The sequence below is a fragment of the Pseudoxanthobacter sp. M-2 genome, assembly GCF_046156265.1.
GTDB lineage: Bacteria > Pseudomonadota > Alphaproteobacteria > Rhizobiales > Segnochrobactraceae > CAMDHY01.
In genome coordinates this window covers 1-222,179 of record NZ_JAWDIR010000047.1, presented here as the reverse complement: position 1 = coordinate 222,179, position 222,179 = coordinate 1, and the positions used below count along the sequence as shown (strand labels likewise).

The following is a 222,179-nucleotide window of genomic DNA, read 5'->3' as shown; positions in this document are numbered from 1 at the left end:
CGGGAGGCGGCGGGAAGAACTGCGACGGCGTCCACAAAGCACGGTGGCCGCGGAAAGAGTCATGCGCGGGCTGCCGCCCGCGGTCACCCCGCCCCGCCGCGCTGCGCGCGTCGACCCGCCCCCTCAAGGGGCGGGTGGTACGTGTGGGTCGGGTGGAGCATCGAGGTCGGTTCGCATCATCCTGGACCAGCGAGGCAGGCAAGCGCCGAACCGGGAAAGGGTAGAATCCTGTCCCCGTCGTCGCCCGGCTTGACCGGGCGATCCATCACACAACCGGCCCTAGCGGTTGGGATGGATGGCCCGGTCAAGCCGGGCCATGACGGCTGTGGCGGTACGCGGACACACTCCTCACGGTTCGCCGTCCGGTGGACGGTGCCGATGTACCCGATGACGTACCGCCTCCGTGGTCGGGCCTCTGTGAACCCGTATCCGGCTTCAGTTCTCACGCCACCCGGTTCGGCGGCTCCCGTCCCTCGAAGAAGGCGTCGAGGTTCTCCACGCACAGCATGCCCATGCCCGTGCGCGTCTCGAGCGTCGCGGTGCCGAGGTGGGGCAGCAGGGCGACGTTCGGCAGCGACCGGTAGCGCGGGTCGAGCGCCGGCTCGCCGCGGTAGACGTCGAGGCCCGCCGCCATCAAGCGGCCGCCCTTCAGCGCGGTGATGAGGGCGTCGTCGTCGACGAGGTCCCCGCGCGCCGTGTTGACGACGACGGCGCCGGGCGGGAGCTGCGCGAGCGTTTCGGCGTTGACGAGGTTGCGCGTCTCCGGGCCCGAGGGGGCGTGCAAAGAGAGGACGTCGGAGACGGCGAGCAGATCCTCCAGGCGGGCGTGGTAGGTCGCCTTCGGCAGGTCGGGGCCGGACTTCGGCCGGGGGCCGTGCCAGTGCACCTCCATGCCGAAGGCGAGCGCGCGGCGGGCCACCGCCTGGCCGATGCCGCCGAAGCCGACGAGGCCGAGGCGACGGCCCTGCAGGCCCATGCCGAGGAGTTGCGTCGGCCGCCAGCCGGGCCACGTGTCGGTGCGCACCATCGCCTCGCCCTCGGAGGCGCGGCGGGTGGCGGCGAGGATGAGCAGGAAGGCGATGTCGGCGGTCGCCTCGACGACGGCGCCCGGCGTGTTGGTGACGACGAGGCCGCGGCTCTTGGCGGCGGCGAGGTCGATGTGGTCGGTGCCGACCGAGCAGGTGGCGACCATGCGCACCGTCTTCGGCAGCCAGGCGATGACGTCGGCGGTGAGCTTTTCGAGCAGCGTCACCACGAGGGCGTCACACCCCTCGGCGCGGGCGAGGATTTCGGAAGCCGTGTAGAGCGTCTCGTCGTCGCCGAACGTCGTGCGGTAGCGCTCCGACAGCGCCGCCTCGACGGTGGCGGGCAGGCGCTTGTAGACGTGGATGGTCGGCTTCTCGGTCGGCTCTGCCGGCATCGGGCGCCGCTCCTCTCGCTCGGGTCTCGGGGGGCGCACCGTAAAGGCTGCCGGGGATGATCGACAACCTCCGACGGCGCGCTCCCGTTCCGGGCGGATGCGCGGTCGGCAGCGCTCGGCGGTTCGCTCAGCCTTGTGGCGCCGAGGTCATCCAGCCGAGCACGGCGCCGGTCGGGTCCTTGACGATGCCGATGCGGCCCACGGTCGGAACGTCGAAGGGCTGCTGCAGGATGGTCGCGCCGGCTTGGGCGGCGGCGGCGCAGCGGGCGTCGACGTCGTCGACCTCGACATAGGAGAACCAGTGGGAGGGGATGCCGTCGAACTGCGGGCCGTCCATGGTGAAGATGCCGGCGACGGGCTGCCCGCCGACCTTGGCGAGGCGATAGGTGATGTCGCCCATCGGCATCGCCTCGATCTCCCAGCCGAGCGTTTTCTCGTAGAAGGCCGCCGCCGCCTCCGGCTCGCGGGTGTTGAGTTCGGTCCAGACGATCGTTCCGTGCTCCGCCATGTCGCCCTCCCTTGAAGGCCGCGTCCTTCGCGCGGCGGGAGAAGGCTGCCCGCCCTTCGTGGCGGCCGTGCGACGGGCTGGCGCGGGGCCGGGGACGGACTGGCGCTCGCCGCAAGCGTTATGTAGTCTGACTGCATAACGCTTATTGGACTCCCGCCTTGGCGCTCACCACCACCCTCACCGTCCGCCGCGATCCCGCCGTCCGCCTGGGCGAGGACCGGGTGCGGCTGCTCGAGGCGATCCGCGACGAGGGCTCGATCGCCGCCGCCGCTCGCCGGGTCGGGCTCTCCTACAAGGGCGCCTGGGACGCGGTGAATGCGCTCAACAACCTGTTCGACCGCCCCCTCGTCGCCGCCCGGCCGGGCGGGCGCGCCGGCGGCGGCGCCGGACTGACGCCTGAGGGCGAGGACGCGCTGCGGGCGCTGACGATGATCGAGGCGGAGCTCTCCGCCGCCGTCGGCAGGCTGGAGCGTCACCTCGGCCGCGGCGCCGCCAGCCTTCCCTCCCTGCTCTGGAGCTTGTCGATGCGAACGAGTGCCCGCAATGCGCTGCGCGGTGTCGTGGAAAGCGTCACCGACGGCCCGGTGAACGCCTCGGTGGCGTTGAAGGTGTCGGACACGGTGACGATCACCGCGGTGATCACGCGCGAGAGCGTCGCCGACCTCGGGCTCGCGCCGGGCGTGGCGGCGGTGGCGCTGATCAAGTCGACCTTCGTCATCCTGGCGCCGGGGGCGAGCCCGCCGCGCACCTCGGCGCGCAACGCGCTTTCCGGCACCGTCGCCGCCGTCAGCGACGGGGCGGTGTCCTCCGAGGTGGCGCTCGACATCGGCGGCGGCAAGACGATCGTCGCCGTGATCACGCGGGAGAGCGCCGACGACTTCGCCTTCAAGGTCGGCGATCCGGCGACGGCGCTGGTGAAGGCCTCGCACGTCATCCTCGCCGTCGACTGAGCGCGGCCGCCTGAGTGCAGCCGGTTGATCCTCCTCCCCTCGACGCAGCCCGGAGACCCTGCCGATGCGATCCCTCCGCACCCTTCTCGCCGCCGGCGTGCTCGCCATCGCCGGCCTCGCCACCCCCCTCGCCGCTCGGCAGGCGCGGGCGGCGGACCCGATCGTCGTCTTCGCCGCGGCGAGCCTGAAGGGTGCGCTCGACGGGGCGGTGGCGCTCTACGAGGCCGAGGGCGGGGCGCCGGTCACCGTCTCCTATGCCGGCTCCTCGGCGCTCGCCCGGCAGATCGAGAGCGGTGCGCCGGCCGACGTGTTCATCTCCGCCGACCTCGACTGGATGAAGTACCTCGCCGGCAAGAGCCTCGTGCGGGCCGGGACGGAGCGGCGGCTGCTCGGCAACCGCCTCGTGCTGATCGCGCCGAAGGACGGCGCAAGGGCGGTTGAGATCGGGCCGGGCTTCGCGCTCGCCGCCGCCCTCGGCGACGGGCGGCTGGTGCTGTGCGACCTCGCGGTGCCGTGCGGCAAGTACGGCAAGGCGGCGCTGGAAGGCCTCGGCGTCTGGGGCTCGGTCGAGGGCCGCATCGCGTTTGCCGAGAACGTCCGGGCGGCGCTCGCCTTCGTGTCGCGCGGCGAGGCGCCCTACGGCATCGTCTACGCCACCGACGCCGCCGCCGATCCGGCGGTCGCGGTCGTCGGCACCTTCCCCGAGGACAGTCATCCGCCGATCGTCTATCCGGTCGCGGTGACGGCCGAGTCGCAGAACCCGGCGGCGGCGGCCTTCGTCGAGTTCCTCGCCACGCCGAAGGCCGGCGCGGTGTTCGAGAAGGCCGGCTTCACCGTGCTCGGCGAGCGGGCGGGCACGAACTGAGGCGAGAGGGGCGCGGCGTCGATGGCGAGGACGGCGGACGTCACTCTTTCCCCCATTGTGAGGTCATTCCCGAACTTGTGCCGGGAACCCATTCGTCCGCCGCTGTCGAGCGGCCGGCGGTGGAGCGCGTGGATGGCAATGGGTTCCCGGCACAAGGCCGGGAATGACTGCGGAGAGGGAAGTGCAAGCGGGGCCGGCCATGAGGGCTGGTGCTCCGGTCATTCAACCTGGTGCTCAAGACTGGACATGCGCCCACCCTCCCCTGGAGGGGGAGGGTCGACGCGCGCAGCGCGGCGGGGTGGGGTGACCCGCAGGCGGGAGCCCGCGCATGACTCACTTTTTTGCAGCCCTCGCAGCTTTTCCGCCGCCTCCCGGCGGCGCCACCCCACCCCGGCGACCTGCGGTCGCCGACCCTCCCCCTCAAGGGGAGGGTAAAGTGCCCGAACTCACCCCCGAGGAAACGACGGCGATCTGGCTGACGCTGCGGGTGGCGCTGGTGGCGGTGGCGGCGAGCCTGCCGGTGGCGATCCTGGTGGCGTGGATCCTGGCGCGGTGCCGGTTTCCCGGCATCATCCTGTTCGATGCGCTCGTCCATCTGCCGCTGACGCTGCCACCAGTGGTGACGGGCTTCCTGCTGCTGCTGGTCTTCGGCCGGCGGGCGCCGGTGGGCGCGTTCCTCGCCGAGCATTTCGGGCTCGTGTTCTCGTTCCGCTGGACGGGGGCGGCGCTCGCCGCCGCCGTGATGGGGTTCCCGCTGTTCGTGCGGGCGATCCGGCTGTCGATCGAGGCGGTCGACCGGCGGCTCGAGGATGCGGCCTCGACGCTCGGGGCGCCGCGGGTGCTGGTGGCGCTGACGGTGACGCTGCCGCTAATCCTGCCCGGCATCCTCGCCGGCGGCGTGCTGGCGTTTGCCCGCGCCATGGGCGAGTTCGGCGCGACCGTGACGTTCGTCTCGAACATTCCCGGCGAGACGCAGACGATCGCCTCGGCGATCTACACCTACACGCAGGTGCCCGGCGGCGACGGGCCGGCGCTGCGCCTGACGCTGATCTCGGTGGCGCTGTCGCTCGCCGCGCTCGTGCTGTCGGAGTTGCTGGCGCGCCGGACGCGGCGGGCGATCGGGCAGACGCGGCGGTGAGCGCACCCTCCGCAACCGAGCGCGGCAGCAGCGCTGCGCCCTCCGGCATCGGCACCGGCGCATGAGGCTCGAGGTCGACGTCCGCCATCTCCAGGGCGCCTTCCGGCTCGACGCGGCGTTCGCGAGCGACGCGGCCGTCACCGCGCTGTTCGGGCCTTCGGGATCGGGCAAGACGACGCTGGTCAACATCATCGCCGGGCTGATCCGGCCGTCGGAGGGCCGCGTGATGCTCGACGGCGAGGCGCTGTTCGATTCCGCCTGGCGCATCGACGTGCCCGTGCACAAGCGCGGCGTCGGCTACGTCTTCCAGGAGGCGCGGCTGTTCCCGCACCTCTCCGTCCGCTCGAACCTCGGCTACGGCCGACGCATGGCCTCGCTCGCCGGCCGGCGCGGGACGGCGGACGAGTTCGACCGGGTGGTGGCGCTGCTCGGCATCGTCCCCCTGCTCGACCGCAAGCCGGCCGGGCTGTCGGGTGGCGAGGCGCAGCGGGTGGCGATCGGGCGGGCGCTCTTGGCGCGGCCGCGGCTGCTTCTGATGGACGAGCCGCTGGCGGCCCTCGACGTCGCCCGCAAGGCGGAGATCCTGCCCTATCTCGAGAAGGTGGCGGCGGAGACGCGGGTGCCGATCGTCTATGTCAGCCACTCGGTGCCGGAGGTGGTGCGGCTCGCCGGAACCGTGGTGGCGATGGACCACGGGCGCGTCGTCGCCTGCGGGCCGGCCGACACGGTGATCGGCGGCCTCGACGCCACCGCCTCCGACGACGCCGGCGCGGTGCTCGATGCGGTGGTGGCGGGCGAGGAGCAGGACGGGCTGACGCGGCTCGACACCAACGCCGGGCCGCTGCTGGTGCCCGCCCTCGGCCGGCCGACCGGCGCGCGGCTCAGGCTGCTGGTGCGCGCCCGCGACGTGCTGCTGGCGAGCGAGCCCCCGCGCGGCCTCAGCGCGCTCAACGTGCTGCCGGCGACGGTGACGGTGATCGGCGCGCCGCATGGCGCATCCGTCGAAGTGACGCTTGCCACCGGCACGGCGACGCTGCACGCGCGGCTGACGCGGCGCGCCCTCACCGAGCTCGCGCTCGCCCCCGGGCGGCCGTGCTTCGCCATCATCAAGGCCTCGACGCTCGCCGGCGATGGCGGCGCGCCGGCTCCGCCGGGCCATCTCGCGGACGCCTGAACGGCCACGGCCCGCGACGCCCCACGTGACCATCCGCGGCTGCGCTTGGCGAACACGGCGGACGACATCAGCCGACTTGGCAAAAAACTGCAAACGATTGCAGGCCTTCGCCGCCACCCCTAGAGTGGCGCCACGACCGCCGTCCGGGCGGCATTGGCAAACAGGGACAAGGAGCGCTCCGCAATGGGCAAGACGGTGATCCGCAACGCCACGATCATCAGCATGGACATCGCCGTCGGCGACCTCGCCTGCGGCGACATCCTCGTCGATGGCGACGCCATCGCCGAGATCGCCCCCTCGATTGGGGCGGTCGAGGGGGCCGAGGAGATCGACGGCACCGGCACGATCGCCATTCCCGGCCTCGTCAACGCCCACATGCACACCTGGCAGACGGGGCTGAAGGGTGCGGGCTCCGACTGGACGATGGGCCAGTACATCCGGGCGATGCACGCGGGCCTAGCGACCCACTTCCGCCCCGACGATATCCGCATCGGCACGCTCGCCGGCGCGCTCAACCAGATCGCCGGCGGCGTCACCACGCTCGCCGACTGGTGCCACAACAACCCGACGCCGGATCACACCGAGGCCGGCCTCGACGGACTGGAAGCCTCCGGCATCCGCGCCGTCTTCCTGCACGGCTCGCCGAAGCCCGACCCGAAGCCCGGCCAGAAGCACTTCAGCGAGGTGCCGATGCCGCGCTCGGAGGTGGAACGCCTGCGCAAGGGGCGGCTCGCCAGCGACGACGCCCTCATAACCCTCGGCCTCGCCATCCTCGGCCCGTACTATTCGACCTACGAGGTCAGCGTCACCGACCTCGAGCTCGGCCGCGAGTTCGACCTCGTCACCAGCTGCCACGCCAGCGGCAAGGCGATGAACCCCGACGGCTTCGAGCGGCTGGTCGCCGCCGGCCTCGTCGACGGCCGCCTCAATGTCGTCCACGCCAACGACTTCCCCGACGACCGCATCAAGTGCCTGGTCGATGCCGGCGCGAACTTCACGGTGACGGCGGAAGTCGAGCTGCAGATGGGCTTCGGCGACGCCATCACCGGCCGGCTGACGGCGCTCGGCGCGCCCTGCTCGATCGGCGTCGACGTCGAATCGGCGGTGACCGGCTCGATGTTCGCCCACACGCGCTTCACCCTTCAGGCGCAGCGCAACGCCGACACGCTGACGACGCAGCGCACCGGCACGGCGCCGGGGCCCTTCCTCACCACCCGCGACGCGCTGCGCTGGGCGACGATGGACGGCGCGCGGATGCTGCGCCTCGACCACCGCATCGGCTCGCTCACGCCCGGCAAGCAGGCCGACATTGTGCTGGTGCGCCGCGACGCGCTGAACACCGCCTCGGTGATCGACCCGGTCAGCATCGTCGTCAACTATGCCGAGCCGGCGAACGTCGACACCGTGCTGATCGCCGGCGAGGTGAAGAAGCGGGCGGGCCGGCTCGTCGCCGGCGGGATCGACGGGATCATCGCCGACCTGCGCAGCTCCGGCCGGCGCATCCTAACCGACGCGGGGCTGCTGCAGTAATCGCGCTGCCGCAGCCGGCAGCCGAGACGCCTGCGGACAGGCGTCTCGGCGACTGCCGCCTCAGCCGATGACGTGGAAGCCGCGCGGAAAGCGCTGCAGCGGCTCGAAGCCGGTCTCGGTCACCAGCATGAGGTGGCCGGTCTGCACGCCGGCGCGGCGGTCGCGGGTGACGATGTTCGGCTGCACGACGAGCATCATGCCGGCCTCGAGCTTCATGTCCGGCACATTCGCCGAGGGACGGCTGGCGCAGCCGAGGATGGGCGGGAAGTAGCCGCCGCCATAGCCGTGCACGAGGTCGTCGATGATGGTGAAGCCGGCGTCCTCGATGCCGTGCGAGGCGGCGACGAGCTCGGCCGGCGTCGTGCCGGCGCGCACCTTCGCCGTCACCGCGTCGAAGACGGCATCCGCACAGGCGTGCAGCTCGCGGTAGAGGGCGTTCGGCTCGGTGCCGACGGCGAAGGTGCGCAGCACCTGGCCGGAATGATCCCAGAACTGCGCGCTGATCTCGCAGACGAGCGCATCGCCGACGGCGAGCCGGCGCGAGGACGGGAACTGCCGGGGCACGCCGACCGAGGGGTCGGCCATCGGCGTCGTGCCGATATAGTGGAGCGCGTTGGTGCCGCCGAGCCTGACGTACGGCGCCTCGACGAGGGCGCCGAGTTCCTTCTCGGTCATGCCGGGTTTCGCCCGCTCGGCGAGCGAGGCTGCGCCGAGGTCGCTCATCGCTGCGGCGAAGCGGAACCACGGCATCTCCTCGGCCGACTTGACGTAGCGCATCTTCGAATAGGCGGCGTTGAGGTCGACCACCGTGCCTGCGGCGGCGAGGCTCGCGTGCTGGGAGGCCGAGAGCGATCCGACGAGGCCGATGCGCTTCGCCCCCGGCTTGTCGGAGGCGAGCGCCGCAAGAGCGTGGCCGAGGCCGGACTTGCCGCCCCATTCGACCTCGCAGGTGTCGGCGAGCTTCGCCGCCAGCGGCTGGTGGTTCACGTGCTGCACCCAGAGCTTCATCGGCCGGCCGGGCACGAGCAGCGTCACCGCGTCGGCGGTGGTCGGCCAGCCGGTCAGCCAGAAGGTCGTCGTGCCGGCCTTTTGCGCATGGGCGACGATGATGGCGTCGAGGCCCTGAGCCTCGCAGAGATCGTCGAAGCGCTTCCGCCGCCGCGCCATCTCCTCGGCGCTGAAGCGGGGATATTCGGCGTCGATGAGGGCGGCGAACTCCGCCTCGACGGTGGCGGTCAGGCTGGCGAGGGTGGGCAGCATTGGTCCTCCCGGGGGGTTGTTCTGCGGTGCGGGGCCAGAGGCGGCATCCCGTCCGTCATTTCTTTGGTCGCTCGGAGAGAGGTTTAGCGCCCCGCGAGCGCTCTGCATACACCTTGCGGCATACGGTGCACACGCTCAGCGACGCGTGAACCTGCCTCGCCCGTTTCACGGGAAGCCTTCCCGTCAGGACCGGGGGCGGAGCGGGAAGATCGCCACCACCAGCGCCACGTCGATGACGGCGAGTGCCACCAGCACGCCGATCGTCGCGTCGGCGCCCGCGCGCTCGATCAGCACGGCGCCCACCGAGGGCGAGACCGCCATGGTGACGAGGATCGGCATCGCCATGCGGCCCATCAGCGGTGCGTAGCCGTCGGCGCCGAAGAGGGCGAGCGGCAGGGTGCCCCGCGCGATCGACTTGATGCCCATGCCGGCGCCGTAGAACACGAAGGCGGCGGCGAGCAGGGCCGGCATCCCCGTCCACAGCAAGGCGACGCCGGTGGCGACGCAGAGCGTCGAGGCGAGCATCGTCCACAGCGGGTGATAGCGCTTGCCGATGACGCTCTCGACGATGCGGGCGGCGACCTGCGACGGCCCGATGAGGGCGCCGAAGCCGACGGCGGCGGCGAGCGCGACGCCGCGCGCCTCCATCAGCGTGATCAGGTGGACGGAAACGATCGAAGCGATCACCGAGGAGAGCGTGAACGCCGCCGCCGTCAGCATGAACAGCGGGGAGAACACTTGTGATCGGGCGGGGGCGCGGGGCGCTGAATGCTGCTCCCCCTCCCCTGTCGCCGGCGCCTTTGCATGCACCACCTCCCGGCGTGCCTCGCGCGGGAAGGCGGCGAGGTAGAGGGGCACGGCGACGAGGATCAGCAGCGCCGCGAAGGCGAGGCAGGCGCCGCGCCAGCCCCATTCCGAGACGAACAGGGCGGCGAGCGGCCACGACACCGTGCTGGCGAAACCGGCCACGAGCGTCAGGTTGGTGATCTCGCGCCGCGCCGCGAGGCCGTGCAGGCGGCCGAGGGCGGCAAACGCCGCGTCGTAGAGCCCCGCCCCCATGCCGGCGCCGACGAGGCACCAGGCGGCGACATAGACGGGAAGGTTCGGCGAAAGCGCCATGACGACGAGGCCGAGCGCGATGGTCGCCGCCCCCGTCGCCAGCACCGGCCGGCCGCCGCGCGCCTCGATGACGTCGCCGACGCGCGGCGAGACGAGGCCCGAGACGAGGAGGGCGAGCGAGAAGGCGCCGACCACCCACGGCAGCGGCCAGCCGGTGTCGGCGACGGTGGGCTTGGCCAGCACCGCCGGCAGATAGAACGAGGAGCCCCAGGCGAGGATCTGCGCCACGCCGATCGCCGGCACGCGCAGATGGTCGGTGAGGCTGCGCCGGGGCGTCGCGGTCATGGCGGGCTCACGACGCGGACCGGCGGCCGCCGACCGGCCGCGGCCGGGCGTCGTCACTCAGGTGGCGGGATCGGGGAAAGACGACGGACATCGCGGATGCACTCGCCGCGGACGCTACACCGCTTCGTCGGCGCCGAAAATCCTCGGTGAAAATCGTCGCTTCCGCGCCGGGGAGACTGGCGGCGGCCGATTCGGCGGTCTATCCCGCGACAGGACCGGCGCAAGCCGGTCAGACTGCCCAAGGTGCGGCCGGCGCGAGCCGGTCGGACTGCCAGGACGTGACCGGCGCGAGCCGGTCGGACTGCCCGCGACCGGGCCGGCATCGCCGGCCCGTGTGCCGAGGCCGGCGCCGATCCCTCGGCGTGCGACCGCCCCGCCGAGGACGACCGATGCCCGACGCCGCGCCGCCCGTCCCGACCCGCCGCCCGGCGATCGGCGTTTCCGTCGCCTGCTGGCGGCAGGGTCGCGTGCTGGTGGTGCAGCGCGGGCGACCGCCGCTGAAGGGGATGTGGAGCCTGCCCGGCGGCCATGTCGAGTATGGCGAGGCGATCCGCGCCGCCGCGGCGCGAGAGCTCGCCGAGGAGACCGGCGTCACCGCCGACATCGTCGGCATCGTCGACGCGCTGGACGTCATGGTGGCGGCGCCGGCGGCCAGCGCGGATGACCCGCCGGCGCACCACTTCGTGCTCGCCGTCTACGCCGCCCGCTGGCGCGCCGGCGAGCCGGTGGCCGGCGACGACGCCGCGGTCGCCCTGTTCCTGGCCCCCGACGAGGCGCTGGCCCTCGACCTCACCCCCGGCGCCGCCGCCGTCATCACCGCCAGCCGGGTGCTGGTCGGCGACGCCGGCTGAGGGAGAGCGGCTGCCGGCCGGCACGCCGCCCTTCAGCGTCCACCCCTCCCCTCCATCGTCACCCCGGACAAGCGAGCCAAAGGCGAGCGCCGATCCGGGGCCCAGCGCAAGAATGGTCGCGCGGGACGCGCGACGCTTCAGCAGCGCCCGTGGTTAAGAGGGGCGCGCCTCTGGCGCGCTCAAAGCCGCGCCTGCGGCGCGGTGTCTCTCCTGGATCCCGGATCAGGCGCTCGGCTCACGCCTCGCTGGTCCGGGATGACGGCGGTGGGTGGGGCGGCGCTCGGCAGCCCGCCGCCTCCCCACCCCGCTCACGCGGCGAGGCGTGGCACCAGGTCGGCGAGGGCGACGTGGCCGCGGAAGCCGCCGGAGCCGGCCGGCGCCTCGCCCGCCTCGATCGCGCGGGCGAAGTCGACGCCCGGATCGGCCTCGAGGCGCGCGACGAAGGCCGCCAGCCGCGGATGGGCGGCGAGGTCGCCGGCGTCGTGATAGGCCGCCCAGCGGACGATGCCGGCGAAGTAGGCGTCGGCCACCGTGCGGCGGTCGCCGGCGAGCCAGTCGCGGCCCTCCAGCATCGCGTCGAGCTGGCCGTGCGCCTTCGCCACCTGTTCGCGCCCGAGCGTGCGCAGCATCGCCTGCACGGGCGGGTCTTCCGCCATCTCGTAGGCCGTCCACAGCGGCGAGAAGGCCGCGAAGTAGGTGGTCGTGAGGTAGGACATCGCCTGGTTCAGCCGGTCGAAGTCCGCCGTTCCCTGGGCGGCGCCGAGGCGGTGGCCGGGGTCGCGGGCGACGAGCGCCGCGAGGATCGCGGCGCTCTCGGTGACGACGCGGCCGTCGTCCAGCATCAGCGCCGGCGTCTCACGGACCGGGTTGATGCGCGCGAAGGCCGGCCCCTGCACCTCGGCGGGCATCTCGACCCGAGAGAGGCGGTAGGGCGCGCCGAGCCACTCCAGCGCGACGATCGATCCGAACGAGCAGCCCTGCGGCACGCCGTAGAAAAGCACGGGTTCCATGATCTTCTCCTGTTGCTTTGATGCTTGGCCAAGCAGGAGCGGATATGCGGCGGCGCGGAGATGTTGTAAAGAATGCAGGATTTTGTAACCTGGTTACAAATTTTATACTTCGCCGCGCGGGGAAATGAGGAGCGGAGCCGATGAAGGACACGGTGTCCGGGTGCTCGATCGAGGAGGCGATGCGGCTGATCGGCGGCCGCTGGCGGACGCTCCTCATCTACTACCTGTCGAGCGGGCCGAAGCGCTTCAGCGAGCTTCGCCGCGACAATCCGGCGATCTCGCACCGCATGCTGACGCTCGATCTGCGCGAGCTCGAGGCGGCCGGCGTCGTCTCGCGCACCGTCCATCCCGGCGTGCCGCTGATGGTCGAGTATGCGCTGACCGAGGACGGGCGGGCGCTGGTGCCGCTCGTCGACGCGCTGGGCGACTGGTGGGAGGCGCTGGCGCGGCGGCGCGCCGGGGATCAGAGCGGGGCGGAGGTATCCGCCGCCGCCGAATAGCCCGCGCTCAGGCGGCGAGGTCGATGACGCGGGCGCGGATGGCGGCGTCGGGGCGCACCGTCATGCGGCAGACCGGGTTCACCTTTTCCGGCGCCAGCGTCTCGAAGGCGAAGCGGCGGGTCAGCGAAGCAAGGATCAGCACGCCCTCGGTCTGGGCGAAGCCGCCGCCCGGGCAGACGCGCGGGCCGAGGCCGAACGGCAGGTAGGTGTCGGCCTTCAGCTTCTTCTCGTTCTCCGGCAGGAAGCGCTCCGGGCGGAACACCTCCGGGTCCTTCCAGAACTTGTCGTGGCGGTGGACGAGCCAGGGAGACACCACCACGAGGTCGCCGGGCTCGACCTTGTGGTCGCGCATCTCGTCGGACCTGGTTGCGATGCGGGTGATGAAGGAAACCGGCGGATAGAGCCGCATCGTCTCCTTGAAGACGGCGCGGGTGTAGACCATGCGGGCGATGTGGGCGTACTCGATCGGCCCGTCGCCGCAGATCTCCTTCACCTCGGCGCGGATCTCGGCGGCGATCTCCGGCGTCTGCGACAGGATGAAGAACGACCACGCGAGCACGGACGCCGACGTCTCGTGGCCGGCGAGGAAGAACACGGCGATCTGGTCGATCAGCTCGTCGCGATCGAAGCGGGTGCCGGTCTCGCGGTCGCGCGCCGCCATGACGGCGCCGGCGAGGTCGTCGCCGTCGCGCACCTTGCCCGCCGCCTCCTCGGCCAGCCGCCGGTCGATCAGGCGGCCGAGCACGCCGCGGATCTCGCGGCAGGCGTTCACCACCGCCGGCACGTCGTCGAAGCTGCCGTTGGCGGGCGAGGAGATGATCGTCTTCGGGTTCACCTGCGGCACCACGTCCTGGTAGCGCTGGAAGGCGTCGAAGACACCGCGCGCGTCCGACGAGGCGAGCGGCTCGGAGAAGATCGTCCGGTAGATGGCGTCGGCCGTCACCCGGCTCATCGCCGCGTCGAGCTCGACCGGGCCCTTCGCGGCCGCGAGCTCACTGATGAGCGTGTCGACGGCGCCGACCATCTGCGGATAGGCGGTGGTCAGCCGCATGTGGGCGAAGGACGGCTCGATCATCCGCCGCTGCCGCTTCCAGGTGTGGCCGTTGGAGATGAAGATGCCGTCGCCGACGAGCGGCTTCAGCGCCGCCACCATCAGGTCGCTCTTCGGATAGTCCTCGGCCTTCTCGACGAGGATGCGGCGGATGAGCTTCGGGTCGTTGACGATCCAGATGCGCCGCTTGCCGATCGGCACCTTGCCCATCTTCAGCCGGTAGGCCTCGGCGGGTAGCAGGTTGAGGAGGTCGCGCTGGCGCAGGAACACCGCGCGCGCCAGGATCGCCGCCTCCGAGCGCCGCGCCGGCGCCGGCGGACGGTAGTTCGACGAGGGCGGCGGTTCGACCGGCACGGTGAGGTTCATCGGCGGGCGGGGTCCTGTTGGGGCGGAGGGTCGGCAGTCGGCAGTCGGCAGTGGAATGGCGGCGGTCGGATGGCGGCGGGCAACGGCCGCCCGAGACGGCAGACGGTCCGCAGGCGGCACGGTGGTGGTGTGGCGGGGGCGCGGGAGGTCGCCGCCGCCACGGAACGCCCCGCATCTAGCACCGCCCCCGCCCGCCCGCCTAGCCCCGAGGCGTGGCGGCGGCGCCACGGTCGGGGAAGGTTGAGGCTGCAACCGACGCGTGCCACGGAAGCGACATGATGTGGACGGGGGATGGGGGTGTCTCTCGGAGCGTCCCCCATGCTGCACCGCCTTCGCGTCCTCGCCGTCACTGCCTGTCTTGTGCCGCTGCTGGCGCCGTCGGCGATGGCGGATTTTGCAATCCACTGCCCCACCACGACAGACGGACAGTCTCTCCGCATGGCACAACATATTGCGTGGGCGGCAGATAAAGGCGGCGTCGTCTCACCCACAAAGGGTTGCTTGTTTTCGGAGAAAATCCATTTTTCCGTGAAAGGCGACATCAAAGATGGGGAAACTATTTTAGTATAACACTACTCAGACACGGATGAGTGTCCGAATTCAAACGAAGAAGGCCCGCCGGCATTCGCTACTTACTACCGCGATGAACATGGCTCTTATGTTGTGCCGCTCTGCGCTTCGCCTCCCTCCCGCACCATTGTCGAAGCATACATGAGACAGAAGGCCGAGTTGGAGCGTCTCGCACGGCAAAGTCCAAGAGATCTTGCGAAACAGACCGCGCTTGCGCGTTTCTTCATAGGCTGGAACGACTTGTCCCGCGCCGGGCCGGCCGTGGCGAAAGTTGCCGAATTGGCGCCCAGGGGGGCGGACACTCAACTCCTGCAAGGAGAACTTCTGCTGCTGTCGCGGCCCAACTGGCTGAAAGCACGAGAGCGTGGCCTTGTGGAATTGGCGAAGATCGCGGACTCGAGTCCGGTCGCACGCCTCCTCTTGGAGCGAACTCGCTCCGAAATCGCCTACGAGTCGCAGAAGCGACCGGACGGTGCATTCTCGTTGGACGCGAAGATGCCGGAAATCCGGGTATCGGGGCTCGATCTCGCGGGCCGCGACCTGACCGGGATATGGCTACCCGACGGAACGCTGCCCGATCTGCACGCCCCACGCTCGGACTGGACCGCAGCCGGCATCGACGGGCTGGACCTGACCCGTGCGAACCTGCAGGAAGCGATCTTCACCGAGTCCAATCTGGAAGGGACCAAGCTCGTCGGCGCGGACCTCCAGCGCGCCCGCTTCGTCCGCGCGGTCATCACCGAGGCGGACTTCACCGGCGCACGGATGCAACTCGCCGTGATGCGCCAGGTGGGCGCGATCGAAGCGAGGTTCACCAACGCGGATCTGCGCGGCGCCGAGGTTGGCGGCAACTTCAGCGCCGCAGACTTCACGAACGCCGATCTGCGCGGCGCCGACCTGCGCGAGGCCTCAGCGATCGAAGTCGCCGTGCTCGCCGGCGCCCGCTACGACTGCCAGACGCGCCTCCCCCGCGGCTTCCGCCCCGAGAAGCACGGCATGGTGTTCGCCGACAAGAGCGTCTGCATCGGCGGCGCACAGGCGGGGAAGTAGGCGAGGCCGACCACCTCCCCGCACACCACCGTCCGCAGCGCTCCTTCGGACGCCATCACACCGGGAGCAGCGACTACTCCCGGTCGCGCAGCGCCAGGAAGTTCGTGATCGTCTTGTCATCCTTGTCGATCGCGGAAATTGTGAAGAGCTCGCCGTTCTTGAGCATCAATCCGGCAATGCCCCTGAACTTCAAGGTATCCTTGCCGCGCTTGAGCTTGAGGTCCGAGGTGATCTCGCAGTTGCTGTCGACGCTGAGGGTGCCGGAGAGTTCCCAGTCCAGCGTCGTGCTGGCGACGCACTCGGACTTCTTGCTGATGTCGCCGGAGCGTGAGACGCCGAGGGAGCAAGCGGCCTGCTTGCCCTCCAGGATCGTCATCATCTGCCAGTCTCCGGCCATGTCGGACTCCTTGCAGCCGTTGGCGGAGGCGGCGGTGGGCAGGGCCAGACAGGCGCAGGCGATGGCGGTGGAAATGATCGAAGCGTGCTTCATGTGGATCCCCATCCGACACCGGTAAGCGTGGACCAACAGTATGTAGGCGGTTGCGGCATCGAACCGGGACAATGCCTGAACGGGCTCGCACGCGCGACTGCCTCGGGTTGTGAGCGGCCGACGCGCCACCCCCGCCTGCAGGCCGCTTCCTCTCGGACACCCCTTGCCGGTGCCAGCCCGCCACGCATGGGCCGGGCTGTCTCGCGAGAAGCGGACGGGAGTTGCCTTTCAAGACAAGCCGTCTGCTGCACCTGACGAAAGAAGACACCGAACGTCGGTCGCGCCCGGCGCCGTCCGGATCAACTGGGACGGCTCAAGACGTGGATTCCTACCCCCGCGCCTCCACGAGCGCCTCGGCCAGCCGTCGCAAATCGTAGGGTTTGCGCAGCAGTACCGCCCGCCCAGACGGCAGCTCGGCAGCCTCCGGTGGCAGGGCGTCGCGGCCGGAGGCGAAAACGATGCCGAGGCCGGGGATGCGCCGGCTCGCCTCGACGGCGAGCGTGCCGCCGGAGGTTCCGGGGAGGCCGATGTCGGTGATCAGCACGTCGATCGGCTCGCGCTCGAGCACTGAAAGCGCCTCGCTCGCGTTGCCCGCCTCCAAAACGGTGTGGCCGAGGCCGGCGAGGAGGTCGACCGTCGACATGCGGATGATGATGTCGTCCTCGACGACGAGCACCCGCAGCGACGCGGCACCTTCGGCTCCGGGGGCCGCAGCGCCGTCGCCGCCGTGCGGGGCGGCTGCACCATCGGCGCCCCGCCACGCCGTGACGCCGTCGGCGTCCGTGGCGAAGGCGGAATCCTGCAGCTCGTGAGGGGAAGCGGCGCCATCGCCTCCGGCACCATCGCTTCGCCGGGCCGGTCCGGTCGAAGCCGCGGCGGCGCGCGGCGGGGAAGCAAACCGGCCAGCGACATCCGGTACGGCCGCCGGATCGGGCCGACCCGCCCGGCGCAGCGCGTCGCGCAGGCGGCGGGCCAGCGCCTCGCGGGTGTAGGGCTTGCTGAGCAGGTCGACGCCGTCATCGAGGCGGCCGCCGTGCACGATGGCGTTCTCGGTGTAGCCGGAGGTGAACATCACGGCGATGCCGGGCCGGCGCTCGCGGGCGATGCGGGCGAGCTCGGGGCTCCTGAGCGTGCCGGGCATGACGACGTCAGTGAAGAGGAGGTCGATCGGCATGCCGCTCGCCAGCACCGACAGCGCGCTCTCGGCGTCCTTCGCCTTCAGCACCCGGTAGCCGAGGTCGGCGAGCATCTCGACGACGGTCTCGCGCACCGTCTCGTCGTCCTCGACGACGAGGATCGTCTCGCTGCCGCCAGCGACCGGGCCGGCGTCGATGTCGGTGACGACGTCCTCCTCGCGCCGCGAGCGCGGCAGATAGAGGCGGATCGTCGTGCCGTGGCCGACCTCGCTGTAGATCTTCACGTGGCCGCCGGACTGCTTGACGAAGCCGTAGACCTGGCTGAGGCCGAGGCCGGTGCCCTGCCCTTCGGGCTTGGTCGAGAAGAACGGCTCGAAGGCCTGCTCGATCACCTCTGGCGGCATGCCACTGCCAGTGTCGGTGACGGCGAGCATGACGTACTGGCCGGTGGTGACGTCGTGGTTGGCGGCATAGGCGTCGTCGAGGAAGGCGTTGCCGGCCTCGAGCGTCAGCCGGCCCTGCCCCTCCATGGCGTCACGGGCGTTGATGGCGAGGTTGAGGAGCGCGTCCTCGACCTGGCCGGGGTCGACGAAGGTGTTCCACAGGCCGCCGGCGATCGCCGTCTCGATCTCGATGCCCTCGCCGAGCGCCCGGCGCAGCATCTCGTCGACGCTGCGGACGAGGCGGCCGAGATTGACGGTCTTCGGCGCGAGCGCCTGGCGGCGGCCATAGGCGAGGAGCTGCGAGGCGAGCTTGGAGCCGCGGGCGACGCCAGCGAGCGCATTGCGCAGGCGCTGCCCGGCGCGCGGGTCGCCTTCGAGCTCGCGGGCGAGGAGCTGCAGGTTGCCGCCGATCACCTGCAGGAGGTTGTTGAAGTCGTGGGCGACGCCGCCGGTGAGCCGGCCGATCGCCTCGAGCTTGACGACCTGACGCAGGCGCTCCTCGTTCTGGCGCAGCTGCTCGGTGCGCTCGGCCACCTGGCGCTCCAGCGTGGCGTTGAGTTCCTGGAGCGCCTGCTCGGCGCGGCGCATCTCGGTGACGTCGACATTGACGCCGATCATCCCCTGGAAGGCCCCGTCGGGGGCGAAGCGCGGGCGGGCGTCGGTGTGCAGGAGGCGCCAGTCGCCGTCGGCCCGACGGTAGCGGGCCTCGAGGCTGAACGGCCGCTGCTCGGCCATCGCCGCGGCGAGCGGACCGGCGACCTTCTCGCGATCGTCCGGGTGGATGGTGCCGCCCCAGTCGAAGCTCGCCACCGCGTCGGGGGCGACGCCCCAGAACCGGCGCTGCGCCATGTTGAGGTAGAGGCAGTGCCCATCGGCGGTGCTCATCCACAACATCACCGGCGCGCTCTCGGCGACGAGCCGGAAGCGCTGCTCGCTCTCCGAGAGCGCCTTCTCGGCGTGCTTCTGCTCGGTGATGTCGTGGCCCTGCACGAAGATGCCGGCGACGGAACCATCACGGTCGAAGATCGGCTGGTAGACAAAGTCGACGTAGCGCTCGTCGTCCGGCGCGTCCCGCCGCTCGAGAACCACGCGCATGCCGCGCCCGACATAGGGCTGGCCGCTGCGATAGACGCTGTCGAGGAGATCGACGAAGCCCTGGCCGCGAACTTCCGGCAACGCCTCGATGACCGGCTTGCCGAGCACGTCGGTGCGGGCGACCAGCGTCGTGTAGGCGGCGTTGGCGAGGGTGAAGACGTGGGTCGGGCCGCTCAGCACCGCCATGAAGCCCGGCGCCTGCTCGAACAGGCGGCGCAGATGGTCGCGCTCCTCGACCAGAGCCCGGCTGGTCTCCTCGACATCGAGCGCCCGGCGCAGCACGGCGCCCTCGATCTGCGACACATAGGTCGAGCGGTCGTCCTTGGCGCCGGCGGCGGAGCGCAGGCGCTGCAGTTCGGTGACGTCGACGGTGTGCTGGAGCACCACCACCACCTCGCCGGCGGCATCCAGCAGCGGCGTATGGGTGGCGGCCCAGAAACGCTCCTCGAACGTGCCGTCGGGACGGGGCAGGTCGTACCGGATGAGGGGGATGTGGTCGCGCTGCCGGGTGGCAAAGGCGCGCTCCAGCGAGGAGCGCAGCTGCCGATGCGGCAGAGAAGCCGGATCGCTCGGGAAGGCCTCGAACATGTTGCGGCCGAGGATCTCCTCGCGCGTCCGCCCCGTCGCCGCCAGATAGGCTCCGTTCATCCCGACGATGGTGAGGGATGGGTCCAGCAGGACATAGGGATTGGGCGACGCCTCGAAGATGGCATCGCGGTCAATACGGCTGAACACCGGCATGCGTGCGAAACTCGGGATCCGGAGTGACCAACGACGCCGACCGGCGCTGGCGACATCCTCCGTCTTCCCGATACAGGAAGCCCCAGAGAATCCCAAGCCATCCCCCCGCGGCGAGTGGAAACGCCCAAGACGGCGCGTGGTTCCACGGCAACGGTCGGCGGCGCGAGGATGTGGCGCGGTTTCAACGCGGGGCGAACGCCGGTAAGGTGGCCGCCACGTCCTCGGCCGGGTTCAAACGATGTTTCGCGTCCTTTCCGGCCGGATGGCCGGGCTCTCAGCCGGCGCACGCGCGGCCGTCACGGCGACCGCCGTGACGCTCGCCTTCGCCGCCGTGATCTCGGCGGCGCTGCCGCCGACGGCGGCCTTTGCGCGCATCGGCGCGGGCGAGGTCGACGAGGATGCGCCGAGCCCCTTCGCCACGCCGGACCCGGCGGGGCACGGCGGCGAGGACGAGCCGCTGCCCGAGGGCGCGCTGGAACCGCCGCCGCTGCCCGGCGAGACGCCCGATGGCGGCGCAGACCAGACTGGCGACGGGCAGTCGCCGTCGCAACAGCCGGCCGGCGGGCCTCCCGCAGGCGGTCCTGGCTCCGACAGCCCTCCCTCCGAGGCGTCGCCCGCCGACGCGCCGGCCGGGCCGGACGAGCGCGGACCCGCGGCGGGGCAGGACGAGGAGCCCCCGACACCCTTCGGCGTCGATCCCAATCGCGGCGTTGGCCCGCCGGTGGTCGACGTGGTGCCCGACACGAGCCCGCTGCCGGAGGTTCACTACGGCGAGGCGGGTCTTCCGGAGCCCGTGCGCAAGATGCGGGCGGCAATCCTGGAGGCGGCGCGCGGCGGCGACATCGAGGCGCTCCGGGCGGTGCTGGAGACGAGCGAGATGCCGCCGGTGCTTGCGCGCGGCGACGTCGGCGACCCGATCACCTTCCTGAAGGAATCCTCCGGCGATCAGGAGGGGCGCGAGATCCTCGCCATCCTCATCGACCTGCTCGAGGCCGGCTGGGTGCGGCTCAACCCCGGCCAGCCGGGCGAGATGTATGTCTGGCCCTATTTCGCGGCGATGCCGATCGACCGGCTGACCCCGCAGCAGATCGTCGAGCTCTACCGCATCCTCACCGCAGCCGACGTCGACGAGATGCGGGCCTACGACGAATGGCTGTTCTTCAAGATCGGCATCGGCGCCGACGGGTCCTGGCACTACTTCATGGTGGACGAGCCGTAGGACGGGTCGCCGCGGCCGAGGCCGCCGGCGGGCTCGCCTACAGGCGGCCGGCTAATCTCTCAGAGCCGGCCGGCGAGGCTCGCCGGCTCGGGGCCGCCGTAGGCCCAGTCGAGGAGCTCCACCGTGTGCGTGACGGGGCGGCCGGTTTCGCCGGGGCGATCGGCGAGCTGGACGATGCAGCCGATGTTGCCGGTGGCGACGATCGCGGCCTTCGTCTTCGCCAGGTTGTCACGCTTGCGCGTCCGCAGCTGGCCGGCGATCTCAGGCTGCAGGATGTTGTAGACGCCGGCCGAGCCGCAGCAGATGTGGCCCTCTGGCACGTCCTTGACGGCAAAGCCGGCGCGGGCGAGCAGCGCCTTCGGCTCGAGGCGGATCTTCTGGCCGTGCTGCATCGAGCAGGCCGAGTGGTAGGCAACTACCGTGGTTGAGCGGCGCTCCGGCTCGCCGAGGTCGAGGGGTGCGAGCACCTCGCTGACGTCCTTCGCCAGCGCCGAGATGCGCGCCGCCTTCGCCGCATAGGCGGCGTCGTCGGCGAGCAGGTGGCCATAGTCCTTGATGGTGGTGCCGCAGCCGGACGCCGTGATGACGACGGCGTCGAGGCCGCCGTTGTCGAGGACGGCCGTCCAGGCGTCGACGTTGATGCGCGCCGCCGCCTTGGCGGCCTCCTCCCTGCCCATGTGCAGCACCAGCGAGCCGCAGCACTGCTCCCCGGGAGCAGCCACGACCTCGTAGCCGGCACGCGCCAGCAATCGCGCGGCGGCCGCGTTGATCGACGGGGCGAGCACCGCCTGGGCGCAGCCGTTCAGGAGCGCGACGCGGCCGCGGCGGGGGCCGGTGGCGGCGGCGGAGGCCGGCGGGCGGGCGGCCGGCAGCTTGCCCGGGGCGAGCGCCAGCATCGCCGCCGCGCGTGCGCCGACCACCGGCAGCTTCGCGGCGAGGCCGGCGAACGGCCGCGCCAGCCGGGCACCGGTGAGCGCCAGCCGAAAGCGCGCGGGGCTCGGCACGGTGGCGGCGAGCACCGCCCGCATCAGCCGGTCGTGCCAGGGGCGGTCGTAGGTCTCGTTGATGTGGGCACGGGCGCGGTCGACGAGGTGCATGTAGTCGACGCCGGACGGGCACGTCGTCATGCAGGAGAGGCACGACAGGCAGCGGTCGACGTGGCGCGTCACCTCGGCATCGGCCGGGCGGTCGTTCTCCAGCATCTCCTTGATCATGTAGATGCGGCCGCGCGGGCTGTCGCGCTCGTCGCCGAGCAGCACGAAGGTCGGGCACGTCGAGGTGCAGAAGCCGCAGTGCACGCACTTGCGCAGGATCGCCTCGGCCTCGACGATCTTCGGGTCGGCGCGCTGCTCGTCGGTGAAGCTCGTCTGCATGGCGGGTCAGAACATCCAGGTGTTCGGGTCGGCGATCGGCTCGCGGCGCGAGGCGGCCTGCAGGCCCTTGATGCAGCGCACGACCACCCAGATGACGACCGCCAGCCAGACGAGGAAGCCGATGAAGACGAAGGCGAGGACGGCGCCGATCAGGCCGTAGAGCAGGCCGATCCAGAAGGTGCGGATCTGGTAGGTGTAGTGGCTGTCGAGCCACGGCTCGCCCTTGCCGCGGCTGATGTAGGCCATCACCACGGCGACGAGGCTGGTGATCGCGACGACGAAGCCGACGAGATAGAGGACGTAGATCACCTGCACGTTGCCGGGGCCGGGATCGAACAGGCCCGGCTCGGCACGCGGGGCGCCGTTCGGCGGCAGGTTCGGCGTGGCGTCGGTCATGGTGGGCTCCCTCCCATTGGGCCGTGAGGCGCGCTCCCGACGCGCCCGGCCTCAGACCCCGGCATACATGCGCCCCGGCTCGAGCACGCCGCGCGGATCGAAGACCTCCTTCAGGCGGCGCGTCACGCCGGCGAGTGCGGGTGGCTGCGGCTCGAAGGGATCGACCAGGGCGCGCACCGCGGCGGGCGCCTTGATGAGCGTCGCGTGGCCACCGCCGGCGGCGGCGACGGCGGCGCGGAGCGCCGGGGCCCCGGCATCGGACAGCGCATCGGGCAGCGACACCCAGACGAGGCCGCCGGCCCAGTCGAACATCCACGCACCGCCGAGGCGCTCGGCGGCCGCCGCGATGACGGGTCCGGCGGAAGGCGCCACCGAGACGCGCCAGACGATCGGGTCGCCGCGCTCCGCCAGCGGGACCACGTCGCGGATCGACCGCCACAGGTCGCGCGAGGCCTCCGCCTCGACCGGCGCCGCCAGCAGCGGCGCGAGCACGGCCGACAGCGCTGTGACGCGGGCCGCGACCGAGGGCGCGATGCCTTCCAGGCGCAGCAGCGTCACGGCGCCCGCGCCGAGGGACGCGCCGGGCAGCGCGGCGGCGATGGCAGACGGCAGGTGGGCGGCGGCGGAGACGTCTGCGGAGGAGCCCATCGCCGCCGTCATGGCAGCGACCGCAGCAGTGGCGTCGAGGCCGGCGAGCGCCAGCGTCGTCTCGGTCTCCGCCACCGGCAGCACCTTCAGCGTGATCTCGGTGAAGACGGCGAGCGTGCCCCAGGAGCCGGAGAGGCCGCGCGACAGGTCGTAGCCGGTGACGTTCTTGACGACGCGGCCGCCGGCCTTGAAGGCCTCGGCGCGGCCGGAGATGGCGTGAAGGCCAAGGGTGTGGTCGCGCGCCGCTCCCGCCTTGATGCGGCGCGGGCCGGCGAGGTTGGCGGCGAGGAGGCCGCCGAGTGTGCCGCGCCCCGCCGGCGCCCCGAACAGCGGGCCGTAGTCGATCGGCTCGAAGGCGAGCTCCTGTCCGTGGGTGGCGAGCAGCGCCCCGATCTCGGCGACCGACGTGCCGGCCTTGGCGGAGAGCACCAGTTCCTCGGGCTCGTAGAGGGTCACGCCGGTGAGCGCGGAGAGGTCGAGCGTCGCCGCCGCCTGCACGGGCCGGCCGATCAGGCGCTTGGAGCCGTGGCCGATCACCTCGATCGGCGCGCTGGCGGCGACGGCCGAGGCGACGATGTCGCGCACGTCATCGTCGTCGCGCGGCGTCAGGATGCCGGCGGGGGCGAGGGTTTCGGACGAACTCACGTGGTCTGCTCCGTCGAGCGGCTGGCTGCGAGGGTCGGGCCGACGACGAGCGCCCCACCCGCGGCGCCCCCCCTCCCTACCCTCCCCCGCGAGGGGGGAGGGTTTGCGCAGAGTTTGTCTCGAACTCTCGCCCACTTCGAAACGCGAACCCTCCCCCCTCGCGGGGGAGGTGGACGGCGAAGCCGGTCGGAGGGGGGGCGCCGCGAGTTCGGCGACGGAGAGAGGGCAGACAGCACCAACGGCCCCTGCCCTCAGAACCGCGGGATGTCGGGGAACGGGATGGCGCCGGCGTGGACGTGCATCCGGCCGAGCTCGGCGCAGCGGCGCAGCTGCGGGAAGACCTTGCCCGGATTGAGCAGCCCGTTCGCGTCGAAGGCGCACTTCACCCGCATCTGGTGGTCGAGATCGACCTCGTTGAACATCGTCGGCATCAGGTCGCGCTTCTCGACGCCGACGCCGTGCTCGCCGGTGAGAACGCCGCCAACCTCGACGCAGAGCCGCAGGATGTCGGAGCCGAAGTCCTCAGCGGCGGTGAGCTCACCCGGCTTGTTGGCGTCGTAGAGGATGAGGGGGTGGAGGTTGCCGTCGCCGGCGTGGAAGACGTTGGCGACGGCGAGGCCGTAGTGCTCCGAGAGCTCGCGCATGCGGGCGAGCACCAGCGGCAGCGCCTTGCGCGGGATCGTGCCGTCCATGCAGAGATAGTCCGGCGCCAGCCGACCGACAGCCGGGAAGGCCGCCTTGCGGCCGGCCCAGAAGTTCATGCGCTCGGCCTCCGACGTGGAGACCCGGCACTCGGTGGCGTGGTTCGCCCGCGCGATCGCCTCGACGCGGGACAGCAGCGCATCGACCTCGACCGGCGGACCGTCGAGCTCGACGATCAGAAGCGCCTCGACATCGAGCGGATAGCCGGCGTGGACGAAGGCTTCCGCGGCGGCGATCGCCGGCGCGTCCATCATCTCCATGCCGGCCGGGATGATGCCGGCGGCGATGATGGCGGCGACGCAGGCCCCGGCCGCCTCGCTGGTGGGAAAGCCGATGAGGGCCGCCCGCGCCGTCTCGGGGGCGCGCAGCAGCCGCACCGTCACCTCGGTGACGACCCCGAGCAGGCCCTCGGAGCCGACGATCAGCCCGAGCAGGTCGTAGCCCTCGCTGTCGAGGTGCTTGCCGCCGAGGCGGATCACCTCGCCAGTGATCAGCACCATCTCGACGCCGAGCACATTGTTGGTGGTGAGGCCGTACTTGAGGCTGTGGACGCCGCCGGAGTTCTCGGCGATGTTGCCGCCGATCGAGCAGGCGATCTGCGAGGACGGGTCGGGGGCGTAGTAGAAGCCCTCGTGCTCGACGGCACGGGTGACGCCGAGATTTGTGACACCGGGTTGCACGACGGCACAGCGGTTGTCGAAATCGACGTCGAGGACGCGGTTGAAGCGCATCATCGACATCAGCACGCCGTCGGCGAGCGGCAGCGCGCCGCCGGAGAGCGAGGTGCCGGCGCCGCGCGGCACCACCTTGATGCCGTTCTCGTGGCAATAGGAGAGCACGGCGCTCACCTCCGCCACGGTGTCCGGCAGCACCACCAGCATCGGCAGCTGCTTGTAGGCGGTGAGGCCGTCGGTCTCGTAGGGGGCGAGCGAGGTCGGCTCGACGATGACACGGTCGGGCGCGGTGCGCTCGGCGAGAGCGCGCGCGATCTCGCCACGGCGCGCCAGCACCGCTTCATCGAGGTCCGGCATCTTCAGGCTCGACATCGCGCCCGCTTCCTCCCCTGGTGCCCCGTCTGCGACGGGGCTCCGAACCGGCCGGCGGCATCGTTCGCCGCTCTTGTTTCGATCTGCTCTGGACTACGCCACTCGACGCATTAGTTCAAACGGGGTGTTTTGCAACAGGTGCGGAAGGAACGCATGAGCAGCCTGGTCGACCTCGAGATCTTCGCGCGCGTCGTGACCGCGGAGAGCATGTCGGCGGCCGGGCGCGAGATGGGCCTCTCCCCCGCCGTCGTCTCCAAGCGGATGCGGCGGCTCGAGGATCGCCTCGGCACGCGCCTCCTGCAGCGCACCACCCGCCAGATCGCCCTCACCGAGGCCGGCCAGGGCTTCTACGAGCGCGTCGTTGCCATCCTCGCCTCGATCGAGGAGGCGGAATCCTTCGTCACCCGCCGCTCGACGACGGCGCGCGGCACCCTGAAGGTGACGGCGCCGACCTCGTTCGGCCGCATGCACGTCGCCCCGCACCTCGGGCCCTTCCTCGCGGCCAATCCCGAACTGACGCTCAACCTGCAGCTCAATGACGAGTTCGTCGACATCGTCGGCGAGGGCTTCGACGTGGCGATCCGCATCGCCGAGCTGACCGCCTCGAGCCACGTCGCGCGACGGCTCGCGCCGGTTCACCGGGTGCTGTGCGCCTCGCCGGACTATCTCGCCCGCCACGGCCGCCCGGAGACGCTCGCCGACCTCGAGAAGCACGCCTGCCTGTCGCCGCAGCAGCAGGACGGCTGGCGCCTCGACGGGCCGGACGGGCCGGTGGTGATCCGCCCGTCGGCGCCGATCCGCACCAACTCGAGCGAAGTCGTGCGCGAGGCGGTGGTGGCCGGCTTCGGCATCGCGCTGCGCTCGACCTGGGACGTCGGGCCGGAGCTCTCCTCCGGCCGGCTCGAGGTGGTGCTGCCGGACTATCGCGGCGCGCGCGGGGTGGCGGTGCATGCCGTCTATCCGAGCCGCCGCTTCCTGCCCCTGAAGGTGCGCGTCTTCATCGACCATCTCGCCGGGCTCTACGGGTCGGCGCCCTACTGGGACGACGGGCTCGAGGCGGTGCTGTCGGGACAGAAGCGCCGCCGCCGGGCGGCGACGGCCGAGACGCTCGAGGAAGCGACCTGAGCGCGGCGCGGCTCGACCGGAGCGAGGCGCTTCGCTAGAACCGGAGCGCCCCGAACCGACAGCCGCGAGCGCGCCGTGACCGCATCCCCCCTCGCCTCCGCCGACGCCCCCGCCGCGCCGCTGGAACGCTTCGCCGCTGCGATCGGCCTGCGCAACATCCTGACCGCCGACGCCGACACCGCGCCCTATCTCGTCGAGTGGCGCGGCCTCTATCACGGCCGCACGCCGGCCGTGCTGCGCCCGGGCTCCACCGCCGAGGTCGCGGCGATCCTCGCCATCGCCAACGAGACGCTGACGCCGATCGTCGTGCAGGGCGGCAACACCGGCCTCGTCGGCGGCCAGGTGCCGGACGAAAGCGGCCGCGAGGTGGTGCTGTCACTCGCCCGCATGGACCGCGTGCGCGAGGTCGACGCCGCCGGCGGCACGATGACGGTGGAGGCCGGCTGCATCCTGGAGCGCATCCACGCGGAGGCCGACGCCGTCGACCGGCTGTTCCCGCTGACGCTCGGCGCGCAGGGCTCGTGCCGCATCGGTGGCAACCTGTCGACCAACGCCGGCGGCACGGCGGTGCTCGCCTACGGCAACACCCGCGACCTCGTGCTGGGGCTCGAAGTGGTGCTGCCGACCGGCGAGGTGTGGAACGGCCTGCGCAAGCTGCGCAAGGACAACACCGGCTACGACCTCAAGCACCTGTTCATCGGCGCGGAGGGCACGCTCGGGGTCATCACGGCCGCGGTGCTGAAGCTGCTGCCGAAGCCGGTGGCGCGCGAGGTCGCCTTCATCGGCGTCGAGAGCCCCGAGGCGGCGCTCGACCTGTTCAACCGCCTGCGCGGCGCCGCCGGATCATCGCTGACCGGCTTCGAACTGATCGCCCATACCGCATTCGATTTCGCGCTCCGCCACCTCGCCGGCGCGCGCAATCCGCTGTCGGCGCCGCAGCCCTGGTACGTGCTTGCCGAGGTCTCCTCGGGCAGCCGGGCGCTCGACGTGCGCGCGCTCTTCGAGGAGGTGCTCGCCGCCGCCTTCGAGGACGGCGTCGTCACCGACGCCGCGATCGCCGAGAGCCTCGCCCAGGGCGACGCCTTCTGGCATCTGCGGCACGGGCTGTCGGAGGTGCAGGCGCACGAGGGCGGCTCGATCAAGCACGACGTCTCGGTGCCGGTGGCCTCGGTGCCGGCCTTCCTCGCCCGCGCCACGGCCGCTGTCGAGGCGCTGGTGCCGGGATGCCGGCCGGCTGCCTTCGGCCACATGGGCGACGGCAACATCCACTTCAACGTCTCCCAGCCGGTCGGCGCCGACAAGGCCGCCTTCATTGCCGGCTGGGATGCGATGGGCACCGTCGTGCATGGCGTCGTCGCCGAGCTCGACGGTTCGATCTCCGCCGAGCACGGCATCGGGCGGCTCAAGCGGCACCTCCTGCCCGGGGTGAAGGCGCCGCTCGAGCTCGACCTGATGCGGCGCATCAAGCGCGCCTACGACCCGAACGGCATCCTCAATCCCAACCGCGTGCTCTGACGGCCGCGACACGCGGTGACCGGCTGATTGCCCGCGCACCGCGCGCGCGGCGCTGTACGCGCGCGCCGATCGCGAGCCCGGACGAAATGGTTCGCTCACTGGTTCGCGCTAGGGTCGCGCGCTTCGCCCCGCCCGGACCCTCCCATTCAACCCAGCGACGTAACCTCCTGGAAAGCAACGACATCGGACTTTCGTCAGGGCGTCACCAATCGCCTTGCACCTTCAACATTGCACGCGCCACTGTGGATTGCGCCGACCGCCGTCCGACTGGAAAAACAGAATGCTGTTGCGAGATCTGATAGCGACGGTGGCGAGGAGCTCTCTCTCCGAGCTGCTCGACTCCATCTGCGATCTCGCCGCCAACCGGCACGCCTTCCGGGGCGTCAGCATCGCGCTGAATTCCGGCGAAGGGCTCGTGCAGGGCCATAGCGCACACTTCCGCGCCTACTCGCCGACAGACTGGCACAGCCTCCACGAGCGCCTCGGACCGCACGTCGCGCTGGCGCCGGTCCACCGCGTCGACGACCAGATCGCCGTTCGCTTCGCAGCCGCCGAGGCGGCGATGACTTTGCACGCCGAACCGGATGCAACCGGGACCGGAGGGGCCGCCCTGATGGCCATCGGCCTCGCTCTGCCGGTCCAGGGCGCCCGCGACACCGTCGTTCAGACGCTGTCCGGGCTGTTGCGCGGCCTCAAGGGCCACGTCCAGGATCACTTCGCCTCGCAGGCCGCCCTCGCCCGTCTCCGCCACATGCTGACGACCGTCGAGACGCTGGCTCGGGTCGGCGTCTGGGAAGTCGATCCGACCAGCCACCGCCTGCACTGGTCGGACGAGATCTACCGGCTGCATGGGGTCGCCCCCGGACGGGAACCCGACGTCGAGACGGCTCTCGGCTTTTATCCCGAGCCCGCCCGCACCGCGCTGCGCGGGCACCTCGAGCGGCTGCTCGAGCACGGCGAGAGCTTCGACCTGACGGTTCCGATCGACCGTGCCGACGGGGAACGGCGCGTCGTGCGGGCGATCGGCGCCAGCGACCCGGCCGGGCGCAGGGCCCGGAGCGCCTTCGGCGTCTTCCAGGACGTCACCTCGCAGGCGCGCCGCGAGGAAGATCTCTGGCGGGCGGCCAACCACGACCCGCTGACGGGCCTGCCGAACCGCCGGGCCTTCGCCGACCGCCTCGCCGCCGCCTGCGTGCAGGCGCGGTCGAGCGGCACCTTCGGGGTGGCGATCATTGCCGACCTCGACAGTTTCAAGGTGATCAACGACGTCCACGGCCACGACATCGGCGACCGCGTGCTGGTGGCGATGGCGGAGCGCATCGGTGCCGCGGTGCCGCTCGCCGGACGGGTCGGCGGTGACGAGTTCGGACTGGTGGCGACGGGGTTCGCGACGCGCCGGGAAGCTCAGGAGGCGGCCCGCCGGCTGATCGGCGACCTCGCCTTCGACTTCTCCCACGACGCCCGACAGGTGCCGATCACCGCCACGGCCGGCGCCTGCGTGATGTGCGCCAACGCGTGCGATTCCGCCGAGGTGCTGCGCAGCGCCGACATCGCGCTGATGCACGCCAAGCGGCGGGGACGGCGCGAGGTGGCCTTCTACGAGGCCCGCTTCGGCGACGAGCTGATCCGCCGCGACCAGACCCTCACCCGCATGCGCGCGGCCCTCGCCCGCGGCGGCGTGGTGCCCTACTACCAGCCCCAGGTCGACGTTGCCTCGGGCGCGGTGATCGGCGTCGAGGTGCTGGCGCGTCAGGTGCTCGACGGCAAGGTGACGGCGGCGGCCGACTTCGAGGACGCCTTTGCCGACGGCGCGCTCGCCGTCTCGATCGGCCGCGTCGTTCTGGGGGCCGCCTGCCGCGACCTCGGTCAGCTGCGCCGCCAGGGCATCCTGCCGCCGCGGCTGTCGATCAACGTCGCGCCGATGGAGATCTGCTACCCGGACTATACCCGCAACCTTTTGGCGCAGCTCGAGGCGCACGGCATCCCGCCGAGCGACGTGCTCGTCGAGATCACCGAGGACGTGCTGCTCGGACGCGACCAGGAGGAGGTGCACGAGGCGCTGGACGAGCTCGCCCACGGCGGTCTCCGCGTTGCCTTCGACGACTTCGGAACCGGCTACGCCTCGCTCATCCACCTCGCCTCCTACCCCGTCCACCAGGTGAAGATCGACAAGCGCTTCATCGCCGAGATCGTCACCGATCCGGTCAGCCAGGCGGTGGTGCGCGGCGTCGTCGAGGTGAGCCGGGCGCGGGCGATCGAGGTGGCGGCCGAGGGCGTCGAGACGGCGCGCCAGCTCGCCATGCTGCGGGCGATCGGCTGCGACGTCGTTCAGGGCTACCACATCGCCCGGCCGATGCCCTTCGAGGCGCTCGCGGCCCTGCTCGCGAACGGCCCGATCCTCGGCGGCGGCCGGGGCTGAGGCGCGCCAGCGCCCTCAGCGGGCGAAGCGGCGGTCGTAGGCGAGCACGGCGTTGAGGAGCACCTGCGCACCGGCGGCGCACTCGTCGAAGGAGGTGTCCTCCGCCTCGTTATGGCTGATGCCGTCCTTGCAGGGCACGAAGATCATCGAGGTCGGGCAGACGCGGGCGATGTAGGCGGCGTCGTGGCCAGGGCCCGAGACAATCTCGCGCGCGGCCAAGCCGGCGGTGACGGCCCCTTCCGCGACGCTCGCGACGCAGTCGGCGTCGAAGACCACCGGCGGCGAATCCCAGATCCGCTTCCAGACGATCTCGAGCCCGGTCTCGGCGGCGACGGCGGTGACGGTACGGCCGAACTCGGCCTCCATCTCCTCCAGCACGGCGGCGTCGGGGTTGCGGAAATCGACGGTGAAGAAGACCTCGCCGGGGATGACGTTGCGAGAGTTCGGCTTCACCTCGACGAGCCCGACGGTGCCGACCGCCGGCAGCCGTGCCTTGGCGATGCGGTCGACCGCCTCGAAGAGCTTCGCCGCGCCGAGGAGCGCATTCCTGCGCAGCATCATCGGCGTCGAGCCGGTGTGGGCCTCCTTGCCGGTGACGGTGACGTCGTACCAGCGCATGCCCTGCACGCCCTTGACGATGCCGATGGTCTTGCCCTCGGCCTCGAGGATCGGGCCCTGCTCGATGTGGAGCTCGAACATCGCGCTCATCGACACGGCGCCGGCCTTCACCTCGCCGCGGTAGCCGATGGCGTCGAGCGCCGCGCCGAAGGTCTCGCCCTGCCGGTCCTCGCGGCTGTCCGCATAGGCGCGGTCGAAGACGCCGGCGAAGACGCCGGAGCCGAGCATCGCCGGGGCGAAGCGCGACCCCTCCTCGTTGGTCCAGTTGACCAGCATCACCGGGGCGTTCGTCTCGTAGCCGAGATCGACCAAGGTGCGCAGCGCCTCCAGCCCGCCGAGCACGCCGAGGATGCCGTCGAACTTGCCGCCGGTCGGCTGGGTGTCGAGATGGCTGCCCATGGCGATGGGCGCCAAGTCGTCACGCTTGCCCGGGCGGACGGCGAACATGTTGCCGACCTCGTCGACCGTGACGGTGCAGCCGAGGCCCTCGCAGGCGGCCTTGAACCAGTCGCGTACCTGGCGGTCGAGGTCGGTCAGCGTCAGCCGCCGCACGCCGCCCTTCTCGGTGCCGCCGATCTTCGCCGTCTCCATCAGCGTGTCCCACAGGCGCTGCGGGTCGATGGAGAGGTTGGTGGTGGTGGTGGTCATGGTAGGCCTCGTCGGTCGGACATTCCGATCGTCAGGCAGACTGGAATGCCTGACGGAGCAAGGGGTGAAGGATATCGGCAAAGGGGTTGGCGACCGTGAGCCCGGCCCATGAGAAGCCCTCCTGCATGTCCTCCGACAGTAGCAGGCGGCAGCCGGCCTCCACCGATACGGCGAGGATCAAGGCATCCCAGATCTGCAGGTCGTGGCGCTCGGTGAGATCAAGAGCCGCATCAAACGCTGCAGTTGACGTTCCGGCGACAAAGCACGTGTTACGCCATAACCGTACGCGCTCGCAGGATGCGGCTCGGGTCATCCGACCTCGCCGTCGCAGAATGCGTTGCAGTTCACCGAGAACCTGCGCCGGCAGGACGATCCGCGCGACTCCGAGCCTCTCGATCGTGAGGGTGGCGGTTTGCTGTCGGCCGCGATCGTCGACACCCTCGGCATAGGCGAGGACGTTCGTGTCGATCGCGACTTTCAAGCAGGATCATCCGTGTCGTCGTAGGCCTCGTCGCGGGTGACGCGGCCGAGATTGAGAGCCGGCTGGCTCTTCAGCCGCGCGATGAGTTCGCGAAAGGCCGCTTCGCGTTCCGCGGCATCGGCTTCCGGCTCGGGCGCGAGGCGCGCCACGGGGCGGCCACGCGACGTGACCTGCACCGTCTCGCCCCGCTCGACCTCGCCGAGGAGCTTCGAGAAGTGGCGATTGGCATCCGCCGCCGATACCGTCTTCACGCGCATGGTCCCAATGTAGTGAACTTCACTACTATAGCTGATCTCGGCGCTTGCCGCCAATCCCCTACGGCGTCACCTCCGCCCGCTCGACCGCCCGCGGCGCGGTTAGCGCCCGCCACTTGGCATTCGCCACGTGCACCGCCGGGAACGGGTCGCGGGCCACATAGGCGCCGTCGCCGCGCTCGGCGCGCAGCCGGCCGTCCTGCCAGGCGACCTTGCCGCGCGACATCACCACGGCCGGCAGGCCGACGCACTCGAAGCCCTCGAAGACGTTGTAGTCGATGCGGCTCACCTGGGTCTTCGGCGAGATCGTCTTCGTCGCCGACGGGTCCCAGACGATGATGTCGGCGTCCGATCCCACCGCGATGCGGCCCTTCCGCGGATAGACGTTGAGGATGCGGGCGATGTTGGCGGAGGTGGCGCCGACGAACTCCTCCTTGGTCAGCCGGCCGGTGCCGACACCGGCCGTCCACAGCACCGGCAGGCGATCCTCGAGGCCACCGGTGCCGTTCGGGATCTTGGTGAAGTCGCCGAGGCCGAGGCGCTTCTGCTCGCTGGTGAAGGCGCAGTGGTCGGTCGCCACCACCTGCAGCGAGCCCGACTGCAGCCCCGCCCACAGGCTCGCCTGGTGCTCCTTCGGGCGGAACGGCGGCGACATCACGCGGCGTGCCGCATAGGTCCAGTCGGCGTTGCGATACTCGTCCTCGTCGAGGACGAGGTGCTGGATCAGCGGCTCGCCATAGACGCGCTTGCCGCTCGCGCGCGCCCGCGCGATCGCCTCGTGGGCGGGCTTGCAGGAGGTGTGGACGACATAGAGCGGGCAGCCGGCCATGTCGGCGATCATGATCGCCCGGTTGGTCGCCTCGCCCTCGACCTCGGGGGGCCGCGAATAGGCGTGGCCTTCCGGTCCGGTGATGCCCTGCTCCATCAGCTGCTGCTGCAGGCGGAAGACGACGTCGCCGTTCTCGGCGTGGACGAGCGGCAGGGCGCCGAGGGCGGCGCAGCGACGGAACGAGTGGAAGAGCTCGTCGTCGTTCACCATCAAGGCGCCCTTGTAGGCCATGAAGTGCTTGAAGGTGTTGATGCCGTAGGTCTTCACGACGGTTTCCATCTCGTCGAAGACCGGCTCGTCCCACCAGGTCACCGCCATGTGGAAGCCGTAGTCGCAGGCGGCGGCTTCCGACTTGCGCCGCCAGTCCTGGTAGGCGGCGAGCATCGACTGGCCGGGGGCCGGGATGCAGAAGTCGACCACCATCGTGGTGCCGCCCGACAGCGCCGCCTTGGTGCCCCACTCGAAGTCGTCGGCCGACACGCTCCCCATGAACATGAACTCGAGGTGGGTGTGCGGGTCGATGCCGCCGGGCATGACGTAGGCCCCGCCGGCGTCGATGACGTTGGCACCGGCCGGCGCCTCGAGATCGCGCCCGACGGCGACGATCCTGCCGCCCTCGACGAGAACGTCCGCCTTCTGCGAGGCGTCATGGTTCACAACGGTGCCGCCGCGGATGAGAGTGGTCATGGGGGTCTCCGAGATCAGTTCAGTGAGAACGCGGACGTTGCGGTCTTGATTGACAGGCCCCCACCTGCCGGCTTCGCCGGCTGTCCTCCCCCCTGGCAGGGGGAGGACGGGGCAACGGACTTGTTGGGCCTCGGCATTTCAAGGTCCGCGACACGTCCCTCCCCTGCCAGGGGGAGGGACAGACCGCGCAGCGGTCAGGGTGGGGCCCGTCGCTCCGGGCTGCGACGACTGCTCGTGCGTCGGTGGATCAACTTCCGCCCCTCAACATCGATGCCGCCGAACACCGCCGCCCGGATCGTCTCCAGCACATCGTCGATCCGCAGGAACACGTCGGCGTTCTGGAACCTCAAAACGCGGTAACCCGCCCGCCCAAGCCATGCCGTCCGTCGGGCGTCATAGTCGGCATCCGCCTGCTCGGTATGCTGGCCGCCGTCGAGTTCGACGACGAGCCGCGCCGCGTGGCAGGCGAAGTCCGCAACGAACGCTCCGATCGGCACCTGCCGGCGGAAGTGAGAGCCGTCGAGCGGAAGGCGCCGGAGGGCATTCCACAGTGTGGTTTCCGCCTCCGTCGGCTGGCGACGGAGACGGCGGGCGGTGTCGCGACGGGTGCGTTCGACGACCATCGGACCAATTGCTCTTGATTGACGGGCCCCCACCTGCCGGCTTCGCCGGCTGTCCTCCCCCCTGGCAGGGGGAGGACGCGTCGCTTGCTTTGAGATGGCAGCGTCCGACAACCGCTGTCCGGTCCTCCCCCTGCCAGGGGGGAGGACCGCCGCGCCGCAGGCGCGGCAGGTGGGGGCCCGTCAATCCAATGACGACGCCCCCGCCCCCCTCACTTCATCGCGTCGTACACCGCCGTCGAGGTCGCCCCCTCCGGCTTCTTGGTGATCACCGGGTCGGAGCCGCCGGACATCAGGATCGCGACCGTGCGGTCGAAGTCGGCCGGGTCGAGCTTGCCGTTCGCTTCGGTGTCCAGAAGCTTGGCAATCTCGCCCATCATCCGCTTCTGGTGGGCCTCCGTCTGGGCGCCCGACGCGTCGTTCTCGAGCACGATCATCGCCGCCTCGTCGGGGTTCTGGCGCGCGTAGTCCCAGCCCTTCATCGACGCCTTCACGAACTTCGCCATCTTCTCCACGAAGGCCGGGTCCTTGAGGTTGTCCTCCATCACGTAGAGGCCGTCCTCCATCGTGCCCTCGCCCTGCTCGTCATACTTGAAGACGACGAGGTCCTCGGGCTTGAAGCCGGCGTCGATCACCTGCCAGTACTCGTTGTAGGTCATCGTCGAGACGCAGTCGGCCTGCTTCTGGATGAGCGGGTCGACGTTGAAGCCCTGCTTGATGACGGTGACGCCGTCCGGGCCGCCGTCGGTCTTGAGGCCGAGCTTCGACATCCACGACAGGAACGGATACTCGTTGCCGCCGAACCAGACGCCGAGCGTCTTGCCCTTGAAGTCGGCCGGCGAGGTGATGCCGGTGTCCTTGCGGCAGGTCAGCATCAGGCCGGACTTCTTGAACGGCTGCGAGATGTTGACGAGCGGCACGCCCTTCTCGCGCGAGGCGAGCGCGGACGGCATCCAGTCGATGACGACGTCGGCGCCACCGCCGGCGATCACCTGCGGCGGGGCGACGTCCGGGCCACCCGGGTTGATGGTGACGTCGAGGCCTTCCTCGTCATAGAAGCCCTTCTCCGCCGCCACGTAGTAGCCGGCGAACTGGGCCTGGGTGACCCACTTCAGCTGCAGCGTCACCGGGTCGGCCGCCTGCGCCGTGCCGATGCCGAGCGCGAGTGCGATGCCTGCTGCGATGGCCGTTCTCGTCGTCATGTCCACGTCCTCCACCAAGATGAGACGAAGTCCCCGGGCCGGCGCCCTCTATCGCCGGTACGAGGGGTGCCAGAAGGTCACGGAGCGCTCGAGGAGCGCGACCAGACCGTAGAAGGCGGTGCCGGCGACCGCGGCGACCGCGATCTCGGCCCACACCATGTCGAGCGCCATGCGGCCGGCCTCGATCGAGATGCGGAAGCCCATCCCGACCGTCGGCGTGCCGAAGAACTCCGCGACGATGGCGCCGATCAGCGCGAGCGTCGAGTTGATCTTCAGCGCATTGAAGATGAACGGCAACGCCGCCGGCAGCCGCAGCTTGACGAGCGTCGTCCACCAGGAGGCGGCGTAGGAGCGCATCAGGTCGCGCTCGAGCGTGCCGCTCGCCGACAGGCCGGCGACCGTGTTCACCAGCATCGGGAAGAAGGTCATCACCACGACGACGGCGGCCTTCGAGTGCCAGTCGAAGCCGAACCACATCACCATGATCGGCGCGATGCCGATGATCGGCAGGGCCGAGACGAAGTTGCCGAGCGGCAAGAGCCCCTTGCGCAGGAACGGCACGCGGTCGGCGAGGATGGCGACGAGGAATCCGGCGGCGCAGCCGATGACGTAGCCCGACAGCACACCGCGCACGAAGGTCTGGACGAAATCGTCGGCGAGGATCGGCAGCGACACGGCGATGCGGGCGCCGACCGCCGACGGCGGTGGCATCAGCACCGGCGAGACGCCGAAGCCGACGACCACCACCTCCCAGAGGAAGAGGAGGAAGGCGCCGAAGATCGCCGGTACGGCGATCGAAGCCGCCCGCTGCGCCGCCGGCGTGGCGAAGCGATGGGCGGCGAGCGCGTCGTTCGCCACCCAGGCGGCGAGCCACAGGCCGACGACACCGAGCCAGAAGTCGAGGTCGGCGCGGCCGGCGACCACGTCGAGGTGGACGGTGAAGAGCGCGGCAGCGCAGCCGGCGACGAGGAGCGCGAAGACGATCGCCAGCCGCGGCCCGTCGAGCCGCCGCGTCGCGCCGATGGCGCAGAGCAGCCCGCCGATGGCGAGCCGCAGCACCGCGAACATCAGCAAGGGCGTGCCGGCCACCTCGACGCCGGTCGGCAGGAAGGCCGAGAGCGCCAGCAGCGCGCCGGCGAGGATCCAGACGACGGAGCGGCCGCGCGTGACGGTCATCGCCGCGCCCCCATCGCCTTCAGCGTCACCCGCTCGGCGAGGCCGACGAGGGCGACGAGGCTCGCGGCGAGCGCCGCGGCGACGAACAGGGCCGCCCAGATCTGCACGGTCTGGCCGTAGTAGGAGCCCGACAGCAGCCGCGCGCCGATGCCGGCCTGGGCGCCGGTCGGCAGTTCCGCGACGATGGCGCCGACGATGGCGATGGCGATCGCGACCTTGAGGCTCGCGAACAGGAACGGCACCGAGGCCGGCAGGCGCAACTTCCAGAAGGTCTGCGCCTTCGACGCCGAATAGGTGCGCATCAGGTCGAGCGAGAGCACGTCGGGTGACGTCAGCCCCTTCACCATGCCGATGGTGACCGGGAAGAAGCAGAGATAGGTCGAGATGATCGCCTTCGGCACGAGGCCCCTGAGGCCGATCGAGCCGAGCACGACGATGACGATCGGCGCGATCGCCAGGATCGGGATCGTCTGGGACGAGATGATCCACGGCATCAGGCTCTTGTCGAGCGAGCGCATGTGGACGATCAGCACGGCGAGCACGATGCCGAGGATCGTCCCCATGACGAAGCCGAGCAGCGTCGAGGAGAGCGTCACCCAGCCGTGGTAGACGAGGCTGCGCTTCGACGTCGGGTCGACGTCGATGACCGTCTTCTTCAGCTCGACGAGGATCTGGTGCGGCGCCGGCAGCAAGGGTCGGTCGTGCGACAGCGTGGCGGCGACGAGGTCCTCCGTCGTGTAGGCGGTGCCGGCGCGCTCGAAGCCGTCGCGGACGATGCCCGCGTTGAGCGCCACGGCGGCGACGTACCAGAGCACGACGAGGATCGCGACGATGACGGCGACCGGCAGCACCGCGTCGAGCGGCCCGGAGCCGGAGCGCCGCGCCGGTGCGGCACGGGACGCGTGCGTCGCCGCCTCAGTCGCCATAGGCGTGCCCTGCCCGGAGGCCCGCGCGGACGCGGTGGGCCACCTCGAGGAATTCCGGCGTCTCGCGGATGTCGAGCGTGCGGTCGCGCGGGAAGTCGCAGGCGATGACGTCGATGATGCGCCCCGGCCGCGGCGACATCACCACGATCTTGGTCGACAGGAACACCGCCTCCTGGATCGAGTGGGTGACGAACAGCACCGTCTTGCCGGTCTTGTCCCAGAGGCGCAGCAGGCGCTCGTTCAGGTGGTCGCGGACGATCTCGTCCAGCGCCCCGAAGGGCTCGTCCATCAGCATCAGCGCCGGGTCGAAGGAGAGCGCGCGGGCGATCGAGGCGCGCTGCTGCATGCCACCGGAGAGCTGCCAGGGGAACTTGCGCTCGAAGCCGGCGAGATCGACGAGTTCGAGCTGCTTGCGCGCCCGCTCCGCCCGCTCGGCCGCCGGCAGGCCGATGATCTCGAGCGGCAGCATGACGTTCTTCTCGATCGTCCGCCACGGATAGAGGGCGGGCGCCTGGAAGACGTAGCCGTACTGGCGGGCGAGGCGCGCCGCCTCCGGCGTCAGGCCGTTGACCAGCACTGTGCCGGCGCTCGGCTGCTCGAGGTCGGCGACGACGCGCAGGAAGGTGGTCTTGCCGCAGCCGGACGGGCCGATGAAGGAGACGAACTCGCCGGCGTGCACGTCGAGATCGACGTCGGAGAGCGCGAACACCGGGCCGTCGGCGGTCTCGAAGGTGAGCGACAGCCCGCGCGCCTCGATCACCGGCCGCCCGGCCCCCGCCGCCGCTGCACCGCCCCCCGCGCTCGTCTCGGTCCGCATCGCTTCCTTCACAATCCGCCCGTCCCGCTGTCCCGGAGCCGCCACCCCCGCCGCCATCCGGTTCCGCAGGCGCCGGCCATCGGGCCGGAGGCGGATCGCAAGGCGTGTGCCATGCAGGCAAGATAGCGTGATCGGCCGTCGCTGCGCGAGCGATGCGCGCCGATCGGCCGGCGGCGATTTGACCGGCTGGGCAAATCTTGGGCACCATCGCGCCGGATGCGGGCACGGCGGGGCAAGAGGGCGGGATGGAGGGTCACGAAGTCAAGGGCGCGGGCGGTGCCGTCGAGGTGACTGAGGGCGAATCGCCCGCCGGTCCGCGCAAGACGCGCATCGGCGAGGCGAACGCCGTGCGCATCCTCGACGCGGCGCTGAATGTGTTCTCGACGTTCGGCTACCACGGTGCCCGCGTCGAGCAGATCGCGGCCGCCGCCGGCATGTCGAAGCCGAACCTGCTCTACTACTTCCGCTCCAAGGACGCGCTCTACACCGCCGTGCTGGAGCGCACCCTCGACATGTGGCTGGAGCCACTGCGCGGCCTCGACGCCTCCCGCGACCCCTTCGACGCGCTGCCCGAGTACATCGCCAACAAGCTCGAGGCCTCGCGGCGCGACCCGGCCGCCTCGCGGATGTTCGCGATGGAGATCATCCAGGGCGCGCCGCATCTCTCCCCCGTGCTGTCCGGCCGTCTCAAGTGCCTGGTCGACGCCAAGGCGGCGATCATCGAGCACTGGATCGCCGAGGGGCGGATGGCGCCGGTCGATCCGCGCCACCTCCTCTTCTCGATCTGGGCGACGACGCAGCACTATGCCGACTTCGCCGTGCAGGTGCGGGCGGTGGCGGGCTCCGACCTCTCCGACGACGACTTCCACCAGCGCACGCTCGCTTCGCTGTTGACGATCCTGCTGGGCGGGCTCAGGCCCTGACGCGTCCCTCCACGCTGGTGGTGGAGCGTCCCTCCCCTGCCAGGGGGAGGGACAGACCGCGCAGCGGTCAGGGTGGGGCCTGTCAATCCGGAGCACGACGGCCGAGGTAGTCATCCGGATTGACGGGCCCCCACCTGCCGGCTCCGCCGGCTGTCCTCCCCCCTGGCAGGGGGAGGACAAGAAAACTTCACTCAGCCGCCTCGCGGACCGCCGGGTTGTTGGGGTGCCTTGTCCAGTCGAGGTGGGAGCCGTCGACGAGACGGCCGGTGCGGCGGTCGACCTCGTTCATCAGCGGCACCATCTCGATGCAGTGCTCGATCGGGCAGACCGTGGCGCAGAGGTTGCAGCCGACGCACTCCTCGTCGATCACCTCGAAGTGGCGCACGCCGTCCTTTTGCGACGTGATCGCCTGGTGCGAGGTGTCCTCGCAGGCGATGTGGCAGCGACCGCACTTGATGCAGAGGTCCTGGTCGATCCGCGCCTTGACGGCGTAGTGCAGGTTGAGGTGCTGCCAGTCGGTGACGTTCGGCACGGCGCGGCCGCGGAAGTCCTCGATGGTGGCGTAGCCCTTCTCGTCCATGAAGGTCTCGAGGCCGGAGATCATCTCCTGGACGATCTTGAATCCGTAGACCATCGCCGCGGTGCAGACCTGCACGGTGCCGCAGCCGAGCGAGATGAACTCGGCTGCGTCGCGCCAGGTCTCGATGCCACCGATGCCGGAGATCGGGATGCCGGCGGTGCCGCGCGAGCGGGCGATGTCGGCGACCATGTGGAGCGCGATCGGCTTCACCGCCGGGCCGCACATGCCGCCGTGCGTCGCCTTGCCGTCGGTGTGCGGGTTCGGCGCCATCGCGTCGAGGTCGACGCCCATGATGGAATTGACGGTGTTGATGAGCGAGACGGCGTCGGCGCCGCCGCGCACCGCCGCCTGAGCGGGGTTGCGGACGTCGGTGACGTTCGGCGTCAGCTTGACGATGACCGGCAGCCGCGAGTGCAGCTTGCACCACTCCGTCACCATCTGCACGTACTCGGGCACCTGGCCGACGGCCGCGCCCATGCCGCGCTCGGACATGCCGTGCGGACAGCCGAAGTTGAGCTCGATGCCGTCGGCGCCGGTGTCCTCGACGCGCGGCAGGATGCGCTTCCACGCGACCTCCTCGCACGGCACCATCAGCGAGACGACCATCGCCCGGTCCGGCCAGCGCCGCTTCACGGCGGCGATCTCGGCGAGGTTCACCTCGAGCGGCCGGTCGGTGATGAGCTCGATGTTGTTGAAGCCGATGACGCGCCGGTCCGGCCCGTGGATGGCGCCGTAGCGCGGGCCGGAGACGTTGACGATCGGCGGCCCCTCCTCGCCGAGCGTCTTCCAGACGACGCCGCCCCAGCCCGCCTCGAAGGCGCGCTCGACGTTGTAGGCCTTGTCGGTCGGCGGCGCCGAGGCGAGCCAGAACGGGTTCGGCGAGCGGATGCCGGCGAAGGTGACGGACAGATCGGCCATTTTGGCGCTCTCCCTTATATCAGCCTGCAGAATGACACCAAGCCCGTCTTCTCAACTAAAACAGTGTATCTCGAAACTTCCGCTGACACACCGACAATATATCGACATCTTACTTGCCTTGATGCCTGAATATTACCTTCGACACCGCTATCTGCTATCACAACTTTTACGATAGAAACATCCTCATAGCCGGTAGACAAATCGCTATAGTGGCGCAGCACGAAATCAACAAACAGATCCCCCGCGCCCGCAGTCAGCTCAAACACCTCATGAATAGCGATAATCGCTGCGGAATCCCTATCTATACTATATTCATCATAAATCGATGACACCTTGCTAGTGATACTATCATAAATCGACTTCCATTCCGGCCAATTTTCTTTAATTGTCTTGGGAGCGGAAAAAATTGCAAGAGCCAACGCCGCAGCATTCGCGCAGCTGAACAAAATCGTCGGCAATGAGGCTCCAAGGCCAGCATCCACTAGCTGAACGTCAAAGGACGGCGGCGCTACACTCCCGGCCAAACTAAAGTCCGACGAAAGCAGATCGTCGTCCTCGGCCCACTTTCGATTGAGTGCCAGAACCTGCATTTAAGCAGCCACAATTTCCATGCCGCCGCGCAGCTGCCGGTCGATGGCGCGGGCCGCCTGCTTGCCGTCCTCGACCGCCACGACGGTGAGGTCGGAGCCGGCGGCGACGCAGTCCCCGCCGGCGAAGACGTCCGGCAGCGAGGTGCGGCGCTCGTCGTCGATGACGATGCGGCCGTGGGCGAGCTCGAGATCGTGGCCGAGCACCTCGGGCAGGAAGGTCTGGCCGATCGCCTTCAGCAGCATGTCGGCGGACAGCTCGAAGCGCTCGTTGGTGTCATAGACGTGGCCGCCGTCGACGCCGGTGACGGCGACGTGGACGGCGTGCAGCTGGCCGTCCCGGTCCTCGAGTTCGACGACGCGGGCGTAGTGGCGGATGGTGACGCCGTGGGTCAGCGCCAGTTCCTGCTCGAAGCGGCTCGCGCCCATCTCCGCCGGTCCACGGCGGTAGACGATCGTCACCTCTTCGGCGCCGAGCTTCTTCGCCTGCACGGCGGCGTCGATCGCCGTCATGCCGCCGCCGATGACGACGACGCGGCGGCCGACCGGCACCGTGTCGAGGCGGCCGTCCGCCTGCGCCTGGCGGAGGCGGGCGATGAAGTCGATCGCATCGACCACGCCGGAGATGCCGCCGTCGTGGAAGCCGAGGTGATTGACGCCCTGCAGGCCGAGCCCGAGGAAGACCGCGTCGTATTCGGCCCGCAGGCCCGCGAGCGTCACGTCGCGGCCGAGCGCCTTGCCGGTCTCGACCGTGATGCCGCCGACCGACAGGAGCCAGTCAACCTCGCGCTGGGCGATGTCGCCGGTCGCCTTGTAGGAGGCGATGCCATACTCGTTCAGGCCCCCGGCCTTCTCCCGCGCGTCGAAGATCGTCACCTCGTGGCCGGCGAGCGCCAGGCCATGGGCGCAGGCGAGGCCGGCCGGGCCGGCGCCGACGACGGCGATCTTGCGGCCGGTCGGCGCCGCGCGGCGGAAGATCGGCCGCATCTCGTCGATGACGAGGTCGGTGGCGTAGCGCTGCAGCCGGCCGATCTCCACCGGCTCGTCGGCGTCGGCATTGCGCACGCACGCCTCCTCGCAGAGCGTCTCGGTCGGGCAGACGCGGGCGCACATGGCACCCAGCGGATTGGCCGAGAGGATCGTCTTCGCCGAGCCGAGCCGGTTGCCGGTGGCGATCTGGCGGATGAACAGGGGAATGTCGATCGAGGTCGGGCACGCCGTCTGGCAGGGTGCGTCGTAGCAGAACAGGCACCGCTCGGCGGCGAGCCGCGCCTCGTGCGGCGTCTGTGCCGGATGCAGGTCGGCGAAATTGACCGCGTACTCGGCGGACGCCAGGCGTCCGCCCCGGATGTCCGGTGCTGCCGTCATGCCATCGTCTCCACCGCGTCCCGTCCGTTTTCGGATTCGGCGACGCCCTCTGGGTGTCTTCGGTGAGCCCCGCCCGCGGGCACTGCCCGTTGCGGCGTCAGGCTGAAATTTTGACCATCTGATCAAACCGTCTCGCCGCTGTCAACGGATGAGAGGCGTTCCAAAGTGGTTGCGACGTGGCGATGGCGGGACAATCGCGCCGGGCGCCCCTATAGAGGGGCGATGCGCCACGTGATCCCCGCCCTCCTGCTCGCCACAGCCCTCGTCGTTAGTCCGGCCAGGGCCGCCGACCCGCCGATCCCCATCAAGGTCGTGGTCGTCACCGCCTTCGAGATCGGCAAGGACAAGGGCGACATCCCCGGCGAACTGCAGCTCTGGACCGAGCGCCTGCCGCTCCCCGAGGTCCTGCCGTTCCCGCAGGGCAACCACCGCCTGCGCTACAATCCCGACCTCGGCGTGCTGGCGATCGTCACCGGCGAGGGCACGGCCCATGCGAGCGCCTCGATCACCGGTCTCGGCATGGACCCGCGCTTCGACCTCTCCCAGGCCTACTGGGTGGTGGCCGGCATCGCCGGCGGCAATCCGGAGCGGATGTCGGTCGGCTCGGCGGCGTGGGCGCGCTGGGTGGTCGACGCCGACCTCGCCTACGAGATCGACGCCCGCGAGATCCCGGCCGACTGGACGACCGGCTACGTGCCGCTCGGCCGGACCGAGCCCTACCAGGAGCCGCGGCCGCCGACCGGGGCGACCCGCTCGGTGTTCAAGCTGAAGGAGAGCCTCGTCGCCTGGGCCTTCCGCGAGACGCGCAACATCCGCCTTGCCGACGACCGTGCGCTCCGCCGGGCGCGGCGCGGCTACGAGGACTATCCGGCCTCCCAGACGCCACCGCGGGTGATGCGTGGCGACACGCTGTCCGGCTCGACCTTCTGGACCGGCAAGCGCCTCAACCGCTGGGCCGGGCGCTGGGTGCGCTACTGGACCGAGGGCCGCGGCGACTTCACCACCTCGGCGATGGAGGACACCGGCACGCTGACGGCCCTGACGCAGCTCGCCCGCGCCGGCAAGGTCGACCGCGACCGCGTGCTGGTGCTGCGCGCCGCCAGCAACCACACGCTTCCCCGTCGCGGCGAGACCGCCGCCGAGCACCTGGCACAGAACGCCGACGAGACCAGCTTCTCCGCCTACGACGCCGCCATCGAGGCCGCCTACCGGGTCGCGAGCCCGGTGGTGCGCGCGCTCGCCCGCGGCGAGGGCCCGGCCGACGCGCCACCCTGACGCGGCCGCGAGAGCCGGGGCCGCGGCGGCGGCTTTTTGCACCTGCCGCCCGCAGACCCCATACTAGCCTCCGCGCCACCACCAGGCCCCTCACACACCATGTTGTTCTTCGAGATCGCCGTCGTCTTCGCCCTCACGTTCGTCAACGGCGTGCTGGCGATGTCGGAGCTCGCCGTCGTCTCGGCCCGCAAGGCGCGGCTGGAGGGGATGGCCGCCGACGGCAGCCGCGGCGCCCGCGCCGCGCTCCGGCTGAAGGAGGACCCGAGCCGCTTCCTCTCGACGGTGCAGATCGGCATCACGCTGGTCGGCATCTTCGCCGGCGCCTTCTCCGGCGCCACCCTCGCCGACCGCCTCGGCCACGTGCTTTCCGACGTCCCGGCGATCGGCACCCGCGGGCCGGAGATCGCCTTCTTCGTCGTCGTGGTCTGCATTACCTATCTGTCGCTCGTCATCGGCGAGCTCGTGCCGAAGCGGCTGGCGCTCGCCAACCCGGAAGCGGTCGCCACCGTCGTGGCGGGGCCGATGACGCTGCTGTCGAAGGTGGCCGCACCGATCGTCTGGCTGCTGCGCACCTCGACGGAGGCGATCCTGCTCCTGTTCGGCCGCCGGTCGCAAGGCGACGAGACGGTGTCCGAGGAGGAGGTGCGAGCCCTCATCGCCGAGGGCGCCGAGACGGGCGTGTTCGCCGTCGAGGAAAGGGCGATGATCGAGGGCGTGCTCCGCCTTGCCGATCGCAACGTCCGCGCCCTGATGACGCCGCGCAACGAGATCGTCTGGCTCGACCGCAACGCCCCCCGCGAGGAGATCGCGCGGGTGCTGTGCGCCCACTCGCACTCCCGACTGCTCGTCTGCGATGGCACCGTCGACGAGGCGGTCGGCGTCGTCCACACCAAGGCGATGCTGGCCGCCGTCATGGAGGGCCGCCCGCTCGATCTCGGGGCCCTCATGCAGCCGCTCGTGGCCGTGCCGGAACAGACACCGGTGCTGAACCTGATCGACCAGTTCAAGGCGAGCGGCGCCCATATGATCGTCGTCGTCGACGAGTACGGCACCACCGAGGGCATCGTCACGCCCACCGACGTGCTGGAGACGATCGCCGGCGACCTGCCGGAGGCGCACGAGGCGGAGGACCCCGACATCGTCGAGCGCGCCGACGGCTCCTGGCTCGTCGACGGGCTGACGCCGGTCGACGAGTTCCGCGACCGGCTCGGCGTGCGCGGCATCGGCGGCGGCGACTATCACACCGTCGCCGGCCTGGCGCTCGAGAAGCTCGGCCGCATCCCGGCGGCCGGCGACTGGTTCGAGCACGCCGGCTACCGCTTCGAGATCGTCGACATGGATGGCCGGCGGATCGACAAGCTGCTGGTTCAGGTCGCGGCCGCGGAGGAGACGTGAGCGTGCCGAGTCTCGCCGCGCTGCAGCCGGTGCCCAGCCACTTCCGGCGCCTCTGGCGTGCCGAAAGCCCGCTGCGGCGCGTGCTTCTCGTCGACATGCTGGTCTGGGGGACGCTGCTCAACCTGTGCGCGGGCGGCATCGCGCTGACGCTGATCGCCCACGACGCCCCGGACTGGGCGGCACTCGCCGCCTTCCTGGTGCCGCTCCCCTACAACCTGTTCCTGTGCGCCGCGGTCTGGCGGGCCTCCGGCACGGGCCACGCGGTGCTGACGACGGGCGCGCGGGCGCTGGCGATCGTCTGGCTCGGCGGCGTGTTCATGTTCTGACGGTGGCGTGACTTGCCCGGCTGCGAGCGCCCGACTATGTTACATGTAACGCAGAGCGGAGCGGCGACATGACGGCGCCTTCGAGGCCAAGGGTGGAGGCGCACCGGCAGCGACGGCGTGCGCAGGGCCTGCGGCTGGTGCAGATCTGGCTGCCCGACACGCGCACCGACGCCTTTCGAGCGGAGGCAAGACGGCAGTCCGAAGCCGTCGCGAGGAGCCCGTCCGAGCGCGAGGACCAGGCGTTCATCGACGCGGTGTCGGATTTTTCCGGGACATGAGGCGAGGCGAAATCTGGACGGTCGCCGCGGCCGGCGACTACACCGGAAAGCCTCGCCCGGCCGTCGTCCTGCAGGACGACGCCTTCGCGGCGACGGCATCGGTCACGATCTGCGCATTCACGTCGGATCCGCTCGATGCGCCGTTCCTGCGGCTTCTCGTCGAGCCCGACGATCGGAACGGCCTGCGCCAGCCGAGCCGGCTGATGGTGGACAAGATCACGACCGTGCCACGCGCGCGCCTCGGTCAGAAGATCGGGCAGCTCGACGCAGACGACCTCTCCCGTCTGAGCCAGGCGGCAATCGTCTTCCTCGGCCTCGCTGGCACCGGCCCAACGAGCGCCGGCTGATCCTCAGTTCTGCCCGCGCCGCAGCAGACCGCGGTAGATCTCCTCGTCGCCGCAGAGACCGGCGAGGCGGCCGAGCTGGTCGACCAGCAGGATCGGGTGCGCCGTCTCCTGCTTCAGCACGATCGCCGACTTCAGCGACAGGTCGACCGGGGCGATCAACACCTCGGCGGCGCGAACGGCGTCGGTGACGTTTCCCTCGGGGTCGCAGTGCGCGATGGTGCCGACGCGGCCGTCGAGTGAAACCGAGATCGGCCGGTCCTCGGCGTCGACGGCGACGCGGATGCGGCCGCCGCGGTCGACCAGCACCGCGCCATCCTCGCGCACCAGCGAGGCCGCCGGGGTCATCACCGAGGTGCCGCGCAGCACGTTGAGCGGGTTCATGTGCTTGACGAACTCGGCGACGTAGTCGTTCGCCGGGCGCAGCAGGATGTCTTCGCCGGTACCGCACTGGACGATGCGGCCGCCCTCGAGAATGGCGATCTTGTTGCCGAGCTTCAGCGCCTCGTCGAGATCGTGGCTGACGAACAGGATGGTCTTGCGCAGCTTCGACTGCAGATCGAGGAGCTCGTCCTGCAGCTTGTCGCGGATGAGCGGGTCGAGCGCCGAGAACGGCTCGTCCATCAACAGGATCTCGGCGTCGGTGGCGAAGGCCCGGGCGAGTCCGACGCGCTGCTGCATACCGCCGGAAAGCTCGTGGGCGTGCTTGTCGGCCCAGTTCGACAGGCCGACGAGGGCGAGCTTCTCGTCGACGATGCGCTTGCGCTCGGCCGAGCCGACGCCGCGCAGCTCGAGTCCGAAGCCGACGTTCTCGCGCACCGTCCGCCACGGCAGCAGCGCGAACTGCTGGAACACCATCGAGACGGTGTGCATGCGCAGATCGCGCAGGGTGGCCTCGTCGCAGCTGACGACATCGACGGTCTTGCCGCCGTGTTCCACCAGCACGGCGCCGCGCGCGACCGTGTTCAGCCGGTTGACCGCCCGCATGATCGTCGACTTGCCGGAGCCGGAAAGCCCCATCAGAACGCAGATCTCGCCGCGCTCGACGCCGAGGCTGACGCCGGCAGCACCCAGCACGGCGCCGGTCTCGGCGAGGATCTGGTCGCGGGTCGCCCCCGCGTCGACCATCGACAGCGCCTTCGCCTGTTCCTTGCCGAAGATGATGTCGATGTTCTGGAACTCGACGGCCGGCATGGCTCAGCCTCCCTTCCGGCGCGTCTCGGGACGCTTGAAGACGCGGTCGAGGACGATCGCCAGAATGACGATGGCGATGCCCGCCTCGAAGCCCATGGCGACGTTGACGGTGTTGAGCGCCCTCAGCACCGGCACGCCGAGGCCGTCGGCGCCGACGAGGGAGGCGATCACCACCATCGACAGGCTGAGCATGATGCACTGGGTGACGCCGGCCATGATCATCGGCAGCGCGTAGGGCAGCTCGACCTTGTAGAGGAGCTGCCGGTTGGTGGCGCCGAAGGCCTTGCCGGCCTCGACGAGCTGCGTCGGCACCGACGAGACGCCGAGATGGGTGAGCCGGATCGGCGCCGGCACCGCAAACACCACCGTCGAGATCAGGCCGGGCACGACGCCGAGGCCGAACAGCACCAGCGTCGGGATCAGGTAGACGAAGGTCGGCAGCGTCTGCATCAGGTCGAGGACGGGCCGCATCGCCTGATAGAGCCAGGGCCGGTGCGCCGCCGCGATTCCGATCGGCACGCCGATGAGGACGCTCACCACCGTCGCCCAGATCACCAGCGACAAGGTCTCGAGCGTGCGCTCCCAGTAGCCGAGATTGGCGATGAACAGGAGCCCGAGGAAGATGAACACCGCGAGCCAGATCGAGCGGTGCAGCAAGTAGGCCGCGACCGTGATGATCGCCATCAGGATGATCGGCGGCACCCACAGGAGGCCGGCCGTCGTGCCGTTGATGAGGACACTCAGAACCAGCGAGATGGCGTCGAACAGCCACTCGAAATTGTCGGTGAGGAAGGTGATGAAGGCCGCGATCCACCGGCCGACGGGGATCTTGTGGTCCGTGATCCAGTCGTACATGGGCGCCCACCCCGAATGGCTCGCGACCGTCCTCCCCCTGCCAGGGGGGAGGACAGCCGACCGCAGGTCGGCAGGTGGGGGCCCGTCAACGGGGGTGGCACGTCAAAGACGGGCCCCACCCTGCCGGCTACGCCGGCTGTCCCTCCCCCTGGCAGGGGAGGGACGAAGGCACCCAATCCGCGAGGAACGCCTCAGAGGCCGAGGCTCGCCTTCACCGCCGGCAGGCCGGGCTGGCCGTCGAAGGTGGTGACGCCGGCGAGCCAGCCGTCGAGAGCGGCCGGGTTCGCCTTCAGCCAGTCCTTCGCGGCCTTGGCCGGATCCTCGCCGTCGTTGAGGATCTTGCCCATCACCTCGTTCTCCATGGGGAGCGAGAACTTGAGGTTCTTCACGAGCGCGCCGACGTTCGGGCACTCCTCGAGGTAGCCGGCGCGGACGTTGGTGTGGACGGTGGCGCCGCCGTAGTTCGGGCCGAAGACGTCGTCGCCGCCATCGAGGTACTTCATCTCGAAGTTGGCGTTCATCGGGTGCGGCTCCCAGCCGAGGAAGACGATGTCCTCCTTGCGGCGGGTGGCGCGGGCCACCTCGGCGAGCATCCCCTGCTCGCTCGATTCCACCACCTGGAAGCCGTCGAGGCCGAACTGGCCACCGCTGATCATCTCGAGGATCAGCCGGTTGCCGTCGTTGCCGGGCTCGATGCCGTAGATCTTTCCCCCGAGCTTGTCCTTGAACTTGGCGATGTCGGCGAACGACTTCAGGCCGGCGTCATAGGTGAAGGCCGGCACCGCCAGCGTGTACTTGGCGCCCTCGAGGTTGACGCCGACCGTCTCGACCGACTTGTCCTCGAGATAGGGCTTCAGGTCGGCTTCCATCGTCGGCATCCAGTTGCCGAGGAAGACGTCGATGTCCTTGTTCTTCAGCGAGGCGTAGGTGACCGGCACGGCGAGGATGGTGGTCTTCGGCTCGTAGCCGAGGCCCTCCAGCACCGTCGAGGCGAGCGCCGTGGTGGCGGTGATGTCGGTCCAGCCGACGTCGGCGAAGCGCACGACCTTGCACGCCTCGGGGTCGGCGGCGTCGGCCGGAGCGGCCGTCACGACGACGGCGAGCGACAGCGCCGCGGCGGCGAACGCCCGACGGGTCAGGATGCTGCTGCGGAACGAGAACGTGCTGCGGGAAGAGCTGATCGACATGCCTGCTGGTCTCCCTCTCCGCCGGCGGCGCTTCGCGCTCGTGCCGGCAAACCCCTCGAACCCGGCCCCGGCGACGCCTCCCGCGAGACCCTCCGCACGCACAGCGGCGAGGGCCGTCACGGTGACGGCATCGACGGACGCGGCCTCCACCAGCCGGGTCCATTGAACGGCTATTCAATGCCCTTCCCGCGCCGTTGTCACGCACTTTTTTCGACTTGTTCCAGCCCGAAAACGCTCATAATTTGGCCAGTCCGGCGATCGGCGCGGGGGCAACCCCGGCGCTGACGACCGGGCCATCATCGGCGGCATCCGTCTGCGCGGGGGCCGCCTGCTTGAACGACCAATCAAGGGATGCGAGGCGGGTCTTGTTGCGGATCGCCACCGAGGACGACCGGCGCCTCCAGCTGATCGAGGCGACCATCGAGACGCTGGCCGAGGTCGGTTTCGGGGCGACGACGCTCGCTCTCATCGGCCGGCGCGCCGGCGTCTCGCCCGGCCTCGTCTCGCATTATTTCGGCGACAAGGACTCGCTGCTGGAGGCGACGCTCAGGCACATGGCGAGCCGCGTCGGCCGCGCCGCCGGCCGCAGGCTCGCGAGCGCCCGCACGCCGCACGAGCGGGTGCGCGCCGTCATCGAGGCGAACCTCGCGCCGGAGGAGTTCGACCGCCGCACCGGCTCGGTCTGGCTCGCCTTCTGGGGCCAGGTCATCCACTCGCAGCGCCTGCGCCGCGTCCAGGTCGTCTACCAGAAGCGCATGCTGTCGAACCTGCGCCATGCGCTGCGGGCGCTGGTCTCGTCCGCCGACGCCAAGCGCATCGCGGTGGCCACCGCCGCCATGATCGACGGGCTTTGGCTGCGCGCCACCCTCTCCGACACCCACGAGACCGACAGCACCGCCGCGCGCGCCATCGCCGTCGCCTTCGTCGATTCCTCCGTTGAGGCCGCCCTGAAGGCCGGCTCCCTCCCCGCTCCGAGGCCGACCCGCATGTCCAGCATCATCCGCAACCACGTCGGCGGCCGGCCGATCGACGCTGCCGAACGCCAGACCTTCGAGACCATCAACCCCGCCACCGGCGAGGTGCTGGCCGAGGTCGAGATCGCCGGCGCCGCCGAGGTTGACGCCGCGGTCGCCGCCGCCCGCGCCGGCCAGAAGCTCTGGGCCCGCATGACCGGCACCGAACGCGGCCGCGTGCTGAAGCGCGTCGCCGACCTGCTGCGCGCCCGCAACGACGAGCTCGCGCGGCTGGAGACGCAGGACACCGGCAAGCCGATCCAGGAGACCTCGGTCGTCGACGTCATCTCCGGCGCCGACTGCATCGAATACTATGCCGGCCTCGCCGCCTCGCTCGCCGGCGAGCACATCGACCTCGGCCCGTCGGCCTTCGGCTACACCCGCCGGGAGCCGCTCGGCATCGTCGCCGGGATCGGTGCGTGGAACTATCCGCTGCAGATCGCCTGCTGGAAGTCGGCCCCCGCGCTCGCCTGCGGCAACGCGATGATCTTCAAGCCGGCCGAGCTCACCCCGCTCACCGCCGTCAAGCTCGCCGAGATCATGGCGGAGGCCGGCGTGCCGGACGGCGTCTTCAACGTCGTGCAGGGCTTCGCCGACACCGGCCGCCTACTGACGCGCCACCCCGCCATCGCCAAGGTGTCGCTGACGGGCGAGGTCGGCACCGGCATGAAGGTGATGGCCGACGCCGCCACGACGCTGAAGCAGGTGACGCTCGAGCTCGGCGGCAAGTCGCCGCTGATCGTCTTCGAGGACGCCGACCTCGACAATGCCGTCTCCGGCGCGCTGCTGGCGAACTTCTACTCCGCCGGCGAGGTCTGCTCGAACGGCACGCGCGTCTTCGTGCACCGCTCGGTGAAGGCGGCGTTCCTCGAGAAGCTCGTGGCGCGGGTGAAGAAGATGGTCGTCGGCGACCCGCTCGACCCGAGGACGCAGGTCGGCGCACTGATCTCGGCCGGCCACATGGAGAAGGTGCTCGGCTACATCGAGAAGGGCGTCGCCGAGGGGGCGCAGCTCGCCGTCGGCGGAAAGCGCGTCTCCGCAGGCGCCCTCGCCCGCGGCGCCTTCGTCGAGCCCACCGTCTTCGACGGCTGCGAGGACGGCATGGCGATCGTGCGCGAAGAAATCTTCGGACCCGTCATGACGGTGCTCGCCTTCGACAGTGAGGACGAGGTGATCGAGCGCGCCAACGCCACCGAGTTCGGCCTCGCCGCCGGCGTCTTCACCCGCGACCTCACCCGCGGCCACCGCGCGGTGGCGGCTCTGGAAGCGGGCACCTGCTGGATCAACCACTACAACATCACGCCGATCGAGCTCCCCTTCGGCGGCGTCAAGCGCTCCGGCCTCGGCCGCGAGAACGGCAAGGCTGCGATCGAGCACTACACGCAGCTGAAGAGCGTCTACGTGGCCCTCGCCCCCATCGACGCGCCGTACTGAGAAGTCCGATGCAGGCCGACACCTACGACTTCATCATCGTCGGATCCGGCTCGGCCGGGTCCGTGCTGGCGGCCCGGCTGACCGAGGATGCCGGTGTCAGCGTGCTGGTGCTGGAGGCCGGCGGCGGCGACGGCTCGGTGTTCATCCAGATGCCGAGCGCGCTGTCGATCCCGATGAACATGCCGAAGTACAACTGGTTCTACGAGAGCGAGCCGGAGCCCGGGCTCGGCGGCCGCCGCCTGCACACGCCGCGCGGCAAGGTGCTCGGCGGCTCGTCGTCGATCAACGGCCTCGTCTACATCCGCGGCAACCCGCTCGACTTCGACGGCTGGGAGGAGCAGGGCGCCAGCGGCTGGGGCTACCGCCACGTGCTGCCCTACTTCAAGCGCGCCGAAACGCGCGCGGAGGGCGGCGACGAGTATCGCGGCGCCGACGGCCCGCTGGGCACTCGCTACGGGCAGCTGAAGAACCCGCTCTACCGCGTCTTCGTCGAGGCGGCGCAACAGGCGGGTTATGCCGAGACGGAGGACGTCAACGGCTACCGCCAGGAAGGCTTCGGGCGGATGGACATGACGGTGAAGCACGGCGTCCGTTCCTCCGCGGCCAACGCCTACCTGAAGCCCGCGATGAAGCGCCCGGGCCTGCGCGTGCTCACCGGCGCGCTCGCCACCCGCGTGACGTTCGACGGCCGCCGCGCCACCGGCGTCCAATATCGCCGCGGCGGCGCCGAGCATCTCGCCACCGCCCGCCGTGGCGTCATCCTCGCCGGCGGGCCGATCAACTCGCCGCAGCTTCTGAAGCTCTCCGGCGTCGGCCCGGCGGCGGAGCTGCAGTCGCACGGCATCGGCGTCGTCCACGACTTGGCCGGTGTCGGCGAGAACCTGCAGGATCATCTGGAGTTCTACTTCCAGGTCGCCTGCACGCAGCCGATCACGCTCTACTCATCGATGAACCCGCTGGCGAAGGCGCTGATCGGCATGCGCTGGCTCGCCTTCAAGGACGGCCTCGGCGCCACCAACCACTTCGAGACCTGCGGCTTCATCCGCTCGCGCGCCGGCATCCGCTATCCCGACATCCAGTACCACTTCCTGCCGCTCGCCGTGACCTATGACGGCCAGGGACTCGCCTCGGAACACGGCTTCCAGGCCCATGTCGGCCCGATGCGCTCGAAGAGCCGCGGATGGGTCCGCCTGCGCTCGCCCGATCCGCTGGAGAAGCCGCGCGTCTTCTTCAACTATCTGAGCCACCCCGACGACATGGTGGAGATGCGCGCCTGCGTGCGCCTCACCCGCGAGATCTTCGCCCAGGCCGCCTTCGACCCCTATCGCGGCCGCGAGCTGCAGCCGGGCGCCGACATCGTCACCGACGAGGCGATCGACGCCTTCGTGCGGGCGAAGGTCGAGAGCGCCTACCATCCCTCGTGTTCCTGCAAGATGGGCAGCGCCAGCGATCCGATGGCCGTCGTCGACCCCGCCACGATGAAGGTGCACGGCCTCGAGGCCCTGCACGTGGTGGACTCCTCCATCATGCCGCAGGTCACCACCGGCAACCTCAACGCCCCCACCATCATGATCGGCGAAAAAGCTTCCGACATCCTCCGCGGCCGGCCGGCGCTGGCCCCCTCCAACGCCCCCTACTTCGTGGCGGAGGGGTGGGAGGAGCGGCAGCGGTAGCAACCCGCACCCCCCAATCCCGCCGATGTGCTATCGCCGTCGCATAGGGTGGAGCGCGGGGGCGCGGGATGGGTGACGACGCGGCGACGACGGGGACGACCGGTACGACGGCCTCCGAGGCGGCTGGGCTGCGCCGGTCCGTCGGGTTCGTCGGCATGCTCGGGCAGTCGGTGGCCGGATTGGCGCCCTCGACGACACCGACCATCAACATCGCCCTCGTCTTCGCCGCCGCAGGCTCCGCCTCCTGGCTCGCCTACCTGATCGGCACCGTGGCGGTGCTGCTCGTCGCCCTCACCCTCGTGCCGTTCGCGCGGCGCTTTGCCGGCGCAGGCTCCCTGTCGGAGTTCGTGGCGCACGGCCTCGGCCCCAACGCGCGGCTCGTCACCGCCTGGGCGCTGCTGCTCGCCTATCTCGCGGTGCCGGTCGCGACGCTCGCCGGCTGCGCCGCCTACCTCGAGGCGATCTTCAAGATGGCCGGGCTGTCCGTGCCGACGGTGGTGCTGGTCGCCGTCGCCGGCGTCGGCGCAGCGGCGCTGGCGCTGCGCGACGTGCGGGTGTCGACGGTCCTGATGCTGGCGCTCGAGGGCCTCTCGATGCTGCTCGTCACCCTGCTCGGCTTCGCTATCCTGTCGCGCCAGGGCATCGCGGTCGACCTCTCCCAGTTCAGCCTCGACGGCGTCTCGATGGCGGGTATGAACAGTGCTCTCCTGATCTGCGTCCTGAGCTTCGTCGGCTTCGAGGCGGCCGCCTCGCTCGGCGGCGAGGCACGGCGGCCGCTCGTCGACATCCCCCGCACGCTGCTGCTGGCACCGCTGATCACCGGCGTCTTCTTCGTGTTCTCCGCCTACGTCATCGTGCTTGGCTTCGACCGCTACGACATCGCGGTGGCGACCGAGAGCGCTCCCCTCGACCATCTCGCCCGCGCCCTCGACCTGCCGGGGCTCGGCCTGCTGGTCTCGGTCGGCGCGGCGATCAGCCTGTTCACCTGCGTGGTGGCGACGCTCGTCGCCTCCTCCCGCGTCGCCTATGCGCTGGCGAGCCGCGGGGCCCTGCCGGCCGTCCTCGGGCGGCTCGACCCGGTGCGCGGCGCGCCGTCGATCGCGGTCTGGGTGGCGGTGGTGATCGGTCTCGGCTTCAGCCTGACGCTCACGTCATTTGCCAGGCCGCTCGACGTCTACGACTGGTTCGGCACCTTCTCGACCTTCGGCTGCATCCTCGCCTATGGCCTCACCGCAATCGCCATGCCGATCTTCCTGCGGCGCGAGGGGCAGCTCAGGCCCCATCATGCGATCGTCGCCGCCCTCGCCCTCGCGGTGCTCGCCTACGTCCTCTACGGCTCGGTCTGGCCGGTGCCGCCGGCGCCGCTCGACGTGCTGCCGTGGATCTTCGTCGGCCTGATGGTGCTCGGCGTCGGCGGCTCCGTACTGCTCGGCCGCCGCGCCGGGCGCGGCTGAACGCCGCCGGAACCTCCCGGCACCCGTCGCGTTGGCACGGCGGGAGGGGCAACCGGAGTTTTCAGCCATGACCGACATCACGTCCGCCAAGATCCTCATTCTCGCCACCGACGGCTTCGAGCAGTCGGAGCTGATGGTGCCGCTCGAGAAGCTGCGCGAGGCCGGCGCCACCGTCGAGGTTGCCTCGCCCGACGGCCGGCCGATCCGCGGCTGGAACGACAAGGACTGGGGCGAGCGCGTCGATGCCGACCGCCGCATCGCCGACGTCGATCCCGCCGCCTATGACGCGCTGGTGCTGCCGGGCGGCCAGATCAATCCCGACGTGCTGCGCGTCGACGCCGATGCCATGCGCGTCGTCAAGGCGATGGTGGCGAGCGGCAAGACGGTGGCCGCGATCTGCCACGGCCCGTGGCTGCTGGTGGAGGCCGGCGCCGTGCGCGGCAAGCGCGTCACCTCCTACAAGTCGATCCGCACCGACATGGAGAACGCTGGCGGCCGCTGGGTCGATGAGGAAGTGGTCGTCGACGGCGGGCTGATCACCAGCCGCAAGCCGGACGACCTGCCGGCCTTCGTCGCGAAGATCATCGAGGAGGTCGAGGAAGGCCGCCACGAGCCGCGCAAGGTCGCCTGAGGGCGCACCTCTCCCCGCATTAGGCGCACCAGGACGCCCGCTTCGGCACTCCGCCGTGGCGGGCGTCGCCGTTTCAGGCGGCGCGGGCGACGTCCAGGCCGAGCCGCGCCCGGAGCGCCTTCGGCAACTGACGGGCGGACTTGACGCGTGGCTGGTCCATCTCCGCGATCGTCGCGGCTTCGTCGCCGTAGCGCACCGCGTAGTCCGCGAAGTTGTCGAAGCGGCGCCGCGTGACGTTGTCGACGAAGGTCTCCGCCGGCACGCCCTCGGCGAGGATCAGCGAATGGTCCTCGAGCTCGACGTGGAAGTAGGTGAAGCGCTCCGGCATAGCCGTCTCGCGGACGATCGTCGTGTCGTTGACCAGGGCGCCGGCCTGCACGAGGACGCCCTCGAGCAGGAGCGCGTGGTCCGGGGAGACGAGGAGGTCGTGCGTGGGGAGGCCCTCGCCGAGGGCGCCTGCGCTGATGCGGATCGGGAAGGTCCGCAGCGGGTCCGCGAAGGTGCTCGCCACCGTCTGCCGACCGACGAAGCGCACCGGGGCAACACGCCCGTCCGCCGTCAGCACGAGATCACCGATCTCCAGGCTCTCGATTGCGGCCGATCCGCCGGGAGTGGCGATCCGCGTGCCGGCGAGAAAGCAGACGACGAAGTCGGCCGTCGAGTACACGATCGGCGCCGACGGAACGGTGGCGTCGTTGGTGATGTAGCGGTAGGTCGAGCCGCCCAGCACGCCGATCCAGCCGCCGTCAAGATGGCCGAGATAGACGAAGTTGTAGGTGTTGGAATTCGACAGGTCCGTGACGACGATCGTGTCGCCAACCGAAAAATCTCCGCTCGACGACGTCTGGACGTCGAACCGGCCGTTCCAGGCCGTTACCGTCTGCGTGCCCTCGTTGAGGGTCACGTTCCAGAGATAAAGAGCCTCGTAAGTCGCCACCTGATCCCCCGATCCATCGTCAACCGAAAATCACACCCCACAGGGTGACTGACCCGCCCCGGGACATCGGCGTCGCGCCGGCGACAAGGCAAACGCGACGCGGCCGGTTGCGCGGCCGGCATCTCACGTTCAGCGCCGATTGCCTGCGGCTGGCGGCCATTGCGCCGGTCCCTCGCCGCCTGCGAGCCTCGCGCGACCCTCCGTCCGCTGGCTTGCGCGAAGCTTGCGGAGCCGGTCGAGGGCCGAAGGGCCCATCTGGGGGCCCGACGATCGGGCCGCCTCGGATCGAGGTTGGCAGCCCCACGGGTACGACGCGGCGGGACCGCCGCGCCTCGATTGTTCAGACGCCTCCGCGCAGCGCCGAAGCAGCATCCCCTACTCGATCGTCCCGCCGAGCATGCACTGCCCATTGCTGGGAGTGCCGGTCCCAACGACGTAGATGAACAAGACGGCGCCTGCGGGTACAGTGACGGGGTTCTTGTATTCCAGGACCGCTGTTTCGTCCCCGCCGTCGATCACGCTCGAGACTTTTGAGAAATAGCCCGCCTGGTTGCTGAAATCGTTGATGATCACTGCGCCGATGCGAACGACGCCGGCGGTCACGCTGACGCCGCAGTTGATCCACTCGATCGTGCGGGTCTTGTTACCCTTCTTGCCGAAGTTGAAGGTGCAGACGCTGCCGCCGCACTCGCTGCCGGCGCGCGCGCTGTAAGGCTTCGGATCGCCCGCTGCGGCAGGGCCGATGGTCTCGCTGCTCTTCACCTTGGTCTTGCCATCGAGGACGTTGGCAGCCGCCGGCCCTGCGGCCAGAACGAGACCAACGGCGATTGCTGCTGCGATTTTGCTGGTCATCATGACTGTTCTCCCTCTTCTGAGCGGCGGCACGCGGCTCGCCGTGAGAGGAAGATGATCACAGCCGTTCAATGATCGCCGTGATTACCGTCACGCAAAACACTTTGGGCCTGCTCAGTTTGTCTTCGGCGCTACGACGCCGATGCCACGAAGACGGCAAGGATCTCGCGGACGCCCTCGGCGGGATCGGGGTCGACGATGAGCCGCAGCGGCCCACGGACATCGCCATCCCGCGGCTCGTGTGAAGCTGACGGCACTCATGGGCCGGCGACAGCGCCACGCCCGGGCCGGTGATCATCATGGATATCGATACGCCACTCCGTGAGAAAACGCAGCGGGAACGCCGCCCCTTGGGGCGGCGCTTCCCGCGCGAAGTCTTGCTGCATTCTCAGACCGGCTGCTTGGTCCGTCTGGCAGCCTGGCACTACTGGATCGTGCCGCCGAGATTGCACTGGCCCCCATTCGCACTGCCGGACGTCAATACATAGACGAACAGCGTGTCGCCTGCGTCGACCGTCACGGGATTCTTGTACTCTAATATTGCGTACTCGGTTGCCCCCGCTAAAGCTCTCGAGATTGCAGCAAAATAGCCTTCTTGATTGTCAACGCTATTTATGATAACTGTACCTACAAGTGTAGTTCCATTATTTGTCGATATGCCACAGCTAAACCAGTCTATCGTGCGCGTTTTATTGGCTTTCTTGCCAAAATTGAAGATACAATTGCTCGCGTCGCATTCGGCCAGCACCTTGGCGCCATAGGGCTTGGGGTCCCCCGGCGCGGCGGGGCCGATCTTTTCGCTGCTCTTCGCCTTCGCCTTGCCGATGAGAACATCGGCCGTCGACGGGCTCGCGACCAGAGCGAGCCCTAAGGCGATTGCAGCGGTGATCCTGCTGGTGGCCATGACGGTTCTCCATCGTGTTGCCGGCCACCCCAGCCGTGAGAAGGAAGATGCCCGCAACAGCCGGACGGCCGCTGTGATCACCGTCACGCAAAACGCCTGCGACGGGTCACTTCGTGATCGGCGCCACGACGCCGATGCCGCGCAGGAAGGCGAGGATCTCGCGCGCCGCCTCGTCGGGTGACGGATCAACGATGAGCCGGCCGCCGCCGCCCGCCACCTCCGTTGCCGCCTTCAGCCGCTCGGCCGCCGAGCCGGCGGTCGAAGCGCCCGTGATCAGCCGCGGGCGGCGTCGCCACGGCCGCTCCTCGACGGCAAGCGGCGGCTCGCCCGCTGCGGCCGCGACCGTCAGCGGCACGAGGCGCCCTCGCCGCACAGAGGCAAACGCGAAGGGGCGCGGTGGCGGTGCCGCCGGGTGCACCGTGACGACGACCGGCAGCGTCACGCGCACCCGCCGGCGGGCTCCGCGCGGCAGCGCCTGCTCGACGACGAGCACGTCCGGCCGCCCCTGTTCGCGCGCGAGCGCCACCGCGTCGGGCACGATCGGCAGGCCGAGCGCCGCCGCCAGCCGGTAAGGCAGTAGCCCGCTGTCGTCGCCACCGACGCCACGGCGGCCCATGAGCACAAGATCGACCGGCGCGCCGGACAGCGCCGCCACCAGCGCCGGCAGCGGATTGGCGTCCGCCGACCCGGCGACGACGCCGACCGTGTCGAGGCCGTGGCCGAGATGGTCGGCCACCACCGCCCCGTCGCCCCCGGCGTGAAGGCCGCTGACGCGGGCGCCGATCGCGAGCGCCAGCGACGTCGCCTGCGCTTCAGCCCGCACCGGCGCCGGCCGGCCGGAGACCGGGTGGCGGCCGGCCGACAGCAGCACGCGGGCTCGCAACGGATCGGGCGCGGCCGCGGCCAGTGTCTCGCCACCGGCCCACCCCACCGTGCCGCCGTCACGCCTCCGGGCTCCGGAGCCCGCACGGCTCCCGGCTCCGTAACCCCCGGGTTCGACGACAGCTGGTACGGCCACCGGACCAGCGGCCGGGGACGGGCCGCGCTCCTCCGCCAGCAGCGCCGCCAGCGCCGGCATCACCGCTTGGGCGTCCGCGACCACCGCGAGCCCCGCCCGCTCGATCATCGCGGCGTGCAGGTCGGTGTTGACCGCCACCACGTGCTCGCATTTCGCCACGCCCTGCAGATGCTGCGGCGCGCCGGCGATACCGAGGGCGAAATAGCAGGTGGCGTCGAGCACCGTGCCGGAGGCGCCGACCTGCCGGTCGCGCGGCATCAGCCCGGCGTCGCAGACAACCCGGCTCGCCCCCGGCGTCGCCCCGAGCGCGGCGACGAGCGCCCGGAAGCCGTCGAAGTCGCTGACGCCGTTGCCCGCCGAGACGACGAAGCCGGCCTCGGCGAGCGGCAGCGAGGCCGGGTCGGCCGGGATCGTCTCGGCGGAGAGGATGCCGCGCGGCGGTTGCAGCGGGAGGTGGCTGGCCGTCGCCGCCTCGCCCCTCGCTTCCAGGCTCTCGGCCGCACTCTCTGCGCTGGGGCCGCGCTGCGCGGTGTCGCTCGCCTCGGCCGCGAGGTCCGCAAGCGTCACCGGCCGCGCCTCGTGCGGGACGCCGGCGTGGGCGGCGACGATGTCCGGCAGCAGCGAGAGGAGCCGCGGCGGCGCCGTGCGCTGCTCCACCCGCCCCGCCTTCGCCGGCCGCGTCACCGCCCGCACGGAGACGCTCTCCGCCCCGGCGAACAGCGGCTCGCCGAGCCCGGCCGCGACGCGCCGGGCGATGTCGCCGCCCGCCGCCGTCTCGGCGAAGACGACGTGCCTGGGCGACAGGGTGCGGATCGCGGCGACGAGGACGGCGGCGCGGGATTCGGGGTCGTAGGAGGCTGGGCCAGAGGCGTCGTCTGGTCCAGAAGCGTTCTGAACGCCGATATCATCGAGAACATCAGCGTCGGGCGCTCCTCCCCCCTCGCGGGGGAGAGCCTGCCCCGGACTTGATCCGGGGGTAGGGAGGGGGGGAGCGGCAAACGCGACGCCGAGATCGGGGCGCCCCCCCTCCCTGCCCTCCCCCTCGAGGGGGGAGGGTTGCGTCGCGATTCTGTTGACTGATTCACTTCCCTCGCCGGTGAGCGACAGCACCCGATCGGCCCCAGCTCCGCCCCACGCGCCGCCATCGGCCAGCACGACAACCGCCCCGCCACCGGTGTCGGCGAGAAGGCGGGCGGCGCCGAGGAGTTGGCGATCGTGGGCGCCGGTGCGCCCGCCGGGTGTGTCCGGCACCACGAGGACGAGGAATGCCGGCGTCGCAATGGTCCGGATGGCTGTAGACGCCGCGGCTGCGGCGGCGGTGGACGCGAGGCGGGCTGACGTCGCGGTCTGATTCGCCGCGGCGCCCGCCGCGAGACCACGCGCTCCGAGGCCCGCCACCGAAGCCGCACCCGCGGCGGCCGCTGCGACGCCGGCCGACAGCGACCGGTCGAGGCGCCGGCGCGGCGCGGGGACGACGAGGGCAGCGATCTCGGCGCGCGGGTCGCGGCGCGGGCGGCCACCCGGCCCGACGGGGACGCCCGCGACGGCTGCCGCCGGCAGAGCGGCCTCGATGGTCGAGCGCGGACGGTCGCCGCCGGGCACGGCGCGGCGGGCGGCCTCCGCCCGCGGGTCGCGGCGGGGCCGGGTCATGCCACCGGCTCCGGCCGGCGCACGCCGGCGCCGGACGCCGACGGCGCCCCGCCCGTCACCGCCGATGCCTTCGCCGCCTCCACCGCCTCCCACAAGAGTTCGGCGACGTCCTTCACCTCCGGGCGTGGCCCGGTGACGCCTTCCAGCATCGCCGTGCAGCCGGGGCACGCCACGGCGACCGTCGCCGCCCCCGTCTCGCCCACCTGCGCCATGCGAAGGTCGGCGATGCGGCGTTCGCCGGGAATATCGGTGACCGGCGCGCCACCGCCGCCGCCGCAGCACATCGCCTTCAGGCCCGAGCGCGCCATCTCGCGCCGCTCGAGACCGAGGGTGTCGAGAAGGGCGCGCGGCGCGGCGGTCTCGCCGTTGTAGCGGCCGAGATAGCAGGGGTCGTGATAGGTGATCGCAGGCCCCGACAGCGCCGCCGGCGTGAGCCGACCCTCGGCGACGAGGCCGGCCAGGAACGTCGTGTGGTGGACAACGTCGAAGCGGCCGCCGAGCGACGGATACTCGTTCTTCAGGACGTGGAAGGCGTGCGGGTCGGCGGTGAGGATGCGGGCGAAGCGGCGCGTGGACAGGGCGGCGATGTTGTCGCTCGCGAGCCGCTGGAAGGTCGCCTCGTCGCCGAGCCGGCGGGCCAGGTCCCCGCAGTCGCGCTCGTCCGCACCGAGCACCGCGAACTCGACGCCGGCCGCCTGCAGCAGCCGCACGAGAGCGCGCAGGGTGCGGCCATAGCGCAGATCGTAGGCGCCCTCCCCGAGCCACAAGAGCACGTCGGTCTTGCCGCCTTCCGGCAGCACCGGCAGCGTCAGACCGGCGGCGAAGTCGGTGCGGGCGGAAAGCGGCCGTCCGCCGGGGTCGTCGGCGAGGCGCAGTTCCGCCAGCACGTCGGCGCCCTTGCCGGGTACGGCGCCCTTCTCCAGCGTCTCGAAGCGGCGCAGGCCGACGATGGCGTCGACGTGCTCGATCATCATCGGGCACTCCTCGACGCAGGCCCGGCAGGTGGTGCACGACCAGATCGTCTCGGCCGGCACCATTGCGCCGACGAGCGGCAGATGCGGCCCGCCGTGGTGGGCACCGACCGCACGGCCCGGATAGGGGCTGCCGGCATAGGCCTCGTCGCTGCCGCCGGGGGCGATGGCGGCGGAGAGGTCCTGGATCAGCTTCTTCGGGTTGAGCGGCTGGCCGGCGGCGAACGCCGGGCACGCCGCCTCACAGCGCCCGCACTGGATGCAGGCGTCAAAGCCGGCGAGCCTGTTCCACGTGAAATCGGCCGGCACGGCGATGCCGAGACGGTCGGCGGAAAGTTCCAGCGGTGCGAGCGCGGTGTCGCGCCCGCCGGCGAAGCGGGCCGGACGCGGGTGGGCGATCAGATGGATGGCGCCGGCGACGATGTGGCGGAGCGGCCCGCTGTGGACCTGCAAGGCGAGGCCGAGCGCACCCGCGGCGGCGAGCGCCGCGCCGATCCAGCCGATCGCCGGCGGGCCGCCGAGGACCGTCGTCACCGCGACGATCAGCCCACCGACGCCGAAGGCCGCGAACAGCCACGGCAGCACGGTGAAGCGGCCGCCGGAGAGCCGCGCCGGCCGCACCGGCACACGCCGTCGCCGCACCATCGCGGCCCCGGCGAGCATCGTCGCAAAGGCGGCCGCCGGCAGCAGCCAGTAGAGGCGCGAGGCTCCCAGCGGCGGCACGATCGCGAGCGCCGTGAACAGCCCGCCGGCGAGGAAACCGCCCGCCACCAGCATGTGCATGCGCGCGGCGAACGGATCGCGCGCGACGACGTGGTGGACGTCGACGAGATAGCGCCGCGGCAGCGCGAGGAGGCCGGAGAGGGGGATGGGGGCCGGCTTGCCGACGCGCCAGAGCCGGATCCGACGGGCAGCCTCGAGGGCCGCCACGAGGGCGGCCGCGAGGGTGGCGAAAGCGAGGAAGGCGGCGGGCGTCATGGCGCGAGCACGCCGGAGGTCGCTGTCCCTCCCCTGCCAGGGGGAGGGACGGGCCGCCGGAGGCGGCCAGGGTGGGGCCCGTCGATCCAGCCCGCTACGTTTGACGTCGAACTCCGGATTGACGGGCCCCCACCTGCCGGCTGCGCCGGCTGTCCTCCCCCCTGGCAGGGGGAGGACGAACTCTGCACCGCCCTTCCAATGGCACAACGCAACCCCTCCCCCCTCGCGGGGGAGGTGGCCGGCGGAGCCGGTCGGAGGGGGGGACACACGCCGAAGCGGCCGATGTGAAACTCCCGTCGCGGCGGCTGCCTGCCAGCGGTCGGGGCGACGTCGAGCGCGGAGCCCGTGGCGCCCCCCCTCCCTGCCCTCCCCGGCGAGGGGGGAGGGTTCGCGCTGACTTCGAGGGGACGATCGCAGGGTGCTGCGTCGCGCCCCGCCGCAACGTCATCCGCCGTGGGGCAGGCGTTGGACCTCAGCTCTTGAGCTTCGGCACGATCGGGGGCTTGCCGTCGGACTTGAAGGCCGCCGACCAGTGCCCCTTGCTCATCGTCGCGGAGCAGGAAACGGTCGCCACCTTGCCGGAGTGGAGATTGTCGAAGCGGCAGGTGCCCTTGGCGGGGATCTCCTCGAAGGCGTCGCCGGTGCCCGCTGCGACCGCCGTCACGGTCATCCGCCCGCCGCCCTTCTGGTTCCAGTTCGCACCCTTGCCGATGAAGTAATAGCGGCTCCCCCCGCCGACCCACATGATCACCTGGTAGCCGTCCGACATCATGAACTGGAAGACGATCCCGCCACAGCTGCGGTACTGCGGGATCTTGCCGACGTGCAGGACCTCCGTGCACTCCCCTTCGACGCTGAGCAGCTGCTTGACCGTCGCTTCCTCCGCGACCGCCAGAGGCGACATCGCCGACATCAACGCCGCGCCACCGAGCGCCGCGCCCCACACCAACCCTGCACGCATGTCCCTGGCTCCAGTCAGACCCACGGGGACACATGCTACTTAAACGCGAAGTTTCGGCAACTCGAAGTGTCGCGTTTTCACGCGCCGATGTCGGCTCGCGGACGACTGTGGCAAATCGGCTGCTCGGGTCCGCGGTGCGAGGCCGGCGGCGCGCCGGAGCGCTCAGATGTCCTTGCATAGCCTGAGCGAGTCGTAGAGCGCCGCATGGATGTTGCGGCCGGCGACGCAGTCGCCGACGCGGTAGAGAGCGTAGCCGCCCGGGTGCGCCTCCGCCGTGGCCGCACCGTTCGCCGGCCCCCCCGCCCCGTTCGACGCCGCTCCACCCGCCGGCGCCGCGCCGGTCCACCCGGCCGCCGAGCCGTCCGCCCCGTTCCGCCCCACCTGCTCCGCCCACGGCTGCGGGCGGCCTTCGACGAGGGCGTGCTGGTCGGTGACGCCGTCGTTTACGGAGCCTCCGCGCAGCGCCCGGAACACCCCGTCGACCGGCAAGGTGCCGTACTCGACGACGACGCGGTCGACGAGGCGCTCCTCTTCGGCGAGCGTCATGGTGTTCCTGAGCACCGCGACGAGGCGGTTGCCCTCGGGATAGACCTCGGCGAGCTCCGTGTTCGGCGTCATCACCACGCCGAGCTTGTAGAGCTCGCGCAGGTGGACCGGCTGGTTGGTGGTGCCGATCTCCTCGCCGACCATGCGGTCCTGGGTGGCGATCTCGACGAGGCAGCCCTTCTTGGCGAGGAATTCCGCGGTGGAGGCACCGTGGTGCTGGCCGGTGGCGTCGTAGAGGAGCACCGAGCCGGCCGCCTCGACCTTGCCGGTCAGCACGTCCCAGGTCGGCACGACGTGGGCGGCGCCCGCGACCTCGTCGAGGTTCGGCCGGCCGCCGGTGGCGACGATGACGATGTCGGGCTTCTCCGCCGTCACCGCCGCGTCCGTCGCCTCGACGCCGAGCCGCACGTCGACGCCGAGCTTCCGGACCTGCGCCGACAGCCAGCGCGGGATGCCCGACAGCGCCTCGCGCCACGTCCCCTTCGACGCGATGTTGATCTGGCCGCCGAGCTCGCGCTCCTTCTCGAAGAGCACCACGGCATGGCCGCGCTCGGCCGAGACGCGCGCCGCCTCGAGGCCGGCCGGGCCGCCGCCGACGACCACCACCTTCAGCGACCGCGCGGCCTTCGGGATGACGTGCGGCATCGTCGCCTCGCGGCCGGTGGCGGCGTTCTGCAGGCAGAGCGCGTCGCCGCCGACATAGATGCGGTCGATGCAGTAGCCGGCGCCGACGCACTGGCGGATATCGTCGGCGCGGCCCTCGATCAGCTTCTTGACGACGTGCGGGTCGGCGATGTGGGCGCGAGTCATCGCCACCATGTCGAGGTGACCCTCGGCGACGGCACGGGCGCCAGTGGCGAGATCGGTGACGCGCTGGGCGTGGAACACCGGCACCTCGACCTCCCGCTTGATGGCGCTCGCGAGATAGAGGAAAGGCGCGACGGGGAAGCTCATGTTCGGCAGCGAGATCGCGTGGGCGATGTGATCGCGCGCCTGGCCGCCGACGATGTTGACGAAGTCGATGAGGCCGCGGCGGGCGTACTCCGCGGCGATCGTCACGCACTCTTCGTGGCTCAGCCCCTCGGCGAGGAGCTCATCGCCCGACATGCGGATGCCGATGACGTAGTCGTCGCCGGTGGCGGCGCGGATCGCCGACAGCACCTCGGCGCCGAAGCGCATGCGGTTTTCGAGCGAGCCGCCGTACTGGTCGGTGCGGTGATTGATCGACGGGCTGAAGAACTGATCGATCAGGTGGCCGTGCGCCGCCGAGACCTCGAGCCCGTCGAGCCCACCCTCGCGGCAGCGGCGGGCGGCCTCCGCGAAGTCGGCGACGACGCGGGCGATGTCGCCCTCGTCCATCTCGCGCGGCACGGCCCGGCTCGCCGGCTCGCGCCGCGGCGAGGACGATATCGTCGGGAACCAGTTGTCGGTGTCCCACTTGGTGCGCCGGCCCATGTGGGTGAGCTGGATCATCAGCTTGGCGCCGTGGCGGTGGATGCGCTCGGAGAAGCTCCGGAAGAACGGGATGACGCTGTCGTCGGCGGCCGAAATCTGCGCCCACGGCGTCGCCGGGCTGTCAATCGCCACCGACGACGAGCCGCCGAACATCGTCAGGCCGATGCCGCCCTTGGCCTTTTCCTCGTGGTAGAGCTGGTAGCGCTCCTGCGGCTTGCCGTCCTTGCCGTAGCCGGGGGCATGGCTCGTCGACATCACGCGATTGCGGATCGTCAGGCCCTTGATCGTCAGGGGCTTCAGCAGCGCGTCGGCGTTGGCGATCATGTCGAGGCGCGCTCCTCACGCGGCGAGCGGCCGAAGTGGCGGCGGTAGGCGGTGGAGAAGTGGGCGGCTGTCTGGAAGCCGCAGGCGAGGCCGACGTCGGTGACGCTCATCGGCGTCTGGCGCAGGAGCTCGCGGGCGTGCACCAGCCGTCGCCCAAGCGAGAACTCCGCCGGCGAGGTGCCGAGGTGGCGCCGGAACAGCCGCTCGAGTTGCCGTGGCGACATGCCGACGCCGGTTGCGACCTCCGCCACCGTCAGCGGCCGCTCGATCGCCGCGTCCATCATGCGGGCGGCGCGGGCGAGCGCCGGATGCAGGTGCTCGATGCGGGAGGGTAGCGGCAGCGGCTGGCGGTCGCCGCCGGCGCGGGGGCGCTCCACCATGAACTGGTCGGAGACCTTGGCGGCCACCGGCTTGCCGTGGCGCGCCTCGATCAGGGTCAGCATCAGCTCGAGCGGCGCGACGCCGCCGGTGCAGGTGAGCCGGTCGCGGTCGACGACGAAGAGCTCCTCGGTGAAGGCGACGCCGGCGAACTCCTCGCGGATCGCCGTGAGGTTCTCCCAGTGGATGGCGGCGCGGTAGCCGTCGAGGAGGCCGGCCTCGGCGAGCGCGAAGGTGCCGGTGCAGAGGCCGCCGAGGGCGACGCCGCGTCGAGCGAGCCGGCGCAGCGCGTCCGACAGCGGCCGCTCCACGGCATGGCGCACCGAGACGCCGCCGCAGACGAACAGGAGATCGAGCGGCCCGGCGTCGGCGAGCTTGACGGTCGGCGTCATCGACAGGCCGTTGCTCGCCTCTGCCGGCGCGCCGTCGAGCGTCACCACTGCCCAGTGATAGTCGTCGGCGAGCGAGACGTAGTTCGCCATCCGGCACGCCTCGAGGGCGTTCACCAGCGCGATCGCCGAGTAGTTCGGCAGCGTCAGGAAGCCGATGCGCGACAGCCGCGCCAGCGCCGGCGGCGCCGGCGCGGGTGGCGCGGCCGGTGCGCTCAACGCTCCACGACGAGATCGGTCAGCGGCTTCGAGCAACACAACAGCACCAGTCCCTGGTCGATCTCGCGCTGGCGGATGCCGCCGGCGTGCTTCATCTCCACCTGCCCCGAAACGAGCCTCGACTTGCAGGTGCCGCAGAGCCCCTTCGTGCACGAGGCCGGCAGCTTCATGCCGGCGGCGCGCGCCGCCTGCAGCACGAAGGTATCGTCGGGGCAGTCGATGGCGCGGCCGGATTTCGAGAACGTCACCCGGAAGCTGCCACGCGCCTCGCCCTCGACGAGCTTCTCCTCCGCCCTGGCCGCCGCCGCCTGGGTGATCGGCGCCAGTTCCTCGAAGTTGAAGCTCTCCTCATGATAGCGCCGCATGTCGGCGCCGCCATCGGAGAGCATCGCCCGCACCGCCTTCATGAACGGCGAGGGGCCGCAGGTGAACACCTCGCGCTCGTGGAGGTCCGGGGCGATGAGCGACAGCATCGGCCACGACAGCCGCCCGCGGAAGCCCGGCCAGCCCGGCTCGCCGGCGTCGCTTTCGACCACGTAGGCGACCTTGAAGCGGGCGTGGGCGCGGGCGATCGCGTCGAGCTCGGCGCGGAAGACGATGTCGGCCGGCGTGCGCGCCGCGTGCACGAAGACGACGTCGCGATCCTCGGCGAGATCGGTGATCGCCCGGCTCATCGACATCAAAGGCGTGATGCCGCTGCCGCCGGACACGAAGAGATACTTCTCCGCCGGATGCGTGGCGCAGGTGAACTCGCCCATCGGCCCGACGGCGCGCACCTCCATGCCGGGCACGAGGTTGTCGTGCAGCCAGTTTGACACCGGCCCGCCGGGCACGCGTTTCACCGTGATCGCGAAGGTATCGGGGCGGGAGGGCGCCGAGGCGATGGTGTAGCAGCGCTGCACCGGCTCGTCGCCGACCGGCCAGTCGAAGGTCATGAACTGGCCGGGATGGAAGCGGAACAGCCGCGGGTTGCGCGAGGCGAAGACGAAGGTCTTGACGTCGTGCGTCTCGGTGTGGACCTGCCGGCAGACGAGGAGATCATCGTCGTCGGCATTGAAGCGGGCCGGCACGTCGGCCAGCGCGGCGATCCGGCTGATCGGCGGAGCCGGCGCGGGCGTCTCGGCGAGGTCGAGCGAGGCGGCAGGCTCCGGTGCGGCAGCCCGTGCGGGCGAGGCGCTGACGGCCGCCGGCGTGTGGCGCACCCGCACCGTCTCGATGACGTCGCGCTCGTGCGGCAGCGTGAGACCGGGACCGACGAGGGCGAAATCGTCGATCGCGCCGACGATCAGGGCCGGGCCGACGAAGCGGCGCGCAAAGGCCCCTCCGGTCCCCGCGCCCTTGGCGTCGTCGAGGTTCGGCACCGCCATCCGCGTCGTCGAATTGGTCGGCAGCACGGTGATGCCGGCGCTGCCGACGTGGGCGTCGACGACGGTCCGCTTGCCCTTGCTCGTGGACCCCTGGGACTTGGACTTGCCTGCCATTGTACCCGTCGCCGTCGTCGCCCGTCCTCCCCCTGCCAGGGGGGAGGACAGCCGCGCGGAACGCGCGGCAGGAGGGGGCCTGTCAATCCAACCTCGAGCCCGTGTTTGACGGGCCCCACCCTGACCGCTTCGCGGTCTGTCCCTCCCCCTGGCAGGGGAGGGACAGGCTCCCGCGACCGCCGCCGTCTACCGCTCCAGGTGCTCGGCGATGCGGCCGAGGTACCAGTTGGTGAACTTGTCGACGAGGCCCTCGGTGTAGGGCGAGTAGGGCCCGGGCTCGTAAGCGGGGCTGCTGACGCCGGAGTGCTGGTAGCCGACGAGCTCGGAATCCTGGGCGTTGGTGGCGACCCACACCTCGGTCAGCTTCTGGATTTCGTAGTCGACGCCCTCGACCGCGTCCTTGTGGACGAGCCACTTGGTGCGCAAGAGCGAGTGCTCGGGGTCGAGCGGCAGCACCGAGAAGACGACGGCGTGGTCGCTCATGAAGTGGTGCCAGGAGTTCGGCTGCGTCCAGAAATGCAGGCCGCCCATCCGCCGATCCGTCAGGTTGCCGAGCAGCTTCCGGCAGGCGACCTCGGTCGACAGCGTGTGCGACTCGCCGGCACCATCGAGCGGCAGGCGCTGCGTGCGGTAGCCGGTGACGACGTCGTCGAGGTGCTCGATCGTCCGCGACGGGAAGCCCTTCGCCTCCCATTCGGCATGGTCGTCATTGAGCAGGCAGTCGTAGCGCTCGGCCTGCTTCCGGCCGGTCTCGTCGAGCTGCTCGGGCGCATAGCCGAAGCCGTAGGCGAACAGCGGGACCGTCAGTTCCGGATGGTTCACCGCGCAGTGATAGCACTCGCGGTTGTTCTCCATCGTGATCTTCCAGTTGCCCGGCTCGATGATGTCCATCTCGAAGGCGACCTTGGTGTCGCGGACGGAATGCGGGGCGATGTAGGGCCGCATCGCCTCGGCCATGGTGTCGAAGTCGGCCGGCGGGTCCTCGCTCAGGCAGACGAACAGGAGCCCCTCGAGCGACTTCAGGTGCACCGGCTTCAGGCCGAGGCAGCTCTTGTCGAAGCCGTCGCCCATGTGCTCGGCGTACTGCAGCGCCCCGTCGAGGCCGTAGGTCCACTGGTGGTAGCGGCAGACGAGATTGCCGACGCTCGCCTTGTAGTCGTGCACGAGGCGGGCGCCGCGATGGCGGCAGACGTTGTTGACGGCGCGGACGGTGCCGGCCTCGTCGCGCAGGATGAGGACGGTGGTGCGGCCGATGTCGACGACCATGGTGTCGCCCGGCTGCGGCACGTCCGCCTCGACGCCGACGAAGATCCAGTGGCGCCCGAAGATCACCTCCATGTCGAGGTCGAAGATCTCCTGCGACAGGAAGAACGGCTGCTCGAGGCCATAGCCCGGCCGGCGGCGCGCGACGAGGGCGCCGATGCTCGAATGGGGAACCTGCAACATGGGTCCGGGTCTCCGCCGCGGCGCCGCGCGCCGCACCGCCGGACGCGCGCCACGCGCGTCGTGCGGATTAGAAGTGTTCCGCAGTCCTCGTTCGGCTACTTTTCTCGGCACGACGCGTTTTTACTTTAGCACGACATACGCACGAGACGCCCACCGATCACTCGAACAGCCGTCCGCCCGCCAGCCTCGCCTGCGCCGTCGGATCGGCCGCCGGGCGGCGCCCGCCGCGCGAGCCCGTCGGCGTGAAGCCGTGCAGCGCCTTGAACTGGCGCGAGAAGTGGGCGCAGTCGGCGAAGCCGGATTCGAGCGCGATGTCGGTGATCGTGCGGTCGGTCGTCTCCAGGAGGAAGCGGGCGTAGCGCAGCCGGAGCTCGCGGTAGAAGGCGCCCGGACGCTCGCCCATCACCGCCTGGAACAGTCGCTCGAGCTGGCGGGTGGAGAGCCTCAGCTTCTCGGCGATGGTGGCGACCGGCAGGGGGTCGGCGAGGTTCTGCTCCATCAACAGCAGCGCCCGCCGCACGCGCTCGTCACGGACGCCGTCGGTGTCGGCGACGGGCGGGTGCGGCTGCGCCTCGCTGCCGGCGCGCGGCCGGTCGAGCAGCAGCACGTGGCGGGTCTTCTGGGCGACCGCGCGGCCGAGATGGCGCTCGACCAGCAGCGTCGCGAGATCGGAGACGCCGCCACCGCCCGAGCAGGTGATGCGATCGCCCTCGTCGACGAACAGCCGGTCGGCCACCGGCACGTGATGGGGGAAGGCGGCGAGGAAGTCCTGGCGGTGATACCAGGAGACGCAGCAGCGCCGCCCGGTCATCAGCCCGGCGCGGGCGAGCACGAACGAGCCGGTGCAGACGCCGACGAGCGTCACACCGGCGGCGGCCGCCTTTTCGAGATAGACGATGGTCGCGGCATCGACCTGCGCGCCGGCCGACAAGAGCCCGCCGACGACGACGATGTAGTCGAAGCCGCGCGGGTCGACGAACGGGCTGGTGCGCGCCACCGCGATGCCGCAGCTCGCCCGCACCGCCTCCTCGCGGCTGCCCATCACGACCCACCGGCACAGGATCTGCCTGGAGCGGTCGCCCTCGTCGGCGGCAAGCCGCAGGTGGTCGACGAACAGCGAGAACGCCGACAGCGTGAAGTCGTCGGCGAGAATGAAGCCGACGGAGAGGCGCGGGCGCCCGGCGCCCCCCTCCTCCCCCGATGTGCGCGACGTGCGGACGGCGTCCATTCCTGCCCTCGAGGCGGTGCAGGCTTCACATTACCAGACCGCCGGCGGACCGGGACCGGAATGCAACGCCCGCCCAAGCATTGCAGGCGACGCTGGCATGCCGATTGCGAGGTTCTGCGACGGTGCGATATCAATTCGGTGAACGCGACGACATCGGCGCAAAGCCGGGCATCGCGTTCCCGCAGAGGGCAAACCGCAATCATGGCGCTCACCGCGACATCAGGGATCGATTCGTCCGCCGCCTTTCCCCTCAATGCCGCCGCACGGCCCCGCCGATCGGCGCCACGACGGGTGCGCCCACCTGCCTTCGTGCTCCTGGCGGCGGCGCTGCTGCTGCCGTTCTGTGCCGCCAAGACCGCACGCGCCGACGAGGCGACGATCCCCTCGGCCACGGTCGGGCAGGAGCGCGACGTCACCATCGTGCTGCGCGCACCGATCCAGAGGATCGCGGGCGACCGGGTGACGCTGCAGTCGATGCTGCGCTTCTCCGGCCGGGCGTGGGAGGACGCGCGCATCGAGATCCTCGCGAACGGCGTCGTCGTCTCGCGGACGACCGCGCTGCGCGGCGGGCTCTGGTACGCACCCCGCACGCCGATCGCCGCCGGCGACTACGAGTTCACGGCGCGCGCGATCTCCGCTGACGGCACGCGGGAGATGTCGGACGTGCTGCGCATCACCGTGTCGCCGCCGATCCTGCTCGACCCGGAGAGCCTCGCCGGCAAGAGCGTCTTCTCGGTCGGCTAGCCCGGGCCCCGCCGTTCGGATGGTGGAAACGGTCGCCGACGAGGTCGGGGGCCGGCCCTGGTACGTCTGACCTCCAGGGAGGCTGCGATCGTCGCGAGAGCCGCGCACGAGACGGCAGGTTGCCGCACCTGATCCGCATCAAGGGCCTCGACCGTTTGCGGTTCTACAGTGGCGCTCACCGCCGGCCCGCGCGCGGCAGGCGGTCATCGAGGAGCACCACCGTGACCCGCCCTGCCGTTTCCGCCGCAGCCCCCATTCCCGCCGTCGAGCGCCGGCTCCACTGGCTGATCGCCATCGCGATCCTGGCGATGATCCCGCTCGGCATCGCGGCCGAGGAGATGGCGAAGGGGCCGGCGCGCGAGTTCGTCTTCAGCTGCCACAAGGCGCTCGGGCTGATGATCCTGATCCTGGCGACGTGGCGGCTCGGCGTGCGCCTCTCGGAAGGCTTCCCGCACCCGGTCGGCCGCTACTCGCTCATCGAGCGCATCCTCGCCCACGCCGTGCACGGCCTGCTGCTCGCGGTGACGGTGCTCGCGCCGCTGACCGGCATCGCCCGCATCATCGGCAAGGGCCAGGCGCTGGAAGTCTTCGGCCTGACGCTGCTGCCGGCCGGGGCAGGCAATGCCTTCGCCCTGTCGCTGGCGAGGAGCGTCCACTCCGGCCCGGTTCTGGTGCTCGGGCTCGGCGTGCTGATTGCCCTTCACGTCATCGGCGCCCTGAAGCACCACATCCTCGACCGCGACGCGACGCTGACGCGGATGCTGGGCCGCGCGACGGCGTGAGCGGGGCGCTCTTCAACACTCCGGCAGGTTGACCGCCAGGCCGCCGAGGGACGTTTCCTTGTATTTCGACGCCATGTCGCGGCCGGTTTCGCGCATCGTCACGATGACCTTGTCGAGCGAGACGACGTGGGTACCGTCGCCGTGGAGAGCGAGCGAGGCGGCGTTGACGGCTGAGATCGCGCCGAAGGCGTTGCGCTCGATGCAGGGCACCTGCACGAGGCCGGCGATCGGGTCGCAGGTCATGCCGAGATGGTGCTCCATGCCGATCTCGGCGGCGTTCTCGACCTGCTCGTTGGTGCCGCCGAGCGCGGCGCACAGGCCGGCGGCGGCCATCGAGCAGGCGACGCCGACCTCGCCCTGGCAGCCGACCTCAGCGCCGGAGATCGACGCGTTCATCTTGAACAGCCCGCCGATGGCTGTGGCCGTCAGCAGGAAGGTGCGAACGCCCTCGGGGCCGGCGCCGGAACAGTGGTCGAGATAGTAGCGCAGCGTCGCCGGCACGACGCCGGCGGCGCCGTTGGTCGGCGCGGTGACCACCCGGCCGCCGGCGGCGTTCTCCTCGTTGACCGCGATCGCATAGACGCTGACCCAGTCCATCACCTCGTGGGCGGCGCGGTCGTTGGCGTGGCTGCGCGCCAGAAGCCGGTCGCGGATCGATTTCGCCCGCCGCCTGACCTTGAGGCCGCCGGGAAGCTCGCCCGTGGTGGCGACGCCGCGGTCGATGCAGGCCATCATCACCTTGGCGATCGCCTCGAGGTGGGCGTCGATCTCGGCATCCGGGCGTAGCGCCTGCTCGTTCTCGAGCACGATCCCGGCGATCGACAGCCCGGTGGCAGAACCGATGTGCAGCAGGTCGCGGCCGCTGCGGTAGGGGTGCGGCACCGACACCGGGTTGTGGACGACGACGCCCACCTCCGCCTCCGGCACGACGAAGCCGCCGCCGACCGAGCACCAGCGCTCGTGGGCGACGACGGTACCGTCGGCGTCGAAGGCGGCGAGCGCCATGGTGTTCGGATGCTTCGGCGTCTCGGCGTGGCCGTCGAAGAGGATGTCGCGGCCGTAGTCGAAGGCGATGCGGCGGCGGCCGCCAAGATTGACGGAGCCGCCGGCGCCGGCGGCGGCGAAGGCCGCGTCGGCCTCGTCCGGATCGACGGTGGCGGGCTCCATGCCCGAAAGGCCGAGGATCGCCGCTCGGTCGGTACCGTGGCCCTTGCCGGTCCAGGCGAGCGAGCCGTAGAGCGCCACCTCGACGCGGTCGACGTCGTCGAGTCTCCCCGCCGCCGCGATGCCGTCGACGAAGGCGTGCGCCGCCCGCATCGGTCCCACCGTGTGGGACGACGACGGCCCGATGCCGATCTTGAAGAGCTCGAAGACGCTGATCATCGATGCCGGCCTCCCCGCCGGACGAACGATTGTCTCTCGAAGGGTGGAGGCGTCCTCCCCCTGACGGTGCGCTGACGCGTCCTCCCCCTGCCAGGGGGGAGGACAGCCGCGCTGAAGGCGCGGCAGGTGGGGGCCTGTCAATCCGGTGCGCGACGACCGCCGCATCACTTCGGATTGACGGGCCCCACCCTGACCGCCTTCGGCGGTCTGTCCCTCCCCCTGACAGGGGAGGGACGGGTCAGCCCACTGGCAATCCCCCCTACCCCGCCCGGAACTCCCGCCGCGTCTCGTCGAGATAATGCCAGACATAGGCGGAAAACGAGCGCCACACCTCGATGTGGAACACGTCCGGCCCCGTCCGCGCCAGCACGATCTCGGCCTTGGCCAGCACCGTCCGCGTCGCCGTGCCCACCGGGAAGGCCGCCTCAGACAGGTCGAGCGGGCAGCCGGCGGCGAGCACCGTCGCCGCCTGCGGTCCGGACACCTCGATGCAGAGCTGGCGATGCGAGACGTCCACCAGCGAATGCGGCACGCCTCCCGTCGCCGCCTCAATGGCGGCTGCTATCTCCTCCGGCGCCTCGCCGGGGGCGATCAGCAGCCACTCGTCGGGGCCGAGCCAGATCGCCCTGCGGTTGCGGACCTCGCCATAGGCGCCGCGGGCCCGCGGCAGGGCGACGCCGAACGCCTCGCCGGCCGGGCCGATCGCCGCCTCGCGGCCGCGGAAGACGTAGCGCGCACAGTCGTTGTCGAGCGTCCTGAGCTCCGCCGCGGCGAGCGGGGGCGTCGCAGCGGCGATCATCGCCAGCGCGTCGGCGCGCGGCAGCACGGGAGAGGCCTCAGTCATTGAGCCGCGCTCCTTCCGGGTCGACGAACACAGGGGCGGCCACCGTCACCGCGATGGCGCCGCCGGGCATCGGCACGTGCAGCGTCTCGCCCATCCGGCCGCGGCCGTCGCGCACCATCGCGAGCGCGATCGAGCGGCCGAGCACCGAGCTCCAGTAGGACGAGGTGACGTGGCCGAGCATCGTCATCGGCACGGGTTCGGCCGGGTCGGCGACGATCTGCGCTCCCTCCTCCAGCACCACGCTCGGGTCGACGGTGAGGAGCCCGACGAGCTGCTTGCGGCCGGCCCCGGTCATCTCGGGCCTGAGCACCGAGCGCTTGCCGACGAAGTCCTTCTTCGACTTGCCGACTGCCCAGCCGAGGTTGACGTCGTCCGGCGTCGCCGTGCCGTCGGTCTCCTGGCCGACGATGATGTAGCCCTTCTCGGCCCGCAGCACGTGCATCGTCTCGGTGCCGTAGGGGGTGATGCCGTGCGGCTCGCCGGCGGCGACGATTGCCTCCCAGACGTGGCGGCCATAGTCGGCCGGCACATTCACCTCGAAGCCGAGTTCGCCGGTGAAGGAGACGCGGAACAGCCGCGTCGGCACGCCGGCGATGCGGCCCTCGCGCACGCTCATGTGCGGCATCGCCCCCTTCGACAGGTCGATGCCCTCGACCAGCGGCGCGATGACGTCGCGCGCCCGCGGCCCCTGCACGGCGATCACCGCCCACTGCTCGGTGGTGGAGGTCAACCAGACGTCGAGGTCCGGCCACTCGGTCTGCAGGTAGTCCTCCATCAGATGGAGGACGCGCGGGGCGCCGCCGGTCGTCGTGGTGACGTGGAAGCGGTCCGGCGCCATGCGGCCGACGACGCCGTCGTCCATGACGAAGCCGTCCTCGCGCAGCATCACGCCGTAGCGCAGGCGCCCGGGCTCGAGCTTCGTCCAGGCGTTCGTGTACATGCGGTTCATGAACTCGGCCGCGTCCGGCCCCACCACCTCGATCTTGCCCAGCGTCGAGGCGTCGAAGATGCCGACGGCCTCGCGCACCGCCTTGCACTCGCGCGCCACGGCGGCGTGCAGGTCCTCGCCGGCTCTCGGGAAGTACCAGGCGCGCTTCCACAGCCCGACGTCCTCGAAGGCAGCGCCGTGCGCCTCTGCCCAAGCGTGGATCGGCGTGGTGCGGACGGGGTCGAACAGATCGCCGCGGGCGGCGCCGGCGAAGCTGCCGAAGGTGACGGGCGTATAGGGCGGGCGGAAGGTTGTCAGGCCGATCTGCGGGATGGGCTTGGCGATGGCGTCGGAGACGATGGCCAGCGCATTGAGGTTCGACGTCTTGCCCTGGTCGGTCGCCATGCCCGTCGTGGTGTAACGCTTGACGTGCTCGATCGAGACGAAGCCCTCGCGGGTGGCGAGCTTGACGTCCTTGGCCGTGACGTCGTTCTGGAAGTCGACGAAGGCCTTGGCGAACGCCGGATTGCGCCCGTGCGGGGCAGCGCCGGAGAAGCCGCCGGAGACGATGGGGGCTTCGGTGACCACCGGTCCTCCCCCTGCGCCGGCCTCCGTCCCTCCCCTGCCAGGGGGAGGGACAGGCGACCGCAGGTCGCCAGGGTTGGGCCCGTCAATCGAGGTCTCGGGGTGGATTGACTGGCCCCCACCTGCCGCGCCTTCGGCGCGGCTGTCCTCCCCCCTTGCAGGGGGAGGACGCGTCGCGAAAGCCGCCTTCGCCGCCTGCTCGCCCGCCGCGTAGCCCTCGGCCAGCACGTCCGCGAGCCCGAACGTGCCCCGGCACGCCCCGGCCGACCGCTCATGCGCAAATGACTGCCCCGGCAGGAACGTCTTCGTCGCCGCGTCGAAGGCGAGCTTGCCGCGCGATTGCGAGAACAGGTGCACCGACGGCGTGAAGCCGCCGGACATCAGCACCGCATCGCACGGCACGATCACCGGCCGGGCGACGCTGCCGTCGGCGGCGACGGTGGCAAGGTGCGCCTCGCGGACGCGTAGCCGCCCGCGCGTGCCGACGACGGTGGTCGACGTCTGCACCGGCAGGCCGGCGGCGCGCGCCTTCTCCGGCAGCTCACCGTCGGCGACGGGCCGGAGGTCGGCGATCGCGGCGACCTGGACGCCGGCGGCGTGGAGGTCGAGGGCCGCCTGGTAGGCGGCGTCGTGGGCGGTGAAGACGACGACGCGCCGGCCGACCACCGCGCCGTAGCGGTTGAGGAAGGTGCGGGCAGCGTCCGCCAGCATGACGCCCGGGCGGTCGTTCTCCGGGAACACCATCGGCCGCTCGATGGCGCCGGCTGCGATCACAACCTCCTTCGCCCGCACCTGCCACATCCGCTCGCGCGGCAGGTCGCGGTGCGGCGCGGCGAGGTGATCGGTGATCCGCTCGCTGAGGCCGATGAGGTTGTGCGGGTACCAGCCGAAGGCGGTGGTGCGGGAGAGCAGCGTGACGCGGTCGTTGCCCGCGAGTTCGGCGAGCACGTCGGCGACCCAGTCGGCCGTGGGCACGCCGTCGATCGTGGCCTGGGTCTCCGCCAGCAGCGAGCCGCCCATCTCGGCCTGCTCGTCGCAGAGGATGACGGTGGCGCCGCTCGCCGCTGCTGCCCGCGCCGCGGCGAGCCCCGCGGGGCCGGAGCCGACGACGAGGACGTCGCAGTGGGCGTAGCGCTGGGTATAGCGGTCGGCGTCCGGCGCCCGTGGCGCGCGGCCGAGGCCGGCGGCGGCGCGGATCACCGGCTCGTAGACCGACTTCCAGAACGCCTGCGGCCACATGAAGGTCTTGTAGTAGAAGCCCGCCGGCAGCAGCGGCGCGACGAGGTCGTTGACCGCGCCGACGTCGAACTTCAGCGACGGCGCGCGGTTCTGGCTGACGGCGACGAGGCCGTCCTTCAGCTCGACCTGGGTGGCGCGCAGGTTCGGCGTGTAGTGCGCCTCGTCCGCCCCGACGCCGACGAGGGCATTCGGCTCGTCCGAGCCGGCCGCCAGGATGCCGCGCGGCCGGTGGTACTTGAACGAGCGGCCGACCAGGTGGACACCGTTGGCGATCAGCGCCGAGGCGAGCGTGTCGCCCTTCAGCCCGCGATAGAGCGTGCCGTCGAAGGTGAAGCGCACCGTGCGGTCACGGTCGACGCGACCACCGGCAACGGCCCGGAACGGCTGCGAGGGAGGGAGAACAGTCACCGCGACGCCTCCGCGACCTTGTCCGCGAGCTCCGGCGACGAGAGGTCCGGCCTCCCCTCCCCCGCCGGGTAGGTCGTCACGAACTTGTCCGTCACCGTGTGGCGGACCGCGTTGAAGAAGCGGCCGCAGCCGTGGATGTGGCGCCAGCGTTCGAAGTGGAGGCCCTTCGGATTGCCGCGGGCATAGAGGAACCCGGTCCAGCCGTCGTCGTCGAGGCTGTCGGGGGTGCGCGCCAGGTGGGCCTCGCCGGCATAGCGGAACTCCGCCTCCGGCCGGCTCTCTCCACAATAGGGACAGGCGATCAACAGCATGGGACGCCCCTCAGTGCGCGACGGCGGCGGCGGCCGCCTCGTCGATCAGTCGGCCCGCCTTGAACCGGTCGAGGGCGAATGGCGCGGCGATCGGATGCGGCGTGCCGCGGGCGATGGTGTGGGCGAAGACGTGGCCGGAGCCCGGCGTCGCCTTGAAGCCGCCGGTGCCCCAGCCGCAGTTGACGAAGAGGCCCGGCACCGGCGTCAGCCCGATGATCGGCGAGCGGTCCGGCGTCACGTCGACGATGCCGCCCCAGTTCCGGAGCATCCGCATCCGCCGGACGGTCGGCACCAGCTCGCAGATGGCGTCGAGCGTGTGGGTGGTGATGTGCAGGCCGCCGGTCTGCGAATAGGAGGTGTAGGCGTCGGTGCCGGCGCCGATGACGAGCTCGCCCTTGTCGGACTGGCTGATGTAGGCGTGGATGGTGTTCGACATCACCACGCACGGGAACATCGGCTTGATCGGTTCCGACACCAGGGCCTGCAGCGGATAGCTCTCGAGCGGCATGCGCACGTCGGCCATGCCCATCACCACCGAGGTGTTGCCGGCTGCCACGACGCCGATCTTCTTGGCCTTGATGGTGCCGCGGCTCGTCTCCACCGCCTCGACCGCGCCGTCGGCGCCGCGGCGGATGGCGGTGACCTCGCAGTTCTGGATGATGTCGACGCCGAGCGCATCGGCGGCCCGCGCGTAGCCCCAGGCGACGGCATCGTGGCGGGCGGTGCCGCCGCGCCGCTGCAGGGCGCCGCCGAGGATCGGGTAGCGCACCTTGCCGAAGACGTTGAGCGCCGGCACGAAGGCCTGGATCTCCTCGGGCGTCAGCCACTCGTTGTCGACGCCGTTCAGGCGGTTGGCGTGCACGTGGCGCTTGAACGACTGGATGTCGTGAATGTTGTGGGCGAGCATCAGCACGCCGCGCGGCGAGTACATGACGTTGTAGTTGAGCGCCTGCGACAGGCCCTCCCACAGCTTCACGGCGTGGTCGTAGAGGGCGGCCGATTCGTCGAAGAGGTAGTTCGAGCGGATGATCGTGGTGTTGCGGCCGGTGTTGCCGCCACCGAGCCAGCCCTTCTCCAGTACGGCGATGTTGCGAATGCCGTGCTCGCTCGCGAGATAGAAGGCGGTTGCGAGCCCGTGGCCGCCGGCGCCGATGATGACGACGTCGTAGGCGGGCTTCGGCTCAGGCGAGCGCCACTGCGGCTGCCAGCCCTGATGGCCACCGAACGCCTTCGCCAAGAGCGAGAGGGCGGAGAACTTCTGCATCGGCGCGCTGACCCCATCCCGGACGACAAGCGATCATGCGGCCGCCCAGCCCGTCGCGCGAGCATTGTTTCGGCGACGGCCTTGAACGGATGCGACATGGGCGGTGGGCGCACGCCGTCCCTCCCCTCTCCCCCGTCTTTCTGTCCTCGCCCCCTTCCCGTCCGCCGCCCCGCCCCCTATATTCCCGTTGCCGGCTTCGGCCGGCTATGGCGATACAGCGGCGTCGTAATAAGCCTATCGGACCCGGGGGCGGTACCCGGCGCCTCCACCCAAGTCCATGATCTCGTGTGGATTTCGGTGGGGGCGAAATAGGATCGACGAGGGTGTAAAGGTCGTTCGTTCGCCCGGCATGGTACCGCCGTTATCGGACCTTTCTATAGTTGCCAATGACAACTATGCCGAGGCCCGTCTGGCCGCGTAATGCGGTCCGATAACCTCATCTAAGTCCTCCCGGGTCGCACCGGAAAGGCGGGGTCCGAGGGCACCTGGCAACAGAAGCCCTCACTTCTCCTTCTCCTGTTCCGTCTCCCCGCATGGCGGCGCACGTCGTCGCAGCCGCATTTTCGTGGCGCTCAGGCCGCCGGCGCGGTTCCTGTGTGCGGTGCCCTGTGGTATCGCGCGGGTGGGGGCGACAGGTTCGACAACCGGGCGAGACGCGATGGCCGAAGACATCATCCGCTACGACGTGCTGGTGCAGGAAGCGCTGCGCTCCGTCGTGCGCAAGGTGCTGGCGGAGGCGGCGCGCGCCGGCCTGCCGGGCGAACACCACTTCTACATCGCCTTCGACACCGCGGCGCCCGGCGTGCGGCTCTCCTCGCGCATCCGCCAGAAATACCCGGAGGAGATGACCGTCGTCCTGCAGCACCAGTTCTGGGACTTCGTCGTCACCGACACCCAGTTCGAAGTGACGCTGTCGTTCGGCGGCATCGCCGAGCGACTGGTCATCCCGTTCACCGCAGTGAAGGGCTTCTTCGACCCGTCGGTGCAGTTCGGCCTGCAGTTCGATCCGGCCCGCAACCCCGACGCCGCCGAGGGCGACGACACGGCGCCGGCCGAGAGCGGACCGAAGCCGGCGCTCGCCAGCAGCGAGGGGCGCACCGTCGCCCAGCCCGAGAAGCCGGCACAGCCCGCCAAGGCCCCCGCGCGCGCCTCCGTGCCGACCACGGCCGCGCCGAAGCCGGCGCCCGAGGCGGAACCCGCCGCCGCGGCGGAGGGGGAAGGCCCCGCCGATGCTCCCGTCGACACCCCGGCTCCCACCGCCGCCGTCGTCTCGCTCGACGCCTTCCGCAAGAAGACGTGAGCAGAAGCGCTTGACGCCTCCGCACGAGGGTCCAAACTCCGGCGTGTGGCGATGCGAGGTCACCCCATGGCGAACACGCGGGCTGTGCACTTGTCGCTCGATGCGGCGCTCGTTTCCCGGGCGGAGCGGTTGGGAGTCGACCTCGGAGCGGCGGCCGCCCGGGGCATCGCCGAACAGTTGAAGATCGCCGAGCAGGCCGCCTGGGCCGACCGCAACCGCGAGGCGATTTCGTCGTTCAACCGTCAGGTCGACGATCGTGGCACGATCGGTGACGACGAGCGCCGCTACGGCTGATGCAGTTCGACGTTCACCGGAACATCGGACGCGGCGCGGCGCAGGCTCCCTATCTCGTGGACATCCAGCATGATGCCGTGGCGCCGCTGCGTCTGCGGATCGTGGCGCCTCTGCTCAAGGCCAGCACGGTCGAACGTCTGGATATCCTGATGCCCGAGGTGACGGTGGCAGGCGGTGCCTACATCGTCTCAATGCCAGAGCTCTTCGCCATCGATCACCATCGCCTCGGCCGGGTCGAGACCAACCTCGCCCACCACCGCGACGCCATCGTGCGGGCGCTCGACCTGCTCTTCACCGGCTTCTGACCGCACCGGAGGGACCGCCCGTGGCCGAGATCGTCAACCTCCGCCTCGCCCGAAAGCGCAAGGCCCGTGACGCGGCCGCCGAGGCCGCGGCACAGGCGCGGGCGGCGCATGGGCTGAGCAAGGCGGAGAAGACCCTCGCCCGCGCCCGCGCCGAGAAGGCCGAGCGCGATGTCGAGGCTCACCGCCTGGACGGCCCGGCAATTGGTTCGTCCCCTGGACCGGCCTCCGGGCCGACCTTCGGCCCGTCATCCGAACCGTCAGTTGGCCCGTCGGTTGGGGTCGCCTCTGACCGAGCAACTGGTCCGTCATCCGTTCCACCCGCCCCGCAGCCGCGCGACAGCGGCGCCCCGAAACCCGACTAGCCGCTAGCGTCCGGACGCCGCCATGCCGCTCGAGAAGCGATCACTGACGCTGGAAGGCCACCGCACCAGTCTGGCGCTCGAGCCGGAGTTCTGGGACGGCCTTGCTGAACTGGCAGCAATACGTGGGATGAGCCTTCCCCGCCTCGTCGCCGAGATCGACAGAGGCCGCGGGGAACGTGGATTGGCGTCTGCCGTTCGCGTGGCTGTCCTGTCGGCAAGACCGCAGGGGGTGCCGGCCGGCTAAGCCCGGAGACCGTCGCCGGCCCAGGCTTGAGGGTGCGACAGCCCCCTCCCCACTACCCTCCGGACTCCAAGGCAACACTCATCGGAGCCTGTGCACAGCGCCATCGGCCAGTCACTTCAGGCTGACCGATCGCGATCTTCTTTTCTCAAACGACTTAGAAGTAAACTACTGGAGATGAGCGCGCATCTATTTCTCCTGACGCACGCCGAATACAACGATCGCACGCGGCGTCCGCTTTCTTGGATACACGTAGGATGTACTCACCATGAAATCTTCGACGCCGTCGTCATTGAAGTCACCGGCGGGGCTGAGCGTCGTCCCGGCCGCGTCGCCATTGGCGCCACTGAACATCCGTCCTTCGTCATCAAATGCGGGGGTGATCGGCCAGACGGGGAGCTTCATCTTCCGCTGACCGAACGCGAGTTGAACCACGCCCTCGCTTTCGAAATCACTGATGAGGACATCGTCTCGACCATCGGCATTGACGTCGCCCGCACTGTTCATTGCCATACGGGCATACCCCAGCAGATTTGCGTAAGCGAACCCATCTTTGTTCTTCAGTTCGTCGATTTTCATCGACCCTTTACGGAACGTCCTGCCGCCATATAAAATAAAGGCATTGGCGCAGGCTTGACCGCAAGCGGCCAGATCATCGACGCCGTCGCCATTGAAGTCGCCAGCCGCCAGACTGGCCCCCAAATTCGCGCGCGGATCCGGGTGACCGAAGCGACCGTCAATCGTCAGGGCGTCGATGGCGTCGGCGGGCCGGTCGACAGAACCGGACTTCAGCTTTCCGGTCGGGCCGCCGAAAACGACGAGGATCCGACCGGCCGCCTCATAGAGGTCACCACGGCCTTCACCGGTGAACCGATAGCCGGCAGCGACGTCGGAAAAGCCGTCGCCGTTAAAGTCTCCGGCTGCGAGCGTCGGCGAGACGTCAGCCGAGCCGAAAAACCCGGTCACGTCGAAGCCGTCCTCGGCCCGGAAGTGCGCGAGATCGAGAACAGGCGGAAACCCCGTGTCGCGGCCGAAGACGATGGTCACACCGTTGTGCGGACGAGCCGGCTTCTCGTTGGGGCGCGCGGTGACCACGGCGATGTCGCCGAGCCCATCCCCATTCACGTCCCCCGCGCCGATGACCGTTCCACCGAGGCGGCTCCCGGCCCAGGGCCCGGCGATCCTGAAGCCGTTCGCCCCATCGAGGGTCTCGAGGTGCAGCGTCCGCGGCAAGTTCCCGCCACCGAAGACGACGTAGGCCACGCCGGCGTCCTCGCGACCCAGGGGCGACCCTGTCGGCCAGCCGATCAGGAGATCGTCAAATCCGTCGCCGTTTACGTCGCCGGCTCCGGAAACACTCAAGCCCATGTTGAAGGGGCGCCCCGGCGTCAGCAGTTCGACTGCCTGGCCTTCCTTGAGCGTATCGACATCGACGGGCGACTTCGGGAGTTTGGACGAACCGAAGACAAGATGGGCCTTGGCCTTCCAGGAGCCCGACACCTGAAGGATGAATGCACTCTCTCCCATCACGACGTCAGAGCGGCCATCACCGTTCACGTCGCCAGCCGAGGCGATTGAAAGTTGTGCGCCCTTGGGGCTGCTGGAACTGAAGAACTGAACGCCGGTATTGCCACCGATTTCAGCCAATTGCGTTCGGGGGAGAGATGCTTCGACGAAAAGCGTGACCCCGACTGCGCGACTGCGGTTGCCAGCGGCATCGACAAGCACGGCGCTGAAGTCGTGCAGTCCGGACGCCAGATCGACTTCCTTCCCCCATGAGCCACAGTTGCTGTCGACCCGGCCGATGGTTCGGCGGCCCCGGGTGAGGATCACTTCACCACACTCCGATGCGACACCGTCGAGGGACAGCCGTCCGGAATCGGCGATGTAGACCTTCGACTTGCCGTCCGCGGAGGTGAACCCCCGCGGGTAAGAAGGATAGAAAGTCGGAGGCTTCGGCGGCTTCGTATCGACAAGGACTCGAACCGGCTTGCTGACAAGCTTACCCGAGAGCGCATAGAGCGTGTAGAACCGGTCCGCGAGAGGACCGATCTTGCACGTCCAGGCGCCGGACTTCGAGGCCTTTGTCCTGCACAGGACGTTCTTGCCGTTGACGACCTCGACCATTGCACCAGCAGGCGCCTTGCCCAGAACCGACGGCTTGTCGAGATTGGTCCAACCGCTCTTGGGGCGAAGACCCGTATTCGATTTCGGATCAAGTTCGATCGTCACCGTGCTGGACGCCGCTCGGGCGGTATCCGGGACGACGGACAGGGTCTGCACACAAAGGATAGCCAGCGCGACTAGAGTTGGCTTGCGCATGTTGCGTCCGCGATACCGTTTGATGAAGCGGTGGGTCTCGTTTCAACCCTTACGCGAAATTTCGAGGCCGCGGCAAGATGCCAGCGCCGCCAGCCGCGAGGAAAAGTGTGACCGAAGCGTCGCCGCTACTGCGCCGGAGGAACCAGTTGCATCGGTTCCGCGGGCGCTTCTCGCGGTGAGGTGCCGTCGAGTGGCGGCTGCCCATCCCCCGCCTCGCGCACGAGGCGTTCCAACTCGAGGCGGTCCTGCTCGGCCTGCCGGCGGGCAGCCTCTTGCGCCGCCACCCGCTCTGCCTCTTCCTCAGCGCGCAGGCGCGCTTCCTCCTCCGCCCGCAGCCGCTCCTCCTCGGCGCGGCGCGCCGCCTCCTCGGCTTCGCGCCGCCGGCGCTCAGCGTCCTCGCGCAGGCGGCGAAGGTCGCGGTCGTGGCGCTGCAGTTCCCGGACCTCCGCCTCCAGCGCCTCGACGCGACGGGCCTCACGCTCGGATTCGCGCAGCGTCAGGAAGGCGACGAGCGGCGTGACGTCGAGCGAGCGCACGGGCGCCGCGATCGGGCCGGAAAAGCGCAGCGAGGCGGCGGGGTAGACGCCCTTGAGGTCGCGCTCGCCGGCGGCGACCGACAGCGTCCAGTCGGCCGACAGGGTCTGCGCCGCGAGGTCGACCGAGGCGGTGCCCCGCACCTCGGCGTCCGGTCTCTCGACGACGAGGCTCGGCAGGCGCAGCACGCCCGCCGCCACGGTGACGGAGCCGGACAGGTCGCCGAACACCAGCCGGCCCGCGCCAAAGCTCTCCTCGAAAACACGCCGCACCGACGGCTCGTCGAGCTTCAGGCCGTCGTCGGCGGCGGCGAGCGTGGTGGCGAAGGCCGCCGGGTCGACGGCGGCGATCGTCCCGTTGCGGATCGAGAACGAGCCGTTGCCGGCGAGCGTCGCGACCGTCGCGGCCGCCGAGCGTCCCTGGCCTTCGAGCTCGAGGGCGGCGTCGAGGGTGCCGGTCGCGACCGGTGCACCGTCGCGCTGCCAGACGAGCGACGACAGGTCGGCGTTGGTGACGGCGATACGGCCGCCGACCGTCGCGGCACCCCCCGCCTGGCGGATGGTCAGCGCGCCGTCGAGGCGACCGCCGGCGAAGCCGCCCGAGAGCTCCGATATGCGCATCCCCTCGGCGTCGAGCCGCAAGCGGCCACGGGCACCGCTGACCGGGAAGGCTCCGATGGCGAGACGATCGATCGCCAGCGACAGGTTGGCGTCGAGGCCATCGGCGATGCCGGGCGAGAACGCCCGCTGCGACCACCCCGCCTCCCCGCCGACCGGCGTGAAGGCGTCAGCGCCGAGGCCGAACTCGGCGAGCGTGGCGAGGTCCGCCTCGGCGAGCGTCAGGTCGCCCGTCAGCCGCGGCCGGCGGCCGGAGAGGTCGAGGGCGCCGTTGCCCGACACCGCGACGCCGGAAATTGTGCCCGAGACGCCCTGCAGCGACAGCCCGGTGCCGAGTCCCTCGATGCGGCCGTAGAGCTCGACCGGCAGGCCGCCCTCGAACAGAGGCACGATGCGGCCGAGCGCCAGGGCGACGTCCGTGAGGTCGGGGCTCGACAGGGCCGTTTCTAGGCTCGCTTCCATCGGACCGGTCTCCGGCAGCCGCACCCGTCCCTCGACGTCGAGCCGCGACGGGCCGGCTTCGAGATCGAGCGCCACGGTGAGCCCGTCGGCCGGCCGGCCTGTCGCGGTGAGCGACAGCCGCCCGTCGCCGCCGGCTGCGATCGGCAGCACCGGCACGCCGAGCTGGCCGAGCAGCCGCACGCCATCGACACCCGACGCCGTGGCCGCGACCTCGTAGGAGCCGGCGCGCCAGGCCGCCACGTCGCCCTCGAAACTGCCGGTGACGCCGACCTGGGCGCCGCCGGCGGTGCCCTTCAGCGTAAGCGTGGCCGAGACGCCGGACCCGTCCGGAGCGGCGGCGATGTCGGCGGTGAGGTCGGCCGGCGACAGCGACGGCGCCGCCCGCGCGAACGCCTCGGCGAAGGCGGTGCCGGGCGCAAGCTCCGCGATGAGGGCGGCGACGCCGTCGAGGCGCTGCGCGCCGAGCCTGGCCGTGATCGCCCCGGACGGCGTCGCGGCGAGGTCGGCGATGCGGCCGGAGGCGTCGACAGCGGCGCCGGCGAGGTCGTCGAGCCGCAGCCGCTCGATGGTCAGCGCCCCGTCGGCATGGGCGGCGACGAGGTCGAGGCCGCGGCCTGTGAAGCCGCGCACGCCCACCTCGTCGGCGCGCAGGCGCAGCGACAGGTCGCCGTCCACCGTGGCGATGAGGCCGGCCGGCGAGGCGCCGGCGACGAGGGTCGTCAAGGTCGTCAGGGCGTCGACGTCGAGACGCTCGCCGGCGAGTTCGAGATCGACGCCGCCGCGACCGCCGTCGCTCGACGGTCGCCAGGCGAAGCCGCCGGAGAGCGCCCGCCCGTCGTTGGCGATGGTGAGGTCGGAGAGGTCGATGCCACCGGCGGAGGCGCGCACGTCGGCGGAGACGGTGAGCGCGCCGGGCGCCGCCGAGCGGGCGGAGGCGGCGCGCCACCAGCCGGCGAGCACGCCCGGCTGTTCGGAGGCGAGGCGAACGCGGCCGTCGAAGCTCGGCGATCCTCGGGTCGACAGATCGCCGGAGAGCGACAGGGCGGAACGGCCGGGCAGCACCGCGTCGAGTGCGTCGATCCGCCAGCCGTCCGGCCGCGTTTCCGCCGAGAGCCGGACGTCCTGGATGACGCCGCCGCCGGCCACCACCGCCGCCGTGTCGAGCGTCACCCGGCCGGGGATCGGCGGTGCCGGCGCACCGGCGAGCGTCCCAACGAGGCTCGCGAGCGCCTCGGACGGCGGCGGCGGTGCGTCGAGCGAGGCCCCGGCCATGCGGTCTAGCTCGATCTGGCGCGCCGACAGCGCCGCGACGAAGCCGGCGCCGGTGCCGAAGGGGATCTCGAGCAGGCCGGTGAGGCCGAGGGCCCGGTCGGGCGGACCGTAGGAAACCGCGAGTTCCTGCATGGAGAAGCCGCGGGCGTCGAGCCGGAAGCGGCCCTCGCCGCGCGCCGGCGCTTCGGTCGGCGGCGGCTCCCCCTCCATTTGCGGCGGCAGCACGCGCACGGCGGCGACCGTTCCCTCGTAGACGGGCACGCCGTCCGGCGTGGTGACGATGCCGTCCGCCGTCACCGACGCCGGCCACAGCGCCGGCCAGAGCTCGGTCTGCACCTTCAGCGCACCCGAGCCGTCGGCGGCGCCGGTGGCGATGCGGAAGCGCGACTGCAGCCCGGAGACGCTGGCCGAGCCGTCGGCCTTGAAGGGGCCGAGCAGGCTGCGCGCCTCGAGCGTCATGTCGATGTCGTCGACCGTCAGCGGCCCGCCGCTGCGGCCGTCGTCGAGCTCGATGGTGCCGTCGGTGATGGTCACCCGGTCGAGCTTGACGTCCGCCGGATCGAGCGCCGCCGGATCGGCCGACAGGCCGAGGTCGCCAACCCGGCCTTCGGCGTCGAGCGCGAGCCGCAGCACCGGCGAGCCGATCTCGAGCGCCGTCACCTCGACCTCGCCGCGCAGCAGCGGCGCGAGCTCGATCTCGGCATAGACGCGCGCGGCCGAGGCGACGGGGTCGCCCTCCGGGCCGAGGCGAACGTCGGCGAGCACGATCGTCGGCGTCGGCAGGAGCTTCAGGTCCGCATCGCCGAGCACCCGCACGCGGGCGCCGAGCAGCCGCGTCGCCTGCCCCTCGATCTCCGCCCGGTAGGCCGACCAGTCGACGAAGTAGGGGCCGATCAGCGCTGCCACCAGCGCCAGGATGGCCGCCACCGCGATCGACATCAGGAACGCGTTCAGCAGGTCTCTCCGTCGCTGACGGCAGGGGCGCGCGCCGTCACGACGGCGCCACCACCTTGCCCGGATTGAGGATGCCGTCGGGGTCGAGGGCGCGCTTGATCGACCGCATCACCTCGAGCCCGGCGCCGAGCTCGCGAGGCAAGTACTTCATCTTGCCCTGGCCGATGCCGTGCTCGCCGGTGCAGGTGCCGTCCATGTCGATCGCGCGGATCGCCAGCCGCTCGAGGAAGGTCTCGGTCGCGGCCATCTCCGACACGCTGTTGCGGTCGACCAGCACCAGCACATGGAAGTTGCCGTCACCGGCGTGGCCGACGATGGTCGTCACCAGTCCGAGCGACCTGATGTCGGCCTGCGTCTCCGCCACGCAGTCGGCGAGGCGGGAGATCGGCACGCAGACATCCGTCGACAACCCCTCCGCCCCTGGCCGCAGCCCCCGGCCCGCCCAGTAGGCGTCGTGTCGGGCCTGCCAGAGACGCGTGCGGTCCTCCGCCCGCGTCGCTGACGCGAACGGGCCGCCGCCGAACTCGGCGGCGATCTCGCCGAACAGCGCCACCTGCTCGGTGACGCCCGCCTCGGTGCCGTGGAACTCGACGAACAGCGTCGGTCGCTCCGGCAGGTCCATCTTGGAATAGAGGTTGGTGGCGCGGATGGCGTCCTCGTCGAGGAGCTCGATGCGCGCGACCGGGATGCCAGACTGGATGGTGGCGATGACGGTCTGGCAGGCCTCGTCGACCGAACCGAACGGGCAGACCCCGGCGGCGACCGCCGGCGGGATGCCCTGCAGCCGCAGCGTCAGCTCGGTGATGATGCCGAGGGTGCCCTCCGAACCGACCAGCAGCCGGGTCAGGTCGTAGCCAGCGGACGTCTTGCGGGCCCGCCGGGTGGTGCGCACGATCGTGCCGTCGGCCATCACCGCGGTGAGCGAGATGACGTTGTCGCGCATCGTGCCGTAGCGCACGGCGTTGGTGCCGGACGCCCGCGTCGCCGCCATGCCGCCGAGGCTCGCGTCGGCACCGGGGTCGATCGGAAAGAACAGGCCGCTGTCGCGCAGGTGCTCGTTCAGCCGCTTGCGCGTCACGCCCGCCTGTACCGTGCAGTCGAGGTCCTCCGGGTGGACGGCCAGCACGGCGTCCATGCGCGACAGGTCGATGCAGACGCCGCCATGGGGGGCGTTGACGTGGCCCTCGAGCGAGGTGCCGGTGCCGAACGGGATCACCGGCACGCGGTGCTCGGCGCAGATCCGGACGATCTCGGACACTTCCTCGGTCGAAAGCGCGAAGGCGACCGCGTCCGGCGGCTGGTTCGGCAGCCAGGTCAAAACGTTGGCGTGCTGCTCGCGGACGGTGGCATTGACCGTCAGCCGGTCTCCCAGCCGCTGGCCGATCGACGCGATCGCCCGGGCGACCGCCTCGTCACCGGTCTTGCTCCTCGCCTGCACCACCGCCGCGACCATTCCCGAGACCTCGTGCCCGTCGTTGACGGCACCCTAGCAAAATGCATCCCTGCGGCCAAAGCCGGGCCGCGCGCCCGCCCCGACGCCGCCCGCCGAAACGTCCGAGCCGAACCCGATGTCCGCAGCCGAATCCGCGAGCCCCTTCCGGCCGCCGCCGCAGACGGTGGAGGATCAGTGGCTGGACTTCAACGGCCACATGAACATGGCCTTCTACAACGTGGCGTTCGACCGCAACCTCGACGCCTTCTTCCGGCACCTCGGCATCGGCGAGCACTACGGCGAGGCGCGGCGGCTGTCCTTCTTCACCGCCGAGGTGCATGTCGTCTACAAGCGCGAGCTGCCGCCGCGGGCGCCGATCGAAAGCGCCATCCGCCTCGCCGGTCTCGATCCGAAGCGCATCGTCATGTTCGGCGAGCTCTATCACGGGACGGAGGGGTACCTGTCGGCGACGTCGGAGCAGTTGCTCCTGCACGTCCACCTCGACGAGCGGCGCGTCGTGCCGATCCCGGACGACGTCTTCGCGATCCTCAAGGCAGAATACGACCGCACCGCCGTGCTCGGGCGGCCGGATGCCCTCGGCCGCTCGGTCATGCGGCTCGACCCGGGCTAGACGGCGAGCGAGATTTCCGGCCGCCGCTCGACCCGCCCGGCCGTCCGCCGGCCGGCCGCCTCGGCCCGCAACGCTTCCCCCGCCTCGCTGTCCGCCATCGGCCCCTCGCGCAATTCGCACGCGAGGAAGAGGTGGAAGCCGTCGTGGCGGATCATCAGCCTGTCCTCGATGAGCCGCCCGATCACGTCCTCGAGCCCGTCCTCGTCGATCGCAAGGCCGGCCTCGCGCACGGATGCGAGGATCTGGTGGCTCTTCACCACCTGATCGCAGGCGAGGCAGACGGCGCGCTCGAGGTCGTCCAGGCGATGCAGCGGCCGCACGGCGGCGGCGCGGGTGTCGGCGACGAGGAGGCCGTCGCCGCAGTCGAGAAAGGCGAGGATCGGCTTCGACCTCTGCCCCGCCGTCATCCAGGCGAGCACCTGCCTGCGCAGCGGCTCGATGTAGGGGCTCTGGTCCTCGGGCGGGTCCCAGTCGAAGTTGTAGGCGAGTTGCTCGACGAGCTCCGGCGCGACGTTGTGGACGAGGGCGTAGACGGGACGGGGCCTGAGGTTCTTCACGCCGAAATGCTCGGCCTGGGTGAACAGCGGGCTGTAGCGCTGGATGCGGACGTCGATCAGCCCGCCCGGTGGCGAGAGATGGGTCAGGAGCGGCACCCATTCCGTCTGGCGGTGGTAGAAGGCCGCCTGATCGAAGGGGAAGCCGTAGAGGATCGACCACCGCGCGCGGATGTCGAGCTCGCACGCCCACTTCAGCATCTGGATATTGCGCAGGCCGGTGACGCCTTTGCGCATCAGCGTCAGCACTTCGTCGGCGAGGCTCTCGACGCCCGGCTGGATGGCGTTGACACCCGCCCGGGCGAGCGCGCCGAGCTGGTCCTTGCGGATGTTGGACTTCAGCGAAAAATACAGGTTCGGCCGCCGCGGCAGGGCCGCGAGCTTGTCGGTGATGGAGCCGATCACGCGCAGGTCGAGGATGTCGTCGGTCGCGAAGAACTGCATGCCGGGATGGCGCTCGTTGAGATGGACGATCTCCTCGTAGAGCCGCTCCGGGTTCTTCGCGCGATAGTGGATCGAGTGGTTGAGGGAGCAGAACACGCAGTGCTGCTTCTGGCCCCACCAGCAGCCGCGCGATCCCTCGAAGGGCAGCAGGGTCGGCCCCTCGCCGCCGTCCGGCCAGGCGGCGAAGAAATCGTCGTAGTGCGGGTACGGAAGGTCGTCCAACTTCGGCTCGGGAGCGACGCCGGGATCGGCCGGCGGAGCCGTGTCGGTCGCATCGCCGCGCCAGTAGACGCCGGGGATGCGGATGTCCCGCCGCCCTTCCCCGAGCTCCTGCAGGAGGCGCGGGAAGGCGATCTCGCCCGGGCCGACGACGACGGCGTCGAACTCGGGATAGGCGCGGAACATCGCCTCCCCCATCGGCGCGCTGCAGTTCGCGCCGCCGAGCACGAAGATGGCGTCCGGCAGGATCTCCCGCAGCCGCCGGGCCAGCGCGACCGACGACATCTGCTGCTGGAAAGTGCTGCTGAAGCCGACCACCCGCGGGGCGAGCCGGGCGATCCGCTGCGCCGCTTCCTCGACGAGGTCCGCCGCGATCGGCAACGCCTTCTCGACGATGCGGCGGAGTTCCTCCCGCTGGCGCGGTGCGATGCTCACGTCCGACAGCGCCAGGTAATCCTCGATCGTGCCGACCGGGTCGACGACCCGGGAGAACAGCCAGTCACCGAGCGACAGCTTGCCGAAGGCATAGACGATCAGGTCGTAGTCACGCTCGCCGACGCGGTTGAAGAACTCGAGGATCGGATACTCAACGCGGACCGTCGTGCCGCTCTGGCGCAGCACCTCCGCGAGCACCGAGAGCCCCAGCGACGGCATCTTGGCCGGGCCGAACGGCATCATCACGAGGACGACGTGAGGTTCTGTGCCGGTTCGGCGAACCGCGGCGGCAGTGCCTGCTACGAGTGCGTCCATCGTGGCTTGCTCATTGCGATGTGCCCCCGCGGAGGCAGTCTAATCGCTGCAGCCGCAGGATGAAACCGTCGACGAGGGACGTGCGGGGCGCGCAGTGGCTGTTCCAGGGGCGCGGGCCACCTCGCGCTTGCCAGGCTCAAGCGCCCGTGTGACACGAGGCGCGGGAAATGGCCCCGGCGAGGAGGGTCGCGGTGGGAATCGTCACGCAGCCGCAGGCGCTGAAGGAGGCGCCGCTCGGCCAGGGCGACCGCGCCCGCTTCTTCCGGGCGCCGCGCCAGCGTGACCTCGAGTGCCTGACGGCGCGCTTCCGCAGCCACGTCTACGCGCCGCACAGCCACGACACGTTCGTCGTCGGCATCATCGAGGCGGGCTGCGAGACCTACCGGCTGCGCGGCGAGCGCCACTATGCCGGCCCCGGCGATCTGTGCTTCGTCAATCCCGGCGACGTCCACGACGGCGAGCCGTTCGGCGACGCCTATGCCTACCGCATGACCTATCCGACGGTCAGTCTGCTGGAGGCGCTGGCCGAGGACGCCGGCGAGAAGCGATCGTCCGGCGCGCTGCACTTTCCGGTGGGACGGGTGCGCGACCCCGAGCTCGCCGCGGCCTTCGCGGCCGCCCATCGCAGCGCCGAGGGTCGCACCGACGCGCTCGAGAGCGACGAGCGGCTGCACCGCGTCTTCACGGCACTGATCCGCCGGCACGCCACTGGGGCTCCGACGCCGGCGACCATCGACGACGAGCCCGGCCCGATCCGCCGCGCCATCGCCTATCTCGACGCGCACTTCAGCGAGGACGTCGATCTCGAGACGCTCGCGGTCGCCGCCGGGGTGCCGCGCACCCGGCTGATCCGCGCCATGAAGCGGCAGACCGGCCTGACGCCGCACGCCTTCCTGACCGATCGGCGCGTGCGCGCCGCCCGCGCCCTGCTGGCCGGCGGGGAGACCCCCGCCGCCGTCGCCGCGGCCTGCGGCTTCTATGACCAGAGCCACCTCAACCGCGCCTTCAAGGCGCGCATCGGCGTCACCCCCGGCGCGTTCCGCCGGCCGTGAGGCGGCGGAACCCGGTGCCGGCTGCACTCAGCCGTTGGCGATGTACTGCGCGCCGTTCACCGTCATCACCGAGCCGGTGACGAAGGCCGCCTGCTCGGAGGCGAGATAGACGACCATCGAGGCGATTTCCTCGGCCTTGCCGAGACGGCCGACCGGGATCGTGGCGATGATCGATTCCAGCACCTTCGGCGGCACCGCCTGCACCATCTCGGTGTCGATGTAGCCGGGGCAGATGCAGTTCACCGTGATGCCCTTGCGCGCGTTCTCCTGCGCGAGCGCCTTGGTGAAGCCGATGATGCCGGCCTTCGCCGCCGAATAGTTGGTCTGGCCGGCCTGGCCCTTCTGGCCGTTGATCGACGAGATGTTGATGATGCGGCCGTAGTTGCGGTCGCGCATGCCCTCGATCAGCGGCCGCGTCATGCAGAACATCGAATCGAGGTTGGTGCGGATGACGGCCGACCACTGGTCGAAGGTCATCTTGTGCAGCGTGCCGTCGCGGGTGATGCCGGCGTTGTTGACGAGCACGTCGACCGGGCCGAGCTCGGCCTCAACGGCCTTCACGCCCGCCGCCGCCGCCTCCGGGTCGGACACGTCGAAGCGGAAGACGGAGATCCCCGTCTCCGCCTTGAAGGCCTCCGCCTTCTCGACGTTGCCGGCATAGTTCGCGGCGACCGTGAAGCCCGCCGCCTTGAGACCGGTGGAGATCGCCGCGCCGATGCCGCGCGTACCGCCGGTGACAAGTGCAACCCTCGCCATATCCTCTTCCCTCTCTGGCGGTTTTCCGCCTTTTGACGCGAGGCCGCGGTCCCCCCGCCGCCCCGCCCGAACGACTTCCTCCGGTCTGCACGCCCGCCTTTACGCGAAGCGCGCAGCGACGTCCTTGGGATGGATCAATCGGGCCGCGCGGCCGATGGCGGCGCGGCCCGGCGGAACGCTCAGTCCCGCGCCACGCACATCGCCACGCCCATGCCGCCGCCGATGCAGAGCGTGGCGAGGCCCTTCTTGGCGTCGCGGCGCTGCATCTCGTGCAGCAGCGTGATCAGGATGCGGGTGCCGGAGGCGCCGATCGGATGGCCGATGGCGATGGCGCCGCCGTTGACGTTGACGATGTCGGGGTTCCAGCCGAGGTCCTTGTTGACGGCGCAGGCCTGCGCCGCGAAGGCCTCATTCGCCTCGACGAGATCGAGGTCGCCGATCGACCAGCCGGCCTTCTCGAGCGCGCGGCGCGAGGCCGGGATCGGGCCGGTGCCCATCAGCGACGGCTCGACGCCGGCGGTCGCCCACGAGACGATGCGGGCGAGCGGCTGCACGCCGCGCTTCGCGGCCTCGCTCTCGCGCATCACCACAACCGCCGCGGCGCCGTCGTTGATGCCCGAGGCGTTGCCGGCGGTCACGGTGCCTTCCTTGTCGAAGGCCGGGCGCAGCTTGGCGACGGCATCCATGGTGGTACCGTGGCGGATGTACTCGTCGGCGTCGACGACCTTGTCGCCCTTGCGGTCCTTGATGGTGACCGGGACGATCTCGTCCTTGAAGCGCCCGTCCTTGTGCGCCGCCTCGGCCTTGTTCTGCGAGGCGACGGCGAACTGGTCCTGGTGCTCGCGGGTGATCTGGAAGTGCTTGGCGACGTTCTCCGCCGTCGTGCCCATGTGGTAGCCGTGGAAGGCGTCCCACAGGCCGTCCTTGATCATCGTGTCGATGAAGGAGACGTCACCCATCTTGTGGCCGGCACGCAGGTACTGGGCGTGCGGCGACAGCGTCATGTTCTCCTGGCCGCCGGCGACGACGATCTTGGCGTCGCCGGTCGCGATCTGCTGCATCGCAACAGCGACGGTGCGCAGGCCCGAGCCGCACACCTGGTTGAGCAGCCAGGCGGTGGTGCCGACCGGCAGGCCGGCGCCCATCGACGCCTGGCGGGCGGGGTTCTGGCCTTGAGCGGCGGTCAGCACCTGGCCGAGGATCACCTCGTCGACCTCCTCGGGCGCCACTTTCGCCCGCGCCACCGCCTCCTTGATGGCGGCGGCGCCGAGGACGTGCGCCGGCACCGTCGAAAAGGATCCGTTGAACGCGCCGACGGCGGTCCGCGCCGCAGCGGCGATCACGATTGCGTCCTGAGCCATGGTCTTGCGCTCTCCCGTCCGTTCGGCCTCCAGGAGGCCGGCGCATTGCAGTGTGGGCCATGTCGGCGGCCCTCGCTTTGCGGCCGATCAAGACGGAGCCTCCCGACGCTGTCAACCGCAGCGCGGCAGCTTGTGTGCACTGCCGAGAAAGCGGTAGCCACCCGCCGCCGGAGACCCTATCGTGCCGAAAAAAGCAGGAGAGAAACCGTTACTTGGAGTGTGATCAGTGGCACGTCCCGTCACCAAGTCCGATCAGCCGACGATCATCAAGAAGTACGCCAACCGTCGGCTCTACAACACCGGCACGAGCACGTATGTCACCCTCGAAGACCTCGCCTCCATGGTGAAGAGCGAGGAGGACTTCATCGTCTATGACGCCAAGTCCGGCGAAGACATAACCCGGCCGGTGCTGACGCAGATCATCTTCGAGCAGGAAGGCAAGGGACACAACCTGCTGCCGACCACCTTCCTGAGGCAACTGATCCGGTTCTATGGCGACTCGCTGCAGAACATGGTGCCGAGTTACCTCGAATACATGATGTCGTCCCTCACTCGCGACCAGGACCAGTACCGCTCGCAGATCGCCAAGGCCTTCGGCACCAACCCGTTCGGCACCTCCGCCTTCGGAATGATGGAGGATCAGGTGCGCCGCAACACCGAGATCTTCGATCGCGCCATGCGGATGTTCCTGCCGTTCGGCGCAACCGGCGGGGCCGGGGGCGAGGCCGAGCGCGGCGGTGGAGGCGGCGAGGCGCGCCCGGCGCCCGGCGCCACCGACCTCGACGACCTGAAGCGCCAGCTCAGCGACATGCAACGCCGGCTCGACACCATCGCCGGCGACAAGAAGTGAGAGCCTGCCGATGCTGACCCTCTCCGTCGCCCGCACCATCATCGACGCCGCCTTCGACCGCGCCGCCGAGCTCGGACTGAAGCCGCTCGCCGTTGCCTGCCTCGACGGCGGCGGCCACCTCGTCGCCTGCCTGCGCCAGGACACCTACGCGATCCTGCGCTCGGAGATCGCGATCGGGAAAGCCTACGGCGCGCTCGCCGTCGGCCAGGGCTCGCGCTGGCTCGCCGCCGCCGCGATGGAGCGCCCGCATTTCGTCGGTGCCCTGAGCGACCTGTCGGGTGGGAAGATCGTTCCGGTGCCCGGCGGCGTGCTGGTGAAGACGGCGGACGGGATCGTGCTCGGCGCTGTCGGCATCTCCGGCGACACCTCCGACAACGACGAGATCTGCGCTGTCGCCGGCATCACCGCCGCGGGTCTGGTCGCCGATACTGGCGCCTGACGGGCGAGGCCGGCGCTCGCGCCGCGGCGCGCCTTAGGCAAACCGCTGCCACACCAGCCGCACCAGCCTCACCGCGAGCCCGAGGGCGATGGCAACGACGAGATCGTCGCCCATCACGCCCCATCCACCCGGAAGGGCCTCCGTTTCCGAGAACGGCCACGGCTTCAGCCGGTCGAGCGCCAGGAAGGCGATGCTGAACACGGCAAGCGGAACGAGTGCCATCCGCCCGGCGATCGCTGCGCCCGCGAGCACCCCCACCAACTCGTCGACGACGATGCGCCGGTCGTCGCTCGAGCCGGTGGCCGCCGACCACGCCTCCGCCGCCCACCATCCCGCCGCTGCGAGGACGACAAGGGCGACCCCGGTCGCCGGTCGCTCCCCCATCCGGTTGAAGACGACGATGAGCGGAAAGGCGATCGTCAGCGCGAGTCCCGCCCGCAGCGGCTCGACGAGGCCGGCTCCGAGGACCGTCGCAACGAGAAGGGTCGCCGCTCCGACGTCCGGGACCGGGGTGACCGACAGCATGTCCATCGCGGCAGGAAGACCTCGGTTTCATCCACCGGCGCAGCACCGGCGAGGCGCCATGTGGGCACCGGTGGCGAACTGCGCAGCCGCCCGCGGCAAGATGCGCCGCCGCGGCGATCGACGGGCGATGACCGTCACGGGTCGGGTCGGGCGCTAGTTCGCCGGTGACGACGTGTCGGCGGCGCCGTCCGGCGCCGGCCCGTCTCCCGCCGCTCCGTCAGTGTCCCCCTGGGACCCGTCGCGGCCGTCGCGCGGCCCGCGGCCGCCGCGGTCCTTGCGCCGGTCCTCGCCCTTGCGGCCGCGCTCGATCTCCGCCCGCTCGCCGGCGGGGGCTGCGGCGATCACCCGCTCGAGAACCGCGTGGCCCCCCTCCTGCAGCCGCGTCACCGCCGCCCGCTCGGCAGCCAGAGCCGTCGCCAGCCGCGTCGCGTCGAACGGATCGGCGCGCATGGCATCGAAGCTCTCGCGGCGCGCGCGCCGCAGCTCGCGCAGGCGGTCGCGGAAGTCGGCCCGATCGGCCTGCATCTCCGCCTTCAGCGCGCTGCGGATCGGGGGAGGATAACCGTGGCCGCCGAGCAGGATGCCGCGGTCGAGCGCCGGCACCGGGCCGTCGCGCGACGCTTTCGCCATCATGTAGCCGCCGAGGAAGACGTTCGCCGCGAGCGACAGCCCGAGGGCGGCGACGACGACCGCGGCGGTGGTTCCGCGGATGATCACAGCATCTCCCCGATCAGTGTCTCGCCGTCGTCGGCACCGCCCAGCACGAACACGGCGATGTCGGTGCCGTCCTCGACCGGCAGCACCGGCGCCACGAGGCCGACGGCGACGCCGGCGACGAGGCAGAGGGTCAGCGCCGTCGCGGACGCGAAGGCAAGCCGGCGGGTGAAGCGGAAGGCGGTCTCACGCACGCCGACCTCGCCGTCGATACGGCCGATGACGCGGCCGACGAAGGCCGCGTCGAGCGGCGGCGCGGCGGTGGCGGCGACGACCAGTCGCTCGAGCCGCTGCGTCTCCTCGAAGAGGCGGACCGCAGCGGGATCGCTGGCGAGCAGCGCTTCGGCCGCCGCGCGCACGTCGGCGGGCCAGCGGCCCTTCGCGGCGCCGTAGCGGTCGAGCAGGTCGCGGAAGGCCGCGAGGCTGAGGCTCATGCCGGTCATCGCCCACTGTCCCCTGTTGTTCTTGCGTGGCTGTTCTCGCGCACCGAAAGCCGCTCGCGCAACGTGCGGCGGGCGCGCACCAGCAGTTGCTCGGCCGCCCCCAGCGAGACGCCGAGCGCGTCGGCGATCTCGGCGTTCGACTTCTCGCCGTCGGAGGCGAGCAGGATCGCCGCCCGCTGACGCGCCGGCAGCGTCCGGATGTCGTCGAGCACCGCCGAGAGCGTGCGCCGGCCCTCGAGATCACGCTCCGCCCCGACCGCCGTCTCGCGGACCTCGGCGGCATCCTCCAGGCCCACCAGTCGGCGCAACTTGCGCCGCCGCTCCAGGTCGATGCAGCGGTTGATGGCGATGCGGGTGATCCAGCTCGACACCTTGACGCCGCGCGCCTCGAAGCGGCCGGCGGTGCGCCAGACCGTAAAGAACGTCTCCTGCACCACGTCGTCGGTATCGGCCGCCGCCGCCGAGTAGCCGCTCGCGAGCGCGCGCAGCCGCGGCCCGTGGCGACGGACCAGCTGCGCCAGCGCGCGCTGGTCACCACCGGCGACGGCGGCGATCAGCGGCAGGTCGGGATCGTCTGGCTCGACGGCTGACAGCTCGGCCCCCCGGCCGGCCACCGGGCCGGACCCTCGAAACGTCGCGGTGGCACTCGCCCTAACCGACGGCGTGCCGACGAACAAGCCGTGAGCGGCGACATCCAGGCTCGCGGCTGCGGTCGCAACGGTGCGGAGCATGCGAAGTTCCATTTCCTCACCGGCCGGCGCGCCCGGGAGAGCGCGCCGGTGGCGGTCCGTCAGCCGTCGGTGCCGTCGTCGGCGTCGAGGGTGGTGTCGAGATCGGCGTCGTCCGCATCATCGGCCGCCGGTGCGGCGCCCGCGGTGGCGGCGGCGCCGGTCGCGGCGGTGCCCGTCGCGGCGGCACCCGTCGTCGTGGTGCCAGCCGCGGCGGCGGCCTGCTGCTTCTGTTCCTGCTTCGCCGCCCGCTTGGCGCGGCGCTCCGCCTGCTTGTCGCTGTAGGCCTTGACCTCGGTGACAGTGATCTTGCCGTCACTGTCGGCGTCGATGCGCGTGAACACCGACTTCTGCTCCAGGAATTCCTCGCGCGTCACGCCCTGCGGCGTCGTCACGCCCATGTGGGCGATCCACTTCGCCTTCTTCTCGTCCGACCAGCCGGCCCGCTTCGCCCGCTTGTCGGCCAGCACCTCGATCTCCTCGACGGTGATGCGGCCGTCCTTGTCCTTGTCGATGCGCTCGAAGATCTTCACCCGCGGCGCGTCGAACTCGACCTTCTCGATCACCCCGTCGTTGTTGGTGTCGAGCTTCTTGAACATCACCTCGGTGCGGTCCTTCTTCGGCGCGTCGTCGGCGAAGGTGGCCGGGACGGCGAAGGCGGTCGCAGCGGCGGCCAGGACCAGCGTGGAAAGGCGGATCATTTCATTGAGCTCCCATCGCGACACCGGCGCGCTCTCAGCGGCCGGTCGATGCGCGATTAACGCGGTCGTGACGGCCACCCTACGCCCTGTCCTCATACGGATCATGGGTTGCCAGCCGGCGCCGGAGCCGGTTTGCTGCCCGCGGCCGCCGATCGGCTCCCCCGCCGCCCCGCAAACGACGAGAGAGCGATGACCGCCGATTCTCCCACAGTCCCCGACCTTCCGCTCGCCATCGAGGACTACGCCCTCGTCGGCGACTGCGTCTCAGGCGCCCTCGTCGGCCGCAACGGCTCGATCGACTGGCTGTGCTGGCCGCGCTTCGACAGCGACGCCTGCTTCGCCGCCCTGCTCGGCACCTCCGAGCACGGCCGCTGGAAGATCGCCCCGGCCGGCGCCGTCACCACGGTGAAGCGCCGCTACCGTGGCGAGACGCTGGTGCTCGAGACACTCTTCGAGACCGAGACCGGCAGCGCCGCGCTGATCGACTTCATGCCGATCGGCGCCGAGCGCAACGGTTCCTCGCTCGTGCGCGTCGTCGAGGGCCGCAGCGGCAGTGTCGACATGACGATGCACCTGACGCTGCGCTTCGACTACGGCCAGTCGGTCCCGTGGGTGACGCGGCTGCCCGACGGCAGCGGGCTGTCGGCGATCGCCGGGCCGAACGCCGTGGTGCTGCGCACCGGCGTCCCGCTCGACAGCGATGGCCTCGCCACCGTCGCCGCCTTCACGGTGACGGCCGGCGAGCGGGTGGCGTTCTGCCTCGCCCACGGACCGTCACACCGGCCGCTGCCGAAGCCCGTCGACGCCGGCAAGGCGCTCGAGCGGGCCGAGCGGTGGTGGCTCCGCTGGTCGAAGCGCTGCCGTTACCGCGGCCGCTGGCGCGAGGCGGTGATGCGCTCGCTGATCACGCTCAAGGCGCTCACCTTCGCACCCACCGGCGGCATCGTCGCGGCGCTGACGACCTCGCTGCCGGAGCAGCCGGGCGGCCCGCGCAACTGGGACTACCGCTACTGCTGGCTGCGCGATGCGACGCTGACGCTGATGGCAATGATGGCGGCCGGCTACGAGGAAGAGGCGACGGCCTGGCGGGCGTGGCTTCTGCGCGCCGTCGCCGGCTCGCCCGAGCAGATCCAGATCATGTACGGCATCGCCGGCGAGCGCCGCCTGGCGGAATGGACGGTGGACGGACTGCCCGGCTATCTCGGCGCCGCCCCCGTCCGCATCGGCAATGCCGCCTCCGACCAGGTGCAGCTCGACGTCTATGGCGAGGTGATCGACGCCGTCCACCAGGCCCGTCACGACGATCTCGCCCCCGCACCGTCCGGCTGGGCGCTGCAGGTGGCGCTGGTCGAGCATCTCGAGGCGATCGTCGGCGAGCCGGACGAGGGCATCTGGGAGGTGCGCGGTGGCCGCCGACACTTCACCTACTCGAAGGTGATGGCCTGGGTCGCCTTCGACCGCACCCTCAAGGACGCCGAGCGCTTCGGCCTCGACGACGCCCCGCTCGAGCGCTGGCGCGGCGTTCGCGACCGCCTGCACGCCGAAATCTGCGCGCGCGGCTTCGACACCGGCCGCAACACTTTCGTCCAGAGCTATGGCGGCCAGGAACTCGACGCCAGCCTGCTTCTCATCCCCGTCGTCGGCTTCCTGCCGGCGGACGACCCCCGCGTCGCCGGCACCGTCGCCGCGATCGAGCGCGAGCTCGACGCCGACGGCCTGGTGCTGCGCTACCGCACCGCCGACGGCGTCGACGGCCTGCCGCCGGGGGAAGGTGCCTTCCTCGCCTGCAGCTTCTGGCTCGCCGATGTCTACTGCCTGCAGCATCGCCGGGAGGAGGCGGAGGCACTGTTCGAGCGCCTGATCGCCCTCACCAACGACGTCGGCCTGCTCGCCGAGGAATATGATCCACGCGAGCAGCGCCAGCTCGGCAACTTCCCGCAGGCCTTCTCGCACCTCGCGCTCGTCAATACCGCGCTCGCCCTCGATGGCGAACACGGGCCGACCCACAGGCGAGCGCGCCGCAGGTCGAGGCCCCCGCACGGCTGACACGCCAGCCCCTCGACGGCCTCTCGGCAACACCCCCGATCAAACCGCCCGACCCTCTCCGAAAGTCCGAGACCGCTTGCATCGCGCCGCGCGAGAGCGTGTGTTATGGAGCCGCCGAATTTCGTTACAAACCGGGCCGCGACAAGGCGAAACTGCCGCCGGAACCGACCAGAGGGAAAACGCCCGTGGCTCCACTCCTGGCGCTCAGCCGAGCGATCGACTTCGTCAACCTGAAGATCGGGCTCGCCGCCCGCTGGCTGATCCTCGTCGCGGTGCTGATCAGCGCGGCCAACGCCATCATCCGCAAGGCGTTCTCGGTCTCGTCGAATTCTTGGCTCGAGGCCCAGTGGTTTCTGTTCGGCGCCGTCTTCATGCTGTGCGCCTCCTACACGCTGATGCGCAACGGCCACATCCGCATCGACGTCGTCGTCTCGCACTTCTCGAAGCGCACGCGCGACTGGATCGACGTCTTCGGCCACGTGTTCTTCCTGCTGCCCTTCTGTCTCCTGATGATCGTCGATTCCTGGCCGTTCTTCCTGCGCTCGTGGGAGCAGAACGAGCAGTCGCTGAATGCCGGCGGGCTGCCGCTGTGGCCGGCGAAATTCCTCGTTCCGGCCGGCTTCTTCCTGCTGGCCCTGCAGGGCGTCTCGGAGCTGATCAAGCGCATCGCGGTCATCCGCGGCGAGATCCCCGAGCCCTACGAGAGTGGTGAAGGCGCCCACTGACCGCGCCCGCCGCCGCCTCCCGCCCCGCACCTTCACGCCGTTTCCCTCGAGGCCTCCCCCATGGTGGAATTCCTGATCCACAACATGGCTCCGATCATGTTCGCGAGCCTCGTGGTCATTCTGCTGCTCGGCTACCCGGTCGCCTTCCTGCTCGCCGCCAACGGCCTGATCTTCGCCATCATCGGCATCGAGCTCGGCCTCTTCCAGAACAACTTCCTGCAGGCGCTGCCCGAACGCGTCTTCGGGACGATGAACAACGACACGCTGCTGGCGATCCCCTTCTTCACCTTCATGGGATTGATCCTCGAACGATCGGGGATGGCGGAGGATCTGCTCGACACCATCGGCCAGCTGTTCGGCTCGATCCGTGGCGGCCTCGCCTATGCGGTGATCTTCGTCGGCGCGCTGCTCGCCGCGACCACCGGCGTCGTCGCGGCCTCCGTCATTTCGATGGGCCTGATCTCGCTGCCGATCATGCTGCGCTACGGCTACGACCGTAAGCTCGCCTCCGGCGTCATCGCCGCCTCCGGCACGCTCGCCCAGATCATCCCGCCGAGCCTCGTCCTCATCGTGCTCGCCGACCAGATCGGCCGGTCGGTCGGCGACATGTATGCCGGCGCGATCATCCCCGCGATGGTGCTGACCGGCCTCTATGTCGGATACGTCGTGCTGATGACGATCTTCTTCCCGGGCGCCGCACCGGCGCTGCCAGAGGCGGCGCGCACCATCCGCGAGGACCCGCGCCTGATACCGCGTCAGGGCATTCTGTCGGCGGTCCTGCTGTTCATCGTCGCGGCCGCCGTGGGCGCCGGCCTCTCGGGCATGGTGGCGGACGGCGCCGTCTGGCTGGGACTTCTCTCCGAGCCGCCGGCCGACCTCGTCCGCTGGGTGGTCGGCGGCATCGTCGGCATCGCCGCGGCGGCCTACGCCGTTTCGCGGCTCGGTATCAACGGGCTCGGCGATGCGCCGCGCTTCAACACGCTGATGGTCTTCGGCCTCGTCGTCATCCTCACCGGCGCGGCGGTCGCCGAGTTGCGCATCCTCTATCCCGACATGCCCCGCGACAATGCCGCGATCTGGGGCACCTCGGCAGTGATCGCCGTCCTCTATCTCGTCGCCGTCATCAACACCTGGCTGAAGCTCGGCCTGCTGTCGGAGATGGCCACCAAGGTCATCATCGTGCTGGTGCCGCCGCTGGCGCTGATCTTCCTCGTGCTCGGCACCATCTTCGTCGGCATCGCCACGCCCACCGAAGGCGGCGCGATGGGCGCCACCGGCGCGCTCATCCTCGCCTTCGCCAAGGGGCGGCTGAAGTTCGACCTGATCCGCCAGGCGGTCGATTCGACGGCGCGGCTGTCGGCCTTCGTCCTCTTCATCCTCATCGGCGCCCGCGTCTTCAGCCTGACCTTCTATGGCGTCAACGGCCACGTCTGGGTGGAGGAACTGCTCACCGGCCTGCCGGGCGGCCAGATCGGCTTCCTCATCGTCGTCAACATCCTCGTCTTCCTGCTCGCCTTCTTCCTCGACTTCTTCGAGCTCGCCTTCATCATCGTCCCGCTGCTGGTACCCGCGGCGGAGGCGCTCGGCATCGACCTCGTCTGGTTCGGCATCCTGCTCGGCATCAACATGCAGACGAGCTTCATGCACCCGCCGTTCGGCTTCGCGCTGTTCTTCCTGCGATCGGTGGCACCGCTCAGACCCTACATCGACAAGGTGACGAAGAAGGAGATGGCGCCGGTGACGACGGCGCAGATCTACTGGGGCGCCGTGCCGTTCGTCTGCATCCAGATCATCATGGTGGCGCTCACCATCATGTTCCCGGGCATGGTGATGCACTACAAGGGCGACGCTCCAGAGGTCGATCCGGCGACGATCCAGATGCAGGGCCCGGCCGGCCTCGGCTTCCCGGGTGGTTTCGGCACGCCCGGCGGCGGCCCGGGTGTGCCCGGCCTCGGCGGCCCGGCTGGCATCCCCGGCCTCGGCGGCCCGTCTCCGGGCGGTGCGCCGGCGCCGGGTGGAATGCCGGCCCCCGCGAACCCGCTGGCGCCGGGTGCGGGGCTTCCCGGGGCAGGCCTTCCGGGTGCAGCGGCGCCTTCCCTTGGCGCTCCGGCGCCTGACCTCGGCGCGCCGGCACCGCAACTCGGAGCCCCCGCGCCGACGCCGCCCGCGCCGTCCAACCCGCTCGCCCCGCAGCCGAACATGAATTGAGGGGTCCGAGGCAGGCACGTCACCCCATACTCGGGGTCATTCCCGGCCTTGTGCCGGGAACCCATGCGACGCCGCCGCGGGTTGGAGCATCGTCGGAAGGGGGAGTTCACTGGGCCGTTGCTTGGGTTCCCGGCACAAGGCCGGGAATGACTGCGGTGAGGGGGGCCTCCGCCCACTCCCCCCCTCGGCCGTCCGCCCTTACACCGCCGGCAGGTAGCCCTCGAGTTCCTCGGCGCTCATCACGCTGCAGTAGATCATGTTGAGGATCTCGAGCTCGCGGCGGTGCAGGTCGTCGGTGCCGGCCGCGCAGGCGTCCTCGACGACGATGACGTCGAAGCTTTCATCCGCGAGCGAGCGCACCGTCGAGGACACGCACTGGTCGGTGAAGATGCCGACGCAGACGACGTGGGTGATGCCGAGGTTCGCCAGCACGAGGCGCAGGTTCGTCCCCGTCAGGGCGCTGTCCGTTGTCTTCGTCACGACGATCTCATGGCCCACCGGGCCGATCGCCGGGACGATCTGCGAGGCCGCCTCGTCCTTCGGCAAAAGCAGGTTGTTCCAGCCCGGCTTCTTCTGGCTGAGCGAGCGGTCGCGGCCGTCCGGCAGGAGGCAGGCGATGCGGGCGTAGAGAACGTCGAGCCCGCGCGCCCGGAAGGCGTCCGCCAGCCGGGCGATGGTCGGGATCACCGTTCCGTGCATGCGCTCGTGGAACGGCGTCCAGGCGTGATAGCGGGCAAGGTCTGCCCCCGACAGCGTCGCCGGATCGGGCCGGTCGAGGTAGGTGTTCTGCACGTCGATGACGAGGAGCGCCGTCTTGCCGGCCAACAGCACCGGGTCCTCGGGCACCGGCGCGCCCTCGTAGTAGAACGACCGGAACGCGCTCTTCCACCCCGTCATCGGCCTCTCCTACCCGGCCGCGGCTGAGCCCGCGCGCGCTGTTGACCCTACCACAGCGCCTGTTTAACTTGCCACACGGCAGGACGTGGGGGCAGCGCACGGGCCGCCTTCGGGCCGCCTGCGGGAGGAGCGATGCTGGACAAGCCCCGGCTCGCCAAGAGCGAACGTCACGACCGCATCGTCGCCGAGCTGCGCGTCGGCCATCCCTTGCGCGTTTCCGAGCTGGCGGCCGAGCTCGGCGTCTCCACCGAGACCATCCGGCGCGACCTCGACGAGCTCGAGGGCCGCGGCCTGATCTCGCGCACCTATGGCGGCGCCGTCCGCCCCTTCGCCACCGAGCCGGCCGTCAGCGAGCGCCACACCCTGATGGTCGCCGAGCGCGAGGCGATTGCGGTGGCCGCCGCCGCCCTCGTGCGCCCCGGCGAGGTGGTCGCCATCGGCGGCGGCGCCACGACGCTGCACGTCGCCCGCCGCATCGCGGCCGAGTGCCACGACCTGACGATCATCACCCATTCCTACGGCGTCGCCACCGTGCTCGCCGCCAACCCGACGATCACCGTCATCATGTGCCCGGGCCGCTACAACGGCCTCGAAGGCTCGGTGTTCGGGCCGGAGTGCATCGACTTCGTGCAGGGCTTCCACGCCAACCGGGCGATCCTCGGCGCCTCCGGCCTCACCACCGACGGCGCCAACGACGCGGACGCGATGGCGGCGGCCGTCTACCGCGCCTTCATGAAGCGCGCCGCCCACACGATGATCGTCGCCGACCACACCAAGTTCAACCGCCCGGCCCTGGCGGTCTACGGCCGCTGGACGGACATCGGCACGCTCGTCACCGACGTCGCGCCGGAGGGGCCGCTCGCCCGCGCCGTCGACCGGGCGCGGGTGCTGGTCGAGGTGGCGCGGCCCCGGCTGGCCGCCTGAGAGACAACACGGGGGCACCGCCGCCGGTGCCCGGGAGAGAGACCATGGACAGGGCAAGCTCCGGCGCCGCCACACCCGGCGCCAACCGCTGGCGCCGCTTCGAGGACTGGGACGCGCGGCCGCTGCGCCTCGACAAGTTCGCCCGCGAGAACCCCGAGGCCGGCTTCTGCGCCCACGGCAGCCCCTATGACCCGAAGCCCTCGGTGGTCGTCGAGAATGGCCGCCTCGCCGTCATGGACGGGGTCAGGGCCGAAGACTTCGACATGATCGACGCCTTCATCGCCGCCCACCACCTCGACCTCTCGGTGGTGGAAGAAGCGATGGCGATGGATTCGCGTGAGGTCGCCCGCATGCTGGTCGACATCAACGTGCCGCGCGCCGAGGTCGAGCGCCTCGCCCGCGGCATGACGCCGGCGAAGCTCGCCGAGGTGGTCGCCCACCTGTCGGCGATCGAGGTGGCGTTTGCCTATTCGAAGATGCGCCAGCGCAAGACGCCGGGAAACCAGGCGCACGTGACGAACGCCAAGGACGACCCGCTGCAGCTCGCCGCCGATGCCGCCACGGCAGTGGCCTTCGGCTTCGACGAGATCGAGACGACGATGCGGGTGGCCGAGAACTCCTGGTCGAACGCCCTCGCCTGCCTCGTCGGCGGCGCCGTCGGCCGGCCGGGCGTGCTCTTCCAGTGCTCGATCGAGGAGGCGGAGGAGCTCCGCATCGGGCTTGCCGGCCTCTCCTCCTATGCCGAGACGGTGTCGGTCTACGGCACCGAGCGCACCTTCATCGACGGCGACGACACGCCGTGGTCGAAGGCTTTCCTCACGGCCGCCTATGCCTCGCGGGGCATCAAGGCGCGCTGCACCTCCGGCGCCGGCGCCGAGCTTTTGATGGGCGTCCACGAGAAGAAGTCGATGCTCTATCTCGAGGCCCGCTGCCTCTGCCTGCAGCGTGGCATGGGCGTGCAGGGCACGCAGAACGGCGGCATCGACGGCGCCCCGATCGCCGCCTCCGTGCCCGGTGGCATGTACGAGATGATGGCGGAGAACCTCGTCGCCGTCTGGCTCGGCCTCGAATGCGCCTCCGGCAACGACGCCAGGCCGACCGAATCGGAGATCCGCGTCGGCGCCAAGATCGCCCCCTACCTGCTCGCCGGCTCCGACCTCGTCTGCTCCGGCCTCGGATCGATCCGCAAATACGACAACTCCTTCAACGCCTCGCTGTTCAACGGCGAGGAGATGGAGGACTTCCTTGTCCTGCAGCGCGACTTCGAGGCCGACGGGGGCCTGGTGCCGGCCGGCGAGGACAAGGTGCTCGACGTCCGCCGCCGCGCCGTCGAGGCGCTCGCCGCCGTGCTGGACGAGCTCGGGCTGGGGACGCCCACCCGGGCCATGCTGTCGTCCGTCATCGTCGCCTCCGGCTCCGACGATACCGAGAGCTACACCGCCGGCGACGCCACCCGCATCTCCGAGGCGATCCGCGCCCGTGGCCTGACCGCCCTCGACGTCGTCGCGGCGCTGTCGAAGCGCGGCTTTTCGGAGGAGGCGGAAAACATCCTGTTCATGCTGCGCCAGCGCGTCGCCGGCGACTACCTGCAGACCTCCGCCGTCATCCGCGACGGCCACGTGCTGTCGGCCGTCAACGACCCGAACGACTACATGGGCCCCGGCACCGGCTACCGCATGAGCGAGGCGCGCTGGGCGGCGGTGAAGGACATCCGCGGCCAGCTCGACGAGCGCGAGGTGCTCGCCGCCCAGGCGGTGCACGCCCCCGAGGAGGCCGCCGCCTGGCGCCTCGCCGAGCGCGGCCCGGCGCGGCAGGGCGGCCCGGCGAACGAGGTGGTGATCGGCGTCAGCCCCGCCTTCGGGCTGAAGCTGCACGTCACCACCGCCGGCCACAAGCTGTCGGCGCTGATCGCAGCCCTGATCGACGGCGTTGCGGAGGGCGGCGGCGTCGCCCGCGTCGTGCGCTGCCGCCACACCGCCGACACCTCCTTCCTCGGGCTGACGGCGGCGAAGCTCTCAGGCTCGGGCATCGGCATCGGCGTGCAGTCGAAGGGCACGCTGGTGCTGCACCGCGCCGACCGGTTGCCGCACATGAACCTCGAGATCTTCTCGAACGCGCCGCTCGCCACCCTCGCCCACTACCGCGCCATCGGCCGCAACGCAGCCTGCCACGCCCGCGGCGAGAAGCCGGAGCCGGTGCTGGTGCCGTTCCGCGGCGAGGCGCTGGGCGCCCGCTTCCACGTCCCCGTGGCGCTGGTCTACGCGGTGGAGACCGGCCTGATCGAGCCCGGCGCCGACCCGGTGGAACTGTCGATCGAATACCTGAAGGAGCAGGCGGCGTGAGCGCGACAATGGCTCCCCCCGGCGGCATGGCAAGCAACGGGCCGGGCACCCCGGCGGGTGCCCCGGGCGCCGACGACGACCTTCCCTACCCGATCGCCGACAAGCGCCCCGACCTCGTCCGCACGGCGAACGGCCTCGGCCTCGATGCGCTGACCGTAGAGGCGGTGGTGGCGGGCAAGATCGCTCGCGAGGACATCGCCATCACGCCGGAGGCGCTGCGCCTGCAGGCCGACATCGCCCGGCGCGTAGGCCGCGACCGGCTGGCGGAGAACTTCGAGCGCGCCGCCGAGCTCGCCCGCGTGCCGGAGGACGAGCTGATGGCCGTCTACGAGCTGCTGCGCCCCGGCCGCGCCACCGGCCCCGAGCCGCTACTGGACGCCGCCGCCAAGCTCCGCCGCGACTACGCCGCCGACCGGGTCGCGGCGCTCGTCGAGGAGGCGGCGGACGTGTACGTCCGGCGCGGGCTGTTCACGCGGCGGTTCTGAGGCCACTTCCGCGTCGCTGCCGCGACGCAGCCCGTCATCCGCCCTTCGGGCACCTTCTCCCAGCGCGCTGGGAGAAGGACTCGGTGCAGCGTCGAACGCTCTGGCCCCCCTCGCCACAGGCGCAGACACCGGCCCCGTGTTACCTCAGGTGAAGGTGTCGGCCATCAGGGCGCGGAACCACTTGTCGGCGTCCTCGGCCTCCTCCTTGCGGTAGCCGAGGGAGGCGCCGAGCGGGCTCGTGCCGGTGCCGGTGTGGCGGACGACGATCGCATCGGTCTTCGGATCGACCTCGAAGACGCTCGCGATGCCGATCGCGTAGTCGGGCGCGAGCCGGCTGTAGCAGGTGTTGATGAACAGCGGATCGGTGACCGGCCGCCCGGCGAACGTCTCGGCGAACGCGAGCGCCGCGACCTTCGCACCCGCGTTCGCCGACGTCGCCGATTTCGGCAGTCCGCTCGCTGCCGCGTCGCCGAGCACATGGACGTCGTCGACCAGCGTCGAGGCGAACGTGCGCAGGTCGACCGGACACCAGCCGGTGCCGTCCGTCAGCCCCGTGGCGTCGGCGAGCGCACCCGCCCTCTGGGGCGGGATGATGTTGATCACGCCGCCATCAAAGGCGCCCGCGACGGCCTGAACCCGCATGGCACCGGCGTCGACCGACTGCACCGCCCCGCCCTGCGAGGCGGCGAGGCGCGTCACCATCCCGGGAAACAGCCTGTTCCAGCCTTCCTCGAAGAGGGCCTGTTTGGGAAAGGTCTCGTTGGCGTCGAGGATGAGCACCTTCGCCGTCGGGTTGTTGCGCTTCAGGTACCAGGCGAACAGGCTCGCCCGTTCGTAGGGCGCGGGCGGGCAGCGGTAGGGCGCCGGTGGCACCGTGATGATCGCCGTGCCGCCGGCCGGCATCGCCTTGAGCCTGGCGGCGAGCTTCGTCGTCTCCGGACCGGCGTGCCAGGCGGCCGGCAGATCCGCCGCGGTCGCCTTGTTCCAGCCGGGAACCGCGTCGTAGCGATAGGCCATGCCGGGGGCGACAATCAGCTTGTCGTAGCGAAGGCTGTCTCCCGAGGCGAGGCGGACGCGACGCGCCACCGGGTCGATCTCGACCGCGCGCCGCTTCAGATGGCGGAACCGGTAGGCTTCGGCCAGCGCCTCGTAGGTCACCGTCAGCGGCTTCAGGCTGGAAAGGCCGACCACCACCTCGTTGGAATAGACGCAGGAAATGTAGGACGACTTCGGCTCGACCAGCGTGATCCGCACGGCCGGCATGGCGCGCCGGAGATATTTGGCGAAGGTGGCGCCGGCAAAGCCGCCACCGATGACGACGACCCTCGGCCTGTGGGCGGCGCTCGCGATCGGCGTGCCGAACAGGGAAAGGGCGGCTGCGCCGCCGACGAGACCCGCGAAACCGCGGCGTGTGATGTCGGTCATCTGGCGTCCTCCGGCCGGCTCAGGGCAGCTTGGCGAAATAGGCGGCCATCGCGCGGATTTCCGCGTCGGAATAGCCGCGCGCGATCACCGACATCAGGCGCCCCTCGGTCGGGTCGTCCTGCATTTCGCGCATCTCGTCGATGAATTCAGAAGCCCGCATGCCGGCGAGGCGGTCGAGCCCGTCCCGCGGCGGCTTGCCGTCGGTGCCGTGGCAGATGGCGCAGCTGTTGGCGAGCGTCCGCACGTCGGGGTCGGCGTTAGCGACACCCCCCACTGCCGCGCACATGGCAGCAGCCAGGAAAATTCGGCGCATTCGGCATTCCTCCCGAAACATCCGGCAGCCGTGTCGCGCTGCCAGTTCGGAAGGAATGTCGTTGCGAAGTTCAACTATCTACAGATCGGGGACATCACTTAAGCAAACATCCGCATGTCCGCAAAATAAACCCGCAGTTGAAGTCAGTATCGGCTGTGACAATCATTGTCAATCGCGAGCTGCCCGTGCAATACCGGCGGAGCCGGCCAGCCCTCAGGCGATGCACTCGCCGCCGTCGATGACGAGGGCGTGGCCGGTCATGAACGACGAGCGGTCGGAGGCGAGGAAGAGGATCGCCTCGGCGATCTCCTCCACCGACGCCCAGCGCCCCATCGGGATCTTCTCGCGGATGTAGGCCTCGATCGCCGCGCGCCCGCCCATCTGGCGGATGAACGGGTCGTTGAACGGCGTGTCGACCCAGCCCGGGCAGAGCGCGTTCACCCTAACGCCGAAGCGGCCGTAGTCGATGGCGATCTGCTTCACCATCGCCACCACCGCGTGCTTGGTGGTGGCGTAGGCGACCATCTCGCGGTCGTAGAAGACGCCCGAGTTCGACGCCGTGACGAGGATCGAGCCGCGGCCGGCCGCGCGCATCAACGGCATGGCGAGCTTCGCCAGCATGAAGTGGGCGCGGACATTCAGCCGCCACGACGCATCCATGGCGTCGCCCGAGACCGCCTCGAGCGGCCCCTCCACCTGCACGCCGGCGTGGCTGTGGACGATGTCGAGCCGGCCATAGGCGTCGAGCGCCGCCGCCACCAGCCGCTCCAGCGCCGCGTCGTCAGTGACGTCGGTCGACACCGCCAGCGCCCGCCCGCCGGCATCCACGATCGCCTCGGCCGCAGCCTCGCCAGCCGCCGCATCGCGGTCGGCGACCACCACCGCCGCCCCCTCGCGCGCCATCGCGAGCGCCCCGGCCCGCCCGATCCCGGACCCCGCCCCCGTCACGATCGCCACGTGGTGTTGGAGAATCATGCCCGTACCCATCATCGTTTGCGCCCGCACGCGGGCCGGATCCTGCGACTCAAGCCTACCGTCGGGCGCACCCCAGAACCAGCAACGACGCGTCGGGATTGCTTTGCTATTCCGCCGCGGCAGGGCAATATCGTGCTGACCGACGACCTCAACCGCACTTCATGAGAACAACGTGGCGATGCGGCACCCCTCGGCACTGTCACGCACTCATCAGAATCATCGTCGTATTCTCCTTTTTAGATTCATCAGACGCGTGCTGACCGGCATGCTTCCTGTCGTCGTCGTGGCGCTCGTCGGGCTTTTTATTTTATCATTTTTTGATCCAGAGGAGTGGAGATCGATTAGATTCCTTCGCGGATTCGCCGCATTTCTTGTGGCTTACACAGTTGGATTCTCAGTTTTTGCGATCACGTATTTTTACTATTACTTACTGACAGACGAGCAGCGGCGATCGAAATGGACGCAGCCGTCGTCGGTAGGCGATTTGGACGAGGTGTATCGCTCAATTCTTGCCGAACTCCGGAAGCCGCCGAAACGTTGACCGAGCCTGCAGCCCGCCAAACGTGCCCCCTGTCACACCAGCCGGCCGCTTCGGGCAAGATTGGAGCGGAGACGGGAGACCCCCCATGCACATCGACGGCGGCTGCCATTGCGGACACGTGCGCTACAAGGCGGAGATCGATCCGGAGGACGTCTCGATCTGCCACTGCACCGACTGTCAGAGCCTCACCGGCTCGGCCTTCCGCGTCACCGTCGAGACGAAGGCGGAGAACGTCCGCCTCACCGCCGCGCCGCCGAAGCTCTACGTCAAGACCGCCGCGAACGGCCGCAAACGGATGCAGTACTTCTGCCCGGAGTGCGGCTCGCCGCTGTTCACCACCGGCGACGGCGAGGCCGCCGCCTTCTGGGGCATTCGCTGGGGCAGCATCCGCCAGCGCGCCGACCTCGTGCCCCGTCGCCAGATCTGGTGCCGCTCGGCGGTGCCGTGGATCGCCGACGTGCCGGGGCTGCCGGGGGTGGCGGGAGATTGAGACGCGGCCACACGCCAACCGCATGACCCCTCCTTCCGTCTTCGCACTCACCCGGCTTGCCCGAGTGATCGACCGGGAGATCCGTTCAGGGCGAGAACCAGCGTCTTGTCCGTTGGACGGATGCCCCGGTCTGAACATCAACGTGGCATGACGGGGATGTGAGATCGATGCGCCTTCAGTCGGCGCGCGCGGGTTGTTCGAGCGTTTCGCGCGTCCATGGCGGGCCGGCCGAGCGGGAGAGCGCGCCGCGCGGCCGCCCCCTCCCCTCACCGCCCCGCCGCCGCCCCTGACATCGGCACGTCGCGCAACCCGGCCACCTCGCCGCCGTCGATCGGGATCACCACCCCGTTGACGTAGGACGCCTCGTCGGAGAGCAGCCACACGATCGCCGCGGCGACTTCCTCCGGCTTGGCTATCCGGCCGTTCGGGATGCGGGCTTCGAGCGCCGCCTTCTTGGCGGGGTCGGCCAAGGTGCGGGCCATCATGCGCGTGTCGACCTGGCCGGGGCAGACGACGTTGACGCGGACCCGGTCACCGATCTCGAGCGCCATCGCCTTGGCGAGGCCGATCAAGGCCGCCTTCGAGGCGCAGTAGATCGCGAGCCCCGCCTCGCCGCCATAGCCGGCGACGGAGGAGACGAAGACGACCGAGCCGTGTCCACTCGCCGACAGCGCCGCGTGCGCCGCCGCCGTCACCGCGAAGGCGGCGCGGGCGTTGACCGCGAAGATGCGGTCCCAGTCGGCGAGCGTGGCCTTCGCGAAATCCTGCCGCCCGCCGATGCCGGCGCAGTTGACGAGGCCGGCGATCACGCCGCCGCCGAGGTCTCGGGCGGTGTCGACCAGCCGGGCAACCACCGCATCGTCGCAGATGTCGCCGCCGACGTGGACGCTGCCGGGCACGGCCCGCTCCACCTCGACGCCGGCGGCGGCATCGCGGCCGCTGAAGACGACGCGCACGCCGCGCGCTGTGAGCATCTCGACGGTGGCGCGGCCGATGCCGTGCGTGCCGCCGGTGACGATGGCGACGCGAGGCGCGCTCATGCCGCGACGTCCTTGCCGCGCACCATCTCGATGATGGCGGAGAAGTCGCGGCCGCCGTGGCCGGCGTTGTCGAACAGGGCGTAGAGCTGGGCGGCTTCCGCGCCGAGCGGCGTGGTGGCGCCGGACGACAGCGCCGCCTCCTGGGCGAGGCGGAGGTCCTTCAGCATCAGGGCTGCGGCGAAGCCCGGCTTGTAGCCGTGGTTCGCCGGCGAGGCCGGCACGGGGCCCGGAACCGGGCAGTAGCTCGTCAGCGACCAGCACTGGCCGGAGGCGGTCGAGGCGACGTCGAACAGCGCCTGGTGCGACAGGCCGAGCTTTTCGGCGAGCACGAAAGCCTCGGCGACGGCGATCATCGAGACGCCCAGGATCATGTTGTTGCAGATCTTCGCCGCCTGACCGGAGCCGGCCTCCCCGCACGGCACCACCCGCTTGCCCATCTGGGCGAGCAGCGGCGCGCCGCGGTCGTACGCCTCCGTCGTCCCGCCGACCATGAAGGTGAGCGTACCCGCCGTGGCGCCGCCGACACCGCCCGAGACCGGTGCGTCGAGGGACGGGCAGGAGGCGGCTTCGGCAATGGCGTGCACCGCCCGCGCGCTGTCGACGTCGATGGTGGAACAGTCGATCAGCAGCGTGCCCGGCGCCACGAGGCCGACGAGGGCCTGCCAGACCGTGTGCACGTGCTTGCCCGCCGGCAGCATGGTGATGACGGCATCGGCGCCGGCCACCGCCTCCTCCAGCGATCCCGCCACGGTGACGCCGCCGGCACGCGCGGCCTCGGCTGCGTGGACCGAAAGGTCGAAGCCGCGGACCGAATGGCCGGCCTTGCGCAGGTTCGCCGCCATCGGCGCACCCATGTTGCCGAGGCCGATGAAGGCGATGGTGTGGTCGCTCACTTAGCGCTACTCCGTTGCAGTTCAGCCGCGCCCGACCAGCCCGCGGGCGATGATCAGGCGCATGATTTCGTTGGTGCCTTCGAGGATCTGATGGACGCGCAGGTCGCGCACCAGCTTCTCGACGCCGTATTCGGCGAGGTAGCCGTAGCCGCCGTGCAGTTGCAGCGCCTGGTTCGCCACCTCGAAGCCGACATCGGTGGCGAAGCGCTTCGCCATGGCGCAGCGCTGCGTCACGTCGGCGTCGCCACGGTCGAAGGCGGCCGCGGCGGCGTAGAGGAGCAGGCGCGCGGCGGCAAGCTCCGTCGCCATGTCGGCGAGGCGGAACTGCAGGGCCTGGAACTCGTCGAGCCGCTTCCCGAAGGCCTTGCGCTCGCGCATGTAGGACAGCGCCTTGTCGAGCGCGGCCTGCGCGCCACCGAGCGAGCAGGCGCCGATGTTGAGCCGGCCGCCGTCGAGCCCGCTCATGGCGATCCGGAAGCCCTGGCCCTCGTCGCCAAGGCGATTTTCAACCGGCACGCGGGCGCCCTCGAGGATGACGGCCCGGGTCGGCTGGGCGTTCCAGCCCATCTTGCGCTCGTTGGCGCCGAAGGAGAGGCCCGGCGCGTCGCCCGGCACCAGGAAGGCGGAGATGCCCGACGGCCCGTCGCCGCCGGTGCGCGCCATCACCAGGTAGAGATCGCCGGCCCCGGCGCCGGAGATGAACTGCTTTGTTCCATCCAGCACATAGGCGTCGCCGTCGCGCACCGCGCGCGTCTTGAGGGCCGCCGCGTCGGAGCCGGAGCCGGGCTCGGTGAGGCAGTAGCTCGACAGCTGCTCCATCGTCACGAGGGCCGGCAGGAAGCGGGCGCGCTGCTCGTCGCTGCCGTAGCGCTCGACCATCCAGGCGACCATGTTGTGGATCGACAGATAGGCCGACACCGCCGGGCAGCCTTCCGCCAGCGCCTCGAAGATCAGCGCCGCCTCGAGCCGGCCAAGGCCGGTTCCGCCAGAGCGTTCAGGCACATAGATCGCCGCCATGCCGAGCGCCGCCGCCTCGCGGACGACGTCGACGGGGAAGTGGCGGCGCTCGTCCCAGTCGAGCGCGTGCGGTGCTATCTTGTCGCTGGCAAAATCACGCGCCATCGCCTGCACGGCGCGGTGGTCATCGGTGAGCTCAAACATGCGCCCTCCCCTTGCGCCTCAGCGCATCAGCGCCAGCGCGTCGGTGAAGAAATCGCGGCCGCCGAAGTTGCCGGACTTCAGCGCCAGAGCCATGCCGGCGTGGCTGCCGCCAACGGCCGCGAGCACCGGCACGCCCGCCGCAATCTCACGCCCGATGGCGAAGGCGGGGATGGCGAGACGGTCGACGACGGCGCCGGACGTTTCGCCACCCGCCACGACCAGACGGGCGACGGCCGCGGTGGCAACGAGGGTTTCTGCAATCGTCGCAAGGGCTTGCTCGATCCGGTGACCGGCAGTCTGGCGACCGTGCTCGGCTTGTATCCGCGCGACATCGGCGGGCGCCGCGCTCGTCGCGATGAGCACCGGTCCGGTGGCGAGCCGCGCCGTCGCCCAGGCGATCGCGCGCTCGATTTCCTCTGCGCCGGCAACGAGTTGGCCGACATCGAGGCGCAGCACCGGCATCGCGGCCTCGGCGGCGGCGACCTGCGCCAATGTCGCCTGCGAACAACTGCCCGCGAGGCACAGCGCGGCACCGCCAGTGGCGGACCGTCCTTGACCGGCCGCCACCGACGGACCGCCACCGCGCCCGACTGCCACCAGCGCCCGTGCGAGGCCGAGGCCGAGGCCGGAGGCACCGACGGAGACGCGGGCGTCCAGCGCCGCGAGGCCGAGCGTCTCGAGGTCGCGCTCGAAGACGGCGTCGGCAATCGCCGTGCCGGCGCCCTCCGCGGCGAGGACCGCGAGCCGCTCCCGCACCGCCTCGACGCCGCGGGCGACGGTCGCGAGGTCGACGAGGCCGACGGGGTCGCGCGATTGCCGGGCGAGCACTCGCGTCAGGTCGGCGTCGCGCATCGGGTTGAGGGGGTGGTCCTTCAGCGGGCTCTCGTCGAGCGGCAGCCGGCCGACGAACAGGTTGCCCTGGTAGACGGTGCGCCCGGTCTCCGGGAAGGCGGGGGTGACGAGCACCACCGCATCGCCGTGGTCGGCGCGGAGCGCATCGGCCACCGGGCCGATGTTGCCGGCATCGGTGGAATCGAAGGTCGAACAGATCTTGTAGAGCACGTGGCCAGCGCCACGGCTGCGAAGCCAGACATCAGCCGCGCGTGCCTTCGCCACCGCCTCCTCGGCCGCAACCGAGCGGATCTTCAGCGAGACCACCACCGCGTCGGCCGGCGGCAAGGCGAGGTCGTCCGCCGGGATGCCGATGGTCTGGACGGTGGCGAGCCCGGCCTTCGCCAATGTGTTGGCGAGGTCGGAGGCGCCGGTGTAGTCGTCGGCGATGCAGCCGAGGGCGAGGCTCACGACACACCTCCCCGCCGCGGCCGGTAGGGCTCGAACCAGCCGAGCCCTTCGACGGTGCCGGCGCGCGGTCGGTACTCGCAGCCGATGAAGCCGGTGTAGCCGAGCCGGTCGAGCTCGGCGAAGACGAAGGCGTCGTTCATCTCCTCGTGCGTCGGCTCGTGGCGCGACGGCACGCTCGCGACCTGGACATGGCCAATGATCGGCATCGCTCGCCGGAGCGCCATCACCACGTCGCCGTGCAGGACCTGGCGGTGGTAGAGGTCGAACTGCAGCTCGAGGTTCGGCAGCGCCAGCCGCGCTATCAGGTCTTCCGTGAAGGCGAAGTCGTTGAGGAAATAGCCCGGCATGTCGCGCGGATTGATCGGCTCCAGCGTCAGGGCGACGCCCTCGGGGCCAAGCGTCTCCGCCGTCCAGGCGACGGCGCGCTCGTAGGCCGCGAGTGCCGCCGGGTCGCCGCGATCTGCATTGCCGGCCATCAGGTGGACGCGCTTCACGCCGGTCGCCCGGGCATAGGCGATGGCGGTGCGGACGCCGGCCTTCACCTCATCGAAGCGATCGGGGAGTGCGGCGAGGCCTCGCTCGCCGACGGCCCAGTCGCCCGGCGGCAGGTTGAAGAGGGCCTGCGTCAACCGGTGATCGGACAGGCGCGCGGCGATCGCCTCGGGCGGGTGCTCGTAGGGGAACAGGTACTCGACCGCCTCGAAGCCGGCGTCCGCCGCCGCGGCGAAGCGATCGAGGAACGGCCACTCCGTGAACATCATGCTGAGATTGGCGGAAAAACGCGGCACGCGGACCCTCCCGGCGACCGTGGTGGACGCTCCCCGCCGGATGCTGCGGCGGTCCCCTTCGGCCGGAGCACAAGCTATGCTCGCAACCCTGTCGCTGTCACGCCGGGCGGAGGGGTTCGATGACGGATTCGAAGGCACGCGAGGCGGTGTGCCGGTTCGCCCGCTCGCTGTTCGAGCGCGGGCTCACACCGGGCTCGTCCGGCAACATCAGCCTGCGGCTCGAGGACGGCGGCCTGCTGGTGACGCCGACGAACGCGTCGCTCGGCTTTCTCGACCCGGCCCGCCTGACGCGCCTCGACGCCAGCGGCCGCCTCGTCTCGGGCGATCCGCCGACGAAGGAGATGCCGCTGCACGCGGCCCTCTACGAGACGCGCCGCAAGGCCGGAGCGGTGGTGCACCTTCACTCGACCCACGCCGTCGCGGTGACGCTGCTGCCCGAGATCGATCCGCAGGCGGTGCTGCCGCCGCTGACGGCCTATTCGGTGATGCGCTGCGGCCGCGTGGCGCTGCTGCCCTACTATAGGCCGGGCGATCCGGCGGTCGCCGACGCAATCCGGGGGCTCGCCGGCCGCCACGCCGCGGTGCTTCTCGCCAACCACGGCCCGGTGGTCGCCGGCGATACGATCGAGGCGGCCGTCTTCGCGATGGAGGAACTCGAGGAGACGGCGAAGCTCTACCTGCTGCTGCGTGGCCTCAACCCGCGCATGCTGACGCCGGCACAGGTGGACGATCTCGTCCGCGTCTTCGGTCGCGTCGACGCACACGACGGCGACGCAGGCCACGACGCTCCTTAGCGTAGCCGTGCCGCAAAACGACGAGGGCTCCGGCGATGCCGGAGCCCTCGATCGTGCGTGCAACTGGCCGCCGGAGCGTCACACTGTCGGGCGGCGTCCCCTGAACAGGCCGAACAGCACCGACAGCGCGAACAGAACCAGCGCCACGACGAAGATGATCTTGGCAATCTCCACCGCGACCCCGGCGATGCCGCCGAAGCCGAGAACCGCCGCGATCAGGGCCACCACGAGAAACGTCAACGCCCACCCGAACATACCGTCCTCCAGTCACCGAATGTCCGGTCGGATAATTCGGCAGCCGCCCCGTTGGTTCCACGGCACTCGACCCCGCGAGCCCTCACGCGCGAGCGGCGACCGCTGCCACTCCCGTCAGCGTGAAGAACCTCGGAGGAACAAAAACTTGCGGGCCGAGTTGAAGCGTCGTGACTGACCGGCAGATGCCGGGGCTCATTGCACGGGAGGGCACTCATGACGCTTTCGACCATCCTCATCATCATCCTGATATTGCTGCTGATCGGCGCCATCCCCAGCTGGCCCTACAGTCGCGGTTGGGGCTACGCGCCGTCGGGCATCCTCGGCGTGATCCTGGTGATCATTCTCGTCCTCGCCTTGATGGGCAGGCTCTGAACGATCGACATCCCTCGCCCGGCGGCTGCGGCCGCCGGAGACAACAGGAAAGGCCCGACCCCCACACCGGGGGCCGGGCCTTCCTCTTTTAGGCTGATAGCTAAAGCCAACTATACTGATGGCTAAAGCCAACTCGTGATGACTGACAGAACCGTTGCGTCGCGACGCCCCGGCCCCGTCAGATCACGGCGTTGTCGGTGTCGGGGTGCCAAAATAGACCGCCACGAAGGCGATGACGACGAGGACGAGACCGATGCCGAGGATGTAGCGGACGCGGTTGTCCGTGCGTCCCTGCCGGGCCGGCGTCGGGTTCATCACCGGGGCGGCGTCGTGAGCCGGCGGACGGGGGTCGCCTGGCGCGCGGGAATTCGCTGGCGCGCGGGTGTCATCCAAACGTTCGGCAGACATGATAAAGTCCTCTTCAGTCGTTTCATTGCTGGTGGAAGCAACGGCACCGGGGCGATGCCGAAGCGGCTCGCACGTCGAGCCGCGTGTTGGTCGGACAACGAGCCGGAGCCCTATCCGTTCCCCGCCACCGGCAACCCGGCGGGAACGGCAACCGGTGGGCCGCGTTCCATGGGTTGCAGCCTGTGCAGGGAGCAAGGGTCCGATGCCGACGATCAGCGAAGACGAAATCCGCGAACGCGCTCACAAGATCTGGATGGAAGAAGGGTGCCCGCACGGCCGGGACCGTGAGCACTGGGAACAGGCCATCCGCGAGCTCGAGCGCGGCGAGAGCGCCGTGTCCAACGACGATCTCGACGAGGCGCTCAAGGAGAGCTTCCCGGCGAGCGACCCGATCTCGTTCACCCCGGTCGCCGGTGTCGGCGCAGCCGAGGAGGAGGATGAGGTCGTCGAGCAGAGAGTGGTCGAGGCGAAGTTCGCCGGCACCCGCTGAACAACAACCACGACGACCAACGACCGAGCCGGCCGCATGCGCGGCCGGCTTTTTCGTGCCCGGGTGATTGCCGGGCGGACGAGCCGCCGCGGCGATCAGCCCCCTTGGCTCAGGTCCAGGGGCGCTGGATGCGCCGGCCGGCGGCGAGGCCGAGGCGGCTGCGACGGCCGAAGCCGTTGCGGCGCGACAGGGCCTCGATCAGGACGCCGGAGATGACCAGCAGCGGCACCGCGACGAAGGCGCCCGCGGGTCCCCAGAGCCACATCCAGAAGGCGATGGCGAGGAAGATCATCAGCGGGTTCATCGCCAGCCGGTGACCGAGCACGCTCGGCGTGATGATCTGGCCCTCGAGGGTGTTGAGGCCGACAAAGGCGAGCGGCGGCAGCAGCGCCGCCGTCATCGTGTCGAGGCTCACCAGCCCGACCCCGAACAGGATCACGGTCAGCACCGCCGGCCCGATATAGGGCGCGAAGTTGAGGACGGTGGCGAGGGCGCCCCAGAGCGCCGGGGTCGGCAGGCCGAGGGCCCAGCACATCAGGCCGGTGGCAATGCCGAGACCGATGTTCACCACCGTGATCGCCGCGAAGTAACCCGATAGCGCCTCCTCGACACGGGCGAGGGTGCCGGCCGCGAGAAGGCGGGCCGGTCGGGTGAGGCAGACGCCGAGGGCGGCCGCCCGCAGCGGCCGGCGCGTCGCGAGGAAGAAGAACAGGGCACCGACGAACAACACCGCCTGGGCGAGAACGACGGGCGCCAGCGACGCGGCGGACAGCAGCACGCCGAGGCTGCCGCCGCTGGCCTCGCCGCCTTCGCCGCCCATGCCGGAGGCGCTCTCCACCGCCTCCGTGATCTGCTGCACCTCGGCCATCAGCATGCGCAGCGGCATGAGCTTGTCGCGCATCGTCGCGACGATCTCCGGAGCGCGATCGATCCAGGCAATGAGCGGCAGCGCGAAGATCGCGAACGTCAAGTGCACGACCAGCAGAACCGCCAGCACCAGGATCGCCGCCGCGGCGTAAGCGGGCACGCGTCGCTTCATCAGCCAGTCGACCAGGGGGCCCATCGCGAGCCCGAGGACGATCGCAGCCGTCGTCGGCACCACGACGGCAGCCGCCGCCCAGATGGCGAAGAAGAAGGCGACGATGAAGATGCCGATGCCGGCCGAGCGCGACAGCGTGTCGAACGAGAACGGGTGCCGGCGCACCGCGGCGGCCGTCGGCGCCCCGGGCACGTCCCGGATGCCGATGCGCTCCTGTGCCGGGCTGCGCTCACGGGCCGGGCTGCGCTCCTGGGCCGGGCGCTCCTGGGCCGGGCGCTCCTGGGCCGGATCGAGCGGCCGGACCGGCGTACCGAGGATGGAAGCGGGCATGGTCCTCCGGCGCGGCATCGGGGCGGGGAAAAAGCGCACGCGGCCGGAAATAACCCCCGCCGTCGCCGCTCGACTGCCACCGTCCCGGATGGTCTCGCCCCGTGACGTACCCCCGTCGCGGATTCCGGCAGCCCTGACCAACGCGCGAGGCGCCCCTCCGGTTGCCCCGGCGCTCAGAACACCAGGCTGGAGGCGAAGCGGGCGGCGACGGTGAGCAGAAAGATGCCGAAGCCGATCTCGAGCCGCCGACGCGGCCAGCTGTGCGCAAGGCGCACGCCGAACGGCGTCGTCAGCAGCGCCGCCGGGATGATCAGGGCGACGCCGAGCAGGCTGACGAAGCCGATCGACAGCGGTGGCAGACCCGGAGCACCCCAGCCGGCGGCCATGTAGCCGATCGTGCCGGGCACGGCGATCAGCACGCCGACGCCGGCCGACGTCGAGATCGCCTGCAGCAGCGTACGGCCGTAGAGCGTCATGTAGACGGTCGACATGACGCCGCCGCCGATGCCCATCAGCGTCGAGATGAAGCCGATGACGGCGCCAAGGATGGCGTTCGGGATACCGCCCGGCAGCGTCTCGCCGAGGCGCCAGTCGGCGCGGCCGAACAGCATCTTGGCGGCGAACAGCGTGGCGAGCACCGCGAAGATGCCGCGCAGCCCGGCGCTCGACAGGCTCGCCACCGTGATGGACCCGAGCACGACGCCGACGGGGATGGCGATCACCCAGGGCCGCAGCACCTCCATGTCGACGGTGCCGCGTTTCCAGTGGCCGCGGAACGATCTGACCGCCGTCGGCACGACGACGCCGAGCGAGGTGCCGAGGGCGACGTGCATGCGGATGCTCTCGTCGACGCCGGCGACGGCGAAGATCTCGTAGAGCACCGGCACGATGATGGCGCCGCCACCGATGCCGAAGAGGCCGGCGAGGACGCCGACGACGGCGCCGGTGACGAGAACGGCAAGGGCGAGCTCGGCCAGCGTCCAGAGGTCGCCGCCGGGGCCGACGAAGTCGGCGAGGGAAAGGCTCATGCGCCCGCGATCACTCGGCCTGGCCGAGATCGGCGAGCATCGCCTCGACCCAGCCGGTGTCCTCGCCCGACAGGATCGAGCGGCGGATGCCCTCCTCCCGCTCGAACTTCTCGCCGGCGAGCGCCACGATCTCGGCGGCGCGGGCCGCCGGGAAGGTGACGACGCCGTCGGCGTCGCCCACCACCACGTCGCCGGCCGTGATCACCTGGCCGCCGATCGCCACCGTGACGTCGAGAAAGCCCGGATGCGACTTGTAGGGGCCGCGCAGGGAGTGGCCGCGGGCATAGGTCGGCAGGTCGATGTCGGCGATCTCGCCGACATCGCGGATCGCACCGTCGATGAGGAGGCCGGCGCAGCCGCGCCGCTTCGCCTCGAGCGTCATCAGCTCGCCCATCAGCGCGTTGGTGACGTCGCCGCCGCCGTCGACGACGAGGACGTCGCCGGGGCGGAGGCGGACGATCATGCGGTAGAGCGCGAGATTGTCGCCCGGCCGCGTCTTCACGGTGCGGGCGATGCCGACGAGCTTGGCGGCGCTGCTGTAGCGCCTCAGCCCGACCGGGCCGGAGAGCCGCTCCAGGCAGTCGCCGATCACCGGCGTCGGCAGCGCCGCAAGGGCTGCGGCGAGCGCCGGGTCGAGCGACGGCGGTGCCGTCACGGATAGGCTCGTCTGGTCAGTCATGGTCGGTCCGATCGGCTCAGCGCTGCGGGCCGATCCTTACGGTGAGGGAGCCGAGCTTGTCGATGGTGCCGACGAGAACATCGCCCGCCTGGACCGGGCCGACGCCGTGCGGCGTGCCGGTGAGGATGATGTCGCCGGGGAAGAGCTCGTAGGCCTGCGACAGGTTGGCGATGATCTCGGGGATCTTCCAGATCAGGAGCGAGACGTCGGAATCCTGACGGGTCTCGCCGTTGACGGTGAGGCGGATCGCGCCGGAGGAGACGTGGCCGACCTCCTCGACGGGGTGGAGCGGCCCGCACGGGCAGGAGTGGTCGAAGGACTTCGAGTCCTCCCACGGCAGGCCGGCATCCGACAGGCGCTTCTGCAGATCGCGCCGCGTCATGTCGAGGCCGATGCCGTAGCCGTAGACGTGGTCGAGTGCCTTGTCGGCCGGGATGTCGCGGCCGCCGGACTTCAGCGCGACGACCAGCTCGAGCTCGTGGTGGTAGTTCTGCGACAGCGACGGATAGGGGATGGTCGCGCCGTCGTGGACGATGGAGTCGGCCGGCTTCTGGAAGAACACCGGCGGGTCGCGCGCCTCGTCGCCGCCCATCTCGCGGATGTGGGCGACATAGTTGCGGCCGACGCAATAGACGCGCCGCACCGGGAATCCGAGGTCGGAGCCGACCACCGGCAGCACCACCGGCGCGGGCGCCGGGACAACGAAACGATCGATCTTGTTCACGGGCATTCCTCCCCTGTCGGGCCGTCTAGCGCGACCGGACGAGGCCCGATCAAGCACGCTTCATACATTTTTGACAAGACTGCCGACGATCGTACATACTCTTTGGATGGGTAAGCGATCGTCCACGAAGACGACGCGCCCGGGAGCGAAATGCAGGATGCGCCACGTGCGCTGGGAGGGACTCATGAACGCCGCAATGCGTCTGGGGGCGGCCGTCGGGCTCGCCGTATTGGTGGGGGGCTTCGGCCTCGGGCGGGCTGAGGCCCAGGCGACCGACGTCGTCGTCGCCGTGCCGAACCCGTCGGCGATCAACAACTTCGCCCTGCACACGGCGATCGGCGAAGGCATCTTCGAGAAGAACGGCCTCAACGTCACGGTGGAGGCGGTCGACGGCTCCTCGCAGGTGCTGCAGGCGATGGCGGCCGGCCAGGCGCAGATCGGCCAGCCGGGCCCGGCGCCGGTGCTTGCGGCGCGGGCCCGCGGCGAGGACGTCGTCTTCATCTTCAACCACTTCGCCAAGAGCGTCTTCGGCGTGCTGGTGCAGAAGGATTCGCCGATCCAGTCGCCGGCCGACCTCAAGGGCACGACGATCGGCGTCGGCACGGCGGACGGCGCGGAAGTCGGCTTCACCCGCGCCATCCTCAACGACCTCGGCATGAAGGAAGGCACCGACTACACCTTCCTGCCGGTCGGCGACGGCGGCCTCGCGGCGGCGGCCTTCCTGCGCGGCGACATCGCCGCCTATGCCGGAGCGGTCAGCGACGCGGCGATCATGGAATCGAAGGGCCTGCCGCTGCGCGAGATCACCCCGCCGGCCTACCTCGCCTATTTCGGCAACGGCTACGCCGCCATGGCGAGCTACATCAAGGACCATCCGGACGTCATCGAGAAGTTCGGCAAGTCGATCGTCGAGGCGACGCGCTTCGCGCTTGATCCGGCCAACCGCGAGAAGGTGCTTGCCCACACCAAGACGGGCAACCCGCAGGAGGGCGAGGATCCGGCCTTCGCCAACGCCCTGTTCGACGCCATCGTCGTGCGCATCGAGCCGAACGACCGGGCGAAGGGTTGGGGATACCAGCCGCCGGAGGACTGGCAGAAGTGGCACGACAGCCAGGTCGCGTCGGGCTCGCTGAAGGCGCCGCTGCCGAACCTCGCCGACGCCTACACGAACGACTTCGTCGCCGTCTGGAACGAGGCCCCGCAGTAATGGGGGCGCCGATGTCCGCCACGGTCCCGGTCGGCCTCGTCGGCCGACCGGTCTACGAGCTCCGGGGCGTGAGCAAGACCTTCGTGCGCCGCAACGTGCACGCCCTCGACAAGGTCGACCTGACGCTCACCGAGGGCAGCTTCTCCTCCGTCATCGGGGCGAGCGGCTGCGGGAAGTCGACCCTGCTCAAGATCATGGCCGGCCTCCTGCCGCCGTCGGAGGGCAGCGTCGTGCTCTCCGGCAAGCCGGTGGTGGGGGCGCGGCGCGACATCGGCATGATGTTCCAGCAGGCGACGCTGTTTCCCTGGCGCACGGCGATCGAGAACGTCGTGCTGCCGATCGAGATCCGCGACGGGCGGTCCGCCGCCCGCGCCAAGCACGACGAGGCGCGCAAGCTGCTCGAGCTCGTCGGGCTGAAGGGCTTCGAGGACGTCTATCCGAGCGAGCTCTCCGGTGGCATGGCGCAGCGCGCGGCGATCTGCCGGATGCTGATCACCGAGCCGACGGTGCTCCTGCTCGACGAGCCGTTCTCCGCCCTCGACGAGCTCTCGCGCGACTTCATGAACATGGAGCTGCAGCGCATCTGCCTCGAGCGCAATGCAACGACGTTCCTCGTCACCCACTCGATCGCCGAGGCGGTGATCCTGTCGGACGTCGTCTACGTGATGTCGCCGCGGCCCGGCCGCTTCGTCGAGACGGTGACCGTCGACCTGCCGCGGCCGCGGACGCTCGAAATGATGACCGACCCGCGCTTCGGCGCGCTCGTCCACCGCATCCGCGGCCACCTCGACAAGGGAGCCTTCCTGTGACGCAGGCGAGCGAAACCACCACGCCCCCGCCCTCTACGGTGTGGGTCGAGCACGTTTCGTGGCTCGACCGCGTGCCGCGCTCGGTGTCGATGATCGTGCTGATGATCGCCTTCCTGGCGGTCTGGCAGCTGTTCTACATGAGCGGCATCATCTCGCCGATCATCATGCCGGGACCGTGGGAGACGATCGTCGACCTCGTCTTCGTCGGCAAGAACCTGATCACCGGCGACTACATGCTGAAGGCACTGTGGGTGACCACCCAGGAGGTGCTGCTGGGCTTTGCCATCGCCGTCGTGCTCGGCTTCTTCCTCGGCGTGCTGGTGGGCGAGACGGCGTTTGGCGAGAAGGCGGTGATGCCCTATCTCGTCGCCATCAACGCCATGCCGAAGGTCGCCTTCGCGCCGCTGTTCGTCTCCTGGCTCGGCTTCGGCATCATGTCGAAGGTGGCGCTTGCCGCCTTCGTGGCGCTGTTCCCGGTGATCGTCGGCACCGCCGCCGGGCTGCACGCCGCCGACCAGAACGCCCGCATGCTGTTCCAGACGATGGGGGCGAGCCGGCTGCAGACGCTGATCAAGCTGAAGCTGCCGATCGGCATGCCGCACTTCTTCGCCGGCCTCAAGAACGCTGCCGTGCTGGTCGTCGTCGGCGCCGTCGTCGGCGAATTCCTCGGTGGTGGCAAGGGTTTCGGCGAGCTTATCCGCATCGCCGCCGCGCAGTTGCAGACGCCGCGTGTGTTCTCGCTGATCATCTACTTGAGCCTGCTCGGTCTCGCGACGTTCTGGCTGGTGGTCTTCGTGCAGCGCCGGCTCGTATTCTGGCACAAGGAATCGGTGACGCAGGGGGGAGGACCGGGCTAGTCGGCCCGGGACGGCCGGGGCGAGGCTTCGGTCTCGCCCCGGCCGTCATCCGACGCGTCCGACGGACCGTATCGCAGTCGATGACCAAGCCTGAAAAGACCACCGCCGCGACGCTCGTCTATGCACAGCTGCGCCGCGATATCCTCAACGGCCAGCTCGCGCCGGGGCAGAAGCTGCAGATCGAGGCGGTCACCGCCCGCTACGGCGCCGGCGGCAACCCGGTGCGCGAGGCGCTGAGCCGCCTCTCCTCGGAAGGCCTCGTCGACCGCAAGGAGCAGCGCGGCTTCTTCGTCGCCCCGATCGGCATTGAGAACTGGCGGGCGCTGGTGAAGACGCGCTGCTGGGCGGAGGGCAAGGCGCTGGAGGAATCGATCCTCGCCCGCGAGCAGGCCTGGGAGGAGCGGGTCGTGCTCGCCTTCCACCGCCTGTCGCGCTCCAGCTGGACGCTCTCCACCGACACCTTCGTGGTCAATCCGGAGTGGCAGAAGCTGCACCGGGCCTACCACCTCGCGCTCATCTCGGGCTGCGGCTCGCCGTTCCTCATCCAGTTCTGCGAGAACATGATGGACCAGGCGCAGCGCTACTGGTTCATCTCCGCCTCCACCGCCTTCCTCGCCCGCGATTCCGAGGCCGAGCACCGCGCCATCCTGGAGGCGACGCTCGACGGCGACGCGGCGCTCGCCACCCGCCGCCTCACGGACCACTACACGCTGACGCTCGACATCATCGAGCAGGAAGTGGCGTCGCGGAAGCTCGACCAGGTGGGGTGAGGCGGGGGGCGTGGACCTGGCCTTCGCCGCTCGAAGCGGAGCAGCCCGGAGCGCTTGTAGCCCCCCGCGCCGGCTCCTCGCCCAGCGCTCCCGCGAGCCGGGCCTGCAGTGTCGGAAAAATCTGTTCCCTTTTTGTTCGAGGCAGGTTAGTGTCTCCGCCGGCAGGAGGGACCCATGGCGAGCCAGAGCGAGAAGCACCGGGCGTTTGTCGAACTGCACCGGCGGAGCGGCGCCTTCGTCATTCCCAATCCGTGGGATGCAGGGTCCTCCCGCATCCTGACAGCGCTCGGGTTCGAGGCGCTCGCCACCACCAGCGCCGGCTTCGCCTATTCGATCGGGCGACGGGATTCGGCGGCAGCGCTGTCGCGCGGGGCGCTGCTCGAAAACGCCCGCGCCATCGTCGAGGCGACCCACCTTCCCGTCTCCGCCGACCTCGAGGACGGCTTCGGGGCGGCGCCGGAAGCGTGCGCGGAGACGATCGCGCTGGGGGCCGGCGTCGGCCTGGTCGGCGGCTCGATCGAGGACGCCACCGGCGACCCGGCGAACCCGATCTTCGCGTTCTCCCACGCCGTCGAGCGGGTGGCGGCTGCCGCGGAGGCGGCGCACGCCCTGCCCTTCGTGCTCACCGCCCGCGCCGAGAACTTCCTCCACGGCCGCCCCGACCTCGACGACACCATCCGCCGCCTGCAGGCCTTCGAGGCCGCCGGCGCGGAGGTCCTCTACGCCCCCGGCCTGCCGGACATCGCGGCGATCCGCACGGTCTGCGCGGCGGTGACGAAGCCGGTGAACGTCGTCATGGGCCTCGCCGGCAAGGCCTTCAGCGTTTCCGAACTGCAGGCTGCCGGCGTCAAGCGCATCAGCGTCGGCGGCTCGTTCGCCCGTGCCGCGCTCGGCGCGCTGGTACGGGCGGCGACGGAGGTGAAGGACCACGGCACTTTCGGCTACGCCGCGAGCGCCATGCCCGCGTGGGAGGCGGAGGCGTACATGCCGGAAGAGCGACGATGAGAGGTGCCCGGGCGTCCTTGAGGGTCACTCGGATGGATAGCGCAGCTCGCCGAGGTCGATCGGGGCGTCCTCGACGAAGTCGCGCAGGACCGTCGACAGCGCACCGCGGTCCCGCAGGTGCATCGCCGTGTTGTGGCCGCCGCGGACGAGGTGAACGGTAACGCCGGCGATATGCGCGAGCCGGTTCGCATAGACGACATCGTGCGGCACACGGCGGCCGACGATGATCTCGCAGCCGCCGGCCGGCGGCGCCGCCTCGAGCGCCGGCAGGACGTCGACGATGTCAGGCCGCCGCAACCGGTCGAGCATCTTGAGCCAGCGCGTCTCGCCGATGGCGCGCAGCACGGACGTGTCGATCGTCGTCTGCGGGGCGAAGGCAAGCACGCGCCGGGCGGCGAGCGGCGCGGCGAAGGCGAGCGCCGCGAAGCCGCCGGACGAGGTGCCGAGCAGATAGAGGCTGCCGCCGCCGGCTTCCCCCGCCAGCGCGCCGATGCGCTCCGCGATCTCGCTCGCCGAGCGGCCGAGCCCGGCGATCGGGCCGTTGTACCAGGTGCGCCGCGGATCGCGGACGAAGACGACGTTCGCCTCGATGCCGGCGAGGCTGTTCATGAAGTTGAACGGCGTCATGCCGCCGACGAGTTGTCCGAGGCCCGCGAAGGCGACGATGGTGCGGGTCGCACCGGGCGCGCGGACGATCCGGACGTTCGGCTCGTCGGGGCCGGGCGTAGCGCTTGCCTCCGCTGGCGGGGCTTCCGGCCGGCGTGCGCCGCGGACCAGCCGGGCGACGGGGAGCTTCTCGTCCACGCGTCCCTTTCCCCGTCCTTGCCGCGTCGCCCGGCATCATCTGGTCAGCCCGGACGACCGTCAACGGCCCTCCCCGAGGGCCGGCGGTTGTCGGGTGCGGCAACCGCCGCTACAAGCGGCGGCGGACAGCGTGGAGGACACCCGACCCGCGATGAGATCCACCGCTCCCCTGCCCCAGGATGCTGCGCGCGACGCCGCACGGCGGCACGGGCCCACCGAGGTGCCCCGCGATCCCGTGCCCGTGCGGGCCTATGCGGCACCCGCCTCCGGACGGCGGCTGGCGGTGCGGCGCGTCGAGGGAGAGAGCGGCGTCTATCCGCCCCACAAGCACGACTATTTCCAGATCCTCGTCTTCCTCGGACCGGCGCCGGCCGGGCGTATCGGGCTGAAGGCGGTCGAGCCGGGGCGCGGCAGCGTCTGGTGCATCGCGCCGATGACGCCGCACCAGGTGCGCTTCGAACCGGACACACGCTGCTGGGTGGTGGCCTTCGACCTGGGCGTCACGCGGCCCGGCCTCGGCGCGGCGGCCCCGCTCACCGACCTCGTGCGCCGGGCGCCGGAGCTGACGCCGTTCCTGCACCAGGGCCTTCTCGACTACCGGCTCGACGCCCAGGGCCTCGCCGGCATCGAGCACCTGCTGTGCGGTCTCGAGGAGGACTGCCGGCGGAGCGGGCTCGCGGCGCGCGAGGCCGCCGGCGCCGGGCTGACGCTGCTCCTCGCCACCCTCTGCCGGACCTTCGAGGACCGCTTCGCCGAACTCGGCCAGGGCGACGGCGCACCGGCCCAGGCGGAGCGCAGGCTCGCCCGGGTCGCCGCCTATCTGGCCGACGCCTACCGGGGCGAGGTGACGCTCGCCGCCGCCGCCGAGGCGGCGCACGTCACGCCGACCCACCTCTGCCACCTCCTGAAGGCGCATACCGGCAAGACGCTGGGCGAGATCGTCACCGAGATGCGGCTCGACGAGGCCCGCCAGCGGCTCGTCTACACCGACGCGACGATCGCCGAGATCGCCTTCGCGGTCGGCTATCTCGACGTGAAGTACTTCCAGCGCCGCTTCAAGCGCGCCACCGGCACCACACCCGGCCGCTTCCGCACCGTCGGGCGCGACGGGCGGTCGGACGGATAGCCCGGCTCCACCACAGGATCGCGCCACGGGGCCTCACCGGATCGCAGGATCGTCCACCACCTGCGCAGCCCGCGACCGTTCCGCACCCACGGGCCGCTCGCTAGGGTCCGCCCCTGGAAGCCGGCGACCGGCGACGCCGTGGCGCGTCTCCGAAGAGACGCGCGGCCCGTGCCCGGAGGACACCCATGATTCTCACCAGCGACCGCGGCTTGTCGGAAGAGCAGCGCCTGATGCGCGAGAGCTGCCGCGCCTTCGTCGACGAGGTGGTGACGCCCTACATCCGCGCCAACTGGAAGCGCGAGTGGGACATGGACCCGGAGGGCCGCCTGCCGCCGCAGATCCTCAAGACCGCCGACGAGATCGGCATCCGCACCCTCGGCGTTCCCGAGGAGTTCGGCGGCATCGAGCTCGAGAAGGGCACCGAGGTGCGCACCTTCGCGCTGATCTCCGAGGAGATCGCGCGCGGCGATTCTGGCCTCGCCGACAAGCTCGTGCAGAACTGGAAGGTGTCTGTGCTGCTGCGCGCCTTCGCGCCACGCCACCTGCAGGAGGAGTGGTTCCCGAAGCTCGTCGCCGACCCGAACTTCCTGCTCGCCCACTGCCTGACCGAGCCGCGCGGCGCCTCCGACCGCTGGCTGCCCTACAACGTGCCCGAGGCCTCGATGACCACCCGCGCCGTCAAGGACGGCGACCACTGGGTGATCAATGGCCGCAAGCAGTTCATCTCCAATGGCTATGACGCCAGCCTCTACGTCGTCTACGCCAATGTCGACCCGTCGGTCGGCATGCTGGACGGCACCTCGAGCTTCCTGGTGCCGCGCAACACCCCCGGCCTGACGGTCGCAAAGTGCAACGAGACGCTCGGCTGCCGCTTCATGAACAACGGCGAGCTCATCTTCGAGGACATGCGCATCCCGGCCGACCACCTGATGGTGGAGCGCAAGGCGCTCGCCACCGCCGGTCTCTACTTCCGCCCCGGCAAGATCATCCAGGCGGCGAAGAACCTCGGCGTCGGCATGGCCTGCTTCGAGCGCACGGCCGACTACGTGCAGAACTATGTTCAGGGCGGGCGCATCCTGATCAAGCACCAGGCGGTGGCCGTCCGCCTCGCCGACATGGCGACCAGGCTCGAGGCGGTGCGGGCACTGCTCGAGCGCGCCTCGCTGTCGGTCGACGCCAACGACCCGTCGGCCGACGCGCTCTGCAACATGGCGAAGGTCTACGCGTCCGAGGAGATCATGAAGGTCGCCCAGCACGCGCTAGAGCTGCACGGCGGCAACGGCTGCATGCTGGAGTTCGGCATCGAGAAGCTGTTCCGCGACGCGGCGATCTTCCTGCACATGGATGCCTCCGTCGACATCAGCCACATGAAGATCGTCAAGAGCCTGTTCCCGGCGACCGCCGGCAAGTACGCCGGCCCGGAGGCGTGACCGGGCGCCGGCCGGTGCTCAGGCGCCGGCCGGCAGCGGCACCGTCAGCACCGTGCGCTGCGCCGTCTCGTCCGAGGCGAGCGTCGCGCCGAGCTGGCGGGTGAAGGCGCTGACCAGACGCTCGGAGAGGGCGTTGCGCTCGCCCCCCTTGCCTTCCAGCGTCACCACGAGGTGGTCGCCCGAGCGGTCGACGGCAAGGCTCAGGAGTTCGTTGCGGACCGCGGCCTCGAGGGCCGGGCGCAGCAGTTCGGTGACGAGCAGCGCCACGGGAACGGCGGTATCGAGGGAGACACTCGGACCTTCGGCGGGAATATCGACCTGCGCGGTCTTCTCGACTGGCTCGATGCCGTGGCTGAGGCTCATCACCACCTCGCGAATGAGGTCCATCAGCGGCACCTCTCCGATGTCGCCGCTGGCATAGGCAAGCCGATGCGCGATTGCGAGGGCGTGCACCCGGCCCTGCTGGATGCGCAACACCGAGGCCCGCTCCTCCACCTCCGCGGCGCTCGCCTCGAGGCTGAGCAGGCTCGCGACGAGCTGGAAGTTGTTCTTCACGCGGTGGTGGAGTTCGCGGAGCAGCGTGGACTTCTGGTCGACAGCGGACTTCAGCTCGTTCGACCGGCGCTCCACCCGGTCGGCCATCGCATCGAAGGCGTCGGCGAGCGCCCGCAGCTCCCGCGGGGCGCCGTCGAAGTCCCCGGCGCGGACCGAACTGCGACCGGCTCCGTAGAGGGAGGCGACGCGACCCAGCCGATCGACCCACCGCACCACCAGCTGGTCGATGCCGTACCAGGCGACGGCCACCGCGATCACCAGGAAGGCGAGCGGCAGCCCCACGGCGATGGCGAGGTCGCGGTTGGCGGCCGCCCGCAGCATGGCGAGCGGGGCGAGCGCGATGGCGGTGAGATCGGCGCCCGGCACGGCCTCGGCGGCGGCAAACATCACTTGGCCGTTCGGCATCCGCACCTCGAAGCGCTGCGTCGCCGCGTCGAGCGTCGCCACCAGGGCATCGGCCCCTTCGAAGGCGGCAATGTCGCCAGCCGCCGTGACGATGCGGCCGGCGCGGTCGAGGATGGCGACGGCCTGGCCGCGATCGAGACGGAGATCGGCAAGCACGCCCGCCCCGGTCGCGGTGGCGAGCTCGACCTCGAGCACGGAGTCGCCGCGGAAGGCGAACGCGACGGTGTAGGTGTCGGTCCCGACCACGACCTCGCCCGCCCTGGTGGTGAGGGCGGCGGAGGCGCCGGACGCGGGCGACAGTTCTACCCGGGCATTGTCGCGCTCCTCGGCGCACAACACCGAACGGCCGTTGTCGCGCTGAATGCGGACGGCCCGCACGGACGGCTGAAGGACCGCAAGCGAGTCCGCCACACGCGCACACGCGGCACGCAGATCGATCTCTGCGGGGGCGAGGTCGACAGCGTCGACCGCCCCGCGCAGATGCGCGATCAGCACGGCCTCCCGGCTCGCCGCAAGGGCGGCGACACGCTCGATCAGGCGCTTGCCCTCGGCAATGCGATCCTCGCTGACAGCGAGGCCCGAACCGAGGGCAAGGACCGTGATCGGCAGGTTGGCGAGCACGAGGAGGAGGACGAGCCAGACCCCGAGCCGCCGAGACCGGAGGCGAAATGAACGACCTTCCGTCACGGCACTCCCGCCGGCGGCTCCACCGCGGCGAGCACGCGACTACCGGCGTCGGGGCCGAACTCGTCGTCCGACTCCAGTCCGAGCAGGTCGGCCAGCCGGCGACGGGCGCGGTTGACGCGGCTTTTCATCGTTCCGATGGCACAGCCGGCGATTTCGGCTGCCTCCTCATAGGAGAAGCCGGAAGCACCGACGAGGATCACCGCCTCGCGCTGGTCCGGTGCGAGCTTGCCCAGAGCCTCGACGAGATCCTCGTAGTGCATGTGACCGAGCTGCTCGCCATGCACGGAAAGCCGGGCGGCGAACGCACCGTCGCCATCCTCCACCTCGCGCCGGCGCTTGCGCAGCTCGGAGAAGTAGACGTTGCGCAGGATGGTGAAGAGCCACGCCTTCAGGTTGGTGCCGACGGTGAACGAACCGAGGTTGGTCCACGCCTTGACCAGCGTCTCCTGAACGAGATCATCGGCCAGCGCCGGCTGCCCGCACAGGGAATTCGCGAACGCGCGCAGGCTCGGGATCGACGCGATCAGGTCGTTGCGCAACGTTCCCTGCTCGGCGGCGGCGTTCAAGGCTTCTCTCCCGGCAGACCGCCATCCGGGCCCGGATGCACCGGCGCACCGCTCGGCGCCGCTCCATCCTGAGCGGACGCCGTCTTCGCCGGCTTCTCGACGTTGTCGAGCTGGTTCAGGAGGTCGAGAAAACGATCCGGGACGGGCTCGCTGACGAGCCCGTCGTACATCTCCTTCAGCCGGCGGCCGACCGCCGCGTCCGCACCGGACGCGAAGCGGACGTCGAGCCCGCGCGGCTTGCCCGCACCCGGCTCCGCTCCGCGCGCATCGCTCGCGGTGCGCCCGGCAAAGCCCTTCGGATCTCTCATGTCATTGTCCGTCTTACTCAAACGGCCCCCCGCTTGCGTTTGATACTGCGTGACCTTACGAGCAAGAGATGGACAAAGCACTCTCCACCGGCCCGATGCTCGCGACAAAGAACGCCTCGCCGCCGAAAAGAGTTCCGTAGCATCCCACCGACGTACCAGCCGCCGTGCGCCTGGTGTTTTTTCGCGCAGGGGGATGGAACGCGGCGGGAGGCGACGGCGTTTGTTCCAGCCGGGTGCCGCGCGTGGGGCGGCTCACAAACCGTGAGCCAGCGTCGGTATCCGTTTTCGTGCCCAGGAGGCCGCATGTCGATCTCGAGCGCCATCGCTCCCCATCTTCCCTATCTCCGGCGCTTTGCCCGCATGCTGTCCGGCAGCCAGAAGGCCGGAGACGCCTATGTCGTCGCGACACTCGAGTCGCTCGTCGCCGCTCCAGACGCCTTCGATCGCTCCGTTTCACCGCCGATCGCGCTCTATCGCCAGTTTCTGGGGATATGGAACTCCGTCAACGGCAACGAAGGCGGAGATCCGACCGACGGTGGCGTCGAGCGCACCCTCGGGGCGATCACACCGCGCCCACGCCAGGCGTTCCTGCTGGCGACCGTCGAGTCTTTCAGCATCGATGAGATCGCACAGGTGCTGCGCGAGGCCCCGGAGACGGTCCGCGACCTCCTGACGGAAGCGAGCCGCGAGATCGCCACCTCGATCGCCACCGACGTGCTGATCATCGAGGACGAGCCGATCATCGCGATGGATCTCGAAAGCCTCGTCGAGTCCCTCGGCCATCGCGTCTCTGCCGTCGCGCGCACACACCGCGAAGCAGTGGCGGCGGTCGAGCAGAAGAAGCCGGGCCTCGTGCTCGCCGACGTCCAGCTCGCCGACGGCAGCTCGGGCCTCGACGCCGTGAACGAGATCCTGGCGGCCTACGACGTGCCGGTGATCTTCGTCACCGCCTATCCGGAGCGGCTTCTGACCGGGGAGCGGCCGGAGCCGACCTACCTGATCACCAAGCCGTTCCAGACGGAAACCCTGCGGGCCGTCATCGACCAGGCGCTCTTCTTCGATTCCCGCGCCCACGCCGCAGACGCGGCCATCGGCTGAGGTGATGCGGCCGGCGCGCGGGTGACGCACCCGCCGCCGGCCGCCTCCCTCGACGGCACGACCGCTGCAGGCGTCGCATCCGGTTTTTGCGCACCTCACGCCCCGTCTGGAATGCGTCGACGGCGACAATCTCCGTCGACCGACCTGCCGCCGCTTTTCAGACCCTTGGCCGCTCGATGAGTCGCCCGCAGTCGTACGTATTGCCGCGGATCGACGGGTCGAAAATTAACTTCTTCATCCGCAACTGATTTGGCCGGCCCAGCAACGTCTCGTTCACCTTGTCGCAGTGCCGCTCGGAACCAATCGCAGACGCGGCCGTTGGACTGCCGAATACCGGACGAAACGTTCGGTTCGGCTCGGACAACAACACATGAGACCTGCTGTGACCATGGACAGCGAAACCTACAGGCGGCCCGCCGCGGACCAGAAGCGGTCGCCCGGCGCTGGCCGCCATCGCCTCCCCGATACCCGCTACCCCCACTTCGCCCCCGGCGCTGGGGATGCCGTCTATAACAACCACGAGAGCTCCACCGCCCACGTGCCGCGCGCCGTCGACGTCGGCTCGTACGGGACGGGCGGACTTGCCCGTACGGCGATGCTGATCGTCTTCGCCGTCGTGGCGCTCTCGGCGATCGCCGCCATCGGCTGGATGCAGTACCAGTCCCGAGAGCGCGAGGATCCGCAGATCGAGATCAGCGAGCCGGACCGCTCTGTCCCTGCGCTGGCGGACAACGCCGCCCGCTGAACACGCATCCACACGCATCCTCCTCGACATCATTCGAAAAGGCGCCCCGCGGGGCGCCTTTTGCGTTTCGGCGCCGGAGTCAAAATCCACGCGCCGCGTCAAGCGGAATTTTCACGCGAATTGGAACCTCCCTGGAAGGGGGACGTTAACCAGACGAGCCAGCGACGAACGCTCTGGCGCAGCAGATACCGAGACAGGGGAAGCAAGATGGCCGATGCCGCTACCGTACTCGACGTCAAGACCTCGATCGACGATGTCGGGACTGGCATCCGCAAGGAGAAGCGAAAAGAGATCGCGTCCCGCCTTTCTGAGGTTCTGACCGGCTCCTATATCCTGGTGCTGAAGTCTCACCTCTATCACTGGAACGAAGTGGGGCCGCTGTTTCATCCGCTCCACAAGATGACGGAAGACCACTACGAGAAGATCTTCGAGGCTTGCGACGAGATCGCCGAGCGCATCCGCGCCCTGGGCTATCCGGCCTCGCTCTCGGCCAAGCTCTTCAGCGACGGTACCCGCGGCCTCACCCCCGACGGCGCCACCTCGCAGCACATGATCGAGGCGCTCGTCGCCGATCACGAGGCCCTGTGCCGCTCCATGCGCAAGGTCGCCGCGATGGCGGAAGAGGCCGAGGACTTCGTCACCCACGACCTGATGACCGGCCGGCTCGCCTACCACGAGAAGGTGGTGTGGATGCTCCGGGCGACGCTCGCCGACTGAGCGACGCCCGCGGACGGTTCCCAACCTATTCCGACACGAGGAGAGCAATCATGGCATACGCTAGCAAAGCCACCACGGCCCTGGTCGCCGCCGCGCTTGGGCTCGCCACCGTGACCGCGACGTTCGTGACGATCTCGTCCGCGTCCTCCGTCGCCGACCCGGCGCCGGTGAAGATCCAGGACCGCCTCGCCTCCGAGGTCCGGCTGATCTCGATCGATGATCCGACGGATACGGTCATCATCAACACTCCCGAGGAGAACCTCACCGTCGCCATGCGCTCGGCCCCGCTGCCGGAGCCGGCCCCGCGGACGGCGGACCTCGATGAGCCGCGCACGGACACCGTGCCGGTGCCCCGCGCGAAGCCGATCGAGAGTGCGAGCCTTTCCGGTGTGCCGCTGCCGCAGCCGCGCCCGCAGGCCGAGATGATCGTCGGCTCGCTCGACGCCCAGTCGCAGACGGCGATGCGCTGACGCGCGTCCCGCCCCAGAACACAACACGACAGGAGACACCAGGATGCGTGACACCGCCGCCCATGAGGCGCTGAACACCCAGGAAACCGTATCGCTGATCGGCAGCGACAAGGTCGAGGGTACCGCCGTCTACGGCCTCGACGGCTCCCACATCGGCTCGATCGAGCGCGTCATGCTCGACAAGCGCAGCGGCAAGGTCGCCTACGCGGTGATGAGCTTCGGTGGCTTCCTCGGCATCGGCGCCGACTACTACCCGCTGCCGTGGGCGAAGCTCGAGTACAACGAGGCCCTCGACGGCTATCAGGTCGACATCACCGAGCAGCAGGTGAAGGGCGCCCCGAAGTACTCCCGCGAGGACGAGTACGACTGGACCGATCGCGAGAGCGACCGCCGCATCTCCAGCTACTACGGCGTGCCGCCCTACTGGATGTAACGGTAACCAGAAGCGATCACGTTTGACGAAGCCCCGTCGCACCCCGGTGCGGCGGGGTTTCGCGTTTCTGCGGTGGGATTTACCGGACGCGGCTGCCGGAGGTGGGAACTTCCGCGCCCCCTTTGGGATTTTCTGCGGGGGTCCTTCCGATGCGGAGAGCACGATGCCCCGAGGCGACAAGTCGGCCTATACCGACAAGCAGAAGCGCAAGGCCGCGCACATCGAAGAGAGCTACGAGGAGCGCGGCGTCCCGAAGGACGAGGCGGAGGCGCGCGCGTGGGCCACGGTCAACAAGGACAGTGGCGGCGGCAACAAGAGCGGCTCTGGACGCGGCAAGCCCGATACCAACGCTTCGGCCAAGAAGGGCGGCAAGCGCGGCGGCGAGGCGTCCGCCGAGCGGTCCTCGGCGGCACGATCGGCGTCCGCGAAGCGGGCCGCCGCGGCTCGGTCGCCGGCTGATCGCTCGGCCGCCGCGAAGAAGGCGGCTGCGACCCGCAAGCGCAACGCCGGCGCGCGCGAGAAGGTCTGAGGCGACCGGCCCGCCGTCGCCGTGCATCGCGCCCGTAGCGACGAGCGGGCGGAGGATGCTACCACCTCCCCCTCTCGCAGCCGCCAGGGGGCGGCCGCGCGATGGTGCGGACGGCGACGTCAATGGCGCTTGGACAGATCGAAGACCTCGGCAGCTGGGATTACGTCGTCGTCGGCGCCGGCACCGCCGGCTGCGTGCTGGCAAACCGTCTGACGGAGGACGGCCGCACCCGCGTCCTGCTGCTCGAGGCGGGCGGCAAGGACGACTGGATCTGGTTCCACATCCCCGTCGGCTACCTCTACTGCATGGGCAATCCGCGGGCCGACTGGGGATTCAAGACGACGGCCCAGCCGGGGCTCGCCGGACGCGCGCTGAACTATCCGCGCGGCCGCGTGCTCGGCGGCTCCTCGTCGATCAACGGCATGATCTACATGCGCGGCCAGGCGACCGACTACGACCACTGGCGCCAGCTCGGCAACACCGGCTGGGGCTGGGACGACGTCATGCCCTATTTCCTCAAGTCCGAGGACCACTTCGCGCCGGAGCCGGGCATGCACGGCGGCGGCGGGCCGCTGCGCATCGAGATGCCGCGGGTGAAGTGGCCGATCCTGGAGGCCGTGCGCGACGCCGCCGCCGAGATCGGCATTGCGAAGGTCGCCGACTTCAACCGCGGCGACAACGAGGGCTCGTCCTACTTCCAGGTGACGCAGAAGCGCGGCGTGCGCTGGAATGCGGCGAAGGCCTTCCTGCGACCGGCGCTGAAGCGCGGCAACCTGCGCGTCGTCACCGGCGCGATCGTTCGGCGGCTGGAGCTCGACGGGCGCCGCGTCACCGGTCTGTCGCTCGACGTCGACGGCCGGCCGAGCACGGTCCGTGTCGAGGGCGAGGTGTTGCTATCGGCGGGCGCGGTCGGCTCGCCGCACATCCTCGAGCTCTCCGGCATCGGCGATCCCGAGCGGCTTGGCCGCGTCGGCATCGAGGCGCGGTACGCGTCGCCGGGCGTCGGCGAGAACCTGCAGGACCACCTGCAGATCCGCACCGTCTTCGGCATCGCCAACGCCCTGACGCTCAACACGCTGTCGGCGAGCTTCTACGGCAAGGGGCGGATCGCGGCCGAGTATGCGCTCCTGCGCACCGGCCCGATGACGATGGCACCGAGCCAGCTCGGCATCTTCGCCCGCTCCGATCCGGCCTATGCGACGGCGAACATCCAGTATCACGTGCAGCCGCTGTCGCTCGATGCCTTCGGCGAGCCGCTACACGCCTACCCGGCGATCACGCTGTCGGTGTGCAACCTCCGGCCCGAGAGCCGTGGCGGCGTCCACGCCGCCTCTCCCGACCCGAAGGCGCCGCCGGCGATCGACCCGAACTATCTCGACACCGAAGCCGACCGCCGCGTCGCCGCCGATGCGATCCGCCACGCCCGCCGCCTGATGGCGGCGAACGCCATGCAGCCCTATACGCCGAAGGAGCTGAAGCCGGGACCGGAGGTCGACGGCGACGAGGCGCTGGCGGAGGCCGCCGGACGCATCGCCACGACGATCTTCCACCCGGTCGGAACGGCGAAGATGGGAAGCGACGAGCGCGCCGTCGTGGACGTCCGGCTGAAGGTGCGAGGCCTCGCGGGCCTGCGTGTCGTCGACGCCTCGGTGATGCCGACGATCACGTCCGGCAACACCAACGCCCCGGTGACGATGATCGCCGAGAAGGCGGCGGAGATGATCCGCGAGGATGCGAGAAGCGGGCGGGCCTGACGGCCAAGCGCACCCGCCGGTGGGCGTGGGCCGTCAGCCGCGGATCTCGTCGCTCGGACGGTAGACGCCCGTCGACGGGTCGCGCTCGAGGCGCTGGCCGCGCTCGACGCGCGCGGGCTGCGGCGCGCCGGCCTGGCGCACCTCGGAGAGGCGCGCGTCGACGCGGTTCATCTCGCGCTTGAGGAATTTCCAGCCGGCATAGGCGGCAGCCGCCGCGACGCCGATGACGATGAAGTGGGGCATGCTGCTCTCCTGCCGAAGCAACTCAAACCGTCAGAGGCCGTAGCGGTTCCACAGCGCGCGCGCCTCGAGCGCCGACACGGCGTCGTCGGCGAGCGAGGTCGCCCCGGAGCCGAAGATACCGACACCGCCGCCGCGCTTCCAGGGCCAGGACCGCTCGGTGGCGATCAGCCTCAGCTTGACGTCCGGCCCGTAGCGGTCGCGCAGCACGCCGCGCAGATCGCCGATGGTGTCGACGAGGCCGAGCCCGATGCCGGCCTTGCCGGTCCAAAACAGGCCCGAAAACAGCTGCGGGTCGTCGGCGAGCAGCGCGCCGCGGCGTTCGCGCACGAGGTCGGCGAAGGTGTCGTGCACCTCCTGCTGCAGCGAGAGCAGGTGCTCGACGTCCTCCGGCTTCTCCGGGCGGAACGGGTCGAGGATCGCCTTGCGGCCGCCGGCGGTGTGGACGCGCCGCTCGATGCCGAGCTTGTGGATCGCCTCGACGAAGCCGAAGCCCTGGCTGACCACGCCGATCGATCCGACCACCGAAGACGGGTCGGCGACGATCTCGTCGGCGGCGCAGGCGATCATGTATCCGCCGGAGGCGGCGACGTCCTCGACGAAGCAGAGGACCTTGCGGCCCTTCTCCTCGGCGAGCGCCCTGATGCGGCGGAAGATCAAATGCGACTGCACCGGCGAGCCGCCGGGCGAATTGATGACGATCGCGACAGCCGGCGCGCCCTTGACGGCGAAGGCGCGCTCGAGCGGGCCGGCGAGCGTCGACAGCGTCACGCCCGGGCGGAGCGGCGTCACCAGGCCGATCGGGCCGGAGATGCGGACGACGGGAACGACGGGTTTGCTGACGCCGAGCTTGCCGGGAAGAAGGCCGCGAAGGCGGTCGAGCATGAAGAACTCCGTCGTTGCGGGCGGGCGTGCAGGCCCGACCCGGCACAGGGATATTGGAGCGGCGGGGCCCGGGTACAAGACGCGCGGCCGCCGCGCCGCTTGCTCAGCGCCCGGCGGCGGCACAAGGTTCCCTCGCGGCCGCGCCGCCGGGGGACTCGATGATCACGCTCTATTCCTATCCGCCGCTCTGCGGCGCGGCGGACAACAACGGCTACGGGCTGAAGGTGTTCGCCTACCTTCGCCTCGCCGGCGTGCCGTTCGCGCACGAGCACATCTTCGATGCGTCGCAGGCGCCACGCGGTCAGCTCCCCTACATCGTCGACGACGGCGAGGTGGTCGGCGACAGCGACACCATCATCGCCCACGTGGCGAGGCAGCATGAGGTCGACCTCGACGCGGCCCTGACGCCGGCGCAGCGCGACACCGCCGTGATGGTCGCCCGCACCCTCGACGACCTCTACTGGGTGATGTCGTACTCGCGCTGGAAGGACGAGGCGTTCTGGCCGGCCTTCCGCGACCTGATGATGGGCGAACATCCGCAACTGACGGCGGACGGGATGGAGAAGGCCCGCGCCTACAACGCCCAGCGCTACCACTTCCAGGGCATCGGCCGCTTCGCTCCGGAGGCGGCCTACGCGCGGGGGCTCGCGGACCTGCGCGTACTGGCGAACCTCGTGCCAGAGGGGGGATATGTGTTCGGGCCGCGGCCGACGAGCGTCGACGCGGCGCTCTACGGCTTCATCGCCAACATCCTGTTCTCGCCGATCGAGACGCCGCTGAAGCGGTTCGTCATGGAGCGCGAGTGCCTGGTGCGCCACTGCCGGGCGATCCATGCGGCGGTGGGTGCACCGGGCGGCTGAGCGGAGTCGGGCCCGATTCCGCCGACCGCGTCATCCCGGCCAAGCGAGGCGCAGCCGAGTGCCGAGCCGGGACCCAGCGTCCGAATCCGCGCCGGAGGCGCGGCTCAAGTGTCGCGCGTTCCGCGCAACCAGTCTTCCGCTGGGTCCCGGATCGCTCCGCGTTGCTTCGCGTCCGGGATGACGGCGCAGAGAGCGCCGCCCCCCCTCAATGGTATCCCTCGCCCGGCTTCAGCTTGCCGCGGAAGGTCCAGTACACGAAGCCCGTGTACATCAGGATGATCGGCACCAGCGGGGCGGCGCCGAGGAGCAGGAAGAGCTGGCTCTCGGGCGCGGCGGCGGCCTCCCAGATGGTGATCGTCGGCGGCACCAGATAGGGGAACACCGAGATCGCGAGGCCCGCGAAGCACAAGAGGAACAGCGCAACAGAGGAGGCGAAGGTCTGCAGGCCGCGGCCGGCGTCGACGCCGCGGATGGCCGTCCAGGCGAACAGAGCTGTCAGCAGCGGCACCGGCCAGAGCCAGTAGATCTCCGGCGTGGTGAACCAGCGGTCGGCGATGCCGGGGATGGCGAGCGGCGTCCAGATCGATACGGCGACGATGAAGACGATGAGGGCACCGAGCAGCGGCACCGCCCACTGGCGCGCCTTGCCGTAGAGCGGTCCCTCGATCCGCATCATCAGCCAGCCGGCGCCGAGCAGGCCGTAGCCGGCGACGAGGCCAAACCCGCACATCAAGGCGAACGGGTGCAGCCAGTCGAACGGACCGCCGGCGAACTGGCCGTTCGCCACCGTCACGCCGTAGACGACGGCGCCCAGGATGACGCCCTGGAAGAACGCGGCGACCGTCGAGCCGGCGGCAAAAGCGATGTCCCACCAGTGGTGGTTGGGCTTGGAGACGAAGCGGAACTCGAAGGCGACGCCGCGGAAGACGAGCGCGAGCAGCATGAAGATCACCGGCAGGTAGACCGCCGGCATGATCACCGCATAGGCCTTCGGGAAGGCGACCCACAGTCCGCCGCCACCGAGCACCAGCCACGTCTCGTTGCCGTCCCAGAAGGGGGCGACCGAGTTCATCATCTGGTCGCGGTCGGCCTCGTGGCGCGTCCACGGGAACAGGATGCCGACGCCGAGGTCGAAGCCGTCGAGCACCACGTAGAGGACGATCGCGGTGCCGATCAAAAGCGCCCAGATCAGCGGCAGGTAGTAGTCGAACCAGAGGCTGCCATCGACGTCCATGCCGCCTACTCCCCTGCCTGGATGGCCTTGCGGCCGGCATCATGGGCGGCCGAGAGCGGCCGCATCGCGGTGGCGGCCTCGTCCTCGTGGCCGCGGGCGGTCTGTGGACCCTTCGCGAGCAGCCGGTTGATGTAGTAGATGCCGGCCGAGAAGACGATGCCGTAGACGATGACGAACAGCACGAGCGTCGTGAACACCGCCCCGCCGACGACCGGCGAGATCGCGTCGACGGTGCGCAGGATGCCGGTGGCGACCCACGGCTGGCGGCCGACCTCGGTGGTGAACCAGCCCGCCAGCACCGCCACGAAGCCGATCGGCCACGTCATCGCGACGAAGCGCAGGTAGCGGCCCTCCGAGAACAGGCGCCCGCGCCGCCACTGGACGGCACCGTAGACGACGGTGAGCAGCATCACACCCCAGAGGCCGATCATCACGCGGAAGGCGAAGAACGGGATCACCACGGGCGGCCGCTCGTCCTCCGGAAAGGCCTTCAGGCCCTTGATGGTGCCATCGAGGGTGTGGGTGAGGATCAGGCTGCCGACATAGGGAATGGTGATCTGGTAGTCGTTGCGCTCCTCGGCCTCGTTCGGCCAGGCGAACAGCACCCACGGCATCGGACCGGAGTCCTCGCCCTCGCCGCCCCAGTGCGCCTCCATGGCCGCCACCTTCACCGGCTGGTGCTCGAGCGTGTTGAGGCCGCTCGCGTCGCCGAAGAAGCCCTGCAGCGGCACCAGCACGATGAGCAGCCCGAGGCTCATGCGCACGGCCGTCTCGGCCTGGTCGACGGCCTTGCCGGCGAGCCACCAGCGCGCTCCGGTGGCGAACACCACGAAGGCGGTGGTGATGTAGGCCGCCGTCAGCATATGGGCGAAGCGGGTCGGGAACGTCGGGTTGAAGATGATCTGCAACCAGTCGACCGGATAGGCGATGCCGTCGCGGACCTCGTGGCCGGCGGGGAACTGCATCCAGCTGTTCGCCGAGAGGATCCAGAAGGCCGACATCGTCGTGCCGACCGCCACCGCCAGGCAGGCGACGAAGTGCAGCCACGGCGGCACCCGGTTCCAGCCGAACAGCATCAGCCCGAGGAAGGTCGCCTCCAGGAAGAAGGCGGTCAGCACCTCGTAGCCGATCAGCGGCCCGACGACGTTGCCGACGACCTCGGAGTAGCGGCTCCAGTTGGTGCCGAACTGGTAGGACAGCACGATGCCGGAGACGACGCCCATCGCGAACGACACCGCGAACACCTTCGTCCAGAAGCGGGCGAGCAGGTGGTAGCGGTCGTTCTTCGTATAGAGCCACATCCCTTCCAGCGTCGTGATCCAGGCCGCGAGGCCGATCGTGAAGGACGGAAAAATGATGTGGAACGAGACGGTGAAGGCGAACTGGATGCGCGCCAGGATGACGGGATCGAAGTCCATGCGACGCGGCTCCGTTCGTTCCCCCGCCGCCCCGGTGACACGGCGGCGGCCGCCGAGCGATCGCCTCACTCGGGCCGCAATCGTTTCATCGCGCGCCGACAGGATCAAGACAAATGAAAGGCGGCGCTCGGCCGCGCGGCATCTCAGCGCTCGGACAGGTTGTCCGATTGCTCAGCAGCCGATCTCGTCGAGCTTGCGCCGGAGACTCAGGAAATCGCGCCAGGCGAGCCGCTTCTGCAGCGGCTGGCGCAGGAGATAGGCCGGATGCAGGGTGGCGAGGCACGGCACGTCGCGCTCGCCGACGCGGTAGCTCAGCCACTTGCCGCGCAGCTTCAGGATGCCGTCGGACGTACCGGTCAGCGCCTTCGCCGCCGGCCCGCCGAGCGAGACCAGCACCGCCGGGTCGACGAGCTCGATCTGGCGGGTGAGGAAGGGCCGGCAGATCTCCGTCTCCTGGGCGCTCGGCGTGCGGTTTCCCGGCGGCCGCCACGGTACGACGTTGACGATGTAGACACTGGACCGATCGAGGCCGATCGCCGCCAGCATGCGGTCGAGCAGCTTGCCGGAACGGCCGACGAAGGGGCGGCCGTCGAGATCCTCCTCCCGCCCCGGCGCCTCGCCGATCAGCATGATCCGGGCGGCCGGATTGCCATCGGCGAAGACGAGCTGGGTGGCGGTCTTCTTGAGGTTGCAGCCCTCGAAGCGCAGCATCACCTCGCGCAAGGCTTCGAGGCTCTCGGCGGCCGCGGCGTCGGCGCGCGCGGCCTCGATCGCCCCTTCGTCCGGCAGCGTCACGGTGACGGCGGGCGCCGGTTGCACGGCTCTGTCGAGCCGTCCCGGCGGACCCTGCGACGGCCCCCCCTCCCCGCCGTCCTGCCACCGTGGCGGCGCCTCGCCGACGGGCGCGGGCGGCGGCGCGGCCAGCCGGTCGATCGCCTGCTCGAGCACGACGGCGTCGACGCCGACGGCGTCATACCATTCGAGCAGGGCGATCAGGGCGCGCGGGTCGGACATCGGGCTTCCGGTGGGGCGGCCGGTGTCAGCCGCGTCGGCACCATAGCCGCCCGATCGCCGCGGCGCACGCTGTCGGCCTTGGCGCAATCGAAGCACCGGGAGCGGCGCTGCACCGCAGGATCGTCACCCCGAACGGCAGTGCCGTTCGATTGCAGCGATCCCCTCATCCCCTTAGAACGACGTTGGAAACGGTCGAAGGTCGGCGGGGCGAGGAGACGTTCATGGACGAGACGGAGCTGCCCGAGCGCGAGAGCATGGACGTCGACGTCGTCATCGTCGGCGCCGGCCCGGCCGGCCTCGCCACCGCCATCCGCCTGAAGCAGCTCTCGCCGGACCTCTCCGTCGTCGTGCTGGAGAAGGGCTCCGAGGTTGGCGCCCACATCCTGTCGGGCGCCGTCATCGACCCGTCCGGCCTCGACAAGCTGCTGCCGGAGTGGCGGAGCGAGGACACGCCGATCAAGACGCCGGTGACCGAGGACCGCTTCCTGCTGCTCGGCCCGGCCGGCTCGATCTGCCTGCCGAACTTCCTGATGCCGAAGCTGATGGGCAACCACGGCAACTACGTCGTGTCGCTCGGCAACGTCTGCCGCTGGCTCGCCGGCAAGGCGGAAGCGCTCGGCGTCGAGATCTATCCGGGCTTCGCCGCCGCCGAGCTCCTCACCGACGAGGCCGGCACGGTGATCGGCGTCGCCACCGGCGACATGGGCGTTGCGCGCGACGGCGAGCCGAAGGACGCCTTCACCCGCGGCATGGCGCTGATGGCGAAGTACACGGTGCTCGCCGAGGGCGCCCGCGGCTCGCTGACGAAGCGCGCCATCGCCCGCTACGGCCTTTCGAACGGCCGCGAGCCCGGCAAGTACGGTATCGGCCTCAAGGAGCTCTGGCGCGTCGATCCGGCGAAGCACCGGCCAGGCCTCGTGCAGCACACCTTCGGCTGGCCGCTCGACAGCAAGACCGGCGGCGGCTCGTTCCTCTATCACCTCGAGGACAACCAGATCGTCGTCGGCTACGTCGTCCACCTCAACTACAAGAACCCCTGGCTGTCGCCGTTCGACGAGTTCCAGCGCTTCAAGACCCATCCGGCGATCCGCGACGTCTTCGAGGGCGGCAAGCGCCTCTCCTACGGCGCCCGTGCCATCACCGAGGGCGGCTACCAGTCGGTGCCGAAGCTCGCCTTCCCCGGCGGTTGCCTCGTCGGCTGCGCGGCCGGCTTCGTCAACGTGCCGCGCATCAAGGGCAGCCACAACGCCATCCTCTCCGGCATGCTCGCCGCCGAGCACCTGGTGGCTGCGATCGGCGAGGGCCGCGCCCACGACACGCTGGAGACCTACGAGAAGTCCTGGCGCGGCTCGGAGATCGGCCGCGACCTCTGGCCGGTGCGCAACGTCAAGCCGCTGTGGTCGAAGCTCGGCACCTGGATCGGCGTGCCCCTCGGCGGCATCGACATGTGGTGCCAGAGCCTGTTCGGCTTCTCGCCCTTCGGCACGATGGGCCACGGCAAGCCGGACTACGCGTCGCTCGAGCCGGCCGCACAATCGAAGAAAATCGCTTACGCCAAGCCCGACGGCGTGCTGACCTTCGACCGCCTGTCCTCGGTGTTCCTGTCGAACACCAACCACGAGGAGGACCAGCCGGTGCACCTCAAGGTGAAGGACATGGCGCTGCAGAAGACGTCGGAACACGACGTCTATGGCGGGCCGTCCGCCCGCTACTGCCCGGCCGCCGTCTATGAGTGGGTGGAGGGGCCGGCGGGGCCGACCTTCGTGATCAACGCGCAGAACTGCGTGCACTGCAAGACGTGCGACATCAAGGATCCGAACCAGAATATCGACTGGCAGGTGCCGGAAGGTGCCGGAGGCCCGAACTACCCGAACATGTGAGGCTTCCCCGCCCTCAGGCGCCGGCCGCCGCGCGGCGGCGCCAGAGCACGAAGGCGGCGGCCGTCGCCGCCAGCAGCACCGCCAGCGCCACCCAGGCGGCCGGGGTGTGCAGCATCGCCTCGCCGGCCTTCTCTAGGCTGCCGATGTGGCCGGCGATGGCGCCTCCGAACAGGTAGGTGCCGCCGGCCCAGAAGGTCGTCCACATCGCCGCGCCGACGGCGTTCGCCGCCATGAACGACCACCACGGCAAGCCCGCGGCGCCGGCGACGACGCCGTTCAGCTGCCGCAGGATGTTGAAGAAGCGGGCGAAAACCACCGCCGCCGGGCCGTACTTCGAGAACGTCGCCTCGACGCGGCCCCAGCGCTCGGGCGTCAGGCCGACGCGGGCGCCCCACCGCAGGATCGCGGTCCGTCCGGCGAGCCGGCCGATCAGGTAGCCGACGGCGCCGCCGGCGGTGGAGCCGAGCCAGGCGGCCGGCAAGAGCGCCCACATCGAGATCTCGCCGCGCGCCGCCATGAAGCCGGAGAAGATCAGCATCGATTCGCCCGGCAGTGGCGCGCCGAGGCACTCGAAGAACAGCACGAGGGCGACGGCGACCGCACCGTCCGCCCGCACGAACGCCTCGACGTCCGAGAACAGATGTTCGAGCAAGATCGACGCCCTTCAGTGCCGCCGCCGACCGGCCGCCGCGTCAGCGCCGCCGGCCCCAGCCGGCGGCGTCGCGCTCAGCTTCCCTCGATCAGCTTGTCGGCGAAGTAGCCGAGGGCGCGCGAGTAGATGTTCGCCTTGTTCCAGCCCTGCAGCGCCGCGTAGTTCGGCTCGTCGGGGTGATAGCCGGCGCCGCGGATCCAGCCGTGCCCCTTGAGGAAGTTGGCGGTGGAGCCGAGCACATCCGGCACCGACTTGACGAGGTCGCGCCGGCCGTCGCCGTCATAGTCGAGGGCATAGCGATAGTAGGAGGTCGCCATGAACTGCGTCTGGCCGATCTCGCCCGCCCAGGCGCCGCGCATCTCCGCCGGCGTGATGTCGCCGCGATCGATCACCCGCAGCGCATCGAACAGCTGCTGCTGGAAGAAATCGGTGCGGCGGCAGTCGTAGGCAAGCGTCGCCAGCGAGCGGATTGCCGGCATCTTGCCGAGCACGACGCCGTAGTCCGTTTCCATGCCCCAGATCGCCACGATGATCTGCGGCGGCACACCGAAGTCCTTCTCGATGCGGGCAAGCAGCTGGGCATGCTTCTTCAGCATCTGCCGGCCCTTGGTGATGCGGCCGCCGGAGACGCGGTTCTTGATGAACTCCTCGAAGCTCACCTTGAAGTGCTTCTGATTGCGATCGAGGCCGATCACCTTCTTGTCATAGGTGATGCCGTTGAGGGCGGACACCGCCTGCGGACCGACGCCGAGGCTCGTCGCCTCGCGGCCGAAATCGGCCAGCCACTTGTTGAAGTCGCCGGTCTCGCACGGCATTGCGGCCATCGCCGGCGTCGCGCCCGCGAGCCCCGCGCCCATCATCATCGCCGCGGCAAGCCGCCGAAGTGCAGCGCTCCCCCACAGAGCCCGTCGCCGTGTCGACCCAAAGCGCATCGTCAGAACCTCGTCCTCGCGGCCGTCGTGGCCGTCATTCCGAATCTCGACCCCCGCGCCCGAACGCACTTTGCCGAATGCCGGCGCCATCGTCCACGTCGCGCGACCCGTCTCGATGCCAGTCTAGGCCGAGAATGCGGCGGGCCGTGGCTTCGATGCCATAGGAGCGGCGGGCGCGCTCGCCTAGGATCGAAAACGAATCAGCCGGCCCGGTCGGCACGGCTGCCGTTTTCGAGGCGTCGAGATGCCGGACATCAACCGTCGTGCCTTTCTCACCATCACCGCCAGTGCGGCGGCCGGTCTCGGCCTGTCGGCCTGCACCACCACCACGGCCCAGCAGCAGACGCCGGTCGTCGTCGCGAGCTACGCTCCGACGGATGGCCCGCCGCCGCCGCTCTACAGCGCCCTGCAGCTACCGCCCCCGAACCTGATGTACGCCGCCATCGACACCGAGCCCTTCCCGGTGCCGGCGATCAAGAACAGCCACCTCAAGCCGGAATTCATGCGGACCGTGGTGCCGAACACGACCGGCGAGCCCGCCGGCACGATCGTCGTCGATCCGCAGGCGCACTACCTCTACCTCGTGCAGGACAACGGCATGGCGATCCGCTACGGCGTCGGGGTCGGCAAGCAGGGGTTCGCCTGGTCGGGCGAGGCGGTGATCAAGTTCAAGCGCGAGTGGCCGGACTGGTATCCGCCGAAGGAGATGATCGAGCGGCGCCCGGACCTGCTGCCGCAGCTGACCGAGCTGCAGAGCGGCATCGGCATGGCCGGCGGCCAGAACAACCCGCTCGGCGTTCGCGCGCTCTATCTCTGGCAGGGCGACGTCGACACGCTCTACCGCATCCACGGTACGACGGAGCCGTGGTCGATCGGCCAGAGCGTCTCCTCCGGCTGCATCCGCATGATCAACCAGGACGTCATGGACCTTTACGCCCGCACGCCGCTGGAGACGCGGGTCGTGGTCGTCGGCTCCGACATGGTCTGAGGCCGCGGGCGGCGCGAAGCCGCCCCCGCCCTACTTCCGCACCACCACGTAGCCGCGCGTCTTCTTCGACGTCGTGTCGATGGTGTTCATCGCCGCATAGAGGCGCTCGGCGGTGATCCAGCTCGGCAGGTACTTGTAGCGGGCGACGTCGAGGAACAGGAAGCGGTCCTGTTCGGCGTTGTAGGCGGCGACCGGCGAGATGTGGCCGCCGCCGTCGACGCCGCCCTGGCCCAGCACGGCCCGGCTGACGTTGACGACGAGATAGGCGTTGGGGTCTTCAAGGGCGGCAATCGCCGCCTTGCGGAAGGCGTCGAGGTCGGTGTCCCCGGCGAACACGCGGTCGACCGTGGCGCCGTTGGTCTCCAGCAGCACCTCGAGCTGGTCGAGCGTGATGCCGCCCCCCTCGACCTGCTGGACCGACGCCACCTTCTCCAGAACCGGCAGCGTGAAGACGTTGCTCTCGTCCCAATAGGCGCTCGGATACCACTGCGGCGCCACTGGCGGCGTGATCTCGAGCGCGTTCAGCACCATCACCGAGGAGGCGATGCCGCAGAAGGTCTGCCGCGTCTCCGACACGAAGCGGGCGATCAGCGGGTAGAAGTCGCCCGTTTCGCTCGCCGTTTCGAACAGGCGCTCGCTTTCCGGGGTCAGGAAGTAAATGAGATCGTCGTCCGCGGCCTGGGACGACGGCGCCATCAGGGCAAGCGCCGCGGCAATGGCGGCGGCAGCGAACGTCTTCCTCACTGACATGGACGTCTTCCCCGTGTTGCTTCGCCTGTCGGCGGTTTGCGCGGCAGCCTGGAACGGCTAAACAATCTGGAAAGGCGAGGCGGACGTGTCGAGACCGTCGCCATCGGCCGGCGACAGGGGAGCAGACCGCCGATGAGCCCGACGAACCGGACCCGTGCGACCCGCATGCCCGACCGGGCCGGCGCGCTCCCGACGCTCCTCTCCGCCTGCGCCGCCCTCGGGCTCGCGGCTTTCGGCCTCGCCGCGCCCGCTCACGCCGGCGATGCCGCCGCGGGTCTGGCGAAATCGGCGATCTGCGCCTCCTGCCATGGCCCGCTCGGCCTGTCGCCGGTGCCGACCTATCCGAACCTCGCCGGCCAGAACCGGCTCTATCTCGAATACGCGCTGCGGCTCTACCGCTCCGGCGAACGCCGCGGCGATCAGGCCGGCATGATGTACACGGTGGCGCAGGCCCTGTCCGACACCGACATCGCCGATCTCGCCGCCTACTATGCGGACCTGCCGCGGCCCGACTGATCTCGCGCGCGCGCCGCTCACGGTCACGCCGATCACTGCGACGCCGCTCACTGCGACGCCTCGCCACCGGCGTTCGGCCTGGGCTGCGCCTTCGTCATGATCCACGAGAAGTCGTAGGGCGAGGAAAAGTGGCAGCCCATGCAGCTGCCGTTGCCGAAGACGAGCCGGTCGCTCGTCGAGGTCGCCCGCTGCTGCCGGTCGGCCGGGGCGTTGCCAATCTGGCCGAAGGTCTCCATCACGGCGTTGGCGAGATAGACCGGCATCGGCTTGCCACCCGCCATGTTGGCGACGGCGCCCGGGAAGGCAGCGCCGCTCTCCGGCGGGGCGGCTGGATCGGTCGGCCACTGCGTGCCGACCATCTCGTAGAAGCGCAGCACCGAGCCCGCATCCGCCAGCGAGGCCTGGACCCGGGCATTGAGGGCCTGCGTCTCTTTCGGGATCGGGGTGAGGCGCGTCACCTGGGTGCGGCGCTTGCCGTCCGCGCCCAGCGGCGCACCGACGTTCACCGGGCACCACTCGCAGTCGGGATCGTTGAAGCTCGGACGCAGGCGCACCGAGCGCCCATCGGCCGTCTTCACCGGCTGCAGGCGATCGACGGCGACATTGTCGACGTGTTCGAAGGTCGACCAGATCCACTGCGGCGAGGTCTCGGTCTTCTGGGCGATGTGGAAGCCGACGAGGCCGGCTGTCACCGGTACCCAGGTGGCGGCGCCGCCGGCGGCCGCCCCTCCCGCCACATAGGCGGGCTGCGTCAGGTAGCGGGAGAAATCATCGGTGGCCGGATCGAGGATGCGCCAGGCGAGCTTCAGCTCGATGGCGCCGAGGCGGTTGCCCTCGTAGCGGCCGGCCGGGAAGGTGAGCTTGCCGTTGCGGCGCACGTAGTCGGCGAGCCCGCCGGCGTGGAAGAGCTCGTTGTCGACGATGAAGCGGTACTCGACCTCGTTCACCAGCATCTCGTAGTGCGCCGGATTGCCGTTCTGGTCGAAGACGGCGAACGAGAAGGCCTGGTCGACCTCGTCGGCGACCGTGAGGCGCTGGGTGGAGGAGAGGTTGTGGAGGATGCGCGCGTCGCCGCTGTCGATCGGCGGCGCCTCGGCCGCATCGCCGTCCTCCAGCACCGGGCCCTGCACGCGGTCGGCGAGCGGCAGCGAGCGGGTCTTCGCGCTCCAGGCGTCGGGGGCTGCCCCGTCGGGCTTGAAGATCTGGTAGACCTCCATCCAGGTCGACCACTGCGGTGCGCCGGCGTCGCCGATCGCGGGTCGCGGCCTGCCCTCCCCGTCCACCGGCCAGTTGAGCGCGATGAACGCCGCCCACTGCTGGCGCTCGAACAGGCGATGCGCCAGCACGAGGTCGCCCTCGGCGAGCAACCGGGCGCGGATGCCGGGATCGACGTCGGCGGGGATCGTCGGCGACAGGGGGATCGCCGCGTCCGGCAACGCCTCGCCGCGCTCCGGCAGCGCAACCGAACCGAGTGCAGCGGCCGCGGCCACCACCGCCGCTGCCACCCATACGCCGATCGTCCCTCTCGCCACGCGACCTCTCATTTCCCGCCGAGATCGGCCATGATCCGATCCGCCGCCCGCAGCGCGTTGGCGCCGACCGTCAAGGTCGGCGCGTTCACCGGCGCCGTCACGTGCGTGCTCGGGCCGACGATGAACAGGTTCGGATGGTCGTGGGTGCGCAGGTCCGGCCCGACCACCGAGGTCTTCGGATCGCTGCCCATCCGCGTCGTGCCACAGATGATGGCGCTCGACAGGTACGGCGTGTTCGTCTTCACGCCGGTGGCGCCGAGCGCCTCGAAGATCTTCAGCGTCGCCTCGCGGGCGTGGTCGATACCGGCCTTCGTGTAGTCGTCGACGCGGAAGGTGATCTTCGGGCGCGGGATGCCGGCGCTGTCCGGCTGGTCCCAGGCGAGCTCGACGCGATTGTTGGCGTCGGGCAGCGTCTCGGCCGACGAATTGAGCCTGAGGTGGCGGGCGATCTCGTGGCGCAGCGTGCCGATCATCGCGTGGCCGCGGACGCCATCCTTGGCGAGCTCGCGGGCGCGGTCGACGGCGTCCGTGTTGCCCGACCAGCCGTCGTTCATGAACGAGCAGCCGACCGCCGCCCGCTCGGAGCGGAAGGGCCCGTCGCGCCACTCGATGATGCCGGAGGTCTGCTGCGGCCCGCGGTAGGGATAAACCGGGTCCTTCGTCAGGCCCCAGACGTCCTGGTTCAGCTGGCTGAGCAGATAGCGCCCGACCGCGCCGCTCGAGTTCGCCACACCCTCCGGCGCGTCCTCGCCGCGCGAGTGCAGCAGCAGCCTTGGCGTCTCGATGGCGTGGCAGGCGACGAGGTAGGACTTGCCCCGTGCCGTGAACTCCGACCCGTCCGGCCGGCGCACTCGCACGCCGGCGATCGTCCGGTCGGCGGCGAGCAGGAGGCGCGTGGCGAGCGCCTGTACCTCGACACGGGCGCCGAGCGCCTCCGCCTTCAGGACGTGCACCGAGCCGTCGTACTTCGCCTGGATCGGGCAGATCGGCACGCAGGTGTTGTTGCCGCAGCAGGGCGGGCGCCCGTCGTAGAAGATCGAGTTGCGGGCGTGCGAGAACGGCCGGGAGGACAGGCCGAATCGCGCGAGCACGGTGTCGACCTGGCGGTCCATGTAGGTCGGCGGGATCGGCGGCAGCGGATAGGGCGTCGTGCGCGGCGAGCCCCAGTCGTAGGACGGGTCGCCGGCGACGCCCCACATCTTCTCGACTTCCTCGTAGTAGGGGACGAGGTCCTCGTAGGCGATCGGCCAGTCCTCGGCGACGCCGTAGTCCGTCCGCATCCGGAAGTCGGCCGGGCGCAGGCGGTCGCCGAAGCCGGTCCAGTGCCAGGTGGTGCCGCCGAGTTGGCGCGCATAGGAGCCGACAAACTGGTCCGGCCCCGCCTGCACGTAGAAGGCGTTAGGGTCCTCGTCGGTCGGGAACGGCGCGTAGGGTGGCGGCGTATAAGGGGCGTTCGGGCCCTTGCCGAGGCTCTTCACGAAGGTCTCGACCGCTTCAGTGCGGGTGAGCCGCGGGCCCGCCTCGAGGACGAGCACCGACACCCCCGCTCCGGCCAGCCGGAAGGCGGCGTGCCCGCCGCCGATGCCGGCCCCGACGATGACGACGTCGGCTTCCATGTCCCCCGCCACCCGATCACCCGCCCCCTGCGCCATCGTCACGCGCCCTCGGGTGCGTCGGCCCACCAGCCGAAACCGGGGCCGCAGACGCTCGGCGCCTTGGTGAAGGCCAGCACCTCCCAGGCGAGCGCCTGGTGGAAGCCGATCGCCGTGACGGTACCGTCGTCGGCGTCGGCGATCTCGCCGGTGTAGAGCATCGCGACGAGGCTGCGGGCGGCGGCCTCGACCGCGGCGTCCTCGAACGGGCGGACGATGTCGTCGGCGTCGCGGGCGAGCACCGCCCGGTGCAGGCGCGCTAAAACGTCGGCGCCGGCATCCCGCGAGAGGGCCGTGAGTGCGAGTTCGAGCAGCGTCGGATCGCGCATCCCGGTGCCGGCGAGGATCTGCACGGCAACTGACCAGTCCTGAGCTGCCACCGCTGGGAAAGCGGGAAGGCTCGCGACCCCGGCCAGTGCGACCAGCACGGCACGGCGGTCGGGCCCGGAGTGACGGACGGGCGGCTCGTCGTTCGTTGCGGATCGCCGCATTGCTCTCGCGTTCTCCCCCGGCGTCGGCCACGGCTGCCTCGGGCCGCGCCCATCGGGCTCACCTTAGAGCAACTGGTAGGGCCAAGTCCAAGTGGAGGATTGCGCTTGCAGAGTGCAACGGTGGCTTGCCGCCGCGCGGCGGCGCATCGTATCGAGGCGGCGGGGGCGGCCGGAAGAAGCCATTGGGAGAATCGACATGCGACACTGGAGCCGGCTCGGAACGGCGCTCTGCCTCACCCTTGCGTTGGTGGGCGCCCCGATCGCCGCGTACGCGGACAACCAGACGCCGACGGTGTCGAACGTCTCCCTCGACACGAGCGCCCTGCCCTATGCGGTGACGCTCGAGCGCGTGAACACCGACGGCAAGCTGCCGACCCTGCAGAGCTTCGCCACGGCGACCCACAACGGCCTGTGGATCCTGATCGGCGGCCGCACCAACGGCCTGCACGACTTCACCAACGACCCGCTGAAGAACTTCCCACCGAGCGACCAGAACCGCAAGATCTGGGTGATCGACCCGCAGAAGTGGAAGGTGTGGTCGCGCCGCCTCGACGATTCGCAGCTCAACCAGAACCAGATCGACGAACTGTCGACCACCGCCACCGAGAGCGTGCAGGTCGGCGACACGCTCTACGTCATCGGCGGCTACGGCTATTCGAAGAAGGTGGAGGATTTCCGCACCCAGGCGGTGATGACGGCCTTCGACGTGAAGAAGCTCGTCGACTGGGTGAAGCGCGATTCCAACAAGGGGCTGGAGAAGATCATCCGCCAGGTGCGCGACAGTCTCCTGCGCGTCACCGGCGGTCAGCTGGCCGTCATCGACGGGCGCTTCATCCTCGCCTTCGGCCAGAACTTCAAGGGCGGCTACGGCGACCCGGACAGCGTCAAGCAGGTCTACACCGGCCAGGTGCGCAGCTTCGAGGTCGTCGACGACGGCAACGTGCTGAAGGTGCGCGACGTCAAGCGCAGCCCCTCGCAGCCCGACCGCACCGACTACCGCCGCCGCGACTACAACATGCTGCCGTTCATGGACACCTCCGGCGGAAAGGAGAAGCCGGCGCTCACCGCCTATGCCGGCGTCTTCACCGTGACCAACGGCGTCTACACCGTGCCGGTGGAGATCGACGCGAAGGGGCGCCCGACGATGGCGGACCCCGATGCGTCCGGCACCTTCAAGCAGGCGATGAACGGCTACAACGCCGCCAACCTCGCGATCTTCGATTCCAGCAGTGGCGAGAGCCACGCGCTGTTCTTCGGCGGCATCAGCTACGTCACCTACAACGAGAAGACCGGCAAGTTCAAAGAGGACGCCTCGATCCCGTTCACCAACGACGTGACGGCGATCGTCCGCAAGCCGAACGGCAAGTACAAGCAGTACTTGCTGACGCAGTTCCCCCGCGTGAAGGGGCCCGACGTCGACAAGTACCGCTTCGGCGCCGAGGCGGCGGTGTTCCTCGATCCCGATGTGCCTGTGACCGACAATGGCATGGTCGACCTGAAGAAGCTCAAGAAGCAGAAGGGCAAGGGCAAGACCCGCATCGGCTGGATCTTCGGCGGCATCGCCGCGGAGAAGCCGAACAACGGGGCGACGGTCGCATCGAACGAGGTGTTCGAGATCGTGCTCGACCTGAAGTGACCCGCGCGCGGCGGACGGCACGATGACCGGACCGGCCAGGTCGGCGAGCCCGCCGGCGCGGCCGGACTCGGCGGCGTCCGCCGCCTCCCTCTCCCCATCAGGCCCGTCGTCGCCCGCGGGCAACGCCGCGCCCGGCCTCGCCCTGTCGGTGCTGGTGGTGACCGGACCGGCGCTGCGCACCGCGCTCCTCGGCGGCCTGCTGGTCGCCGAGGGGGCGATCGGCACCGCCTTCACGCTCAATGCCGAGGTTCAGGCGATCCTCCTAGAGGCGGTCGTGCTGGGCAACCTCCTCGCCGTCTTCCTGCTGCCGGCGATGATGCACCGCTTCACCTCCGGCCGCATCGGCGTCGCCTCGGCGGTCGCGACAGTGGTTATCCTCGCCCTCGGCATGGCTGCCGGGGCGCTCGGCGTCCGCTCCGGCCCGGCGGCGACCGCCGCTTTGCTGCTCGCCAGCCTCGCCGCAGGCTTCGCCGTCGCGGTGCTGGCGCCGGTGACGCAGATTTTGCTCAACAGCGGCACCGAGGGCAACGCGCGGGCGACGCACACCCTGCAGTCCCTGTGGAACGCCGGCCAGCCGGCCGGGTTCGTCGCAGCCAGCCTGATCGCCGGCGTGCTGATCGGCCCGCTCGGCTGGGGCGCCGCCCTGATCGTGCCGCTGATCCTCGCCGTCGTCGCGAGCGTCGCCATGGTCGCCTGTCGCCTCGGCCGCCCGCCGCGCGAGGCGACGCCGGCGCCGGCGCCCGACCGCACCGAGATCGCCCTCATCGTCATGGCGCTGATCGCCTTCGAGCTGTGGTCGACGATCGGCACCCTGCGATCCTGGTTCGGCCCGGCGTGCCTCGTCGCCCTCGCGGTCACGCTGGTGGCGGGCGGCTATGCCCTGCACGGCCTGCTCACCTCGCCGGCGCCCGCCATCTCGGTGACGCCCTTCCGCGTGCGCAGCTTCGCGATGGCGACACTGGTACTGTTCCTGTTCCAGTTCGCCACGACGGCGGAGTTCGAGGTGCTGCTGCTCGCCGACCTCGCGAAGATGTCGGCAATCGACCTCGGCGACCGCACCGCCGTCGGCAACCTCGCCCAGATCGCCGGCACGGCGCTCGCGGGCCTGATGCTGGTGCGCAAGGCAGCGGGCGCCGGCCTGCTCATCGGCCTCGCCATCACCACCGTCGGGCTCGCGAGCTACATCACCTATCCGTGGCTCGACGATCTCTTCTACGTCACCCTCACGCGCTCGATCGTCGGCTTCGGGTCCGGCCTGGTGACGCCGATCCTGTTCACGCTGGCGCTCGCCGCGATCGGCCCGCGCGACCATGTCGCCGCGGGAACGTGGCTGGTGATTGCCACCGTCGCCGGCACCGAGATCGGCCTTGCCCTGCTCGACATCGTGCTGGCGGCGTCGACCGCGATCACCGGCTCGGACCGAAACGGCTACATCGGCGTCGAGAGCGTGCAGTTTCTCATCGGCCTCGCCGTCGCGCTGGCGGCCGCCGCGCTCTTGTCCGCGATGCAGAAGCAGCCGCCCCTGATGACGAAGGCGGCGGGTGTGACCCCTCCGCCTTCCTGATCCGTCCGAGTCGGCGGGCGAACCCGCCGGTCTGGTGAGCGGATGGCCTCAGCCGCCGATTGCCGCCTTCACCGCCGCCGCGCCGTCGCCGCCGTCGAAGGTTGTGACCCCGGCGACCCACGGCGTCACCACGTCCGGGTGCGCCTTCAGGTAGGCGAGCGCCGCCTTCTTCGGGTCGGTGCCGCCGTCGAGGATCTCGCCCATGATCTCGTTCTCCATGTCGACGGTGAACGTCATCTGGGTCAGCAGCTTGTTGAGGTTCGGGCAGTCCTCGGCGAAGCCCTTGCGGGTGACGGTGTGGACGCTGGAGGAGCCGAAGTTCGGGCCGAACTCGGCGTCGCCGCCCGAGAGATAGACGAGGTCGTGGTTGGTGTTCATCGGATGCGGCTCCCACGCCGGGAAGACGATCCACTCGTCGCGGCCCTCGGAGCGCTTCACCTGGCCGAGCATGCCCTGCTCGGAGGATTCGACGATGTCCCAGCCCTTCAGCCCGTGGTCGCCCTGCTCGACCATCTTGGTGAGCGTCTGGTTGACTGCCGATCCCGCCTCGATCGAGTAGATCTTCGAGCCGAACTTGTCGGCGTGGGCGGCGAGGTCCTTGAAGTCTTTGACGCCGCCGTCGGCGACGTACTTCGGCACCGCCAGCGTGAAGCGGATGCCGTCGAGGTTCTTCTTCACCACCACCATGTCGCCGGAGGCGACCAGCGGCTCGACGAAGCGCGCCTGCACCGGCATCCAGTTGCCGAGGAAGACGTCGAGCTCGCCGATCTTCAGCCCCTCGAAGGTGACGGGGACGGCGAGCGTGTTGACCTTCTGCTCGTAGCCGAGCGCCTCGGCGACGACACCGAACAGCGCGTTGGTGGAGGTGATGTCAGTCCAGCCCGGATCTGACATGCGCACCGTCTGGCAGGCGGGCGCGTCGGCGGCGAAGGCGGCGGGGGCGAAGGTGGAGAGCGCCGTCGCGGCGGCGAGGGCGAGCACGGCTTTCATCGTGGGGGTCATGGTCGTGGTCCCTTGCTGGTCGGTTCTGGAGGCTTGTGTTGTTTTTTCTTTGGGTCCCCGACGCGGCTCAGGCCGCGTCGGCGGTGGCGGCACGCACGCGCGGAAAGCGGGCGCGCGCCTCGAGGTCGTCGAGATCGGCATAGCGGCGGATGTAGCTGCGCGAGGCGTCGCGGATCGGCTGGTGATCCCACTTCGGGTCGGCGCCCTCGGTGAGGGCCCCGGCGACGAGCCGCCGCCGCCGCTGGCTCGCCCGCACATCAGCGTCGAGCGCCGCGAGGTCCCAGCGGCCGGCGATCTCGCTCCGCAGCGCCGAAACGGCGGCCGCGTGCGCCGGCTCAGCGGCGAGGTTCACGCGCTCGTAGGGGTCGGCGCCAAGGTCGTAGAGCTGGTCGGGATCGACGGGGCTGTGGATGAACTTGGTGTCGCCGCGGCGGATCATCACCACCGGCGCCACCGCGCCCTCCGCCAGGTACTCGCCGATCGCCTCGTCATGGCCCTGTGCGCCGGAGAGATGTGGCAGCAGGCTGCGGCCGTCGATCTCGTCGAGGCCCTCGGTCGGGGCACCGTCGGCGGCGATGCCCGCGAGCGTCGGGGTGAGATCGACGAGCGACACCGCCGACGCGACGCGGCGGGCCCCGATGTGGTGCGGCGCGTGGACGATCAGCGGCACCCGCGCCGAGCCCTCGAAGAAGCTCATCTTGTACCAGAGCCCGCGCTCGCCCAGCATCTCGCCGTGGTCGCTGGTCAGGATCACAACGGTGTCGTCGGCGAGCCCGGTCTCCTCCAAGGCACCCGTCAGCCGGCCGACGATCTCGTCGACGAAGGACACGGCGCCGAGATAGGCGCGCCGCGCCGTGATCACTTGCGTCCCGCTGACCGGCTCGACGTCCATGTTGGAGACGTGGCGCAGCCGCGCCGAGTGCGGGTCGAGGGCCACGTCGCCGAGCCCCAGCCGCGGCAGGCCGGCGTCCGCGTCGCTGTAGAGGTCGAAGAAGCGGCGGGGCACGGCGAACGGGTCGTGCGGGTGCGTCAGCGAGGCGACGAGGCAGAACGGCCGGGCGTCAGCGCCGCGGGCGGCGTCGAAGATCGCCCGCTCGGCGGTAAACGCCACCTCCTCATCGAAGTCGAGCTGGTTCGTCCGGATGCAGGTGCCGGCGTCCGCGACCGAGCTCATGTTGTGGTACCAGCTCGGCCGCCGCTCCGGCCGCGCCCAGTCCGGCGTCCAGCCGAAGTCGGCCGGGTAGATGTCGGTGGTGAGCCGCTCCTCGAAGCCGTGCAGCTGGTCCGGCCCGGCGAAGTGCATCTTGCCGGCGAGCGTCGTGCGGTAGCCGCGCATCCGCATCAGGTGGGCGAAGGTCGGCACGTCCGAGCCGAACGGCGCGGCGTTGTCGTAGCCGCCGGTGCGCGACGGCAGCCGGCCGGTCATGAACGCCGCGCGTGACGGCGCACACAGCGGGCTGTTGCAATAGGCGGCGTCGAAGACGGCCCCGTTCTCCGCCAGCCGGTCGATCGCCGGCGTGCGGGCGCGGCCGCCATAGGCGGGCAGGACCATCGGATTGAGCTGGTCCGCCATGATCAGGAGTACGTTCAGTCGCCGCCGGCCCACCACCGTCCACCCCGCTTCACCTCAGGCATCATCAGAGTTTCCGGCGATCAGCGGTTGCCGTAAACTCGCGCTCACCAGATGAAGGCATGAGTGGACGTCATGGCATCACGACCCCGATTGCCGCCTCTGCAACAGTTCGCGGTGCTGGAGGCGGCGGTTCGACACCGCGGCTTCACGGCGGCGGCGCGCGAGCTAGGCCTGACGCAGTCGGCGGTCAGCCGGCAGATCGCGGCGCTCGAGGAAAAGCTCGGCGTGCCGCTGTTCGACCGCGTCTGGCGCGGCGTCACGCCGACGGAGGCGTGCCTGCACCTCGCGAGCGCCACCGGCGAGGCGCTCGCCGCCCTCGCCCGGGCCGTGGAGACTGCGCGAACCATCGGCGGCGCCCACACTCTGACGGTCGCAACCGACTTCGGCTTCGCCGCCTTCTGGCTGCTGCCGCGGCTTTCCGAGATGCGGCGGGTGATGGGCGACGTCGACGTCCGCATCGTCACGCGCCAGGAGGACTTCGACCCGGACTCGGATGCGGAGGACGTCTCGATCGTCTTCGGCGGCGGCCCGTGGCCGCGGGCGCGGGCGAGCCTCCTCGTCGGCGAGCACGTCACGCCGGTGGCCTCCCCCGGCTTCCTGGCGGAGACGGCGGTGGCCGGCGTCGCCGATCTCGACCGGCTGCCGCTCCTCCACCTCGACGCCCCCGGGCCGGGTCGCTGGCTCGGCTGGTCGGACTATGCGGACAGCATCGGCACGCGCCTCACGGGGCGCACGCCGGGTCTCGCCTTCAACAACTACATCCTGGTCGTGCAGGCGGCGATCGCCGGCCAGGGCCTGGCGCTCGGCTGGCGGCCGCTGGTCGACGACGCGCTGGAGCGTGGCCTGCTCGTGCCGGCGCCGCTCCCCGCCGTCACCAGCGCCCGGGGCTACCACATCGTCCGCCCGAACCGCCGCGTCGAGGCGGCGGCCGTCGCCCCCTTCCGGCGCTGGCTGCGGCAGACGCTGGCGGGCCGCGCCTGAGCGGTCAACGCCGCGGCAGCGCCCGCTCCTCCTCCACCGTCAACGAGGCACCCGCGCCGGCCGCGTCGAGGAAGGCGTCGACGACGCCGGTGGCGACGTCGGAGGCCGGCGTGTAGGCGCCGTCGTCGCTGGTCGCCGTCACCGCCACCTCGACGACGAGGCCGGAGCCACGATCGCACGCCACCCCTTCGACCGCGCCAGCCTCGGCACCGCGCACCGTGAAGACGCGGCAGACGCCGTCGTCGACCGGGAAGCTCGCCACCGCCGCGATCCGCCGTCCGTCGGCTAGCGTCCGCTCTTCGCCGGAGACGAGGCCGGCGAGCGCCCCCGTCACCGCCCCGTCGCCACCGAGCGGCGCCACGGTGGCGACGTCGGTGACGGGCGCCCGCGCATCGCCGATCAGGAAGCCGGCGAGGCCGGCAGCGATCATCAGGCTCGCCGCGATCGGCAGCGCCAGCAGCGCCGCCCGCCGCCGCTGCGGAAAGGCGATGACGCGGGCGCCGATTTCGGGTGCCGGTTCCGGCGCCAGACTCGGTGCCGCCGAATTCGGGGTCGCCGGATTCGGGGACGCCGGATTCGGGGCCACGGACGCCTGCCGTGCCCGTTCGGCCGCCGCCCGCACCGCCGCGACCAGCGCCGCCGGCACCGGCTCGGCCCGTGCCTCGGCGAGCGCGCCGCGGGCGAGCATGCGGGTGTCGCGGAAGTCGGCGGCCCGCCGCTTCAGGCCGGCGTCCGCGGCGATGGCGCGCTCGACAGCCGCCGCATCCTCTGCGGCGAGTTCGCCGTCGACATAAGCCATCAGCATCTCGTCACTCATCTCCATCGCCGGCTCCCGGCCCGTCTCCTCGGTCATGGCCGTCCTCCCACCGTGCGGTCCACCGGCTGCGCCGCCGGCGCGTCGAGCGCGGCTGCGAGTGCTCGCCGGGCCCGCGACAGCCGGCTCATCACCGTGCCGATCGGCACCTCCAGAACCTCGGCGGCATCGCGGTAGCTGAGATCCTCGACGCAGACGAGCATCAGCACCTCCCGCTGGTCCTCGGGCAGTCGGTCGATCGCCGCCCGCACCGCCGCCATCGTCGAGCGCACCTCGACGGTGTGGCGCCCGTCCTCGCCGGCGACTGACAGGCCCGCCTCGTCGTCGTCGAGCGAGGTCTCGTCGCGGCGGCGCCGGTGGCGGTCGATCCACAGGTTGCGCAGGATGCGGAATATCCAGGCGTCGAGCCGGGTGCCCGGCCGCCAGGTGTCGATCGCGCCGAAGGCCCGCTCGCAGGCGGCCTGCACGAGGTCGTCCGCCTCGTCGCGCCGCCGCGCCAGCGACAGCGCGAAGCTGCGCAGCCGCGGCAGCATCGCCACGATCTCGTCCCCGATCTCCACCGTCGCCATGCGTTTCCCCGTCGCCGTGGTGCGAACGCGACTTCAACGTGCGGCGCGGCGGCTTATTCCCCGTTCTGACGGATTTGTGTGCCGGGGGGAATGTCGAAGCACTTCCAACGTTGAAGCGGCGACCCATGTCTCGGCGACCGAGGAGCACCCGATGCCGTCCAGCCTGCCCACGCCCGCCCGACGACCGCTGCTGCTGGCCGCGACCGCCGCTGCTGTCATCGCCGTGGCACCGCTGATGCCGTCCGCGCTCGCGCCGTTCGCCGCTGCACCGGCGATCGCCGATGACGACGGCGACGACGGTGGCGGTGGCCGCGGCGGTGGCCGTGGCGGACGTGGCGGACGTGGCGGCCCGTCGCCGTCCGGCACGGAGGGAGCCCGCACCGGCCCCGCGACCAGCCGGCTGCCGATCGACGACGCCATCCGCCGCCTGATGAAGCGGCCGGACGATCGTGCCGGCAAGCGGCAGGTCCGCCGCCAGGAACAGCGGCGACCGCCCGCCGCCCGCGCGGCCCCGCTGCCGCCGCCACCGCCGGAATTCGTCGTCGCCGTCACCTCGGCGGACGACCTCGGCCGCATCACCGCCGCCGGCTACACGGTCGTCGAACAGGCACCGGTGGCGCTGATCGGCGGCGAGGTGGCGCGGCTGCGGGCGCCCGCCGGCACCAGCCTCGAGGCTGCGCGCGCCGCCGTCGCCGCCGCCGCGCCGACCGCCGTCCTCGACCTCAACACGCTCTACCGCCCGGACGAGCCGGAGGCCGATGCGGCGCCGCCGGCGGTCGACGGACCGTGCATCGGCGAGGCGTGCGCCGCCTTCGAGCAGGTCGGCTGGATGGCGCCGCCGCGGGCATGCGCGGTCACGCCGGTGATCGGCATGATCGACACCGGCGTCAATCCGGACCTCGAGGCCCTCGCCGGCCGCGACCTCACCGTGGTGCCGATGGCAGGCTCCGAGCGGCCGCCGGCCGACGCCCTGCACGGCACGGCGGTGGCGGCGCTATTTCTCGGTGACCCGTCCTCGCGCTCCCCCGGTCTGCTGCCCCAGGCGAAACTGATCGCGGTCGAGGCCTTCCACCGCGATGGCGCCGGCGCCGCCGCCGACGCCTTCTCGCTGGTGCGGGCGATCGACCGCCTCGCCGGCGAGGTCGAGGTGATGAGCCTGTCGCTGTCGGGACCCGCGAACGCGCTGCTCGAGCGCGCCGTCACGGCGACGCTCGCCCGCAACGTCGCGATCGTCGCCGCCGCCGGCAACGAGGGGCCGCGCGCCGAGCCGCGCTTTCCGGCCGCCTATGCGGGCGTCGTCGCGGTGACCGCCGTCGACGGCCGCGGCCGCGTCTACCGCAATGCCGGCCAGGGCGCCCACGTCGCCTTCGCAGCGCCGGGCGTGCAGCTCACGGTGGCGCGCTCGGTGCGCGGCGTGCGGCAGCGCTCCGGCACGTCCTATGCGGTGCCCTTCGTCGCCGCGGCAGTCGCGGCCGCCCGGGCGGAACTGCCGGATCCCGCCGCCGTGCCGGTGGCGGACACCGTCGCGGCCCTTGCCGCTGGCGCCGTCGACCTCGGCGACCCGGGCCGCGACCCGGTGTTCGGCCACGGCCTCGTCCAGGCCCCGGGCCCGTGCGCCGCGCCAGCGCTGCAGGGGGTGGCGCTGGAAGCGGACGCAGCGATGCGGTGAGGTTTTCCTTCTCCCGCGCGAGCGGGAGAAGGTGGCCGAAGGCCGGATGAGGGCCGCTCCGCAAGGAGCGGAAGCGACGTCACCACCTGCCGGAACCCATCGAAAACCCATTGCCGTCCGCCTCCGGCGCGGCTCTGCCGCGCCGCCCTCATCCGCCCCCTTCGGGGGCACCTTCTCCCATCTGACGATGGGAGAAGGGGGGTGGCAGACGCGACCGGTCCCATGCGCGAAAGCGCCCCCCGGAGGATCCGGGAGGCGCTCTGTTGTCGGGGCCCGAGGTGACGACGATCGGTCGCCGTCACCTCGGATGGTCGTCACCTCAGGTCTGTGACGATGATCAGTCGTCGTCGCCGTCGCGCTCGCGGCGGTCGTCGCGGTCATCGTCGTCGCCGTCGTCGTCGACCAGGATCACCAGGCCCTGCCAGCTGTCGCCCTCGAGGCGCGGGGAGAGCTCGAAGATGGCGGCGTTCCGGCCACCGCGCTCGCCGCGATCGTCGCCGCGGTCACGGCCGCCCTTGCCGTTCTTGCCGCCCTTGCCCTTGCCCTTGCCGTCGTTGCGGTCGTCGCCACCCTTGCCCTTCTTGCCCTTGCCGCGGTCGTCGTCGCCCTTCCCCTTCTTGCCCTTCCCCTTGCCGCGGTCGTCGTCGTCATCATCGTCATTGCTGTTGTCGTTGCGATCGTCATCCCGGTCGTCGTCTTCGTCGTCGTTGTTGTTGTTGTTGTTGTTGTTACGGTCATTGTCGTCGTCGTCGTTGTCGTCGTCCCGATCGTCATCGTTGTCGTCGTCGTCGCGGTCGTCGTCGTTGTCGTTCCAGTCGTTGTCGTCGTCGTTGTCGACCTGAACGACGTCCGGGAAGGCCGTCTCGAAGGACGTCAGCGCGTGCGGCGACAGCGGGCCGGCAAGCGCCGGCGCCGCGGCGGTGGCGGTGGCGCCGAGGCCGAGCGCGGCGAGGATGGCGAGCTTGGAGGTCATCATCGGTCTCCCTGTTCGAGGACCCCACCGCGGCGATCCCGCCTTCATCGGTGGAGTGACGGGGGAAGAACGACGGCGCCGGCGGCTTATTCCCGACGCCGCGATTTTTCTGCGTCCTGCTGCCATCCGCGCTCCGCCGGCGCGTCGCGGGCCATTCCCTGCCGTCCCCTGCCCCGACCCCTCCCCTTTCCGGCCCGCCTCGCGCCACAGAGGGCCCCCATCGTCCGCTCGCCAAGGGGCGCGGGCGGGCGAGCGACCGGAGACGCGGATGCGGACGACGAACGAGACGGGACGTTCGATGACGGAGGTCGAGATGGCGGGAGAGACCCGGGTGAGGCGGCGCAGCGTGTTGCTCGGCCTCGGCGGGATCGGCCTCGGTGCCCTGGGCGTCGGAACGCTGGGCCTCGGAGCGGTCGGCCTGGGCGGCGCGCGGCCGGCCTTTGCCGCGACCGGCACGGGGCTCGACCTTGCCGACCTCGAGACACGCCACGGCGGGCGCCTCGGCGTCGCCGCAAGCTGCGATGGCCGGCACGTCGCCTGGCGTGGCGACGAGCGCTTCGCCTATTGCTCGACCTTCAAGCTCTTCCTCGCCGCCGCCGTGCTCGCCCGCGTCGACCGCGGCGAGGAGGCGCTCGACCGGCGCGTGCCGGTGACGGCAGCGGACATGATCCAACACGCCCCCGTCACCAAGCCAGCGGTCGGCAAGACACTGACGATCGAGGCTCTCTGCAAGGGCACCGTCGAGCTCAGCGACAATCCGGCCGCCAATATCCTGATCCGGGAAGTGGGCGGCCTCGAATCCTGGGCCGCCTGGTATCCCTCGATCGGCGACAGGGTCACCCGCGTCGATCGTCTGGAGCCGGAGATGAATTCCGCCGTCCCCGGCGACCCGCGCGACACCACCACGCCGGACCGCACGGTGGCGAACCTTCAGGCCGTCGTCCTCGGCGACGTGCTCTCCGCCGAGAGCCGCCGTCGCCTGACCGGCTGGCTCGTCGCCACGCCCACGGGCCCGAACCGCATCAGGGCGGGCGTGCCGAAGGGCTGGACGGTGGCCCACAAGACCGGCACCGGCCGCAGCCCGGTCAACGACATCGCCGTCCTGACCCCGCCCGAAGGGCCGCCGCTGACGATCGCGATCTACTACACCGAAATGCGCAAGGCGCCGCTGGCCGAGCGCGAGGCGGTCCTCGCCGAGGCGACCCGGCGGGTCGTCGCTCAACTCGCCGGCTGAGCGCCGCCCGCCCCCCTACCCCCGCCCGACGAACGGCATCTTCGTCGCCATCACGGTGAGGAAGGGCACGTTCGCCTCGGGCGGCAGGCTCGCCATCCAGACGATCGCGTCGGCGACATGGCTGACGTCCATGCGCGGCTCCACTGCCAGCCGGCCGTCGGCCTGGGGCACGCCGTCGGCCATGCGCGTCGTCATGTCGGTGGCGGCGTTGCCGATGTCGATCTGGCCGCAGGCGATGTCGAAGGCGCGGCCGTCGAGGGCGACGGATTTCGTCAGGCCGGTGATGGCGTGCTTGGTCGCCGTGTAGGGTGCCGAGTTCGGGCGCGGGGCATGGGCGGAGATCGAGCCGTTGTTGATGATGCGGCCACCGCGTGGGCTTTGCGCCTTCATCAGCGCCATCGCCTCGCGGGTGCACAGGAAGACGCCGAGGAGGTTGGCGTCGAGCACCGACCGCAGCGTCGCAACGGGCAGTTCGTCGAGCGGCACCGAGGGCGAGAACAGCCCGGCATTGTTGAAGAGGAGGTCGAGCCGGCCGAAGCGCTCGCGCGTCGCGGCGAAGAGCGCCGCCACCGCGGTCTCGTCGCCGACGTCGGTCGGCACGACGAGGCTCTCGCCGCCGATCTCGGCCGCCACCGCCTCGAGCGGCTCGCGCCGCCGTCCGGCGAGGACCAGCGTCCACCCCGCCGCGGCGAGGCCGAGCGCCGCCGCCTTGCCGACGCCGCTGCCCGCACCCGTCACCATCGCGATCCGCCGCGCAGTTGCCTCGCCCATGCCGCCCTCCCCGTCTTGTCGCTTGGATCGGCCGTCACGCGGCCGTTTCAGAAGCTCAGCACCGCGTCGAGATCCGACAGCGGCGTCATCGCGGCAAGCACGGCGCGGGCCTTGGCCGCGTCGCGGTCCATCTGGGCGATCAGCGCCTCGGCGCTTGAAAACTTCTCCTCGCCGCGCAGCCGCTCGACCAGCGTCACCACCAGCGTCTTGCCGTAGAGGTCGCCGGAAAAGTCGAAGAGGTTCACCTCGAAGAGCGGCGCGCCGTCGTCGAAGGTCGGCCGCCGGCCGTAGCTCGCGACGCCATCGTGCAGCGTCCCTCCGATGCGCACGCGCACGGCATAGATGCCGTGGGCGGCGGCGCAGTCCTCGGGCAGGCGGAGGTTCGCCGTCGGATAGCCGAGGAGGCGGCCGCGCTTGTCGCCGTGGCGGACCTCACCGTCGACCTGCCAGCGCCAGCCGAGCAGCGCATTCGCGGCGGGGACGTCGCCGTGCGACAGCGCATCGCGCACCCGCGTCGCCGACACCGCGCCGCCGGTCTCGTCCTTCCACGGCGACACCACGGTGACGCCGAAGCCGTGACGGGCACCGGCATCCGCGAGGAAGGCTGGGGTGCCGGAGCGCGCCTTGCCGAAGTGGAAATCGTAGCCGATGACGACGTGGCGGACGCCGAGGCCGGCGATCAGCACGTCGTCGACGAAGCCATCGGCGGTGCGCTCGGAGAAGGCGCGGTCGAAGCCGGCGACGATCATGCCGTCGAGGCCGAGCGCCGAGAGAACGCGCGCCTTCGCCGCCGGCGGCGTCAGGCGGAACACCGGCTGGTCGGGGCGGAACAGCGTGCGCGGATGTGGCTCGAAGGTGAGCGCGAGCGCCGCCGCGCCGGCCTCGTCGGCGATGCGGCGCGCCTGCGACAGCACCGCCTGGTGGCCGCGGTGGACGCCGTCGAAATTGCCGATCGCCACGACGGCCCGCCGCTCGCCGGGGCCGGTCGCCGCGAGCGGTACCGAGAACGGCCGCACGGCATCGAGATCGGAGGCGAGCGTCATCAGGCCTGGCTCGATGCGAAGGTCACAGCAGCTTCGGGCCTTCCGCCCTGGTCGGCACCTTCACCAGCGCCTCGCCGTCGAGCACCGTCTTGCCGTCGACGGCGCAGATGCAGGTGAGCCGCGCCCGCCGGCCACGCTCGACGAGTTCAGCTACCTCGACCGTCACCGTCACGGTGTCGCCGATGTGGACGGGGGCGTGGAAGTTCAGCGTCTGCGACAGGTAGATGGCGCCGGGACCCGGCAGGCGTGTGCCGAGGACGGCGGAGATCAGGCTCGCCGTGTAGAGGCCGTGGGCGATGCGGGTGCGGAAGGGCGTGCGGGCGGCGAAGTGCTCCGAGAGATGGATCGGGTTGCGGTCGCCCGAGACCTCGGCGAAGCCGACGACGTCTGAGGAGAGCACCGTCTTCGATAGCGTCTCGCTCATGCCGACGGCGAGGTCCTCGAAATAGAGGGTGCGCAGCGGCGGCAGGCTGGTGGGCGCTGTCTCGGGTGCGGGCGTGTCGGCGTCCATGCTCGGTCCTAACGTGGCGCGGCGGCGGCGGGCGGCCGCTCAGCCCCAGCGCAGCATCGGCACGCAGGCGGTCGCGCGCAATCCCTCGGAGGCGAGACGGGCGGCGATCAGGCGCGGATCGGAGGTCTCGATGCCGCCGAACTCGTGGCCGTGGATGCCGCCGATGACGAACAGCACGTCGATGCCGTGGTCGACGGCGCCGCGCACGTCGGTGGCGAGACCGTCGCCGACGGCGAGCACGCGTGCCTCGGGCCGAAGTGCCGCGATGCGCCGCTTCGCCTCGTCGTAGATCGGCTGGTGCGGCTTGCCGAGGAGCTCCACCTTGCCGCCGAGGTCGCCATAGACGCGGGCGAGCGCGCCGGCGCACCACAAGAGCCGCGGCCCGCGCTCCACCACGATGTCGGGGTTGGCGCAGAGCATCGTCAGGCCACGGCCCACCATCGCCTCGAAGCGCTCGCGATAGTCCTCCGGCTGGCCCTCGTCCTCGTCCTCGATGCCCGAGCAGACGACAATCTCGGCATCCTCGGGGGCGACCAGCGCGATGTCGGTGCCCTCGTAGAAGACGACGTCGCGCGGCGGGCCGATCTGGTGGACGCGCTTCGCGCCGTGGGCGACGAGGCGGGAGAAGGTGAGCTCGCCGGAGGTGACGGCGCTGTCATAGGCGTCGCGCGGCACGCCGAGCAGGCCGAGCTGCTCGATGACGCCGTCCTCGCGGCGTGGCGAGTTCGTCACCAGCACGACGGCGCCACCGCCGGCGCGGAAGCGCGTGAGCGCCTCGACCGCGGCAGGGTAGGCCTCGACGCCATTGTGGACGACCCCCCAGACGTCGCAGACGAGGGCGTCGTAGCGCCCGGCGAGGGCGGACAATCCGGGCAGGATCGGCGGGGCGGTGGCGATGTCGGGGGCGTCTGCGCTCATCGCGCGGGGGTAGACGCGCCGGCCCTCGCGGTCAAGCGGCGGGCACGCGGCGCGCGGTGTGCCGCGGCACCGCAGGGCGCCTCCGCCGGTCCGCCCGCCGGGGCGTGGAAGCGCACGGTGTTGCGGCCGGCGCGCTTGGCGGCATACATCGCCCGGTCCGCCTCGGCGAACAGGCCGCCGGGGTCGTGCGCCCGCATGTCGACCGGTCGCGTCACGCCGACGCTGGCACCGACGACGAGGTCGTTGCCCTCGAAGGGAACCGGCCGGCCGATCTCGGCGATGGCCGTGCGGACGAGCGCCGCGAGCTCCGCCTGCGACCGCCGCCCGCGGACAAGCACGGCGAACTCGTCGCCGCCCATGCGCCCGATCTCGTGCGGGCGGCGGAAGACGGTGCGCAGGCGCCGGCCGATCTGCCGCAGGCATTCGTCGCCGGCAGCGTGGCCGAAGGTGTCGTTGAGCTCCTTGAAGCCATCGAGATCGATCAGGGCCAGCGCCGCCGGCGGCGCACCGCGACTGTCCGGGGCGAGTGCCCTCGCGAGCTTCGCCTCGAACATCGAGCGGTTGGCGATGCCGGTCAGCGGGTCAATCTCGGCAAGGCGGCGCAGGCGATCGAGCAGGTCCTTCTCCTGGGTGATGTCCTGCTTCAGCCCGAAGATGCGCACTGCCCGCCCGTTTTCCGCCTCGACCTCGATGGTGAGGCGGACCCACCGGCGCAGGCCGGTCATCGTGCGGATGCGGATATCGAGGCTGCAGCTCGAGCACGCCTCGATCGCCTTCCGCCGCAGCCGCTCCATGCGCAGGCGCGAGGAGCGCTCATAGAGCGACAGAATGACCTCGCGCGTCACGGCCGAGCCGCGCGGCAGCTCGAAGATGTCGTAGACGCCGTTCGTCCAGGTCAGCTGTTCGGTGGCGAGGTCGCACTCCCACACGCCGATGTGACCGAGCGCCGAGGTGCGCTCGTACATCTTGCGATAGCGCTCCATCGCCACCTGTTCCCGATGCGTCCGCTCGATCTGCTCGGCGAGGGCGTCGGCGAGGTTGCCGACCTGGCGGGCTCGCTGCGCGTCGACGAGCAGGACCGCGACGATCCGGGCGAGCTCGCGCAGTCGCTGCCGCATCTCGGCAGAGGCTTGTCGGGGCCGCGTGTCGATCACGACGAGGGACGCGATCGGACGGCCCGTCTCGGGCGTGACGGGCACTCCGGCATAGAAGCGGACGGGCGGGCCATCCGGGCCGAGGCGGCGGCCGGTGAGGCGCGGATCGCCGGCGACGTCTTCGACGAAGACGCCGTCCTGCAGCGTCGCGGGGAGATCGCAGAAGGCGCGGTCGGTCGGCACGTCGCCGCAATCGGCGTCGGGCGCCCGGCAGGCCACGATGGTCTCGTGGCAGGCCATCGCGAGCAGCACGACGGGCACGTCGAGAGCCGCGCAGGCGAGCGCGAGGAGTCCGTCGATCTCCGAACGCCTGACCGACGCGGACCCGACCGGGACGTGAGGCGACAGCATGTGCGAGCCCTGTTCCAGCCTTCCGGGGTCTAGGGCGGTCCGGGGATCGCGCAAGTCCGGGCCGCCCTGAATGCATACGGTGCAGCGCGGGAAAGCCTTCCCTGACACCCGCGACCTGCGCCGAGCTTGCATGAGGTCTGGCAGCGCGGGGGCCGGCTGTCGCGATCCTCGGCGCGGTCGCGAGGAGCATCGGCCATCGGCCATGGAAGTCCTGCGGCGGTGCCCCTTGAGGGCATCGGCCGAAAGAGGGAAAAGCACGCGTGGGACGCACCGCCCGGCTTCGAGTCGCGCAGAGGTGCGGGGTTACGGAGGACGGATGGCGGCGGTACGGCAGCTCGAGGACGGCGTCATCAACCGCATCGCCGCCGGCGAGGTGGTCGAGCGGCCGGCGAGCGTCGTCAAGGAGCTCGTCGAGAACGCGCTCGACGCCGGCGCCACCCGCATCGAAGTGGTGACGGCCGGCGGCGGCAAGGCGCTGATCCGCGTCACCGATGACGGCATCGGCATGGACGAGGCCGACCTCGCGCTGGCCGTCGAGCGCCACTGCACCTCGAAGCTGCCGGGGGGCGACCTCGCGGCGATCGCCACGCTGGGCTTCCGCGGCGAGGCGCTGCCCTCGATCGGGGCGGTGGCCAGGCTCTCCATCGCCACCCGCGCCGCCGGCGCGCCGCATGGACTGGAGATCGTCGTGGCCGGCGGCCGGCGCGAGCCGGTGCGGCCGTCGGCGATGGTCCGCGGCACCCGCGTCGAGGTGGCCGACCTGTTCTATGCGACGCCGGCGCGGCTGAAGTTCCTGAAGTCGGAGCGCGCCGAGGCGACGGCGATCACCGAGGTGGTGCGCCGGCTGGCGCTCGCCGCCCCCCACGTCGCCTTCACCCTCGCCGGCGCCGACCGGGCGCCGCTGGAGTGGCCCGCCCGCACCGGCCCCGACGCCCTGCGGCGGCGCATCGCCGACGTCGTCGGCCAGGCCTTCGTCGAGGATGCGATAGAGATCGACGCGGCCCGGGAGGACATCCGTCTCGGCGGGCTCGCCGGGCTGCCGACGGCGACGCGCGGGACGGCCGCCCAGCAATATCTCTTCGTCAATGGCCGGCCGGTGCGCGACCGCGTGCTGATGGGCGCGCTCCGCGCCGCCTACCAGGACGCCATCGCCCGCGACCGCCACCCGGCCGCCGTGCTGTTCATCGACCTCGACCCGCACGAGGTCGACGTCAACGTGCATCCGGCGAAAGCCGACGTGCGCTTCCGCGACCCCGGCCTTGTGCGCGGTCTGATGATCGGCGCGATCCGCCAGATGATCGCCCGCACCGCTCTCGAGCCATCGCGTGCCGGTGCCGCGGCGACGATCGGCGCCTTCCGGCCCGGCGGCGGCGGAGCTTCGCAGCCGGCGACCGACTGGCGCGTGTCGCCGCTGCGTCCGCTGGAGACGGTCGGGGGCGTGCAGGTAGCCGGAGTGGCGGCGCCCGCCGGCTTTGCGGACGGCGCCCAGGCGGCCTTCGCCGCCACCGCCGCGCCCTCCGCCGACCGCCGCGCCGATGCCGGCCCGGTGCTGCCGGAGCACCTCGACCGGCCGCTCGGGGCTGCCCGGGCGCAGCTGCACGAGACCTACATCGTCGCCCAGACGGCCGACGGCATCGTGCTGGTCGACCAGCACGCCGCCCACGAGCGCCTCGTCTACGAAAAGCTGAAGGCGGCGCGCGCCCGCAACGGCGTGCCGACCCAGATGCTGCTGGTACCGGAGATCGTCGAGCTGCCGGCCGACGACGTCGAGCGCCTCGTCGGCTTCGCGGACGCGCTCGCCGGCCTCGGCCTCGTCATCGAGGGGTTTGGCCCGGGGGCGGTGGCCGTGCGCGAGACGCCGGCGCTGCTCGGCCGCGTCGACGCCGGCAAGCTGGTGCGCGACCTCGCCGACGAGATTGCCGAGTTCGACCGCGCCGACGCGCTGGAGGCCCGCCTCGACCGCATCGCCGCCACCGTCGCCTGCCACGGCTCCGTGCGCGCCGGCCGTCGCCTCAGGCCGGAGGAGATGGACGCGCTGCTCCGCGAGATGGAGGAGACGCCGAATTCCGGCACCTGCAACCACGGCCGCCCGACCTTCGTGCGCCTGACGCTCGCCGACATCGAGCGCCTGTTCGGCCGGCGCTGAGGACACCCGCTTGACCGATCCCGCCGCCGACGGCCGCGTCGCCGCCCTGAAGCTCTATGGCGAGCGCAACACCGGCACGCGGGCGCTCGCCGAGGCGATCGGCGCCAATTTCGAAGTGGCGATGATGCGCCCCTCCGCGCGCGGCCGCATCGCCACGCTGGACGCCGCGGTGGCCGAGCGCGCCGGGGCACTGGCACGCGTCTTCCCGCACCTGCGCCAGCGCGTCCGCGAGGGGATCGTCGACGAAACGAGCCGGCCGTTCGTCGCCACAGGCTTCGGCTGGAAGCACGCGGCGCCGCCGGTCGAGATCATCCTCGCCGATCCGCGCGCGGCGACGACGCTGTTCGTCGTCGTCACCAAGCACCCGCTGTTCTTCCTGAAGTCGCTGCACCGACGCCCGCACCACGACGTGCTGCTGCGCTGGCCGAAGCCGTCGCTGTCGCGCTTCCTGCGCCAGCGCTGGCAGCCGGTGGAGCGCGACCTGATCGGCCCGGGGCGGCTCGCCTCGACGGCCGATCTGTGGACCGCCAAGGCGCGCGCCTACCGCGCGCTCCTCGATGCCGCGCCGCACGCCCTGCACGTCCGCTACGAGGACTTCGTCGCCGACTATGCCGGCACGCTCGACCGCGTCGCCGACGCCCTCGACCGCCCGCGGGCAGTGTGGACGCGACCGGATCTGTCGACGAAGGGCGATCCGCTGGGCTTCGAGGACTATGCCGGCCGCTACCGCCTGAGCGATGCCGCCCGTGGGTTCAGCGCCTCGGACCTGCGCTTCCTCGCCGACCGGCTGCCGGAGGCGCTCGTGCAGTCGTTCGGCTACCGGCTGGAGCCGTAGCGGCGCTCAGGCGACCTCGGCGACGGCCTCGAAGCGCACCCGGTCGCCGCCCTCGCGCTTGGCGGCGTAGAGTGCCCGGTCGGCGGCCGACAGCAGCTGCTCGATGCCGAGCCGGCCGGCAGGCGAGGCGGCGACACCGGCCGACGTCGTGCAGCCTTCGCCACATCCCTCGACCGCGGCGGAGGCTTGCCGGAACGCCGTCATCAGACGTTCCGCCACGGCCGCCGCATCGGCAGCGCTCGCGTCCGGCAGCACCACCGCGAACTCCTCGCCGCCGAGGCGGCCGGCGATGTCGCCCGGGCGCAGCGTCGCCACCGCCGCCGCGGCGAAGGCGACCAGCACCGCGTCGCCGACGGGGTGGCCGAAGCGGTCGTTGATCTCCTTGAAGCGGTCGAGATCGAAGGCGACGACGGCGATCGGACGGCCCCGCCGTGCCGCCTCGGCCACCGCCTCCGCCCCCCGTTCGAGTAGTGCCCGCCGGTTGGCGAGGCCGGTCAGCGCGTCGGTCAGGGCGGCGGCGTTGAGTCGCTTCTCGACGCGCTCCTTGGTGAGCGACACCATCAGCACGGCAATCACCTGCGAGAAGACGATCGCCTCCAGCGCCGCCATGCCGAACCACGCCGCCTGGTAGACGCCCGGCAGGTCGTCGACCGTCGTCAGCGTCAGCGGGATCCTGAGAGCGACGAAGACGGCGTGGACGACGAACATCGCCACCACGGGCACGCGTCCGAGCAGTCCGTCCCGCTGCGCGAACTCGCGCGCCGTCAGCACCGCGTAGATCGCGAGGATCGTCGACGACAGCATCACGCGGGCGGGGAACGAGGCGTAGAAGGCGGGCAACTGACAGGCGAGAACCCACAAGAGCGGCCCGATGGCCGGCACCCACGGCAGGATGGGCCGGCCGTTGAAGGCGCGGCCGGCTGCCCAGGCGAGCGCCATGCCGAGCATCGAGAACGCGTTCGCCGCATCGATCGACAGACGATCGGGGATGATGCCCCGGCCCGCGAACAGGAACGACCCGATCGCCACCCCGGCATAGGCCGCCGCCGTCCACAGCAGCGTCCGCTCGGCGCTGTTCTGCAGCCAGCACCACGTCAGCAGCAGCGTGCCCGTGGCGGACGTGATCACCAGGACGAAGAAGAGTGTCGCGGGATCGGCGGGCATGCCCGGCGCCCTCCCCCAGCCGACCTCTCAGGCCGGTTCCCGATTGCGCCGCCGACGGATGCGGGCGGCGAGACTGGTCGGCTCCTTGTCCTGCGGCACCATCGGCTCGCCGGCGACGAGGGCATCGACCGCCTTGCCGACCTCCGGATCCTTCTCAGCCGCTACGGCAACCACCTCGGCGGCGACGCTGCCGAGCTCCTCGCGCAGACGGGCGATCTCGGCCGCGGCGGCCGCCGTCGGCGAAGATGCCCCGGCGGAGCCCTGCGTGGCGCGCAGTTCCTCGAGCTCGTCGGCGAGCGCACCGGCCCTGACGGACGCCGTCGCCGCCTCGATGCGGCGGGAATCGGCTTCCTCGCGCGCCTCGCGCAGCGCCGCCTGCATCTGCGCCAGCGCCGCCTTCGCCTCGGCGGCCGCGCGCGTGGCGGCGGTGGCCTCCTGCGCCTTGCGGGCGGCCTCCTCGGCCTTCGCGTCGGCGGTGGCTCGCGCCTCGGCGAGTTCCTCGTCGCGATCGGAAAGTGCCGCGGTCGCCGACGACAGGGCCGTCTCGGCTGCGCCGATGACGCCGGCCTTGCGGTCGAGCTCGGACTTGAGCGACGCGATCTCCGCCGACAGCCGCGCGATCTCGGAGCGCGCCGCCGACAGGGCCGGGCCAGACGTGTCGGCGGCCTTGGCGGGAACCGGCGCCGTCTCGGCCGCCGAGGAGGCGAGAGGCGCCGCAACCGGTCCCGGCGCCGCCGCGAGTGCCGCGGCCGCCTTCGCCGCCTCCGCCTTGGCGGCGGCGAGTTCCTCGCGGGCGGTGGCGAGCGCCGCCGTCTTCTCTCCGAGGGCGGCCTCGAGTGCGGCGAAGCGCTGGCGCACGCCCTCGCCGTCTGAGGCCTCGGCGGCGGCGGACGACGCCGAAGCCGCGGCCACCACCGTCGAAGGATCGCCGGCCTCGCGCAGGCGGGCGTTCTCGATCTTCAGCCGCCGCACCACCTCCGACAGCGCTTCGGCGCGCTGCTCGAGGCCGCGGACGGTGATGGCAAATTCGGCGCGCAGGATGTCGCGGTCGGGCCGGAGCCCCCGCACCGGGCCCTTCGCGCCCGCCTTCGACGGCTTGCGGCGCCGGCCGAGGACCAGCGCGAGTACCACCAGCGCCACCAGCGCGCCGCCCGCGATCCAGGCGGCGGTGATGAGGTCCTGTCCGTCCAAGGCGCGCTTCTCCGCAGGTCGAAACCGCGCCGACCCTATCGTGAAACGCCGTCAGCGGCCACAGGGGCGGCTTGGCGCAGCGGCACGACAGGGATCAGAACGGGTTCCAGGTGGGCTGTTCGGTGAACTTCAGATAGCCGAGATTGATGCCGAGGCGGGCGCCGACGCCGGCCCGCACCGGCACCACGTAGGTGAGATCGGCGGCCAGAACCGTCATGCCGAAGCCGCCGACGAGATAGGCCGAACCGTTGACCCCGACATAGCGCTGCAGGAGGTGCGCCATCGAGGGGAGATTGTAGACGAGCATCATGACGCGGGCGCCGTCGCCGCCGAGGTCGAAGCCGACCGACGGCCCCTGCCAGTAGACGTTCTGCTCGCCGGCGAAGCGCGTATAGATGCGCCCCTCGCCATAGCGAAGGCCCCCGAAGACCGCGCCGGAGGCCTCCTCGCCGAGGATGTAGCCGTTCGGCGCGCCATAGTCGGCGAAGGCCTTCTCGATCACCGTCGCAAGCCCGCCGGAGATCTGCCCGAAGAAGCCGTGGCCGGCGTGGACGATCTCGTCGGCCGTGTAGGTCTCGCCGGCATAGGGGGGCGGCGCCGGAGCTGGCGTGTAGGCGGGATCCGGCGGCGGGGGTGCCGGGGCATCGACATTGTCGAGCGGCGGCAGCGACTGGGCGGCCGCCGGCAGCGGCGCGGCAACGGCGCCCGCCAGTGCGGCGATCGCCGCGAACTCGATGAAGCGCATGGGTCTAGCCTCCTCTTGTCGCCCCCGTCGGCGCAGAGCGCGCCCGCCCGCCGCGCGGGTTGTGGAACCCCCCGACGCGGTGTAACCCTCGACCGAACGCCCCGGCCGCAGCCGATTCGCCGGCCCTTTTCTTCCGCAGGACGCCTCGCCCCACCCGATGACCGAGATGCCCGCCCTCGATCTCGCCGCCCTGCTCGCCAGTCGCATCTGCCACGATCTGATCAGCCCGGTGGGCGCGGTCATCAACGGCCTCGAGGTGCTCGACGAGGACGAGGACGGCGAGATGCGCGAGGTCGCCCTCGACCTCATCCGCAAGAGCGCCCGGTCCGCCTCCGCCCGCCTGCAGTTCGCCCGCCTCGCCTTCGGCTTCGCCGGCTCCGCCGGCGCCTCGGTGGACCTCGCCGATGCCGAGCGCGTCGCCAAGGCCTATGTCGGCAGCGACCGCGCGCAGCTCGACTGGATGGTGCCGCCCGGCTACGGGCCGAAGGACCGGGTGAAGCTCGCCCTCACTCTGGTGGCATTGTCGCAGCAGGCGATCCCGCGTGGCGGCCATATCGTGCTGCGGTCCGAGAGCGCCGGGCTCGAGAGCCTCGTCATCACCGCCACAGGGCAGCCTTCGCGCATCCCGTCCGGTCTCGCGCAGCTGTTCGCCGGGGAGGCCGAGATGCCGCTCGACGCCCACGCAGCGGTCGGCTTCTACGCCGGGCTGCTGGCGCGCTCGATCGGCCTCACGGTGACGATCGACAAGGACGGCGACGTCGTCCACTTCCGCGCCGGCTGAAGAGAGCGGCACCGGACCGTCCGCGCCGACGATGCGGCGCGGCATCCGATCAGGCTGACTCGCGGATCGGCTCGTCGGCCGGCTCGCGCAGGACATAGCCGCGGCCCCACACCGTCTCGATGAAGTTCTGGCCGCCGGACGCGTTCGCGAGCTTCTTGCGCAGCTTGCAGATGAACACGTCGATGATCTTCAGCTCCGGCTCGTCCATGCCGCCATAGAGATGGTTGAGGAACATCTCCTTGGTGAGGGTGGTGCCCTTGCGGAGCGAGAGCAGCTCCAGCATCTGGTATTCCTTGCCGGTCAGGTGCACCCGCTGGCCGCCCACTTCCACCGTCTTGGTGTCGAGGTTGACGACGAGGTCGCCGGTCTGGATGACCGACTGGGCGTGCCCCTTGGAGCGGCGGATGATGGCGTTGATGCGCGCGACGAGCTCGTCCTTGTGGAAGGGCTTCGTCATGTAGTCGTCGGCGCCGTAGCCGAGACCGCGCACCTTGTCCTCGATGTTGCCGAGACCGGACAGGATGAGGATCGGCGTCTTCACCTTCGAGACGCGCAGTGTCCTCAGCACCTCGTAGCCGGACATGTCCGGCAGGTTGAGGTCGAGCAGGATGATGTCGTAATCGTAGATCTTGCCGATCTCGATGCCGTCTTCGCCGAGGTCCGTCACGTAGACGTTGAACCGCTCGGACTTCAGCATCAGCTCGATGCTCTGCGCGATGGCGCTGTCGTCTTCAATCAGCAGTACGCGCATGCCTCATCCCTCGCTGCCCAGGATCCCGGCTCGGCGCCGCGATCCCCGGTTGGTTGTCGCGGCCAAAGGACTGCGGCTCGTCCTGATTCGACGGATACCCGATAAGGGTTAACAGATTGCGATTCGCACTGACAACGACGTTCGGGGCCTACATCCGCGAACAGCCGGAACAAATTGGAATCGCGCTGCGAATCGAACGAATCTGGGCCTCTGCCGCGACGTGACCGGAGCGGCCGGCGAAACGGGCGGAAAGCCCGGTCCGCGATCGGCCGATGACACCCGTATGGTTGCCGCAGGAGGTAAACGTTCGGTTAGCGACCGCCTCACAAACGGGTCGCAGCCGGTGAGAACCATTTGGCAACGACTCCGCGGCTAGCGTCTCCGGCATGGGTCGGGGAGTAAGCACGTCATGAGAGTTCGTGAGAACGTGTTGAAGGCCAAGCACTTCCAGCTGGAGGCGGCGCGACGGCGCGCCGCCCAGGTGGAGACGATGGTGGCCGAGCTCGATCGCATGGCCGCCGAGCTCGATCAACAGATCGTGCACGAGGAGCGCCGCGCCGGCATCACCGACCCGACGCACTTCGCCTATCCGACGTTCGCGCGCGCCGCCCGGCAGCGCCGCGACAACCTTGCCGCCTCCGTCCGCGACCTCGCCTTGCAGCGCGAGCGCGCAGCCTCGGCGCTCGCCGACGCCGAGGCCGAGTACGCCGCGGTGCTGGCGCGCGTCGAACGCAGCGAGGAGCGGCCCGGCGACGAGAGCCAGCTCGCCGGCCGCCGTCTCGCCCGCGCCCGCTGAGGGCGGCGCAATGCGAGGGCCCGGGCGGCGCGTCCGCCCGGCGATGCCGGCCTTCGACAACACCAAGCGGTGAACACTCCAGATTCCGGTTGCTCGTTCGGAACAAAATCGGAACAATCCGGCGACCATCCGTTCCGGGATCCGCCGATGAGCCTTGCCGCCGCCCTCCTCACCGATCCGCCGTTCACCGATGGCCGGCAGTCGGCCACCGCTCTGGCGATCCGGCGCGGGGCGCGCAGGCTGTTGCGGCTGCACGGATTCCAGGCGCTGACCGAGATGGCCCTGCCCTCCGGGCGGCGGGCGGATCTCGCCGCGCTCGGGCCGTCGGGCGAGATATGGATCGTCGAGATCAAGTCGTCGCTCGCCGACTGGCGGGCAGACGCCAAGTGGCCGGACTACCGCTTCCATTGCGACCGGCTGTTCTTCGCGACGCTGCCCGAGGTCGCCGCGGTCGCCCCCTTCCCCGAGGACGCGGGGCTGATCCTCACCGACGGTCACGTCGCCGAGATGGTGCGCATGGCGCCGGAGCACCGTCTGGCGGGTGCGACGCGGCGCTGGCTGACGCTGCGCTTCGCGCACGGCTGCGCCCGCCGGCTGCACGACCTCGAGGACCCGCTCGCAGCCACCCTCGACCGCGACGCCTGACGGGGGGCCGGTGTGATGTCCGAGAACCGCGAATTGGACGCCGGACAGACGGTTGCGGCGATGCCGGCCGCGTGGCGAACGGCGCCGAACGGCCGCCGCCGGGCGCGCGGGCTGGGCCTCGCGCTGCCGGGCGTGCCAGGGCCGTTCAACGCCATCACCGACGTCGCAGGCGTCGAGGTGGGCCTGACGACGCTCATTCGCGGCGACGGCCCGTGTGCGCCCGGGCGGGGCCCTGTTCGCACCGGCGTCACCGCCATCCTGCCGCGGGGCCGCGCCGGCATCGCCACGCCGGTGCTCGCCGGCACCGCGATGCTGAACGGCAACGGCGAACTCACCGGCTCGTGGTGGATCGAGGAGACGGGGCGCTGCGAGCTCGCGATCACCATCACCAACACCCACTCCCTCGGCACCGCTCGCGACGCGACGCTGAAGTGGGCGGCGCGCAGCGGCCGGATGTCGCCCGGGCAGGACTGGGGGCTGCCCGTCGCGGCCGAGACCTATGACGGCTTCCTGAACGACATCAACGGCTTCCACGTCCACGACGAGCACGTCTTCGCGGCCCTGGACGCAGCCGAGGGCGGACCCGTGCCGACCGGCTCGGTCGGCGGCGGCACCGGCATGATCTGCTACGGCTTCAAGGGCGGCACCGGCGGCGCCTCGCGCCGGGTCGAGGCGGCCGGTGGCTCCTGGACGGTCGCGACCCTGGTGCAGGCGAACTTCGGCCGCACCGAGGAACTCACCATCCTCGGCGTGTCCGTCGGCGCCCGCCTCGCCGCCGACGCCGCGGCCGGGGCGACGGCCACCGGCGGCGCCGGCTCGGTGATCGTCGTGGTGGCGACGGACGCGCCGCTGCTGCCCCATCAGCTGAAGCGCCTCGCGCGCCGTGTGCCGCTCGGGCTCGCCCGCACCGGCACCATCGGCCACCACTCGTCCGGCGACGTCTTCCTCGCCTTCACCACGGCGAACGCCGCGGCCACTGTGCCGGCTGAGGCGCCGATCTCGCTCGCCATGCTGCCGGAGGAGAGCCTCGACCCGCTGTTCGGGGCCGTCGTCGAGTGCGTCGAGGAGGCGGTGCTGGACGTCCTGTTCGCCAACGCCGACATGACCGGCCTCGACGGCCGCACGGTCCGGGTGCTGCCGCAGGGCCCGGTGCTGGCCATGCTCGACGCCGCCGGTCGGCTGGCGCACTGAGGGCACCGCCGGCGACCCCGCGGGCCGCAGGACACGGCGAGTGGCCGTCGCCACGGCTGTGCGGCATCATGGCGGGCAGAGGTGGCGCGGTCGGCGGCGGAGGGAGCACGGCCATGGGGCGAGGCGGACGCATCGCCGTCGGGGCGGCGATGGTGGTGATCGGACTGATCTTCCTCGTCAGCGGCTATCTGGGCGACGACATGTGGTTCATGGTTCGCCACCACGGGCCGCCACCACCCGGCACAACGCCGGGCATGCACCATTGGGAGACCGATCCCGTCGGCTACCTGATGGCGGCACTGATGTGGGTGCTGATCGTCGCAGTCGGCGTCGTGCTGCTCGCGCAGGGGCTGCGGGGCCGTCGGCCGCCGCCCTGAGCATCCGCAAAGACACGGTGCACGGATCAGCCGCCGGCACGACGGGGCCGCCGAGAGTCCTGCCGGCCCCGGACGCTGCCCCCGGCGGCATGGCGCAGAGATGAGATTGCAGGCCGTCAGACCGGCGTCGGGAGGCCACTTGGGCCTCCGTCGCGCTTTAGGCTCGGCCGCGCCTCGGCACCAGCCGAGCGCCGGGCTCAGCCGAGCTTCAGCGTCGCCTGCACTTCGCGGAGGGAGGCGAGCATGCGCTCGGCCTCGGAGCGCTGCGCCGGATCGCTGATGGCGGCGACGTCTTCCTCGGCAGCCCGGATCGACAGGGCGATCTGGTCGCCCTTCAACTGCTCGACCGGCACCGCCTCCTCGGCGAGAACCGTCAGGCCGGTGCCGTTCACGTCGGCGAAGCCGGAACGCACGAAGATGCGCTGCTCGTCACCCGCCGCGCCGATCACCCTGAGGATGCCCGGCCGCAGCATGGCGAGGAAGGGGGCGTGATCCTTCAGGACCTCGAACTCGCCCTCGCTGCCGGGGACGACGACGGAGCGCGCCTCACCCGAGACGAGCAGCCGCTCGGGGGAGACGAGCTCGAAGGGAAAAGTCGCGCCGGCGGTTCCGGTGGCCATGCTTCGATCCTGTCGCTGCACTCACGGAGACCCGCCGGGGCGGGTCTCCGAAAAGGAGTGGCGCTCGGCCTCAGGCCGCCTGCGCCGCGAGCTTCTGGGCCTTCTCGACCGCCGCCTCGATGGTGCCGACCATGTAGAAGGCCGCCTCCGGCAGGTGGTCGTACTTGCCCTCGCAAAGGCCCTGGAAGCCCTTGATCGTCTCGGCGAGGTCGACGAAGACGCCCGGCGAGCCGGTGAACACCTCGGCGACGTGGAACGGCTGCGAGAGGAAGCGCTCGATCTTGCGGGCGCGGGCCACCGCGACCTTGTCCTCTTCCGACAGCTCGTCCATGCCCAGGATGGCGATGATGTCCTGGAGCGCCTTGTAGCGCTGCAGGATCTCCTGGACGCGGCGGGCGACGGCGTAGTGCTCCTCGCCGACGATGCGCGGGTCGAGCATGCGCGAGGTCGAGTCGAGCGGATCCACCGCCGGATAGATGCCCTTTTCGGCGATCGAGCGGTTCAGCACCGTCGTCGCGTCCAGATGGGCGAACGAGGTGGCCGGCGCCGGGTCGGTCAGATCGTCGGCGGGCACGTAGATCGCCTGCACCGAGGTGATCGAGCCCTTCGTCGTGGTGGTGATGCGCTCCTGCAGGGCGCCCATGTCGGTGGCGAGCGTCGGCTGATAGCCCACCGCCGAGGGGATGCGGCCGAGCAGCGCCGACATCTCCGAGCCCGCCTGGGTGAAGCGGAAGATGTTGTCGACGAAGAACAGCACGTCCTGGCCCTGATCGCGGAAGTACTCGGCGATCGTCAGGCCGGTCAGGCCGACGCGGGCGCGGGCGCCCGGCGGCTCGTTCATCTGGCCGAACACCAGCGCGCACTTGGAGCCCGCGCCGCCGCCCTTCTGGTTCACGCCGGACTCGATCATCTCGTGGTAGAGATCGTTGCCCTCGCGGGTGCGCTCGCCGACGCCGGCGAACACCGAGTAGCCGCCGTGCGCCTTGGCGATGTTGTTGATGAGCTCCTGGATCAGCACCGTCTTGCCGACGCCGGCGCCGCCGAACAGGCCGATCTTGCCGCCGCGGGCGTAAGGCGCGAGGAGGTCGACGACCTTGATGCCGGTGACGAGGATCTGCGCCTCGGTCGACTGTTCGGTGTAGGCCGGGGCCGGCTGGTGGATGCCGCGCGTCTCGGAGTGCACGACGGGGCCGGCCTCGTCGATCGGCTCGCCGATGACGTTGATGATGCGCCCGAGCGTGCCGTCGCCGACCGGCACCGCGATCGGCTCGCCGGTGTCGTGCACGGCCTGGCCGCGGACGAGACCCTCGGTGGTGTCCATGGCGATGGCGCGAACCGTGTTCTCGCCGAGATGCTGCGCGACCTCGAGAACGAGCCGGATGCCGTGGTTGTCGGTCTCGAGCGCGTTCAGGATCTGCGGAAGGTGCTCCTCGAAGTGCACGTCGACGACGGCACCGATGACCTGCGCAATGTGGCCGACATTCTTCGTCATGGCTTTCTCGTCCTCGTCGGTCGGGCGGGGCGCCAGTGCGCCGAATCCTTGTCTCGTCTGCCGCGGGCGCGTGACGCCGCGGCGGTTCGCGTCACAGTGCCTCGGCGCCGGAAATGATCTCGATCAGTTCCTTGGTGATCTGCGCCTGACGCGAGCGGTTGTAGGTGATCGTCAGCTTGCCGATCATCTCGCCGGCATTGCGCGTCGCGCTGTCCATGGCGGACATGCGGGCGCCCTGCTCGGAGGCGGCGTTCTCGAGGAGCGCCCGGAACACCTGCACGGAGATGTTGCGCGGCAGGAGCTCGGCGAGGATGTCCTCCTCCTCCGGCTCGTATTCGTAGATGGCGCCGCCGACGGTGCGCTCGGCCGCGCCGGAGACGTCGGCCGGGATCAGCCGCTGCGCCGTCGGGATCTGCTGGATGACCGACTTGAACTGCGCATAGAACAACGTCGCGACATCGAACTCGCCGGCCGCGTAGAGCTCCAGCAGTTGCTTGCCGACCATATCCGCCTGCGCGAAGCCGACATTGCGGACGCCGCGCATCTCGATGGTGCGGATGATGCGCGGACCGAGATCACGCTTCAGGGCGTCGGCGCCTTTGCGGCCGACGCACAGGATCTTGACGGTCTTGCCCTGGGCGATCAGCCGGTTGGCATGCTCGCGGGCGAGCCTCGCGATCGAGGAGTTGAAGCTGCCGCAGAGGCCGCGCTCGGCCGTGCAGACAACGAGCAGGTGGGTGTCGTCGCGGCCGTTGCCGGCGAGCAGCGTCGGCGCGCCGGCAGCCCCCTCCATGCCGGAGGCGAGGCCGGCGAGCATCGCCTGCATCCGCTCGGCATAGGGACGGGCCGCGAGCGCCGCCTCCTGGGCGCGACGCAGCTTCGCCGCGGCGACCATCTGCATCGCCTTGGTGATCTTCTGCGTCGCCTTCACGGAGGCGATGCGGTTGCGCAGGTCCTTCAGGTTCGGCATCGGCGCTCCTCGACGGCGTCGCTACGCGGGTTCGCGGCCGTCAGGCCGAGAACGTCTTCGAGAAGGCGTCGAGAGCCGCCTTCAGCCGGTCGCGCAGCTCCGGCGTCAGCTCCTTCTTCGCCCAGATGCCGTCGAGCAGGTCCTTGTGCTCGGCGCGCAGGAACGACAGCAGCCCGGTCTCGAACGGCCGCACCTGGGCAACCGCCAGGCGGTCGAGGTAGCCGTTGACGCCGGCGAAGATCACCGCGACCTGCTCTTCCGTCTTCAGCGGCGAGAACTGCGGCTGCTTCAGGAGCTCGGTCAGGCGGGCGCCGCGGGCGAGCAGGCGCTGCGTGGTGGCGTCGAGGTCGGAGCCGAACTGCGCGAAGGCCGCCATCTCGCGGTACTGCGCGAGCTCGCCCTTGATCGAGCCGGCGACCTGCTTCATCGCCTTGATCTGCGCCGAGGAGCCGACGCGCGACACCGAGAGGCCGACGTTCACCGCCGGGCGGATGCCCTGGTAGAACAGGTTGGTCTCGAGGAAGATCTGGCCGTCGGTGATCGAGATGACGTTCGTCGGGATGTAGGCCGACACGTCGTTCGCCTGCGTCTCGATGACCGGCAGCGCCGTCAGCGAGCCGCCGCCGTTCGCCTTGTTGAGCTTGGCGGCGCGCTCGAGCAGGCGGGAATGCAGGTAGAACACGTCGCCCGGATAGGCCTCGCGGCCCGGCGGGCGGCGCAGCAGCAGCGACATCTGGCGGTAGGCGACGGCCTGCTTGGAGAGGTCGTCATAGGCGATCACGGCGTGCATGCCGTTGTCGCGGAAATACTCGCCCATCGTGCAGCCGGTGAACGGCGCCAGATACTGCATGGCGGCCGGATCGGAGGCGGTGGCCGCGACGACGATCGAGTACTGCAGCGCGCCGGCGTCCTCGAGCGCCTTCACGAACTGCGCCACCGTCGAGCGCTTCTGCCCGACCGCGACGTAGATGCAGTAGAGCTTGACGTTCTCGTCAGTGCCGGCGTTGAGCGGCTTCTGGTTCAGGAAGGTGTCGAGGACGATCGCCGTCTTGCCGGTCTGGCGGTCGCCGATGATCAGCTCGCGCTGGCCACGGCCGACCGGGATCAGCGCGTCGATCGCCTTCAGGCCCGTCGACATCGGCTCGTTCACCGACTGGCGCGGGATGATGCCCGGCGCCTTGACGTCCACCCGCTTGCGCTCGGTGGCGTCGATCGGGCCCTTGCCGTCGATCGGGTTGCCGAGACCGTCGACGACGCGGCCGAGCAGGCCCTTGCCGACGGGGGCGTCCACGATCGCGCCGGTGCGGCGGACGGTATCGCCCTCGGAGATCTCGCGGTCGGAGCCGAAGATCACGACGCCGACATTGTCGACTTCGAGGTTCAGCGCCATGCCGCGCGTGCCGTTCGGGAACTCGACCATCTCGCCGGCCTGGACCTTGTCGAGGCCGTAGACGCGGGCGATGCCGTCGCCGACGGAGAGCACCTGGCCGACCTCGGAGACCTCGGCCTCCTGGCCGAAGTTCTTGATCTGCTCCTTGAGGATTGCGGAAATTTCCGCGGCCCGGATGTCCATCAGCCGACCTCTTTCATCGCGATCCTGAGGGAATTCAATTTGGTCTTGAGCGACGTGTCGATCATGCGCGAGCCGAGCTTGACGATCAGCCCGCCGATGAGGCTGGCGTCGACGCTCGTCTTCAGCCGCACGTCCTTGCCGGTCGACTCCGAGAGAGCCGCCTTCAGGGACGCGAGGTGCGTCTGCGAGAGCGGCTCGGCGGAGGTGACCTCGGCCGTCGTCTCGCCACGACCAGCGGCGACCAGGGCGCGGTAGGCGCGGATCATCTCGCCTGCCACGAACAGCCGCCGGTTACGGGCGGCCAGCTTGAGGAAATTGGCGGCATAGCCACCGATCCCCGCCCGCTCCAGCACGGCGGCGAGGCCGCTCGTCTGCTCGTCGGGGGAAAACACCGGGCTCTTCACGAGGCGGCGCAGATCGACGCTCTCGTCAAGCAGCGCCGCGAACCGGTCGAGGTCCGCCTCGACGGCGTCGATAGCCCCCTCCTGCTTCGCCAGCTCGTAGAGAGCGGAGGCGTAGCGTTCGGCGACACCGGAGACGTGCTGGTCCTGATCGGTCACGGATAGCGTCTCTCGCACACGGAAGACCTTCGGGCTTGCTCACGCGGGGCAATTCCGAAGGCCTTGAAAGATAAGAGACTTTCCAAGGGGCGGAGAGGCACGCGGCGAGCCCCCCGGAAGCCAAGGGTGCCGATACCATAGGCAATCCGGCGGCGCAACAGCGGCTCCCCGTGCAGTTTGCGGAGGGAGCGCGGCGGGTCGCCGCGCCCACGGGATTTCCGGCCATCCGCGTCGGCGCCGCACCCGCTCATACGAAGCTCTGCGGCTCGACGTCGACGTGGCGCTCGACCCCGCCACGCGGCGGCGGGGCGGCGGCGAGCCAGGCGCGCAGGTAGCCCGGCAGGTCGAGCCCGCGGGCCGCTTTGACGAGCAGGCGGAAGCGGTGGCGGCCGCGCAACACGGCGAGTGCCGCCTCCGCGGGGCCGAGCACCTGCGCGCCGTCTGCCCGTGGCGCGGCGAGCGCCAGCGCACGCGCATACGATTCGGCGCTGGCCCGATCAGGCCCTGAGACGACGATAGCCGCGAGCCGGCCGAACGGCGGCAGGCCGGCACGGCGGCGGGAGTCGATCTCGGCGGCATAGAAGGCGTCGGAATCCCCCGCCACCAGCGCTCGCATCACCGGGTGGTCGGGATTGTGGGTCTGCAACAGCCCGACGCCGGCCGCACCCGTGCGGCCTGCCCGCCCCGTGACCTGGGACAGCAGCTGGAACGTCCGCTCGGCGGCACGTGGATCGCCGGAGACGAGGCCGACGTCGGCATCGACGACGCCGACCAGCGTCAGCTTCGGGAAGGTGTGGCCCTTGGCGACGAGCTGTGTGCCGACGAGCAGATCAACCTTGCCCTCGGCCACCAGCGCGAGCTCGCGGCGGATGCGCTCGGTGCCGCCGGTGTCCGACGACAGCACCAGGAGGCGCGCCTGCGGAAACCGCTCCGCCGCCTCCTCCGCCACCCGCTCGACACCCGGCCCGCAGGCGACGAGGCGACCCTCGGCGCCGCACGACGGGCAGGCATCCGGCCGTTTCTCGGTGTGGCCGCAGTGGTGGCAGACGAGCTGGTCGCGCAGGCGGTGGTCGACCAGCCAGGCCGAGCACTGCGGACACTGGAAGCGGTGGCCGCAGGCGCCGCAGAGCGTCAGCGGCGCGTAGCCGCGGCGATTGAGGAAGAGCAGCGCCTGCTCGCCGCGCTCCAGATTGCGCGCCACGGCGTTCGCCATCGGCGGCGACAGCCAGCGGCCGCGCTCCGCCGGCGAGCGGCGGAGGTCGATGACGGCGACGTTCGGCAGCACGCCGCCGCCGGTGCGGGCGCCGAGCACGAGGCGCTTGTAGCGGCCGGCGTCGGCGTTGACGCGGCTTTCCACCGACGGCGTCGCGGACGACAGCACCACGGGGAAGTTGCCGATTCGCCCGCGCACCACCGCCATGTCGCGGGCGTTGTAGGGGACGCGGTCGTCCTGCTTGTAGGCGACCTCGTGCTCCTCATCGACCACCACCAGCCCGAGCCGCTTGAACGGCAGGAACAGCGCCGAGCGCGCCCCGACGACACACGGCACCGTCCCCTCGCACACCCCCCGCCAGACGCGGGCGCGCTGCGCCGCCGGCACCGCCGAGTGCCATTCGGCCGGGCGCGCCGCGAATCGCGTCTCGAAGCGGGCGAGCACGCTTTGCGTCAGCGCGATCTCCGGCATCAGCACCAGCGCCTGCCGGCCCTGACGCATCGTCTCGGCGGCGGCCTCCAGGAACACGTCGGTCTTGCCGGAGCCGGTGACGCCGTCGATCAGCGTCACCGAGAAGCCGCCCGCCTGCACCGTCTCGCGCAATGCCGCGGCGGCGGCCGCCTGCTCGGGCGAGAGCGTCGGCGCCCGGCCGAGGCCCGCGTCGGGCGTAGCGACGATCGGCACCGGCGGCATCGTGACGACCGCGAGGCTGCCGGCGGCGAGCAGCCCCTCCACCACCGATGTGCTGACGCCGGCGGCCGCCGCCAGGCCGCCGCGCGACCAGGCGAGACCGTCTTCGGTGAGAGCGAGAACGCGGGCGCGGGCGGGCGTCATCCGCTCCGGCGGCGGGCCGACGCGGACGACGCCGTAGCGCGGCGCTTCCGGCGCGTAGGCCTGCGGCGCGCGCAGGGCCATGCGCAGCACCATGCCGCGCGGCGACACCGTCCAGCGCGCCACCCACTCGACGAAGGCGCGCATCTCGGCGTCGATCGGCGGCACCGGCACGATCGCCTCGATGGCGCGCAGGCGATTGTGGCCGATGGAGTCGTCCGGCGGGTCCTCCCAGACCGCGCCGAGGACGCGCCGGGGGCCGAGCGGCACCTCGACGATGGTGCCGGGCGCGAGCGGCTCGTCGGCCGCGTAGGTGTACGCGGTGTCGACGGCGACGGGCAGGAGCACGGACACGCGATGGCGCATCCGCCCCCTTTAGGCGAAAGCGCCGCCGGGCGCACCCTCGGCGGTCGCGGGGCAGGGCCGCGGTGGCCTCACCGCTCGATCGGCACGCCGACGAGGTTGCCCCACTCGGTCCAGGAGCCGTCGTAGACGCGCACGTCCGGGTAGCCGAGGATCTGCGTCATCGCGAAGTAGGCGACGGTCGCGCGGTGGCTCATCCGGCAGTAGGCGATCGTCGGCATTTCGGGCGTCAGCCCGCGCTCGGCGGCCATGACGGCGAGCTCAGCCTTCGGCTTGAAGCTCTGGGTCTCGTCGAAGAGGTCCATGTAGAAGAGGTGGCGGGCACCCGGGATGCGGCCCGGCCGCACCGCGCCGACGTCCGGCCCGCCCGGCCCGCCGACGCGCTCGCCGCGGTATTCCTCCGGCGAGCGGGCATCGACGATGGCGATCTCGGGATTGCCGAGCAGCGCCACGACGCGGTCGCGCAGGATGCGCATCTCCTCGCGGCGCGGCGTCGGGTGATAGGCACGCGGCGCCGGCGCGTCGGGGACGTCGGTGGTCAGCGCCCGCCCCTCGGCCACCCAGCGCTTGCGGCCGCCGTCGAGCAGGCGGACGTCGGCGTGGCCGCAATAGCGCAGCGTCCACCAGGCGTAGATGCCGAACTGGATGCCCTCGCCGTAGAACACCACGATGGTGTCGTTGCCGATGCCGGCAGCCCCCATGCGGCGGGCGAATTCCTCCGGGCTCGGGAACTCGCGCATGCGCGCGTCCCACAGCGCCTCCTTCCACTTCCAGGCCCTGGCGCCCGGGACGTGGCCGGCCTTGTAGGCGGCGAAATCGTCCTGGCCCATGCCGGCGATCTCGATCAGGCGGATGTCGCGGTGGCGGTTCGCTTCCAGCCACTCCGGCGTGACGAGGGCCGTCGGCTCGGGGCCCGATTCGGCCACGCTCGTGTTCGTCGGATCGCTCATGCCGCCCTTGCCCCTTCGCCGCCCTCGCGGCGGACCCTGACCACCATCTCCGAGCCCGCCGCCATGCGGCTGCCGACGCCGCCGGAAAGCGCCTCGCGCTCGGCGAGCGCCACGCCGGCCGCGTCGAGCCCCGCCGGCACGATGACGTCGACGGCGATACGCTCGCGCTTCTCCCCGCGCGCCGACGGCTCGAACGACACCTCGACGGCGAGCGGCATCGCCGGCAGCGAGGCGCCCTCCAGCGTGTTGCGCAGCCGGCCCGTGACGCAGGAGCCGATCGCCAGCAGCAGCAGCTCGCCCGAGGTGCAGCCGGCGTCGGTGCCGCCGTCCTCGCGGGTGCGGTCCATGACGACGCGGTGCTGCCGCGCCGTCCCTTGCAACCGCCGCCCCTCCTGCCGTTCCACGCGAACGTGTGCCACTCTCGGCCTCCCGGTCCGGATTGATTTGTCTGACCGTACGACGGTCATAGGGGTTGTCAATGGTTTGGGAAGGGCGCGCCATGCCGCGTCAGCATCGAACTCGTCAAAGGTGACGCATGACTTCTGACAGCAGTCAGCCGTTGATCACACGAGAGCAGATGCTTCCCTTGTTCGTCGATGCGGTACCAAGCTTTCTGCGCTCGTGGCAGGCTTTCGTATCCGACTGGCAGGCCGAACCTGAGCTACCGCTCTACCTCGCACTCGGCGACCTTGCGTGTCATCTCATCGACCAGTTGTCTCGGGGCGACATTACGCACTTCCCGGCGGTGTTCGGGCTCGTCGAGCGCTGCCACGCGCACGGCGACCCTTATGTGCAGGAGGCCGTGACGATCGGATTGCTGGAGGACTTGCAGAATCCGAACCTGCACGTGACCACCGCCCCGTCAGACTTCGAAGTCTGGCTCGCGCCGAGGAGCAAAGCTGCGTGGGACAGCTTGCACCGCTTCTGGGCCGGCGAGGCTCCGTACGTGCGAGGGGTATGACCAGGAGCGCAGCGCCGGCCACCCCCTAAGCAGGCGTTTCCGCCGCCCGAGCGTTGACAGTCCGCCGCCGAGTCCGCTATCTCCCCGGCACGAAATCGGCGGGTGCCTTGGTGCCTGCCCTGACTTTTGCGCCGGAGCGCCGGGACCCATGAAGATCAAGAATTCGATGAAGTCGCTGCTCGGTCGGCACCGCGACAACCGTCTGGTGCGCCGCAAGGGCCGCATCTACATCATCAACAAGAAGGCGCCGCGCTTCAAGGCGCGCCAGGGCTGAAGCCCTGCGGCGCCGGCCCCTCGGGGTCGGCACCCGGCGGCCCCGCGGCCGCCCTTCCAGCTTCATGACAGAACGGGCGCGTGGCATCAGGTCGCGCGCCTTTTTGTGTTGCCCGCCGCGCCGCTGCCTTTGACCCGCCACGGGTCGCGCGCAATATCTGCGGGATGCGCACCCTCTCCCCCCTCCGCGCCGGCCTGTCGGCGCTCGTCGCCGCAGCGGTGATCGCCGCCCCGCTCGCGGCCGTGCCGGTCCGTGCCCAGTCGCCGGAGGCCGCCCCGCCGGACACCCTGCCTCCGGGCGTCACGCCGCTGCCGGACCTGCCTTCGCCCAACCCGCGCGCGCCCAATCTGCTGGAGCCGCCGGCCGAGTTGCCATCGGCGCGCCCGCATCTCCCGCCCGGCCACCCCGAGACGGATCAGGAGACGGCCGGCAAGCCCGAGCCGAAGGCGGAGCCCACCCTCGATTCGCTGTTCACCGACCTTGCGAACGCCAAGGACGACCGCACGGCCGGCCAGGTCGCGAACCGCATCCAGCGGCGGCTCGCCGCCTCCGGCAGCGCCACCATCGACGTTCTGATGGGGCAGGCCCAGGCGGCGATCGGCGCCGAGAACCTGCCGCTGGCGCTCGACCTGCTCGACGCCGTCACGCGGCTGCAGCCGGCCTTCGCGGAGGGCTGGAGCCGCCGCGCCGCCGTCCACTACCAGCGCGACGACTTCGGCAAGGCGCTGGCCGATCTCGAATATGCGCTCGCCCTCGAGCCGCGCGACTGGCGCACCCTGGTCGGCCTTGGGGTCGTGCTCAGGGCGCTCGATCGCGAGGAGGCGGCGCTGAAGGCCTACGAGGCGGCGCTCGCCGTGCATCCGCGCAACGAGGAGGCGAAGAAGGCGCACGACGACCTCGCCGCCGAGGTCCGCGGCGTGGAGCTTTGAGCCCCCGGGCGCGGTGAGAGCCCGCATGGTCGCCCTCGTCGTCGGCACCGTTCTGGCCCTGCCGCTCATCGCGGCCGCCGGATCGGCCGTCGCCACCCGCGTTCTCGTCGCCCGCATCGAGGCGGCCCATCCCCCGGTCGGCCGATTCGTCGAGGCCGCCGGCCGCCGCACGCATCTCGTCGACCTGCCTGCCTCCCCCGGTGCCGCCGACGCGCCGGCCGTCGTCTTCCTGCATGGGGCGGTCGCGACCCTCGGCGACCCTCTGCAGGCCTTCCGACGGCCTCTGGAGGGGCGAGCCCGTCTCGTCTTCCTCGACCGCCCCGGCCACGGCTACTCCGACCGCGGCGGGCCGGAGGACGCCGACCCGATCGTTCAGGCCGACGCCATCGCCGCGACGCTGGCCGCGATCGGCGTGCAGCGCGCGGTCTTCGTCGGGCACTCCTTCGGAGGGGCTGTGGCCGCCGCCTTCGCCGTCGCCTATCCGGAACTCACCGCGGGCCTGGTGCTGCTTGCGCCCGCGACGCACCCGTGGCCGGGCGGCGTTTCTTGGTCCTATGACCTCGTCGGCGCGCCGGTCGTCGGCGGGATCGTCAGCAGGACGATCACGACGCCGCTCGGGCTAGCGCTGCTGCCGTCGGGCTTCGCCGGCGTGTTCGCGCCCAAAGTGCCGGCGGACGGGCTCATCGAGGCGACGGCGGCGAAGCTCGCGCTCCGGCCGCTGGCCTTCCGCGCGAGCGCCGAGGACATCCGCGGCCTGAAGGCGCGGCTCGCCGCCTTCGTGCCGCGCTATGCGGAGATCACCGCGCCGACCGTGGTTCTCGCCGGCGACCGCGACCGCGTCGTCTCGACGGACATCCACGCCCGCGCGCTCGTCGCCGCAGTGGCGGGCGCCCGCCTCGTCGTCCTGCCCGGCGCCGGCCATGCCCTGCAGCACACCCGCACAGACGTCATCGTCGCGGAGATCGAGCGGATGCTGGCGGACGTCACCGTCGCGCCGGCCGCGACCACCGCATATGGGTCAGCAGGAGGCGCCGCCCCGACCGCGGCGGGTGCCGTGGTCGACTGAGCCGCTCCGACCGCCCCCCATCGAGGAAAGCGAGCGGCGGCGACGGGCCCGTCCGGTGCGCGACGCTACTTCGTCCCGTACATCCGGTCGCCGGCGTCGCCGAGGCCGGGCATGATGTAGCCCTTCTCGTTCAGGCGCTCGTCGACCGCCGCCGTGACGATCGGCACGTCCGGGTGGGCGTCGCGCAAGCGGTGCACGCCCTCGGGCGCGGCGAGCAGGCAGACGAACTTCATCTCGGCCGCACCGCGCTCCTTCAGCCGGTCGACCGCCGCCACCGCCGAGTTCGCCGTCGCCAGCATCGGGTCGAGGACGATGACGCGGCGCTCGGCGATGTCCGGCGGCGCCTTGAAGTAGTACTCCACCGCCACCAGCGTCTTCGGATCGCGGTAGAGCCCGACGTGGGCGACGCGCGCCGCCGGCACGAGGTCGAGCATGCCCTCGAGCAGCCCGTTGCCGGCTCGCAGGATCGAGGCGAAGACGAGTTTCTTGCCGGCCAGCACCGGCGCCTGCATCGTCGCGAGCGGCGTCTCGATGGTGGTCGTCGTCAGTTCGAGATCCCGCGTCGCCTCGTAGCAGAGCAGCATCGAGATCTCGCGCAGGAGGCGGCGGAACTCGACGGTCGGCGTGTCCTTCTCCCGCATCAAGGTGAGCTTGTGCTGCACCAGCGGGTGGTCGATCACCGTCACCCCGTCCGCCCACATCTGCGCCATCGAAAATTCCCTGCCCGCTCGCTCGCTGCGTCGGCGCGGACTGTAGCGGCTCGGGGACGGGGCTTGAAGCGGCGAAGTCCGGTTGCGGGTGCGACAGGGTTGAGTGGCACCTGCCCCCTGCCGCAGACACGCGGAGGCGGCTCACCCCCACAGTGCTCATTCCCGGCCTTGTGCCGGGAACCCATCCCCCTCCGCGCGCTCGACGACCGTGATCCGAGGTGCTCACGTCCGATATCGCATGGGTTCCCGGCACAAGGCCGGGAATGACTGCGGAGAGGTCTGTCGCCCCAGCCACCCCGTAGAAGATTCGCCCAATCGAACGCTCCGCTTTCGGCAGCCGCCGCCCCGCAGCTATCATGCCGGCATCGCGGCCGCCCGAAGATGGCCCGGACGGGGAGGACACCTTGCCCATCGACACGACCACCGCTCGGCGAGAACCCATGCGATCCACGGCATCCGCCGCCGGCCCGAGCCGTCGCGGCGCGCTCGCCGCGCTGTTCGCCGCCGCCACCCTGCCAGCCCTCACCCCCGCCGCCGCCCGCGCCGCCGCGGTCGAGGGCGCCGTCCGCCCCGAGGACGAGGGCTTCATGCGCGTCGCGCTGGAAGAGGCGGCGCTCGCCGAGTTTCCGTTCGGGGCAGCGATCGTCGTCGATGGCGCGCTGCAGGCGAAAGGCCACAATCTCGGCCGCGGCGACCCGACCGCCCACGGCGAGATGACGGCGATCCGCACCTTCATCGCCGAGAAGGGCCCCGCCGGGCTGAAGGGCGCGACGCTCTACACCTCCGGCGAGCCGTGCGCGATGTGCATGTCGGCGATCATCTGGTGCGGCATCGGCCGCGTCGTCTACGCCGCCTCGATCGCCGAGCTCACGACCGTCATCGGCCAGATCCAGATCCCCTGCGCCGAGGTCGCCGAGCGCACCCCGTTCGCCACCGTCGAGGTCACCGGCGGCGTGCTCGCCGACGAGGCGATGGCGCTGTTCAGGAAGTAGGGGCGGCGCCGCCCCCCTCCCCCTGCATCAGCACGATCAGCACGATGCCGGTGAGCGTGATGAAGCGGTTGGCGCTTTCGAGGCCGTTCCACTGGTGCGACTGCCACATCGCGAACCACTCGCCGCCGACCACCGTGAAGCCGAGGCCGTAGAGCAGCAGCGCCATCATCAGCCCGACGGCGGCGTAGCCCTTCACCGCCTGGAAGCGCGCCGGGTCGCCGGTCGCCAGCGCCAGCCGCGCGGTCGCCGTCACCAGCACCGCGGCGGTGGCGAGCTGCCAGCCGATGATCGACCAGTAGAAGAGCGTTTGCAGCGTCGGGTCGGTGATCGCCCGCCAGCGCAGGGTGGAGTCGGCGAAGATCGTGTCCATCGCCAGCACGTGCTGCACGAAGGCCCAGTTCGAGCCGTAGTCGGTGAGGTTGCCGAAGGCGAACAGCACGAACAGCGCCGCCACCGTGCCGACCAGCGCCGTCTTGCCGAGCCGCAGCAGCATCCCCGTCCCCCAACTGCAACGCGGCCGCAGCCGCCGTCAGAACACCGTGCCGTCGCTCTCGATCTTCAAAGGCGGCCCGCCGTCGTGGCGCAAGGTGCGGGCGATGCGGCGCCCAGCCGCCCAAGTGCCGCCCTCGAGCACGGCGGCGAGCGGCAGGCTCTCGGCGTCGAGGCCGAGGCGGGTGCGCACCAGCGGCGCCAGCCGGTCGATCAGCGCCACCGTCAATGCCCGCCAGCCGACGATGAGCGAGGAGCCGACGGCGTGCGTCCGCTCGGCATCCGCCGGGTCGGTGAGGCGGATGACGCCGGTGTCGAGGAAGAGGCCGCCGTTGCGGTACTCGGCGAGGCCGGTGAGCCCGTCCAGTTCCACCACCTCGACACCGGCCCAGCCGAGCGGCTCGAGCAGCGAGTAGGACAGCCACTGCGACAGCTTGTGCAGCGGCACGAGGCCGGTGGTGATGTCGTCCGTGTTGATCGCCGGGTGGCGCCAGGTGTCGCCGAGGGGCACCTCGGCCAGCACCAGCCGCGACGGCCAGATGGGGCCGAGGGCATCGAGCACCAGCGCCAGGATCTCGGCCGCCGGCAGCTGCCCGCCCTCGGCGCGGGCGACGAGCGCGTCGACGATGCCGCCCGGCCGCGGCTCGTCCTCCATCGCGAAGACGTCGTCGCGGTCGGCGCAGGCGATGCCGAGGCGGCGCATCAGGTCCGCCCGCCCGTCGAGCCCCGCGAGCGGGTTGCCGGGCTTCACCTTGAAGCCGGCCGACAGTTCCTCGGTCGCAAGCGTCGCGAGCGAGATGGCATCGGCGCGCAGCGGATCGGCCGGCACGGCCGAGAACAGCCCGGAGACGAACATCGCGACGCTCGCGACCGCGAGCCCTTCGGAGCGCGAATAGGCCTCGCCGGTCAGGCCCTCACGATAGACCCAGTCGGGTCCCGCGCCAGCGTCGAGCAGCACCGAGACGATGGCGAGATCGGCCGCCGCGCGCGCAGCCCCCCGCGGATCGGTCCAGCCCCGCGCCGCCGCGATCGCCCCGAAGCGGTCGTGCCCGCCGGCGGAGAAGTGCCGGAAGCGCGAGTGCGGCGGCACGACGAGGTCCGGATAGGCCGCGCGGGTCGTCTCGGCGACGAGGTCGGCGGCGTTCTCGAGCCGGTCGAGATCGACCGAGAGCTCGGCGACATTCCCGTCGAGGGTGGCGGCCAGGATCATGTTGGCCCGCTCACGCACGGCGTGCGCCGACAACAGCGAGCGCGCCAGCGCCTCGTCGGGGTGGGGGTCGGGGTTCCGGTCGCTACCCTGCAGGGACATTCACTCTCCTGTCCGGGCCCGCGGGGCCGCACGTTCAAGTCGCATAACGACGTATCCAGTCGACGAAGGCCGCCTCGTCCAGCGTTCCGGCCGCGAGACGCTCCACGGCCTCCGCGGCTTCGTCCTGGGGTGCCGTGAAGGTCAGTCCGTTCAACTCGAGGAACGCGACGAAGGTAACGAAGCCCGTCCGCTTGTTGCCGTCGATGAAAGGATGATTGCGCACGATCGCGGCGCAGTAGAGCCCGCCCAGCGCGACGATGTCGTCCTCGCCGGCATAAAGGTGGGCGTTCATCGGCCGCGCCAGGGCGCCTTCGAGCAAGCCGGCGTCGCGCACGCCGGCCGGTCCGCCGAACAGGCGGATCGCGTGCTCGTGAAGGGCGAGCACGCCGTTCACGGTCATCCAGACGATGTCGGACATCAGCGTGCGAGACGCTTCATCGTCTCCGCATAGCGGCGCATCACGTCGAGACCCGCTTCGACCTGTCGGTCGATCTCCGATGCATCACGCCCGATCAACAGGCCGGACTCCGTCGTCGTGCCGACAGCGCTCTCGCCGGGCGCGATGCCGAGGAGATCGGCGACGCTGCGCGGCAGCACCACCTCTTCGGCGTCCTCGTCGATGCGAACGGAAATCCTGGTCATCGTCCTCACTCCTGCCCGCCGGCGCTCCGAAGGGCTGTCGCAACGGTAGCACACCAGCGGGCGGCGATCATCTGACGCCCTACCCCTCCAGCGGCCGCCCGACCACCGTCGCGAGGTCCGCCGGCCCTTCCGGCGCGTAGTAGCCGGCCGCCTTCTTCGCCTCCATCTCGACGTGGGCGTCGGGCGGCACGAGGCCCTCCGGGATCGGCACGCGCTCGCCGATGTCGATGCCGGAGGCGACGATGGCGTCGTATTTCATGTTCGACATCGAGACGAAGCGGTCGATGCGGGTGAGGCCGAGCCAGTGCAGCACGTCCGGCATCAGTTGCTGGAAGCGGGCGTCCTGCACGCCGGCGACGCACTCGGTGCGCTCGAAGTAGGTCGCCGCCTGGTCGCCGCCGGCCTGGCGCTTGCGGGCGTTGTAGACGAGGAACTTCGTAACCTCGCCGAGCGCCCGGCCCTCCTTGCGGTTGTAGACGATGAGGCCGACGCCGCCCTCCTGCGCCTGCCGCACGCACTCCTCGATGCCGTGCACGAGATAGGGCCGGCAGGTGCAGATGTCGGAGCCGAACACGTCCGAGCCGTTGCACTCGTCGTGGACGCGACAGGTGAGCGGCGCTCGGCCCAGCATGGCCGGGTCTCCGAAGAGGTAGACCGTCATGCCACCGATCGGCGGCAGGAAGACGTCGAGGTCCGGCCGGGTGACGAGCTCGGGATACATGCCGGCCGTCTGCTCGAACAGCACGCGGCGAAGCTCGTCCTGGCCGACGCCGAAGCGCTCGGCGATGCCCGGCAGGTACCAGACCGGGTCGATCGCCGCCTTGACGACGGAGACGTCGCCGTTCGCCAGCATCACCGTGCCGTCGGCCTTGAGCCGCCCCTTCTCCACCGCCCGCTCGATCTCCGGCAGCGCCACGTGGGCGCGGGTGACGGCAATCGTCGGGCGGATGTCGATGCCCTCCGATATGGGGTCGGCGAACACCTGGCCGGCCATCGCCCCGAACGGGTCGAGCGAGACGATCTTCTCCGGCGTCGTCCACTGCGGATGCGGGCCGATCTCGACCACCGGCGCGGTGTCCTTGAGGTCCGGCCGCTGGATCGGGTTGAGGGCGCCGGACGACACCGCGAGCGCCCGGTACAGCGCATAGGCGCCACCATAGGTGCCGATGACGTTGCGGTCGCCGGGCCGCGTCACGCTCGCCACCACCGGCCCGCGCGCCCGCGGGTCAGCCGCCCCCCACGCGATCGGGAAGCGCACCGGCGTGCCGGCGCCGGGGTGCGAGGTGAGGCGGATGTGGGTCGAGCGGTTCGGCGTGGTCATCGGGGCACTCGCACGGGACACGAGGCCGGCCGCGACGCCCGCGGACCGGCGAAGCACGGGAGTCTAGCACGGTGCGCGGGAAGGGCGAGGGGGTGGCGGAGCGGTAGGCCTCGCTACTGCCGGGCGTCATCAGCGGATGCGCAACACGCCCCTACCCCGCCAGCCGGACGATCTCCCCCGCCATCGCCGGATACGCTTTGGCGAGCGTCGCGGCGTCGCCCATCTCGGCATCGCCGGGGATGGCGCCGGGCCAGGCCGTGGTGCCGAGCAGCGCGTAGCCGTGGACGCCGCGGGTGCGGGCGGCGTGGAAGGTGCCGCCGGGGATGAGGCAGGAGGGCCGCGCCCCGGTGGTGACGCCGCTGCCGAGCAGCACCACCTCGCCGGAGCCCGGGGGAAGCCCGCGGCCATCGGGATAGTGACCGTCCGGATAGAGCAGCAGCAGTTCGAGGTCGTCGCCGGCGTGGTGCTGGTACATCTGGTCGACCCGCAGCCGGTGCAGCACGACGGGCGCGTCGGGGGCGACGAGGAAGGTCAGCGCGGTGCCCGCCGGCCGCGGCCCGCCGAGCCCCGCCGGCAGCGCCTCGGCGGCGATCTCGACGGGTGAGCGGAAGATCTCGCGGGTGTAGCCGCAGGTGCCGCTGCGGGTGAGGCCGAGCGCGGAGATGATGTCGTCGCGGGCGGTCATGGGGGGCTCCTGTCGTCCGGGCAGCCTAGTCGCTGAAGTCTCAGCCTGCGAGAGGTCGCGTCGCAATCCGCGCACGCGACGCGTCCCTCCCCTGCCAGGGGGAGGGACAGGCGACCGCAGGTCGCCAGGGTGGGGCCTGTCAATCCGGAGTGCGGCGCCAATTGAGATCGAGCCCGCGATTTACGGGCCCCACCCTGACCGCTGCGCGGTCTGTCCCTCCCCCTGGCAGGGGAGGGACGTTCGGCCGCCGCTCTGCCCTCCCCCCACCTCCCTCCCCGCCCTTTGACGTCCGCCCCGCCCTCGGCCACAAATCTCCCGAGCCCGGCGCGAAGCCGGCCGCAGCGACGGGAGACCGATGATGTCAGACGACCGCAAGCCGGGGTTCGCCACCCTGTCGATCCACGCGGGCGCGCAGCCCGATCCGACGACGGGCGCGCGCGCCACGCCGATCTACCAGACGACCTCGTTCGTCTTCGACGATGTCGACCACGCCGCCTCGCTGTTCGGGCTGCAGGCGTTCGGCAACATCTACACCCGCATCGGCAACCCGACCTGCGCCGTGCTGGAAGAGCGCATCGCGGCCCTCGAAGGCGGCACCGCCGCGCTGGCGGTGGCCTCCGGCCATGCCGCCCAGGTGCTCGCTCTGCACGCCCTGATGAAGCCGGGCGACGAGTTCGTCGCCTCGCGCAAGCTCTATGGCGGCTCGATCAACCAGTTCACCCATTCCTTCAAGAACTTCGGCTGGAACGTCGTCTGGGCCGATCCCGATGAGCCCGGGTCCTTCGAGGCGGCGATCTCGCCGCGCACCAAGGCGATCTTCATCGAATCGATCGCCAACCCGGGCGGCGTCGTCATGGACATCGCGGCGATCGCCGAGGTGGCGAAGCGCGCCCGCGTGCCGCTGATCGTCGACAACACGCTGGCCACTCCCTACCTCTGCCGCCCGTTCGAGCACGGCGCCGACATCGTGCTCCACTCGGCGACGAAGTTCCTCGGCGGCCACGGCAACTCGATCGGCGGCCTGATCGTCGACGGCGGCTCGTTCGACTGGTCGCGCGACGGCCGCTATCCGATGCTGTCGGAGCCGCGGCCCGAGTACGGCGGCATGGTGCTGCACGAGACCTTCGGCAACTTCGCCTTCGCCATCGCGGTCCGCGTGCTCGGCCTGCGCGATCTCGGGCCGGCGCTGTCGCCGTTCAACGCCTTCCTGCTCGCCACCGGCATCGAGACGCTGCCACTGCGCATGCAGCGCCACTGCGAGAACGCGCTCAAGGTGGCCGAGCACCTGTCGCACCACGACAAGGTCAGCTGGGTGAGCTATGCCGGCTTGGCCGGCGACCGCTACCACGGCCTCGCCAAGCGCTATTGCCCGAAGGGTTCCGGCGCGGTGATGACGTTCGGCCTGAAGGGCGGCTACGACGCCGGCGTGGCGATGGTGTCGGGGGTGAAGCTGTTCTCCCACCTCGCCAACATCGGCGACACCCGCTCGCTGATCATCCACCCCGCCTCCACCACCCACCGCCAGCTCTCCGACGCCCAGAAGACGGCGGCCGGCGCCGGGCCGGAGGTGGTGCGGCTGTCGGTCGGCCTCGAGGACATCGGCGACATCCTCGCCGATCTCGACCAGGGCCTTGCCGCCGGCTGAGCCGGACAGGTCTTCGCCCGCGTCGACCGATGCGGGCGAAGGCGGGCCGAGGCCAGCCGGACGGTCTCAGCCGAGCCGCAGGCGATGTACGGTCGCCGCCCACAGGACGGCGGCGGCGCCGAGCTGGTGGGCGAGGCCGAGGGACAGCGGCACGACGGTGACGAGAGCGGCGATGCCGATCACCGCCTGCCCCACCACCAGCGCCACCAGCATGGTCGCCCGCCGAGCCGCCCGGCTCTCGGGCAGCGCCTTCGAGGGCAGCACGCGTGCGGTCTGCACGGCGTGGAAGATGACGAGCGCGAGCAGGACGTAGGCGATCAGGCGGTGGTCGAACTGCACCGTCTTCGGGTTCTCGAAGAGGTTGATCCACCACGGGCTCTGGATCAGCAGGCCCTGCGGGACCAGGGCGCCGTCGAGGAGCGGCCAGGTGTTGTAGGCCCAGCCGGCCCTGAGGCCCGCGACCAGGCCGCCAAGGAAGATCTGCGCGAACACAACCGCGAGGATCAGCCCCGCCATCCAGCGCACCGCCGCCGTAGCGGGCTCGCGGGTGCGGCCACGTGCGAGCTCGAGGGCCCAGACGAGCCCGGCGAGGATCAGGAACGCCATCGTCAGGTGGACGGCGAGGCGGTACTGGCTGACGTCGACCCGGTCGACGAGGCCGGAGGCGACCATCCACCACCCGATCGCGCCCTGCAGGCCGCCGAGTGCGAGCAGGCCGAGCAGCAGCGGCTTCATGCGGCCGGGCAGCATCCCCGCCACCCAGAAGCCGATCAGCGGCAGCGCGAAGGCGACGCCGATCAGCCGCCCGAGCTGGCGATGCCCCCACTCCCACCAGAAGATCACCTTGAACTCGTCGAGACTCATGCCCTTGTTGACGAGCTGGTACTCCGGGATCTGCCGGTACTTGTCGAACTCCTCCTGCCATTCGGCCACAGACAGCGGCGGAATGGCGCCGTGGATCGGCTTCCACTCGGTGATGGAGAGGCCGGAGTCGGTCATCCGCGTCGCCCCGCCGACGAGGATCATGGCGATCACCATCAGCGCGACGACGAGGAGCCACAGCCGCACCGCGCGCGGGGCGGCGTCGGCCGAGGTGAACAGGCGGGCGGGCTGCGGCATCATGGGTGCGGCGGCTTCCGGTTGACGCGCGCGGCCGACCGGCCCATGTGGCGAGAGGCCACGGGACGCTGACGGCCCGCACGGGGCATTCAGCGCATTCTAGGGCGCCGCTTCGCCCCCGCCCGCCCCGCCCACGGTCGCGCGACGACGCGTCGCGACCGCCGGAGAGATGACGATGACCCGTTCCCGCCGCCGCAAGCTGATCGGCACCGTGCTGCTCGTCACCCTCGTCAGCGTCTATGCGCTGATCGCGATGGCGGTCGGTTCGGTGGCGATGGCCGACAAGGGCCGCGCCGTCCAGCTCGTCTTCTTCACGATTGTCGGCCTCGGCTGGGTGCTGCCGGCCGCCCTCATCGTCTGGTGGATGGAGCGGCCACGGCCGGGCGAGGGGGGATAGCCAGCGGCATTGCATCCGTGGAGCCGGTCCGCGCGCGAAAACGCCCGGACAGCCGACGGCTCACGCCGCGAGTTGCAGGCTCGGATGCTCCGGCGCCGGCGCAAGGGCGGCGGCGACGAGCGGGCCGCGGATGGCGGCGCTGATCGCGGCGTGCGCGCTGACCGAGGCGGGCGGGCAGTCGCCGCGCTCGAAGGCGAACACGGCGGCGGCGGCGTGCGGTGCGGCGGCGGCGAGAAGGTCGGGCCGCGCCACGGGATCGAGCACCACGACGACGCGCTCATAGGTCTGCTGCAGCGCCTCGAGCACCGTGTGGAAGCGCTCGCGGCTGCCGTCCGCCTCGATGACCGGGCCGATTGGCGCGTCTTCGAGGTGGTGCGCGTAGGAGCCCGGACGGCGGACGATCGCCTCTCCGAACGAGGCCTCGCCGGCGAGCAGCGCGCCGAAGCCGGCGGCGGCGGCTGTCGCGACCGTCAGGTCGATCAGGATCGTCTGTTCCGCTGCCTCGCCGGCCTCGGCGACGAGGGCGGCGACGGTGCGGGCGGCGGCCGGCTCGCCGGCGACGAGCAGGCAGTGCGGCCCGGAGGACGGCAGCGACAGGGCCGCCGCGATCTGGCGCGCCGCGGCGGCGTCACCCCGCCCGGTGACACGCACGTCGATCGGCACGGTTCCGGCCACCGGCGGCAGCGATGTCGCGGCCGGTGCGGCGCGGCGGCGGCGCAGGTCGGCGGCGAACAGGCCGATCCCGGCGGCCGTGCCGGCGGCGAGCGCCGAGAGGATGGCGGCGAACAGCCCGGTCGAGCGCTTCGGCGTGCCGCGCACGAACAGCCGCGCCGCGCCGCCACCGACTTCGGCGTCGAGCGCGACATAACGGGCGGCGACGGCCTCGGCGACCTCAGCGGCGAGATCGGCATCGGCGGCGGAGACGCGCAGCGACAGCACCGACTTGCCGGGGGCGGCGCGCACCGTCAGGGCGTCGGCCAGCGCCGCGACGCGGCCGCTCTCCGGCACCGCCGCGCTGGCGCTCGGCAGCGACGGCACGAGGGCGGCGAGACGCCCGCCGACGGTGGCGGCGCGCAGGTCGGTGCGCAGCCGCTCCGCCGTTGCGTCCGGCAACTGGTGGATGACGGAGCGCAGGAAGTCCGGCGCCGCGACGAGGCGGGCGGCGGCGGCGACGTCGCTCGCCCCGGTGTCGGCGATGACGAGCACGCGCACGTCGGCGCTCGGCGCATCGACGATGCGGGCGGCGAACGGAAAGGCGAGTGCGGCGACGAGCACGCCCGCCGCGACCGGCAGCGCCAGCCGCGAGTCGCGCACGGAAGCAACGAGCCGCGAGGCCCACGCCACGCGCGGCACGGCTCCGGTGCCCTCTGCGAAGATCGACAGGTCGACCATGACGATGCGAATCCCTTTTCGCGCACCGCCACATTCACCCGTTCAAGGTAAGCAGATGGTTAACGCCGCCGATCTGGCTTCAGGAGCCCCATCGCCACCGGCCCCGGCGGCGCCTCAGCCGCCCTTTGCCGCCACGTAGCCGCGGGCGATGCGGGCGACGTCGCCGCGGCCGAGGACGCGGCCGTGGCCGGCATAGGCGAGCAGCGGGTCGAGGTCGGCGAGGCGGCGCATCGTCTCGATGTAAACGCCGACGTCGGAGTGCGGGAGGTCGTCGACGAGGCCGCCTTCGTAGACGGCGTCGCCGGCGAACAGCGTGCCAGTGCGCTCGTCGAACAGCGCCGCCGAGCCCGGCGAGTGGCCGGGCAGGTGCAGCACCGTCCACACCGAGCCGCCGCCGAGGTCGACGGTGTCGCCTTCGTGGACCACCCGCGTCAGTGGCGCCGGGCGCATGAAGACGGTCGCCGGGGCCGGCGCGGCCGCCGGCGCGCCGGGCTCGTAGGCGCTCTGGCGGAGATAGGGGGCCAGCGTGTCGGCGTCGTCGACGCGGGCGAAGCCGCCCTCCTCCGCCGCGTGGCCGATGCGGGTGGCGAACTCGTGCAGGCCGCCGACGTGGTCGACGTGGGCATGGCTGGCGAAAACGACCAGCGGCCGCTCCGGCCGGCGCAGCGCGTCGACGACGGGGGAAAGCGCCGCGACGCCGTTGCCGGTGTCGACGAGGAGGTCCGCCTCCGGCCCCGAGAACAGCCAGAGGTTCGCCCGCACGAACGGATGCAGGAACGGCTCGGTCAGCCGCGTCACGTCGGGCGCGACGGTTTCATGTGAAAACCAGCCCGCGACAGCGGCGAGCGGCGCCGCCGCCGGCCCGGCGCTCACGCCGCCACCGGCAGGTCGAGTTCCGCCGCGAGTGCCGCCAGCGCGTCGCCGAGGATGCCGGCGATCTCGTCGACGTCGGCCTCCGTCACGATCAGCGGCGGACAGACGAGGACGTGGTCGCCGGCGCGGCCGCCGCGGGTGCGCCGCGAATAGACGATGAGGCCGCGGTCGTAGGCGAGGTCGACGAGGCGCTGGTGGGCGTTCAGCCCCGGCGGCAGCGGTTCCATCGTCTCGGCGTCGGCGACGAGTTCGGCGGCGAGCAGCAGCCCCTTGCCGCGGACGTCGCCGATGAACGGGAAGCGAGCCATCAGCTCTTCGAGCCGCGTCGTCATCCGCGCGCCCATCCGCGCGGCGTTGTCGACGAGGCCGAGGCGGTCGATCTCCTCCATCACGGCGAGCCCCGTCGCGCAGGCGAGCGGGTTGCCGGCATAGGTGTGGCCGTGCTGGAAGCCGCCGCTTTCCACCACCGGCTCGACCATCCACGCCGGCGCGATCATGGCGCCGAGCGGCGCATAGCCGGAGGCGAAGCCCTTCGACATGGCGACGAGGTCCGGCCGGCAGCCCCAGTGGTCGCCGCCGAGGAAGCGCCCCGTCCGCCCCGCCCCGCTCATCACCTCGTCGTGGATAAGGAGGACGCCGTGGCGGTCGCAGATCTCGCGGATGCGCGGATAGTAGCTGTCGGGCGCCACGAGCGCGCCGGTGGAGGCGCCGCCGACCGGCTCCATGATGAAGGCGAGAACCGTCTCCGCCCCCTCCCGCCGAATCGCCTCGTCGAGCATGTCGGCATAGCGCAGGCCGCGCTCTTCCATCGTCAGCCCGTCGCGGTCGAGATAGGCGGTGGGGGCCGGGATCTTCGGCATCTCGCGCATCATCGCCGAGAACGGCGCCGTCAGCGGCGTGTAGCCGGTGACCGACAGCGCGCCCAGCGTCGAGCCGTGATAGCTCGGAAACCGGCCGATCACCTTGTAGCGCCCGGCCTGGCCGGTCGCGACGGCGTACTGACGGGCGAGCTTCAGGCAGGATTCGGTCGCCTCCGAGCCGCCGGAGACGAAGAAGACGCGGTCGAGCCCGGCCGGCATCTTCTCGCAGAGCCGGGCGGCGAGCGTCTCGGCCGGCTCGTTCTCGAAGTGCAGGCGGTAGGCGAAGGTGACGCGGGCAAGCTGCGCCCGCATGGCGGCGAGCACATTCTCGTTGGAATGGCCGATGTTGACGACCATCGCCCCCGACGAGCCGTCGATCTGCCGGCGGCCGTCCTCGTCCCACATGTGAATGCCGTCGGCCCGGTCGATGCGCGGGCGGCGGGCGCCGGTCTGGTAGAAGAGGTGCGAGGGCGGCCGGTTGGAGCCGGGAACGGCGGTCATGGTCGGGTCACTCGGGCTCGAGGAAGGCGGACGGGCGCGCATCGGCGCAACGATGCGGCGCGGCGTCAAGCGGCGGCGGCACCCCGGCCGGGCGTGCCGGCCAGCGCCTTGAGGTCGAAGCTCTCGTCGGCCGCCTCGTCGGGGCTCGGCGACAGGCCTCCGGCGAGCAGGCGCCGGGCGATCATGTGGTCCGCCGGCCGGTTGACGCTTTCCACCGCCACCAGCTTGTCGCCGCGATAGACGAAGGCCGAGAAGCGGCCGCTCTCCGGGTCGCCCCGCACCACCGCCCGGTCGGCGCCGATGGCAAGGCCCGCGGTCTGCAGCTTGTCGGGCCCCTGGTCGCTCCAGAACCACGGCACCGCCGTGTAGGGCGCCGGCCGGCCGACGAGGCGGGCGGCGACGCATTTGCCCTGGTCGATGGCGTTCTGCACGGATTCGATGCGCACCGGCCCGTCGCACCAGCGGCTCGGGTGCAGCGCGCAGTCGCCGACGGCGGAAATGGCGGGGTCGCTGGTCGAGAGAAACGCGTCGACCTCGACGCCGTTCGCAACCGGCAGCCCGGCGGCGGCGGCGAGCTCGGCATTGGCGTTGACGCCGATGCCGACGACGACGAGCTCGGCCGGGATGCGCTCGCCGTCCGCGAGCTCCACCCCCGCCACGCGGCCGTCGTCGCCAAGGATGCGGGCGACGCCGGCGCGGAAGCGTAAGGCGGTGCCGGCGCGCGCGTGGGCGGCGGTGAAGTGGGCAGAGATCGGCGGCGAGACGACGCGCGCCATCGGCCGGTCGACGGCCTCGACCACCGTGACGCGGCGGCCGAGCTTGGCGGCCACGGACGCGAACTCCAGCCCGATGAAGCCGGCGCCGATCACCACCACCCGTTCGACCTCCGCGAGGCGCGCCTTCAGTGCGGTGGCGTCCGCCAGTGTGCGGAGCGACACGACGCCGTCGAGGTCGGCGCCCGGCACCGGCAGCGGCCGGTTGCGGGCGCCGGTGGCGAGCACGAGGTGGTCGTAGGGAAGGCGCGTGCCGGAGGAAGGGCTTGCGCCGGGGCCGAGCGTCACCGTGCGGGCAGCGCGGTCGATCGCGGCCACCGTCTCGCCGGCGAGGAGGTCGATGCGCTGGTCGGCGAAGAAGCTGTCGGCCTTCAGCGCCAGGTCGGCGGCGGTGGACGCGCCGAGCATGTAGGCCTTCGACAGCGGCGGCCGCTGGTAGGGCACGCCCGGCTCGTCGCCGATCAGCGCGATCTCGCCCTCGAAGCCGTCCTGGCGCAGCGAGGCCGCCGCCTGCAGCCCCCCCTGCCCCGCCCCGACGATCACCACCCGCGCCGGCATCGCCGACCTCCGCACCGCATTGGACGGGGAGGGTCTAGCACGGGGGGACGGGGTGGTGGGAGGGGTGGGTTTTAGGGTGTTTCGAACGCTCCTATAAGGGGGTAGCATCGCAAATGTTCTTGTTTTGTTCGAATATCACGCTATCTTAATGAAATTGCTCCCATACGGTGCTGAATCGGAAACTCCGTCCACAGCGCCAAATGGAATGTGTGGACACCTCGCCAACATAATCCCGGTCCCAGCGTTTGATAGGATATCGTCGCCGGAGAGAGGCTACCGTGACCAACGCAAAGCAAATTCTGGCACTGCTGCGCAGCCGCGCTGAAGGCGATGACGACGCATTTTTCTCCATCGCCTTGCAGGTAGCCGCCGCGGAAGCCCGCCAAGGGCACAAATCGACTGCCGAAGAAATGCGTGCGGAGATCGAGCGAGCAAGGGGACGCAAGCCCCGCGGCCCTTCTGTTCCCATCGCGATTGGGCAACCTCGCGGCAGCCTCGAAGGCCTCATCGAGTTGCGAGAGCCACGCTTCCGGATGAAGGATCTGGTACTTGCCGACAAACTCGTCGGGCGCATTTCGGATGTGGTCTTACAGCAGCGCAAACGTCAGTGGTTGCGTGAACATGGGCGTGTGCCCAGTCGACGGCTCCTTTTCGTTGGGGCGCCCGGAACAGGTAAAACTATGTCGGCTGAGGCTTTGGCAGGAGAGCTCCATCTCCCGCTCTTTGTGATCCGGCTTGACGGGCTGATTACCCGCTTTATGGGGGAGACCGCGGTAAAACTTCGACTTGTGTTCGACGAGACCGCAAGGCGTCGCGGGGTGTATTTATTTGACGAATTTGATGCCGTTGGCGGCCACAGAACTACACCAAACGATGTCGCAGAGATGCGACGTGTACTTAATTCATTTCTACAGTTCATGGAGGAAGCGAGCCCTACTGACAGCTTGATCGTTTGCGCAACCAACCATCCTGAACTATTGGATCGAGCATTAATTCGTCGATATGACCAGGTCCTTGAGTTCCTGCCACCAACGCGCGAGCAGATCCGGTCGCTAATCGTAAATCATCTGCGACCGATGAAAGGACCGCGCATTGCGTGGGAAAAAGTGTGCGATGCAGCACGACTGCTTAGCCAGTCGGAGATCGTCGGAGCAACCGATGATGCGGTGAAATCTGCAATTCTCAACGAGCGTAAATCCATATCTACGGATGACATAGTCAAACGATTGATTGACAGGCATGATATGAGGGTGACCTTCATGGAAAAGCACCCCTGACGCATGACCTCACGGTTCGCACTTCCGCATATAGATATCTCGGCGCTCCGGACTTCGAGTGAATACGCCGGACAAGGCGGAGGCGGCTCTGGTGAAGTACGTATCCGGCAGCAGCACGGCGCCCGACTGATGAGGGAATTGGCGGCCGCTTTCGTGGCTGCAGACGAGGCTAGGATTCTTGATGCTCGCCTACCTCCACCTTCCGGTAGCTATGTCGAAGTCGAGTTGCGGCGAGGGAGCGACCCACACAACCTAGAACGCAAACGAAAGGGAATTCGGCCAAGGGCTGTGAAAGAAAGCGCCGCAGGACGAACCGTAGCGCTTTTCGTGCCTGATCACGCGCGGGTGGCTCTTCTAGAAATTCTCGACGACTACCGGGCTGGGACATTGTCAGATGCGGGCCGCCCACCTCGTGAGGCAACAGTTGGTCCTATCGAAGCCTTCCGCCGAGCGCGGTTGGAAGTTCTTTGGACGGATGAGCTCCACGCCCTACCGACCGATCCGCTGCATCAGATGTGGTGGTCAGTTTGGACTGACAGGGACACAGAAGCTGAGCTAGATGTCCGATGCGAAGCCCTAGGATTGCGAACGGCAGGTAGAGATCGTCGCCTCTATTTTCCTGAAGCCGCCGTTGTGCCAGTGCTTGCGACCCGAGCGGCGATTGAGCTGCTTATGTTTGCGACGGGCGTCATCAGCGAGCTACGACGAGCATCAGACAATCCTGTATTTTTTATTGAGGATGCAAGAGACACTCAGCACGACTGGAGCGACGACCTTGCTGAGCGCATAGCATGGCCGGGAGCGGACGTGCCCGCAGTTTGCCTGCTCGATACCGGGGTGAACCGCGCACACACACTCTTAGAACCCGCATTGGCCGAGGTAGACCTATATACCTATGACAGTATATGGGGCACTGACGATCATACTGGTCACGGAACTGCAATGGCTGGGATTGCATTGCACGGTGATCTTGTAGCGCCGCTGTCTGATGGTTCATCGCGGGCCCTTACTCACCGTTTAGAGTCGGTGAAGATACTGCCACCTCGCGGCGCCGATCCCAATTCACCCAGTGCCTACGGCGCCATTACACAGGCCGCCGTCGCACTACCTGAGATAAACCGCAGCGATCGTCAGCGGATTTTTTGTATGGCGATCACAAACGGTGAGGTTTCGGGCGCTCGACCGACGACATGGAGTGCGGCGATCGATCAAATTTCCGCAGGAACGATGCCGGGTGACGAGCAAGATGCGCCCCGCCGCCTCTTTGTCATCTCGACGGGCAACACCGAGCCAGCCATGCGGGTCGTCGATTGGGCTGGGAATGATGCTGCGCCTATCGAGGATCCCGCGCAGGCATGGAATGCTCTTACTGTCGGCGGCTACACCGACGCGGTGAGTATTACGGATGAAGGATACGAAGACTGGACGCCGCAGTCGGAGGCAGGCGACCTCAGTCCCCATAGCCGAACTAGCGTAGGATGGGGCTACGGCAGATCTCCATTCAAGCCCGAACTCGTCATGGAGGCTGGCAATCGTGCCATTTGCCCGGCTAGACGGGACCTGCTTACACTTGACTCTCTTTGCATGCTGAGCACAGGCCAGAACGTAGACCGCCTACCGTTGGTGGCTTTCGACGGAACGAGTGCGGCAGCAGCTCAAGCAGCTAGGATGGCTGCCCGTATCTCTTCAGAAAATCCAGAATATTGGCCAGAGCTTGTCCGCGCGCTAATGGTGCATAGTGCTGAATATACAGAATCAATGAGAGCCGAATTTGAGGCACGACCGTACCTTCGCGACCGATACGCATTGGTCAGACGTTACGGATATGGTGTTCCGGATTTCGATAGAGCATCTGCATCGGCTCGCGACCATCTAGCATTGATCGCACAAGCCCCGATACAACCCTTCCGGCTGCAAGGTGCGAGAAAATTCAATGAGTGCCACTACTATAGGCTTCCGCTACCCCACGACGCACTAGAGACGCTCGGCAATGAAATTGTCAACCTGAAGATCACATTGTCCTATTTTGTCGACCCAAGCCCCGGTCTCTCAGCAAATGTCGATACTCAGCGCTACCAGTCGTTCGGTCTGCGCTTCGATCTTCGGCGTCGGAGCGAGTCACTTGCTGCGTTCCGCCAGCGAGTAAATGCTTCCGAGCGAACGGACCCAGGGCATCGACCATCCAGTCCAGACGACAATCGTTGGCTGCTCGGCCCTGATAGCATCTCGTCGGGCTCCCTTCATTGCGATACTTGGAGCGGACCTGCTGTCGATCTGCTTGGACGGGACACGCTTTGTATCCGGCCAGTTGGCGGTTGGTGGAGAGAACGGGCAAGGCGAGAGATCGTCAATCGGCAAACACGCTATGCGCTCGTCGTGACACTGAAGTCCAGACGGACGGATATCGACCTGTACACGCCAATAGCGATTTCGCTGAACCCACAAATCGAAACCACGATCGATTTGTTCGAATCTTAACGCATTTGCCAGACTCCGGGCCATATTCCGCGCCGGAATCCCAGGATGAGATCCACACCGTCACCAAACCGCATAACCTTCGCGCACCGTCCGGGCATCGGCAGGAGGGCGGGACAATGGCGAAACCCATGAACGACGGCGAGGCGCGCAGCTGGCTCGAGATCGAGCGCGAGGACGATCTCGACGAGGAGCTCGAGCAGGCGATCGACGATCCCCGCGTGCCACGGGTGCTGCGCGCGCTGCTCGCCAGCCGCAAGAAGAGCACCCTCGACCGCAACACCACTTTCAGCGAGCCCCTGCGCCTGCAGGGATGATGTCCGCAGGCGGCCCGGGGGCCAGTGCGGGCCCGTGGGCCGCGCGACACGGGCGCGCCTCCGCCCCGGCGGTGCCGCCACCCCTCGCCTCGCCCCCGCCCCTATCCCCGTCGCGCCGCGTCGATCGTCGCCACGTCGATCTTGCCCATCTCCATCATCGCCGCGAAGGCGCGCTGCGCCTCCTCCCCGCCCTTGGCGAGCGCGTCGGTCAGCGTGCGCGGGGTGATCTGCCAGGAGAGGCCCCACTTGTCCCTGCACCAGCCGCAGGCGCTCGCCTGCCCGCCATTGTCGACGATGGCGTTCCACAGGCGGTCGGTCTCCGCCTGGTCGTCGGTGGCGATCTGGAAGGAGAAGGCCTCGGAGTGCCTGAACATCGGCCCGCCGTTGAGGCCGAGGCAGGGGATGCCGGCCACCGTGAAGGTGACGGTGAGCACGTCGCCCGCCTTGCCGGAGGGATAGTCGGCGGGCGCGTGGAAGACCTCGCCCATGGCACTGTCGGGGAAGGTCGCGGTGTAGAAGCGGGCGGCTTCCTCGGCGTCGGTGTCGAACCACAGGCAGACGATGTTCTTCGGCACGGCCGGGCTCTTCGGAAGGGTCATGGCGGCACCTTTCGGCTTTGAGGGGGTGGCGCAGGAGCGGACGGCAGAGGAGCGGGCGGATTTGCCGGCCTAGTCGCGAATGTCAGGGCCGACGAGGCGCGCGAGGTTCTTCAGCGACTCCTGCCAGCCGAGGATGCAGGCTTCCGGCGGGATGGCGTCGGGGATGCCCTCCTGGACGACCACGAGCTCGGTGCCCACCGAGACGGCCTTCAGCGTCACGGTCACCCGCATCTCGCCGGGAAGACCCGGGTCGTCGAAGGCGTCGGTGTAGCGCAGGCGCTCGCCGGGAACGAGTTCGAGGTAGGTGCCGCCGAACGAATGGCTGTTGCCGGTGGTGAAGTTGCGGAAGCTCATCCGGTGCGTGCCGCCGACCGTCGGATCCAGATGGTGCACCGTGCAGGTGAAGCCGTTCGGCGGCAGCCACTTCGCCAGCGCATCCGCCTCGAGAAAGGCGCGGTAGACCTTCTCCGGGCTCGTCGGCAGAACGCGGTGCAGAGTGACGGTGCCGGGCATTGTCTCGCTCCTCGGTGGTGGCTTTCCCCCCGAGGACGGACGAGGCGGGGCCTAGCCGACACCCCCCGCCGATTTTCCGCGCGGCCTCTCACACCCCCGCGGCGTTGATCGCCGCGGCGCGCTGGAAGGCGGGGCGGGCCTCGCAGCGGTCGATGTAGGCTTCGAAGTTCGGCCGGCTCTCGACGAACTTGAACAGGCGGACGCCGAAGTGCAGGTCGGTGCCGACCATCACGTCGGCGGCGGTGAAGCGGTCGCCGAGCAGCCACGGGCCGGGCGCCACGGCCGCGTCGAGCACGTCCATCACCGCCTCGTAGCCGCCCCAGCCGGCGAGCGACGGCCGGTCGATCGTCCAGCCCATCGCCTTCTGCATGTAGGCGGGCTCGATGCAGCCGGCGGAGAAGAACAGCCAGTGCAGGAAGCGGCCGCGGTCGGGGTCGCCGATCGGCGGGGCGAGGCCGCTCGCCGGCGCGAGGTCGGCGACGTAGGCGCAGAGCGCGGCGGATTCGGCCACCTTCGCCGCGCCGTTTTCGAGCGCCGGCACCTTGCCCATCGGGTTCACCGCCAGGAACGCCGGCCGCTTGTGCTCGCCGGCGGCAAGGTCGAGCTTCACCCGCTCATAGGGCAGCCCCGCCTCCTCCATCAGCCAGAGGGCGCGGGTCGAGCGGGTGTTGGGGGACCAGTAGAGCTTCACGGGCGAGCCTCCGGCTGACGCGAGGCCCGGAACGCAACAAGAACAAATTCGCCTGTCGAGTCGGCGGCGGCGCGGACCAGCCGCCCCCGGACGGCCTCAGCCTTCCCGCAGCGCGTGGCGGGCGTTCTTCATCAACGGCTCGACGAGGTAGTCGAGCACGGTCTTCTCACCGGTCGCGATGAAGGCCTCCACCGGCATGCCGGCGAGCAGCTGCTTGTCGCCGAGGCGGGCGAGCTCGCCCTTGTCGAGGGCGAGGCGGGCCGTGTAGTAGCTCGCGCCGGTCTGGGGGTCCTTGCTGAGATCCGGCGACACCCAGACGACGTGGCCGTGCAGGATCGGCGTGGTGCGCTGGTCGAGCGCCGCCACCATCAGCGTCGCCGCCTGGCCGACGCCGAGCTTGTCGATGTCGGTGGCACCGACGCGCACCTCGATCAGCAGCTCGTCCTCGTCCGGCACGATCGTCATCAGCGTCTCGCCGGGGCCGACGACGCCGCCGAGCGTGTGCACCGTCGCCTCGTGGACGCGGCCGGAGCGCGGCGCGCGGATTTCCGTGCGGGCGAGCTCGTCGACGGCGGCGACCTCCTGCTCCATCAGCGGCGCGATCTCCGCCTGGGCGGTGCGGATCGCCTGCGTCACCTTCTCCATGAAGTCCGAGGTCACCTGGATGACCTGCAGCTCGGTCTCGGTGATGCGGCCGCGCGTCGTGGCGATCTGCGAGACGAGGGCGCCGAGCTCGCCTTCGAGCCGCGCCTTGTCGCGCTTCAAGGCGATCACCCGCGTCACCGGCACATGGCCCTTGGCGAGCAGGTCTTCCAAGCCGATCAGCTCGCCCTCGATCAGCTCGATCTCCTGCTCCTTGGCGACCTTCTGTGCCTCCAGCCCGGCGATCTGCTCGCGAAGCTGCAGAATGCGCTCGTCGAGCTGGCTCGTCTGGCCCTGCAGCGCGGCGCGGCGGGCCTGAAACAGGATGCGCTCGCCGTCGAGCACCTTGGCGACGGCCGGGTCGTCGGCCCGCTCCGTCAGCACCGGCGGGTAGCTGACGGTGTCGGCACCCGCCCGCTCGGCCTCGAGCCGGGCGAGCTGCGCCTCGAACTCGACGAGGCGCGCCCGCACGATCGCGAGGTTCGCCCGCGTCGTGGTGTCGTCGAGGGTGACGATCACCTGGCCGGCCTCGACGTGGTCGCCATTCGCCACCGCGATCGTCTTCACGATGCCGCCGGTCTTGTGCTGCACCTTCTTGTTGTCGCTCTCGGCGATCAGCGTGCCCGGCGCGATCACAGCCGAGGCGAGCTTCGCCATCGCCGCCCAGGCGCCGCCGCCGCCGACGAGCAGCACCAGCGCCACCATGCCGACGGTGACGGCGCGGCGGATCTCGGACTTCGCCGGCTTGCGGGGCGGCAAGGCCGCGGTCGCCGGCGGCGCGGCGCGCGCGGGCGCCAGTGGGGTCGGGCCGGTCGTGGCCGGAACCTCAGCCATGGGCGCCTCCGATCTGCTTGCGCTCCTCGCCCGCCGACACCGGTTCAGCCGCCGCGTCGACCGGCCGGCGCCGGAGCTCGGCCAGCACGGTCGCCTTCGGACCATAGGCGACGACGCCGCCCTTCGACAGGACGAGGAGGTCGTCCACCGACTGGATGGTGCTCATGCGGTGGGTGATGATGACGGCGACGCCGCCGCGCGCCTTCACCACGTCGACCGCCCGGCCGAGCGCGCTGTCGCCGGCGCCGTCGAGGTTGGAGTTCGGCTCGTCGAGCACCACCAGGAACGGCTCGCCATAGAGGGCGCGGGCAAGGCCGACCTGCTGGCGCTGGCCGCCGGAGAGCACCTGGCCGGACTCGCCGAGGCGGGTGTTGTAGCCGTCGGGCAGCGTCAGGATGAGCTCGTGGACCCCCGCCGCCTGCGCCGCCGCCACCACCAGCTCCGGCGTGCGGTCGGGATCGAAGCGGCCGATGTTCTCCTCCACGGTGCCGTCGAACAGCTCGACGTCCTGCGGCAGGTAGCCGATGTGGCGGCCGAGCTCGTCGGGCGCCCACTGGTCGATCGGGGCACCGTCGAGGGCGACCTTGCCGGCGGCGACCGGCCAGACGCCGACGAGGGCACGCGCGAGCGAGGTCTTGCCGCAGCCCATCGGGCCGATGACGCCGAGCGCCTTGCCGGCATCGAGCCTGAGGCCGATGCCCTTCAGCACCGGCCGCGTCGCCCCCGGCGGCACCACGGCGACGCCCTCGGCGGTCAGCGCCGAAACCGGCGCCGGCAGCGACATGCGGTCGGGCGTGGCGATTGCCTTCAGCGCCCCGTTGAGGCGCTGGTAGGCCTCCTTGGCCTGCACGAGGTTGCGCCAGTTGCCGACGATCTGCTCGATCGGCTGCAGCCCGCGCGACATGATGATGGAGCCGGCGACGATCGCGCCGGCGGAGATCTGCTCGTGGATGGCGAGCCAGCCGCCGACGGCGAGCGCGCCGGACTGCAGCGTCAGCCGGAACACCCGCGAGATCACGGAGTAGCGGTTGACGGTGTCGGTGAGCGCGCCGGAAGCGGCGAGATAGGCGTCGTTGGTGCGGCCCCACAGCCCGGCGAAGCGGCCGAGCATGCCCATGCCGGTCAGCACCTCGACATTGCGCCGCCCGGCCTCGGCGAGCGCCGCCCGCTTCTGGCCGAGCTCGGAGACCGTCTTCGAGCCGTTGCGCGAGGCCGCCTCGGTGGCGATCGTCAGGCCGATCAGCACCAGCGCGCCGGCGATCCCGAGCACGCCGAGCATCCAGTGGAAAAGGAACAGCACGCCCATGTAGACGGGCAGCCACGGCAGGTCGAAGAAGGCGATGATGCCGGTCCCGGCGCTCGCCTGGCGAAGCTGGTCGAGGTCGCGCAGCGGCCGGATCGCCTCGCCGGTCGGCCCGAGCTTGAGGGCAGCACCCACCTGCGCGTCGAAGGCGGCGCGGCCGACCTCCTCGTCGAAGCGGTGGCCGACGCGCACCAGCACACGGTGCCGCACCGCCTCCAGCACGCCCATGAAGGCGAACAGCACGACGACGAGCACGAACAGTGCCACCAGCGTCGGCGTCGACCGGCTGGACATCACCCGGTCGTAGACCTGCAGCATGAACATCGGGCCGGTCAGCATCAGAAGGTTGACGACGAGGCTGAACAGCCCCACCGCCCACAGGGCGCCGCGACAGCTCGCGACCACCCTGCGGATCGGCGTCCGCATGTCGTCCTCTTTCGTCCTGACCTGCATCGTCCTCACCGGCCCGCCTGTTCCAAACGCCGATCAGGCGGGAACGGTCTCGCCCGCCGGCAGCACTTCCTGAATGGTCTCGAAGCCCTCGAACTCGGGATGCCCGAGATAGAGCCCACCGCTCGCTCCGATGTTGCGGTGAGCTTTGGCGAAGGCCTCCGAGCGTGTCCAGTCCTCGAACGCCTGCCGCGACGACCATAGCGTATGCGACGAGTAAAGTGTGTGGTCGTCCTTGCCCGGCCCGCGCAGCATGTGGAAGCCCAGGAAGCCCGGCTCGCGGTTGATGTGGATCTCGCGCGACAGCCAGACGGTCTCGAATTCCGCCTCGGCGCCCTTGGTCACCTTGAAGCGGTTCATGGCGATGAACACTTGCACGTCTCCTTACGCACGCCCGACGACCCTCGTCAGAGCTTGATTCCGACGGCCAGACGCGCGTTGAACCCCGGGCTCGCACTGAGATCGAGGTACTGCGTGTATTGGCGGTTGAAGATGTTGTCCAAGTTCAGGTTTGCCGAGATGCGCTCGGTCACCTGGTAGCTCGCAAACAGGTCGACGGTGGTGTAGCCGGGCGATTCCGGCCAGCCGGACGGCGAGCCGTTCTTGCCCGCCACCATCGAGACGCGCGTCCCGGCGACGAGGCGGGCGTCGAAGGCGCGGCCACCCAGCGTCGCAATCAGCCGGTCCGGCGGCACCGAGGCCAGTTCCTCGCCGGTATTCTGGTCGACGCCGCGGACGATCTGGCCCGACAGCCCGGCGAAGGCGAAGCCGACATCGTAGACCGCCTCCAGCTCGCCGCCCCACAGCACCGCCTTCGCGACGTTCTGGTACTGGTAGTAGTAGCCCGGTGTCGGCGGCGGCGGCGGCGGGTCGATCTGCACGGACTTCAGGTCGATGTAGTCGTCGACCTGGTTGTAGTAGGCGACCGCCTTCACCCTCACCCGGTCGCCATCGCGCAGCACGTCGTCGAAGCGCAGGTTGACGCCGCCCTCGAACTCGTGCGCCACCTCGGGCTTGAGGTTCGGGTTCGGCCGGAACTCGAACTCGACGCCCGGATGGATGCCGTTGATCAGCGTCTCGGTGATGGCGGGCGCACGGTAGGCCTCGGCATAGGTGCCGAACACCGTGATCCACGGCACCGGCGTCACGCCGACCGTCAGCTTGGGCGAGGCGCGGCCACCGGAATTGTCGACGTTGCCGCCGGTGAGTTCGTAGCCGTCGAGGCGGACGGCGCTGATCACCTCGAGCCACTCCCAGGTCGCCTGGTCCTGGACGAAGCCGCCATAGACCGAGCGGCGGCCGTTCGGCGTGTACTTGTTGGAGTTGTTCTGGTCGTCGGTGTTGTCGACCCGATCGAAGAAGCCGTCGACGCCATAGGTGAGCGCGTGGCCGATCTGGCCGGTGGCGAAGCGGCTCGTATTGTTGACGTCGAAGCCGGTGGTGGCGACGTCGAACGACCGCTTCGAGCCGACATTGTTGCCGGCGACCTCGGTCTGATCGGTCCGGGTCGTCGTGTAGTAGAGGTTGGATCGAAGGTCGACGAGGGGGTTGTCGAGCGGCGCCCAGGTGTGGCCGAGCGAATAGGTTTCGGTCGTCGCGTCGGTGGAGCGGACGGTGGTCGTGCCCTTGTCGAAGTTCGCCCGGTAGAGCAGCGCCGAGGCGGTGATCTGCTGGTCCTCGGTCGGCCGGTAGCGCGCCTTGGCGAGGCCGCTCAGGAGGTCGTCCCAGGAGTTTTCGATGCGGTTGTAGTGGCCGTCCCGGTAGTCGGTGGACCGGCTCCAGGTACCGGCCGTCACCACGTCGAAGGCCTGGCCGATGCGGCCGGCGAACTCGGCGTGGCCGAGCGGCTCGGCGCCGTTCGTCGAGTACTTCGCCTTGACGAAGCCGCCGACGACCTGGTCCGCAGACAGCACGTCGTCGGCCGTCAGGGTGCGGAAGTCGACGACGCCGCCGATGGCGCCGGAGCCGTAGACGGTGGCGGTGGCGCCGCGCGTCACGTCGACGGAGCGGATCATCTCCGGGTCGATGTAGAAGGCGCCGTTGGCGTTGTGGCCGCTCGTCTGGAAGTTCTGCCGCGCACCGTCGACCATGACGTTGACGCGGCCGAAGTCCTGCAGGCCGCGAATATTGATGGCCGTCGCCGGGTCGCCGCCCTGCTCGGAGGTGGTGACGCCGGGGATCAGATCGAGAAAGTCCGAGGGGCGGTTCGGCTGCGTCTGCGTCTGGATGGTCGAGCGGTCGAGCACGCTCGTGCCGGACAGCGCGTGGTCGACCGGCTCGGCGGTGCGCGTCGCCGTGACCGTGATGTCCTCGAGCACGTCGTCGTCGTCGATGCCCACCTCACCCGGCGGCACCGGCTCCTCCGGGACGGGATCGACCGTGGCCGGGGCGATCTCATCCTCGATTGCCACCGACTGGGCGAACGCGGGCCCGGCCGCAACGCCGCAGGCGAGCACGGAGAGCCCGCAGCCGACCGCAATCGCCGCCACGGCCCGTCGTGGCGGAGCCGGGGCCACTGCGGTGCGTGAGGACAAGCGTGCTGAAGCCATCGGCGACAGTCCAATCCAGACGCGGCGCACGGCAAAGCCGCCACCGCTCCACCCGGACGGACCGGGCGTACGCGTTGCACGAGGGGACTGGCTGGCTGGGCGACGGGTCGCCGTGGCTGGCTGGTTGCGCGAACTCTGTTAGGAGCCGTTCGCAGCAACGGCGCGACGCTAGGGGCGTCGCCCGCGCGAGTCAAGGAAACGTG

At 70.6% G+C, this 222,179-nt stretch carries 211 protein-coding genes, 1 other RNA gene and 2 pseudogenes; 87 read left to right on the top strand and 127 right to left on the bottom strand.

What is annotated here, in order from left to right; translation table 11 throughout:
* Positions 1-442 precede the first annotated feature (442 nt).
* On the bottom strand, positions 443-1,420 hold the full coding sequence (locus tag RUR49_RS25155; protein WP_409149330.1) for a 2-hydroxyacid dehydrogenase: 978 nt from the start codon (positions 1,418-1,420) through the stop codon (positions 443-445).
* Positions 1,421-1,547: 127 nt separating this feature from the next.
* Positions 1,548-1,928, bottom strand: a complete 381-nt coding sequence (locus RUR49_RS25150; RefSeq protein WP_409149328.1) for a VOC family protein — start codon at positions 1,926-1,928, stop codon at positions 1,548-1,550.
* A 158-nt stretch (positions 1,929-2,086) separates the two neighbouring features.
* On the opposite strand from RUR49_RS25150, the gene RUR49_RS25145 reads away from it, so the two are divergent.
* From RUR49_RS25145 to RUR49_RS25125, 5 genes are all read left to right on the top strand, one after another.
* Positions 2,087-2,878 (top strand): TOBE domain-containing protein, encoded by a 792-nt coding sequence (locus RUR49_RS25145; protein WP_409149326.1) that lies wholly within the window; start codon positions 2,087-2,089, stop codon positions 2,876-2,878.
* Between the two features lie 64 nt (positions 2,879-2,942).
* Positions 2,943-3,743, top strand: a complete 801-nt coding sequence (gene modA / locus RUR49_RS25140; protein ID WP_409149324.1) for a molybdate ABC transporter substrate-binding protein — start codon at positions 2,943-2,945, stop codon at positions 3,741-3,743.
* 436 nt (positions 3,744-4,179) lie between these two features.
* A complete protein-coding gene (gene modB, locus RUR49_RS25135; protein ID WP_409149322.1) occupies positions 4,180-4,881 on the top strand; it encodes a molybdate ABC transporter permease subunit in 702 nt (233 codons plus the stop codon).
* A 61-nt stretch (positions 4,882-4,942) separates the two neighbouring features.
* Positions 4,943-6,055 (top strand): molybdenum ABC transporter ATP-binding protein, encoded by a 1,113-nt coding sequence (gene modC, locus RUR49_RS25130; protein ID WP_409149320.1) that lies wholly within the window; start codon positions 4,943-4,945, stop codon positions 6,053-6,055.
* 183 nt (positions 6,056-6,238) lie between these two features.
* Positions 6,239-7,585, top strand: coding sequence for an amidohydrolase family protein (locus RUR49_RS25125; protein WP_409149318.1), 1,347 nt, complete (start codon positions 6,239-6,241; stop codon positions 7,583-7,585).
* Positions 7,586-7,645: 60 nt separating this feature from the next.
* On the opposite strand, the gene RUR49_RS25120 is transcribed toward RUR49_RS25125, so the two are convergent.
* Together RUR49_RS25120 and RUR49_RS25115 are read right to left on the bottom strand one after the other, a co-directional pair.
* Complete coding sequence (locus RUR49_RS25120; RefSeq protein ID WP_409149316.1) at positions 7,646-8,845, bottom strand: M24 family metallopeptidase; 1,200 nt, start codon at positions 8,843-8,845, stop codon at positions 7,646-7,648.
* A 183-nt stretch (positions 8,846-9,028) separates the two neighbouring features.
* On the bottom strand, positions 9,029-10,249 hold the full coding sequence (locus RUR49_RS25115) for an MFS transporter (RefSeq protein WP_409149314.1): 1,221 nt from the start codon (positions 10,247-10,249) through the stop codon (positions 9,029-9,031).
* 389 nt (positions 10,250-10,638) lie between these two features.
* Between RUR49_RS25115 and RUR49_RS25110 the strand changes: the two genes are divergently transcribed.
* Positions 10,639-11,100 carry an NUDIX hydrolase gene (locus tag RUR49_RS25110; RefSeq protein ID WP_409149313.1) on the top strand — a complete coding sequence of 154 codons (462 nt, stop codon included), beginning with the start codon at positions 10,639-10,641 and terminating at the stop codon, positions 11,098-11,100.
* A 308-nt stretch (positions 11,101-11,408) separates the two neighbouring features.
* Here the strand turns inward: RUR49_RS25110 and RUR49_RS25105 are convergent, their stop codons facing one another.
* Positions 11,409-12,110, bottom strand: a complete 702-nt coding sequence (locus tag RUR49_RS25105) for a glutathione S-transferase family protein (RefSeq protein WP_409149311.1) — start codon at positions 12,108-12,110, stop codon at positions 11,409-11,411.
* Between the two features lie 140 nt (positions 12,111-12,250).
* On the opposite strand from RUR49_RS25105, the gene RUR49_RS25100 reads away from it, so the two are divergent.
* Positions 12,251-12,610, top strand: a complete 360-nt coding sequence (locus tag RUR49_RS25100) for a winged helix-turn-helix transcriptional regulator (protein ID WP_409149309.1) — start codon at positions 12,251-12,253, stop codon at positions 12,608-12,610.
* A 7-nt stretch (positions 12,611-12,617) separates the two neighbouring features.
* Here the strand turns inward: RUR49_RS25100 and RUR49_RS25095 are convergent, their stop codons facing one another.
* A complete protein-coding gene (locus RUR49_RS25095; RefSeq protein ID WP_409149307.1) occupies positions 12,618-14,027 on the bottom strand; it encodes a cytochrome P450 in 1,410 nt (469 codons plus the stop codon).
* Positions 14,028-14,345: 318 nt separating this feature from the next.
* Here RUR49_RS25095 and RUR49_RS25090 point away from each other — a divergent pair, with 318 nt between their 5' ends.
* On the top strand, positions 14,346-14,597 hold the full coding sequence (locus RUR49_RS25090; RefSeq protein ID WP_409149305.1) for a hypothetical protein: 252 nt from the start codon (positions 14,346-14,348) through the stop codon (positions 14,595-14,597).
* A 141-nt stretch (positions 14,598-14,738) separates the two neighbouring features.
* Positions 14,739-15,647: a pentapeptide repeat-containing protein gene (locus RUR49_RS25085; RefSeq protein WP_409149303.1), complete on the top strand. Its 909-nt coding sequence runs from the start codon at positions 14,739-14,741 to the stop codon at positions 15,645-15,647.
* 73 nt (positions 15,648-15,720) lie between these two features.
* Here the strand turns inward: RUR49_RS25085 and RUR49_RS25080 are convergent, their stop codons facing one another.
* Together RUR49_RS25080 and RUR49_RS25075 are read right to left on the bottom strand one after the other, a co-directional pair.
* On the bottom strand, positions 15,721-16,137 hold the full coding sequence (locus tag RUR49_RS25080) for a hypothetical protein (protein ID WP_409149301.1): 417 nt from the start codon (positions 16,135-16,137) through the stop codon (positions 15,721-15,723).
* Positions 16,138-16,465: 328 nt separating this feature from the next.
* On the bottom strand, positions 16,466-19,552 hold the full coding sequence (locus tag RUR49_RS25075) for a PAS domain-containing protein (protein ID WP_409149299.1): 3,087 nt from the start codon (positions 19,550-19,552) through the stop codon (positions 16,466-16,468).
* Positions 19,553-19,790: 238 nt separating this feature from the next.
* Between RUR49_RS25075 and RUR49_RS25070 the strand changes: the two genes are divergently transcribed.
* Positions 19,791-20,771: a hypothetical protein gene (locus tag RUR49_RS25070; protein WP_409149297.1), complete on the top strand. Its 981-nt coding sequence runs from the start codon at positions 19,791-19,793 to the stop codon at positions 20,769-20,771.
* Between the two features lie 59 nt (positions 20,772-20,830).
* Here the strand turns inward: RUR49_RS25070 and glcF are convergent, their stop codons facing one another.
* From glcF to RUR49_RS25050, 4 genes are all read right to left on the bottom strand, one after another.
* Positions 20,831-22,144 (bottom strand): glycolate oxidase subunit GlcF, encoded by a 1,314-nt coding sequence (gene glcF, locus RUR49_RS25065; RefSeq protein WP_409149295.1) that lies wholly within the window; start codon positions 22,142-22,144, stop codon positions 20,831-20,833.
* Between the two features lie 6 nt (positions 22,145-22,150).
* Entirely contained in the window at positions 22,151-22,540 is a 390-nt protein-coding gene (locus RUR49_RS25060) for a DUF4870 family protein (RefSeq protein ID WP_409149293.1), read from the bottom strand.
* A 51-nt stretch (positions 22,541-22,591) separates the two neighbouring features.
* Positions 22,592-23,833 (bottom strand): FAD-binding protein, encoded by a 1,242-nt coding sequence (locus RUR49_RS25055; protein WP_409149291.1) that lies wholly within the window; start codon positions 23,831-23,833, stop codon positions 22,592-22,594.
* A gap of 251 nt (positions 23,834-24,084) precedes the next feature.
* On the bottom strand, positions 24,085-25,581 hold the full coding sequence (locus RUR49_RS25050) for an FAD-linked oxidase C-terminal domain-containing protein (protein WP_409149289.1): 1,497 nt from the start codon (positions 25,579-25,581) through the stop codon (positions 24,085-24,087).
* Positions 25,582-25,734: 153 nt separating this feature from the next.
* Here RUR49_RS25050 and RUR49_RS25045 point away from each other — a divergent pair, with 153 nt between their 5' ends.
* The 3 genes from RUR49_RS25045 (at position 25,735) to RUR49_RS25035 (ending at position 30,640) form a co-directional block, all read left to right on the top strand.
* Positions 25,735-26,706, top strand: a complete 972-nt coding sequence (locus RUR49_RS25045) for a LysR family transcriptional regulator (protein WP_409149287.1) — start codon at positions 25,735-25,737, stop codon at positions 26,704-26,706.
* Positions 26,707-26,781: 75 nt separating this feature from the next.
* Positions 26,782-28,221, top strand: coding sequence for an FAD-binding oxidoreductase (locus RUR49_RS25040; protein ID WP_409149285.1), 1,440 nt, complete (start codon positions 26,782-26,784; stop codon positions 28,219-28,221).
* 280 nt (positions 28,222-28,501) lie between these two features.
* Positions 28,502-30,640: a putative bifunctional diguanylate cyclase/phosphodiesterase gene (locus RUR49_RS25035; RefSeq protein ID WP_409149283.1), complete on the top strand. Its 2,139-nt coding sequence runs from the start codon at positions 28,502-28,504 to the stop codon at positions 30,638-30,640.
* A gap of 15 nt (positions 30,641-30,655) precedes the next feature.
* Here the strand turns inward: RUR49_RS25035 and RUR49_RS25030 are convergent, their stop codons facing one another.
* The 9 genes from RUR49_RS25030 to RUR49_RS24990 all read right to left on the bottom strand — a co-directional run bounded on the left by RUR49_RS25030 (position 30,656) and on the right by RUR49_RS24990 (position 38,898).
* Positions 30,656-31,906, bottom strand: a complete 1,251-nt coding sequence (locus RUR49_RS25030) for a M20 family metallo-hydrolase (RefSeq protein WP_409149281.1) — start codon at positions 31,904-31,906, stop codon at positions 30,656-30,658.
* Positions 31,907-31,937: 31 nt separating this feature from the next.
* Positions 31,938-32,387, bottom strand: coding sequence for a PIN domain-containing protein (locus RUR49_RS25025; RefSeq protein ID WP_409149279.1), 450 nt, complete (start codon positions 32,385-32,387; stop codon positions 31,938-31,940).
* A complete protein-coding gene (locus RUR49_RS25020; protein WP_409149277.1) occupies positions 32,384-32,698 on the bottom strand; it encodes a type II toxin-antitoxin system Phd/YefM family antitoxin in 315 nt (104 codons plus the stop codon). The genes RUR49_RS25025 and RUR49_RS25020 overlap by 4 nt, the downstream gene beginning before the upstream one ends.
* A gap of 4 nt (positions 32,699-32,702) precedes the next feature.
* A complete protein-coding gene (gene hydA / locus RUR49_RS25015) occupies positions 32,703-34,157 on the bottom strand; it encodes a dihydropyrimidinase (RefSeq protein ID WP_409149275.1) in 1,455 nt (484 codons plus the stop codon).
* Positions 34,158-34,351: 194 nt separating this feature from the next.
* The gene (locus RUR49_RS25010) at positions 34,352-34,780 is read right to left on the bottom strand and encodes an endonuclease domain-containing protein (RefSeq protein ID WP_409149273.1); all 429 of its coding nucleotides are present in this window, start codon (positions 34,778-34,780) and stop codon (positions 34,352-34,354) included.
* Positions 34,781-34,989: 209 nt separating this feature from the next.
* Positions 34,990-35,979: an ABC transporter substrate-binding protein gene (locus tag RUR49_RS25005; RefSeq protein WP_409149271.1), complete on the bottom strand. Its 990-nt coding sequence runs from the start codon at positions 35,977-35,979 to the stop codon at positions 34,990-34,992.
* A 48-nt stretch (positions 35,980-36,027) separates the two neighbouring features.
* Positions 36,028-37,047, bottom strand: a complete 1,020-nt coding sequence (locus tag RUR49_RS25000; RefSeq protein ID WP_409149338.1) for an ABC transporter permease — start codon at positions 37,045-37,047, stop codon at positions 36,028-36,030.
* Between the two features lie 104 nt (positions 37,048-37,151).
* Positions 37,152-38,081 carry an ABC transporter permease gene (locus RUR49_RS24995; RefSeq protein ID WP_409149270.1) on the bottom strand — a complete coding sequence of 310 codons (930 nt, stop codon included), beginning with the start codon at positions 38,079-38,081 and terminating at the stop codon, positions 37,152-37,154.
* Complete coding sequence (locus tag RUR49_RS24990) at positions 38,071-38,898, bottom strand: ABC transporter ATP-binding protein (protein WP_409149268.1); 828 nt, start codon at positions 38,896-38,898, stop codon at positions 38,071-38,073. Before RUR49_RS24990 ends, RUR49_RS24995 begins: the two co-directional genes overlap by 11 nt.
* A gap of 245 nt (positions 38,899-39,143) precedes the next feature.
* Here RUR49_RS24990 and rutR point away from each other — a divergent pair, with 245 nt between their 5' ends.
* On the top strand, positions 39,144-39,821 hold the full coding sequence (gene rutR / locus RUR49_RS24985) for an HTH-type transcriptional regulator RutR (protein WP_409149266.1): 678 nt from the start codon (positions 39,144-39,146) through the stop codon (positions 39,819-39,821).
* A gap of 187 nt (positions 39,822-40,008) precedes the next feature.
* Here the strand turns inward: rutR and preA are convergent, their stop codons facing one another.
* From preA to RUR49_RS24970, 3 genes are read right to left on the bottom strand one after another with little or no spacing between them, the layout of a single operon-like run.
* Entirely contained in the window at positions 40,009-41,319 is a 1,311-nt protein-coding gene (preA, locus tag RUR49_RS24980) for an NAD-dependent dihydropyrimidine dehydrogenase subunit PreA (RefSeq protein ID WP_409149264.1), read from the bottom strand.
* Positions 41,320-41,333: 14 nt separating this feature from the next.
* Positions 41,334-41,909 carry a hypothetical protein gene (locus RUR49_RS24975; RefSeq protein WP_409149262.1) on the bottom strand — a complete coding sequence of 192 codons (576 nt, stop codon included), beginning with the start codon at positions 41,907-41,909 and terminating at the stop codon, positions 41,334-41,336.
* Entirely contained in the window at positions 41,910-43,274 is a 1,365-nt protein-coding gene (locus RUR49_RS24970; protein ID WP_409149260.1) for an NAD(P)-dependent oxidoreductase, read from the bottom strand.
* Positions 43,275-43,496: 222 nt separating this feature from the next.
* Between RUR49_RS24970 and RUR49_RS24965 the strand changes: the two genes are divergently transcribed.
* The 5 genes from RUR49_RS24965 (at position 43,497) to RUR49_RS24945 (ending at position 46,895) form a co-directional block, all read left to right on the top strand.
* Positions 43,497-44,549, top strand: a complete 1,053-nt coding sequence (locus tag RUR49_RS24965) for a hypothetical protein (RefSeq protein WP_409149258.1) — start codon at positions 43,497-43,499, stop codon at positions 44,547-44,549.
* Between the two features lie 99 nt (positions 44,550-44,648).
* The gene (locus RUR49_RS24960; RefSeq protein ID WP_409149256.1) at positions 44,649-45,944 is read left to right on the top strand and encodes a hemolysin family protein; all 1,296 of its coding nucleotides are present in this window, start codon (positions 44,649-44,651) and stop codon (positions 45,942-45,944) included.
* Complete coding sequence (locus tag RUR49_RS24955; protein ID WP_409149255.1) at positions 45,941-46,270, top strand: hypothetical protein; 330 nt, start codon at positions 45,941-45,943, stop codon at positions 46,268-46,270. The genes RUR49_RS24960 and RUR49_RS24955 overlap by 4 nt, the downstream gene beginning before the upstream one ends.
* 68 nt (positions 46,271-46,338) lie before the next feature.
* A complete protein-coding gene (locus RUR49_RS24950) occupies positions 46,339-46,548 on the top strand; it encodes an antitoxin MazE family protein (RefSeq protein WP_409149253.1) in 210 nt (69 codons plus the stop codon).
* Entirely contained in the window at positions 46,545-46,895 is a 351-nt protein-coding gene (locus tag RUR49_RS24945; RefSeq protein WP_409149251.1) for a type II toxin-antitoxin system PemK/MazF family toxin, read from the top strand. Before RUR49_RS24950 ends, RUR49_RS24945 begins: the two co-directional genes overlap by 4 nt.
* A gap of 3 nt (positions 46,896-46,898) precedes the next feature.
* Here the strand turns inward: RUR49_RS24945 and choV are convergent, their stop codons facing one another.
* From choV to RUR49_RS24925, 4 genes are all read right to left on the bottom strand, one after another.
* A complete protein-coding gene (gene choV, locus RUR49_RS24940; RefSeq protein WP_409149250.1) occupies positions 46,899-48,086 on the bottom strand; it encodes a choline ABC transporter ATP-binding protein in 1,188 nt (395 codons plus the stop codon).
* 3 nt (positions 48,087-48,089) lie between these two features.
* Positions 48,090-48,941 carry a choline ABC transporter permease subunit gene (gene choW, locus RUR49_RS24935; protein ID WP_409149248.1) on the bottom strand — a complete coding sequence of 284 codons (852 nt, stop codon included), beginning with the start codon at positions 48,939-48,941 and terminating at the stop codon, positions 48,090-48,092.
* Between the two features lie 191 nt (positions 48,942-49,132).
* A complete protein-coding gene (locus tag RUR49_RS24930; RefSeq protein WP_409149246.1) occupies positions 49,133-50,128 on the bottom strand; it encodes a choline ABC transporter substrate-binding protein in 996 nt (331 codons plus the stop codon).
* Between the two features lie 235 nt (positions 50,129-50,363).
* On the bottom strand, positions 50,364-50,510 hold the full coding sequence (locus RUR49_RS24925) for a hypothetical protein (RefSeq protein ID WP_409149245.1): 147 nt from the start codon (positions 50,508-50,510) through the stop codon (positions 50,364-50,366).
* Between RUR49_RS24925 and betB the strand changes: the two genes are divergently transcribed.
* The 4 genes from betB to RUR49_RS24905 all read left to right on the top strand — a co-directional run bounded on the left by betB (position 50,497) and on the right by RUR49_RS24905 (position 56,333).
* Positions 50,497-52,575 (top strand): betaine-aldehyde dehydrogenase, encoded by a 2,079-nt coding sequence (betB, locus tag RUR49_RS24920; protein ID WP_409149243.1) that lies wholly within the window; start codon positions 50,497-50,499, stop codon positions 52,573-52,575. The two genes, RUR49_RS24925 and betB, sit on opposite strands and share 14 nt — an antisense overlap.
* Before the next feature lie 8 nt (positions 52,576-52,583).
* On the top strand, positions 52,584-54,248 hold the full coding sequence (betA, locus tag RUR49_RS24915; RefSeq protein ID WP_409149242.1) for a choline dehydrogenase: 1,665 nt from the start codon (positions 52,584-52,586) through the stop codon (positions 54,246-54,248).
* A gap of 68 nt (positions 54,249-54,316) precedes the next feature.
* Positions 54,317-55,702, top strand: a complete 1,386-nt coding sequence (locus RUR49_RS24910; protein ID WP_409149240.1) for an APC family permease — start codon at positions 54,317-54,319, stop codon at positions 55,700-55,702.
* Between the two features lie 67 nt (positions 55,703-55,769).
* Positions 55,770-56,333 carry a type 1 glutamine amidotransferase domain-containing protein gene (locus RUR49_RS24905; RefSeq protein WP_409149238.1) on the top strand — a complete coding sequence of 188 codons (564 nt, stop codon included), beginning with the start codon at positions 55,770-55,772 and terminating at the stop codon, positions 56,331-56,333.
* Positions 56,334-56,406: 73 nt separating this feature from the next.
* Here the strand turns inward: RUR49_RS24905 and RUR49_RS24900 are convergent, their stop codons facing one another.
* Both RUR49_RS24900 and RUR49_RS24895 read right to left on the bottom strand, forming a co-directional pair.
* On the bottom strand, positions 56,407-57,270 hold the full coding sequence (locus tag RUR49_RS24900) for a Hint domain-containing protein (protein WP_409149236.1): 864 nt from the start codon (positions 57,268-57,270) through the stop codon (positions 56,407-56,409).
* A gap of 375 nt (positions 57,271-57,645) precedes the next feature.
* The gene (locus RUR49_RS24895; RefSeq protein ID WP_409149234.1) at positions 57,646-58,125 is read right to left on the bottom strand and encodes a hypothetical protein; all 480 of its coding nucleotides are present in this window, start codon (positions 58,123-58,125) and stop codon (positions 57,646-57,648) included.
* Between the two features lie 68 nt (positions 58,126-58,193).
* Between RUR49_RS24895 and RUR49_RS24890 the strand changes: the two genes are divergently transcribed.
* Positions 58,194-58,367, top strand: a complete 174-nt coding sequence (locus RUR49_RS24890) for a hypothetical protein (protein WP_409149232.1) — start codon at positions 58,194-58,196, stop codon at positions 58,365-58,367.
* Positions 58,368-58,546: 179 nt separating this feature from the next.
* On the opposite strand, the gene RUR49_RS24885 is transcribed toward RUR49_RS24890, so the two are convergent.
* The 10 genes and pseudogenes from RUR49_RS24885 to RUR49_RS24840 form a co-directional block, all read right to left on the bottom strand.
* Complete coding sequence (locus tag RUR49_RS24885; RefSeq protein ID WP_409149230.1) at positions 58,547-59,026, bottom strand: hypothetical protein; 480 nt, start codon at positions 59,024-59,026, stop codon at positions 58,547-58,549.
* A 106-nt stretch (positions 59,027-59,132) separates the two neighbouring features.
* Positions 59,133-59,828, bottom strand: a pseudogene (locus RUR49_RS24880) (electron transfer flavoprotein subunit beta); the annotation flags it as partial.
* 222 nt (positions 59,829-60,050) lie between these two features.
* Positions 60,051-60,896, bottom strand: a pseudogene (locus tag RUR49_RS24875) (electron transfer flavoprotein subunit alpha/FixB family protein); the annotation flags it as partial.
* A 794-nt stretch (positions 60,897-61,690) separates the two neighbouring features.
* The gene (locus RUR49_RS24870) at positions 61,691-63,643 is read right to left on the bottom strand and encodes a DUF3483 domain-containing protein (protein ID WP_409149229.1); all 1,953 of its coding nucleotides are present in this window, start codon (positions 63,641-63,643) and stop codon (positions 61,691-61,693) included.
* A 472-nt stretch (positions 63,644-64,115) separates the two neighbouring features.
* A complete protein-coding gene (locus RUR49_RS24865; RefSeq protein ID WP_409149227.1) occupies positions 64,116-64,604 on the bottom strand; it encodes a hypothetical protein in 489 nt (162 codons plus the stop codon).
* Between the two features lie 162 nt (positions 64,605-64,766).
* A complete protein-coding gene (locus tag RUR49_RS24860) occupies positions 64,767-66,929 on the bottom strand; it encodes an FAD-dependent oxidoreductase (protein ID WP_409149226.1) in 2,163 nt (720 codons plus the stop codon).
* On the bottom strand, positions 66,926-67,915 hold the full coding sequence (locus tag RUR49_RS24855) for a GlxA family transcriptional regulator (RefSeq protein WP_409149224.1): 990 nt from the start codon (positions 67,913-67,915) through the stop codon (positions 66,926-66,928). The genes RUR49_RS24860 and RUR49_RS24855 overlap by 4 nt, the downstream gene beginning before the upstream one ends.
* Positions 67,912-69,396 carry a 2Fe-2S iron-sulfur cluster-binding protein gene (locus tag RUR49_RS24850; RefSeq protein ID WP_409149222.1) on the bottom strand — a complete coding sequence of 495 codons (1,485 nt, stop codon included), beginning with the start codon at positions 69,394-69,396 and terminating at the stop codon, positions 67,912-67,914. The genes RUR49_RS24855 and RUR49_RS24850 overlap by 4 nt, the downstream gene beginning before the upstream one ends.
* A 186-nt stretch (positions 69,397-69,582) precedes the next feature.
* Positions 69,583-70,842 carry an aromatic ring-hydroxylating oxygenase subunit alpha gene (locus RUR49_RS24845; protein ID WP_409149220.1) on the bottom strand — a complete coding sequence of 420 codons (1,260 nt, stop codon included), beginning with the start codon at positions 70,840-70,842 and terminating at the stop codon, positions 69,583-69,585.
* Between the two features lie 157 nt (positions 70,843-70,999).
* Positions 71,000-72,070: a GlxA family transcriptional regulator gene (locus tag RUR49_RS24840; protein ID WP_409149218.1), complete on the bottom strand. Its 1,071-nt coding sequence runs from the start codon at positions 72,068-72,070 to the stop codon at positions 71,000-71,002.
* A gap of 291 nt (positions 72,071-72,361) precedes the next feature.
* Between RUR49_RS24840 and RUR49_RS24835 the strand changes: the two genes are divergently transcribed.
* Both RUR49_RS24835 and RUR49_RS24830 read left to right on the top strand, forming a co-directional pair.
* On the top strand, positions 72,362-72,814 hold the full coding sequence (locus tag RUR49_RS24835) for a hypothetical protein (RefSeq protein ID WP_409149216.1): 453 nt from the start codon (positions 72,362-72,364) through the stop codon (positions 72,812-72,814).
* 221 nt (positions 72,815-73,035) lie between these two features.
* A complete protein-coding gene (locus RUR49_RS24830) occupies positions 73,036-73,596 on the top strand; it encodes a cytochrome b (RefSeq protein WP_409149214.1) in 561 nt (186 codons plus the stop codon).
* Positions 73,597-73,608: 12 nt separating this feature from the next.
* On the opposite strand, the gene RUR49_RS24825 is transcribed toward RUR49_RS24830, so the two are convergent.
* The 5 genes from RUR49_RS24825 to RUR49_RS24805 form a co-directional block, all read right to left on the bottom strand.
* Positions 73,609-74,979 carry an L-serine ammonia-lyase gene (locus tag RUR49_RS24825; protein ID WP_409149213.1) on the bottom strand — a complete coding sequence of 457 codons (1,371 nt, stop codon included), beginning with the start codon at positions 74,977-74,979 and terminating at the stop codon, positions 73,609-73,611.
* 259 nt (positions 74,980-75,238) lie between these two features.
* Complete coding sequence (locus RUR49_RS24820) at positions 75,239-75,823, bottom strand: sarcosine oxidase subunit gamma (RefSeq protein ID WP_409149212.1); 585 nt, start codon at positions 75,821-75,823, stop codon at positions 75,239-75,241.
* Positions 75,816-78,983 carry a 2Fe-2S iron-sulfur cluster-binding protein gene (locus RUR49_RS24815; protein WP_409149210.1) on the bottom strand — a complete coding sequence of 1,056 codons (3,168 nt, stop codon included), beginning with the start codon at positions 78,981-78,983 and terminating at the stop codon, positions 75,816-75,818. Before RUR49_RS24815 ends, RUR49_RS24820 begins: the two co-directional genes overlap by 8 nt.
* On the bottom strand, positions 78,980-79,294 hold the full coding sequence (locus tag RUR49_RS24810; RefSeq protein ID WP_409149208.1) for a sarcosine oxidase subunit delta: 315 nt from the start codon (positions 79,292-79,294) through the stop codon (positions 78,980-78,982). Before RUR49_RS24810 ends, RUR49_RS24815 begins: the two co-directional genes overlap by 4 nt.
* Positions 79,295-79,304: 10 nt before the next feature.
* Entirely contained in the window at positions 79,305-80,558 is a 1,254-nt protein-coding gene (locus RUR49_RS24805) for a sarcosine oxidase subunit beta family protein (protein ID WP_409149206.1), read from the bottom strand.
* 150 nt (positions 80,559-80,708) lie between these two features.
* Between RUR49_RS24805 and ssrA the strand changes: the two genes are divergently transcribed.
* From ssrA to RUR49_RS24775, 6 genes are all read left to right on the top strand, one after another.
* Positions 80,709-81,064: a transfer-messenger RNA gene (ssrA, locus tag RUR49_RS24800) on the top strand.
* Between the two features lie 152 nt (positions 81,065-81,216).
* Positions 81,217-81,858: an SspB family protein gene (locus RUR49_RS24795; protein ID WP_409149204.1), complete on the top strand. Its 642-nt coding sequence runs from the start codon at positions 81,217-81,219 to the stop codon at positions 81,856-81,858.
* A 66-nt stretch (positions 81,859-81,924) separates the two neighbouring features.
* On the top strand, positions 81,925-82,152 hold the full coding sequence (locus tag RUR49_RS24790) for a type II toxin-antitoxin system CcdA family antitoxin (protein WP_409149202.1): 228 nt from the start codon (positions 81,925-81,927) through the stop codon (positions 82,150-82,152).
* Positions 82,152-82,457, top strand: coding sequence for a CcdB family protein (locus RUR49_RS24785; RefSeq protein ID WP_409149200.1), 306 nt, complete (start codon positions 82,152-82,154; stop codon positions 82,455-82,457). Before RUR49_RS24790 ends, RUR49_RS24785 begins: the two co-directional genes overlap by 1 nt.
* A 20-nt stretch (positions 82,458-82,477) precedes the next feature.
* Positions 82,478-82,819: a DUF4169 family protein gene (locus RUR49_RS24780; RefSeq protein ID WP_409149199.1), complete on the top strand. Its 342-nt coding sequence runs from the start codon at positions 82,478-82,480 to the stop codon at positions 82,817-82,819.
* A gap of 22 nt (positions 82,820-82,841) precedes the next feature.
* Complete coding sequence (locus tag RUR49_RS24775) at positions 82,842-83,063, top strand: ribbon-helix-helix domain-containing protein (RefSeq protein WP_409149197.1); 222 nt, start codon at positions 82,842-82,844, stop codon at positions 83,061-83,063.
* A 186-nt stretch (positions 83,064-83,249) separates the two neighbouring features.
* Here RUR49_RS24775 and RUR49_RS24770 read toward each other — a convergent pair whose 3' ends face one another.
* The 3 genes from RUR49_RS24770 to RUR49_RS24760 all read right to left on the bottom strand — a co-directional run bounded on the left by RUR49_RS24770 (position 83,250) and on the right by RUR49_RS24760 (position 90,674).
* A complete protein-coding gene (locus tag RUR49_RS24770; protein WP_409149196.1) occupies positions 83,250-85,382 on the bottom strand; it encodes an integrin alpha in 2,133 nt (710 codons plus the stop codon).
* 125 nt (positions 85,383-85,507) lie between these two features.
* Complete coding sequence (locus tag RUR49_RS24765; protein ID WP_409149194.1) at positions 85,508-89,206, bottom strand: AsmA-like C-terminal region-containing protein; 3,699 nt, start codon at positions 89,204-89,206, stop codon at positions 85,508-85,510.
* 52 nt (positions 89,207-89,258) lie between these two features.
* The gene (locus RUR49_RS24760) at positions 89,259-90,674 is read right to left on the bottom strand and encodes an FAD-linked oxidase C-terminal domain-containing protein (protein ID WP_409149192.1); all 1,416 of its coding nucleotides are present in this window, start codon (positions 90,672-90,674) and stop codon (positions 89,259-89,261) included.
* Positions 90,675-90,789: 115 nt separating this feature from the next.
* Between RUR49_RS24760 and RUR49_RS24755 the strand changes: the two genes are divergently transcribed.
* Positions 90,790-91,284, top strand: a complete 495-nt coding sequence (locus tag RUR49_RS24755; RefSeq protein ID WP_409149190.1) for a thioesterase family protein — start codon at positions 90,790-90,792, stop codon at positions 91,282-91,284.
* Here RUR49_RS24755 and RUR49_RS24750 read toward each other — a convergent pair.
* A complete protein-coding gene (locus tag RUR49_RS24750) occupies positions 91,281-93,251 on the bottom strand; it encodes a RiPP maturation radical SAM C-methyltransferase (protein ID WP_409149188.1) in 1,971 nt (656 codons plus the stop codon). The genes RUR49_RS24755 and RUR49_RS24750 overlap by 4 nt on opposite strands.
* A gap of 191 nt (positions 93,252-93,442) precedes the next feature.
* On the opposite strand from RUR49_RS24750, the gene RUR49_RS24745 reads away from it, so the two are divergent.
* Positions 93,443-94,303 carry an AraC family ligand binding domain-containing protein gene (locus tag RUR49_RS24745; protein WP_409149187.1) on the top strand — a complete coding sequence of 287 codons (861 nt, stop codon included), beginning with the start codon at positions 93,443-93,445 and terminating at the stop codon, positions 94,301-94,303.
* A 27-nt stretch (positions 94,304-94,330) separates the two neighbouring features.
* Here RUR49_RS24745 and phbB read toward each other — a convergent pair whose 3' ends face one another.
* Positions 94,331-95,059: an acetoacetyl-CoA reductase gene (phbB, locus tag RUR49_RS24740; protein WP_409149185.1), complete on the bottom strand. Its 729-nt coding sequence runs from the start codon at positions 95,057-95,059 to the stop codon at positions 94,331-94,333.
* A gap of 179 nt (positions 95,060-95,238) precedes the next feature.
* On the bottom strand, positions 95,239-96,420 hold the full coding sequence (locus RUR49_RS24735) for an acetyl-CoA C-acetyltransferase (protein WP_409149183.1): 1,182 nt from the start codon (positions 96,418-96,420) through the stop codon (positions 95,239-95,241).
* Between the two features lie 226 nt (positions 96,421-96,646).
* Between RUR49_RS24735 and phaR the strand changes: the two genes are divergently transcribed.
* Positions 96,647-97,270, top strand: a complete 624-nt coding sequence (gene phaR, locus RUR49_RS24730) for a polyhydroxyalkanoate synthesis repressor PhaR (protein WP_409149181.1) — start codon at positions 96,647-96,649, stop codon at positions 97,268-97,270.
* Between the two features lie 4 nt (positions 97,271-97,274).
* Positions 97,275-97,709: a GlcG/HbpS family heme-binding protein gene (locus RUR49_RS24725; protein ID WP_409149336.1), complete on the top strand. Its 435-nt coding sequence runs from the start codon at positions 97,275-97,277 to the stop codon at positions 97,707-97,709.
* Positions 97,710-97,742: 33 nt separating this feature from the next.
* Here RUR49_RS24725 and RUR49_RS24720 read toward each other — a convergent pair whose 3' ends face one another.
* The 5 genes from RUR49_RS24720 to RUR49_RS24700 all read right to left on the bottom strand — a co-directional run bounded on the left by RUR49_RS24720 (position 97,743) and on the right by RUR49_RS24700 (position 100,820).
* Entirely contained in the window at positions 97,743-98,240 is a 498-nt protein-coding gene (locus tag RUR49_RS24720) for a phosphatidylglycerophosphatase A (RefSeq protein WP_409149179.1), read from the bottom strand.
* A 147-nt stretch (positions 98,241-98,387) separates the two neighbouring features.
* Positions 98,388-98,951: a periplasmic heavy metal sensor gene (locus tag RUR49_RS24715; RefSeq protein ID WP_409149177.1), complete on the bottom strand. Its 564-nt coding sequence runs from the start codon at positions 98,949-98,951 to the stop codon at positions 98,388-98,390.
* Positions 98,948-99,382 carry a hypothetical protein gene (locus RUR49_RS24710; RefSeq protein ID WP_409149176.1) on the bottom strand — a complete coding sequence of 145 codons (435 nt, stop codon included), beginning with the start codon at positions 99,380-99,382 and terminating at the stop codon, positions 98,948-98,950. The genes RUR49_RS24715 and RUR49_RS24710 overlap by 4 nt, the downstream gene beginning before the upstream one ends.
* A 5-nt stretch (positions 99,383-99,387) precedes the next feature.
* Positions 99,388-100,122 carry an RNA polymerase sigma factor gene (locus RUR49_RS24705; protein ID WP_409149174.1) on the bottom strand — a complete coding sequence of 245 codons (735 nt, stop codon included), beginning with the start codon at positions 100,120-100,122 and terminating at the stop codon, positions 99,388-99,390.
* Between the two features lie 59 nt (positions 100,123-100,181).
* On the bottom strand, positions 100,182-100,820 hold the full coding sequence (locus tag RUR49_RS24700) for an EF-hand domain-containing protein (RefSeq protein ID WP_409149173.1): 639 nt from the start codon (positions 100,818-100,820) through the stop codon (positions 100,182-100,184).
* Between the two features lie 189 nt (positions 100,821-101,009).
* Here RUR49_RS24700 and RUR49_RS24695 point away from each other — a divergent pair, with 189 nt between their 5' ends.
* The 3 genes from RUR49_RS24695 (at position 101,010) to RUR49_RS24685 (ending at position 105,799) form a co-directional block, all read left to right on the top strand.
* Positions 101,010-102,866: a glycoside hydrolase family 15 protein gene (locus tag RUR49_RS24695; RefSeq protein WP_409149171.1), complete on the top strand. Its 1,857-nt coding sequence runs from the start codon at positions 101,010-101,012 to the stop codon at positions 102,864-102,866.
* A gap of 185 nt (positions 102,867-103,051) precedes the next feature.
* On the top strand, positions 103,052-103,591 hold the full coding sequence (locus RUR49_RS24690) for a TRAP transporter small permease subunit (protein ID WP_409149169.1): 540 nt from the start codon (positions 103,052-103,054) through the stop codon (positions 103,589-103,591).
* 60 nt (positions 103,592-103,651) lie between these two features.
* Positions 103,652-105,799 carry a TRAP transporter large permease subunit gene (locus RUR49_RS24685; RefSeq protein WP_409149167.1) on the top strand — a complete coding sequence of 716 codons (2,148 nt, stop codon included), beginning with the start codon at positions 103,652-103,654 and terminating at the stop codon, positions 105,797-105,799.
* A 198-nt stretch (positions 105,800-105,997) separates the two neighbouring features.
* Here the strand turns inward: RUR49_RS24685 and RUR49_RS24680 are convergent, their stop codons facing one another.
* Positions 105,998-106,696, bottom strand: coding sequence for a cysteine hydrolase family protein (locus RUR49_RS24680; protein ID WP_409149165.1), 699 nt, complete (start codon positions 106,694-106,696; stop codon positions 105,998-106,000).
* Positions 106,697-106,828: 132 nt separating this feature from the next.
* Between RUR49_RS24680 and RUR49_RS24675 the strand changes: the two genes are divergently transcribed.
* From RUR49_RS24675 to RUR49_RS24665, 3 genes are read left to right on the top strand one after another with little or no spacing between them, the layout of a single operon-like run.
* Positions 106,829-107,620 carry a DeoR/GlpR family DNA-binding transcription regulator gene (locus RUR49_RS24675; protein WP_409149163.1) on the top strand — a complete coding sequence of 264 codons (792 nt, stop codon included), beginning with the start codon at positions 106,829-106,831 and terminating at the stop codon, positions 107,618-107,620.
* Between the two features lie 44 nt (positions 107,621-107,664).
* The gene (locus RUR49_RS24670) at positions 107,665-109,962 is read left to right on the top strand and encodes a propanediol/glycerol family dehydratase large subunit (protein ID WP_409149161.1); all 2,298 of its coding nucleotides are present in this window, start codon (positions 107,665-107,667) and stop codon (positions 109,960-109,962) included.
* Positions 109,959-110,447 carry a diol dehydratase small subunit gene (locus tag RUR49_RS24665; protein WP_409149159.1) on the top strand — a complete coding sequence of 163 codons (489 nt, stop codon included), beginning with the start codon at positions 109,959-109,961 and terminating at the stop codon, positions 110,445-110,447. The genes RUR49_RS24670 and RUR49_RS24665 overlap by 4 nt, the downstream gene beginning before the upstream one ends.
* A 144-nt stretch (positions 110,448-110,591) precedes the next feature.
* Here RUR49_RS24665 and RUR49_RS24660 read toward each other — a convergent pair whose 3' ends face one another.
* The 3 genes from RUR49_RS24660 to RUR49_RS24650 form a co-directional block, all read right to left on the bottom strand.
* On the bottom strand, positions 110,592-111,872 hold the full coding sequence (locus RUR49_RS24660; protein ID WP_409149158.1) for an FCSD flavin-binding domain-containing protein: 1,281 nt from the start codon (positions 111,870-111,872) through the stop codon (positions 110,592-110,594).
* Between the two features lie 19 nt (positions 111,873-111,891).
* The gene (locus RUR49_RS24655; RefSeq protein WP_409149156.1) at positions 111,892-112,185 is read right to left on the bottom strand and encodes a c-type cytochrome; all 294 of its coding nucleotides are present in this window, start codon (positions 112,183-112,185) and stop codon (positions 111,892-111,894) included.
* A 213-nt stretch (positions 112,186-112,398) separates the two neighbouring features.
* A complete protein-coding gene (locus RUR49_RS24650) occupies positions 112,399-113,160 on the bottom strand; it encodes an SDR family NAD(P)-dependent oxidoreductase (RefSeq protein WP_409149154.1) in 762 nt (253 codons plus the stop codon).
* Between the two features lie 172 nt (positions 113,161-113,332).
* Here RUR49_RS24650 and RUR49_RS24645 point away from each other — a divergent pair, with 172 nt between their 5' ends.
* On the top strand, positions 113,333-113,701 hold the full coding sequence (locus RUR49_RS24645) for a hypothetical protein (protein ID WP_409149153.1): 369 nt from the start codon (positions 113,333-113,335) through the stop codon (positions 113,699-113,701).
* A gap of 85 nt (positions 113,702-113,786) precedes the next feature.
* A complete protein-coding gene (locus tag RUR49_RS24640) occupies positions 113,787-114,191 on the top strand; it encodes a GFA family protein (RefSeq protein WP_409149152.1) in 405 nt (134 codons plus the stop codon).
* A 266-nt stretch (positions 114,192-114,457) separates the two neighbouring features.
* Here RUR49_RS24640 and RUR49_RS24635 read toward each other — a convergent pair whose 3' ends face one another.
* From RUR49_RS24635 to otnI, 5 genes are read right to left on the bottom strand one after another with little or no spacing between them, the layout of a single operon-like run.
* Positions 114,458-115,231 carry an SDR family NAD(P)-dependent oxidoreductase gene (locus RUR49_RS24635; protein ID WP_409149150.1) on the bottom strand — a complete coding sequence of 258 codons (774 nt, stop codon included), beginning with the start codon at positions 115,229-115,231 and terminating at the stop codon, positions 114,458-114,460.
* Positions 115,228-116,124, bottom strand: a complete 897-nt coding sequence (mmsB, locus tag RUR49_RS24630) for a 3-hydroxyisobutyrate dehydrogenase (protein ID WP_409149148.1) — start codon at positions 116,122-116,124, stop codon at positions 115,228-115,230. The genes RUR49_RS24635 and mmsB overlap by 4 nt, the downstream gene beginning before the upstream one ends.
* Before the next feature lie 21 nt (positions 116,125-116,145).
* Positions 116,146-117,285, bottom strand: coding sequence for an acyl-CoA dehydrogenase family protein (locus tag RUR49_RS24625; RefSeq protein WP_409149146.1), 1,140 nt, complete (start codon positions 117,283-117,285; stop codon positions 116,146-116,148).
* Between the two features lie 18 nt (positions 117,286-117,303).
* Positions 117,304-118,587, bottom strand: a complete 1,284-nt coding sequence (otnK, locus tag RUR49_RS24620; RefSeq protein ID WP_409149144.1) for a 3-oxo-tetronate kinase — start codon at positions 118,585-118,587, stop codon at positions 117,304-117,306.
* Positions 118,584-119,375: a 2-oxo-tetronate isomerase gene (gene otnI, locus RUR49_RS24615; protein ID WP_409149142.1), complete on the bottom strand. Its 792-nt coding sequence runs from the start codon at positions 119,373-119,375 to the stop codon at positions 118,584-118,586. Before otnI ends, otnK begins: the two co-directional genes overlap by 4 nt.
* A gap of 119 nt (positions 119,376-119,494) precedes the next feature.
* Here otnI and RUR49_RS24610 point away from each other — a divergent pair, with 119 nt between their 5' ends.
* The gene (locus RUR49_RS24610) at positions 119,495-120,169 is read left to right on the top strand and encodes an aldolase (protein ID WP_409149140.1); all 675 of its coding nucleotides are present in this window, start codon (positions 119,495-119,497) and stop codon (positions 120,167-120,169) included.
* A gap of 78 nt (positions 120,170-120,247) precedes the next feature.
* On the opposite strand, the gene RUR49_RS24605 is transcribed toward RUR49_RS24610, so the two are convergent.
* Complete coding sequence (locus RUR49_RS24605; RefSeq protein ID WP_409149138.1) at positions 120,248-120,424, bottom strand: DUF1328 domain-containing protein; 177 nt, start codon at positions 120,422-120,424, stop codon at positions 120,248-120,250.
* Between the two features lie 213 nt (positions 120,425-120,637).
* On the opposite strand from RUR49_RS24605, the gene RUR49_RS24600 reads away from it, so the two are divergent.
* Positions 120,638-120,796, top strand: coding sequence for a DUF3309 domain-containing protein (locus tag RUR49_RS24600; RefSeq protein WP_409149136.1), 159 nt, complete (start codon positions 120,638-120,640; stop codon positions 120,794-120,796).
* Between the two features lie 183 nt (positions 120,797-120,979).
* Here RUR49_RS24600 and RUR49_RS24595 read toward each other — a convergent pair whose 3' ends face one another.
* Positions 120,980-121,111 carry a hypothetical protein gene (locus RUR49_RS24595; RefSeq protein WP_409149134.1) on the bottom strand — a complete coding sequence of 44 codons (132 nt, stop codon included), beginning with the start codon at positions 121,109-121,111 and terminating at the stop codon, positions 120,980-120,982.
* A 295-nt stretch (positions 121,112-121,406) separates the two neighbouring features.
* Between RUR49_RS24595 and RUR49_RS24590 the strand changes: the two genes are divergently transcribed.
* The gene (locus RUR49_RS24590; RefSeq protein ID WP_409149132.1) at positions 121,407-121,694 is read left to right on the top strand and encodes a DUF2934 domain-containing protein; all 288 of its coding nucleotides are present in this window, start codon (positions 121,407-121,409) and stop codon (positions 121,692-121,694) included.
* Between the two features lie 109 nt (positions 121,695-121,803).
* Here RUR49_RS24590 and RUR49_RS24585 read toward each other — a convergent pair whose 3' ends face one another.
* The 4 genes from RUR49_RS24585 to RUR49_RS24570 form a co-directional block, all read right to left on the bottom strand.
* Positions 121,804-123,063, bottom strand: coding sequence for an AI-2E family transporter (locus RUR49_RS24585; protein ID WP_409149130.1), 1,260 nt, complete (start codon positions 123,061-123,063; stop codon positions 121,804-121,806).
* 173 nt (positions 123,064-123,236) lie between these two features.
* On the bottom strand, positions 123,237-124,091 hold the full coding sequence (locus RUR49_RS24580) for a sulfite exporter TauE/SafE family protein (RefSeq protein WP_409149128.1): 855 nt from the start codon (positions 124,089-124,091) through the stop codon (positions 123,237-123,239).
* A gap of 10 nt (positions 124,092-124,101) precedes the next feature.
* Positions 124,102-124,770, bottom strand: a complete 669-nt coding sequence (locus RUR49_RS24575) for an RraA family protein (protein WP_409149126.1) — start codon at positions 124,768-124,770, stop codon at positions 124,102-124,104.
* Positions 124,771-124,786: 16 nt separating this feature from the next.
* Positions 124,787-125,494 (bottom strand): fumarylacetoacetate hydrolase family protein, encoded by a 708-nt coding sequence (locus RUR49_RS24570; RefSeq protein ID WP_409149124.1) that lies wholly within the window; start codon positions 125,492-125,494, stop codon positions 124,787-124,789.
* Between the two features lie 184 nt (positions 125,495-125,678).
* Here RUR49_RS24570 and RUR49_RS24565 point away from each other — a divergent pair, with 184 nt between their 5' ends.
* The 5 genes from RUR49_RS24565 (at position 125,679) to RUR49_RS24545 (ending at position 130,142) form a co-directional block, all read left to right on the top strand.
* Positions 125,679-126,701 (top strand): ABC transporter substrate-binding protein, encoded by a 1,023-nt coding sequence (locus RUR49_RS24565; RefSeq protein WP_409149122.1) that lies wholly within the window; start codon positions 125,679-125,681, stop codon positions 126,699-126,701.
* A gap of 11 nt (positions 126,702-126,712) precedes the next feature.
* The gene (locus RUR49_RS24560; RefSeq protein ID WP_409149120.1) at positions 126,713-127,510 is read left to right on the top strand and encodes an ABC transporter ATP-binding protein; all 798 of its coding nucleotides are present in this window, start codon (positions 126,713-126,715) and stop codon (positions 127,508-127,510) included.
* Positions 127,507-128,367: an ABC transporter permease gene (locus tag RUR49_RS24555; protein ID WP_409149118.1), complete on the top strand. Its 861-nt coding sequence runs from the start codon at positions 127,507-127,509 to the stop codon at positions 128,365-128,367. Before RUR49_RS24560 ends, RUR49_RS24555 begins: the two co-directional genes overlap by 4 nt.
* Positions 128,368-128,447: 80 nt before the next feature.
* Positions 128,448-129,137 carry a GntR family transcriptional regulator gene (locus tag RUR49_RS24550; RefSeq protein WP_409149116.1) on the top strand — a complete coding sequence of 230 codons (690 nt, stop codon included), beginning with the start codon at positions 128,448-128,450 and terminating at the stop codon, positions 129,135-129,137.
* A gap of 174 nt (positions 129,138-129,311) precedes the next feature.
* On the top strand, positions 129,312-130,142 hold the full coding sequence (locus RUR49_RS24545; protein ID WP_409149114.1) for an oxaloacetate decarboxylase: 831 nt from the start codon (positions 129,312-129,314) through the stop codon (positions 130,140-130,142).
* 24 nt (positions 130,143-130,166) lie between these two features.
* Here the strand turns inward: RUR49_RS24545 and RUR49_RS24540 are convergent, their stop codons facing one another.
* Positions 130,167-130,946 carry a hypothetical protein gene (locus RUR49_RS24540; protein WP_409149112.1) on the bottom strand — a complete coding sequence of 260 codons (780 nt, stop codon included), beginning with the start codon at positions 130,944-130,946 and terminating at the stop codon, positions 130,167-130,169.
* A gap of 151 nt (positions 130,947-131,097) precedes the next feature.
* On the opposite strand from RUR49_RS24540, the gene RUR49_RS24535 reads away from it, so the two are divergent.
* Entirely contained in the window at positions 131,098-132,072 is a 975-nt protein-coding gene (locus RUR49_RS24535; RefSeq protein ID WP_409149110.1) for a helix-turn-helix domain-containing protein, read from the top strand.
* 185 nt (positions 132,073-132,257) lie between these two features.
* Complete coding sequence (locus RUR49_RS24530; RefSeq protein WP_409149108.1) at positions 132,258-133,502, top strand: acyl-CoA dehydrogenase family protein; 1,245 nt, start codon at positions 132,258-132,260, stop codon at positions 133,500-133,502.
* A gap of 18 nt (positions 133,503-133,520) precedes the next feature.
* Here RUR49_RS24530 and RUR49_RS24525 read toward each other — a convergent pair whose 3' ends face one another.
* From RUR49_RS24525 to RUR49_RS24515, 3 genes are read right to left on the bottom strand one after another with little or no spacing between them, the layout of a single operon-like run.
* Positions 133,521-135,149 carry a sensor histidine kinase gene (locus RUR49_RS24525; RefSeq protein ID WP_409149106.1) on the bottom strand — a complete coding sequence of 543 codons (1,629 nt, stop codon included), beginning with the start codon at positions 135,147-135,149 and terminating at the stop codon, positions 133,521-133,523.
* A complete protein-coding gene (locus RUR49_RS24520) occupies positions 135,146-135,715 on the bottom strand; it encodes a sigma-70 family RNA polymerase sigma factor (protein WP_409149104.1) in 570 nt (189 codons plus the stop codon). The genes RUR49_RS24525 and RUR49_RS24520 overlap by 4 nt, the downstream gene beginning before the upstream one ends.
* The gene (locus RUR49_RS24515; protein ID WP_409149102.1) at positions 135,712-136,023 is read right to left on the bottom strand and encodes a NepR family anti-sigma factor; all 312 of its coding nucleotides are present in this window, start codon (positions 136,021-136,023) and stop codon (positions 135,712-135,714) included. Before RUR49_RS24515 ends, RUR49_RS24520 begins: the two co-directional genes overlap by 4 nt.
* A 303-nt stretch (positions 136,024-136,326) precedes the next feature.
* On the opposite strand from RUR49_RS24515, the gene RUR49_RS24510 reads away from it, so the two are divergent.
* The 7 genes from RUR49_RS24510 to RUR49_RS24480 all read left to right on the top strand — a co-directional run bounded on the left by RUR49_RS24510 (position 136,327) and on the right by RUR49_RS24480 (position 141,769).
* Positions 136,327-137,121 carry a response regulator gene (locus RUR49_RS24510; protein ID WP_409149100.1) on the top strand — a complete coding sequence of 265 codons (795 nt, stop codon included), beginning with the start codon at positions 136,327-136,329 and terminating at the stop codon, positions 137,119-137,121.
* Positions 137,122-137,491: 370 nt separating this feature from the next.
* Positions 137,492-137,866: a hypothetical protein gene (locus RUR49_RS24505; RefSeq protein WP_409149098.1), complete on the top strand. Its 375-nt coding sequence runs from the start codon at positions 137,492-137,494 to the stop codon at positions 137,864-137,866.
* Positions 137,867-138,073: 207 nt separating this feature from the next.
* Complete coding sequence (locus RUR49_RS24500) at positions 138,074-138,583, top strand: Dps family protein (protein ID WP_409149096.1); 510 nt, start codon at positions 138,074-138,076, stop codon at positions 138,581-138,583.
* A gap of 50 nt (positions 138,584-138,633) precedes the next feature.
* On the top strand, positions 138,634-139,053 hold the full coding sequence (locus RUR49_RS24495; RefSeq protein WP_409149094.1) for a hypothetical protein: 420 nt from the start codon (positions 138,634-138,636) through the stop codon (positions 139,051-139,053).
* 43 nt (positions 139,054-139,096) lie between these two features.
* Positions 139,097-139,486: a PRC-barrel domain-containing protein gene (locus RUR49_RS24490; protein ID WP_409149092.1), complete on the top strand. Its 390-nt coding sequence runs from the start codon at positions 139,097-139,099 to the stop codon at positions 139,484-139,486.
* Between the two features lie 163 nt (positions 139,487-139,649).
* Complete coding sequence (locus RUR49_RS24485; protein WP_409149090.1) at positions 139,650-140,015, top strand: plasmid stabilization protein; 366 nt, start codon at positions 139,650-139,652, stop codon at positions 140,013-140,015.
* Positions 140,016-140,137: 122 nt separating this feature from the next.
* Positions 140,138-141,769 (top strand): GMC family oxidoreductase, encoded by a 1,632-nt coding sequence (locus RUR49_RS24480; RefSeq protein WP_409149088.1) that lies wholly within the window; start codon positions 140,138-140,140, stop codon positions 141,767-141,769.
* A 33-nt stretch (positions 141,770-141,802) separates the two neighbouring features.
* Here RUR49_RS24480 and RUR49_RS24475 read toward each other — a convergent pair whose 3' ends face one another.
* Entirely contained in the window at positions 141,803-142,012 is a 210-nt protein-coding gene (locus RUR49_RS24475; protein ID WP_409149086.1) for a hypothetical protein, read from the bottom strand.
* A gap of 30 nt (positions 142,013-142,042) precedes the next feature.
* Positions 142,043-142,894 (bottom strand): S49 family peptidase, encoded by an 852-nt coding sequence (locus RUR49_RS24470; protein WP_409149084.1) that lies wholly within the window; start codon positions 142,892-142,894, stop codon positions 142,043-142,045.
* A gap of 158 nt (positions 142,895-143,052) precedes the next feature.
* Here RUR49_RS24470 and RUR49_RS24465 point away from each other — a divergent pair, with 158 nt between their 5' ends.
* The gene (locus tag RUR49_RS24465; RefSeq protein ID WP_409149082.1) at positions 143,053-143,754 is read left to right on the top strand and encodes a glutathione S-transferase family protein; all 702 of its coding nucleotides are present in this window, start codon (positions 143,053-143,055) and stop codon (positions 143,752-143,754) included.
* Positions 143,755-143,959: 205 nt separating this feature from the next.
* Here the strand turns inward: RUR49_RS24465 and cydB are convergent, their stop codons facing one another.
* The 3 genes from cydB to RUR49_RS24450 all read right to left on the bottom strand — a co-directional run bounded on the left by cydB (position 143,960) and on the right by RUR49_RS24450 (position 147,420).
* Complete coding sequence (cydB, locus tag RUR49_RS24460; RefSeq protein ID WP_409149080.1) at positions 143,960-144,988, bottom strand: cytochrome d ubiquinol oxidase subunit II; 1,029 nt, start codon at positions 144,986-144,988, stop codon at positions 143,960-143,962.
* Between the two features lie 5 nt (positions 144,989-144,993).
* A complete protein-coding gene (locus RUR49_RS24455) occupies positions 144,994-146,406 on the bottom strand; it encodes a cytochrome ubiquinol oxidase subunit I (protein WP_409149078.1) in 1,413 nt (470 codons plus the stop codon).
* A gap of 171 nt (positions 146,407-146,577) precedes the next feature.
* Complete coding sequence (locus RUR49_RS24450) at positions 146,578-147,420, bottom strand: uracil-DNA glycosylase (RefSeq protein WP_409149076.1); 843 nt, start codon at positions 147,418-147,420, stop codon at positions 146,578-146,580.
* A 221-nt stretch (positions 147,421-147,641) separates the two neighbouring features.
* On the opposite strand from RUR49_RS24450, the gene RUR49_RS24445 reads away from it, so the two are divergent.
* Positions 147,642-149,300, top strand: a complete 1,659-nt coding sequence (locus RUR49_RS24445) for an electron transfer flavoprotein-ubiquinone oxidoreductase (protein ID WP_409149074.1) — start codon at positions 147,642-147,644, stop codon at positions 149,298-149,300.
* Positions 149,301-149,313: 13 nt separating this feature from the next.
* On the opposite strand, the gene RUR49_RS24440 is transcribed toward RUR49_RS24445, so the two are convergent.
* Together RUR49_RS24440 and RUR49_RS24435 are read right to left on the bottom strand one after the other, a co-directional pair.
* Complete coding sequence (locus RUR49_RS24440) at positions 149,314-149,952, bottom strand: DedA family protein (RefSeq protein WP_409149073.1); 639 nt, start codon at positions 149,950-149,952, stop codon at positions 149,314-149,316.
* A gap of 74 nt (positions 149,953-150,026) precedes the next feature.
* Complete coding sequence (locus RUR49_RS24435; RefSeq protein ID WP_409149072.1) at positions 150,027-150,776, bottom strand: lytic transglycosylase domain-containing protein; 750 nt, start codon at positions 150,774-150,776, stop codon at positions 150,027-150,029.
* Positions 150,777-151,128: 352 nt separating this feature from the next.
* Between RUR49_RS24435 and RUR49_RS24430 the strand changes: the two genes are divergently transcribed.
* Positions 151,129-151,872, top strand: coding sequence for a L,D-transpeptidase (locus RUR49_RS24430; protein WP_409149071.1), 744 nt, complete (start codon positions 151,129-151,131; stop codon positions 151,870-151,872).
* Positions 151,873-151,902: 30 nt separating this feature from the next.
* Here RUR49_RS24430 and RUR49_RS24425 read toward each other — a convergent pair whose 3' ends face one another.
* Positions 151,903-152,622 (bottom strand): phytochelatin synthase family protein, encoded by a 720-nt coding sequence (locus tag RUR49_RS24425; protein ID WP_409149070.1) that lies wholly within the window; start codon positions 152,620-152,622, stop codon positions 151,903-151,905.
* A gap of 132 nt (positions 152,623-152,754) precedes the next feature.
* Here RUR49_RS24425 and RUR49_RS24420 point away from each other — a divergent pair, with 132 nt between their 5' ends.
* Positions 152,755-153,138: a c-type cytochrome gene (locus RUR49_RS24420; protein ID WP_409149069.1), complete on the top strand. Its 384-nt coding sequence runs from the start codon at positions 152,755-152,757 to the stop codon at positions 153,136-153,138.
* A gap of 47 nt (positions 153,139-153,185) precedes the next feature.
* Here the strand turns inward: RUR49_RS24420 and RUR49_RS24415 are convergent, their stop codons facing one another.
* From RUR49_RS24415 to RUR49_RS24405, 3 genes are read right to left on the bottom strand one after another with little or no spacing between them, the layout of a single operon-like run.
* On the bottom strand, positions 153,186-154,670 hold the full coding sequence (locus tag RUR49_RS24415) for a hypothetical protein (protein ID WP_409149068.1): 1,485 nt from the start codon (positions 154,668-154,670) through the stop codon (positions 153,186-153,188).
* A gap of 8 nt (positions 154,671-154,678) precedes the next feature.
* On the bottom strand, positions 154,679-156,322 hold the full coding sequence (locus tag RUR49_RS24410) for a GMC oxidoreductase (protein ID WP_409149334.1): 1,644 nt from the start codon (positions 156,320-156,322) through the stop codon (positions 154,679-154,681).
* 2 nt (positions 156,323-156,324) lie between these two features.
* Positions 156,325-156,813 (bottom strand): hypothetical protein, encoded by a 489-nt coding sequence (locus tag RUR49_RS24405; RefSeq protein WP_409149067.1) that lies wholly within the window; start codon positions 156,811-156,813, stop codon positions 156,325-156,327.
* 196 nt (positions 156,814-157,009) lie between these two features.
* On the opposite strand from RUR49_RS24405, the gene RUR49_RS24400 reads away from it, so the two are divergent.
* Positions 157,010-158,449 carry a hypothetical protein gene (locus tag RUR49_RS24400; protein ID WP_409149066.1) on the top strand — a complete coding sequence of 480 codons (1,440 nt, stop codon included), beginning with the start codon at positions 157,010-157,012 and terminating at the stop codon, positions 158,447-158,449.
* Between the two features lie 22 nt (positions 158,450-158,471).
* Positions 158,472-160,013: an MFS transporter gene (locus RUR49_RS24395; protein ID WP_409149065.1), complete on the top strand. Its 1,542-nt coding sequence runs from the start codon at positions 158,472-158,474 to the stop codon at positions 160,011-160,013.
* 48 nt (positions 160,014-160,061) lie between these two features.
* On the opposite strand, the gene choX is transcribed toward RUR49_RS24395, so the two are convergent.
* Together choX and betC are read right to left on the bottom strand one after the other, a co-directional pair.
* A complete protein-coding gene (gene choX, locus RUR49_RS24390; protein WP_409149064.1) occupies positions 160,062-161,015 on the bottom strand; it encodes a choline ABC transporter substrate-binding protein in 954 nt (317 codons plus the stop codon).
* A gap of 67 nt (positions 161,016-161,082) precedes the next feature.
* Positions 161,083-162,621 carry a choline-sulfatase gene (betC, locus tag RUR49_RS24385; RefSeq protein WP_409149063.1) on the bottom strand — a complete coding sequence of 513 codons (1,539 nt, stop codon included), beginning with the start codon at positions 162,619-162,621 and terminating at the stop codon, positions 161,083-161,085.
* Positions 162,622-162,720: 99 nt separating this feature from the next.
* On the opposite strand from betC, the gene RUR49_RS24380 reads away from it, so the two are divergent.
* A complete protein-coding gene (locus tag RUR49_RS24380; protein WP_409149062.1) occupies positions 162,721-163,629 on the top strand; it encodes a LysR substrate-binding domain-containing protein in 909 nt (302 codons plus the stop codon).
* Positions 163,630-163,633: 4 nt separating this feature from the next.
* On the opposite strand, the gene RUR49_RS24375 is transcribed toward RUR49_RS24380, so the two are convergent.
* Entirely contained in the window at positions 163,634-164,482 is an 849-nt protein-coding gene (locus tag RUR49_RS24375) for a zf-HC2 domain-containing protein (RefSeq protein WP_409149061.1), read from the bottom strand.
* Positions 164,479-165,012 (bottom strand): RNA polymerase sigma factor, encoded by a 534-nt coding sequence (locus tag RUR49_RS24370; protein ID WP_409149060.1) that lies wholly within the window; start codon positions 165,010-165,012, stop codon positions 164,479-164,481. The genes RUR49_RS24375 and RUR49_RS24370 overlap by 4 nt, the downstream gene beginning before the upstream one ends.
* Before the next feature lie 151 nt (positions 165,013-165,163).
* Here RUR49_RS24370 and RUR49_RS24365 point away from each other — a divergent pair, with 151 nt between their 5' ends.
* Positions 165,164-166,681 carry a S8 family serine peptidase gene (locus RUR49_RS24365; RefSeq protein WP_409149059.1) on the top strand — a complete coding sequence of 506 codons (1,518 nt, stop codon included), beginning with the start codon at positions 165,164-165,166 and terminating at the stop codon, positions 166,679-166,681.
* Between the two features lie 337 nt (positions 166,682-167,018).
* Here RUR49_RS24365 and RUR49_RS24360 read toward each other — a convergent pair whose 3' ends face one another.
* Positions 167,019-167,654, bottom strand: a complete 636-nt coding sequence (locus tag RUR49_RS24360) for a hypothetical protein (RefSeq protein ID WP_409149058.1) — start codon at positions 167,652-167,654, stop codon at positions 167,019-167,021.
* Between the two features lie 268 nt (positions 167,655-167,922).
* Between RUR49_RS24360 and bla the strand changes: the two genes are divergently transcribed.
* Complete coding sequence (gene bla / locus RUR49_RS24355) at positions 167,923-168,888, top strand: class A beta-lactamase (protein ID WP_409149057.1); 966 nt, start codon at positions 167,923-167,925, stop codon at positions 168,886-168,888.
* Positions 168,889-168,903: 15 nt separating this feature from the next.
* Here the strand turns inward: bla and RUR49_RS24350 are convergent, their stop codons facing one another.
* From RUR49_RS24350 to RUR49_RS24330, 5 genes are read right to left on the bottom strand one after another with little or no spacing between them, the layout of a single operon-like run.
* Positions 168,904-169,659: an SDR family oxidoreductase gene (locus RUR49_RS24350; protein ID WP_409149056.1), complete on the bottom strand. Its 756-nt coding sequence runs from the start codon at positions 169,657-169,659 to the stop codon at positions 168,904-168,906.
* Positions 169,660-169,706: 47 nt separating this feature from the next.
* Positions 169,707-170,702 (bottom strand): bifunctional riboflavin kinase/FAD synthetase, encoded by a 996-nt coding sequence (locus RUR49_RS24345; protein ID WP_409149055.1) that lies wholly within the window; start codon positions 170,700-170,702, stop codon positions 169,707-169,709.
* 22 nt (positions 170,703-170,724) lie between these two features.
* A complete protein-coding gene (locus RUR49_RS24340; RefSeq protein WP_409149054.1) occupies positions 170,725-171,213 on the bottom strand; it encodes a MaoC family dehydratase in 489 nt (162 codons plus the stop codon).
* 39 nt (positions 171,214-171,252) lie between these two features.
* Complete coding sequence (locus RUR49_RS24335; RefSeq protein WP_409149053.1) at positions 171,253-172,131, bottom strand: TIGR01459 family HAD-type hydrolase; 879 nt, start codon at positions 172,129-172,131, stop codon at positions 171,253-171,255.
* Positions 172,128-173,636 (bottom strand): diguanylate cyclase domain-containing protein, encoded by a 1,509-nt coding sequence (locus RUR49_RS24330; protein WP_409149052.1) that lies wholly within the window; start codon positions 173,634-173,636, stop codon positions 172,128-172,130. The genes RUR49_RS24335 and RUR49_RS24330 overlap by 4 nt, the downstream gene beginning before the upstream one ends.
* A gap of 316 nt (positions 173,637-173,952) precedes the next feature.
* Between RUR49_RS24330 and mutL the strand changes: the two genes are divergently transcribed.
* Together mutL and RUR49_RS24320 are read left to right on the top strand one after the other, a co-directional pair.
* Entirely contained in the window at positions 173,953-175,782 is a 1,830-nt protein-coding gene (gene mutL / locus RUR49_RS24325) for a DNA mismatch repair endonuclease MutL (RefSeq protein ID WP_409149051.1), read from the top strand.
* 10 nt (positions 175,783-175,792) lie between these two features.
* Positions 175,793-176,617 carry a hypothetical protein gene (locus RUR49_RS24320; RefSeq protein WP_409149050.1) on the top strand — a complete coding sequence of 275 codons (825 nt, stop codon included), beginning with the start codon at positions 175,793-175,795 and terminating at the stop codon, positions 176,615-176,617.
* 6 nt (positions 176,618-176,623) lie between these two features.
* Here the strand turns inward: RUR49_RS24320 and RUR49_RS24315 are convergent, their stop codons facing one another.
* The 3 genes from RUR49_RS24315 to RUR49_RS24305 all read right to left on the bottom strand — a co-directional run bounded on the left by RUR49_RS24315 (position 176,624) and on the right by RUR49_RS24305 (position 179,717).
* Entirely contained in the window at positions 176,624-177,781 is a 1,158-nt protein-coding gene (locus RUR49_RS24315) for a GGDEF domain-containing protein (protein WP_409149049.1), read from the bottom strand.
* Positions 177,782-177,808: 27 nt separating this feature from the next.
* On the bottom strand, positions 177,809-178,972 hold the full coding sequence (locus tag RUR49_RS24310; RefSeq protein ID WP_409149048.1) for a hypothetical protein: 1,164 nt from the start codon (positions 178,970-178,972) through the stop codon (positions 177,809-177,811).
* Positions 178,973-179,066: 94 nt separating this feature from the next.
* Positions 179,067-179,717, bottom strand: coding sequence for a DUF1134 domain-containing protein (locus tag RUR49_RS24305; RefSeq protein ID WP_409149047.1), 651 nt, complete (start codon positions 179,715-179,717; stop codon positions 179,067-179,069).
* Between the two features lie 157 nt (positions 179,718-179,874).
* On the opposite strand from RUR49_RS24305, the gene chpT reads away from it, so the two are divergent.
* On the top strand, positions 179,875-180,498 hold the full coding sequence (gene chpT / locus RUR49_RS24300) for a histidine phosphotransferase ChpT (protein WP_409149046.1): 624 nt from the start codon (positions 179,875-179,877) through the stop codon (positions 180,496-180,498).
* 49 nt (positions 180,499-180,547) lie between these two features.
* Here the strand turns inward: chpT and ctrA are convergent, their stop codons facing one another.
* Positions 180,548-181,249: a response regulator transcription factor CtrA gene (gene ctrA, locus RUR49_RS24295; RefSeq protein ID WP_409149045.1), complete on the bottom strand. Its 702-nt coding sequence runs from the start codon at positions 181,247-181,249 to the stop codon at positions 180,548-180,550.
* Between the two features lie 409 nt (positions 181,250-181,658).
* On the opposite strand from ctrA, the gene RUR49_RS24290 reads away from it, so the two are divergent.
* The 4 genes from RUR49_RS24290 to RUR49_RS24275 all read left to right on the top strand — a co-directional run bounded on the left by RUR49_RS24290 (position 181,659) and on the right by RUR49_RS24275 (position 184,258).
* Positions 181,659-182,045: a flagellar export protein FliJ gene (locus RUR49_RS24290; protein WP_409149044.1), complete on the top strand. Its 387-nt coding sequence runs from the start codon at positions 181,659-181,661 to the stop codon at positions 182,043-182,045.
* 147 nt (positions 182,046-182,192) lie between these two features.
* On the top strand, positions 182,193-182,690 hold the full coding sequence (locus RUR49_RS24285) for an MmcB family DNA repair protein (protein WP_409149043.1): 498 nt from the start codon (positions 182,193-182,195) through the stop codon (positions 182,688-182,690).
* 15 nt (positions 182,691-182,705) lie between these two features.
* A complete protein-coding gene (locus RUR49_RS24280) occupies positions 182,706-183,881 on the top strand; it encodes a P1 family peptidase (protein WP_409149042.1) in 1,176 nt (391 codons plus the stop codon).
* Positions 183,882-183,994: 113 nt separating this feature from the next.
* A complete protein-coding gene (locus RUR49_RS24275; RefSeq protein ID WP_409149041.1) occupies positions 183,995-184,258 on the top strand; it encodes a hypothetical protein in 264 nt (87 codons plus the stop codon).
* A 197-nt stretch (positions 184,259-184,455) separates the two neighbouring features.
* Here RUR49_RS24275 and RUR49_RS24270 read toward each other — a convergent pair whose 3' ends face one another.
* From RUR49_RS24270 to RUR49_RS24235, 8 genes are all read right to left on the bottom strand, one after another.
* A complete protein-coding gene (locus RUR49_RS24270) occupies positions 184,456-184,878 on the bottom strand; it encodes a F0F1 ATP synthase subunit epsilon (protein WP_409149040.1) in 423 nt (140 codons plus the stop codon).
* A gap of 70 nt (positions 184,879-184,948) precedes the next feature.
* Positions 184,949-186,370 (bottom strand): F0F1 ATP synthase subunit beta, encoded by a 1,422-nt coding sequence (gene atpD, locus RUR49_RS24265; protein ID WP_409149039.1) that lies wholly within the window; start codon positions 186,368-186,370, stop codon positions 184,949-184,951.
* A gap of 91 nt (positions 186,371-186,461) precedes the next feature.
* Positions 186,462-187,340, bottom strand: coding sequence for a F0F1 ATP synthase subunit gamma (locus tag RUR49_RS24260; protein WP_409149038.1), 879 nt, complete (start codon positions 187,338-187,340; stop codon positions 186,462-186,464).
* 40 nt (positions 187,341-187,380) lie between these two features.
* Positions 187,381-188,913 carry a F0F1 ATP synthase subunit alpha gene (gene atpA / locus RUR49_RS24255; RefSeq protein WP_409149037.1) on the bottom strand — a complete coding sequence of 511 codons (1,533 nt, stop codon included), beginning with the start codon at positions 188,911-188,913 and terminating at the stop codon, positions 187,381-187,383.
* Entirely contained in the window at positions 188,913-189,473 is a 561-nt protein-coding gene (locus tag RUR49_RS24250; RefSeq protein WP_409149036.1) for a F0F1 ATP synthase subunit delta, read from the bottom strand. Before RUR49_RS24250 ends, atpA begins: the two co-directional genes overlap by 1 nt.
* Before the next feature lie 247 nt (positions 189,474-189,720).
* On the bottom strand, positions 189,721-191,883 hold the full coding sequence (locus RUR49_RS24245) for a primosomal protein N' (protein WP_409149035.1): 2,163 nt from the start codon (positions 191,881-191,883) through the stop codon (positions 189,721-189,723).
* A 68-nt stretch (positions 191,884-191,951) separates the two neighbouring features.
* Positions 191,952-192,830: a sulfurtransferase gene (locus tag RUR49_RS24240; protein ID WP_409149034.1), complete on the bottom strand. Its 879-nt coding sequence runs from the start codon at positions 192,828-192,830 to the stop codon at positions 191,952-191,954.
* Positions 192,827-193,249, bottom strand: coding sequence for an OsmC family protein (locus RUR49_RS24235; RefSeq protein ID WP_409149033.1), 423 nt, complete (start codon positions 193,247-193,249; stop codon positions 192,827-192,829). The genes RUR49_RS24240 and RUR49_RS24235 overlap by 4 nt, the downstream gene beginning before the upstream one ends.
* 116 nt (positions 193,250-193,365) lie before the next feature.
* Between RUR49_RS24235 and RUR49_RS24230 the strand changes: the two genes are divergently transcribed.
* From RUR49_RS24230 to RUR49_RS24215, 4 genes are all read left to right on the top strand, one after another.
* Positions 193,366-193,791, top strand: a complete 426-nt coding sequence (locus RUR49_RS24230; RefSeq protein WP_409149032.1) for a hypothetical protein — start codon at positions 193,366-193,368, stop codon at positions 193,789-193,791.
* A 148-nt stretch (positions 193,792-193,939) separates the two neighbouring features.
* Entirely contained in the window at positions 193,940-194,065 is a 126-nt protein-coding gene (gene ykgO / locus RUR49_RS24225) for a type B 50S ribosomal protein L36 (protein ID WP_409149031.1), read from the top strand.
* 164 nt (positions 194,066-194,229) lie between these two features.
* On the top strand, positions 194,230-194,994 hold the full coding sequence (locus tag RUR49_RS24220) for a tetratricopeptide repeat protein (RefSeq protein ID WP_409149030.1): 765 nt from the start codon (positions 194,230-194,232) through the stop codon (positions 194,992-194,994).
* 25 nt (positions 194,995-195,019) lie between these two features.
* On the top strand, positions 195,020-196,060 hold the full coding sequence (locus RUR49_RS24215; RefSeq protein WP_409149029.1) for an alpha/beta fold hydrolase: 1,041 nt from the start codon (positions 195,020-195,022) through the stop codon (positions 196,058-196,060).
* Positions 196,061-196,125: 65 nt separating this feature from the next.
* Here RUR49_RS24215 and upp read toward each other — a convergent pair whose 3' ends face one another.
* The gene (gene upp, locus RUR49_RS24210; RefSeq protein WP_409149332.1) at positions 196,126-196,761 is read right to left on the bottom strand and encodes a uracil phosphoribosyltransferase; all 636 of its coding nucleotides are present in this window, start codon (positions 196,759-196,761) and stop codon (positions 196,126-196,128) included.
* 449 nt (positions 196,762-197,210) lie between these two features.
* Here upp and RUR49_RS24205 point away from each other — a divergent pair, with 449 nt between their 5' ends.
* A complete protein-coding gene (locus RUR49_RS24205) occupies positions 197,211-197,762 on the top strand; it encodes a nucleoside deaminase (protein ID WP_409149028.1) in 552 nt (183 codons plus the stop codon).
* Here the strand turns inward: RUR49_RS24205 and RUR49_RS24200 are convergent.
* From RUR49_RS24200 to RUR49_RS24175, 6 genes are all read right to left on the bottom strand, one after another.
* On the bottom strand, positions 197,752-198,255 hold the full coding sequence (locus RUR49_RS24200; protein ID WP_409149027.1) for a DUF2165 family protein: 504 nt from the start codon (positions 198,253-198,255) through the stop codon (positions 197,752-197,754). The genes RUR49_RS24205 and RUR49_RS24200 overlap by 11 nt on opposite strands.
* 36 nt (positions 198,256-198,291) lie before the next feature.
* On the bottom strand, positions 198,292-199,560 hold the full coding sequence (locus RUR49_RS24195; protein WP_409149026.1) for a DUF1688 family protein: 1,269 nt from the start codon (positions 199,558-199,560) through the stop codon (positions 198,292-198,294).
* Between the two features lie 34 nt (positions 199,561-199,594).
* Positions 199,595-199,978, bottom strand: coding sequence for a type II toxin-antitoxin system death-on-curing family toxin (locus tag RUR49_RS24190; RefSeq protein ID WP_409149025.1), 384 nt, complete (start codon positions 199,976-199,978; stop codon positions 199,595-199,597).
* Positions 199,978-200,202 (bottom strand): hypothetical protein, encoded by a 225-nt coding sequence (locus tag RUR49_RS24185; protein ID WP_409149024.1) that lies wholly within the window; start codon positions 200,200-200,202, stop codon positions 199,978-199,980. Before RUR49_RS24185 ends, RUR49_RS24190 begins: the two co-directional genes overlap by 1 nt.
* A 79-nt stretch (positions 200,203-200,281) precedes the next feature.
* A complete protein-coding gene (locus RUR49_RS24180; RefSeq protein ID WP_409149023.1) occupies positions 200,282-201,523 on the bottom strand; it encodes a GTP cyclohydrolase II in 1,242 nt (413 codons plus the stop codon).
* 151 nt (positions 201,524-201,674) lie between these two features.
* A complete protein-coding gene (locus tag RUR49_RS24175) occupies positions 201,675-202,208 on the bottom strand; it encodes a cupin domain-containing protein (protein ID WP_409149022.1) in 534 nt (177 codons plus the stop codon).
* 358 nt (positions 202,209-202,566) lie between these two features.
* On the opposite strand from RUR49_RS24175, the gene RUR49_RS24170 reads away from it, so the two are divergent.
* Positions 202,567-203,853 (top strand): O-acetylhomoserine aminocarboxypropyltransferase, encoded by a 1,287-nt coding sequence (locus RUR49_RS24170; RefSeq protein ID WP_409149021.1) that lies wholly within the window; start codon positions 202,567-202,569, stop codon positions 203,851-203,853.
* A gap of 66 nt (positions 203,854-203,919) precedes the next feature.
* Here the strand turns inward: RUR49_RS24170 and RUR49_RS24165 are convergent, their stop codons facing one another.
* On the bottom strand, positions 203,920-204,975 hold the full coding sequence (locus RUR49_RS24165; protein ID WP_409149020.1) for a COX15/CtaA family protein: 1,056 nt from the start codon (positions 204,973-204,975) through the stop codon (positions 203,920-203,922).
* Between the two features lie 172 nt (positions 204,976-205,147).
* Between RUR49_RS24165 and RUR49_RS24160 the strand changes: the two genes are divergently transcribed.
* Entirely contained in the window at positions 205,148-205,369 is a 222-nt protein-coding gene (locus tag RUR49_RS24160) for a DUF2842 domain-containing protein (RefSeq protein ID WP_409149019.1), read from the top strand.
* Between the two features lie 60 nt (positions 205,370-205,429).
* On the opposite strand, the gene RUR49_RS24155 is transcribed toward RUR49_RS24160, so the two are convergent.
* From RUR49_RS24155 to RUR49_RS24140, 4 genes are all read right to left on the bottom strand, one after another.
* Positions 205,430-206,761, bottom strand: a complete 1,332-nt coding sequence (locus tag RUR49_RS24155; RefSeq protein WP_409149018.1) for a hypothetical protein — start codon at positions 206,759-206,761, stop codon at positions 205,430-205,432.
* A 114-nt stretch (positions 206,762-206,875) separates the two neighbouring features.
* Complete coding sequence (locus tag RUR49_RS24150) at positions 206,876-207,634, bottom strand: MBL fold metallo-hydrolase (protein WP_409149017.1); 759 nt, start codon at positions 207,632-207,634, stop codon at positions 206,876-206,878.
* Entirely contained in the window at positions 207,631-208,995 is a 1,365-nt protein-coding gene (locus tag RUR49_RS24145; RefSeq protein WP_409149016.1) for an aspartate aminotransferase family protein, read from the bottom strand. The genes RUR49_RS24150 and RUR49_RS24145 overlap by 4 nt, the downstream gene beginning before the upstream one ends.
* 65 nt (positions 208,996-209,060) lie before the next feature.
* Positions 209,061-210,326 (bottom strand): NAD(P)/FAD-dependent oxidoreductase, encoded by a 1,266-nt coding sequence (locus RUR49_RS24140; RefSeq protein ID WP_409149015.1) that lies wholly within the window; start codon positions 210,324-210,326, stop codon positions 209,061-209,063.
* Between the two features lie 278 nt (positions 210,327-210,604).
* Here RUR49_RS24140 and RUR49_RS24135 point away from each other — a divergent pair, with 278 nt between their 5' ends.
* From RUR49_RS24135 to RUR49_RS24125, 3 genes are all read left to right on the top strand, one after another.
* Positions 210,605-211,603, top strand: coding sequence for an AAA family ATPase (locus RUR49_RS24135; protein ID WP_409149014.1), 999 nt, complete (start codon positions 210,605-210,607; stop codon positions 211,601-211,603).
* A gap of 672 nt (positions 211,604-212,275) precedes the next feature.
* Complete coding sequence (locus tag RUR49_RS24130; RefSeq protein ID WP_409149013.1) at positions 212,276-214,081, top strand: S8 family peptidase; 1,806 nt, start codon at positions 212,276-212,278, stop codon at positions 214,079-214,081.
* A gap of 116 nt (positions 214,082-214,197) precedes the next feature.
* Complete coding sequence (locus tag RUR49_RS24125) at positions 214,198-214,395, top strand: hypothetical protein (RefSeq protein WP_409149012.1); 198 nt, start codon at positions 214,198-214,200, stop codon at positions 214,393-214,395.
* A gap of 101 nt (positions 214,396-214,496) precedes the next feature.
* Here the strand turns inward: RUR49_RS24125 and RUR49_RS24120 are convergent, their stop codons facing one another.
* The 7 genes from RUR49_RS24120 to RUR49_RS24090 all read right to left on the bottom strand — a co-directional run bounded on the left by RUR49_RS24120 (position 214,497) and on the right by RUR49_RS24090 (position 221,916).
* Positions 214,497-214,994 carry a VOC family protein gene (locus tag RUR49_RS24120; protein WP_409149011.1) on the bottom strand — a complete coding sequence of 166 codons (498 nt, stop codon included), beginning with the start codon at positions 214,992-214,994 and terminating at the stop codon, positions 214,497-214,499.
* A 69-nt stretch (positions 214,995-215,063) separates the two neighbouring features.
* Entirely contained in the window at positions 215,064-215,507 is a 444-nt protein-coding gene (locus RUR49_RS24115) for an SRPBCC family protein (RefSeq protein WP_409149010.1), read from the bottom strand.
* An 88-nt stretch (positions 215,508-215,595) separates the two neighbouring features.
* The gene (locus RUR49_RS24110; RefSeq protein WP_409149009.1) at positions 215,596-216,198 is read right to left on the bottom strand and encodes a glutathione S-transferase family protein; all 603 of its coding nucleotides are present in this window, start codon (positions 216,196-216,198) and stop codon (positions 215,596-215,598) included.
* A 96-nt stretch (positions 216,199-216,294) separates the two neighbouring features.
* Positions 216,295-217,674, bottom strand: a complete 1,380-nt coding sequence (locus RUR49_RS24105) for an HlyD family type I secretion periplasmic adaptor subunit (protein ID WP_409149008.1) — start codon at positions 217,672-217,674, stop codon at positions 216,295-216,297.
* Entirely contained in the window at positions 217,667-219,403 is a 1,737-nt protein-coding gene (locus RUR49_RS24100; protein ID WP_409149007.1) for a type I secretion system permease/ATPase, read from the bottom strand. The genes RUR49_RS24105 and RUR49_RS24100 overlap by 8 nt, the downstream gene beginning before the upstream one ends.
* 60 nt (positions 219,404-219,463) lie before the next feature.
* Positions 219,464-219,799, bottom strand: coding sequence for an antibiotic biosynthesis monooxygenase family protein (locus RUR49_RS24095; RefSeq protein ID WP_409149006.1), 336 nt, complete (start codon positions 219,797-219,799; stop codon positions 219,464-219,466).
* A gap of 35 nt (positions 219,800-219,834) precedes the next feature.
* Entirely contained in the window at positions 219,835-221,916 is a 2,082-nt protein-coding gene (locus RUR49_RS24090) for a TonB-dependent hemoglobin/transferrin/lactoferrin family receptor (protein ID WP_409149005.1), read from the bottom strand.
* Positions 221,917-222,179: the final 263 nt, after the last annotated feature.

Excerpts from the sequence above, each read along its gene's own strand:
- RUR49_RS25155 (WP_409149330.1), bottom strand. The coding sequence starts at position 1,420 with ATGCCGGCAGAGCCGACCGAGAAGCCGACCATCCACGTCTACAAGCGC.
- RUR49_RS25150 (WP_409149328.1), bottom strand. The coding sequence starts at position 1,928 with ATGGCGGAGCACGGAACGATCGTCTGGACCGAACTCAACACCCGCGAG.
- modA (WP_409149324.1), top strand. The coding sequence starts at position 2,943 with ATGCGATCCCTCCGCACCCTTCTCGCCGCCGGCGTGCTCGCCATCGCC.
- modC (WP_409149320.1), top strand. The coding sequence starts at position 4,943 with ATGAGGCTCGAGGTCGACGTCCGCCATCTCCAGGGCGCCTTCCGGCTC.
- RUR49_RS25125 (WP_409149318.1), top strand. The coding sequence starts at position 6,239 with ATGGGCAAGACGGTGATCCGCAACGCCACGATCATCAGCATGGACATC.
- RUR49_RS25120 (WP_409149316.1), bottom strand. The coding sequence starts at position 8,845 with ATGCTGCCCACCCTCGCCAGCCTGACCGCCACCGTCGAGGCGGAGTTC.
- RUR49_RS25115 (WP_409149314.1), bottom strand. The coding sequence starts at position 10,249 with ATGACCGCGACGCCCCGGCGCAGCCTCACCGACCATCTGCGCGTGCCG.
- RUR49_RS25110 (WP_409149313.1), top strand. The coding sequence starts at position 10,639 with ATGCCCGACGCCGCGCCGCCCGTCCCGACCCGCCGCCCGGCGATCGGC.
- RUR49_RS25105 (WP_409149311.1), bottom strand. The coding sequence starts at position 12,110 with ATGGAACCCGTGCTTTTCTACGGCGTGCCGCAGGGCTGCTCGTTCGGA.
- RUR49_RS25100 (WP_409149309.1), top strand. The coding sequence starts at position 12,251 with ATGAAGGACACGGTGTCCGGGTGCTCGATCGAGGAGGCGATGCGGCTG.
- RUR49_RS25095 (WP_409149307.1), bottom strand. The coding sequence starts at position 14,027 with ATGAACCTCACCGTGCCGGTCGAACCGCCGCCCTCGTCGAACTACCGT.
- RUR49_RS25090 (WP_409149305.1), top strand. The coding sequence starts at position 14,346 with ATGCTGCACCGCCTTCGCGTCCTCGCCGTCACTGCCTGTCTTGTGCCG.
- RUR49_RS25085 (WP_409149303.1), top strand. The coding sequence starts at position 14,739 with ATGAGACAGAAGGCCGAGTTGGAGCGTCTCGCACGGCAAAGTCCAAGA.
- RUR49_RS25080 (WP_409149301.1), bottom strand. The coding sequence starts at position 16,137 with ATGAAGCACGCTTCGATCATTTCCACCGCCATCGCCTGCGCCTGTCTG.
- RUR49_RS25075 (WP_409149299.1), bottom strand. The coding sequence starts at position 19,552 with ATGCCGGTGTTCAGCCGTATTGACCGCGATGCCATCTTCGAGGCGTCG.
- RUR49_RS25070 (WP_409149297.1), top strand. The coding sequence starts at position 19,791 with ATGTTTCGCGTCCTTTCCGGCCGGATGGCCGGGCTCTCAGCCGGCGCA.
- glcF (WP_409149295.1), bottom strand. The coding sequence starts at position 22,144 with ATGCAGACGAGCTTCACCGACGAGCAGCGCGCCGACCCGAAGATCGTC.
- RUR49_RS25060 (WP_409149293.1), bottom strand. The coding sequence starts at position 22,540 with ATGACCGACGCCACGCCGAACCTGCCGCCGAACGGCGCCCCGCGTGCC.
- RUR49_RS25050 (WP_409149289.1), bottom strand. The coding sequence starts at position 25,581 with ATGTCGAGCCTGAAGATGCCGGACCTCGATGAAGCGGTGCTGGCGCGC.
- RUR49_RS25045 (WP_409149287.1), top strand. The coding sequence starts at position 25,735 with ATGAGCAGCCTGGTCGACCTCGAGATCTTCGCGCGCGTCGTGACCGCG.
- RUR49_RS25035 (WP_409149283.1), top strand. The coding sequence starts at position 28,502 with ATGCTGTTGCGAGATCTGATAGCGACGGTGGCGAGGAGCTCTCTCTCC.
- RUR49_RS25030 (WP_409149281.1), bottom strand. The coding sequence starts at position 31,906 with ATGACCACCACCACCACCAACCTCTCCATCGACCCGCAGCGCCTGTGG.
- hydA (WP_409149275.1), bottom strand. The coding sequence starts at position 34,157 with ATGACCACTCTCATCCGCGGCGGCACCGTTGTGAACCATGACGCCTCG.
- RUR49_RS25010 (WP_409149273.1), bottom strand. The coding sequence starts at position 34,780 with ATGGTCGTCGAACGCACCCGTCGCGACACCGCCCGCCGTCTCCGTCGC.
- RUR49_RS25005 (WP_409149271.1), bottom strand. The coding sequence starts at position 35,979 with ATGACGACGAGAACGGCCATCGCAGCAGGCATCGCACTCGCGCTCGGC.
- RUR49_RS25000 (WP_409149338.1), bottom strand. The coding sequence starts at position 37,047 with ATGTTCGCGGTGCTGCGGCTCGCCATCGGCGGGCTGCTCTGCGCCATC.
- RUR49_RS24995 (WP_409149270.1), bottom strand. The coding sequence starts at position 38,081 with ATGGCGACTGAGGCGGCGACGCACGCGTCCCGTGCCGCACCGGCGCGG.
- RUR49_RS24990 (WP_409149268.1), bottom strand. The coding sequence starts at position 38,898 with ATGCGGACCGAGACGAGCGCGGGGGGCGGTGCAGCGGCGGCGGGGGCC.
- rutR (WP_409149266.1), top strand. The coding sequence starts at position 39,144 with ATGGAGGGTCACGAAGTCAAGGGCGCGGGCGGTGCCGTCGAGGTGACT.
- preA (WP_409149264.1), bottom strand. The coding sequence starts at position 41,319 with ATGGCCGATCTGTCCGTCACCTTCGCCGGCATCCGCTCGCCGAACCCG.
- RUR49_RS24975 (WP_409149262.1), bottom strand. The coding sequence starts at position 41,909 with ATGCAGGTTCTGGCACTCAATCGAAAGTGGGCCGAGGACGACGATCTG.
- RUR49_RS24970 (WP_409149260.1), bottom strand. The coding sequence starts at position 43,274 with ATGACGGCAGCACCGGACATCCGGGGCGGACGCCTGGCGTCCGCCGAG.
- RUR49_RS24965 (WP_409149258.1), top strand. The coding sequence starts at position 43,497 with ATGCGCCACGTGATCCCCGCCCTCCTGCTCGCCACAGCCCTCGTCGTT.
- RUR49_RS24960 (WP_409149256.1), top strand. The coding sequence starts at position 44,649 with ATGTTGTTCTTCGAGATCGCCGTCGTCTTCGCCCTCACGTTCGTCAAC.
- RUR49_RS24950 (WP_409149253.1), top strand. The coding sequence starts at position 46,339 with ATGACGGCGCCTTCGAGGCCAAGGGTGGAGGCGCACCGGCAGCGACGG.
- RUR49_RS24945 (WP_409149251.1), top strand. The coding sequence starts at position 46,545 with ATGAGGCGAGGCGAAATCTGGACGGTCGCCGCGGCCGGCGACTACACC.
- choV (WP_409149250.1), bottom strand. The coding sequence starts at position 48,086 with ATGCCGGCCGTCGAGTTCCAGAACATCGACATCATCTTCGGCAAGGAA.
- choW (WP_409149248.1), bottom strand. The coding sequence starts at position 48,941 with ATGTACGACTGGATCACGGACCACAAGATCCCCGTCGGCCGGTGGATC.
- RUR49_RS24930 (WP_409149246.1), bottom strand. The coding sequence starts at position 50,128 with ATGTCGATCAGCTCTTCCCGCAGCACGTTCTCGTTCCGCAGCAGCATC.
- betA (WP_409149242.1), top strand. The coding sequence starts at position 52,584 with ATGCAGGCCGACACCTACGACTTCATCATCGTCGGATCCGGCTCGGCC.
- RUR49_RS24910 (WP_409149240.1), top strand. The coding sequence starts at position 54,317 with ATGGGTGACGACGCGGCGACGACGGGGACGACCGGTACGACGGCCTCC.
- RUR49_RS24905 (WP_409149238.1), top strand. The coding sequence starts at position 55,770 with ATGACCGACATCACGTCCGCCAAGATCCTCATTCTCGCCACCGACGGC.
- RUR49_RS24895 (WP_409149234.1), bottom strand. The coding sequence starts at position 58,125 with ATGATGACCAGCAAAATCGCAGCAGCAATCGCCGTTGGTCTCGTTCTG.
- RUR49_RS24890 (WP_409149232.1), top strand. The coding sequence starts at position 58,194 with ATGATCGCCGTGATTACCGTCACGCAAAACACTTTGGGCCTGCTCAGT.
- RUR49_RS24885 (WP_409149230.1), bottom strand. The coding sequence starts at position 59,026 with ATGGCCACCAGCAGGATCACCGCTGCAATCGCCTTAGGGCTCGCTCTG.
- RUR49_RS24870 (WP_409149229.1), bottom strand. The coding sequence starts at position 63,643 with ATGACGCCCGCCGCCTTCCTCGCTTTCGCCACCCTCGCGGCCGCCCTC.
- RUR49_RS24865 (WP_409149227.1), bottom strand. The coding sequence starts at position 64,604 with ATGCGTGCAGGGTTGGTGTGGGGCGCGGCGCTCGGTGGCGCGGCGTTG.
- RUR49_RS24860 (WP_409149226.1), bottom strand. The coding sequence starts at position 66,929 with ATGATCGCCAACGCCGACGCGCTGCTGAAGCCCCTGACGATCAAGGGC.
- RUR49_RS24850 (WP_409149222.1), bottom strand. The coding sequence starts at position 69,396 with ATGGCAGGCAAGTCCAAGTCCCAGGGGTCCACGAGCAAGGGCAAGCGG.
- RUR49_RS24845 (WP_409149220.1), bottom strand. The coding sequence starts at position 70,842 with ATGTTGCAGGTTCCCCATTCGAGCATCGGCGCCCTCGTCGCGCGCCGC.
- RUR49_RS24840 (WP_409149218.1), bottom strand. The coding sequence starts at position 72,070 with ATGGACGCCGTCCGCACGTCGCGCACATCGGGGGAGGAGGGGGGCGCC.
- RUR49_RS24825 (WP_409149213.1), bottom strand. The coding sequence starts at position 74,979 with ATGATCAGCGTCTTCGAGCTCTTCAAGATCGGCATCGGGCCGTCGTCG.
- RUR49_RS24820 (WP_409149212.1), bottom strand. The coding sequence starts at position 75,823 with ATGACTGAGGCCTCTCCCGTGCTGCCGCGCGCCGACGCGCTGGCGATG.
- RUR49_RS24810 (WP_409149208.1), bottom strand. The coding sequence starts at position 79,294 with ATGCTGTTGATCGCCTGTCCCTATTGTGGAGAGAGCCGGCCGGAGGCG.
- RUR49_RS24805 (WP_409149206.1), bottom strand. The coding sequence starts at position 80,558 with ATGCAGAAGTTCTCCGCCCTCTCGCTCTTGGCGAAGGCGTTCGGTGGC.
- RUR49_RS24795 (WP_409149204.1), top strand. The coding sequence starts at position 81,217 with ATGGCCGAAGACATCATCCGCTACGACGTGCTGGTGCAGGAAGCGCTG.
- RUR49_RS24790 (WP_409149202.1), top strand. The coding sequence starts at position 81,925 with ATGGCGAACACGCGGGCTGTGCACTTGTCGCTCGATGCGGCGCTCGTT.
- RUR49_RS24785 (WP_409149200.1), top strand. The coding sequence starts at position 82,152 with ATGCAGTTCGACGTTCACCGGAACATCGGACGCGGCGCGGCGCAGGCT.
- RUR49_RS24775 (WP_409149197.1), top strand. The coding sequence starts at position 82,842 with ATGCCGCTCGAGAAGCGATCACTGACGCTGGAAGGCCACCGCACCAGT.
- RUR49_RS24770 (WP_409149196.1), bottom strand. The coding sequence starts at position 85,382 with ATGCGCAAGCCAACTCTAGTCGCGCTGGCTATCCTTTGTGTGCAGACC.
- RUR49_RS24765 (WP_409149194.1), bottom strand. The coding sequence starts at position 89,206 with ATGTCGATCGCGGTGGCGGCCATCCTGGCGCTGGTGGCAGCGCTGATC.
- RUR49_RS24760 (WP_409149192.1), bottom strand. The coding sequence starts at position 90,674 with ATGGTCGCGGCGGTGGTGCAGGCGAGGAGCAAGACCGGTGACGAGGCG.
- RUR49_RS24755 (WP_409149190.1), top strand. The coding sequence starts at position 90,790 with ATGTCCGCAGCCGAATCCGCGAGCCCCTTCCGGCCGCCGCCGCAGACG.
- RUR49_RS24750 (WP_409149188.1), bottom strand. The coding sequence starts at position 93,251 with ATGGACGCACTCGTAGCAGGCACTGCCGCCGCGGTTCGCCGAACCGGC.
- phbB (WP_409149185.1), bottom strand. The coding sequence starts at position 95,059 with ATGGCGAGGGTTGCACTTGTCACCGGCGGTACGCGCGGCATCGGCGCG.
- RUR49_RS24735 (WP_409149183.1), bottom strand. The coding sequence starts at position 96,420 with ATGGCTCAGGACGCAATCGTGATCGCCGCTGCGGCGCGGACCGCCGTC.
- RUR49_RS24720 (WP_409149179.1), bottom strand. The coding sequence starts at position 98,240 with ATGGACATGCTGTCGGTCACCCCGGTCCCGGACGTCGGAGCGGCGACC.
- RUR49_RS24710 (WP_409149176.1), bottom strand. The coding sequence starts at position 99,382 with ATGAGCCTCAGCCTCGCGGCCTTCCGCGACCTGCTCGACCGCTACGGC.
- RUR49_RS24705 (WP_409149174.1), bottom strand. The coding sequence starts at position 100,122 with ATGCTCCGCACCGTTGCGACCGCAGCCGCGAGCCTGGATGTCGCCGCT.
- RUR49_RS24700 (WP_409149173.1), bottom strand. The coding sequence starts at position 100,820 with ATGATCCGCCTTTCCACGCTGGTCCTGGCCGCCGCTGCGACCGCCTTC.
- RUR49_RS24695 (WP_409149171.1), top strand. The coding sequence starts at position 101,010 with ATGACCGCCGATTCTCCCACAGTCCCCGACCTTCCGCTCGCCATCGAG.
- RUR49_RS24685 (WP_409149167.1), top strand. The coding sequence starts at position 103,652 with ATGGTGGAATTCCTGATCCACAACATGGCTCCGATCATGTTCGCGAGC.
- RUR49_RS24680 (WP_409149165.1), bottom strand. The coding sequence starts at position 106,696 with ATGACGGGGTGGAAGAGCGCGTTCCGGTCGTTCTACTACGAGGGCGCG.
- RUR49_RS24675 (WP_409149163.1), top strand. The coding sequence starts at position 106,829 with ATGCTGGACAAGCCCCGGCTCGCCAAGAGCGAACGTCACGACCGCATC.
- RUR49_RS24670 (WP_409149161.1), top strand. The coding sequence starts at position 107,665 with ATGGACAGGGCAAGCTCCGGCGCCGCCACACCCGGCGCCAACCGCTGG.
- RUR49_RS24660 (WP_409149158.1), bottom strand. The coding sequence starts at position 111,872 with ATGACCGACATCACACGCCGCGGTTTCGCGGGTCTCGTCGGCGGCGCA.
- RUR49_RS24655 (WP_409149156.1), bottom strand. The coding sequence starts at position 112,185 with ATGCGCCGAATTTTCCTGGCTGCTGCCATGTGCGCGGCAGTGGGGGGT.
- RUR49_RS24650 (WP_409149154.1), bottom strand. The coding sequence starts at position 113,160 with ATGATTCTCCAACACCACGTGGCGATCGTGACGGGGGCGGGGTCCGGG.
- RUR49_RS24640 (WP_409149152.1), top strand. The coding sequence starts at position 113,787 with ATGCACATCGACGGCGGCTGCCATTGCGGACACGTGCGCTACAAGGCG.
- RUR49_RS24635 (WP_409149150.1), bottom strand. The coding sequence starts at position 115,231 with ATGAGCGCGCCTCGCGTCGCCATCGTCACCGGCGGCACGCACGGCATC.
- RUR49_RS24625 (WP_409149146.1), bottom strand. The coding sequence starts at position 117,285 with ATGTTTGAGCTCACCGATGACCACCGCGCCGTGCAGGCGATGGCGCGT.
- RUR49_RS24610 (WP_409149140.1), top strand. The coding sequence starts at position 119,495 with ATGACGGATTCGAAGGCACGCGAGGCGGTGTGCCGGTTCGCCCGCTCG.
- RUR49_RS24605 (WP_409149138.1), bottom strand. The coding sequence starts at position 120,424 with ATGTTCGGGTGGGCGTTGACGTTTCTCGTGGTGGCCCTGATCGCGGCG.
- RUR49_RS24600 (WP_409149136.1), top strand. The coding sequence starts at position 120,638 with ATGACGCTTTCGACCATCCTCATCATCATCCTGATATTGCTGCTGATC.
- RUR49_RS24595 (WP_409149134.1), bottom strand. The coding sequence starts at position 121,111 with ATGAACCCGACGCCGGCCCGGCAGGGACGCACGGACAACCGCGTCCGC.
- RUR49_RS24590 (WP_409149132.1), top strand. The coding sequence starts at position 121,407 with ATGCCGACGATCAGCGAAGACGAAATCCGCGAACGCGCTCACAAGATC.
- RUR49_RS24585 (WP_409149130.1), bottom strand. The coding sequence starts at position 123,063 with ATGCCCGCTTCCATCCTCGGTACGCCGGTCCGGCCGCTCGATCCGGCC.
- RUR49_RS24580 (WP_409149128.1), bottom strand. The coding sequence starts at position 124,091 with ATGAGCCTTTCCCTCGCCGACTTCGTCGGCCCCGGCGGCGACCTCTGG.
- RUR49_RS24575 (WP_409149126.1), bottom strand. The coding sequence starts at position 124,770 with ATGACTGACCAGACGAGCCTATCCGTGACGGCACCGCCGTCGCTCGAC.
- RUR49_RS24565 (WP_409149122.1), top strand. The coding sequence starts at position 125,679 with ATGAACGCCGCAATGCGTCTGGGGGCGGCCGTCGGGCTCGCCGTATTG.
- RUR49_RS24560 (WP_409149120.1), top strand. The coding sequence starts at position 126,713 with ATGTCCGCCACGGTCCCGGTCGGCCTCGTCGGCCGACCGGTCTACGAG.
- RUR49_RS24550 (WP_409149116.1), top strand. The coding sequence starts at position 128,448 with ATGACCAAGCCTGAAAAGACCACCGCCGCGACGCTCGTCTATGCACAG.
- RUR49_RS24545 (WP_409149114.1), top strand. The coding sequence starts at position 129,312 with ATGGCGAGCCAGAGCGAGAAGCACCGGGCGTTTGTCGAACTGCACCGG.
- RUR49_RS24535 (WP_409149110.1), top strand. The coding sequence starts at position 131,098 with ATGAGATCCACCGCTCCCCTGCCCCAGGATGCTGCGCGCGACGCCGCA.
- RUR49_RS24530 (WP_409149108.1), top strand. The coding sequence starts at position 132,258 with ATGATTCTCACCAGCGACCGCGGCTTGTCGGAAGAGCAGCGCCTGATG.
- RUR49_RS24515 (WP_409149102.1), bottom strand. The coding sequence starts at position 136,023 with ATGAGAGATCCGAAGGGCTTTGCCGGGCGCACCGCGAGCGATGCGCGC.
- RUR49_RS24510 (WP_409149100.1), top strand. The coding sequence starts at position 136,327 with ATGTCGATCTCGAGCGCCATCGCTCCCCATCTTCCCTATCTCCGGCGC.
- RUR49_RS24505 (WP_409149098.1), top strand. The coding sequence starts at position 137,492 with ATGAGACCTGCTGTGACCATGGACAGCGAAACCTACAGGCGGCCCGCC.
- RUR49_RS24500 (WP_409149096.1), top strand. The coding sequence starts at position 138,074 with ATGGCCGATGCCGCTACCGTACTCGACGTCAAGACCTCGATCGACGAT.
- RUR49_RS24495 (WP_409149094.1), top strand. The coding sequence starts at position 138,634 with ATGGCATACGCTAGCAAAGCCACCACGGCCCTGGTCGCCGCCGCGCTT.
- RUR49_RS24490 (WP_409149092.1), top strand. The coding sequence starts at position 139,097 with ATGCGTGACACCGCCGCCCATGAGGCGCTGAACACCCAGGAAACCGTA.
- RUR49_RS24485 (WP_409149090.1), top strand. The coding sequence starts at position 139,650 with ATGCCCCGAGGCGACAAGTCGGCCTATACCGACAAGCAGAAGCGCAAG.
- RUR49_RS24480 (WP_409149088.1), top strand. The coding sequence starts at position 140,138 with ATGGCGCTTGGACAGATCGAAGACCTCGGCAGCTGGGATTACGTCGTC.
- RUR49_RS24475 (WP_409149086.1), bottom strand. The coding sequence starts at position 142,012 with ATGCCCCACTTCATCGTCATCGGCGTCGCGGCGGCTGCCGCCTATGCC.
- RUR49_RS24470 (WP_409149084.1), bottom strand. The coding sequence starts at position 142,894 with ATGCTCGACCGCCTTCGCGGCCTTCTTCCCGGCAAGCTCGGCGTCAGC.
- RUR49_RS24465 (WP_409149082.1), top strand. The coding sequence starts at position 143,053 with ATGATCACGCTCTATTCCTATCCGCCGCTCTGCGGCGCGGCGGACAAC.
- cydB (WP_409149080.1), bottom strand. The coding sequence starts at position 144,988 with ATGGACGTCGATGGCAGCCTCTGGTTCGACTACTACCTGCCGCTGATC.
- RUR49_RS24455 (WP_409149078.1), bottom strand. The coding sequence starts at position 146,406 with ATGGACTTCGATCCCGTCATCCTGGCGCGCATCCAGTTCGCCTTCACC.
- RUR49_RS24450 (WP_409149076.1), bottom strand. The coding sequence starts at position 147,420 with ATGTCCGACCCGCGCGCCCTGATCGCCCTGCTCGAATGGTATGACGCC.
- RUR49_RS24445 (WP_409149074.1), top strand. The coding sequence starts at position 147,642 with ATGGACGAGACGGAGCTGCCCGAGCGCGAGAGCATGGACGTCGACGTC.
- RUR49_RS24435 (WP_409149072.1), bottom strand. The coding sequence starts at position 150,776 with ATGGCCGCAATGCCGTGCGAGACCGGCGACTTCAACAAGTGGCTGGCC.
- RUR49_RS24430 (WP_409149071.1), top strand. The coding sequence starts at position 151,129 with ATGCCGGACATCAACCGTCGTGCCTTTCTCACCATCACCGCCAGTGCG.
- RUR49_RS24425 (WP_409149070.1), bottom strand. The coding sequence starts at position 152,622 with ATGTCAGTGAGGAAGACGTTCGCTGCCGCCGCCATTGCCGCGGCGCTT.
- RUR49_RS24420 (WP_409149069.1), top strand. The coding sequence starts at position 152,755 with ATGAGCCCGACGAACCGGACCCGTGCGACCCGCATGCCCGACCGGGCC.
- RUR49_RS24410 (WP_409149334.1), bottom strand. The coding sequence starts at position 156,322 with ATGGCGCAGGGGGCGGGTGATCGGGTGGCGGGGGACATGGAAGCCGAC.
- RUR49_RS24405 (WP_409149067.1), bottom strand. The coding sequence starts at position 156,813 with ATGCGGCGATCCGCAACGAACGACGAGCCGCCCGTCCGTCACTCCGGG.
- RUR49_RS24400 (WP_409149066.1), top strand. The coding sequence starts at position 157,010 with ATGCGACACTGGAGCCGGCTCGGAACGGCGCTCTGCCTCACCCTTGCG.
- RUR49_RS24395 (WP_409149065.1), top strand. The coding sequence starts at position 158,472 with ATGACCGGACCGGCCAGGTCGGCGAGCCCGCCGGCGCGGCCGGACTCG.
- choX (WP_409149064.1), bottom strand. The coding sequence starts at position 161,015 with ATGACCCCCACGATGAAAGCCGTGCTCGCCCTCGCCGCCGCGACGGCG.
- RUR49_RS24380 (WP_409149062.1), top strand. The coding sequence starts at position 162,721 with ATGGCATCACGACCCCGATTGCCGCCTCTGCAACAGTTCGCGGTGCTG.
- RUR49_RS24375 (WP_409149061.1), bottom strand. The coding sequence starts at position 164,482 with ATGACCGAGGAGACGGGCCGGGAGCCGGCGATGGAGATGAGTGACGAG.
- RUR49_RS24370 (WP_409149060.1), bottom strand. The coding sequence starts at position 165,012 with ATGGCGACGGTGGAGATCGGGGACGAGATCGTGGCGATGCTGCCGCGG.
- RUR49_RS24365 (WP_409149059.1), top strand. The coding sequence starts at position 165,164 with ATGCCGTCCAGCCTGCCCACGCCCGCCCGACGACCGCTGCTGCTGGCC.
- RUR49_RS24360 (WP_409149058.1), bottom strand. The coding sequence starts at position 167,654 with ATGACCTCCAAGCTCGCCATCCTCGCCGCGCTCGGCCTCGGCGCCACC.
- bla (WP_409149057.1), top strand. The coding sequence starts at position 167,923 with ATGCGGACGACGAACGAGACGGGACGTTCGATGACGGAGGTCGAGATG.
- RUR49_RS24350 (WP_409149056.1), bottom strand. The coding sequence starts at position 169,659 with ATGGGCGAGGCAACTGCGCGGCGGATCGCGATGGTGACGGGTGCGGGC.
- RUR49_RS24345 (WP_409149055.1), bottom strand. The coding sequence starts at position 170,702 with ATGACGCTCGCCTCCGATCTCGATGCCGTGCGGCCGTTCTCGGTACCG.
- RUR49_RS24340 (WP_409149054.1), bottom strand. The coding sequence starts at position 171,213 with ATGGACGCCGACACGCCCGCACCCGAGACAGCGCCCACCAGCCTGCCG.
- RUR49_RS24335 (WP_409149053.1), bottom strand. The coding sequence starts at position 172,131 with ATGAGCGCAGACGCCCCCGACATCGCCACCGCCCCGCCGATCCTGCCC.
- RUR49_RS24330 (WP_409149052.1), bottom strand. The coding sequence starts at position 173,636 with ATGCTGTCGCCTCACGTCCCGGTCGGGTCCGCGTCGGTCAGGCGTTCG.
- mutL (WP_409149051.1), top strand. The coding sequence starts at position 173,953 with ATGGCGGCGGTACGGCAGCTCGAGGACGGCGTCATCAACCGCATCGCC.
- RUR49_RS24315 (WP_409149049.1), bottom strand. The coding sequence starts at position 177,781 with ATGCCCGCCGATCCCGCGACACTCTTCTTCGTCCTGGTGATCACGTCC.
- RUR49_RS24305 (WP_409149047.1), bottom strand. The coding sequence starts at position 179,717 with ATGCGCTTCATCGAGTTCGCGGCGATCGCCGCACTGGCGGGCGCCGTT.
- chpT (WP_409149046.1), top strand. The coding sequence starts at position 179,875 with ATGACCGAGATGCCCGCCCTCGATCTCGCCGCCCTGCTCGCCAGTCGC.
- ctrA (WP_409149045.1), bottom strand. The coding sequence starts at position 181,249 with ATGCGCGTACTGCTGATTGAAGACGACAGCGCCATCGCGCAGAGCATC.
- RUR49_RS24290 (WP_409149044.1), top strand. The coding sequence starts at position 181,659 with ATGAGAGTTCGTGAGAACGTGTTGAAGGCCAAGCACTTCCAGCTGGAG.
- RUR49_RS24285 (WP_409149043.1), top strand. The coding sequence starts at position 182,193 with ATGAGCCTTGCCGCCGCCCTCCTCACCGATCCGCCGTTCACCGATGGC.
- RUR49_RS24280 (WP_409149042.1), top strand. The coding sequence starts at position 182,706 with ATGTCCGAGAACCGCGAATTGGACGCCGGACAGACGGTTGCGGCGATG.
- RUR49_RS24275 (WP_409149041.1), top strand. The coding sequence starts at position 183,995 with ATGGGGCGAGGCGGACGCATCGCCGTCGGGGCGGCGATGGTGGTGATC.
- RUR49_RS24270 (WP_409149040.1), bottom strand. The coding sequence starts at position 184,878 with ATGGCCACCGGAACCGCCGGCGCGACTTTTCCCTTCGAGCTCGTCTCC.
- atpD (WP_409149039.1), bottom strand. The coding sequence starts at position 186,370 with ATGACGAAGAATGTCGGCCACATTGCGCAGGTCATCGGTGCCGTCGTC.
- RUR49_RS24260 (WP_409149038.1), bottom strand. The coding sequence starts at position 187,340 with ATGCCGAACCTGAAGGACCTGCGCAACCGCATCGCCTCCGTGAAGGCG.
- atpA (WP_409149037.1), bottom strand. The coding sequence starts at position 188,913 with ATGGACATCCGGGCCGCGGAAATTTCCGCAATCCTCAAGGAGCAGATC.
- RUR49_RS24245 (WP_409149035.1), bottom strand. The coding sequence starts at position 191,883 with ATGCGCCATCGCGTGTCCGTGCTCCTGCCCGTCGCCGTCGACACCGCG.
- RUR49_RS24240 (WP_409149034.1), bottom strand. The coding sequence starts at position 192,830 with ATGAGCGATCCGACGAACACGAGCGTGGCCGAATCGGGCCCCGAGCCG.
- RUR49_RS24230 (WP_409149032.1), top strand. The coding sequence starts at position 193,366 with ATGACTTCTGACAGCAGTCAGCCGTTGATCACACGAGAGCAGATGCTT.
- ykgO (WP_409149031.1), top strand. The coding sequence starts at position 193,940 with ATGAAGATCAAGAATTCGATGAAGTCGCTGCTCGGTCGGCACCGCGAC.
- RUR49_RS24220 (WP_409149030.1), top strand. The coding sequence starts at position 194,230 with ATGCGCACCCTCTCCCCCCTCCGCGCCGGCCTGTCGGCGCTCGTCGCC.
- RUR49_RS24215 (WP_409149029.1), top strand. The coding sequence starts at position 195,020 with ATGGTCGCCCTCGTCGTCGGCACCGTTCTGGCCCTGCCGCTCATCGCG.
- upp (WP_409149332.1), bottom strand. The coding sequence starts at position 196,761 with ATGTGGGCGGACGGGGTGACGGTGATCGACCACCCGCTGGTGCAGCAC.
- RUR49_RS24205 (WP_409149028.1), top strand. The coding sequence starts at position 197,211 with ATGCGATCCACGGCATCCGCCGCCGGCCCGAGCCGTCGCGGCGCGCTC.
- RUR49_RS24200 (WP_409149027.1), bottom strand. The coding sequence starts at position 198,255 with ATGCTGCTGCGGCTCGGCAAGACGGCGCTGGTCGGCACGGTGGCGGCG.
- RUR49_RS24195 (WP_409149026.1), bottom strand. The coding sequence starts at position 199,560 with ATGTCCCTGCAGGGTAGCGACCGGAACCCCGACCCCCACCCCGACGAG.
- RUR49_RS24190 (WP_409149025.1), bottom strand. The coding sequence starts at position 199,978 with ATGTCCGACATCGTCTGGATGACCGTGAACGGCGTGCTCGCCCTTCAC.
- RUR49_RS24185 (WP_409149024.1), bottom strand. The coding sequence starts at position 200,202 with ATGACCAGGATTTCCGTTCGCATCGACGAGGACGCCGAAGAGGTGGTG.
- RUR49_RS24180 (WP_409149023.1), bottom strand. The coding sequence starts at position 201,523 with ATGACCACGCCGAACCGCTCGACCCACATCCGCCTCACCTCGCACCCC.
- RUR49_RS24175 (WP_409149022.1), bottom strand. The coding sequence starts at position 202,208 with ATGACCGCCCGCGACGACATCATCTCCGCGCTCGGCCTCACCCGCAGC.
- RUR49_RS24170 (WP_409149021.1), top strand. The coding sequence starts at position 202,567 with ATGTCAGACGACCGCAAGCCGGGGTTCGCCACCCTGTCGATCCACGCG.
- RUR49_RS24165 (WP_409149020.1), bottom strand. The coding sequence starts at position 204,975 with ATGATGCCGCAGCCCGCCCGCCTGTTCACCTCGGCCGACGCCGCCCCG.
- RUR49_RS24160 (WP_409149019.1), top strand. The coding sequence starts at position 205,148 with ATGACCCGTTCCCGCCGCCGCAAGCTGATCGGCACCGTGCTGCTCGTC.
- RUR49_RS24155 (WP_409149018.1), bottom strand. The coding sequence starts at position 206,761 with ATGGTCGACCTGTCGATCTTCGCAGAGGGCACCGGAGCCGTGCCGCGC.
- RUR49_RS24145 (WP_409149016.1), bottom strand. The coding sequence starts at position 208,995 with ATGACCGCCGTTCCCGGCTCCAACCGGCCGCCCTCGCACCTCTTCTAC.
- RUR49_RS24140 (WP_409149015.1), bottom strand. The coding sequence starts at position 210,326 with ATGCCGGCGCGGGTGGTGATCGTCGGGGCGGGGCAGGGGGGGCTGCAG.
- RUR49_RS24130 (WP_409149013.1), top strand. The coding sequence starts at position 212,276 with ATGTTTGCGACGGGCGTCATCAGCGAGCTACGACGAGCATCAGACAAT.
- RUR49_RS24125 (WP_409149012.1), top strand. The coding sequence starts at position 214,198 with ATGGCGAAACCCATGAACGACGGCGAGGCGCGCAGCTGGCTCGAGATC.
- RUR49_RS24120 (WP_409149011.1), bottom strand. The coding sequence starts at position 214,994 with ATGACCCTTCCGAAGAGCCCGGCCGTGCCGAAGAACATCGTCTGCCTG.
- RUR49_RS24115 (WP_409149010.1), bottom strand. The coding sequence starts at position 215,507 with ATGCCCGGCACCGTCACTCTGCACCGCGTTCTGCCGACGAGCCCGGAG.
- RUR49_RS24105 (WP_409149008.1), bottom strand. The coding sequence starts at position 217,674 with ATGGCTGAGGTTCCGGCCACGACCGGCCCGACCCCACTGGCGCCCGCG.
- RUR49_RS24100 (WP_409149007.1), bottom strand. The coding sequence starts at position 219,403 with ATGCGGACGCCGATCCGCAGGGTGGTCGCGAGCTGTCGCGGCGCCCTG.